The organism is Massilia putida (assembly GCF_001941825.1).
In the GTDB taxonomy this organism is placed as follows: domain Bacteria; phylum Pseudomonadota; class Gammaproteobacteria; order Burkholderiales; family Burkholderiaceae_D; genus Telluria; species Telluria putida.
Window position 1 is genome coordinate 5,256,396 of the sequence record NZ_CP019038.1, and the last position, 230,686, is coordinate 5,487,081.

At 64.9% G+C, this 230,686-nt stretch carries 198 protein-coding genes, 4 tRNA genes and 6 pseudogenes (2 of these 208 only partly in view); 105 read left to right on the forward strand and 103 right to left on the reverse strand.

Annotated features, from left to right (window positions below):
* Positions 1-937: the 3' portion of a nitrate reductase gene (locus BVG12_RS25535; RefSeq protein ID WP_075794844.1), read on the forward strand. Its footprint begins 1,772 nt before the window's first position; 937 of the gene's 2,709 nt are visible here — the last part of the coding sequence; its start codon lies off the left edge, out of view; it ends in the stop codon at positions 935-937.
* Positions 938-1,037: 100 nt separating this feature from the next.
* On the opposite strand, the gene BVG12_RS25540 is transcribed toward BVG12_RS25535, so the two are convergent.
* Complete coding sequence (locus tag BVG12_RS25540; RefSeq protein ID WP_075794845.1) at positions 1,038-2,033, reverse strand: LysR family transcriptional regulator; 996 nt, start codon at positions 2,031-2,033, stop codon at positions 1,038-1,040.
* Between the two features lie 97 nt (positions 2,034-2,130).
* Between BVG12_RS25540 and BVG12_RS25545 the strand changes: the two genes are divergently transcribed.
* Positions 2,131-3,345: an MFS transporter gene (locus BVG12_RS25545; RefSeq protein ID WP_075794846.1), complete on the forward strand. Its 1,215-nt coding sequence runs from the start codon at positions 2,131-2,133 to the stop codon at positions 3,343-3,345.
* 57 nt (positions 3,346-3,402) lie between these two features.
* Here the strand turns inward: BVG12_RS25545 and BVG12_RS25550 are convergent, their stop codons facing one another.
* A complete protein-coding gene (locus BVG12_RS25550; protein WP_075794847.1) occupies positions 3,403-3,699 on the reverse strand; it encodes a PAAR domain-containing protein in 297 nt (98 codons plus the stop codon).
* Positions 3,700-3,809: 110 nt separating this feature from the next.
* On the opposite strand from BVG12_RS25550, the gene BVG12_RS35560 reads away from it, so the two are divergent.
* Both BVG12_RS35560 and BVG12_RS25555 read left to right on the forward strand, forming a co-directional pair.
* Positions 3,810-3,938 carry a hypothetical protein gene (locus BVG12_RS35560; RefSeq protein WP_267877471.1) on the forward strand — a complete coding sequence of 43 codons (129 nt, stop codon included), beginning with the start codon at positions 3,810-3,812 and terminating at the stop codon, positions 3,936-3,938.
* Between the two features lie 18 nt (positions 3,939-3,956).
* The gene (locus BVG12_RS25555; RefSeq protein WP_075794848.1) at positions 3,957-4,484 is read left to right on the forward strand and encodes a beta-galactosidase trimerization domain-containing protein; all 528 of its coding nucleotides are present in this window, start codon (positions 3,957-3,959) and stop codon (positions 4,482-4,484) included.
* Here the strand turns inward: BVG12_RS25555 and BVG12_RS25560 are convergent.
* The 3 genes from BVG12_RS25560 to ispB form a co-directional block, all read right to left on the reverse strand.
* Positions 4,473-4,549 (reverse strand) — tRNA-Pro (locus BVG12_RS25560). The two genes, BVG12_RS25555 and BVG12_RS25560, sit on opposite strands and share 12 nt — an antisense overlap.
* 79 nt (positions 4,550-4,628) lie before the next feature.
* Positions 4,629-4,705: transfer RNA gene (locus BVG12_RS25565), tRNA-Pro, on the reverse strand.
* 52 nt (positions 4,706-4,757) lie between these two features.
* Complete coding sequence (gene ispB, locus BVG12_RS25570; RefSeq protein WP_075794849.1) at positions 4,758-5,747, reverse strand: octaprenyl diphosphate synthase; 990 nt, start codon at positions 5,745-5,747, stop codon at positions 4,758-4,760.
* A 365-nt stretch (positions 5,748-6,112) separates the two neighbouring features.
* On the opposite strand from ispB, the gene rplU reads away from it, so the two are divergent.
* The 5 genes from rplU to proB all read left to right on the forward strand — a co-directional run bounded on the left by rplU (position 6,113) and on the right by proB (position 9,624).
* Entirely contained in the window at positions 6,113-6,424 is a 312-nt protein-coding gene (rplU, locus tag BVG12_RS25575) for a 50S ribosomal protein L21 (RefSeq protein WP_036230184.1), read from the forward strand.
* Between the two features lie 42 nt (positions 6,425-6,466).
* Complete coding sequence (rpmA, locus tag BVG12_RS25580; protein ID WP_075794850.1) at positions 6,467-6,739, forward strand: 50S ribosomal protein L27; 273 nt, start codon at positions 6,467-6,469, stop codon at positions 6,737-6,739.
* Positions 6,740-6,940: 201 nt separating this feature from the next.
* Entirely contained in the window at positions 6,941-8,053 is a 1,113-nt protein-coding gene (gene cgtA / locus BVG12_RS25585) for an Obg family GTPase CgtA (protein ID WP_075794851.1), read from the forward strand.
* A 3-nt stretch (positions 8,054-8,056) separates the two neighbouring features.
* On the forward strand, positions 8,057-8,497 hold the full coding sequence (locus tag BVG12_RS25590; RefSeq protein ID WP_075794852.1) for a hypothetical protein: 441 nt from the start codon (positions 8,057-8,059) through the stop codon (positions 8,495-8,497).
* On the forward strand, positions 8,494-9,624 hold the full coding sequence (proB, locus tag BVG12_RS25595) for a glutamate 5-kinase (RefSeq protein WP_075794853.1): 1,131 nt from the start codon (positions 8,494-8,496) through the stop codon (positions 9,622-9,624). The genes BVG12_RS25590 and proB overlap by 4 nt, the downstream gene beginning before the upstream one ends.
* Before the next feature lie 18 nt (positions 9,625-9,642).
* On the opposite strand, the gene BVG12_RS25600 is transcribed toward proB, so the two are convergent.
* From BVG12_RS25600 to BVG12_RS25610, 3 genes are all read right to left on the reverse strand, one after another.
* Positions 9,643-10,182, reverse strand: a complete 540-nt coding sequence (locus BVG12_RS25600) for a hypothetical protein (protein ID WP_075794854.1) — start codon at positions 10,180-10,182, stop codon at positions 9,643-9,645.
* 84 nt (positions 10,183-10,266) lie between these two features.
* Positions 10,267-10,884, reverse strand: a complete 618-nt coding sequence (locus tag BVG12_RS25605) for a LysE family translocator (RefSeq protein WP_075794855.1) — start codon at positions 10,882-10,884, stop codon at positions 10,267-10,269.
* Between the two features lie 11 nt (positions 10,885-10,895).
* A complete protein-coding gene (locus BVG12_RS25610; RefSeq protein ID WP_075796559.1) occupies positions 10,896-11,288 on the reverse strand; it encodes a VOC family protein in 393 nt (130 codons plus the stop codon).
* Between the two features lie 176 nt (positions 11,289-11,464).
* Between BVG12_RS25610 and BVG12_RS25615 the strand changes: the two genes are divergently transcribed.
* From BVG12_RS25615 to BVG12_RS25675, 13 genes are all read left to right on the forward strand, one after another.
* The gene (locus BVG12_RS25615) at positions 11,465-12,898 is read left to right on the forward strand and encodes a UbiA family prenyltransferase (protein WP_075794856.1); all 1,434 of its coding nucleotides are present in this window, start codon (positions 11,465-11,467) and stop codon (positions 12,896-12,898) included.
* Positions 12,892-14,187, forward strand: a complete 1,296-nt coding sequence (locus BVG12_RS25620) for an FAD-binding oxidoreductase (protein ID WP_075794857.1) — start codon at positions 12,892-12,894, stop codon at positions 14,185-14,187. The genes BVG12_RS25615 and BVG12_RS25620 overlap by 7 nt, the downstream gene beginning before the upstream one ends.
* A gap of 1 nt (position 14,188) precedes the next feature.
* A complete protein-coding gene (locus BVG12_RS25625; protein ID WP_075794858.1) occupies positions 14,189-14,941 on the forward strand; it encodes an SDR family NAD(P)-dependent oxidoreductase in 753 nt (250 codons plus the stop codon).
* Between the two features lie 5 nt (positions 14,942-14,946).
* Positions 14,947-16,521 carry a hypothetical protein gene (locus BVG12_RS25630; RefSeq protein ID WP_156895737.1) on the forward strand — a complete coding sequence of 525 codons (1,575 nt, stop codon included), beginning with the start codon at positions 14,947-14,949 and terminating at the stop codon, positions 16,519-16,521.
* The gene (locus BVG12_RS25635) at positions 16,518-18,521 is read left to right on the forward strand and encodes a hypothetical protein (protein ID WP_156895738.1); all 2,004 of its coding nucleotides are present in this window, start codon (positions 16,518-16,520) and stop codon (positions 18,519-18,521) included. Before BVG12_RS25630 ends, BVG12_RS25635 begins: the two co-directional genes overlap by 4 nt.
* A gap of 9 nt (positions 18,522-18,530) precedes the next feature.
* Positions 18,531-19,475: an NAD-dependent epimerase/dehydratase family protein gene (locus BVG12_RS25640; protein WP_075794861.1), complete on the forward strand. Its 945-nt coding sequence runs from the start codon at positions 18,531-18,533 to the stop codon at positions 19,473-19,475.
* Positions 19,476-20,765: an NAD(P)/FAD-dependent oxidoreductase gene (locus BVG12_RS25645; protein WP_075794862.1), complete on the forward strand. Its 1,290-nt coding sequence runs from the start codon at positions 19,476-19,478 to the stop codon at positions 20,763-20,765.
* A complete protein-coding gene (locus BVG12_RS25650) occupies positions 20,762-21,163 on the forward strand; it encodes a GtrA family protein (RefSeq protein WP_075794863.1) in 402 nt (133 codons plus the stop codon). The genes BVG12_RS25645 and BVG12_RS25650 overlap by 4 nt, the downstream gene beginning before the upstream one ends.
* Positions 21,164-21,339: 176 nt before the next feature.
* Positions 21,340-22,041, forward strand: coding sequence for a MotA/TolQ/ExbB proton channel family protein (locus BVG12_RS25655; RefSeq protein WP_083685402.1), 702 nt, complete (start codon positions 21,340-21,342; stop codon positions 22,039-22,041).
* Positions 22,031-22,450, forward strand: coding sequence for an ExbD/TolR family protein (locus BVG12_RS25660; protein WP_075794865.1), 420 nt, complete (start codon positions 22,031-22,033; stop codon positions 22,448-22,450). Before BVG12_RS25655 ends, BVG12_RS25660 begins: the two co-directional genes overlap by 11 nt.
* Positions 22,451-22,537: 87 nt before the next feature.
* A complete protein-coding gene (locus BVG12_RS25665; RefSeq protein ID WP_156895739.1) occupies positions 22,538-23,002 on the forward strand; it encodes a hypothetical protein in 465 nt (154 codons plus the stop codon).
* A gap of 7 nt (positions 23,003-23,009) precedes the next feature.
* Entirely contained in the window at positions 23,010-24,344 is a 1,335-nt protein-coding gene (locus tag BVG12_RS25670) for a hypothetical protein (RefSeq protein WP_075794867.1), read from the forward strand.
* A gap of 44 nt (positions 24,345-24,388) precedes the next feature.
* Positions 24,389-25,030 carry an SEN1982 family lipoprotein gene (locus tag BVG12_RS25675; protein WP_075794868.1) on the forward strand — a complete coding sequence of 214 codons (642 nt, stop codon included), beginning with the start codon at positions 24,389-24,391 and terminating at the stop codon, positions 25,028-25,030.
* 3 nt (positions 25,031-25,033) lie between these two features.
* Here the strand turns inward: BVG12_RS25675 and nth are convergent, their stop codons facing one another.
* Both nth and rsxB read right to left on the reverse strand, forming a co-directional pair.
* Positions 25,034-25,681, reverse strand: coding sequence for an endonuclease III (gene nth / locus BVG12_RS25680; protein WP_075794869.1), 648 nt, complete (start codon positions 25,679-25,681; stop codon positions 25,034-25,036).
* A 6-nt stretch (positions 25,682-25,687) separates the two neighbouring features.
* A complete protein-coding gene (gene rsxB, locus BVG12_RS25685; RefSeq protein WP_267877492.1) occupies positions 25,688-26,392 on the reverse strand; it encodes an electron transport complex subunit RsxB in 705 nt (234 codons plus the stop codon).
* A gap of 264 nt (positions 26,393-26,656) precedes the next feature.
* Between rsxB and BVG12_RS25690 the strand changes: the two genes are divergently transcribed.
* Complete coding sequence (locus BVG12_RS25690; protein WP_075794871.1) at positions 26,657-27,076, forward strand: VOC family protein; 420 nt, start codon at positions 26,657-26,659, stop codon at positions 27,074-27,076.
* A gap of 52 nt (positions 27,077-27,128) precedes the next feature.
* Here BVG12_RS25690 and BVG12_RS25695 read toward each other — a convergent pair whose 3' ends face one another.
* From BVG12_RS25695 to BVG12_RS25710, 4 genes are all read right to left on the reverse strand, one after another.
* Positions 27,129-28,364, reverse strand: a complete 1,236-nt coding sequence (locus BVG12_RS25695) for a polyhydroxyalkanoate depolymerase (protein WP_075794872.1) — start codon at positions 28,362-28,364, stop codon at positions 27,129-27,131.
* 236 nt (positions 28,365-28,600) lie between these two features.
* Positions 28,601-29,698: an NAD(P)/FAD-dependent oxidoreductase gene (locus BVG12_RS25700; RefSeq protein WP_075794873.1), complete on the reverse strand. Its 1,098-nt coding sequence runs from the start codon at positions 29,696-29,698 to the stop codon at positions 28,601-28,603.
* Positions 29,699-29,821: 123 nt separating this feature from the next.
* Positions 29,822-30,145 carry a ferredoxin FdxA gene (fdxA, locus tag BVG12_RS25705; RefSeq protein ID WP_075794874.1) on the reverse strand — a complete coding sequence of 108 codons (324 nt, stop codon included), beginning with the start codon at positions 30,143-30,145 and terminating at the stop codon, positions 29,822-29,824.
* Between the two features lie 312 nt (positions 30,146-30,457).
* Positions 30,458-31,999: a gluzincin family metallopeptidase gene (locus BVG12_RS25710; RefSeq protein WP_229503712.1), complete on the reverse strand. Its 1,542-nt coding sequence runs from the start codon at positions 31,997-31,999 to the stop codon at positions 30,458-30,460.
* Between the two features lie 159 nt (positions 32,000-32,158).
* Between BVG12_RS25710 and BVG12_RS25715 the strand changes: the two genes are divergently transcribed.
* On the forward strand, positions 32,159-32,440 hold the full coding sequence (locus BVG12_RS25715; RefSeq protein ID WP_075794875.1) for a polyhydroxyalkanoic acid system family protein: 282 nt from the start codon (positions 32,159-32,161) through the stop codon (positions 32,438-32,440).
* Here BVG12_RS25715 and BVG12_RS25720 read toward each other — a convergent pair.
* Both BVG12_RS25720 and BVG12_RS25725 read right to left on the reverse strand, forming a co-directional pair.
* Positions 32,427-32,684 (reverse strand): acyl-CoA-binding protein, encoded by a 258-nt coding sequence (locus BVG12_RS25720; RefSeq protein WP_075794876.1) that lies wholly within the window; start codon positions 32,682-32,684, stop codon positions 32,427-32,429. The genes BVG12_RS25715 and BVG12_RS25720 overlap by 14 nt on opposite strands.
* Before the next feature lie 158 nt (positions 32,685-32,842).
* Positions 32,843-33,199 carry an FKBP-type peptidyl-prolyl cis-trans isomerase gene (locus BVG12_RS25725; protein ID WP_036235195.1) on the reverse strand — a complete coding sequence of 119 codons (357 nt, stop codon included), beginning with the start codon at positions 33,197-33,199 and terminating at the stop codon, positions 32,843-32,845.
* 185 nt (positions 33,200-33,384) lie between these two features.
* Between BVG12_RS25725 and BVG12_RS25730 the strand changes: the two genes are divergently transcribed.
* From BVG12_RS25730 to BVG12_RS25760, 7 genes are all read left to right on the forward strand, one after another.
* The gene (locus BVG12_RS25730; protein WP_075794877.1) at positions 33,385-34,356 is read left to right on the forward strand and encodes a YVTN family beta-propeller repeat protein; all 972 of its coding nucleotides are present in this window, start codon (positions 33,385-33,387) and stop codon (positions 34,354-34,356) included.
* Complete coding sequence (locus BVG12_RS25735) at positions 34,356-35,126, forward strand: polysaccharide deacetylase family protein (protein WP_075794878.1); 771 nt, start codon at positions 34,356-34,358, stop codon at positions 35,124-35,126. Before BVG12_RS25730 ends, BVG12_RS25735 begins: the two co-directional genes overlap by 1 nt.
* Positions 35,123-36,118: a sterol desaturase family protein gene (locus BVG12_RS25740; protein ID WP_075794879.1), complete on the forward strand. Its 996-nt coding sequence runs from the start codon at positions 35,123-35,125 to the stop codon at positions 36,116-36,118. The genes BVG12_RS25735 and BVG12_RS25740 overlap by 4 nt, the downstream gene beginning before the upstream one ends.
* On the forward strand, positions 36,115-36,939 hold the full coding sequence (locus tag BVG12_RS25745) for an EI24 domain-containing protein (RefSeq protein ID WP_075794880.1): 825 nt from the start codon (positions 36,115-36,117) through the stop codon (positions 36,937-36,939). Before BVG12_RS25740 ends, BVG12_RS25745 begins: the two co-directional genes overlap by 4 nt.
* 73 nt (positions 36,940-37,012) lie before the next feature.
* On the forward strand, positions 37,013-37,813 hold the full coding sequence (locus tag BVG12_RS25750; protein ID WP_075794881.1) for a competence/damage-inducible protein A: 801 nt from the start codon (positions 37,013-37,015) through the stop codon (positions 37,811-37,813).
* Positions 37,814-38,167: 354 nt separating this feature from the next.
* Positions 38,168-41,761, forward strand: a complete 3,594-nt coding sequence (locus BVG12_RS25755) for a transglycosylase domain-containing protein (protein ID WP_370662815.1) — start codon at positions 38,168-38,170, stop codon at positions 41,759-41,761.
* A 40-nt stretch (positions 41,762-41,801) separates the two neighbouring features.
* Positions 41,802-43,148 carry a TAXI family TRAP transporter solute-binding subunit gene (locus tag BVG12_RS25760; RefSeq protein WP_075794882.1) on the forward strand — a complete coding sequence of 449 codons (1,347 nt, stop codon included), beginning with the start codon at positions 41,802-41,804 and terminating at the stop codon, positions 43,146-43,148.
* Positions 43,149-43,219: 71 nt separating this feature from the next.
* On the opposite strand, the gene BVG12_RS25765 is transcribed toward BVG12_RS25760, so the two are convergent.
* Together BVG12_RS25765 and BVG12_RS25770 are read right to left on the reverse strand one after the other, a co-directional pair.
* Entirely contained in the window at positions 43,220-44,305 is a 1,086-nt protein-coding gene (locus BVG12_RS25765) for an NHL repeat-containing protein (protein WP_075794883.1), read from the reverse strand.
* A 100-nt stretch (positions 44,306-44,405) separates the two neighbouring features.
* The gene (locus BVG12_RS25770; RefSeq protein WP_075794884.1) at positions 44,406-44,864 is read right to left on the reverse strand and encodes a rhodanese-like domain-containing protein; all 459 of its coding nucleotides are present in this window, start codon (positions 44,862-44,864) and stop codon (positions 44,406-44,408) included.
* Positions 44,865-45,179: 315 nt separating this feature from the next.
* On the opposite strand from BVG12_RS25770, the gene glnA reads away from it, so the two are divergent.
* The 5 genes from glnA (at position 45,180) to corA (ending at position 51,029) form a co-directional block, all read left to right on the forward strand.
* Positions 45,180-46,595, forward strand: a complete 1,416-nt coding sequence (glnA, locus tag BVG12_RS25775; RefSeq protein ID WP_075794885.1) for a type I glutamate--ammonia ligase — start codon at positions 45,180-45,182, stop codon at positions 46,593-46,595.
* 162 nt (positions 46,596-46,757) lie between these two features.
* On the forward strand, positions 46,758-47,273 hold the full coding sequence (locus tag BVG12_RS25780; RefSeq protein WP_075794886.1) for a DUF4124 domain-containing protein: 516 nt from the start codon (positions 46,758-46,760) through the stop codon (positions 47,271-47,273).
* A gap of 16 nt (positions 47,274-47,289) precedes the next feature.
* Positions 47,290-48,375, forward strand: a complete 1,086-nt coding sequence (glnL, locus tag BVG12_RS25785) for a nitrogen regulation protein NR(II) (protein ID WP_075794887.1) — start codon at positions 47,290-47,292, stop codon at positions 48,373-48,375.
* 64 nt (positions 48,376-48,439) lie between these two features.
* Positions 48,440-49,948 (forward strand): nitrogen regulation protein NR(I), encoded by a 1,509-nt coding sequence (gene ntrC, locus BVG12_RS25790; RefSeq protein ID WP_075794888.1) that lies wholly within the window; start codon positions 48,440-48,442, stop codon positions 49,946-49,948.
* 112 nt (positions 49,949-50,060) lie between these two features.
* On the forward strand, positions 50,061-51,029 hold the full coding sequence (gene corA / locus BVG12_RS25795) for a magnesium/cobalt transporter CorA (protein ID WP_075794889.1): 969 nt from the start codon (positions 50,061-50,063) through the stop codon (positions 51,027-51,029).
* A gap of 57 nt (positions 51,030-51,086) precedes the next feature.
* On the opposite strand, the gene BVG12_RS35565 is transcribed toward corA, so the two are convergent.
* Positions 51,087-53,813, reverse strand: coding sequence for a TonB-dependent receptor (locus BVG12_RS35565; protein WP_075794890.1), 2,727 nt, complete (start codon positions 53,811-53,813; stop codon positions 51,087-51,089).
* A gap of 300 nt (positions 53,814-54,113) precedes the next feature.
* Positions 54,114-55,736: an NAD(P)/FAD-dependent oxidoreductase gene (locus tag BVG12_RS25805; RefSeq protein WP_075794891.1), complete on the reverse strand. Its 1,623-nt coding sequence runs from the start codon at positions 55,734-55,736 to the stop codon at positions 54,114-54,116.
* A 622-nt stretch (positions 55,737-56,358) separates the two neighbouring features.
* Between BVG12_RS25805 and BVG12_RS35700 the strand changes: the two genes are divergently transcribed.
* The gene (locus BVG12_RS35700) at positions 56,359-59,115 is read left to right on the forward strand and encodes a TonB-dependent receptor (RefSeq protein ID WP_075794892.1); all 2,757 of its coding nucleotides are present in this window, start codon (positions 56,359-56,361) and stop codon (positions 59,113-59,115) included.
* 107 nt (positions 59,116-59,222) lie between these two features.
* On the opposite strand, the gene BVG12_RS25815 is transcribed toward BVG12_RS35700, so the two are convergent.
* Positions 59,223-59,951 carry a 16S rRNA (uracil(1498)-N(3))-methyltransferase gene (locus BVG12_RS25815; RefSeq protein WP_075794893.1) on the reverse strand — a complete coding sequence of 243 codons (729 nt, stop codon included), beginning with the start codon at positions 59,949-59,951 and terminating at the stop codon, positions 59,223-59,225.
* A gap of 122 nt (positions 59,952-60,073) precedes the next feature.
* On the opposite strand from BVG12_RS25815, the gene tkt reads away from it, so the two are divergent.
* Both tkt and gap read left to right on the forward strand, forming a co-directional pair.
* Positions 60,074-62,071, forward strand: coding sequence for a transketolase (tkt, locus tag BVG12_RS25820; RefSeq protein WP_075794894.1), 1,998 nt, complete (start codon positions 60,074-60,076; stop codon positions 62,069-62,071).
* 219 nt (positions 62,072-62,290) lie between these two features.
* On the forward strand, positions 62,291-63,301 hold the full coding sequence (gap, locus tag BVG12_RS25825; protein WP_075794895.1) for a type I glyceraldehyde-3-phosphate dehydrogenase: 1,011 nt from the start codon (positions 62,291-62,293) through the stop codon (positions 63,299-63,301).
* Positions 63,302-63,402: 101 nt separating this feature from the next.
* On the opposite strand, the gene map is transcribed toward gap, so the two are convergent.
* The 4 genes from map to glnE all read right to left on the reverse strand — a co-directional run bounded on the left by map (position 63,403) and on the right by glnE (position 73,354).
* A complete protein-coding gene (gene map / locus BVG12_RS25830; RefSeq protein WP_075794896.1) occupies positions 63,403-64,170 on the reverse strand; it encodes a type I methionyl aminopeptidase in 768 nt (255 codons plus the stop codon).
* 98 nt (positions 64,171-64,268) lie between these two features.
* A complete protein-coding gene (locus tag BVG12_RS25835; RefSeq protein ID WP_156895741.1) occupies positions 64,269-67,151 on the reverse strand; it encodes a TonB-dependent receptor plug domain-containing protein in 2,883 nt (960 codons plus the stop codon).
* Positions 67,152-67,609: 458 nt separating this feature from the next.
* Positions 67,610-70,477 carry a TonB-dependent receptor plug domain-containing protein gene (locus tag BVG12_RS25840; protein ID WP_075794897.1) on the reverse strand — a complete coding sequence of 956 codons (2,868 nt, stop codon included), beginning with the start codon at positions 70,475-70,477 and terminating at the stop codon, positions 67,610-67,612.
* A gap of 135 nt (positions 70,478-70,612) precedes the next feature.
* Positions 70,613-73,354 carry a bifunctional [glutamate--ammonia ligase]-adenylyl-L-tyrosine phosphorylase/[glutamate--ammonia-ligase] adenylyltransferase gene (gene glnE / locus BVG12_RS25845; RefSeq protein ID WP_075794898.1) on the reverse strand — a complete coding sequence of 914 codons (2,742 nt, stop codon included), beginning with the start codon at positions 73,352-73,354 and terminating at the stop codon, positions 70,613-70,615.
* Positions 73,355-73,641: 287 nt separating this feature from the next.
* On the opposite strand from glnE, the gene BVG12_RS25850 reads away from it, so the two are divergent.
* From BVG12_RS25850 to BVG12_RS25870, 5 genes are read left to right on the forward strand one after another with little or no spacing between them, the layout of a single operon-like run.
* A complete protein-coding gene (locus BVG12_RS25850; protein ID WP_083685410.1) occupies positions 73,642-77,904 on the forward strand; it encodes a YhdP family protein in 4,263 nt (1,420 codons plus the stop codon).
* On the forward strand, positions 77,901-78,701 hold the full coding sequence (locus BVG12_RS25855; RefSeq protein ID WP_075794899.1) for a carbon-nitrogen hydrolase family protein: 801 nt from the start codon (positions 77,901-77,903) through the stop codon (positions 78,699-78,701). The genes BVG12_RS25850 and BVG12_RS25855 overlap by 4 nt, the downstream gene beginning before the upstream one ends.
* A gap of 43 nt (positions 78,702-78,744) precedes the next feature.
* Complete coding sequence (tldD, locus tag BVG12_RS25860; protein WP_075794900.1) at positions 78,745-80,205, forward strand: metalloprotease TldD; 1,461 nt, start codon at positions 78,745-78,747, stop codon at positions 80,203-80,205.
* Between the two features lie 17 nt (positions 80,206-80,222).
* Positions 80,223-81,008, forward strand: a complete 786-nt coding sequence (locus tag BVG12_RS25865; protein ID WP_075794901.1) for a hypothetical protein — start codon at positions 80,223-80,225, stop codon at positions 81,006-81,008.
* 51 nt (positions 81,009-81,059) lie between these two features.
* The gene (locus BVG12_RS25870) at positions 81,060-81,263 is read left to right on the forward strand and encodes a hypothetical protein (protein WP_075794902.1); all 204 of its coding nucleotides are present in this window, start codon (positions 81,060-81,062) and stop codon (positions 81,261-81,263) included.
* 122 nt (positions 81,264-81,385) lie between these two features.
* On the opposite strand, the gene BVG12_RS25875 is transcribed toward BVG12_RS25870, so the two are convergent.
* Complete coding sequence (locus BVG12_RS25875) at positions 81,386-84,247, reverse strand: TonB-dependent receptor (protein WP_075794903.1); 2,862 nt, start codon at positions 84,245-84,247, stop codon at positions 81,386-81,388.
* A 440-nt stretch (positions 84,248-84,687) separates the two neighbouring features.
* Here BVG12_RS25875 and aroG point away from each other — a divergent pair, with 440 nt between their 5' ends.
* Complete coding sequence (gene aroG / locus BVG12_RS25880) at positions 84,688-85,749, forward strand: 3-deoxy-7-phosphoheptulonate synthase AroG (RefSeq protein ID WP_075794904.1); 1,062 nt, start codon at positions 84,688-84,690, stop codon at positions 85,747-85,749.
* Positions 85,750-85,817: 68 nt separating this feature from the next.
* A complete protein-coding gene (locus BVG12_RS25885; RefSeq protein WP_075794905.1) occupies positions 85,818-87,104 on the forward strand; it encodes an aspartyl/asparaginyl beta-hydroxylase domain-containing protein in 1,287 nt (428 codons plus the stop codon).
* Positions 87,105-87,311: 207 nt separating this feature from the next.
* On the opposite strand, the gene BVG12_RS25890 is transcribed toward BVG12_RS25885, so the two are convergent.
* Positions 87,312-90,167: a TonB-dependent receptor domain-containing protein gene (locus BVG12_RS25890; protein WP_083685412.1), complete on the reverse strand. Its 2,856-nt coding sequence runs from the start codon at positions 90,165-90,167 to the stop codon at positions 87,312-87,314.
* A 430-nt stretch (positions 90,168-90,597) separates the two neighbouring features.
* On the reverse strand, positions 90,598-93,369 hold the full coding sequence (locus BVG12_RS25895) for a TonB-dependent receptor (RefSeq protein ID WP_075794907.1): 2,772 nt from the start codon (positions 93,367-93,369) through the stop codon (positions 90,598-90,600).
* 321 nt (positions 93,370-93,690) lie between these two features.
* Between BVG12_RS25895 and BVG12_RS25900 the strand changes: the two genes are divergently transcribed.
* The 18 genes and pseudogenes from BVG12_RS25900 to BVG12_RS25985 all read left to right on the forward strand — a co-directional run bounded on the left by BVG12_RS25900 (position 93,691) and on the right by BVG12_RS25985 (position 115,496).
* Positions 93,691-94,629 carry an ABC transporter permease gene (locus BVG12_RS25900; RefSeq protein WP_075794908.1) on the forward strand — a complete coding sequence of 313 codons (939 nt, stop codon included), beginning with the start codon at positions 93,691-93,693 and terminating at the stop codon, positions 94,627-94,629.
* 11 nt (positions 94,630-94,640) lie between these two features.
* Positions 94,641-95,651: an ABC transporter permease gene (locus tag BVG12_RS25905; RefSeq protein WP_229503713.1), complete on the forward strand. Its 1,011-nt coding sequence runs from the start codon at positions 94,641-94,643 to the stop codon at positions 95,649-95,651.
* Positions 95,648-97,333, forward strand: coding sequence for an ABC transporter ATP-binding protein (locus BVG12_RS25910; RefSeq protein WP_075794910.1), 1,686 nt, complete (start codon positions 95,648-95,650; stop codon positions 97,331-97,333). Before BVG12_RS25905 ends, BVG12_RS25910 begins: the two co-directional genes overlap by 4 nt.
* Positions 97,334-97,564: 231 nt before the next feature.
* Positions 97,565-98,518 (forward strand): DedA family protein/thiosulfate sulfurtransferase GlpE, encoded by a 954-nt coding sequence (locus BVG12_RS25915; RefSeq protein WP_075794911.1) that lies wholly within the window; start codon positions 97,565-97,567, stop codon positions 98,516-98,518.
* 180 nt (positions 98,519-98,698) lie between these two features.
* On the forward strand, positions 98,699-99,742 hold the full coding sequence (locus tag BVG12_RS25920; protein WP_083685414.1) for a glucokinase: 1,044 nt from the start codon (positions 98,699-98,701) through the stop codon (positions 99,740-99,742).
* Positions 99,743-100,128: 386 nt separating this feature from the next.
* A pseudogene (scpB, locus tag BVG12_RS25925) lies at positions 100,129-100,835 on the forward strand (SMC-Scp complex subunit ScpB).
* On the forward strand, positions 100,822-102,834 hold the full coding sequence (rluB, locus tag BVG12_RS25930) for a 23S rRNA pseudouridine(2605) synthase RluB (RefSeq protein ID WP_075794912.1): 2,013 nt from the start codon (positions 100,822-100,824) through the stop codon (positions 102,832-102,834). The pseudogene scpB and the gene rluB overlap by 14 nt, the downstream one beginning before the upstream one ends.
* 292 nt (positions 102,835-103,126) lie before the next feature.
* Positions 103,127-103,615 (forward strand): ribosome maturation factor RimP, encoded by a 489-nt coding sequence (rimP, locus tag BVG12_RS25935; protein WP_075794913.1) that lies wholly within the window; start codon positions 103,127-103,129, stop codon positions 103,613-103,615.
* Positions 103,612-105,177, forward strand: a complete 1,566-nt coding sequence (gene nusA, locus BVG12_RS25940) for a transcription termination factor NusA (protein ID WP_075794914.1) — start codon at positions 103,612-103,614, stop codon at positions 105,175-105,177. The genes rimP and nusA overlap by 4 nt, the downstream gene beginning before the upstream one ends.
* Positions 105,178-105,277: 100 nt before the next feature.
* Positions 105,278-108,163 carry a translation initiation factor IF-2 gene (infB, locus tag BVG12_RS25945; RefSeq protein ID WP_075794915.1) on the forward strand — a complete coding sequence of 962 codons (2,886 nt, stop codon included), beginning with the start codon at positions 105,278-105,280 and terminating at the stop codon, positions 108,161-108,163.
* Positions 108,164-108,424: 261 nt separating this feature from the next.
* Positions 108,425-108,874, forward strand: a complete 450-nt coding sequence (gene rbfA / locus BVG12_RS25950; protein WP_075794916.1) for a 30S ribosome-binding factor RbfA — start codon at positions 108,425-108,427, stop codon at positions 108,872-108,874.
* Positions 108,871-109,794: a tRNA pseudouridine(55) synthase TruB gene (gene truB, locus BVG12_RS25955; protein WP_075794917.1), complete on the forward strand. Its 924-nt coding sequence runs from the start codon at positions 108,871-108,873 to the stop codon at positions 109,792-109,794. The genes rbfA and truB overlap by 4 nt, the downstream gene beginning before the upstream one ends.
* A 200-nt stretch (positions 109,795-109,994) precedes the next feature.
* Positions 109,995-111,833 carry a translational GTPase TypA gene (gene typA, locus BVG12_RS25960; protein ID WP_075794918.1) on the forward strand — a complete coding sequence of 613 codons (1,839 nt, stop codon included), beginning with the start codon at positions 109,995-109,997 and terminating at the stop codon, positions 111,831-111,833.
* 212 nt (positions 111,834-112,045) lie between these two features.
* Positions 112,046-112,591 carry a DUF6160 family protein gene (locus BVG12_RS25965; RefSeq protein WP_075794919.1) on the forward strand — a complete coding sequence of 182 codons (546 nt, stop codon included), beginning with the start codon at positions 112,046-112,048 and terminating at the stop codon, positions 112,589-112,591.
* Positions 112,592-112,827: 236 nt separating this feature from the next.
* Positions 112,828-113,337 (forward strand): DUF6160 family protein, encoded by a 510-nt coding sequence (locus tag BVG12_RS25970; protein ID WP_075794920.1) that lies wholly within the window; start codon positions 112,828-112,830, stop codon positions 113,335-113,337.
* 88 nt (positions 113,338-113,425) lie between these two features.
* The gene (locus BVG12_RS25975; protein WP_075796563.1) at positions 113,426-114,193 is read left to right on the forward strand and encodes a hypothetical protein; all 768 of its coding nucleotides are present in this window, start codon (positions 113,426-113,428) and stop codon (positions 114,191-114,193) included.
* Complete coding sequence (locus BVG12_RS25980; protein ID WP_075794921.1) at positions 114,193-115,032, forward strand: hypothetical protein; 840 nt, start codon at positions 114,193-114,195, stop codon at positions 115,030-115,032. The genes BVG12_RS25975 and BVG12_RS25980 overlap by 1 nt, the downstream gene beginning before the upstream one ends.
* Before the next feature lie 2 nt (positions 115,033-115,034).
* Complete coding sequence (locus BVG12_RS25985; protein WP_075794922.1) at positions 115,035-115,496, forward strand: hypothetical protein; 462 nt, start codon at positions 115,035-115,037, stop codon at positions 115,494-115,496.
* Here BVG12_RS25985 and BVG12_RS25990 read toward each other — a convergent pair.
* The gene (locus tag BVG12_RS25990) at positions 115,441-116,598 is read right to left on the reverse strand and encodes an AraC family transcriptional regulator (protein ID WP_075794923.1); all 1,158 of its coding nucleotides are present in this window, start codon (positions 116,596-116,598) and stop codon (positions 115,441-115,443) included. The genes BVG12_RS25985 and BVG12_RS25990 overlap by 56 nt on opposite strands.
* Positions 116,599-116,775: 177 nt before the next feature.
* Positions 116,776-117,627 (reverse strand): helix-turn-helix domain-containing protein, encoded by an 852-nt coding sequence (locus BVG12_RS25995; RefSeq protein WP_083685418.1) that lies wholly within the window; start codon positions 117,625-117,627, stop codon positions 116,776-116,778.
* A gap of 211 nt (positions 117,628-117,838) precedes the next feature.
* Here BVG12_RS25995 and BVG12_RS26000 point away from each other — a divergent pair, with 211 nt between their 5' ends.
* From BVG12_RS26000 to BVG12_RS26020, 5 genes are read left to right on the forward strand one after another with little or no spacing between them, the layout of a single operon-like run.
* Entirely contained in the window at positions 117,839-118,600 is a 762-nt protein-coding gene (locus BVG12_RS26000; RefSeq protein ID WP_075796564.1) for a C39 family peptidase, read from the forward strand.
* Positions 118,601-118,620: 20 nt separating this feature from the next.
* Entirely contained in the window at positions 118,621-119,670 is a 1,050-nt protein-coding gene (locus BVG12_RS26005) for a porin family protein (RefSeq protein WP_075794925.1), read from the forward strand.
* 10 nt (positions 119,671-119,680) lie between these two features.
* Positions 119,681-121,306, forward strand: a complete 1,626-nt coding sequence (locus tag BVG12_RS26010) for an OmpP1/FadL family transporter (protein WP_075794926.1) — start codon at positions 119,681-119,683, stop codon at positions 121,304-121,306.
* Between the two features lie 21 nt (positions 121,307-121,327).
* On the forward strand, positions 121,328-121,882 hold the full coding sequence (locus BVG12_RS26015; protein WP_156895743.1) for a DUF2059 domain-containing protein: 555 nt from the start codon (positions 121,328-121,330) through the stop codon (positions 121,880-121,882).
* Positions 121,883-121,906: 24 nt separating this feature from the next.
* Positions 121,907-122,695 carry a cyclic di-GMP-binding domain-containing protein, MshE-related gene (locus BVG12_RS26020; RefSeq protein WP_075794928.1) on the forward strand — a complete coding sequence of 263 codons (789 nt, stop codon included), beginning with the start codon at positions 121,907-121,909 and terminating at the stop codon, positions 122,693-122,695.
* Positions 122,696-122,839: 144 nt separating this feature from the next.
* Here BVG12_RS26020 and BVG12_RS26025 read toward each other — a convergent pair whose 3' ends face one another.
* Genes BVG12_RS26025 through flgB form a run of 12 tightly spaced genes read right to left on the reverse strand, consistent with a single transcriptional unit; the run spans position 122,840 to position 132,626 of the window.
* The gene (locus tag BVG12_RS26025; RefSeq protein WP_083685825.1) at positions 122,840-123,877 is read right to left on the reverse strand and encodes a hypothetical protein; all 1,038 of its coding nucleotides are present in this window, start codon (positions 123,875-123,877) and stop codon (positions 122,840-122,842) included.
* Positions 123,878-123,882: 5 nt separating this feature from the next.
* Positions 123,883-124,794, reverse strand: coding sequence for a flagellar hook-associated protein FlgL (flgL, locus tag BVG12_RS26030; RefSeq protein ID WP_075794930.1), 912 nt, complete (start codon positions 124,792-124,794; stop codon positions 123,883-123,885).
* 11 nt (positions 124,795-124,805) lie between these two features.
* A complete protein-coding gene (flgK, locus tag BVG12_RS26035) occupies positions 124,806-126,176 on the reverse strand; it encodes a flagellar hook-associated protein FlgK (protein ID WP_075794931.1) in 1,371 nt (456 codons plus the stop codon).
* Positions 126,177-126,221: 45 nt separating this feature from the next.
* Positions 126,222-126,557 (reverse strand): rod-binding protein, encoded by a 336-nt coding sequence (locus BVG12_RS26040; RefSeq protein ID WP_075794932.1) that lies wholly within the window; start codon positions 126,555-126,557, stop codon positions 126,222-126,224.
* The gene (locus BVG12_RS26045; protein WP_075794933.1) at positions 126,557-127,714 is read right to left on the reverse strand and encodes a flagellar basal body P-ring protein FlgI; all 1,158 of its coding nucleotides are present in this window, start codon (positions 127,712-127,714) and stop codon (positions 126,557-126,559) included. Before BVG12_RS26045 ends, BVG12_RS26040 begins: the two co-directional genes overlap by 1 nt.
* 7 nt (positions 127,715-127,721) lie before the next feature.
* Positions 127,722-128,393: a flagellar basal body L-ring protein FlgH gene (gene flgH, locus BVG12_RS26050; protein WP_075794934.1), complete on the reverse strand. Its 672-nt coding sequence runs from the start codon at positions 128,391-128,393 to the stop codon at positions 127,722-127,724.
* 2 nt (positions 128,394-128,395) lie between these two features.
* Positions 128,396-129,181: a flagellar basal-body rod protein FlgG gene (gene flgG, locus BVG12_RS26055; protein WP_179966241.1), complete on the reverse strand. Its 786-nt coding sequence runs from the start codon at positions 129,179-129,181 to the stop codon at positions 128,396-128,398.
* A 35-nt stretch (positions 129,182-129,216) separates the two neighbouring features.
* Positions 129,217-129,942 (reverse strand): flagellar basal body rod protein FlgF, encoded by a 726-nt coding sequence (locus tag BVG12_RS26060; protein WP_075794936.1) that lies wholly within the window; start codon positions 129,940-129,942, stop codon positions 129,217-129,219.
* A 12-nt stretch (positions 129,943-129,954) separates the two neighbouring features.
* Positions 129,955-131,142, reverse strand: coding sequence for a flagellar hook protein FlgE (locus BVG12_RS26065; RefSeq protein WP_075794937.1), 1,188 nt, complete (start codon positions 131,140-131,142; stop codon positions 129,955-129,957).
* 41 nt (positions 131,143-131,183) lie between these two features.
* Positions 131,184-131,849, reverse strand: coding sequence for a flagellar hook capping FlgD N-terminal domain-containing protein (locus BVG12_RS26070; protein WP_229503714.1), 666 nt, complete (start codon positions 131,847-131,849; stop codon positions 131,184-131,186).
* Between the two features lie 2 nt (positions 131,850-131,851).
* Positions 131,852-132,256 carry a flagellar basal body rod protein FlgC gene (gene flgC / locus BVG12_RS26075; protein WP_075794938.1) on the reverse strand — a complete coding sequence of 135 codons (405 nt, stop codon included), beginning with the start codon at positions 132,254-132,256 and terminating at the stop codon, positions 131,852-131,854.
* Positions 132,257-132,266: 10 nt separating this feature from the next.
* Positions 132,267-132,626, reverse strand: coding sequence for a flagellar basal body rod protein FlgB (flgB, locus tag BVG12_RS26080; RefSeq protein ID WP_075794939.1), 360 nt, complete (start codon positions 132,624-132,626; stop codon positions 132,267-132,269).
* Between the two features lie 72 nt (positions 132,627-132,698).
* Between flgB and flgA the strand changes: the two genes are divergently transcribed.
* The gene (gene flgA / locus BVG12_RS26085; protein WP_083685420.1) at positions 132,699-133,412 is read left to right on the forward strand and encodes a flagellar basal body P-ring formation chaperone FlgA; all 714 of its coding nucleotides are present in this window, start codon (positions 132,699-132,701) and stop codon (positions 133,410-133,412) included.
* Here flgA and BVG12_RS26090 read toward each other — a convergent pair.
* Genes BVG12_RS26090 through fliE form a run of 17 tightly spaced genes read right to left on the reverse strand, consistent with a single transcriptional unit; the run spans position 133,402 to position 146,943 of the window.
* Positions 133,402-134,136 (reverse strand): glycoside hydrolase family 73 protein, encoded by a 735-nt coding sequence (locus BVG12_RS26090; protein WP_075794941.1) that lies wholly within the window; start codon positions 134,134-134,136, stop codon positions 133,402-133,404. The genes flgA and BVG12_RS26090 overlap by 11 nt on opposite strands.
* Positions 134,123-134,551, reverse strand: coding sequence for a flagellar export chaperone FlgN (flgN, locus tag BVG12_RS26095; protein ID WP_083685422.1), 429 nt, complete (start codon positions 134,549-134,551; stop codon positions 134,123-134,125). Before flgN ends, BVG12_RS26090 begins: the two co-directional genes overlap by 14 nt.
* Positions 134,552-134,556: 5 nt before the next feature.
* Positions 134,557-134,838 (reverse strand): flagellar biosynthesis anti-sigma factor FlgM, encoded by a 282-nt coding sequence (gene flgM, locus BVG12_RS26100; RefSeq protein ID WP_075794942.1) that lies wholly within the window; start codon positions 134,836-134,838, stop codon positions 134,557-134,559.
* Between the two features lie 29 nt (positions 134,839-134,867).
* Positions 134,868-135,836, reverse strand: coding sequence for a flagellar motor protein MotB (locus BVG12_RS26105; protein ID WP_075794943.1), 969 nt, complete (start codon positions 135,834-135,836; stop codon positions 134,868-134,870).
* Between the two features lie 13 nt (positions 135,837-135,849).
* Positions 135,850-136,740 carry a flagellar motor stator protein MotA gene (gene motA / locus BVG12_RS26110; protein ID WP_075794944.1) on the reverse strand — a complete coding sequence of 297 codons (891 nt, stop codon included), beginning with the start codon at positions 136,738-136,740 and terminating at the stop codon, positions 135,850-135,852.
* A 26-nt stretch (positions 136,741-136,766) separates the two neighbouring features.
* The gene (locus BVG12_RS26115; protein ID WP_075794945.1) at positions 136,767-137,498 is read right to left on the reverse strand and encodes a FliA/WhiG family RNA polymerase sigma factor; all 732 of its coding nucleotides are present in this window, start codon (positions 137,496-137,498) and stop codon (positions 136,767-136,769) included.
* A 23-nt stretch (positions 137,499-137,521) separates the two neighbouring features.
* Positions 137,522-137,992, reverse strand: coding sequence for a flagellar basal body-associated FliL family protein (locus BVG12_RS26120; RefSeq protein ID WP_075794946.1), 471 nt, complete (start codon positions 137,990-137,992; stop codon positions 137,522-137,524).
* Between the two features lie 43 nt (positions 137,993-138,035).
* Positions 138,036-139,208: a flagellar hook-length control protein FliK gene (locus BVG12_RS26125; protein ID WP_075794947.1), complete on the reverse strand. Its 1,173-nt coding sequence runs from the start codon at positions 139,206-139,208 to the stop codon at positions 138,036-138,038.
* Between the two features lie 2 nt (positions 139,209-139,210).
* Positions 139,211-139,540 carry a hypothetical protein gene (locus tag BVG12_RS26130; RefSeq protein WP_075794948.1) on the reverse strand — a complete coding sequence of 110 codons (330 nt, stop codon included), beginning with the start codon at positions 139,538-139,540 and terminating at the stop codon, positions 139,211-139,213.
* A complete protein-coding gene (gene fliS, locus BVG12_RS26135) occupies positions 139,533-139,922 on the reverse strand; it encodes a flagellar export chaperone FliS (protein WP_075794949.1) in 390 nt (129 codons plus the stop codon). The genes BVG12_RS26130 and fliS overlap by 8 nt, the downstream gene beginning before the upstream one ends.
* Positions 139,923-139,932: 10 nt before the next feature.
* On the reverse strand, positions 139,933-141,336 hold the full coding sequence (gene fliD, locus BVG12_RS26140; RefSeq protein WP_075794950.1) for a flagellar filament capping protein FliD: 1,404 nt from the start codon (positions 141,334-141,336) through the stop codon (positions 139,933-139,935).
* 30 nt (positions 141,337-141,366) lie between these two features.
* On the reverse strand, positions 141,367-141,819 hold the full coding sequence (gene fliJ, locus BVG12_RS26145) for a flagellar export protein FliJ (RefSeq protein ID WP_075794951.1): 453 nt from the start codon (positions 141,817-141,819) through the stop codon (positions 141,367-141,369).
* Complete coding sequence (gene fliI / locus BVG12_RS26150) at positions 141,816-143,132, reverse strand: flagellar protein export ATPase FliI (RefSeq protein WP_075794952.1); 1,317 nt, start codon at positions 143,130-143,132, stop codon at positions 141,816-141,818. The genes fliJ and fliI overlap by 4 nt, the downstream gene beginning before the upstream one ends.
* The gene (fliH, locus tag BVG12_RS26155; protein ID WP_075794953.1) at positions 143,129-143,821 is read right to left on the reverse strand and encodes a flagellar assembly protein FliH; all 693 of its coding nucleotides are present in this window, start codon (positions 143,819-143,821) and stop codon (positions 143,129-143,131) included. Before fliH ends, fliI begins: the two co-directional genes overlap by 4 nt.
* Positions 143,818-144,840 (reverse strand): flagellar motor switch protein FliG, encoded by a 1,023-nt coding sequence (locus BVG12_RS26160; RefSeq protein WP_075794954.1) that lies wholly within the window; start codon positions 144,838-144,840, stop codon positions 143,818-143,820. The genes fliH and BVG12_RS26160 overlap by 4 nt, the downstream gene beginning before the upstream one ends.
* On the reverse strand, positions 144,821-146,578 hold the full coding sequence (fliF, locus tag BVG12_RS26165; RefSeq protein ID WP_075794955.1) for a flagellar basal-body MS-ring/collar protein FliF: 1,758 nt from the start codon (positions 146,576-146,578) through the stop codon (positions 144,821-144,823). Before fliF ends, BVG12_RS26160 begins: the two co-directional genes overlap by 20 nt.
* A 17-nt stretch (positions 146,579-146,595) precedes the next feature.
* The gene (gene fliE, locus BVG12_RS26170; RefSeq protein WP_075796567.1) at positions 146,596-146,943 is read right to left on the reverse strand and encodes a flagellar hook-basal body complex protein FliE; all 348 of its coding nucleotides are present in this window, start codon (positions 146,941-146,943) and stop codon (positions 146,596-146,598) included.
* Between the two features lie 351 nt (positions 146,944-147,294).
* On the opposite strand from fliE, the gene BVG12_RS26175 reads away from it, so the two are divergent.
* From BVG12_RS26175 to BVG12_RS26210, 8 genes are read left to right on the forward strand one after another with little or no spacing between them, the layout of a single operon-like run.
* Positions 147,295-148,149 (forward strand): FliM/FliN family flagellar motor switch protein, encoded by an 855-nt coding sequence (locus tag BVG12_RS26175; RefSeq protein ID WP_075794956.1) that lies wholly within the window; start codon positions 147,295-147,297, stop codon positions 148,147-148,149.
* A gap of 5 nt (positions 148,150-148,154) precedes the next feature.
* Positions 148,155-148,511 carry a FliM/FliN family flagellar motor switch protein gene (locus BVG12_RS26180; protein ID WP_075794957.1) on the forward strand — a complete coding sequence of 119 codons (357 nt, stop codon included), beginning with the start codon at positions 148,155-148,157 and terminating at the stop codon, positions 148,509-148,511.
* Positions 148,508-149,296: a flagellar type III secretion system pore protein FliP gene (gene fliP / locus BVG12_RS26185; RefSeq protein ID WP_075794958.1), complete on the forward strand. Its 789-nt coding sequence runs from the start codon at positions 148,508-148,510 to the stop codon at positions 149,294-149,296. The genes BVG12_RS26180 and fliP overlap by 4 nt, the downstream gene beginning before the upstream one ends.
* A gap of 11 nt (positions 149,297-149,307) precedes the next feature.
* Entirely contained in the window at positions 149,308-149,577 is a 270-nt protein-coding gene (gene fliQ, locus BVG12_RS26190) for a flagellar biosynthesis protein FliQ (protein ID WP_075794959.1), read from the forward strand.
* Positions 149,577-150,356, forward strand: coding sequence for a flagellar biosynthetic protein FliR (gene fliR / locus BVG12_RS26195; protein WP_075794960.1), 780 nt, complete (start codon positions 149,577-149,579; stop codon positions 150,354-150,356). Before fliQ ends, fliR begins: the two co-directional genes overlap by 1 nt.
* Complete coding sequence (flhB, locus tag BVG12_RS26200; RefSeq protein ID WP_075794961.1) at positions 150,349-151,488, forward strand: flagellar type III secretion system protein FlhB; 1,140 nt, start codon at positions 150,349-150,351, stop codon at positions 151,486-151,488. Before fliR ends, flhB begins: the two co-directional genes overlap by 8 nt.
* Positions 151,485-153,581 carry a flagellar biosynthesis protein FlhA gene (locus BVG12_RS26205; protein ID WP_075794962.1) on the forward strand — a complete coding sequence of 699 codons (2,097 nt, stop codon included), beginning with the start codon at positions 151,485-151,487 and terminating at the stop codon, positions 153,579-153,581. The genes flhB and BVG12_RS26205 overlap by 4 nt, the downstream gene beginning before the upstream one ends.
* Before the next feature lie 17 nt (positions 153,582-153,598).
* Complete coding sequence (locus BVG12_RS26210; protein ID WP_075794963.1) at positions 153,599-154,267, forward strand: acetyltransferase; 669 nt, start codon at positions 153,599-153,601, stop codon at positions 154,265-154,267.
* Here BVG12_RS26210 and BVG12_RS26215 read toward each other — a convergent pair.
* From BVG12_RS26215 to BVG12_RS26230, 4 genes are all read right to left on the reverse strand, one after another.
* Positions 154,264-155,100 carry a hypothetical protein gene (locus BVG12_RS26215; protein WP_075794964.1) on the reverse strand — a complete coding sequence of 279 codons (837 nt, stop codon included), beginning with the start codon at positions 155,098-155,100 and terminating at the stop codon, positions 154,264-154,266. The genes BVG12_RS26210 and BVG12_RS26215 overlap by 4 nt on opposite strands.
* A gap of 85 nt (positions 155,101-155,185) precedes the next feature.
* Entirely contained in the window at positions 155,186-156,037 is an 852-nt protein-coding gene (locus BVG12_RS26220; RefSeq protein WP_075794965.1) for a flagellin N-terminal helical domain-containing protein, read from the reverse strand.
* 206 nt (positions 156,038-156,243) lie between these two features.
* Entirely contained in the window at positions 156,244-157,416 is a 1,173-nt protein-coding gene (locus BVG12_RS26225) for a DegT/DnrJ/EryC1/StrS family aminotransferase (RefSeq protein ID WP_075794966.1), read from the reverse strand.
* A 9-nt stretch (positions 157,417-157,425) separates the two neighbouring features.
* Positions 157,426-159,600 carry a tetratricopeptide repeat protein gene (locus BVG12_RS26230; protein ID WP_075794967.1) on the reverse strand — a complete coding sequence of 725 codons (2,175 nt, stop codon included), beginning with the start codon at positions 159,598-159,600 and terminating at the stop codon, positions 157,426-157,428.
* 819 nt (positions 159,601-160,419) lie between these two features.
* Between BVG12_RS26230 and BVG12_RS26235 the strand changes: the two genes are divergently transcribed.
* Entirely contained in the window at positions 160,420-163,089 is a 2,670-nt protein-coding gene (locus BVG12_RS26235; protein WP_075794968.1) for a bifunctional diguanylate cyclase/phosphodiesterase, read from the forward strand.
* Between the two features lie 288 nt (positions 163,090-163,377).
* Complete coding sequence (locus BVG12_RS26240; protein ID WP_075794969.1) at positions 163,378-164,649, forward strand: dicarboxylate/amino acid:cation symporter; 1,272 nt, start codon at positions 163,378-163,380, stop codon at positions 164,647-164,649.
* Positions 164,650-164,694: 45 nt separating this feature from the next.
* Here the strand turns inward: BVG12_RS26240 and BVG12_RS26245 are convergent, their stop codons facing one another.
* Positions 164,695-165,705, reverse strand: a complete 1,011-nt coding sequence (locus BVG12_RS26245) for a GlxA family transcriptional regulator (protein ID WP_229503715.1) — start codon at positions 165,703-165,705, stop codon at positions 164,695-164,697.
* Positions 165,706-165,969: 264 nt separating this feature from the next.
* Here BVG12_RS26245 and BVG12_RS26250 point away from each other — a divergent pair, with 264 nt between their 5' ends.
* The 3 genes from BVG12_RS26250 to BVG12_RS26260 are packed head-to-tail and all read left to right on the forward strand — an operon-like array spanning position 165,970 to position 169,709.
* Positions 165,970-167,298 (forward strand): M20/M25/M40 family metallo-hydrolase, encoded by a 1,329-nt coding sequence (locus tag BVG12_RS26250; RefSeq protein ID WP_075794971.1) that lies wholly within the window; start codon positions 165,970-165,972, stop codon positions 167,296-167,298.
* The gene (locus BVG12_RS26255) at positions 167,295-168,368 is read left to right on the forward strand and encodes a porin (RefSeq protein ID WP_075794972.1); all 1,074 of its coding nucleotides are present in this window, start codon (positions 167,295-167,297) and stop codon (positions 168,366-168,368) included. Before BVG12_RS26250 ends, BVG12_RS26255 begins: the two co-directional genes overlap by 4 nt.
* A gap of 27 nt (positions 168,369-168,395) precedes the next feature.
* Positions 168,396-169,709, forward strand: coding sequence for an MFS transporter (locus BVG12_RS26260; RefSeq protein WP_075794973.1), 1,314 nt, complete (start codon positions 168,396-168,398; stop codon positions 169,707-169,709).
* A gap of 38 nt (positions 169,710-169,747) precedes the next feature.
* Here BVG12_RS26260 and BVG12_RS26265 read toward each other — a convergent pair whose 3' ends face one another.
* Genes BVG12_RS26265 through BVG12_RS26295 form a run of 7 tightly spaced genes read right to left on the reverse strand, consistent with a single transcriptional unit; the run spans position 169,748 to position 175,559 of the window.
* Complete coding sequence (locus BVG12_RS26265) at positions 169,748-170,383, reverse strand: flavin reductase family protein (protein ID WP_075794974.1); 636 nt, start codon at positions 170,381-170,383, stop codon at positions 169,748-169,750.
* Positions 170,384-170,436: 53 nt separating this feature from the next.
* Positions 170,437-171,078, reverse strand: a complete 642-nt coding sequence (locus BVG12_RS26270) for a response regulator transcription factor (RefSeq protein ID WP_075794975.1) — start codon at positions 171,076-171,078, stop codon at positions 170,437-170,439.
* An 18-nt stretch (positions 171,079-171,096) separates the two neighbouring features.
* Positions 171,097-171,600 carry an aromatic-ring-hydroxylating dioxygenase subunit beta gene (locus tag BVG12_RS26275; protein ID WP_075794976.1) on the reverse strand — a complete coding sequence of 168 codons (504 nt, stop codon included), beginning with the start codon at positions 171,598-171,600 and terminating at the stop codon, positions 171,097-171,099.
* On the reverse strand, positions 171,597-172,883 hold the full coding sequence (locus tag BVG12_RS26280) for an aromatic ring-hydroxylating oxygenase subunit alpha (RefSeq protein ID WP_075794977.1): 1,287 nt from the start codon (positions 172,881-172,883) through the stop codon (positions 171,597-171,599). Before BVG12_RS26280 ends, BVG12_RS26275 begins: the two co-directional genes overlap by 4 nt.
* A 26-nt stretch (positions 172,884-172,909) precedes the next feature.
* On the reverse strand, positions 172,910-174,046 hold the full coding sequence (locus BVG12_RS26285; RefSeq protein WP_075794978.1) for an amidase: 1,137 nt from the start codon (positions 174,044-174,046) through the stop codon (positions 172,910-172,912).
* Positions 174,043-174,573: a nuclear transport factor 2 family protein gene (locus BVG12_RS26290; RefSeq protein WP_075794979.1), complete on the reverse strand. Its 531-nt coding sequence runs from the start codon at positions 174,571-174,573 to the stop codon at positions 174,043-174,045. Before BVG12_RS26290 ends, BVG12_RS26285 begins: the two co-directional genes overlap by 4 nt.
* A 32-nt stretch (positions 174,574-174,605) precedes the next feature.
* Positions 174,606-175,559, reverse strand: coding sequence for a PDR/VanB family oxidoreductase (locus BVG12_RS26295; protein WP_075796568.1), 954 nt, complete (start codon positions 175,557-175,559; stop codon positions 174,606-174,608).
* A gap of 107 nt (positions 175,560-175,666) precedes the next feature.
* On the opposite strand from BVG12_RS26295, the gene BVG12_RS26300 reads away from it, so the two are divergent.
* Entirely contained in the window at positions 175,667-176,590 is a 924-nt protein-coding gene (locus BVG12_RS26300; RefSeq protein ID WP_075794980.1) for a LysR family transcriptional regulator, read from the forward strand.
* A 3-nt stretch (positions 176,591-176,593) separates the two neighbouring features.
* Here the strand turns inward: BVG12_RS26300 and BVG12_RS26305 are convergent, their stop codons facing one another.
* The gene (locus tag BVG12_RS26305; RefSeq protein WP_075794981.1) at positions 176,594-177,661 is read right to left on the reverse strand and encodes a porin; all 1,068 of its coding nucleotides are present in this window, start codon (positions 177,659-177,661) and stop codon (positions 176,594-176,596) included.
* A 365-nt stretch (positions 177,662-178,026) separates the two neighbouring features.
* On the opposite strand from BVG12_RS26305, the gene BVG12_RS26310 reads away from it, so the two are divergent.
* From BVG12_RS26310 to BVG12_RS26320, 3 genes are read left to right on the forward strand one after another with little or no spacing between them, the layout of a single operon-like run.
* Positions 178,027-179,082, forward strand: a complete 1,056-nt coding sequence (locus tag BVG12_RS26310) for a branched-chain amino acid ABC transporter permease (RefSeq protein WP_075794982.1) — start codon at positions 178,027-178,029, stop codon at positions 179,080-179,082.
* Positions 179,079-180,947, forward strand: a complete 1,869-nt coding sequence (locus BVG12_RS26315) for a branched-chain amino acid ABC transporter ATP-binding protein/permease (protein ID WP_083685432.1) — start codon at positions 179,079-179,081, stop codon at positions 180,945-180,947. The genes BVG12_RS26310 and BVG12_RS26315 overlap by 4 nt, the downstream gene beginning before the upstream one ends.
* A complete protein-coding gene (locus BVG12_RS26320) occupies positions 180,944-181,669 on the forward strand; it encodes an ABC transporter ATP-binding protein (RefSeq protein WP_075794984.1) in 726 nt (241 codons plus the stop codon). The genes BVG12_RS26315 and BVG12_RS26320 overlap by 4 nt, the downstream gene beginning before the upstream one ends.
* Positions 181,670-181,781: 112 nt before the next feature.
* On the opposite strand, the gene BVG12_RS26325 is transcribed toward BVG12_RS26320, so the two are convergent.
* From BVG12_RS26325 to BVG12_RS26340, 4 genes are all read right to left on the reverse strand, one after another.
* Positions 181,782-182,936: an ABC transporter substrate-binding protein gene (locus BVG12_RS26325; RefSeq protein ID WP_075794985.1), complete on the reverse strand. Its 1,155-nt coding sequence runs from the start codon at positions 182,934-182,936 to the stop codon at positions 181,782-181,784.
* Positions 182,937-183,071: 135 nt separating this feature from the next.
* On the reverse strand, positions 183,072-183,599 hold the full coding sequence (locus tag BVG12_RS26330; protein ID WP_075794986.1) for a flavin reductase: 528 nt from the start codon (positions 183,597-183,599) through the stop codon (positions 183,072-183,074).
* A 7-nt stretch (positions 183,600-183,606) separates the two neighbouring features.
* Complete coding sequence (locus tag BVG12_RS26335) at positions 183,607-184,791, reverse strand: acyl-CoA dehydrogenase family protein (RefSeq protein WP_075794987.1); 1,185 nt, start codon at positions 184,789-184,791, stop codon at positions 183,607-183,609.
* Positions 184,792-184,815: 24 nt separating this feature from the next.
* Complete coding sequence (locus BVG12_RS26340) at positions 184,816-185,361, reverse strand: V4R domain-containing protein (protein WP_075794988.1); 546 nt, start codon at positions 185,359-185,361, stop codon at positions 184,816-184,818.
* Positions 185,362-185,455: 94 nt separating this feature from the next.
* On the opposite strand from BVG12_RS26340, the gene BVG12_RS26345 reads away from it, so the two are divergent.
* From BVG12_RS26345 to BVG12_RS26370, 6 genes are all read left to right on the forward strand, one after another.
* The gene (locus BVG12_RS26345; protein WP_075794989.1) at positions 185,456-186,370 is read left to right on the forward strand and encodes a LysR family transcriptional regulator; all 915 of its coding nucleotides are present in this window, start codon (positions 185,456-185,458) and stop codon (positions 186,368-186,370) included.
* A gap of 105 nt (positions 186,371-186,475) precedes the next feature.
* Positions 186,476-186,892 carry a 2-hydroxymuconate tautomerase family protein gene (locus BVG12_RS26350; protein WP_075794990.1) on the forward strand — a complete coding sequence of 139 codons (417 nt, stop codon included), beginning with the start codon at positions 186,476-186,478 and terminating at the stop codon, positions 186,890-186,892.
* Positions 186,893-186,901: 9 nt separating this feature from the next.
* A complete protein-coding gene (locus BVG12_RS26355) occupies positions 186,902-187,834 on the forward strand; it encodes a LysR family transcriptional regulator (protein ID WP_370662816.1) in 933 nt (310 codons plus the stop codon).
* A 332-nt stretch (positions 187,835-188,166) separates the two neighbouring features.
* Positions 188,167-189,156 (forward strand): tRNA dihydrouridine(20/20a) synthase DusA, encoded by a 990-nt coding sequence (dusA, locus tag BVG12_RS26360; protein ID WP_075794991.1) that lies wholly within the window; start codon positions 188,167-188,169, stop codon positions 189,154-189,156.
* Between the two features lie 343 nt (positions 189,157-189,499).
* Positions 189,500-191,278 (forward strand): methyl-accepting chemotaxis protein, encoded by a 1,779-nt coding sequence (locus BVG12_RS26365; protein ID WP_229503718.1) that lies wholly within the window; start codon positions 189,500-189,502, stop codon positions 191,276-191,278.
* Positions 191,279-191,381: 103 nt separating this feature from the next.
* Positions 191,382-191,699: an energy transducer TonB gene (locus BVG12_RS26370; protein ID WP_179966295.1), complete on the forward strand. Its 318-nt coding sequence runs from the start codon at positions 191,382-191,384 to the stop codon at positions 191,697-191,699.
* A gap of 176 nt (positions 191,700-191,875) precedes the next feature.
* On the opposite strand, the gene BVG12_RS26375 is transcribed toward BVG12_RS26370, so the two are convergent.
* The 3 genes from BVG12_RS26375 to BVG12_RS26385 are packed head-to-tail and all read right to left on the reverse strand — an operon-like array spanning position 191,876 to position 195,355.
* The gene (locus tag BVG12_RS26375; RefSeq protein WP_229503719.1) at positions 191,876-193,087 is read right to left on the reverse strand and encodes a YbdK family carboxylate-amine ligase; all 1,212 of its coding nucleotides are present in this window, start codon (positions 193,085-193,087) and stop codon (positions 191,876-191,878) included.
* Complete coding sequence (locus BVG12_RS26380; protein WP_075794994.1) at positions 193,084-194,292, reverse strand: cation:proton antiporter domain-containing protein; 1,209 nt, start codon at positions 194,290-194,292, stop codon at positions 193,084-193,086. Before BVG12_RS26380 ends, BVG12_RS26375 begins: the two co-directional genes overlap by 4 nt.
* Positions 194,285-195,355: a hypothetical protein gene (locus tag BVG12_RS26385; RefSeq protein ID WP_156895745.1), complete on the reverse strand. Its 1,071-nt coding sequence runs from the start codon at positions 195,353-195,355 to the stop codon at positions 194,285-194,287. The genes BVG12_RS26380 and BVG12_RS26385 overlap by 8 nt, the downstream gene beginning before the upstream one ends.
* A 536-nt stretch (positions 195,356-195,891) precedes the next feature.
* Here BVG12_RS26385 and BVG12_RS35990 point away from each other — a divergent pair.
* On the forward strand, positions 195,892-196,047 hold the full coding sequence (locus BVG12_RS35990; protein ID WP_441293443.1) for a Txe/YoeB family addiction module toxin: 156 nt from the start codon (positions 195,892-195,894) through the stop codon (positions 196,045-196,047).
* 84 nt (positions 196,048-196,131) lie between these two features.
* Here BVG12_RS35990 and BVG12_RS26395 read toward each other — a convergent pair.
* From BVG12_RS26395 to BVG12_RS26410, 4 genes are all read right to left on the reverse strand, one after another.
* Positions 196,132-196,207, reverse strand: a tRNA-His gene (locus tag BVG12_RS26395).
* A 102-nt stretch (positions 196,208-196,309) separates the two neighbouring features.
* Positions 196,310-197,149, reverse strand: a complete 840-nt coding sequence (gene murI / locus BVG12_RS26400) for a glutamate racemase (protein WP_075794996.1) — start codon at positions 197,147-197,149, stop codon at positions 196,310-196,312.
* Between the two features lie 153 nt (positions 197,150-197,302).
* A complete protein-coding gene (locus BVG12_RS26405) occupies positions 197,303-198,838 on the reverse strand; it encodes a fumarate hydratase (protein ID WP_075794997.1) in 1,536 nt (511 codons plus the stop codon).
* A gap of 35 nt (positions 198,839-198,873) precedes the next feature.
* On the reverse strand, positions 198,874-199,485 hold the full coding sequence (locus BVG12_RS26410; RefSeq protein WP_075794998.1) for a TIGR00645 family protein: 612 nt from the start codon (positions 199,483-199,485) through the stop codon (positions 198,874-198,876).
* A gap of 182 nt (positions 199,486-199,667) precedes the next feature.
* On the opposite strand from BVG12_RS26410, the gene acs reads away from it, so the two are divergent.
* Positions 199,668-201,662 carry an acetate--CoA ligase gene (gene acs / locus BVG12_RS26415; protein WP_075794999.1) on the forward strand — a complete coding sequence of 665 codons (1,995 nt, stop codon included), beginning with the start codon at positions 199,668-199,670 and terminating at the stop codon, positions 201,660-201,662.
* Positions 201,663-201,748: 86 nt separating this feature from the next.
* Here acs and BVG12_RS26420 read toward each other — a convergent pair whose 3' ends face one another.
* Positions 201,749-202,021, reverse strand: a complete 273-nt coding sequence (locus tag BVG12_RS26420) for a KTSC domain-containing protein (RefSeq protein ID WP_075795000.1) — start codon at positions 202,019-202,021, stop codon at positions 201,749-201,751.
* A gap of 153 nt (positions 202,022-202,174) precedes the next feature.
* Here BVG12_RS26420 and BVG12_RS26425 point away from each other — a divergent pair, with 153 nt between their 5' ends.
* Together BVG12_RS26425 and BVG12_RS26430 are read left to right on the forward strand one after the other, a co-directional pair.
* Positions 202,175-203,101, forward strand: a complete 927-nt coding sequence (locus BVG12_RS26425; RefSeq protein WP_075795001.1) for a lipase family alpha/beta hydrolase — start codon at positions 202,175-202,177, stop codon at positions 203,099-203,101.
* Positions 203,098-204,027, forward strand: a complete 930-nt coding sequence (locus tag BVG12_RS26430; RefSeq protein ID WP_075795002.1) for a lipase secretion chaperone — start codon at positions 203,098-203,100, stop codon at positions 204,025-204,027. Before BVG12_RS26425 ends, BVG12_RS26430 begins: the two co-directional genes overlap by 4 nt.
* Before the next feature lie 110 nt (positions 204,028-204,137).
* On the opposite strand, the gene BVG12_RS26435 is transcribed toward BVG12_RS26430, so the two are convergent.
* Positions 204,138-206,837, reverse strand: a complete 2,700-nt coding sequence (locus BVG12_RS26435; protein ID WP_075795003.1) for a polysaccharide deacetylase family protein — start codon at positions 206,835-206,837, stop codon at positions 204,138-204,140.
* A 91-nt stretch (positions 206,838-206,928) separates the two neighbouring features.
* Entirely contained in the window at positions 206,929-207,294 is a 366-nt protein-coding gene (locus tag BVG12_RS26440; RefSeq protein ID WP_075795004.1) for a VOC family protein, read from the reverse strand.
* An 80-nt stretch (positions 207,295-207,374) separates the two neighbouring features.
* On the opposite strand from BVG12_RS26440, the gene BVG12_RS26445 reads away from it, so the two are divergent.
* Entirely contained in the window at positions 207,375-207,701 is a 327-nt protein-coding gene (locus tag BVG12_RS26445; RefSeq protein ID WP_075795005.1) for a helix-turn-helix domain-containing protein, read from the forward strand.
* A 70-nt stretch (positions 207,702-207,771) separates the two neighbouring features.
* A tRNA-Ser gene (locus BVG12_RS26450) sits at positions 207,772-207,862 on the forward strand.
* A 43-nt stretch (positions 207,863-207,905) separates the two neighbouring features.
* Here BVG12_RS26450 and BVG12_RS26455 read toward each other — a convergent pair.
* The 12 genes and pseudogenes from BVG12_RS26455 to BVG12_RS26510 form a co-directional block, all read right to left on the reverse strand.
* Positions 207,906-208,103, reverse strand: coding sequence for a hypothetical protein (locus tag BVG12_RS26455; protein ID WP_075795006.1), 198 nt, complete (start codon positions 208,101-208,103; stop codon positions 207,906-207,908).
* Positions 208,104-208,196: 93 nt separating this feature from the next.
* Positions 208,197-208,912: pseudogene (locus BVG12_RS26460) on the reverse strand (IS6 family transposase).
* Between the two features lie 192 nt (positions 208,913-209,104).
* Complete coding sequence (locus BVG12_RS26465) at positions 209,105-210,790, reverse strand: M28 family metallopeptidase (protein WP_075795007.1); 1,686 nt, start codon at positions 210,788-210,790, stop codon at positions 209,105-209,107.
* Positions 210,791-210,846: 56 nt separating this feature from the next.
* On the reverse strand, positions 210,847-212,181 hold the full coding sequence (locus BVG12_RS26470) for an enoyl-CoA hydratase/isomerase family protein (protein ID WP_083685436.1): 1,335 nt from the start codon (positions 212,179-212,181) through the stop codon (positions 210,847-210,849).
* A gap of 52 nt (positions 212,182-212,233) precedes the next feature.
* A complete protein-coding gene (locus BVG12_RS26475) occupies positions 212,234-212,752 on the reverse strand; it encodes a MaoC family dehydratase (protein WP_075795008.1) in 519 nt (172 codons plus the stop codon).
* Positions 212,753-212,813: 61 nt separating this feature from the next.
* The gene (locus BVG12_RS26480; RefSeq protein WP_075795009.1) at positions 212,814-213,716 is read right to left on the reverse strand and encodes an HpcH/HpaI aldolase/citrate lyase family protein; all 903 of its coding nucleotides are present in this window, start codon (positions 213,714-213,716) and stop codon (positions 212,814-212,816) included.
* On the reverse strand, positions 213,691-214,419 hold the full coding sequence (locus tag BVG12_RS26485; RefSeq protein ID WP_075795010.1) for an enoyl-CoA hydratase/isomerase family protein: 729 nt from the start codon (positions 214,417-214,419) through the stop codon (positions 213,691-213,693). Before BVG12_RS26485 ends, BVG12_RS26480 begins: the two co-directional genes overlap by 26 nt.
* A 52-nt stretch (positions 214,420-214,471) precedes the next feature.
* A complete protein-coding gene (gene dpgA, locus BVG12_RS26490; protein ID WP_075795011.1) occupies positions 214,472-215,530 on the reverse strand; it encodes a 3,5-dihydroxyphenylacetyl-CoA synthase DpgA in 1,059 nt (352 codons plus the stop codon).
* A complete protein-coding gene (locus BVG12_RS26495; protein WP_075795012.1) occupies positions 215,527-216,258 on the reverse strand; it encodes an enoyl-CoA hydratase/isomerase family protein in 732 nt (243 codons plus the stop codon). Before BVG12_RS26495 ends, dpgA begins: the two co-directional genes overlap by 4 nt.
* A 61-nt stretch (positions 216,259-216,319) precedes the next feature.
* On the reverse strand, positions 216,320-217,552 hold the full coding sequence (locus BVG12_RS26500) for an MFS transporter (RefSeq protein ID WP_083685440.1): 1,233 nt from the start codon (positions 217,550-217,552) through the stop codon (positions 216,320-216,322).
* 11 nt (positions 217,553-217,563) lie between these two features.
* On the reverse strand, positions 217,564-218,784 hold the full coding sequence (locus BVG12_RS26505; protein WP_075795014.1) for an aminotransferase class I/II-fold pyridoxal phosphate-dependent enzyme: 1,221 nt from the start codon (positions 218,782-218,784) through the stop codon (positions 217,564-217,566).
* A gap of 34 nt (positions 218,785-218,818) precedes the next feature.
* Positions 218,819-219,760: an ornithine cyclodeaminase family protein gene (locus BVG12_RS26510; protein WP_169926839.1), complete on the reverse strand. Its 942-nt coding sequence runs from the start codon at positions 219,758-219,760 to the stop codon at positions 218,819-218,821.
* Positions 219,761-220,783: 1,023 nt separating this feature from the next.
* Between BVG12_RS26510 and BVG12_RS26515 the strand changes: the two genes are divergently transcribed.
* Both BVG12_RS26515 and BVG12_RS26525 read left to right on the forward strand, forming a co-directional pair.
* Positions 220,784-221,035 carry a hypothetical protein gene (locus tag BVG12_RS26515; protein WP_156895746.1) on the forward strand — a complete coding sequence of 84 codons (252 nt, stop codon included), beginning with the start codon at positions 220,784-220,786 and terminating at the stop codon, positions 221,033-221,035.
* A gap of 1,047 nt (positions 221,036-222,082) precedes the next feature.
* Positions 222,083-222,394, forward strand: a complete 312-nt coding sequence (locus tag BVG12_RS26525) for a hypothetical protein (protein ID WP_075795017.1) — start codon at positions 222,083-222,085, stop codon at positions 222,392-222,394.
* Between the two features lie 640 nt (positions 222,395-223,034).
* On the opposite strand, the pseudogene BVG12_RS26535 reads toward BVG12_RS26525, so the two are convergent.
* Positions 223,035-224,462: pseudogene (locus BVG12_RS26535) on the reverse strand (IS1182 family transposase); the annotation flags it as partial.
* 138 nt (positions 224,463-224,600) lie between these two features.
* Here BVG12_RS26535 and BVG12_RS26540 point away from each other — a divergent pair.
* On the forward strand, positions 224,601-225,068 hold the full coding sequence (locus BVG12_RS26540; RefSeq protein ID WP_075795019.1) for a hypothetical protein: 468 nt from the start codon (positions 224,601-224,603) through the stop codon (positions 225,066-225,068).
* Between the two features lie 204 nt (positions 225,069-225,272).
* Complete coding sequence (locus tag BVG12_RS26545; RefSeq protein ID WP_075795020.1) at positions 225,273-225,473, forward strand: hypothetical protein; 201 nt, start codon at positions 225,273-225,275, stop codon at positions 225,471-225,473.
* A gap of 137 nt (positions 225,474-225,610) precedes the next feature.
* On the opposite strand, the pseudogene BVG12_RS26550 reads toward BVG12_RS26545, so the two are convergent.
* Positions 225,611-226,174: pseudogene (locus tag BVG12_RS26550) on the reverse strand (IS30 family transposase); the annotation flags it as partial.
* 51 nt (positions 226,175-226,225) lie between these two features.
* Here BVG12_RS26550 and BVG12_RS26555 point away from each other — a divergent pair.
* Together BVG12_RS26555 and BVG12_RS26560 are read left to right on the forward strand one after the other, a co-directional pair.
* Positions 226,226-226,474: pseudogene (locus tag BVG12_RS26555) on the forward strand (transposase); the annotation flags it as partial.
* A 226-nt stretch (positions 226,475-226,700) separates the two neighbouring features.
* Positions 226,701-227,741, forward strand: a pseudogene (locus BVG12_RS26560) (IS110 family RNA-guided transposase); the annotation flags it as partial.
* Positions 227,742-227,871: 130 nt separating this feature from the next.
* Here BVG12_RS26560 and istB read toward each other — a convergent pair.
* From istB to BVG12_RS34745, 3 genes are all read right to left on the reverse strand, one after another.
* Positions 227,872-228,624, reverse strand: a complete 753-nt coding sequence (istB, locus tag BVG12_RS26565) for an IS21-like element helper ATPase IstB (RefSeq protein ID WP_075795022.1) — start codon at positions 228,622-228,624, stop codon at positions 227,872-227,874.
* Positions 228,625-228,714: 90 nt separating this feature from the next.
* A complete protein-coding gene (gene istA / locus BVG12_RS26570; protein ID WP_075791334.1) occupies positions 228,715-230,244 on the reverse strand; it encodes an IS21 family transposase in 1,530 nt (509 codons plus the stop codon).
* Positions 230,245-230,457: 213 nt separating this feature from the next.
* Positions 230,458-230,686, reverse strand: the 3' portion of a protein-coding gene (locus BVG12_RS34745) for a hypothetical protein (RefSeq protein ID WP_179966243.1). The gene runs 77 nt beyond the window's last position; the window shows 229 of its 306 coding nt (coding positions 78-306); its start codon lies beyond the right edge, outside the window; the stop codon is at positions 230,458-230,460.

The following is a 230,686-nucleotide window of genomic DNA, read 5'->3' on the forward strand; positions in this document are numbered from 1 at the left end:
CGGCGGCGACTACCCGCTCGTGCTGAACACGGGCCGCGTGCGCGACCAGTGGCACACGATGACGCGCACGGGCCGCTCGCAGAAACTCGCGGAACACGTCCCGGAACCGTTCATCGACATGCACCCGCAGGATGCCCTGCTGTGCGGCGTGAAGGCGGGCGAACTGGCGCGCGTGACGAGCGACTGGGGCGCCGTCGTGGCGCGCGTGCAGCACGGCGGCGGCATCGCGCGCGGCAGCGTGTTCATGCCGATCCACTGGAGCGGCCAGACGGCGTCCGACGCGCGCGTGGGCACCGTCGTCAACCCGGCCGTCGACCCCGTGTCCGGCGAGCCGGAATTCAAGCACACGCCGGTGCGCATCGAGCCGTTCGGCGTCACGTGGTACGGCTTCATCCTGTCGCGCACGGAACTGCCGCTGCGCGAGGCCGCGAACTGGACGCGCATCCAGGGCAAGGATTTCATCCGCTACGAACTGGCCGGGCGCAAGCCCTTCGCCGACGCCGCGGCCTGGACGCGGCGCCTGCTGGACGTGCACGACGAGGACGCCGACTGGATCGAGGTGGAAGACAAGAACGGCGGCATGGTACGCGCCGCGCATCTCGTCGACGGCCGCATCGAATCCTGCCTGTTCGTCGCGCAGCGCGCCGACCTGCCGGCCCGCGCCTGGCTCGCGAGCATGTTCGACAAGGACAAGCTGGAACCCGCCGACCGCATCAGCCTCCTGGCGGGCCGCGCGAAAGAGAAGGGCTTCGACGCGGGACCGACCGTGTGCTCGTGCTTCGGCGTGGGCCGCAAGACGATCGAAATCGCGATCCGCCAGAACAATCTGTGCGACGCGGCCGCCGTCACGGCGTGCACGAAGGCGGGCGGCAATTGCGGGTCGTGCATTCCGGAGATCCGGTCGCTGCTGGCCGAGGCGCAGGTGGCTGAAGCCTGACCACGTCGTTGCCGCGCAGGCGGAACAGCCCGCTGGCTGTTCCTCCATGCCGGGCAACGGAATTCGGTATCTCGGAAACCGTACGGTAGGTTTGCGAAACCTACTTCGTGCGCTCAGAATGGGTTCCCGCCTGCGCGGGAACGACGGCTGATGGTCGCGGCGCCACGATGCCGAACGCCCGCGGCACCGCCACCCGCATGATGTCGATGAAGCGCCGCAGCCGCGCCGGATAAAAACGCGCCGGCGGGTAGATCAGCCAGATCGGCAGCGGCGACGCCTGCCATTCCGGCACGAGCTGCACCAGGCGGCCCGCGTCCAGTTCCTCGCGCAGCGCCCAGCGCGAACCGATCGCCGCGCCCACACCCAGCACGACGGCGTTGCGCATCGCGTACAGGTTGTCCGTGTACAGGCGCGGCCGGATGTTCACGCGTACGGCCTCGGCGCGCTGCGCATGCGTCAGCGCCACCTCGTCCCGATAGAAATGGCTGACCGAAATCCAGGGCAGGCGCGCCAGCTCGTCCGGATGCGCGGGCACGGCGCCGCCCTCGAGCAGGGCGGGCGACCCGACGACGATGCGGGGCACGTCGCCCAGCCGGATCGCCACGACGGACGGATCGTCGATCTCCCCCACGCGGATCGCGCAATCGATGCCTTCGCCGATGAAGTCGGGCGTGCGGTCGTGCAGCGTCCAGTCCACCGTCATGCGCGGATAGCGGGCCAGGTATTCGGCCAGCGGCGCCACCAGCTGCTGCTGGCCGAACGCGTGCGGCGCGACGACGCGCAGCATCCCGACCGGTTCGTCCACGGCGCCCCGGATCTCGCTTTCGAACTCCTGCCACCCCGCGATCAATTCCTTCGCCCGCGCATAGCAGCGCATGCCGTCGTCCGTCAGCTTCATCGCGTGCGTGGACCGCTGCAGCAGGCGCACCCCCAGCGATTTCTCCAACGCTTTCAGGCGCCGGCTGATCGTCGGCTGCGTCGTCGCGAGCGCCCGCGCGGCGGCGGACAGGCTGCCGGCATCGACGATCCGGACGAAGGTTTCGACCAGCATCATACGGTCGGCAGTAGGATTGATGCCCGAAAAATCTGTGCTCATACGCGCATCGTATAACAGTTTGACGTCGGCCGCTGCTACACGCCCGGCACGCCCACCTTCATAATGCGCTGCAACATCACTCAACGGAGTCAACACCATGAGCATCGCACACACCGCCGCGACTGCCGTACCGGTCCAAACGAGGCTGACCTCGCCTCTGATCTTCCTGCTGGCCGCAAGCACCGGCCTGTCCGTCGCCGCCCTCTACTACAGCCAGCCCACGCTCGGCATCCTGGCCTCCGACCTGCACGCCAGCAACCGGGCCGTTGGCTGGATCCCGACCCTGACGCAATTCGGCTACGCCCTCGGCTTGCTGTTCCTGGCGCCGCTGGGCGACCGCTTCGACCGCCGCACCATCATCGTCGCGAAATCGCTGCTGCTGGCCGCCGCGCTGCTGGCCATCGGCGCCGCACCGAACCTGACCGTGCTGTTGGGCGCGAGCCTCGCCGTCGGCCTGCTGGCCACCGTCGCCCAGGACATCGTCCCGGCGGCCGCCACCCTGGCCCCGGCCGAGCACCGCGGCCGCATCGTCGGCACCGTCATGACGGGGCTGCTGCTGGGCATCCTGCTGTCGCGCGTCGTCGGCGGCTTCGTCGCCGAAGCGTTCGGCTGGCGCGCCGTGTTCGTCGGCGCCGCCGCCGTCGCCGGCCTGACGACTGCGGTCCTGGCCCGCTGGCTGCCGAACTTCAAGCCGACGAGCGCCAATGCCTATCCGGCCCTGCTGGCGTCGCTGGCCGGGCTGTGGAAACAGCACCGCGCCCTGCGCCTCGCCGCGACGGCCCAGGGCCTGCTGGCGATCGGCTTCTCGGCCTTCTGGTCCACGCTGGCCGTGATGCTGCATGGCGCCCCGTTCCACCTCGGTTCCGCCGCTGCCGGTTCGTTCGGCCTGGCCGGTGCCGTCGGTGCCCTGGCGGCCCCGTTCGCCGGCCGCCTGGCCGACCGCCGCGGCCCGCAGTGGGTGACCCGCCTCGGCGCCACCCTGAGCGTCGCCTCGTTCGCCGTCATGTTCGCCATGCCGCACCTGTCGAGCGCAGCGCAGCTGGTGCTGCTGGCCCTGGCCACCGTCGGCTTCGACCTGGGCGTGCAAGCCACGCTGATCGCCCACCAGACGATCGTTTACGGCATCGCACCGGAAGCCCGCAGCCGCCTGAACGCGATCCTGATGACGACCATGTTCGTCGGCATGGCCGCCGGCGGTGCCCTCGGCGCCCAGGCGCTGGCCGCGTGGGGCTGGAACGGCATCGTGGCCCTGGCCGTCGGCTCGAGCGTGGCCGCGCTGGCGGTGCGCATGCGGGCAGCGTCGGGCAAGTAAGCCACATCGAGGTCGACCAGCGCCAGGCCACGGCAACGCGGCCTGGCGCTGTGCTTGTTAGAAGGCGCCGACGATCTGCCTGGACAGCGTCTGGCTGGCGACCAGGCGCGGCGGCGGGTCACACTTGCAGCGGCACACATCGTCGCTGAGTGCCTTCTCCCTGCCGTCGAAGCGGTCGCTGAGGCGCGGCCCGTCCGGCTCGATCACGCCCGTGGCGTGGCATTGCGGGCACGAGACCGGATCGCCCGCACAGGCGACGCGTGCGCCGTCGATCGAATCGGTCGAACTGCCCGACAGGACTTTGCCGCCGGCCGTCGTGCCGGCGCCGGCCGTGATGTGGTATCGGATGACCATGGCATCCAATCTAGTCACCGATGGGGATGCCGCTTTGACGAGCCACAACGGCCGTCCCCGCGCATTGTCGAGTTGCGTCGTGGTGCGCAAGAAGAACCAGGTCGCGGCCTATGTCAGCAACACCGCGCAGGCGCGCTTCGACGCGTTCCACGTTCCGCAGCGGGTTCTCGGACGAGAACACGAAGGTGCGGTATGCCGTGCAGCCGGGCGCGATCAGCGCGGCGGCGGGCGTGCGCTAGCGCCAGTTTACGAACCCCGTGGACGTGACGCTGGCGGGCGATCCGTTCAAGGTCGGCGGTGCGGACAACAAGGCGCGCTGGTGGCTGGAGTTCCTCGAGCCGACCACCGCCCAGGTCATCGCCCGCTTCCGGCATCCATCCAGGCCGGGCTATGCGGCCGTCACGCGCAACGCGTATGGCGGCGGGGAGGTGGGTTGCGTCGGCTTCATGCCGCTCGGTGCGGTCATCGACGAGATCATGGCCGACCAGGTCAAGCGCGCGGGCATCGCGCTGCCGAGCGTACGCTTCCCGCTCATCGTCCGCGGCGGCACGCTGCAGGACGGTCATCGGGGGCGGTATGTGCTGAACTATTCCGCCACGCCGCAGCGCCTCGGCTATGGTTTTGCGAGCGGTACGGAACTGTTGTCCGGCCGTCAGGTGGCCGCGCGGCCAGCAGCTGGCGCTGAAGCCCTGGGGCGTGGCGATCGTCGAAGAGGAATAGGGAGGTATAAACGAAAACAGCGGCCATCGAGCCGCTGTTTTGCAGGAATTCTGTGGTCGGGGTGAGAGGATTCGAACCTCCGGCCTCTACGTCCCGAACGTAGCGCTCTACCGGGCTAAGCTACACCCCGACGGTAGGTAGTCTTTGACGCAGCTGCTCGACCCGGAAGGGCGTTGCGTAGGGCGCTGCAAACAAGGGGAAAAAACAGATGGTCGGGGTGAGAGGATTCGAACCTCCGGCCTCTACGTCCCGAACGTAGCGCTCTACCGGGCTAAGCTACACCCCGACTGTTTGAGACTTCGTCGCCGAAATCTCGGGAAGGCATTACTATAGTTGCCTCAATGGTTCCTGTCAACAGCGAAGGTGCATAACTGCAGCAGGCTCGCCTTGTATTCGCTCTCCGGCAGGTCGGCGATGGCGGCGGCGGCGCGACGGGCGGCGGCCTCCGCTTCGCGGCGCGTAAAGTCCAGCGCGCCGCTGCTCGTGACGGCTGCCAGCACGGCGTTGAAATGGGTTTCGTCGCCCTGTTCGATGCAGGTGCGGATCAGTTCGCGCTGCTCGGTCGTACCGTTTTCCATCACGTAGATCAGCGGCAAGGTCGGCTTGCCTTCGCGCAGGTCGTCGCCCACGTTCTTGCCGATCTCGGCGGCGTCGCCCGCGTAGTCGAGCACGTCGTCGATCAGCTGGAACGCGGTGCCCAGCGAGCGGCCGTATTCGCCGGCCGCTTCGATCTGGCCGTCGTTCGCGCCGGCCACGAGGGCGCCCAGCTGGGCGGCGGCTTCGAACAGCTTGGCGGTCTTGGAGCGGATCACGCGCAGATAGCTTTCCTGCGTGACGTCCGGATCGTGCATGTTCAGCAGCTGCAGCACTTCACCTTCCGCGATGACGGTCGTCGCGCGCGACAGGATCTGCATGACGCGCATATTGTCCAGGCTCGTCATCATCTCGAACGCACGCGAGTACAGGTAGTCGCCGACCAGCACCGACGCCGCGTTGCCGAACATGGCATTGGCCGTCTGGCGGCCGCGGCGCATCGAGGATTCGTCGACGACGTCGTCGTGCAGCAGGGTGGCGGTGTGGATGAATTCGACGACGGCCGCCAGCTCGTGATGGCCGGTGCCTTGATAGCCGTAGGCGTTCGCCAGCAGCAGCACCAGCACGGGACGGATCCGCTTGCCGCCGGCACTGATGATGTACTCGGCGATCTGGTTCACCAGCGCGACTTCGGACTGCAGCCGCTGCCGGATCACCGTGTTGACGGCCTCCATGTCGGCTGCGATCGTGCGGGTGAGGGAGTTCTGTTGTGCGATTTGGGTGGCGGCGGACAAGGCGGACCTGCTGACGTTGGATGCGGATAGATTTTGTTGAGTCGCGATTATACGACATGCAAGCAAAAGTCGCCCTTTTTCCCAGCGGTAGTGCGGGACGCCGGCAAGAGCATGCCATTCCCGCGCAGGCGGGAACAGTGCCCCGGCACTATTCCTTCTATGCTGAAGTACCGAAGTCGCCAACCTTGGAACAGCCGCGATTTCTCATGCGGGCGTGTTCCTGATTCTCAACATGCGGGAACAGCGCTCATAGGTTTTGACGCCCCGCAGCATCCCATGTATAATCCTCTGTTCCCTGAATCCCTGGCTGTTCCTTTCGCTGGCTCACGGGAATATTTCTTAACAATCAACGAGGTTTCTCAATCATGTACGCGGTCATAAAAACCGGTGGCAAGCAATACAAAGTTGTCGCTGGCGAAAAACTCAAAGTAGAACAGATACCGGCAGACATTGGTTCCGAACTCACTATCGATCAGGTTCTCGCCGTCGGCGAGGGCGAGAGCATCAAATTTGGTGCTCCGCTGGTGGAAGGTGCTTCGGTTCGCGTGACTGTGGTTTCGCATGGTCGTCACGACAAAGTGCGTATCTTCAAGATGCGTCGTCGTAAGCACTACCAGAAGCGTCAAGGCCATCGCCAGAACTACACCGAAATCCAAGTGGTTGCGATCAACGGCTAATCGCCGCGCGTCCCTTCTTCAGCTAATCAAGGAGCATTTGAAATGGCACACAAAAAAGGCGGCGGCACTACGCGAAACGGCCGTGACTCAGAAAGCAAACGCCTCGGCGTGAAAGTCTACGGCGGCCAGGCGATCAACGCCGGCGGCATCATCGTGCGTCAGCGCGGTACCCAGGTTCGTCCGGGCACCAACGTTGGCCTGGGCAAGGATCACACCCTGTTCGCCCTGGTCGATGGCACGGTCAAGTTCGTCAAGCAAGGCGTCGGTTCGAAGCAGTACGTGACCGTCGTAGCAAGCGAAGCAGTCGCTGCTTAATTCAAGCGGCAGCGGGGCCCAACGGCCCCGCGCGGTAAGGCGTCAAGCCTTGCAATCGATAGGCTCTGCCCTCCGGTAGGGCCTTTTTAATTTTTGGCGTTGTCACCGTTAAGTGCGGAACGTTCCGCGGCCGTTCGTCTATCATGGATGCCCGGTCCGCTTTTAACAGTGACACAGCCTATCGTTTTTGGTGGTCTCATCATGAAGTTTATCGACGAAGCACGCATCGAAGTCATCGCCGGCGACGGCGGCAACGGCTGCGCCTCGTTCCGCCGCGAGAAATTCCGCCCGTTCGGCGGTCCGGACGGCGGCGACGGCGGCCGCGGCGGCTCGATCTACGCAGTCGCCGACCGCAACGTCAACACGCTGGTCGACTTCCGCTTTTCCAAGGTCCACACGGCGCGCAACGGCGAGCCGGGCCGCGGCTCCGACTGCTACGGCAAGGGTGCCGAGGACGTCTACCTGCGCATGCCGGTCGGCACGCTGATCGTCGACGACGTGACCGGCGAGATCGTCGCCGACCTCACGGAGCACGAGCAGGTCGAACTGCTGGCCAAGGGCGGCGAGGGCGGCTGGGGCAACATCCACTTCAAGACGTCGACCAACCGCGCGCCGCGCCAGAAGACGGACGGCAAGCCAGGCGACCGCCGCGAACTGCGCCTCGAGCTGAAGGTCCTGGCCGACGTGGGCCTGCTGGGCATGCCGAACGCCGGCAAGTCGACGTTCATCACGGCCGTGTCGAATGCGCGTCCGAAGATCGCGGACTATCCGTTCACCACGCTGCACCCGAACCTGGGCGTCGTGCGCGTCTCGCATGCGAAGAGCTTCGTCATCGCGGACATCCCGGGCCTGATCGAAGGCGCGGCGGAAGGCGCCGGCCTCGGTCACCAGTTCCTGCGCCACCTGAGCCGCACGGGCCTGCTGCTGCACATCGTCGACGTCGCGCCGATGGACGGCAAGACCGACCCGGTCAAGGAAGCGAAGGCGCTCGTGAAGGAACTCGAGAAGTACGACGAGGAACTCGTCAACAAGCCGCGCTGGCTCGTGCTGAACAAGCTGGACGTCGTGCCCGTCGATGAGCGCAAGAAGGTCGTCAAGGACTTCGTCAAGCGCATGGCCTGGAAGGGGCCCGTGTTCGAGATCTCGGCGCTGAACCGCGAAGGCTGCGAAGACCTCGTGCATGCGATCTACAAGTATCTCGAAGAGACGCGCCACTCGGCGCAGCGCTCGGAAGAGACGCAGATGACCGAGGAAGCGCGCGGCATCTCGTCGATCGATCCGGACGATCCGCGCTTCAAGATCCTCGAAGACTGAGCGTTGGCAGTCTCCATCGCCCACATCGCAAGCAGCATGCTGCGCGCGCGGCTGCGCAGCCGGCTGCTGTCGGCCTGCGCCACGGCGCAGTCGCTGGCCGCGCTCGCGGCCCTGCTGAATCCGGACTGGATGGCGGATGCGATGGGACTGTTCCTCGTCGGCGTGAACGGCTACAGCCAGTTCTACGCCCTCTACGTCGGAGTGCGCCTCGCCACCGCGGGGCTGGCTCTGCTGGCGGCCAGGCAGGGCGACCAGCCCCTCCTCGGCGACCTCGCAGCATTGTTCATCCTGGCGCAGCCGCTCGGCCGCTTCGTCGCGGCCTTCGCGATCGGCCTGCCCCAGGGCTTATTGTTCGTCGTCAGCGGGATCGAGCTGGCGGTCGGCCTGGCGCTGATCGGCCTGCGCCCGCAAGGACGCTTCCTGTCAATCCGACCGTCGCCATGAACTCCGTCCTTAAATCCGCCATCTTCCAAGCCAGCCGCATCATCGTCAAAGTAGGGTCTTCGCTCGTCACCGACGAAGGCCGGGGCCTCGACCACGGCGCCATCGCGCGCTGGGCCGCGCAAATCTCCTCGCTGCGTTCGCTCGGCAAGGAAGTCGTGCTCGTGTCGTCCGGCGCCATCGCCGAAGGCATGCTGCGCCTCGGTTTTACTTCGCGCCCGACCGACATCCACGAACTGCAGGCCTGCGCCGCCTGCGGCCAGATGGGCCTCGCGCAGATCTACGAAACGAGCTTCCGCAGCCACGGCGTCAAGACGGCGCAGGTGCTGCTCACGCACGCCGACCTCGCCGACCGCGAACGCTACCTGAACGCGCGCTCCACGCTCACGACGCTGCTGCGCCTGGGCGTCGTCCCGATCATCAACGAGAACGACACCGTCGTCACGGACGAGATCAAGTTCGGCGACAACGACACCTTGGGCGCCCTGGTCGCCAACCTGATCGAGGCGGATGCCCTCGTCATCCTGACCGACCAGAAGGGCCTGTACTCGGCCGACCCGCGCAAGGACCCCTCCGCGCGCCTGATCGAAGAAGCGCAGGCCGGCGATGTCACTCTTGAGGCGATGGCCGGCGGCGCCGGCAGCAGCATCGGACGGGGCGGCATGCTGACGAAGGTGCTGGCCGCCAAGCGCGCGGCCCGTTCTGGCGCGCATACCGTGATCGCCTGGGGCCGCGAGGACAACGTCCTGACGCGTCTCGCGCATGGCGAAGCGATCGGCACGCAGCTGACCGCGCCGACCGCGCGCCTGACCGCGCGCCGCCAGTGGATGATCGACCATCTGCACACGGCCGGCCAGCTCGTGCTGGACGCCGGCGCCGTGAACAAGCTGCTGAAAGAAGGGAAGTCGCTGCTGCCGATCGGCGTCACGGGCGTGCGCGGCGAATTCGGCCGCGGCGCCCTCGTGAGCTGCGTGGACGAGGCGGGGAGCGAGATCGCGCGCGGCCTCACCAACTACACGAGCGGCGAAGTCAAACGCATCATGCGCCACGCGTCCAGCGAGATCGAAAGCATCCTCGGTTACGTCGAGGCGCCCGAGCTCGTGCATCGGGATAATCTGGTTCTGCTTTGATCCTGCCGGGGCCGGCGCTCAGTCGGCCTTGAGCACGGCCGCATCGGCAACCACGATTTTTTCCTTGTCGGGACGGACGGTAACGCGCAACGCGGTGATGTCATGTCCGCCGGACGGGAACGTTTGCGCCAATTTCACGAATTCGCAACCGGCCGGCGCACCGTTCTGCGCACCGGTCCAGGCCACGCTCCATGTGCCGTGGGCGTCACGGCTTTCCACTTGCTCCAGTTTTTGCAGGGCTTTCGGATTCAGTGCGATACGGAAGGCTCCGCTCTGGACGGGCTCCTTGAACGTGAAGACAAACGCGTACGGCTGACCGGGGACGGGCGCGGCATTCGACGTGGCAAGCCAATGTCCGGCCGCGCCCGCGGCATTGCCGAGCGTGCATCGGGACGGCAGCGCCGCAAGCCTGACTTCCAGCTGTTGCGCTTCGCGGCGCGCGTCGTCGATGGTCTTGCGGAGATCCGCCGGCGGCTCCTGGCTCTGCGCGGCGCCGGTACCGCACAGGGCAAGAAGAATGGATGGGATGGCGCGGACGCGCAGGGAAAACAGGGTCATAGAGTCTCGGCGGTTTGTTGTAAGTGCGGCGCGACTTTAGCACGCCGCCCTCTGCCATAAATACGCAGATTGTCACCTCCGGCTTCAGCGCCCCTGGCTCGCGAGCAGCATGCGCACGCCCGCGTACGCGAACACGCCGGCCAGCATGGCGTTCACCCAGCGCTCGCCGGCACGGTAGGCGCGCCGCGCCGCGTGGGTGGAAAACGCCAGCGCGTAGCAGCAGAAGATCGATGCGCTGAGCGCCGCGCAGGACACGACGAACGCCAGCGCATCGGCCTGGCGCGCGCCGGCGGGCAGGGCCAGCGACACCACCGACAGCCAGACGACGATCGACTTCGGATTCGTCAGGTGCATGGCCAGCCCGCGCGCGCACGTGCGCGCGTAGCCCTCGGCCACCGGCCTGACCGCTGCCGTATCGGCAGCACCGCGCACCTTGCGTGCCGCCTGCCAGGCCATCCACAGCAGGTACAGCCCACCGATCGCCTTGACGACGGCCAGCGTGCCGGACCAGCGTTCCATCAACGCGGCCAGGCCGAACGCGGCGCACAGGCCCCACCACAGCGAACCGCAGACGATGCCGGCCGTCAGCGCCAACGCCCGCGCGCGGCCATGGGCCATCGCCGTGCCCATGACGGCGAGGACGCTCGGTCCGGGACTCGCGACGCCGACCGCGAACGCCGTGTAGGCGAGGATTGCATGCATATCGTGTTCCTTCACACAGGATCGTGGCAGACCACGCACAGCTTGTTGCCGTCCGGGTCGCGCAGGTAAGCGCCGTAATAATGCGCGTGGTACTCGGGCCGCAGTCCCGGCGCGCCGTCGTCGCTGCCGCCGTGGGCCAGCGCGATGCCGTACGCCGCGTCGACGGCCGCGCGGCTTGGTGCGAGCAGGGCCGTCATCTGGCCATTGCCCGGCGCATGCGGCCGACCGTCGTACGGGGCACCGATCAGAAAGAGAGGGCGCGCCTGGCCAGGGACCTGCCAGCCGGCCCAGGGGCGCGACCGGTCGCAAAAACGTGCTTCCAGGCCCAGGGCCGTCATCAAGGGACCGTAGAACGCGAGCGCCCGTTCAAAGTCGCCGACGCCAATATAGACATGGGAAAACATCGTGGCCTCATCGTCGAAAAAAAATGACAAATCCTTACAATAAACCCTCGGCACGCAAGGCTGAAATCAATAAGTTGTTCATATTGCTCGGTTATAATACTGAACTTTTGCTATTAAGTATTTCACAGTGTCTGGCAATAACACATGAGTTCGCCAGCATCCTGCAGGACATTCAATTGAACACGGCTCCCCTCATCGTCGACCTGGACGGTACGCTGATCCATACCGACATGCTGCACGAATCCGCGCTGCGGGTATCGCGCGACCGTCCCTTGGACGTGTTGCGCATCCCGCTATGGCTTCTGCAGGGCAAGGCCGTCCTCAAGAGCCAGCTGGCCAGCCGCAGCAGTTTCGACGCGGCGCTGCTGCCGTATAACGAATCGCTGCTGGACTGGCTCAAGGAAGAGCGCGCGGCCGGCCGTCGCATCGTGCTGTGCACCGCGTCCGACCGTTCCATCGCGCAAGCCGTGGCCGACCACCTGGGCGTGTTCGACGACGTCCTGGCCAGCGACGGCGACGTCAACCTGGCCGGCGACCACAAGGCCGACGCGCTGGAGAAGCACTACGGCCACGGCAATTTCGACTATGTCGGCAATTCCAGCGCCGACCTGAAAGTGTGGCGGCGCGCGCGCCGCGCCATCGTCGTCAACGGCGGCCGCGGGCTCGCGCGCAAGGCGGCGGCACTGTGCAACGTCGAGCGCGAATTCCCGCCGCAGAAACGCGGCCTCGCGGCGTGGCGCAAGGTCTTGCGCGTGCATCAGTGGATGAAGAACCTGCTGCTGTTCGTGCCGCTGCTGGCCGCGCACCGCGTGATGGACATCGACGGCTGGCTGACCCTCGCGCTGGCCTTCGTCTCGTTCAGCCTGTGCGCATCGACCGTCTACATCGCCAACGACCTGCTCGACCTGGAAAGCGACCGCGCCCACCCGCGCAAGCGCCTGCGCCCGTTCGCGTCGGGCGCCGTGCCCGCGTGGCAGGGCGTCGTGCTGGCGCCCGTGCTGCTTACCGTCAGCCTCGCGCTGGGCGCCTTCGTCGGCGGCACGTTCCTGCCGTGGCTCCTGTTTTATTTCGTGCTGACGTGCGTGTACTCGTGGGGCTTGAAGCGCGTGATCCTCCTCGACTGCATCACGCTCGCCATGCTGTACACGCTGCGCATCACGGCCGGCGCGGCGGCGCTGTCGATGCCGCTGTCGTTCTGGCTGCTGGCGTTCTCCGTGTTCCTGTTCCTGTCGCTGGCGTTCGTGAAGCGCTATGCCGAGCTGCAGACGCAGGCGCTGTCCGGCAAGCAGAAAGTGCATGGCCGCGGCTATTACACGAGCGACGAACCGCTCGTGCTGAACCTCGGCGTCACCGCGGGCTACGCTTCGGCCGTCGTGCTGGCGTTGTACCTGAACAGCGAAGTGGTGCTGGAGCTGTATGCGCGGCCGGAAGCCGTGTGGGGCGCCGTGCCCGTGCTGATCTTCTGGATCAGCTGGATCTGGATGCAGGCGCACCGCGGCCTCATGCACGACGACCCCCTGGTGTTCGCCGTGAAGGACCGCGCCAGCCGGCTGGCCGGCCTCGCGTTCGGCGCCGCGCTCGTCATCGGTGCGCTCGGGTGGCCATGGTAAAAGTCTCGTCGTGGGGCCGGCTCGACAGCCACGAACACGACCTGGTGCCGCTCGCCGACCGCGACCAGGCCGTGCGGGCCGTCGCGGGCGGCCGCGGTCTCCCCCAGGGCAATGCGCGCAGCTACGGCGACGTCTGTCTGAATCCGGACGGCCGCCTGTGGCGCATGACGGGGCTGGATCGCTTCATCGCCTTCGATCCCGGCACCGGCCGCCTGCGCTGCGAAGCGGGCGTGCTGCTGCGCGACATCCAGCGCATGAGCATCGTCCACGGCTGGCTGCTGCCGGTGACGCCGGGTACGCAGATGATCACGGTCGGCGGCGCCATCGCCAACGACGTCCACGGCAAGAACCACCACGTGCTGGGTTCCTTCGGCGACCACGTGTTGCAGCTGCGCCTCGCGCGCACGGACGGCCGCGTCATCGACTGCGGCCCGGACCTCGAAGCGGGCTGGTTCGCCGCCACCGTCGGCGGCATGGGCCTGACGGGCGTGATCGTCGAGGCCGAGCTGCAGCTGCGGCGCGTGGCGGGCCCCTGGCTCGTGACGGACACGGTCCCGTACCGCAACCTCGACGAATTCTTTCAGCTGGCCGACACCTCCGAAGCCGGCTGGGAACAGACCGTGTCGTGGGTGGACTGCCTGTCCGGCATCGGCCGCGGCCTGTTCTTCCGCGCGAACCTGGCCGCCATCCCGGACCGCGGCGCGGAATCGGGCCGCAAGCCGAAGCGCGTGCCGTTCGTGCCGCCCGTGTCGCTGGTGAACGGCCTGTCGCTGCGCGCATTCAACGAGACCTACTTCCGCGCCAACACGCTCAAGGCCGGCTACGCCGTCGCGCACTTCGAGAAATACACCTACCCGCTGGACAACCTGCACGACTGGAACCGCATGTACGGCCCGCGCGGCTTTTATCAGTACCAGAGCGTCGTGCCGCGCGCGGCGGGGCAGGCCGCGATCCAGGCGATGCTGGCCGCGATCAAGGCGTCGGGGCAGGGCTCGTTCCTGGCCGTGCTGAAAACCTTCGGCGACCGCACGAGCCGCGGCATGATGAGTTTTCCGCGGCCCGGCGTCACCCTGGCGCTGGACTTTCCCAACCGCGGCGCGCAAACCGCTGCCTTGTTCGAGCGGCTGGACGCCATCGTGCGCGACGCGGGCGGGCGCATCTATGCCGCCAAGGATGCGCGCATGCCGCGCGACCTGTTCGAATCGGGCTACCCGCGCCTCGCCGAATTCTTGCAATACCGCGACCCGGGCATCAGCTCGGCGATGTCGCGCCGTCTGATAGGAAGCTGATATGCCGGACTCCCTCCAACGCATCGTGATCGTCGGTGCGACCTCTTCGATCGCCGAGCATTGCGCACGCCTGTGGGCGGCCAAAGGCGGCGTCGCGTTCACGCTCGTCGGCCGCGATGCCGCCCGCCTGGAACGCGTGGCCGCCGACCTGCACGTGCGCGGCGCCGGCTCGACCGTCACGGTACGCACCGCCGACTTTTCCGACCCGCGCGCCATCCGCGCGCTGGCCGACGCCGTCGTCGCGGAGGGCATGCCGCACCAGGTGCTGATCGCGCACGGCTCGCTGCCCGACCAGCAGCAATGCCAGCGCGACCTCGACGCCGCCTGCGAGGCGCTGGACGTGAACGGCGTGTCGCCCGTGCTGTTCGCGGAAGCGTTCGCGGGCCACATGGAACCCGTCGGCGGCGTCATCACGATCATCGGTTCCGTCGCGGGCGACCGCGGGCGCCGCTCGAATTATGTGTACGGCGCGGCCAAGGGCCTCGTCACGCGCTATGCGCAAGGCTTGCAGCACCGGCTGGCGGGCAGCGGCAGCGCGTTGAAAGTCGTGCTGGTCAAGCCGGGGCCGACGGCGACCCCGATGACGGCGCACCTGCCGCAGCGCGGCCTCGCGCCCGTCGAACAGGTGGCGCGCCTGATCGTGGATGGGGCCAACGCCGGCAAACCGGTGGTGTACGCGCCGGGCAAGTGGGCGCTGATCATGATGGTGATCCGCCATCTGCCGGCCGTCGTCTTCAACAAGATGAACATTTGACGGCGATGCTCGATACCCCACGTTCGCGTCTCTGGGCCTGCGCGCTGCTGTTCGTGCTGGTCGCCGTCGCGCTGGTCGCCAGCCAGCTCGGGCCGATCCGTACGCTCAACCACGAAGTCGGCGACTTCGCGGCCAACAGCCTGTTGATCCAGGACGCCAAGCGCCTGCACCTCATCTACGGAAACTACTCGCGCGTCGGCTTCAACCATCCCGGCCCCGCGATCCTGTACGTGCTGGCGTTCGGCGAATTGATCTTCCACGACTGGCTGCACGTCGTGCCGTCGCCGCTGTCGGGCCAGCTGGTCGCCGGTTGCCTGTACAACGCCGCCTGGATCGTGCTGATCGTCGCGCTCGTGCGCCGCGCCGGCGCCGCGCTGCTGCCCGCGCTCCTGTTCGGCACCGTCGCCGTGCTGATGATCGCGCGCAGCGACCATGCGATCGTCAACGGCATCTGGTTCCCGCATTTGTACGTGCTGCCGTATGCGGCCATGCTGGTGGCGATCTCGCGTCTCGTGCACGGCCATGCGGACAGCCTCAAGGCCCTCGCCGTCGCGAGCGGTTTCCTGATCAACGGCCACGTGTCGTTCGTGCCGATGCTGGGCGTGATCCTGATCGTGGTGCTGCTTGCCAACTGGCTCGCGTCGCATGACGACCGCGCGATCCGCGTCCTCTCCATCGGCTGGCTGCGCGCGCACCGGCGCGAGCTGCTGACGGCGCTCGGCCTCCTGTTCCTGTTCTTCGTGCCCCTGCTGGTCGCCACCGTCCGCCACTGGCCCGGACCGGTCCACGACTACCTGCAATTCGGCCATGACAACAAGGGCAACACGCTGGAGCAGACGGTGCGCTACGTGTTCGCGTACTGGGCGGCCGGACCGGCCGTCGTCTGCGGCCTGCTGCTGCTGATGCTGTCGTTCGTGGACGCGCGCGGCGCCGGCATCGCGCGGGCGGCGCGCGCGCTCGGCGTGGCATTCGTCGCCGCGACCGTGGCCGTGCTGTTCTACGTGAAGGTCGGCGTCGACAACCTGGACTACAACTATATCGCGCTGTTCTACTACGCGGTGCCGGCGCTCGCGTGCGCGCTGCTGGCGCTGGTCGTGTTTCAGGCCGGCGGCGCGGGCGCCATCAAGAGCGGCGTCGCTGCCGTGCTGACCCTGTGGGCGCTGGGCGGCATCTGGCATCAGGTGAAGCAGGATCCGATGTACACGGTGTTCTACAACCGCCCGGACATCCCGGCCCTGTACGACGGCCTGCGTGCCTTGCCGGGCAGCGGCCGCATCGTGCTCGACCTCGAACAGAAAGACGAGACCTGGGGCGAGATCTGGGGCCACGTGCTCGGCCTGCAAGCCTATGCCAAGCGCCGCCACGTCGATCTCGTGTGCGTGAACGAGCACTGGCACATCTCGTTCACGCGCGCGGGCCAGTGCACGCCGGAGGAAGTGGCGCACAACCGCCGCTACGACGTGCGCCAGGCCGGCGCGCGCGATCCCGTCCCGGGCAAACCCGACGTCGAGGCGGCCCACCTCGCCCTACATCGCGCGGGTGCCGCAACGGCGCCCATCGCCACCGCAGGAGCTCAATGATGATGAACCGTCCTTCTTCCGTCGTCGCCGACGACCGTAAGCCGTTCACGAACACCCGGACCCTGTCGCCGAACGTGGTGTTGTTCCTGGCGATCGCCATCGCGCTCATGATCTTCCAGTGGCAGATCGATGCGAACAAGGTGCTGCACGAGATGGGCGACTTCGGCGCCAACAGTCTCCTGATCCTCGACGCCAAGCGACTGCACCTCCTGTACGGGAATTACTCGCGCATCGGCGTCAACCACCCCGGCCCCGCGATCCTGTACGTGCTGGCGTTCGGCGAATTGATCTTCCACGACTGGCTGCACGTCGCGCCGTCGCCGTTCTCGGGCCAGTTGCTGGCCGTGTGCCTGTACAGCGCAGCGTGGATCGTGCTGATCTTCGCACTGATCCGCCGCATGGCGGGCGCCGTGCTGCCCGCGCTGATGTTCACGCTGGTGTTCACGGCGGCCCTCGGCCTGTTCGAACCGTCCGTCTTCCTCGGCATCTGGTTCCCGGACCTGTACATCCTGCCGTTCGCCGTGGTCGTGCTGTCGATCTCGCGCCTGGCCTGGGGCCATACGGACGCGCTGCGCGCGCTGGCCGTCTCCAGCGGTTTCGTCATCAACGGCCACGTGTCGTTCGTCCCGATGCTGGGCGTGACGCTGATCGTGATGCTGGCGGCGAACCTCCTGATCACGTTCCGCAACCGGAGCATGTGCATCCTGACGCCCACCTTCCTCGTGCGCCATCGCCGCGACATCCTGGTCTCGATCGGCCTCCTGCTCCTGTTCTTCGTCCCGTTGATCATCGCGACCATCGTCGATTTCCCCGGCCCGGTCTACGGCTATATCGCGTTCGGCAGCAACGACAAGCACAACTCGTTGAACGATGCGCTGCAGTTCGTCGGCCTGTTCTGGCAGCCCGGCTTTGCGTGGGCTTGGGGCGTGCTGGTGGCGCTGATGCTGCTGACGGGCGTGCGCGCGTCGTCGAAGGCCCTGCTGCGCGACGCGCGCGGGCTCGGCATCGCGTTCATCGCGGCGTCGGTCGCGCTGCTGTTCTACGCCAAATTCGGCATCGACCACCTCGACCTGGTCTACGTCGGCCTGTTCTACTACTCGGTGCCGGCGCTGGCCGCGGGCCTGGGCATGTTGTACCTGTACGAGGCCGTCCGGTCGAACGCGCGCGTGGCGGCGGCTGCCATCGTCACCATCGCGGCCGTCGTCGCCACCGGCAACGCGGTCAGGAAGCCGGTGTTCTACGATGACCTGTACGACATCCCGGGGTCGAAGCAGCTGTACGACACGCTGCGCCAGCAGCCGGGCCTTGGGCGAATCGTGCTGGACGTGGAGCAGAACGGCGTCGCCTGGGAATACGTGTGGGGCAACGTCGTCGCGCTGCAGCTGTATGCGAAGCGCCAGGGCGACGACCTGTTCTGCATTAACGAGCACTGGCACATTCTGTTCACCAAGCCGGGCCGATGCCGTCCGGAGGAATTGAATACGCAGCGGCGCTTCTTCGTGCGCCCCGCGCGCACCGCGGACATGGTCGCGGAAGAGCCGGATTTCCAGGGGCAGGGCCTGCTGCTGTACCGCCATGGCCGCGTCCTCACGCCGGTCTCGTACACCCAGGTCGTCGACCACAAGGATTATTTCCGCAAGATCCTCGGCAAGGGCTGGGCCGACATCGAGACCGATTTCGTTTGGTCGAACGGCCCGGTGGCGGAGCTCAACCTGCCCGCCGACGCGCAACGCAAAGGCGCCGTTCACCTGGACCTGGGCAGCTTCATGCCGGAGAAATCGTTCCGCCAGCACGTCGACGTCTACGTGAACGGCCAACCGGCCGGCGGCTGGGACTTCGACAACTTCGAGATGCGCCACCAGATCAAGATCCCGCTGGGTCTGGAGCCGGGCGCGCCGCAGCACATCGAGCTCAGGATCGCGCATCCCGTCTCGCCGAAGCAGTACGGCATGTCGCCCGACGCGCGCCTGCTCGGCGTGTCGCTGTACGGTATCAGATGAGGAAACAGAATGAATGATTTGAACCGCAAGATCATCCTGCCCGGCGGCGCCGGGCTGGTCGGACAGAACCTGGTGGCGCGGCTGATGTCGCGCGGCTACCGCAACATCGTGGTGCTGGACAAGCACCGCGCCAACCTCGACGTGCTGCGCCGCGTGCAGCCCGACATCACCGTCGAATACGCCGACCTGGCCGAGCCGGGCGAGTGGTCGCGCCACTTCACGGACGGTTCCACCGTCGTCATGCTGCAGGCGCAGATCGGCGGCAACGACTGGAACGACTTCGTGCGCAACAACGTCGACGCGACGCGCCACCAGCTCGACATCATCAAGGGCCAGCCGAACACGCGCCTCGTCGCCATCAGCTCCTCGGTCGTGGTGTCCGTCGCCGACGATTTCTACACGCGCAGCAAGCGCGAGCAGGAGGCGATGGTGCTGGCGAGCGGCATCCCGTGCCCCGTGCTGCGTCCGACCTTGATGTTCGGCTGGTTCGACCGCAAGCACCTGGGCTGGCTGTCGCGCTTCATGAACAAGGTGCCCGTGTTCCCGATCCCGGGCCACGGCCGCTACATGCGGCAGCCCTTGTACGTGGGCGACTTCTGCAGCGTGATCATCGGTTGCATCGAGGACCCGTCCATCACGGGCGTCTACAACATCTCGGGCCACGAGGAAGTCGACTACATCGACATCATCCGCGAGATCAAGCGCGTGACCCGCTCGAAGACACCGATCGTGAAGATCCCGTACAGCCTGTTCTACGCGCTGCTCTGGGTGTGGGGCAAGTTTGACAAGAACCCGCCGTTCACGACGCAGCAGCTGGCGGCGCTCGTCGCGCGCGACAGCTTCGAGGTGATCGACTGGCCCGGCATGTTCAAGGTGCAAAGCACCCCGTTCGCGAAGGCCATCGACGAAACCTTCAACGATCCGAAATACAGCAACGTCGTCCTGGAGTTCTGAATGAAGCAGCGTATTGCCGTCCTGGGGGCGGGGCCGATGGGCCTTGCCGTGGCTTACCAACTGGCGCGCGACGGCCACCAGCCCGTCGTCTACGAAGCGGACGACCGCGTGGGCGGCATGGCCGCGCACTTCGATTTTTCCGGCACGTCGATCGAGCGCTACTACCACTTCCACGCGATCTCCGACCACGCCTTCCTGAAAGTGCTCGACGAGCTGGGACTGTCGGCAAACATGCACTGGGTCGCGACGAAGATGGGCTACTGGTTCAGGGGCGAGGTGCAGGAATGGGGCAATCCGGTCGCGCTGCTGAAGTTCCGCGGTCTGAGTTTCGCCGCCAAGTTCCGCTACGGCCTGCACGCCTTCCTGTCGACGAAGCGCGACGACTGGAAACCCCTCGATCACGTCGAAGCGAGCGGCTGGATCAAGGGTGCCGTCGGCGCGGAAGCGTGGGAAGTGCTGTGGCGCCGCCTGTTCGACTACAAATTCTACGACTACAGCAACAACCTGTCGGCCGCATGGATCTGGAGCCGCATCCGCCGCATCGGCCGCTCGCGCTACAACCTGTTCAAGGAAAAGCTGGGCTATATGGACGGCGGTTCCGCGACGCTGCTCGAAGCGATGCGCGCCGACATCGAGCAGCACGGCGGCATCGTGCGCCTGAGGACGCCCGTGACGAAGGTCGTTATCGAAGACGGCAAGGTGAAAGGCGTGGAAGCGGGCGGCCAGTTCGAGCCGTTCGATAAAGTGATCAGCACGATCCCGCTGCCTTACGTGCCGCGCGTGATGCCCGACCTGCCGCCCGCCACGCTCGACGCGTTCCGCTCGAAGAAGAACATCGCCGTCGTGTGCGTGATCGCGAAGCTGCGTAAGCCCGTCACGGAGAACTTCTGGCTCAACACGAACGACGAGGAGATGGACATCCCCGGCCTCGTCGAATACACGAACCTGCGCCCGATGGGCGACCAGCACATCGTCTACGTGCCGTTCTACATGCCGGGCGAGCATCCGAAGTTCGCGGAGCCCGACCAGGCCTTCCTCGACAAGGTCAAGCGCTACCTTCAAAAGATCAATCCGTCGCTGCTTGATGCGGACTTCGTCGACATGCGCGCGAGCCGCTACCGCTACGCGCAGCCGATCTGCGAGCCGGGCTACCTCGACCGCCTGCCGCCCGCGAAGCTGCCCGTGGGCGGACTGTGGGTCGCGGACACGTCGTACTACTATCCGGAAGACCGCGGCATCTCGGAAAGCATCGACTTCGGCCGCAAGATGGCGCGCGAGGCGGGCGCGTGATCAAGAGCTTCGCTTCGCGCCAGTTCCTCGTCTTCCTGCTGACGGGGGGCTTCGCCGCGGCCATCAACTTCGGCTCGCGCATCCTGTACAACCGCACGATGCCGTTTTCCTCGGCCGTGATTCTCGCCTACCTCACGGGCATGATCACCGCGTTCGTGCTGGCCAAGCTGTTCGTGTTCCGCGAAAGCCGGCAGGCCACGCACCATGCGGCCGGCTGGTTCATCCTCGTGAACGTCGTGGCCGTCGCGCAGACGTGGGCGATCAGCATGCTGCTCGTGAACTGGGTGTTGCCCGCGCTGGGGGTGACGGCGTTCGCGCGCGAGATCGCGCACGGGGTCGGCGTCGTCGTACCCGTGTTCACCAGCTATCTGGGGCACAAGCACTTCAGTTTTCGCTGAACGCGAGCTGCAACGGACGACAAAGGCGCTTCGGGCGCCTTTTTTCATGGTCATGGAATTTGTGATTTCCATTGAGTGGCAATAAAACTGCGTAATAGTAGTAAATATATTGCCGGACAATGAATATCTTGTGTTACATTGGCGCGTAATCCGTTGTTTCCATGGAAAGGTAAACGATGTCCAGATTGCCCCGCCTCGGCCTGTACGGCTTGTTGCTGCTTGCATTCCCGGCCCGAGCGCAGGGCCTGAACCTCGCCGCCGAACTGCTCCACGGCGGCCTGGGCATCGTCGCGATCGGCGCGCTGTCCGTGCTGGCGCTGGCCGTGACGCTCGAGCGGCTCGTCAACTTCCGCCTGGAGAAAGTGGCACCGCCGGATCTGGCCCTCGATGCGGAAACGCTGTGGCGCGCGGGCCGGTTCGACCAGCTGCGCGAGCGGGTGGCCGGCGGCGACAGCTGCCTCGCGCGCATCCTCGGATGGATGGTCGAGCAGCGCCACCTGCCGGCCGAAAAGCTGGCGGCGCGCGTGGCGGAGATGGCGGGCGTCGAACTGCGCCTGCAGCAGCAAAAGGCGTATGCGCTGAACGTGGTGGCGACGGTCGCACCGATCGTCGGCCTGCTGGGCACCGTGGTCGGCATGATCGAATCGTTCCACGTCATCGCCTTCAATGGCATGGGCGATCCGACCCTGCTGGCGGGCGGCATCTCCAAGGCCCTCGTCAACACGGCGGCGGGGCTCTCGGTGGCGCTGCCGTCCTTGGCCATGCACCACGTCTTCCGCAACCGCATGGTCGGCATCGGCATCGCGCTGGAGCGCCAGCTGAACCGCGTGCTGGACGGCATGCCCGCGCGCACGCTGGAGGTGGTCCATGCGCATTGACCTCGGCGACGACGAGCAGCCCGAGATCGGCCTGATCGCGCTGATCGACTGCATCTTCTTCCTGCTGATGTTCTTCATGGCGGCGACGTCGTTCAAGCACCCCGACGGCAAGAAACCGGAAAAGAACATGCGCATCTTGCTGCCGACGTCGCAGGTCAGCCTCGACCCCGCCACAGCCGGTCCGGCGCCGTTGATCATCGGTGTCGACGCGGAGGGCTCTCTCTACATCGACGGCAAGCGGGTGTCGACGCAAGCCCTGCACGACCTGCTCAAGCGCGAGGCGGCGCGCGATCCGGCGCAGCCGGTCCGCATCGACGGCGACCAGGCCGCGCGCTACCAGGACATCGTGCACGTGCTCGACCTCTGCCAGTTCGAGGGACTCACCCGGGTGTCGATGCACACGCGCTGACGATGGCCCTCGACGACGCGCCGACGTTCGCCCCGACGGTTGCCCCTATCCGGCGGCATCCGTTCCTGGTGGCGCCGCTCCTGCTGCATGCGGTGCCGCTCATCGCGCTTTACTACCTGGGCAGCCAGCGCATCGAGCTCGCCCAGCGCGACCGGCAGCAGCGCCTATCGCGGCAAGGACGGACGCCTGGTCACATGGGACTACGTCGACATGGCGCGCTATCCCCTGATCCCGCCGGTGTCCGCGGAAGACGCCGTGTACTACGGCTATACGGAGCTGATGATCGACGCGGACCAGGACCTGTCGATCTGGGTCGGCGCGGACGACGACGCGCAGCTGCGGCTCAACGACAGGCTCGTGTGGGAAGGCGGGAACGTCAACAAGGGCTCGTTCTTCGGTCAGTTCTACGAGACGAGGAACACCTATGTGCGCGACTACGACCTGAGCGAAGGCAAGCGCGTGGTCCATTTCCGGAAAGGCCGCAACAAGCTGTTCTTCAAGCTGTCGAATGGCCCGACCCGGGTGTTTTTTTCGCTGGTCCTGACGAAGTGAACGGGTGATGGCCGGCTTCCCGACACGTCATCCCTGGCTGGCGGCGTCGCTTGGGGCGCACGCATTGCTGGCGGCCGTGCTGTACACGGCAGGGCCGGTGCGCGTGGAGCGCAAGCGCGACGACGGCGTGCGCGCGGCGGTCGGCGCGTCGCTGCAGCAGACGGCGCAGCGGGAAATGCGGCGCCAGTTGCGGACGATGGAAGAGATCAAGGAGGCGCTGGAACAAAGCGCGGGCGTCGCCGCGGACAAGCCGATGTCGAGCGAGCCGGCCGTCCGCGCGCGCGAGCTGGCCGCCGCGATCGAGCAGGTGCGGCAGAAGATCCGCGCGGACGAGATGGCGCGCGTGCTGCGCATCCCCGAGGCCGAGGCGCTCGAACGCGTGAAGGCCGAGGCGGCGCAGCGCCGGGCGCCTCCCGTGCCAAAGAACCGGCCGCCCGAGGCCGTCGTCGCGCAACTGGCCGCGCAGGCCCGGGCCGCCCTGGCCGAGCGGCGCGCGCAGGTGCTGGCGCAGCGGCAGGGCATCGCCGTCAATGGGCCGGGCCGCGCACCGGGCGCGGGACCGCAGGGCGGGGCGGACGCGCACGGTGACGGCAAGGGCGGCGCTGCCCGCGGCGGCATCGGCCGTTCCGGCTCGCCGTCGGCGGCGACGGGCGGCCGGCTCGATGCGCTGGCGAGCGGACTCGGATTGACCACGCCGGGCGCGCTGACGGGCAGCAGCCTGGATATGTCGAGCGATGCCTTCGGCGACACGCGCGGCTACGGCGAATTCCGCGCGCCGCCGCCGTTGGATGCGGCACGCGTACGGCCCGGCGCCGGGCGCGTGCTGGGTGCGGGCGGCCCGTACGCGAGCCGCGTCTTCGTCGACACCTGGTACGTGATCGGCCCGTTCGAAGGGCAGGGCCGCGACAGCCTGAAGGCCGTGTATCCGCCCGAACGCGGCGTCGACCTGGACGCCGTCTACTACGGCAAGAACGACCTGCCCGTGCGCTGGACGTACCAGCAGGACAGCTACCCGACCGTACCGCGCCCGCGCGCGGAACACGCGGTGTATTACGCGTACACGGAGATCACACTCGACCGCGACATGGACCTGTGGGTGTGGATCGGCGCGGACGACGATTCGAAGATGTGGTTCAACGACAGCCTGGTGTGGATCGGCAGCCAGGTCGACGACAAGCCCTGGTACCGTGTGCCGTTCTACACGATGGAGCCCGAGCTCGCGACGCGCAATCTCACCGAAGGGCAGCGGCGGCTGCATTTTCACAAGGGGCGCAATACGATGCTGTTCAAGCTGTATAACGGCATGGATCTGATGTTCTTTTCCGTCGTGTTGTCGCGCTGATCGTATGACGGACCGGGCCCAAGCCTTGGTACAATCGCATCACCATGAACAAGACCGCCATTTCCCTCGTCCTTGGCGTGACGTTGTCCGCCGCGCTGTCCGCCTGCGACAGCAAGACCTCCGCCAACGAAAAGAATTTCGGCATCGCCGTCAGCCAGTACTTCGACAAGAAGGGCGACATGTGCCTGGACCCCATCACCTGGCCTGTCGACGTGTACGACATCGACCTGCGCCAGCAGAAGCTGTACCCGGACGGCGTCGCCGGCCAGATGGCGGCGCTGGAAGCGGCGGGCCTGGCCAAGGGCGAGGACATGGAATTGCCGGGCACGTTTGTCGACGGCAAGCCGAACGGGTTGAAGGTCAAGGTCAGGCGCTACGTCATGACCGACGCCGCGAAGCCGTATCTGCACGCGGCGGCGGGACGGCAGCCGCGCATGTGCTGGGGCCGCAAGTCGCTGAACAAGGTGATCCGCTGGGCGGACCCGGCCAAGGTCGGCGACCACGAGGAATCGGCCGTGATCTACACGTACACGCTGTCGAACGTCGCCGCCTGGGCCAGGAAGCCGCAGATCAAGGAAGCGTTCCCCGTGCTCGGGCGGACCGTCGACGGCGAGCGCACGCAGAAGGAAAAACTGTACGTCAAGCTCACGCCGCAGGGTTGGGAAGCGCTCGGCCTGAACGACTGAGGCTCATGCATCCTTTGGCGCCGGCGTCTTGTCCTTGTACTCGCACAGGTCGTTGATGATGCAGTTCCAGCACTTGGGCTTGCGCGCCACGCAGGTGTAGCGCCCGTGCAGGATCAGCCAGTGGTGCGCATCGTGCAGGAATTCCTTCGGCACGAATTTCAGCAGCTTCTGTTCGACCTCGTCGACGTTCTTGCCGGGCGCGATCTTCGTGCGGTTCGCCACGCGGAAGATGTGCGTGTCGACCGCCATCGTCGGCTCGCCGAACGCCGTGTTCAGCACGACGTTCGCCGTCTTGCGGCCCACGCCGGGCAGGGCTTCCAGCGCTTCGCGCGACCGCGGCACTTCGCCGCCGTACTGGTTCACGAGGATCTCGCACGTGGCGATGACGTTCTTCGCCTTGTTGTTGTACAGGCCGATCGTCGAGATATAGGTTTTCAATTCGTCCAGGCCCAGGTCGAGGATCGCCTGCGGCGTGTTCGCCACCGGGTACAGGCGGCGCGTGGCCTTGTTGACGCCGACGTCCGTCGATTGCGCGGACAGCAGCACGGCGATCAAGAGTTCGAACGGCGTCGTGTATTCGAGTTCGGTGGTGGGATGCGGATTGGCGTCACGAAAGCGCGTGAAGATCTCGAGGCGTTTGGCGGGATTCATCGATGCTTATTTCTTGTTGTCCGGGGCGGCCTTCTGTTTCGCGCGCTCGATGGCGGCCGCGATGATGGCGCGCTTGCGTTCCTTTTCCGCCAGTTCTTCCGCCGTATTCGCGGCTTCCGCCGTCACGGCGCGCATCTTTTCGACGGCCTTGGCGGCCAGGCGCGCGTCGTTTTCTTCCTTTTCGCGGCGCAGGCGCTCGGTGCGGAAGTCGTGGCGGGCGCGCGCGGCGTCGGCCTGTTCCTGCGACCACGCGGCCCAGCCGGTCGGCTCGCTTGCCGGATCGTCGGTGCGCGGGATCATGGCGATGCAATCGACGGGGCAGGGTGCCACGCACAGGTCGCAGCCCGTGCACAGGCTCGGCAAGATCGTGTGCATCTGCTTGGCCGCGCCGAGGATCGCGTCGACGGGGCACGCCTGGATGCACAGCGTGCAGCCGATGCACAGGTTTTCGTCGATGAATGCGACGGGGCGCGGACGTTCGACGCCGTTGGCCGGGTTGATCGGGATGACGGGCCGGCCGGTGATCCGCGCCAGCCGCGCGACGCCTTCGAGGCCGCCGGGCGGGCACTGGTTGATCTCGGCCTCGCCGCGCGCGATCGCTTCCGCGTACGGGCGGCAGGCGGGATAGCCGCACTTGGTGCACTGGGTCTGCGGCAGCAGGTCTTCGATCTGGTCGGCGAGCGTTTTGGTCACGGCGGTCTGGCGGCTGATAAAGCGGCGTTCAGCGTTTGCTAAACCGTCATTATCCGCGAAAAGCCGGTTGTCGTCGAAGATGCCCTTGCCGGAGCGGTCCTTTTTGTCTTGAGCCCGGCGGCAATCTGCCCTAGACTTGTCGCGCCATCAACAGAAGAAAGGAGGCCATCGTGAAACACGTATCCCTGCCGGGCGTATCCGAGGCCAGCCTTCCTTCCCGTCGATCGCAAGAAGGTCGTCCGGTGGGCCATCCACTCTCTATTCATGGATTCAGCGACTTTCATGCAAGCGATTCCAACGATCTATTTTCCCGGCCTGTGTGCCGACGCCCTGTCCTTTTATCGTGACATTCTCCACGCCGAGGTGCTGTTCCAGCTGACGGCGATCCCTGACGCGCAACCGCAATACTTGGCGCCCGGCAGTCCGGGCAAGATCATCCGGGCCGGCCTGCGCATCGGCGCGACCGTCGTGTATTTGTCCGAGGGACATCACGCCGGCGCGCCGGCCTTCCAGGGCTTTTCGCTGAACCTGCACGTGGACAGCAACATCGACGCGGCCCGCATCCTGCAGGCGCTGGGCGAGGGCGGCGATGTCCGCATTCCCTTGCGCGCGACGGCGTGGGCCGATGGCTTCGGCGCCGTCGTCGACCGCTACGGCGTGCACTGGATGATCGAGTTCGCCGGCACGCGCGCGCCGCAATAAACAAAAATGCCGCGGTTCGGGCCGCGGCATTTTATTGAGGCAAGCGCAACGCTCAGGCGTTCTTGCGGATGAACTCGCCGATCATCGGGCAGATGATCTCGCGCCAGCGGCGGCCCGAGAAGATGCCGTAGTGGCCGCACTTCGGTGCCGTGAACTGCTGCTGTTTCTCGGCCGGGATGCTGGTGCACAGGTCGTGCGCCGCATGGGTCTGGCCGGCGCCGGAGATGTCATCCAGCTCGCCTTCGATCGTGAACAGCGCGACGTTCTCGATGTCTTGCGGACGCACGAGCTGGCCGCCGACTTCCCACGTGCCCTTGGGCAAACGGGTTTCCTGGAATACCGTTTTAATCGTTTCCAGGTAATACTCGGCCGGCATGTCGAGGACGGCGTTGTACTCGTCGTAGAATTTGCGGTGCGCTTCCGCCGAATCGTCGTCGCCGCGCACCAGGTGCTGGTAGAACTCGCGGTGGCTCTGGGCGTGGCGGCCCGGGTTCATGGCGATGAAGCCGGCATGCTGCAGGAAGCCCGGATACACCTTGCGGCCGAAGCCCGGGTAATTGCCCGGCACGGCGTAGATCACCGTGTTCTCGAACCAGGAGTACGGCTTTTCCACCGCCAGGTCGTTGACGGCCGTCGGCGATTTGCGCGGGTCGATCGGGCCGCCCATCATGACCATGGTCTTGGGCAACTTGGGATCCTTGTTCGTCGCCATCAGCGAGATCGCGGCGAGCACCGGCACGGTCGGCTGGCACACGGAGATGACGTGCACGTCCGGGCCGAGGTGGCGGATGAAGTCCTGGACGTAATACACATAGTCGTCCAGGTGGAACGGACCGTCCGACAGCGGCACCATGCGCGCGTCGACCCAGTCGGTGATGTAGACGTCCTGGTCCGGCAGCAGGGCGCGGACGGTGTCGCGCAGCAGCGTGGCGTGGTGGCCCGACAGCGGGGCCACGACGAGCACCGTCGGCTGTTTGAGCGCGGCGAACTCGCTGTCGCTCATGTCCTTCTTGAAGTGCATCAGCTTGCAGAACGGCTTGCTGACGACCTCGCGTTCCATGATGCCGACCGTCTTCCCGTTGATGATGGTCGAGTTCAAGCCGAAAGCAGGTTTCTCATAGTCCTTGCCGAGGCGGTACATCAACTCGTAGCCGGCAGCGATACGCTGCGAGAACGGGGTGTGCGCGAACGGCGAGACCGGATTCGAAAACAGTTTGGCAGAGGCGTCGGCCCACTGCATCAGCGGGTTCAGGAAGGAGCGTTGCATCTCGTGCAGTTGGTAAAGCATAATTTTTTCCTTCATGACTCTGTGCGCAATTTGAAATCGTTTGCGCAACGTGTTCGATCAATTATAGGCTCATTCGGCTTGGCGTGGGGCAACATCGAGCCTGAGTCACAATCTGTTTATTACTGCATTGCACAATTTGTATCACAGATGGCCGGAGCCGGTTCGTTAAGTGCACTACATAAGAAAAATGCCCCGCGTCGGCGGGGCATTTTCGTAGTACTACCGTTACGGAACGGTCAGTCGAACACAGGCGTCTCGACGCCGAGGATCTTGTGCAGCTTCGGCGAGGTCGTCGTGTACTGCATGTGGATCTTCTTGTCCGGGAAGATGTACGGCGCGGCGCCGAAGGCGGCCAGCGCGGCTTCGTGGAAGCCCGACAGGATCAGCTTCTTCTTGCCCGGGTAGGTGTTGATGTCGCCCACGGCGAAGATGCCCGGCACGTTGGTCTCGAACTTTTCGGTGTCCATGACCTTCAGCTGGCGGCGTTCGATGTCCAGGCCCCATTCGGCGATCGGGCCCAGCTTCGGCGACAGGCCGAAGAACACCATCAGCATGTCCAGCGGCACGCGGCGGGTGACGCCGTCGGCACCGGTGACCTTGACTTCGGACAGCTGGCCGTCCTTCTCGTCGAAGCCGGTGACCTGGCCGATGATCAGCTGCATCTCGTATTCTTCGCACAGCTGCTTCATCTTGGCGACGGACGCCGGGGCGGCGCGGAAGTCTTCGCGACGGTGCACCAGCACGACGGATTCGGCCTTGCCGACGAAGTTCAGCGCCCAGTCCAGGGCGGAGTCGCCGCCGCCGCAGATGACGAGGTTCTTGCCTTCGAACAGGCTCGGATCCTTGACGCGGTAGAACAGCTGGCTGTTCTCGAACTTGTCGATGCCGTCGACCTTGATCGTGCGCGCCTGGAACGAACCGACGCCGGCCGCGATGAAGATGGTCTTGGTGATGAAGCGGGTGCCGGTCGACGTTTCGACGTTGAAGCGGTGGTCTTCACGGCGCTGGACGGTCGTGACTTCCTGGCCCAGGTGGAAGGTCGGCTCGAACGGCTCGATCTGCTTGAGCAGGTTGTCGGTCAGTTCCTGGCCGGTGCAGACGGGCACGGCCGGGATGTCGTAAATCGGCTTGTCCGGATACAGCTCCACGCACTGGCCGCCGACGGCCGGCAGCGAATCGATCACGTGGGCTTTGATCTCCAGCAGGCCCAGCTCGAACACCTGGAACAGGCCGACCGGGCCCGCGCCGATGATCACGGCATCGGCTTCGATGGCGCCGGCAAAGGAGCTGTTGGGAGCGATGGTGCCCACTTCGGGGGTGGCACTGATAGTCATGCTAATTTCCTGAAAATGATGTGCTGTAGGTAGGACGAGGGCGGATAGTGTGCCACGAATGGCGCACGTCTGCTGGGACCGGCAAAGGACGCCGGCCGCGGCGGGCCGGCGCTCGTGAACGGTTTAGCGGGCCAGCTGGTCCAGCTTGCTCTTGACGTCTTTCCACTCGTCCGCGTCGGGCAGAGCCGGCTTCGTCTTGGTGATCGACGGCCAGTTGCGCGCCAGGTCGGCGTTGAGCTTGATGAATTGCTGCTGGTCCGACGGCACGTCCTCTTCCGCGTAGATCGCGTTGACCGGGCACTCCGCCACGCACACGGCGCAGTCGATGCACTCGTCCGGGTCAATGGCGAGGAAATTCGGGCCTTCCCGGAAACAATCTACCGGGCATACATCCACGCAATCGGTATAGCGACAACGGATGCACGATTCGGTGACAACGTGGGTCATAACAGTCCTATCAATGAGTGGGAGCGGCGGCGCGTAATTTTTACAGGGAACGTTCGGGCGCCTCGAACAACCGTCGCGAGCGGCAGCAATGTTGTTCCGGAAGCGCAGCTGTACGAACGGTACAGCGAGCATCGCAGAACGGCAGTGCAACGCGCAGCAGGTTGTTCGACGCGCCCGTTCGCCGGACGCGGCAAAGCACTGTATTTTAGGGCAATTCTGCTTCTACGACAAATCAGGCTTATACACAATACACATAAGCAAATGTACTCGGAGCGCCTGTGCCGGCCCGGGAAACGGGCCTGTCCGGGCCCCTCATGGCGCCTTCGGCAGGTCCACCACGGTGGCCGTCGCGACGGCGGCGCCGGCTTCATCCGTCACCGTCACAGTCTTCAGCGCCACCGACGTCTGCGTCGTGGACGGCGCTGCGCCGGCCGGTCCGGACCGCCCATGTTCGGCGCACCAGCGCGCCAGCGCGCCCGCTTCCGCCTGCAGGACGCGTTCGACATCGTAGTATTCGGCCAAGTTCATCGTGCCGCAGCAGGCGCGCCGGTCCTGGCGCGCGCCCGGCGCGTCCGTCACGAGCGGCGGCAGGCGCAGGCCGGCCGGGTGGTCGCCGGCGACGCCGGCCGGCACGGCGAACACCTCGCGCCGCGCGAAGCGGTCGCGGATGGCGTTGATGGTGTCCTGCGGTTTGCCGTCCGCGCGCGCGAGGCGCAGCATTTCGTTGGCGACGTCGGCGAACGTGGCGGCCACGTCGGGGGCGGCGATCAGCGCGCGCAGCACCAGGCCGCGCAGCCAGCCGGCGACGCGGTGCAGGACGCTCGCGCAATCCTCCAGCGCGGGATTGCGCTCGAAGGCGAACACGTCGGCGAGGACGTCGTAGACCGCGCCCGTGAACACTTGCGAGATCGCGTGCACCTCGGTGCCAGCCTGCGACAGCGTCAGGTCGTTGTCGGCATTGCGCAAGCCCGTCGTGCTGCCGAGGGCGAGGCCGAATTGCTCGGCGATGTCGGCCAGGAAGGTTTTATCGTGCAGGTGCGCCTTGGTCTGGGCGATGACGGCGTCGCACTGGTCGAGCTGGGACAGGGCGAGGAAGATCGCCGTCAGATCGCCGAACGACTCGTGCAAGCCGCCCGTCTGCGGGGGATTGTCGGCCAGCAGCCAATGCGGCTTGAGGCCGTCCAGCACGGCGTGCCCGGTTTCGTGCGAGACGATGTCGAACGAGCGGCAGGTGTACACGCGCGCCGTTGCTCCGCCCGGCACGAAGTCGCCGAATTTCAGGCAGGCCTGAGACCGGCTGTAATACGCGTTCATCACGTTCGGCAGGCCGTGCGGATACACCTGCAGCGGCGCCGTGTCCGCGCTGCTGTTCCACTGCCAGGGCAGGGGCATCGCGTTGCCCGCCGTCGACAGCGCGCGCTGGTACATCGTCAAGGTCTGGCGCACGACGGCGAACGTGTGGACGGCGTCGAACTGCGGCGTGTCCGGCATCGTCACGAAGTCGCCGAACGCATTCGGTTCGACCGGCGGGATATCGGCGCCGCCCAGCACGATGCGCGCATCTCTCGGCCCGGCCAGCACGACGCCGGGCAGGAACACCTTGCGCGTGCCGATCTCGTCCACCGACGGATCCTGCTTCCACATCAGCACGCGCGCGCCGGACGCGTAGGGCAGGGGCACGCCGGCCGGCCGCGCCGCGTCAAGCGGCGAGGCGCTGCCGGGGCCGGCCAGCGGGCGCGGCTTGCCCGGCTGGTCGAGCAGCTGCGCGGCCTTGCGGTGCTGGCGATAGGGGGCGCTGGGTGTCGGCACGAACCCGACGGACAGCGGACGGCGGGTGGGGGTGGATGAGTCCATGGTCGCTTCCTCCTCGATTCATACGAAGAATGGTCGTCCCTTAGCCGATGGGAGCATTGACGCTCATCAATTGATTATTCTCTAGGCGAGCGCTGGCCTTTGCGCTCATCAGCTGGCATGATGGCGGGCTTGTTTGATTTGAATCAGTAAGGACATCGAATGCCGGACATCAGCATCACCCAACCGCACAACCTGAGCCAGACCGACGCGCGCGCCGCCGCGCAAAAGGTGGCGGACAAGCTGGCCCGCGACTATGGACTGAATTGCAAATGGGAAGGGGATGTGCTGCGTTTCGCACGCACCGGCGTGGAAGGGGCGCTCACGTTGGGCGAGCGCCAAGCCGCGTTGCGCATCAAGCTGGGCTTTTTGATGAGTGCTTTCGCGTCCACCATCGAGCAGAAGGTGGTCGACAGCATGCGCAAGGTATTTACAGGTCCTTGAGTTCTTCGATCAGGTCGACGTACTGCTGCATCGCCTCGTCCTGCGAGGTGCCTTTCAGGCTGGCCCAGGCGTCGTACTTGGCGCGGCCGACCATGTCGGTGAAGCCGGGACGCTCGCCGCTGACGTCGCCGGTCGACGCCTGCTTGAACAGTGCGTAGATTTTCAGCAGGGTCATATTGTCCGGACGCTCCGGCAGATTCTTCGAATCGAGCTGGGCCTGGGCGAACTGTTCTTGCAAACTCATGGTAATTCCTTTCGACGGATGCGGTTTCTTGCCATGTATGGAAGGCAAAACTTCGCGCATCTTAGCGCATCGTGTACGGAATCACTGCTGATTTGAGCGGATTTTAGAGGGATTGTTCGGTAGGGCGGACGGCACAGCCGCCCACCCTGCGACGCAGGTCAGACGTCCAGCAGCTCGACGTCGAAGATCAGGGTGGCGTTCGGCGGAATCACGCCGCCGGCGCCGCGTGCGCCGTAGCCCAGGCTCGCCGGGATGATCAGACGGCGCGCGCCGCCGACCTTCATGCCCTGCACCCCTTCGTCCCAGCCGCGGATCACGTGACCGGCGCCCAGCGGGAACTGGAACGGATCGTTGCGGTCTTTGCTGGAATCGAACTTGACGCCGGTGCTGCCGTCGTCGTTCTGCAGCCAGCCGGTGTAGTGCACGGTCACGTAGTTGCCGGCCTTCGCTTCGGCGCCGCTGCCGACGACGGTATCTTCATATTGCAGGCCGGAATTCGTGGTGGTGATGGACATGGTTTTCCCTTGTTGTTCGGAGTGAAAGGCCGATTGTAGTGCATGACCTGTCAAAGTGCCATTGACGGCCTGTCCACTGTGTTGCGGCGGCGCGCCGGTCGCGTCCGATTCAAGCGTCCGCCCCTACGGGCTGTTCAAGTTTCCCCGTAGAATAAAGCTTTCCTTCCTCGGACTCTCGTCGTTCCATGCTGCGTCGCTTCCGCAAGTCTCTCATCTCTGGTTTCGTCCTGTTTTCGGCCATCCAGGCCGCCCATGCGAACGTCGTGGTCGTGCTCAATTCGCGCGATGCCACCGTCCAGCTGCTCGACCAGGCGACGGGCGCGGACAACGGCACGTTCGCGGTCGGCAAGGAGCCGCACCACCTGATGGCCACGCCGGACAACAAGTCGGTGATCGTCGCCAGCTCGGCGGGCAACGAGCTGATCTTCCTCGATCCCGTCACGGGCAAGGTGCAGCGCCGCCTGGCCGACGTGCTCGACCCGTACCAGATCGGCTTCTCGCCCGACCAGAAATGGTTCGTGTCGGCGTCGCTGCGCCTGGACCGCGTCGACATCTACAAATACGACGGCGGCAACCTCGTGCTCAGCAAGCGCCTGCCGCTGGCGCGCATGCCGAGCCACATCGCGTTCGACGCGGCCAGCACGACGGCGTTCGTCACGCAGCAGGGCAGCGACCAGGTCAGCGCCATCGATTTGAAAACGCAGACCGTCAGGTGGACCCTCCCGGTCGGCAAGCTCCCGGCCGGCATCGCGATGACGCCGGACGACAAATACCTGCTCGTCGGGATCATGGGCAGCGACTACGTCGAGGTGATCGACTGGCGCGCCCAAAAGACCGTCAAGCGCATCAAGACGGGCGAGGGCGCCCACAACTTCCGCGCCGTCGGCGACCGCCGCCACGTGTTCGTGTCGAACCGCGTGCAGAATTCGATCAACATCATCGACCAGGTCACGCTGGAAAACGTCGGCATGATTCCCGTGCCGGGCGGTCCGGATTGCATGGAACTGACGAATGACGGCAAGACGCTGTGGGTGACGCTCCGCTGGATCAAGAAGGTCGCCGTGATCGACGTCGCGAGCCGCAAGGTGCTCAAGCTCATCCCGGTGGGCCGCTCGCCGCATGGCGTGTTCTTCGCCAACTCGGCGCCGCGGATGTGATGCCGCGGCCCCCGCATGCCGCCGTCATCGCGCTGCTGGCGGCCACATCGATCGCTCAGGCTGGCGCACATGCCGCCGATGCGCCGGCGTGCCGCGGCACGATCTACCTGACGTTCGACACGGGCAGCCAGTCGCAGGCCGAGCTGATCGCCGACACGCTGCGCCGCCACCGCATCAAGGCGACCTTCTTCCTCGCCAACGAGAAGACGGTGCGCGGCGACTGGTCGCTCGATCCGTCCTGGGCCGATTACTGGAAGGCGCGCGTGGCGGAAGGCCACGCGTTTGGCAGCCACACGTTCGACCACGTCTACTTCCAGCGCGACGAGGCGGGTGGGGGCATCGTCGTCAAGCCGCAATTCGGCGCGCACGCGGGGCGGAAGGAGACGTGGACGGCGCAGCAATACTGCGACGAACTGCGCCGCGTCGACACGCGTTTTACGCAACTGACCGGCCGCCACCTCGACCCGATCTTCCGCACGCCGGGCGGCCACAGCTCGCCCAACATCCTGGCCGCCGCGACGAGCTGCGGCTACCGGCACGTGGGCTGGGCGCCGGCCGGCTTCTCGGGCGACGAGACGTCCAGCGAAAAATTCCCGAACGCGGTGCTCTTGAAGCGCGCGCTGGACAACCTGAAGGACGGCGACATCTTCATGGCCCACATGGGGATCTGGTCGCGCAAGGACCCATGGATGCCGGCGAACCTCGAGCCGCTCATCACCGGGCTCGAACGCAAAGGCTTTTGTTTCGCGACAATGAGGGAGCATCCGTGATCCAGCATTTCCTCGATGGGTTCGCCTTCCTGCAGGGATGGCTGTTCGAGAACGCGGTCGAACCCGCGATGTTCGCCCTGGGCCTCGGCGAATACCTCGAAGACGCCTTCGAGGGCGTCGAATGGTTCCTCGCCGGCGCCTGCGAAGTGGCGGCCCTGTACCTCGTGCTGCGCCCGCTGGAAGCCATCATCCCCGTGCACAAGATGACGGACCGCTACGCGCGCTGGAACGATTTCGTCTACACGCTGATCCACCGCCTCGGCCTGTTCAGCATGGCCGTGTTCTTCACGCTCGACCCGGTCATGGACGCCGTCGCCGCGGCGCTGCGCATGGAAGGCGTCCACCCGTTCAACCTGGAAGGCCTGATGACGGGCTTCCACCCGCTCGCCAGCTTCCTGTCGTACCTCGTCGTGCTGGACTTCTTCGATTACTGGTTCCACCGCGGCCAGCACAGATTCCGCTGGTGGTGGGCGCTGCACAGCCTGCACCACAGCCAGGTGAACATGAATCTGTGGAGCGACGACCGCAACCACCTGCTCGACGACCTGCTGCGCGACGTCTACATGGCGATCCTGGCGCTGGCGATCGGCGTGGCGCCGAGCCAGTACGTGCTGCTCGTCTCGGTGTCGCGCGCGCTGCAAAGCCTGCAGCACGCGAACGTGCGCATCCACTTCGGCCGCCTCGGCGAGCGCCTGCTCGTGTCGCCGCGCTTCCACCGCACCCACCACGCCGTCGGCATCGGCCACGAATCGCGGGGGCGCGAGCTGGGCGGCTGCAATTTCGGCGTGCTGCTGCCGGCCTGGGACCAGATCTTCGGCACCGCCAACTTCACGCCCGGCTGGCACGGCACGGGCGTGCGCGACCAGTTCGCGCGCACGAATCCCGATGGAACCATCCGGCCGGCGCGCGATTACGGACGCGGATTCTGGCGCCAGCAGTGGCTGGGCCTCGTGCGCCTGTTCGACGCCGGCAGCCGGCGCAACGCGGCATGATCCGCCCCGTCGCCATCGCCTACGGCCGCGCGCTGCGTTCGCAGTTCTCGGGGCGCATGCTGCTGTTGTCCGTCGTGCCGCTGCTGCTGTCGCTGGCGCTGTGGGGCGGCCTGCTGTACACCGGCATGCAGCCGCTGCTGGACTGGCTGCACGCGCTGTTCGCCGACTACGGCCTGTTCGAGACGAGCGGCAGCATCCTCGCCACCCTGGGCCTGGGCTTTTTGAAGACGCTCGTGATCCCGCTCGTGGCAATGCTCGTGCTGCTGCCGCTGATGATCATCACGTCGCTGCTGTTCATCGGCGTGGGCGCCATGCCGGCCATCGCGCGCCACGTCAGCCGCGTGCAGTTCCCGACGCTCGAACGCAAGGAGGGCGGCAGCTTTCTGGGCAGCCTGGGTGTGAACCTGTCCGGCATCGTCGTGTTCGCGCTGCTGTGGCTCGTCACCCTGCCGCTGTACGCGCTGGCGCCCCTCGCCCTCGTCGTGCAGGCCGTCCTGTGGGGCTGGCTGACGGCGCGGGTGATGGCCTACGACGCGCTCGCGATCCACGCAAGCGTGGAGGAACGCCGCACGATCGTGCACGCGCAGCGGCGGTCGCTGCTGCTGATCGGTACCGTGTCCGGCCTGCTCGGCGCGCTGCCGGGTATCGCCTGGATCGGCGGGGCGCTGTTCTCGGTGGTGCTGTTCCCCGTGCTGGCCGTGCTGTCGATCTGGCTCTACCTCGTCATCTTCATCTTCACGGGCCTGTGGTTCCAGTACTTCTGCCTGCAGGCGCTGGCCGACCTGCGCGCCGGCCGGGGCCTGAAAGACGTCACGCCCTGACGGCCGCACGCGCGACCATACGGCGCGGCAGACTGCCGCGCACTGTGGCACACTGGAGCCGAAGGAGGTACGCATGACATTCGGCCTCATCATCATCGGTGACGAAATCCTGTCCGGGAAGCGGCGCGACCAGCATCTGCCCAAGGTGATCGAGCTCCTGGGCGAGCGCGGTTTGGGCCTGTCCTGGGCCGAGATCGTCGGCGACGAACCCGGGCGCATCACGGCGCTGCTGCGGCGCACGTTCGCCGGGCCCGACGTCGTATTTTGCTGCGGCGGCATCGGCGCCACGCCGGACGACCACACGCGCCAGTGCGCGGCCGCGGCGCTCGGCGTGCCGCTCGAACTGCATCCGGAAGGGCGGACCTTGATCGAGGAGCGCATCCGCGAGACCGCCGGCCCGGACGCCGACATGAACGCGCCGGAAAACCTGCAGCGCCTGAAAATGGCCGAATTCCCGGCGGGCGCGCGCCTGATCCCGAATCCGTACAACCGCATTCCCGGCTTCACGGTGGCGCAGCACCACTTCGTGCCCGGTTTTCCCGTGATGGCGTGGCCGATGATCGCGTGGGTGCTCGATACGCTGTATGCCGACCGCTTCCACGGCGAGCCGCGCGCCGAACGGGCGCTCCTCGTGTACGAGCAGGCCGAGGCCACGCTCACGCCGCTGATGGAAGCGCTGGAAGCGCGCTATCCCGGCGTGCGCGTGTTCAGCCTGCCCAGCGTGGGCGATGCGAGAACGCGGCGCCATATCGAATTGGGGGTGAAAGGCGAGCCCGGCCAGGTCGATGCGGCCTGGGCCGAGATGTGTGTTGCGCTGGAACGGATCGGTGCGGAAACGCAGCCGTTGCGGTCCGCAGACAGCCGGGCAAACTGAGCCGTTGTTTTTTTGCGAAAATACCGGGACAGCGTCAAAAAACTGCATGAGCGGTCCCTGTATTTCACATTGATGTGGTGGAATGATGTCTGTGGGCAGGGCGATCCGGAGTGAGGTCGCCGCCCGCTTTGTGAACTTTTACGACCTCGCTCACTCGAACCGACCAGCACCAGGATGGCGAGCAGGTTGACGGGATTTGCAGGCGTGTTTCAAACCGGTTGAGCCATCATGGATAGTATTCGCCGTCAACGACGGCCCCGTTTCTTCTTCCGCGCAGTCCGCCGCATGTTTGGCGGCGCTGCGCCGGTCCAACCTCTTATCGCCGGCGTGCCCGCCATGGCGGCCGAGCAGGACGTGCCCATTCGCACTGCCCCGCCGCGCCTGGAGCCCAGCTTCGAGACCAGTCTCGAACCCGAGCTCGAACCAGGCACGGGCGACGGCGCTGCCGCGCCGGAGCCGCAGCCGGCCAAGCCCAAGCGACGCTGGCGCAAGACCAAGCGAACGCTGCTCGTCCTGCTGCTGCTCCTCGTGGCCGGCGTGTCCGCCGTGGGCTTCTACGAAAGCCGCACGTCGGCGCTGGAAGCGCGCTTCTTCGCCGGCCTGACGCAGAAGCTCACCTACCGCATGGGCAAAGGCCCCAGCGACGCGATCCGCTTCCCGCAGGCGAGCCCGTACGACGAGCGCCTCGGCTACTCGAACCTGCCGAACTACCTGGCCAAGCTCAAGACGCGCGACTACGTCGTCGTCGAACAGGCGCGCATGTCGCCCAAGATGCTGGAACTGGCCGACCTGGGCCTGTTCGCCACGTACCACGAAAAGACGCGCGCCGGCCTCGACATCCTCGATTACAGCGGCGAACCGCTGTTCTCGGCCCGCTTCCCCGAGCGCCTGTACGACAAGTTCGACGCCGCGCCGCAGCTGCTCGTGAAGAGCCTGCTGTTCATCGAGAACCGCGAACTGCTCGACACGACTTACCCCAAGCGCAACCCGGCCGTCGAATGGGACCGCTTCTCGAAAGCCGTGTTCGACAAGACCGTGCATTCCATCGGCCTGGGCGGCGGCGGCCGCGTCGCCGGCGGCAGCACGCTCGCCACGCAGATCGAAAAATACCGCCATTCGCCGGAAGGCCGCACGGCGTCGCTGTCGGACAAGCTGCGCCAGATGGCGTCGGCCACCTTGCGTTCCTACCAGGACGGCGAAGACACGAGCAAGACGCGCCGCCGCATCGTGCTCGAATACCTGAACACGGTGCCGCTGTCGGCCAAGCTCGGCTACGGCGAGGTGAACGGCATCGGCGACGGCATGTGGGTCTGGTATGGCCGCGACTTCAATGACGTCAACCGCATCCTCGCCAATAATGGAGCAAATGCGACCGTGACGCCGGAATTCGCCCTCGTCTACAAGGAAGCGCTGTCGCTGATGATCGCGCAGCGCCGCCCGGCGTATTACCTGGGCGCCGGCGAGAAGGATCTGGAAACGCTCACGAACGCGCACCTGCGCGTGCTGGCGCAGGCCGGCGTGATCTCGACGCAGCTGCGCGATGCCGCGATTGCCACCGTGCTGCATCCCGCGCTGGGTTCGGGCGTGGCGCCGCCGCCGGCGAACACGTTCGTCACGCGCAAGGCCGCCAACGCCGTGCGCAACCACCTGGCCAACCTGCTGGGCGACTCGCGCCTGTACAACCTCGACCGTCTCGACCTGTCCGTCGTGACGACGCTGAACGCCGACGCGCAGAAGGCCGTCACGGCAACGTTGCGCAAGCTGACCGACAACGAAGCGGCGGCCGAAGCCGGCCTCACGGGCAAGGGCATGCTGGGCAACGGGGACCCGTCCAAGGTCGTGTACAGCTTCACGCTGATGGAGCGGGGCGACAAGGTCAACTACCTGCGCGTCCAGACCGACAACTACGACCAGCCGCTCGACATCAACGAGGGCGCCAAGCTCGACCTCGGTTCGACGGCGAAGCTGCGCACCCTGACGACCTACCTCGACATCATCGACCAGTTGCACCAGCGCTACGAGCCGATGTCGAAAGCGGAACTCGCGAAGGTCCGCATCGATCCGAAGGACCGCCTGAGCCAGTGGGCCGTCGAATACTTCCAGACGCTGCCGGAAGGCGCCGACCGCGGCCTCGTGCCGATGCTGGGCGCGGCGATGGAGCGCAAGTATTCGGGCAACCCGGGCGAAGCGTTCTTCACGGGCGGCGGCGTGCACATCTTCGGCAACTTCAGCAAGCTGGACGACAGCCGCATCCTCACCGTGCAGCAGGCGCTGCAGAACTCGACGAACCTCGTGTTCGTGCGCCTGATGCGCGACGTGGTGCGCTACTACATGTTCCAGCTGCCGGGCTCGTCCGCGCAACTGCTGGCCGACGCCGACGATCCGCGCCGCGCCGAATACCTGTCGCGCTTCGCCGACCGCGAAGGCAAGGACTTCCTGGCCCGCTTCTGGAACAAGTACCGCGGCAAGAATTGGGACGAGATCGAGCCGGCGCTGATGCAGGGCGTGCGCGTCAAGGCCTCGAAGATCGCGGCCGTGCACCGCACGATCTATCCGGACGCATCGCCGGCCGAATTCGCCAAGTTCCTCCACACCTACCTGCCGGCCGAGGCCGAGGTCGACGACGAGCGCATCGCCAAGATGTACGACCAGTACTCGGTCGCCAACATGTCGCTGGCCGACCGCGGCTACGTCGCCTCCGTGCACCCGCTCGAACTGTGGCTCGTCGGCTATCTGCGCACCCATCCGAAGGCCGGCTGGGACGAGGTCGTCGGCGCGTCGACGAAGGAACGCCAGGAGGTGTATTCCTGGCTGTTCAAGACGCACCGCAAGCACGCGCAGGACAAGCGCATCGCCGGCCTGATCGAAGTGGAGGCCTTCCTCAAGATCCACGCGCAGTGGAAGAAGATGGGCTATCCGTTCGACTCGCTCGTGCCGTCCTACGCGACGACACTGGGCGCCTCGGCCGACCGTCCGATCGCGCTGGCCGAGCTGATGGGCATCCTCATCAACGGCGGCGTGCGCAAGCCGACGCAGCGCATCGACTCGCTGCACTTCGCCAAGGACACGCCATACGAGACCCTCGTCAAGCGCGGCGGGGCGGAGAAGGGCGAGCAGGTCTTGAATCCGGACGTGGCGCGCGCCGTCGTCAACGCCATCCGCGGCGTCGTGCAGGAAGGCACGGCCAAGCGCGCCAAGACGGCCTTCGTCAAGGACGACGGCAGCGTGATCGCGCTGGGCGGCAAGACCGGCACGGGCGACCAGCGGTTCGACGTCTTCGGCGCCGGCCACCGCCTGATCGAGTCGCGCTACGTGAACCGTTCGGCCACGTTCGTGTTCAACATCGGCGAGCGCTTCTTCGGCAGCATGACGGCCTATGTGCACGGTCCGGACTCGGCCCACTACGACTTCACGAGCGCATTGCCCGTGCAGCTGCTGGTGAAGCTGGCGCCGAGCCTGATGCCGATGATCCAGCATCAGGACACCGTCACCATCCCGGGCCTGCACGTCGAACGCGCCGCGCCGGCGCCGGCGGGACCGGCGGACGCCGTCGCGCGCGACTCCGAGCAGGCCGCGCCGGCCGACGCCGCGATACCCGCGGAAGCCACGGCGGGCGATGCCGCCGCGTCCAAGGCGCCGCCAGCCAAGGCCGCGCCGGCCGTCGCGGAACCGGTCGCGAAGCCGGCCGAGAAGCCGCTCGCCAAGCCGGCCGACAAGGCGGTTGCCAAGGCGGCCGACAAGCCGGCCGACAAGCCGGTCGCCAAGCCGGCCGGCGATCATCCGAAGGCGGTAGGCGAGGGCGCGCCGCACAAGAGCACGGCCGACGACCATGCGCCGGCCAAGCCATCCGGCCCGCGCAAGCCGGCCGCGAAACCCGACCCCGAGGCGGACGCGCCGCCGAAGGCCCAGCACGCCAAGCCGGCAGCCGTGGACGAAGTGTTGCAGTGAGCGCGGGGTTCCCTAGCCCGCCGCACGGGAGCCGGGCCGCATGAAGCGGCTCCCGCTGCGTAAATTCAGCCTCGTGTCGTTGCGCGACCTGCTCGTGGCGGTGGCGCCGACCGCCGTCCTCGTGCTGGCCGCCTGCATCGTCGCGTACATCGTCGTCGACCCGGCGCCGCCGCGCCACGTCGTCCTTGCGACGGGCCAGGACAATAGCGCGTACGAGGAATTCGGCCGCAAGTACGCGGACAACCTCGCCCGCGACGGCATCCGGGTCGAGCTGCGACGCTCGCCCGGGTCGGAAGACAATCTGCAGCGCCTCATCGACGGCAAGGCCGACATCGCGTTCGTGCAGAGCGGCTCGACGAGCGAGGCGCAGGCCGAGCGCCGCGGCCTCGTCTCGCTCGGCAGCCTGTTCACGGAACCCGTCTGGCTGTTCCTGCGCGAGCGCGATGCGGGCGGGCGCAAGCTCGACGTGCGCAGCGTCACGCAATTGAAGGGCTTGCGCATCAACCTCGGTCCGGAAGGGACGGGCGTGCCGAAGCTGTTCCGCCAGGTGCTGGCCGTGAACGGCCTGGAGCCGCGCCAGCTGACGATCTCCGCGCTCGAGAACACGCCCGCCACGGTGGAATTGCTGGCGGGGCGCATCGACGGTCTCGTGTTCAGTTCGGCCCCGGAAGCGCCGCTGATCCAGATGCTGCTGCAGACGCCCGGCATCCGCCTGTTCAACTTTCACCAGGCCGAAGCGTACACGCGCCGGCTGCCGTTCCTGACGCACGTCGTGCTGCCGCGCGGGATCGTCGACCTCGGACGCGACATCCCCGCGCACGACATGCACCTGATCGCGCCGACGGCGACCCTGGTGGCGCGCGAGGACCTGCACCCGGCGCTGATCGACCTGTTCGTCAAGGCGGCCACGGACATCCACGGCGGCACGGGCTGGTTCCAGCAACAAGGGCAATTCCCGTCGCCGCGCTATACGGAGATCCCGGTGGCGCGCGAAGCGGCCAAGTATTACCGCGACGGCCCGCCGTTCCTGCAGCGCTACCTGTCGTTCTGGCTGGCGAACCTGTTCGACCGGCTGTGGGTCGTCGTCGTGGCGCTGGCGGCGTTGATCATCCCGCTGTCGAAGATCGTGCCGCCGCTGTACGTGTGGCGCATCCGCTCGCGCGTGTACCGCTGGTACGGCCAGCTGCGCGCCGTCGAGCAGGCGCTGGAAAACGCGGGAGAGGAACACCGCGACGAGGCGCGCGCGGAGCTGCTGCGCCGCCTCGACGACATCGAGCAGCGCGTCAACCACATCTCGATCCCGCTGGCGTACGCGGACGCCTTGTACGGCCTGCGCAGCCACATCAACTTCGTGCGCCAGCGCGTGCGGGCCACGCTGGCGTCGTAGGGTGGCTCACCGAGCCCACGCGATGACGCCATCTCAGTGTTGACGTCACGCGTGGGCACAGGGCGCCCACCCTACTGCAGGACGATTTTTACGACGGCGTTGCCGGACGTCGCGTACAAGGTGCCGCCGCCGTCGACGGCGATGCCGCGCAGTTGCGCGAAGCTGCCGGGCAGCTTGCCCGTCCTGAGCGTCGTCGACGTGGCCGTGCCGGCCGGTGTCGTGACGGACCCGTCCGGCGTCGTGATCTTGCGCACCGTGTTGTTGATGGCGTCGGCGCCGTACAGATTCCCTTTTTTGTCGATGGCGAGGGCTACCAGCTGCTGGAAGCGTGCCATCGACGCGTTGCCGTCGGCATTGCCGGCCTGGTTGCGCGCACCGACGAACGGCGTCAGGGTGGTGGCGCCGGACGTCGCGCGGCTGAGCGTCTTGGTCAGGTCGGCGACGTACACCGTGCCGTCGGGATCGATGGCCACGCCGCGCGGCACCAGCTGGCCCGCGCCGTAGATGGCCTGGACGGCGCCGTTTTCCAGCGTCGTAGAGCGGTTCGGATTCGAGATCGGGATGCGCCGCGTGTCGACGCCCGAGGTGACGATCAGGTTGCCGTTGCCGTCGGCGGCGATCCCGGCCGGAAAATTCTGGGCCTCGATGCCGAAGGTGCCGAACGACAGCCTTGCCACCGTGGTGACGGTGGCGTCCGGGGCGATCTTGCGGATGGCGAGGTTGTCGATGACGTACAGGTCGCCGTTGCCGTCGATCGTGATGGCGGTCGGCCGGGTGAAGCGGGCGCGGTTGCCATTGCCGTCGGTTGTGCCGGCGGCACCAGGCAGGCCGGCGAACGTGGTCACCGTGCCGTCCGGCGCGATCTTGCGGATCGCGACGTTGCCCTCGTCCGCCACGTACACGTTGCCGTTCGTGTCGACAGTGAGGCCGCGCGGCGTGTTGAAGCGGGCGGCCGTTCCTTTATTGTTCACGCTGCCGCCGGTGACCGCATCGCCGGCAAGCACGCTGATGCCGGTGCCCGGGCCGCTTTCGCCACCGCCGCCGTTGTTTGTTTCCCGCTTGGGCCCGCCAGGGCCGCAGGCGCACAACAGCGCCGCGACGCCCGCGCACAGCAGGCGCACGCGCAGGCGGGCGGGGACAGCGGATTCGGTCGTCATCGTCTCATCTCCAGTCGGCATCGAGCCGGCATGCTAGCACGCGCGCACCGCGTGGAATCTCTGCGATTCTCACACTACGACCGGGAGACGAGGCGCAGGTTCAGGCGCCGATCCAGGGCAGGCCGGCCTTGCACCAGCCGCCCACGGTCTTGCGATGACCTTCGGGGTCGCGGTCGCCTTCAAAGCCTTCCAGGATATCGAAAGCGTTCGGGTAGCCCAGTTCCGTGGCCGCGCGCGCCGCGTGGCGCGAGCGCACGCCGGAGCGGCACAGGAACAGCACGACGTCGTCCGGCGTGGCGACGTTCTTCAGCTGCGTGACGAAATCCGGGTTCGGCGCGCCGCCGGGATACAGCGTCCACTGCACGGCGCCGTGCTGGGTTTCCGGAATGGCCGGGCGCCCGATCCAGTCGCGTTCCGCATTCGTGCGCACGTCGACCAGCTTGACCCTGGGATCCGATTGCAGAAGTTCGAACGCTTCCCGGGGCGTGACGGCCCCCGCGTACGGCTGGCCGGGCGCACGGGCCCGGGCGTTGGCGAGAATCTCGTCGGTCGTCGTCATGTCATCAATTCCCTATAGGCTGGTTGCGCACCGTTGCGGGTCGTTGCTAAGCTTCGTCTCGCACTTTTGGTGCAGAGCGCATCAAGTTGGTGCATACTCGATAAATTGCACTTGTTTGGTGCGTATGTATCGGTTTGCATCAAATCCGTGCGCCCATACGGTGTCATTGATTTTAAGGGGCAAATTGACGGGCCTCAAAGTAATCATTATTTATTTGCTCATGGAAAAATGCTGGCATAATTTCTGCTTAGAAGGTTATGCGCCTGTCGCACGCCCGGTTGGCGTCGACACCCCTTTTTGACTTAGGAGATACGAATGGCAAGGACCGCCGCAGATGTAATGCAGATGCTGAAGGACAACGAAGTCAAGTTCGTTGATTTGCGCTTCGCCGATACCCGCGGCAAGGAACAGCACGTGACCGTTCCCATCTCGCATTTTGACGAAGACAAGTTCGAATCCGGCCACGCATTCGACGGCTCGTCGATCGCCGGCTGGAAAGGCATCGAAGCATCGGACATGCTGCTGATCCCTGACCCGAACACCGCGAACATCGACCCGTTCATGGAAGAGACGACCGTGTTCATGCAGTGCGACGTGATCGAACCGTCGGACGGCAAGGGCTACGACCGTGACCCGCGTTCGATCGCCAAGCGCGCCGAAGCGTACCTGAAATCGTCGGGCATCGGCGACACCGCCTACTTCGGCCCGGAACCGGAATTCTTCATTTTCGACTCCGTCCGCTGGAAACTGGACATGTCGGGTTGCTTCGTCAAGATCGATTCGGAAGAAGCGTCCTGGTCGACCGAGAAAGAATTTGAAGGCGGCAACAGCGGCCACCGTCCGACCGTCAAGGGCGGCTACTTCCCGGTCCCGCCGGTCGACAGCTTCCAGGACATGCGTTCGGAAATGTCGCTGATCCTCGAATCGATGGGCATCCCGGTCGAAGTGCACCACCACGAAGTGGCCGGCGCCGGCCAGAACGAACTGGGCACCAAGTTCTCGACGCTGGTCGAGCGCGCCGACTGGACCCAGAACCTGAAGTACGTGATCTGGAACGTCGCCCACAGCTACGGCAAGACCGCGACCTTCATGCCGAAGCCGATGAATGGCGACAACGGCTCGGGCATGCACGTGCACCAGTCGATCTGGAAAGACGGCAAGAACCTGTTCGCAGGCGACGGCTATGCCGGCCTGTCGGAAACGGCACTGTTCTACATCGGCGGCATCATCAAGCACGCCCGCGCCCTGAACGCCATCACCAACCCGGGCACGAACTCGTACAAGCGCCTGGTGCCGGGCTACGAAGCCCCGGTCAAGCTGGCCTACTCGGCACGTAACCGTTCGGCATCGATCCGTATCCCGCACGTGGCGAACCCGAAAGGCCGCCGCATCGAGACCCGCTTCCCGGATCCGCTGGCCAACGTCTACCTGTGCTTCGCAGCCCTGCTGATGGCCGGTCTGGACGGTATCCAGAACAAGATCCACCCGGGCGAAGCCGCGACGAAGGACCTGTACCACCTGCCGCCGGAAGAAGACAAGCTGATCCCGACGGTCTGCGCATCGCTGGAAGAAGCGCTGGAAGCCCTGAACAACGACCGCGAGTTCCTGACCCGCGGCGGCGTGTTCAGCGACAGCATGATCGACGCCTACATCGACCTGAAGATGCAGGAAGTCCAGCGTCTGCGCATGACCCCGCACCCGGCCGAATTCGACATGTACTACTCGTCGTAATTCGTTGGCATCACCTGGTGCCGGATTGGAAACGACCGGCACTGGAGTGTATCCACACGGTAACGAAAACGCGGGGAAAGCCAGCCGGCTGCCTCGCGTTTTTTCTTGGATGGGGTATAGTCGGAAGCTTCCCAACCATGCATCCAGACTGACCTGATGCGAATGACAAGCTGCTTCCTCCTGCGCCTGGCATTGCTCGCAGGACTTGCCGCGCACGACGGCGCGCGCGCCCAATCCGTCGTCTACAAATGCGTCGACAAGAATGGCCGGGTGGAATTCACCGACATCAATAAACCCGGTTGCAAGGTGCTCGACCTGCCCGGCTATATCTCGGCCCCGGCACCGGTGCCGCGCGCCGCGCCCGCGGTGACGATGCGGCAAGGGGCAGGGCGTCCGGCAGCGGCGGCACCGAATCCCACTGGATTCCCGCGCGTGGACACGGCCACGCAGCGCGCGCGCGACGACGACCGCCGCGCGATCCTCGAAGACGAGCTGCATGCCGAGGAACGGAAGCTGGCGGACCTGAAACGCGTCTTCAACAACGGCGAACCGGAACGCCAGGGCAACGAAAAGAATTACGCGAAGTACCAGGAGCGCGTGGCCCAGATGCGCGACGACATCGGCCGCAGCGAAAAGAACATCGAAGCGCTCAAGCGCGAGATCGCCAACATACGATAAGGACGGCACCCCTGCGATGAACGGAACCCAGGCCCATTCTCTCCAGCACGACCGTTTCGCAGGCCTCGACATGCTCGCCTCCGCCGTGCTCGTGGCGGATGCCGATGGGCTCGTACGCTACGCCAATCCGGCCGCCGAGCACCTGCTCGAGATTTCCGTCAAGTCGCTGTCGCGCCAGAAGCTCGTGGGCCTGTTCACCAACGGCGAGGAACTGGGCGCCCTGTGCGAGCAGGCGATCGCCCACAAATACGCCGACCTGCGCCAGGACCTCACGCTGTTCCGGCCGGCGCGCGACCCGCTGCACGTGCACAGCATCGTCAGCGCGGCCGGCGAGGCCGAGGTCGTCGTCGAGCTGCGCGAGAACGTCCAGCAACTCAAGCTCGACCGCGAGGAGCGCCTGCTCGACCAGAGCCTGGCCAACAAGGAACTCATCCGCAATCTCGCCCACGAGATCAAGAACCCGCTGGGCGGCATCCGTGGCGCGGCCCAGCTGCTGGAGCTGGAACTGCCGGACGTGCACCTCAGTTCCCTGCGCGAGTACACGCAGGTGATCATCAAGGAGGCCGACCGGCTGCAGACGCTCGTCGACCGCCTGCTGGCGCCGCACCGCCGGCCGCACATCGTGGGCGACGTCAACATCCACGAAGTGTGCGAGCGCGTGCGCAGTCTCGTGCTGGCCGAATTCCCGTCGGGGCTGGCCATCCGGCGCGACTACGACGCGTCGATTCCCGAGTTCCGCGGCGACAAGGAGCAGCTGATCCAGACCGTCCTGAACATCGTCCACAACGCCGCCCAGGCCCTGCGCGAACGTATCGCGGCGGGCGACGCCGAGATCGTCCTGCGCACCCGGGTGGCCCGCCAGATGACGCTCGCGAAGGTACGTTACGGCCTGGCATTAGACTTGCATATCATCGACAACGGACCGGGCATCGCCCCCGACATCCGCGACCGCATCTTCTATCCGCTTGTCTCCGGGCGCGAAGGCGGCAGCGGTCTCGGGCTGACCTTGGCGCAGACCTTCGTGCAACAGCACCTGGGGTTGATCGAGTGCGAAAGCCGGCCTGGATTGACGGATTTCCGCATCCTGATTCCCCTGCCATAAGCGGGTGAAAACGAGGGGCGCATCCGGCAATCCCCCCTTGAACCTTCGCGGGAAGTAGAACTACATGAAACCAATCTGGATTGTCGACGACGATGCATCGATCCGCTGGGTGCTGGAAAAGGCCCTGGCGCGCGAGAACCTCGCCACCCGGAGTTTTGCCAGCGGCCGCGAAGCGCTGGCGGCGTTCGAGACGGACACGCCGCAGGTGCTGGTGTCCGACATCCGCATGCCGGGCGAATCGGGCCTGGACCTGCTGGCGATCGTGAAGGAACGCCATCCCGGCCTGCCGGTCATCGTCATCACCGCCTTTTCCGACCTCGACTCCGCCGTCGCCTCGTTCCAGGGTGGCGCCTTCGAATACCTGGCCAAGCCGTTCGACATCGACAAGGCCGTCGCCCTGATCCGCCGCGCCCTCGAGGAAAGCCTGCGCGAAGCCAGCGTCGACATCGCGCCCAGCGAAACCCCGGAGATCCTGGGCCAGGCCCCCGCGATGCAGGAAGTGTTCCGCGCCATCGGCCGCTTGTCGCAGTCGAACGTGACGGTGCTCATCACCGGCGAATCGGGCACCGGCAAGGAACTCGTCGCACGCGCCCTGCACAAGCACAGCCCGCGCGCGCAACAGCCGTTCATCGCGCTGAACACGGCGGCGATCCCGAAAGACCTGCTCGAATCCGAATTGTTCGGCCACGAGCGCGGTGCGTTCACCGGCGCGCAGGCGATGCGGCGCGGCCGCTTCGAGCAGGCCGAGAACGGCACGCTGTTCCTGGACGAGATCGGCGACATGCCGTTCGACCTGCAGACGCGCCTGCTGCGCGTGCTGTCCGACGGCCATTTTTACCGCGTGGGCGGGCACCAGCCCGTGAAGGCGAACGTGCGCGTGATCGCGGCCACGCACCAGAACCTGGAGCAGCGCGTGCGCGACGGCCTGTTCCGCGAAGACTTGTATCACCGCCTGAACGTGATCCGCCTGCGCCTGCCGTCCTTGCGCGAGCGGCGCGAAGACATCCCCATTCTGGTGCGCCACTTCCTGGTGCAGAGTGCACGCCAATTGGGCGTCGAGACCAAACGCATGAGCGACGAGGCGCTGCGCTTCCTCACCGGCCTGGAACTCCCCGGCAACGTGCGCCAGCTGGAAAACCTGTGCAACTGGATCACGGTGATGGCCCCGGGACAAACGGTCGAAGTCAAGGACCTGCCGCGCGACCTGACCCAGGCCCAGTCCGTGCCGGCCGGCGGCAACGGGCTCGCGGTCGGCATCAGTTCGGGCGTGGGCACGGTCGGGCTGGCGCCGGCGGCGTCAAGCATGGCGCACCACGCCGAGCCGGGCGCGCTGCCGAACGGTGCAGACGGCTGGATCGGCCTGCTGGAATTGCAGGCGGCGCGCATGCTGTCGGAAGGGCAGGTCGAAGTGATGGACGTGCTGGGCCGCCAGTTCGAATCGGCGCTGATCCGCACGGCGCTCAAGCACACCCACGGCCGTAAGAACGACGCGGCGATCCGGCTCGGGATCGGGCGCAATACCATCACGCGCAAGATTGCCGAACTCGGCATCGACGGGGCCAAAGACGAATAAAGCAGACGCTGGTTGAACGCGTGGGCTCTCCGAGCCCACAGACTTTCGCGTCACGCCAACGCATGTGGCATTGGTGTAAGCTCTGTCATCTTTGCAACAACGCTCCGATGACATGCTGATCAATTGTGTCGCCTACCAGGAAGGCAAGAAGCTGTCCGACATCTCGGTCGAGGCCATCAGCGACTACCTGGACAAGCCCGGCTGCTTCGTCTGGGTTGCGCTGCGCGATGCCACCGACGCCGAAATGGCGCAGATGAAGGAAGAGTTCGACCTGCACGAACTCGCCGTCGAGGACGCCGCGCGCGGCCACCAGCGTCCCAAGATCGAGGAATACGGCGACTGCCTGTTCACCGTCGTGCACACGGTGGACCTCGTCGAAGGCGACCGCCTCGCCACCGGCGAACTGGCGATCTTCGCCGGTTCCAACTATGTGCTGTCCGTGCGGCGCGATTCGGCCAAGGGCTTCCTGGGCGTCCGCGCGCGCGCGGAGCGCGAACCGCACCTGCTCAAGATGGGATCGGCGTTCGTCATGTACGCGCTGATGGACGCCGTGGTCGACCGCTACTTCCCCATCGTCGACATGCTCGAATCGGAACTCGAAACCGTCGAGGACCGCATCTTCACGCACGGCGCCCAGCGCGAGAACGTCGAGCGCCTGTATCAATTGAAGCGCAAGGGCCTGGTGCTGCGCCACGCCGTGTTCCCGCTGCTGGAAGCGATCGGCCGCCTGCACGGCGGCCGCGTGCCGGCGCTCGTCACCGGCACGCAGGACTATTTCCGCGACGTGCACGACCACCTGATCCGCATCGCCGGCCGCCTGGACGCGATCCGCGACACGATCAGCACGGCGATCCAGGTGAACCTGTCGATGGTTTCGATCGACGAGAGCGAAGTGAACAAGCGCCTGGCCGCCTGGGCCGCGATCTTCGCCGTGTTCACGGCGTTTGCCGGCGTGTGGGGCATGAATTTCAAGTACATGCCCGAGCTGGAGTGGAAGTGGAGTTATCCGACCGCGCTCGCCATCATGATCGCCGTGGGCGTCTACATGTACCGCAAATTCAAGAAAGCCGGCTGGCTCTGAATGAAAAACGCCCGGTGCGCGGGCACCGGGCGTTGCATGTGCTACAGGCGGATCAGCTTAGAACGAGTAGCTGGCGCGCGCGTAGAAGGTACGGCCGACCGCGTCGTAGTAACGCGGATCGTAGCCGGCCTGGAACGTCGAGCTCTGGAACGACAGCGGCGGGTTGCGGTCGAACAGGTTGCGGACGCCAACGGTCAGGCCCAGGCCCTTCTTCTCGTTCCATGCGACGTAGCCATCGAACGTGGTATACGACGGCACGCGGTAGCCGGCCGGCTGGTTGTTGACGTTCTCGTTGACCTGGTCGATGTAGCCGGTCTTGTAGCGGGCGGTCAGGCCAGCCGACATCTGATCCTTGCTCCAGATCAGGTTGGTCGTGTTCTGCCAGCGGAACACCGGACCGGTGCCTTCAGGTGCGTAGATGCCGATGTTCTGGTTCCACGTACCGCCGTTTTCGTTCTGGAACTGGTACTTGTGGACCCAGGTCGCGTTCGAAGCCAGGGTGAACGTGCCGAAACCACGCGTGCGCAGGCGGTAGTTCAGCGACAGGTCGACACCGTTGGTGATCGTGCCGCCCAGGTTCTGGGTACGGTCGTCGATGTAGCCGCAGGTGATCGGGTTCGGGCACTGCGAGCCGTCGATCGACAGGTCGCCGGCCTGGTTGCGGTGGTACAGCGCCGCATACTTGGTCGGGTTGCCGAAGATGAAGTCCTGGCTCAGGTTGCCGATCGAGTTGCGCAGGCTGATCGCCCAGATGTCGACGCCGACGCTCAGGTCCTTGATCGGCTCGATCATCACGCCGATGGTCGCGTTCTTCGCCTTCTCCGGCTGCAGATTGTTGTTACCGCCCAGCAGAGCCTGGAACTGCTGGCTGCAGTTCGCCGATGCCGACTTGCCGGGGATCGGGTTGCCGCCCGGGCAGTTGACCGGGTCGTTGTAGGTATTGCCGGTGTTGGTGATGGTCTGCGCCGAGTGGATGTCATACAGCGACGGGGCACGGAAACCGGTCGAGTACGAACCGCGGAACAGCACGGCGTCCACCGGCTGGAAGCGGAACGAGACCTTCGGGTTGGTGCTGGTGCCGAAGTCGCTGTACTTGTCGTAGCGGGCCGACACCGTCACGTCCAGCGTCTTGAGGATCGGAACGTTCAGCTCGCCGTAGGCCGCGTAGGTGTGGCGGGTACCCGAGTTGTACGTGGCCGGGTCGATACCGGTCGAAGCGATCACCTTGGCAGCGAACTCAGGGTTGGCAGCCTGGGTGAACTTGTCGTAGCCCGCTTGCGCGCCCACCGCCAGGCCGACGCCGCGGCCGGCTTTCAGCCAGTCGCCCAGTTCGCGGCTGGCGTGGAAGTCGAGGGTGGTCGATTGGCCGCGTGCGTGCATGATCTCGCCTTCCAGGCCGGCCGAGTTCAGCAGCGCGGTGCCGGCGGCGGTCTGGTCGCCGAACGGGTTGATCACGCCATTCAGCACGCCCTGGCTGATGATGTCGCCGTTGCTGTAGCCGATCAGGCGTTCCTTGACGCGATTTTCGTTCCAGGAAGCGGCGGTATCGTAGTCCCAACCGGCGATATTGCCTTGCAGGGAGACGACCAGGCGCTGCTGGTTGTTGGTGTTCTTGTCCTGGCGGACGCCGTTTGGCATGTCGCGCCAGCGCACGTGGATGAAGCCCGGCTGCACGCCGTCCGGCATGTAGTCCTCGGTGTAGGTCGGGCTCAGGGACGCGTTGGTCGGGTAGAACGGGTTCGGCGCGCCGCTCGGGAGCAGGCGGTTCATGTACAGGCCGCCGTACGGCACCGGCGCGATCTGGGTCGCCACCACGCTCTGGCTGGTCAGGTACTCGACGCCCAGCTCATGGCCGCCCGGCAGCTTCAGGGTACCGCGGAACAGGCCGGAATCGCGGATGCTGCGGGGCACGTAGTCCACGAACGACGAGGTCGTCATGAAGCAGGCGCCCTTGCCGTTCGGGATCGTGGCGACGCCGCCGGCGCAGCTCGGAGCGACCGGGTTGGTGCTGGCGCCGCCCTGGTAGTAGTTGGCCGGGAACGTCGAGGACGACAGGCCGCCGGTGAAGCGTTTGTTGTACGAACGCTCAGTACCGGCGACGTGGTTCTGTTCCTGGTGGTCGAACACGGCCGAGACGTTCCAGCCGTTGGTATCCAGGTCGCCGAAGCCGTAGGCCACGTTGGCATTGTAGCCGCGGCCGCCCGGATGTTGCGGCGAGTCAATGCCGGCGGAGATGACGCCGCCTTGGAAGTTTTTCTTGGTGATGAAGTTGATCACACCGCCCACGGCGTCGGAGCCGTACAGCGACGATGCGCCGTCGCGCAGCACTTCCACGCGCTCGAGCGCGGCGAACGGGATTATGTTCAGGTCGGGCGCCGAGCTGTCGTAGGCATTGTTTGCAAGACGGCGGCCGTTCAGCAGCACCAGGGTCTTGTTCGCGCCGATGCCGCGGAGGTCGGCGAACGAGGCGCCGCCGGTGCTCGAGCCAACTGCCTGGCTGGAGGTCTGCTGGGCCTGCGAGACGCTTAGGTTGGCCATCACCTGTTCGATGGTCGTGATGCCTTCGCGCTTGAGGTCTTCGGCGCGCATCACGGTGACCGGCACGGCCGTTTCAGCATCGATACGCTTGATCGCCGAGCCGGTGATTTCCACGCGGGCGATCGGCGCCTGCTGGACGTCCTGGGTTTGTGCCAGGGCGTTGCCGGCGAAACCAAAGCCGGCCGCGAGGGTGGTGCCGGAGAATATGAGGCGCAGGGTCCGCGCCATGGTTTTTTCAGTGAGCATCTTGGTCCTGTTTTTTAGGTTGCAGGTTTGAAATAGCGGTTCACCAATATTTCAAGAACAGTAAAGATACACCACAGAAACTAAAATTCGCGCAAATTTGTGGTGTAATTACGTCAAAAACAGACAGATTTGCATTAGCAGTTGTAAGAATTTGAAACAATATTTCTTTGTGAAATCTAATGTATATTCACGTCATGTTTACGCCGGCGCGGCGCAAGACAGGGAAAGGATTGTTTCGGCCATGAGGGCGCGGGACCGCCGCGCGCCGGCAGGCCGGCGCCGGGGTGTGAGGAAGGGACATCAGCCGACCATCGCCAGCGCGACGGCTTCCGCGACGCGGATGCCATCGATCGCGGCCGACATGATGCCGCCCGCGTAGCCGGCGCCTTCGCCGGCCGGGTACAGGCCCCGGGTATTCAGGCTCTGCAGGTTGTCGTCGTGACGCTTGATGCGGATCGGCGACGAGGTGCGTGTCTCGACGCCCGTCAGCACGGCATCTTCCTTGTAATACCCCTTGATCTGCTTGTCGAAGGCGACGAAGGCTTCGCGCATCGCGACGATGGCGTAGTCGGGCAGGGACGGGGCGAGGTCGGTCAGGTGCACGGCCGGCTTGAACGACGGGACGACGCTGCCGAATTCCTTCGACGCGACGCCACGCACGAAGTCGCCCATCAGCTGGCCCGGCGCATCGTAGTTGCTGCCCCCCAGCACGAACGCGCGCGATTCCAGTTCGCGCTGGAAAGCGACGCCGGCCAGCGGGTGGCCCGGGTAGTCGGCCGGCGTGATGCCGACGACGATGGCGCTGTTGGCATTGCGTTCCGCGCGCGAATACTGGCTCATGCCGTTGGTGACGACGCGGCCTTCCTCGGACGAGGCGGCCACGACGGTGCCGCCCGGGCACATGCAGAAGCTGTACACGCTGCGGCCGTTGGAGGCGTGGTGCACGATCTTGTAGTCGGCCGCGCCGAGGATCTTGTTGCCGGCGTTGGGGCCGAAGCGGCAGACGTCGATCAGCGATTGCGGGTGCTCGACGCGGAAGCCGATCGAGAACGGCTTTGCTTCGACGTAGACACCGCGCTCGTACAGCATCTGGAACGTGTCGCGCGCGCTGTGGCCCACGGCCATCACGAGGTGGCGCGTCGGAATAATTTCACCCGTGTGCAGCTTGACGCCCACGACCTGGCGCCCCGACGGTGAGCCCTCATCCTCGATCAGCAGGTCTTCCACGCGCGTCTGGAAGCGGATTTCTCCGCCCAGCGCGAGGATTTCGGCGCGCATCTGCTCCACCATCTTGACGAGGCGGAAGGTACCGATGTGCGGCTTGCTGACGTACAGGACTTCTTCCGGCGCGCCCGACTTCACGAATTCGTTCAGCACCTTGCGGCCGTAGTGCTTGGGATCCTTGACCTGGCTGTACAGCTTGCCGTCCGAAAAGGTGCCGGCGCCGCCTTCGCCGAACTGCACATTCGATTCCGGGTTCAGCTTGCGCTTGCGCCAGAAGCCGAAGGTGTCGACGGTGCGCTCGCGCACGATCTTGCCGCGCTCCAGGACGAGCGGCTTGAAGCCCATCTGCGCGAGGATCAGCGCGACGAACAGCCCGCACGGCCCCAGGCCCACGACGACCGGACGCGGCGTGCCCGGCGCCGGCTGTGCCGTCGTCACGAACTTGTAGCCGGTATCGGGCGCCGGACCCACGTGCGGATCGTGCGCCAGCCGGGCCAGCACGGCCGCTTCGTCGCGCACAAGCACGTCGAGCGCGTAGATCAGGACGATGGCGCTTTTCTTGCGCGCGTCGTAGCTGCGCTTGAATACGTTGAAGTCGATGAGTTCGTCAGCGGCAATGCCGAGGCGCGCCAGCACGGCGGCACGCAGTTCGGTTTCGGCATGGTTGAGGGGGAGTTTTAGTTCGACAATTCTGAGCATGGTGTAGGTCTGGCACGTCCGACCTGGTCGGAGCAAATTGGTCCGCATTGTAACGTGAGAGCCTGCTCCCGAGTGAGAATTCATGAATAGGACGCTCGTGCATAAAAAATGCAGTGCAGTCAATATATCGTTGGCATTGTTGCGTCGGCGGCACACGCGCGGTTTGTTAATTTGACAATCGCGAATGCCGCATGCTTCTATCGCTCCATCAAGATGGGCGCTTTCACAAGAACGTACATTCTGATAAGTCGTCGGGTTGACGATCATGGTTCATTGGCTCAGCAGCCAATTGAATGTTTTGTTTTATTACCCCAGTTAAAGGAAAGAGTTTATGAGACTCGGAACGCCTTTTATCCCGCCTCGCATTACGCAAGTGATCTCCAGTCATACGTTATCCGCCGATCAGGCGGCCGACAGGGCTCCCACGATGTCGCCGGCGCAGGATGCAATGTCCAGGATGCATTTGTCCCGGTTCATGATGTCGCTTTACATGTAATCTCGGCCCCTTAAAAAAACTCAAAATATGAATAAGATCACTAAAGAGAAAGTCATCGCAAAATCCCTCCGTCTCGTATTCTCCGGTACTGCCATCGCAACGACGGCCGGTCTGGCGGGACAAGCCATGGCGCAGACCCAGGATACGCAGCAGGCGCCGATCGCGCGCGTCGAAATCACTGGATCGGCAATCAAGCGTACCGAATCCGAGACCGCATTGCCCATCACCGTCCTGACCCATGCCGACCTCGAGCGTACTGGCGCCACGACCGCCCAGGACCTCGTGAACCTGATCCCCTCGAACTTCGGTGGCGGTGTGCTGGCGCAAAACGTCGGCTCGACGGGCAACCCGTCAACTGCTAACCTGCGTGGCCTGGGGGCGCAATATACGCTCGTTCTGCTCAATGGCCGCCGCGTTGCAAACTATGCGTTCGGCAGCAATCCGGTCGACCTGAATTCGATTCCGATGTCGGCGATCGAGCGTGTCGAGGTATTGCGTGATGGCGCTTCGGCCATTTATGGCGCGGATGCGGTCGCCGGCGTGATCAACTTCATCCTGCGCAAGGATTACCAGGGTGCGGAATTGTCCGCCTACGACAGCAAGGTCCAGCAAAAAGGCGGTAATACCCGGAGTTTCAATTTCACGGGCGGCTACGGCGATCTTGCGACCCAAAACTTCAATGTGCTGCTCAGCGCGAATCACGAAGTCGACGACGCGCTCAAGTCGACCCAGCGCAGCTTTGCCAAGACGGGCGTCCGACCCGACCTCGGCCTGATCAAGAATTCCCCGCGCAACGGTATCCCTAACTTCAACTTTACGGATTCGAACGGAAACCAATATACGAACGTTAATCCGTATCGATACAAGAACTGCGACAACGCAGCTTTTGCGCTCATCCCGATCGGTAGTCCGACCAAGTGCGGTACCGATTATGTGCGCTTCATTGACCTGATCCCGAAGGCCAAGCACGACAACATCGTGGCGCGCGGCGTGCTTCAACTGAACGACGACAATGAAGTCTATGTCGAAGCCACCCATACCAGGGACGAAACGACTGCCCACTATTCTCCGGCACCGTACACCAAGCCAATGATCTACCCGGCAAGCGGTCGCTTTTATCCGAAAAGCTTTACGCTGCCCAAGGGCATGACCTTGTCGAATGGTACTGTCCTCACGGCTGATACCGTGGTAACGCCTGTCGGGCCAATGAGCGGTACCTGGCGTACAGTGGCCGGCGGCGGACGTGCAGACTTGACCAACGTTACCAATAACCGTTTCCTGGTCGGAACCAAAGGCACGATTGCCGGTTGGGACTATGATGCTGCTCTGTCCTACTCGAAGAACAAAGGCGAGATTTTGTTTGGCGACGGCCAGTACAGCTATGCGAAGCTGACTCCTCTGATCGCTTCGGGTGCCATCAACGTTTTCGGCGATCAGGACGCGGACAGCTTGGCGGCATTGCAAAGCGCACGCCTGACTGGTATGGAAAACAGCGCGACGTCGACGGCAAAGGAATTCGACGCCCGGCTGTCCAAGGAACTGATGCAGATGCAATATGGCTCCCTGGGATTCGCAGTCGGCATCGACATGCGCCGCGAGCAGCTGGAGCAGATATCGTCCGATGTCATGGCATCGGGTGACCAGGTCGGCGGCAACGGTCCGGTTCCGGGCGTAAGCGGCGGCCGCAAAGTCTATTCCGCTTATTCGGAATTGTCGGTGCCGCTGTACCAGCATCTCGACCTCGACCTGGCCGCGCGCTATGACAAGTACAAGAACGATTTCGGCACGTCGTTCTCGCAAGTGAGTCCCAAGGCCTCCTTGCGCTACCAGCCGATCAAGGAACTCATGATGCGCAGTTCCGTCGCCAAAGGCTTCCGGGCGCCGACCTTGTACCAAAATCTGTTGCCGTATGCATACGGACAGAACACCAATGGTAGTTTCAGCGATCCGGTGCGCTGCCCAGGTGGCACGCCGATCGCGAGTGTCAATCCGGTGGGCGCGCTCGAGGACGAATGCAATGTCCAGTTGAGCGCAGCACGCGGCGGTAATCCGAATCTGGATCCGGAAAAGTCGAAGCAATTCTCGCTGGGCATGGTGTTCCAGCCGACGCAGTCCATCAGCGGCTCGCTCGACTATTGGAATATCAAGATCGACCATTCCATCGTGCAGACGTCGGAAATCGGTGTTTTCGACAATCCGACCCTGTATCAAAACAATTACTGGCGTGTCGATCCGAAAACCTTGCCGCTTGATTCGACCGGCAAGCCGTTCCTGGATCCCACGACGCTCAACAAGAGTAATTCGATCCAGGGCAGCACCAATAAGGACTTCCCGCTGGCGTTTATCGACTTGCCCTATGCAAACTCGTCGAGATTCTTCGCGTCGGGTCTGGATCTGAACCTGAACTACAAGCGGAAAATCGACGGGGTTGGCAGCTTTGGCGTCAATCTGGACGGTACGTACTATTTGACTCACGGGTATCAGTATACGGGCGTGGGCAGCGTCAGCGATCTCGGTAAATACAAGGACTTTGGCGCGACGCCGCGCTGGCGTCACATCCTGACGTTCACCCTGAAGACCGGTCCGGTGGTGCTGTCGCTGACGCACAACTACACGGAGGGTTACCAGGACTACACGAATGCCGACCTGATCGGTCCGGATTACCCGGCAGAGCGCCGCGTATCGTCGAACAGCACGTTCGATACGCAAGCCGTCTGGACTCCGATCAAGAATGTGGACTTGGCGCTCGGCATCAAGAACCTGACGAACCAGGAACCGCCGTCGTCGCGTAACGACCAGGGTTTCCAGACCGGCTATGACCCGCAGTATGGAAACCCGTTGGGACGCGTGTTCTATGCGCGCGCGAAGTATAAGTTCTGGTAAGCGTAACGACGGGATGTTTCCCGTAGATGTCGGCTAACGTCGTTTTGGCTGAATCGACCAAGCCCCATGTGCAGGCGTTGCGCTGTGCATGGGGCTGAAGTGCTCCTTCATAACGCATCCCATGTCGCCGCCAGGATGGCCAGTGCCGCCAGCCCGGCGGTTTCCGTGCGCAGCACACGCGGGCCCATCGACAGCGGCAGCGCACCCGCGGCAAGCGCGGCTTGTTCTTCCTGATTGCTGAAACCACCTTCCGGGCCGACGAGCAGCGTGACATCACGCGGCGCTTGAGCACGCGCCCAATGCGCAAGAGAACTCGGCGCGTGCGGCGACAGCAGGATCGCCGTGTGGTCGCCCGTGGGACGGGCGAGCCAGTGCTGCAGGTCTTGCACGGGCGCGACATCGGCCAGGCGGTTGCGGCCGCACTGCTCGGACGCGCTGACGACGACGGCCTGCCAGTGCGCGAGGCGCTTGTCGGCCCGGTCGCCGGACAGGCGCACGACGGAGCGCTGCGCTGCCAGCGGGGCGATGGCGGCGGCGCCCAGTTCGACGGCCTTCTCGACGATCCAGTCCATCTTGCTACTCTCGGGCAGACCCTGGGCCAGGGTCACGCGGAAGGGGAGTTCCACGTCGACGGCCTCGATCGCCAGGATCTCGGCGGTGGCGCGGCGCTTGCCGATCTCGACGAGCCGCGCGCGCACCTGGCCGCCCTCGCCATTGAACAGCACGAGTTCGTCGCCGCTCTGCTGGCGCACGACGTGCAGGTGGTGGGCGACGGGTTCCGGCAGGTCGACGACGCTGCCGGGGCGAAGCGGCTGGGGACAGTGGAAACGTGGCATGGATGGCAATCGGAACTGTGGAGAAGCCGGCATTTTAAATCCCGATGACCATGCTCTGGTAAAATAACGGGTTAAGGCCAGCCCGTGCCACCGCTTTCCAATCCTCAGACTTCACCACACCCATGAAATCTCTGCAAACCACCACCCTGATGGCCAACGCAATCCGCGCGCTGGCGATGGACGCCGTCCAGAAGGCGAATTCCGGTCACCCCGGCATGCCGATGGGCATGGCCGAGATCGCCGTAGCGCTGTGGGACGGTCACTATCGCCACAATCCCGCCAATCCGGGCTGGATGAACCGCGACCGTTTCCTGCTGTCGAACGGCCACGGTTCGATGCTGCACTACGCACTGCTGCACCTGTCGGGTTACGACCTGTCGATGGACGACATCCGCAATTTCCGCCAGATGCACTCCAAGACCCCGGGCCACCCGGAAGTCGGCATCACCCCGGGCGTGGAAACGACGACCGGCCCGCTGGGCCAGGGCATCGCCAACGCCGTCGGCATGGCGCTCGCGGAGTGGCTGCTGGCCAAGGAATTCAACCGTCCGGGCTTCGACATCGTCGACCACTACACGTACGCGTTCGTGGGTGACGGTTGCCTGATGGAAGGCATCTCGCACGAAGTGGCGTCGCTGGCCGGCACGCTGCGCCTCTCCAAGATGATCTGGCTGTACGACGACAACGGCATTTCGATCGACGGCAAGGTGGAAGGCTGGTTCACCGACGACACGCCGAAGCGCTTCGAAGCCTACGGCTGGAACGTGATCCCGGGCGTGGACGGCCACGACGTCGCCGCGGTCGATGCCGCCATCGCCAAGGCCAAGCAGTCGGACCGTCCGACGCTGATCTGCTGCAAGACCATCATCGGCAAGGGTTCGCCGAACCTGCAGGGCGGCGACAAGGTGCACGGCGCCGCGCTGGGCGAGAAGGAAGTCGCCGCGGTGCGCGAGCACCTGATCTGGGACGCCGTCCCGTTCGACATCCCGGCCCCGATCTACGAAGCGTGGGACCAGAAGCAGAAGGGCGCCTCGCTTGAGGCCGCATGGAACGAACTGTTCGCCGGCTACCGCGCACAGTATCCGGAACTGGCCGCCGAATTCGAGCGCCGCATGAAGGGCGACCTGCCGGGCAAATTCGAAGAGACGCTGGCCGCCGCCATCGCGCAGACCATCGACAAGAAAGAAACGATCGCCACGCGCAAGGCGAGCCAGAACGCGATCCAGGCGCTGGCACCGGTGCTGCCGGAATTCCTGGGCGGCTCGGCCGACCTGACCGGCTCGAACCTGACCAACTGGAAGGAATCGATCCCGCTGCGTTCGGGCACGCCGGGCAACCACATCAATTACGGCGTGCGCGAGTTCGGCATGGCCGCCATGATGAACGGCGTCGCCCTGCACGGCGGCTTCATCCCGTTCGGCGCCACGTTCCTGACGTTCTCGGACTACAGCCGCAACGCGTTGCGCATGGCCGCGCTGATGAAGATCCGTTCGCTGTTCGTGTTCACGCACGACTCGATCGGCCTGGGCGAAGACGGCCCGACGCACCAGTCGGTCGAACACGTCTCGTCGCTGCGCCTGATCCCGAACCTGGACAACTGGCGTCCGTGCGACACGACCGAATCGACCGTCGCCTGGGGCGAGGCGGTCAAGCGCAAGGACGGTCCGTCCACGCTGATCTTCTCGCGCCAGAACCTGCCGTTCATGGAGCGCGACGCGGCGACCGTCGCCAATATCGCGAAGGGCGGCTATGTCCTGCGCGACGCGCAGAACCCGGCCGCCGTGCTGATCGCGACGGGTTCGGAAGTGGAACTGGCGGTGAAAGCCGCCGAAACCCTGGCAGGCCAGGGTATCCAGGTGCGTGTGGTGTCGATGCCGTCGACCGACGTGTTCGAGCGCCAGGACGCGGCCTACAAGGCTGCCGTGCTGGGCCGCGGCATCCCGCGCGTGGCCGTCGAGGCTGGTGTGACGGACTTCTGGTACAAGTACGTCGGCCTGGAAGGTGCCGTGGTGGGCATCGATACCTTCGGCGAATCGGCGCCGGCCCCGGTGCTGTTCAAGCACTTCGGCTTCACGGTCGAGAATGTCGTCGCCAAGGTCAAATCGGTCCTCCCGGCTTAACGAGGGGAGCCTCGCAAACCTACTGCGCGTTGCAGGTTCGGCCTGCGATGCTCGCTGTACCGTAAGTACAGCTGCGCTTCTCGGCCAAACCTGCGGCCGCTCGCTACGGTTTTCGAGGCCCCCGATACGCTAACGGGATGCACGGACGCGGAGGCTGTCCGTGCGGCTGTATTCGCGCTATGCTTCGGTGTTAGGATTTTTTTAATCAGGAGTGAATAAATGACGATCAAAGTAGCAATCAACGGTTATGGCCGTATCGGCCGCAACGTGCTGCGCGCTTTCTATGAAGGCGGCAAGAAACAGGACATCCAGATCGTGGCGCTGAACGATCTCGGCAATGTCGAGCACAACGCCCATCTGACCCGTTACGACACCACGCACGGCAAGTTCCCAGGCACCGTCGAAGTCGACGGCGACTACATGATCGTCAACGGCGACCGCATCCGCGTCTTCGCGCAGCGCAACCCGGCCGAACTGCCGTGGGGCGAGCTGGGCGTGGACGTCGTGCTGGAATGCACCGGCTTCTTCACCACCAAGGAAAAAGCCTCGGCCCACCTGAAAGGCGGCGCCAAGAAGGTCATCATCTCGGCACCGGGCGGCAAGGACGTCGACGCCACCATCGTGTTCGGCGTGAACCAGAACGTGCTCAAGAGCACGGACACCGTGATCTCGAACGCGTCGTGCACCACCAACTGCCTGGCCCCGCTGGTCAAGCCGCTGAATGACGCCATCGGCCTGGAAAACGGCCTGATGACCACCGTGCACGCCTACACCAACGACCAGGTGCTGACCGACGTGATGCACGAAGACCTGCGCCGCGCCCGTTCGGCCACGCAGTCGATGATCCCGACCAAGACCGGCGCCGCCGCCGCTGTCGGTCTCGTGCTGCCGGAACTGAACGGCAAGCTGGACGGCTACGCGATCCGCGTGCCGACCATCAACGTGTCGATCGTCGACCTGTCGTTCATCGCCAAGCGCGACACGACGGTCGAAGAGATCAACAAGCTGATGAAGGACGCATCGGAAGGCGCGCTGAAAGGCATCCTGACGTACAACACCGAGCCGCTGGTGTCGGTCGACTTCAACCACAACCCGGCCTCGTCGAACTTCGACGCGACGCTGACCAAGGTGTCGGGCCGCCTGGTGAAGGTCTCGTCCTGGTACGACAACGAGTGGGGCTTCAGCAACCGCATGCTGGACACCACCGTGGCGCTGATGAACGCCAAGTAATCCGCACTACCCAACGGAAAACGCTCCCTCGGGAGCGTTTTTCATTTGTGCGGATTACGTAGGGTGGGCGGAGGGCCGCCCACCCTACGAATGGTGTTACCTCATTTTGTTTTTGGCCAGGGCGTGAGGATCTCGAACCCGTTCTTGGTCACCGCGATCATGTGCTCCCACTGCGCCGACAGCGAGCGGTCGCGCGTCACGACGGTCCAGCCGTCGTCGAGCTGTTCCACGTCCGCGTCTCCCATATTGATCATGGGCTCGACCGTGAAGGTCATGCCTTCCTTGATGAGCATGCCCGTGTTCGGCCGGCCGTAGTGCAGCACCTGCGGGTCTTCGTGGTAGACCTTGCCGATGCCGTGCCCGCAGTATTCGCGCACGACGGAATAGCCCTGGCCTTCCGCCAGTTTCTGGATCGCATGGCCGACGTCGCCCAGGCGCGCGCCCGGACGCACGGCGCGGATGCCGGCCATCATGGCGTCGTACGTCGTGTCGACGAGCTTCTTCGCCTCCGGACTCGGCGTGCCGACGAAGTACATGCGGCTCGTGTCGCCGTGCCAGCCGTCCTTGATCACGGTGACGTCGATATTGATGATGTCGCCGTCGTTCAGGATCTCGGCAGGCGTCGGAATGCCGTGGCAGACGACGCTGTTGACGGACGTGCACAGGGTCTTGGGAAAGCCGTGGTAGCCGACGTTGGCCGGCGTGGCCTTTTGCACCTTGCGGATGTATTCGTTGCAGCGGCGGTCGAGTTCCTCGGTGGAGACGCCGGGGACGACGTATTCGGAAATCATTTCCAGCACCTCGGCCGCCAGGCAGCCCGAGACGCGCATCTTCGCAATATCTTTTTCTGTTTTGAGTTTGATAGCCATGGTTCGTTTGTTGTGCACCGGTCGCCCATGATAGCCGCTCGCATGAAAAAATGCCCGCCAGGCGAACCTGGCGGGCATTGTTCAGCCGGTCGATCCGATCAGAACGACTGGTTGTAGCGCACGTAGAAGAAGCGGTCGATCGGCATGTCGGCATCGACCGACGACGACGAAGCGGCACCCTGGTACGTGATGCGCGGCTTCTTGTCGAGCAGGTTGTTGATACCGAACATGATCTGGCCCTTCCACGACGTCTTGTAGCCGACGTTCAGGTCATGATAGACCTCGGCGCCCAGACGGTTGTAGTCGGTGCCCCAGCTTGCGGCACCGCCCGGGTTCGTGCACTCGGTTTCCGAATCCCAGCACTGGTCCTTGACCGCGCTGTAGTAACGGGCGGTCCAGGTGGCGTTCCAGTTGCCCAGGCTCCAGTCCAGCGACGTGACCGACTTGATGCGGTTGTAGTAGTACTCGCCCGCGTAGTCGACCCATTGGGCGTCCGCTGCGCTCTGCACCTTGAACGAGTGGGCGTACGAGGTGTCCGAACGCAGGTTGAAGCGGCCGTACTTGGTCATCGGGAAGCGATAGCCCAGCGACAGGTCGAGGCCGTCGGTTTCCAGCTTGCCCAGGTTGGCGTTGCCGCGTGCCAGGTCGGTGATCTCGCCGGCGGCGTTACGCTTGATCGACGTGCAGAACGACGGCACGTTGTTCACGTAGCACTGGTTCGCGACGTAGGTCGCCGTGACCGCGGTGATGCGGTTGTCGATCTTGATGTCGAACCAGTCCAGCGAGGCCGAGAAGCCCGGCAGGAACGACGGGCTGTACACGAAGCCCGCGGTGTTGGTGCGCGCGGTTTCCGGCTGCAGCGCGGCATTGCCCGCGCCGGCCTGGAACGGGTACGCGCCCTGTGCGCCGCCCGAACCGGCGATCGGCGAGCCGACCTGGTTCAGCTGGCGGAAGCCGGCGGGAGCGCCTGCGCTTGCGCAACGCGCGGCCACGGCCGGGTTGCGCGACGCTTCGCCGAACTTGGTGTCGCACGGGTCCAGGTACGTGTCGTAGGTCTGCTGGCCGCCGCCGAACGTGTCACCCACGGTCGGTGCGCGGAAACCCTGCGCCCAGGTGCCGCGGACCAGCAGGTCGGCGATCGGACGCCACTCGATGCTCATCTTGCTGTTGTTGGTGGTGCCGAAGTTGCTGTAGTCCGAATGGCGGGTTGCCAGGTCCAGGGACAGCGACTTGGCGAACGGTGCGTTCTTCAGCAGCGGGACGCGGGCTTCCAGGTAGGCTTCCTTGACGGTGTAGCGGCCGTTGGTGGAATTGCCCGCCAGGTCGGTCGAGTAGCCCGACTGTTCGAACTGGCCCGGACGGTCATAGCCGATCACTTCGCGGTGCTCGAGGCCGCCCGCGAAGCCGATCATGCCGGCCGGCAGCGCGTACAGGTCGCCGGCGATGTTGGCGGTGGCGCTGTTGATGGTCGAGCCGTAGGTGGCCTGGCCGGTCGACATGATGTATTTCAGCGCGCCGGCGGTGGACGCCGAAGGGCCGCCCAGGATGTCGAACGGGACGCAATCGGCCATCGCGATCGGCTTGGCGGCGGTGCCGCACTGGACGACGCCGGACGCGTTCAGGAACGACGGACCGAGGGCTTTCTTGAGGTTCAGCAGGTTCAGGTTGCCGGTCGACAGCACGGAGCCGCTGACGGCGCTGTGGTTGTAGCCCACGTCCCAGTTGAAGTTGCGGCCGGCCGCGGTGAATTCACCCGACACGGAAGCGTCGATGTGCAGCGTACGGTTTTCGTTGTTCGTGACGCGCGGCACTTCGATCGTGCGGCGATAGAAGAACAGGTCCTGGCCCTTGCCGGCACCGGCCACCTGGTTGCCATACGGGTTGTAGTAGCTGTCCTTGTCGACGTAGACCGGGTACTTCGACTGGGTCATCGAGTTCAGCGGGTAGCCCGCGACCTGCGCCGACGAGTTGCGCTGCGCGAACATCGCGGTGCTGTTGAAGTGCATGCCGAACGGCAGTTCCAGCGAGCCCTTGGTGAAGATGCTGTCGAGCTTGGTCGGCAACGCGAACATCATCTGGCTCGTCGAGTTGAACAGGTCGTTCACCGAGCTGGCATAGCTGTGGTAGTTGTTCGGGTCGCGCGAGTTGGTGCCGGTGCCCACGCCATCGTACGTGCCGGTGTGGTTCAGGACCTTGGTAAAACCGGTCGCACCGCCGCTGGCGCTGACCTGGCGGATACGGCCCCACGGGCCGGTGCCCAGGGTGCCGGCCGCCACGTGGGCCGGGCCGTAGGTGAAGGAGGTGATGTCGCGGTCTTTCGCCCAGACCGGGCCCTGCTCGGTGTGGGTCAGGCCGAACAGCAGCGAACCCTTGTCGCCGGCGACGCCGTAGGAAACCGAGTAGTCCTTCGATTTGCCGTCGCCGTTGCGCTGGTTGGCGCCGTGGTAGACGCTGACCTGGCCGCCTTCCATCGACTTCTTGAGGATGATGTTGACCACGCCGGCGATCGCGTCCGAGCCATAGATCGCGGAAGCGCCGTCCTTCAGGACTTCGATCCGATCGATCATGGAAGCCGGGATGGTCGACATGTCGGTGTAGCCGGCCACGGTGGCGGTCCAGCGCTTGCCGTCGACCAGCGTCAGCAGGCGGTTCGAGCCGAGGTTGCGCAGGTTGGCGTACTGGCCGCCGCTTTCGCGGTTCGACGTCAGGGCGCCGCCCTTGCTGAAGTCCGGCGAGCCGGCCGCCGACAGGTTGTTGATGATGTCGCCGACAGTGACGAGACCCGTTTTCTGGATCTGTTCCTGGGTCATCACCTGGATCGGTTGTGCGGATTCCAGGTCGACCTGGCGGATGCGCGAGCCGGTCACTTCCACGCGCTGCAGTGGCGCGGAGGTTTCTTGGGCATAAGCCGCGTGCATCCCGAACGCAACGCCGCCGAGGCACATCAGGCGGATCGAGCGGGACAAGACTTTTTCCATCATGGTTGCAAACTCCTAGGGTTAAGGCACGGCACACTGGGTACAGCAGCCGTGAATGTCCGTCGCTGAGCGACTGTTTTTGAAATCAATGTGGTTAACATTTTTTTCAAGCTGGCAATGGAATCATCCGCCATGGCAGCGTGTCAATCATCGGGCGTGCATATTTTGCGATTGTTGCACTCTTGCGTAATTACAAGAAAATCACGGGAGTTGAGCGTATTTACTGCAAGTGGGAATGCGTAAAGACACAAAAATATGCGGAAAGAATGGGTTGCCGGTAAAACGGCCTGTGGAATGTTGAATTAAGCACAACATTCTTTCATGCGTTCGGCGCACCAAAACGGGGCGCCGAACGACATCCGTCGTTTAATCTGTTACATTTGTACAACAGGCAAAATTTCTTCCGCGAAATAAAAATGCCCGCCGGCGCAGCCGGGCGGGCATGCATGCGGCGCGAACGGTCAGAACGACTGGTTGTAGCGCAGGTAGAACAGGCGGTCGATCGGCATCTGCGGATCGACGGACGACGACGACGACGTGCCGTTCGCGAACGACGAGTTGGCGTCGTAGACGATGCGCGGCTTGCGGTCGAACACATTGTTGGCGCCGGCCAGCAGCTTCGCTTTCCACGGCAGGGCATAGCCGATCGACAGGTCGCTGTAGACCATGGCGCCCAGCTTCGTATAGCCGGTGCCCCAGCTGGCCGGGTCGTTCGGGTTGCTGCATTCCTCGTTGTTGGCGGCGCTCCAGCAGTGGACCTTCACGCCGCTGTAGTAGCGCGACGCCAGGGTGGCGCTCCAGTTGCCGAGGTTCCAGTCCAGGGTCAGGTTCGATTTCACGCGGTTGTACGTGAATTCGCCGGCGTCGTTTTCCCAGTTCGCCGTCGCATTGCTCTTGATGCGGAACGTATCGGTATAAGTCGATTCCGACCGCACGTTGAACTGGCCGGCCGCCGTGCGCGGGAAGCGGTAGGCGACGGTCAGGTCGACGCCCCGGGTCCGCAGCTCGCCGAGGTTGGCGTTGCCGCGCGACAGGCTGGCGATCATGCCGGTGGCCGGGTCGCGCTTGATCCTATCGCAGAACGCCTGCACACCGCCGACGTAGCACTGGTTGATCTCGTAAGTCGCCGTCACCGCGGTGATGCGGTTCTTGACGTGGATGTCGAACCAGTCGAGCGCGACGGAAGCGCCGTTCAGCCAGCCCGGGCTGTACACGAGGCCGGCCGTCTTCGTCGTCGCCGTTTCCGGCTGCAGCGAGTCGTTGCCCGCGCCCGCGTTGAACGGGACCGGGGTCTGGGCGCCGCCGGCCGGGACCGGCGAGCCGGCCTGGTTGAGCTGGCGGAAGCCGGCCGGCACGCCGGCGGCCGCGCAGCGGGCGGCAGCGGCCGGATTCCTGGCCGCCTCGCCGTACTTGCTGTCGCAGGCGTCCAGGTAAGAGTCGTAGGCCTGCTGGCCGCCGCCGAACGTGTCGCTCAGCGTGGGGGCGCGGAAGCCCTGGGCGTACGTGCCGCGCGCCAGCAGGTCGCGCACCGGCTTCCACATCACGCTGGCCTTGCTGTTGGTGGTGTTGCCGAAGTTGCTGTAGTCGGAATAGCGCGACGCGATGTCGACGCTCAGCAGTTGCGCGAACGGCTTGTTCTTGAGCAGCGGGACATTGAATTCCAGATAGGCTTCGCGCACGGCGTACTTGCCGACGGTGGCATTGCCGGCCAGGTCCGTCGAGTAGCCCGATTGCTCGAACTGGCCCGGACGGTCGTAGCCGCGGACGGACCGGTGCTCGAGGCCCGCCGCCACGCCGATCGGGCCGGCCGGCAGGTCGAACAGTTCGCCGGTGATGTCGGCGGTGGCGCTGTTGACGGTCGAGCCGTACGTCGCCTGGCCGGTCGACATCACATAGGCCAGCGCCGCCGGCGTCGACGCCGACGGGCCGCCCAGGATATTGAACGGCACGCACTGGCTCAGCGCCACCGGATTCGCGGCCGTGCCGCACTGCACGATGCCCGCCGCATTGATGAACGACGGGCCGAGGGCCTTCTTGAGGTTCAGCAGGTTCAGGTTACCGGTCGACAGCACCGAGCCCGTGGTGGCGCTGTGGTTATAGCCGACGTTCCAGTTCCACGCCTTGCCCAGCACGCCGACATCGCCTTCCACGCCCGCCTCGATGTGCACGGTGCGGTTCTCGTTCTCGGCCGTGCGCGGGACTTCGCTCGTGCGGCGGTAAAAGAACAGATCCTGGCCCGGGTATGGGTTGTAGTAGCTGTCCTTGTCGATATAGACCGGGTACTTGCTCTGGGTGGCAGAGTTCAGCGGATAGCCGGCGGCCTGGCGGAACGACGTGCGGTCCGCGAACATCGCGGTGGTCGTGAACCGCATGTCGTGCGGCAGGGTGAGGCGGCCTTTCGTGAAGACGGACGTCAGCCGGGCCGGCGGCAAGTACACCATCTGGTCCGACGAGTTGAACGTGTCGGCGTCGGCGCCGGCATAGTTGTGATAGTTGTTCGGATCGCGCGCGTTGGCACCGGTGCCGTCGCCCAGGTAGGAACCCGTGTGGTTCAGGATCTTGTTGAATCCGGTGGCGCCGCCGCCGGCGTTCACCTGGCGGATGCGGCCCCACGGGCTCGCGCCGAAACCGGCGTTCAGGTGGTTCGGGCCGTAGCTGGCGGCCGTCACTGCGCGGTCCTTCGCCCACACGACGCCGTCCTCGGTGTATGTCAGGCCGACCATCATGTTGGCCCGGTCGTCGCCCGCGCCGTAGGAAAGCGAATAATCCTTCTTCCTGCCGTCGCCTTTCTCGTTCCGGCCGCCGTACAGGCTGAGCAGGCCGCCCTGCATGGTCTTCTTGAGGATCACGTTGACGACGCCGGCGATCGCATCCGAGCCGTAGATCGACGACGCGCCGTCCTTGAGGACTTCGATGCGCTCGATCATGGCCGACGGGATGGTCGACATGTCGGTATAGCCGGCGACGGTCTGCGTCCAGCGCTTGCCGTCGACCAGCACCAGCAGCCGGTTCGACCCCAGGTTGCGCATATTGATGAACTGGCCGCCCTGTTCGCGGTTCGACGTCAGGGTGGCCCCTTTCGAGAAGGCCGGGGTACCGGCGGCCGACAGGTTGTTGATGATGTCGCCGACGGTGACGAGACCCGTTTTCTGGATCTGGTCCTGGGTGATCACCTGGACCGGTTGCGCCGTTTCCAGGTCGACCTGGCGGATCCGCGAGCCCGTCACTTCGACGCGCTGCAATACGTCCGCCGTCTGTGCATGCGCGATGCCCGCCATCGCGTTCACGGCGACGGCGACGGCCATGGCGGTCTTGGTATGTTGTTGCATGGAATCTCCGATAAGGCGCGGCTATTGGCGCACAGCAAGCCATACGCTGGCTGTATCGGAGTATTTTGTATTGAGAAATATCAATACGAAAATATGTTAGTAGAGAAATGTTGACTAAAAACAACGTCCTCGCGTCTAAACGTGGAAGCAGTCGTGCCACAGCCGCACGACGACGTCCGCATGCTTCGCGACGAGGCTGCGTTCCACGCGGGCGTTTTCCTGGCCTTGCAGGCGCACCTGGTGCTGCAGCTTGCGCATCGCGCGGTAGGCGCTGGAGGCGCCGTCGGCGAGGCCGGTATCGATCAGGCCCAGCTGGCCGCACAGCTTCAGCAGCGCGATGTTGCCGACGTTCGCCGTCAGCTGCGGATACGCGCAAGCATGGCGCAGCACGAGGTATTGGACGATGAATTCGATGTCGATCATGCCGCCTTCATCGTGCTTGAGGTCGAAACGCTCGTCACGCGGTGGGTGGGCGTCGCGCATGCGCTGGCGCATCTTGACGACTTCGTCGCGCAATTCGGCCTCGCGGCCAGATCGGTCCTGGCGCAGCACCTGTTCGCGGATCGCCTCGAAACGCTTGCCGATGGCGGCATCGCCGGCGCAGAAGCGGGCGCGCGTGAGGGCCTGGTGTTCCCACAGCCACGCGGACGATTGCTGGTAGCGTTCGAACGCGGACACGGACGACACCAGCATGCCGGACGCGCCGTCCGGCCGCAGCGCCGTGTCGATGTCGAACAGGATGCCGGCCGGGGTATGCGTCGTCATCCACGTGATGAAGCGCTGGGCCAGCTTGGCATAGTTGGACGGCGCCATGTCGTCGTCGTCGTCGAACAGGAAGATCACATCCAGGTCGGACACATAGCCCAGTTCCTTGCCGCCCAGCTTGCCGTAGGCGATGACGGCGAATTGCGGCACCTCGCGGTGGCGCGACGCGATGGTGCGCCAGGCGCGGCGCACGACTTCGCACACGATCAGGTCGGCCAGCGCCGACAGGTGGTCGGCCAGGCGCTCGACGGACAGTTCGCCCGCGAGATCCAGCGCCAGCAGGCGGAACATCTGGGCGTGGTGGGCTTCGCGCAGGATGTCGAGCTGGCGCTCGGTGTCGCCGGCGGCCGCGTCGAGCTGGGCCGCGAGGCTGCTGGCCAGCGCCGGCAGATCCTCGGCGGCATTGCCGCGGTCGTCCAGCAGCTCGTCCAGCAGGATCGGGTGCTGGGTGAGGAAGGTCGCGGCCCAGCCGGACGCGTTGATCATGCGCAGCACCCGCTCCAGCGTGTGTGGATATTCCGTCAGCAGCGACAGGTAGGCGGAGCGGCGCGCGATGGCTTCGAAGAAATCGAGCAGGCGGCCCAGGGTGGCCGCCTGGCTGCCGAGCCCGGCGTCGGCGACGACGAGGGGAATCTGTGTCAGCGCCGTGTTCACGAGCGCGACGAGGCGGTGGCGGCTCGTTTCCGGCAAGGTCTGCAGCCGGGGCGCCTGCCACGTGGCGACGAGGCGGTTCGCGGCCGCCTGCGGATCGTCGAAGCCGAGGCTCGCCAGGCGGTCGGCGATGGCGTCGCGGTTGTCGGGATCGGAGAGCAGGGCATCCGGATCGACGGGCTCGGCGCCCGCCGCCTTGTCGGCGAAGATCGCGTCGAACTGGGCGGCGACGAACACGCGCCAGCTGTCCAGCCGGGCCAGCAGTTCGGCCTCGTCGGCCATGCCCATCATGCGCGCCACGGTGTGCTTGTCCTCGGGCGACACCGGCATGGTATGCGTCTGGGCATCTTCCAGGTATTGCAGGCGGTGCTCCAGGTTGCGCAGGAATGAATATGCCTCGAGCAATTGCTCGACGGTGTCGCCGGCCAGCAGTTCGCGTTCGGCCAACAGGCGCAGCGTCTTGCGCGTGGAGCGCTCGCGCAGGGCCGGGTCGCGGCCGCCGCGGATCAGCTGGAACACCTGCGCCAGGAACTCGATCTCGCGGATGCCGCCGCGGCCCAGCTTGACGTTCTGGTTGCGTTCCGGATGCAGGCGCTCCTGGCGGTTGACCTCGGCGCGGATCTGGGCGTGCATGGTGCGGATCGCGTCGATCACGCCGAAGTCGAGGTAGCGCCGGAACACGAACGGCCGCACGACGGCGTCGAGGGCCGCGATGTCGGCCGGATCGCCGGTGACCGCGCGCGCCTTGACCCAGGCATAACGTTCCCATTCGCGCCCCTGTACGATCAGGTAGTCCTCGACCATGTTCAGGCTCGCCACGAGCGGACCCGACTTGCCATTTGGACGCAGCGCCATGTCGACGCGGAACGTAAAACCGTCTTCCGTCACTTCGGACAGTGCGGCGATCAGCTTGCGGCCCAGGCGCACGAAGAATTCGTGATTCGACAGCGATTTCCGGCCGGGGCCGGCGCGGGTGTCGCCGTCCTCGGGGTAGACGAAGATGAGGTCGATGTCGGACGAGACGTTCAGTTCGCCGCCGCCGTGCTTGCCCATCGCCAGCACCATCATCTGCTGGGCGCGGCCCGACTCGGCGCCGATCGGCTCGCCGTGCAGCGCGGTCATCTCGGCCATGAGCTCGGCCAGGTGGGTCTGGACGGCGAAGTCGGCGAAGCGGCTCATCGCCGTGACGACTTCGTCGAGGTCGGCCTGGCCGTCGAGGTCGCGCCGGATGATGGCGCAGATGAGCAGGTTGCGCAGGCGGCGCATCGCCCGTACCGTCGGGAGCACCGAACCGTTCGGACCGAGCGCGGCTTCGGCCTTCAGCGCTGCGCCGAAATCGAGGGAGGCCAGCGATAATGCAGACAGGGTATCGACGCGTCCGGCACGGGCCGGGTCGGCGGCGAGCCAGCGTTGGTAAAAGCGCGACGTTTGCGCCAGGGACTGCGGGGAAGCTTCGAGCATAGGGCGAATTCCAGACGAGTTGTGCGTTTCGGGACGCTTGCTATGGGGTAAAATTGCCCGCCATGCTGCCCTGGGTCAGCGTGATGGTAAGGTAGACGCCGCGGATGTTGCAAGCGCTCTCTTATTTACAGATTAACAATAAGGCATCTCGAAAACCGTCGTGAGCGGCAGCAGATTTGGCGGAGAAGCGCAGCTGTACGAATGTACAGCGAGCATCGCAGGCCGCATCTGCAACGCGCAACAGGTTTGCGACTGCCTGATTTTCGGCGAGCCTTTTGAGCCTTTTGATGCACAACCCGGAACCGCAGGCGCAGCGCGAGCACGACGCGCACGAGCAGGCGCATCCCCACGGACACGCGCATGAGCACGCGCACGTCCCCCTGGCGGAGCGCTGGTCCCGTGCACGCGCCTGCTACCGCTATGCCAACCTGGCATCGCATCACGTGCTCGGCTTTACCATCAAGGCCGTCCTGCTCGTCTACTTCGCGTTCATGCTGCTGTTCCTGGTCCTGCGCTACGCGGTCCTGCCGAACATCGACATTTATAAACCGGACATCGAACGGGCCGCCAGCCGCGCGCTCGGCAACCAGGTGACCATCGCCCGCGTCTACGCGTCGTGGCGCGGCCTGCATCCGAATCTGTACCTCGGCGACCTGCGCCTGCACGACCGCGCCGGGCGCCAGCTGCTGGCGCTGCCGTCCGTATCGGCCACGTTGTCGTGGTGGTCGGTGGTGGCGGCCGAGCCGCGCTTCGAGGCGCTGGAAATCAACCGGCCGGAACTGGACGTGCGCCGCGGTGTCGACGGCGTCATCGCCGTGGCCGGCGTGCGTATCGACTTGAACAAGAAGGAAGAGGGCGGCGGGGCCGACTGGCTGCTGCGCCAGCACGAGGTCGTGATCCGCGAAGGCCGCCTGTCCTGGACGGACGAGCTGCGCGGCGCGCCGACGCTGGCGTTGTCGGACGTGACCCTCGTGCTGCAGAACCGCTGGACGACGCACCGCTTCGCCCTGAAAGCCGCGCCGCCTCCCGGCGCCGGCGACCCGCTCGACCTGCGCGCGCGTTTCTCGCATCCGCCGTTCGGCACCAAGCCGTCCGACGCGCGGCGCTGGAAAGGGCAGGTGTACGCCGACCTGCGCAACACCGATCTGGCCGCCTGGAAGCAGTACGTCGATTACCCGTTCACCCTGCAGCAGGGCCGCGGCTCGGTGCGCGCCTGGCTCGACTTCGACCATGCGCGCCTGGCCGGTTTCACCGCCGACCTCGCGCTGGCCGGCGTCAGCGCGCGCCTCGGGCCGGACACGCCGCCGCTGGCGCTGGCGCGCGTGTCGGGCCGGCTGTCGGCCAGCGAGACCATCGCCCCGAACGTGGACGACGGCAAGCCGACCTTCGGCGCGCTGGGCCACACCATCGGCCTGGAAAACTTTGCCGCCGTCACGGACGACGGCGTCGTGCTGCCGCCGGCCACGTTGACGGAATCCTGGCACCCGGCCACGCGCACCCAGCCCGAGCGCTTCGAAGTGCGCGCCGAGCAGCTGGACGTGGGCGCGCTGGCCGCGCTGGCCGTGCAGCTCCCGATCGCACCGTCCCAACGGCAGTTGCTGACGGAACTGGCGCCGCACGGCCGCGTCAACGACGCCAACGTCGAATGGCAGGGCCGCTTCCCGCACGTCACGGGCTACCGCGTGCGCGGCGAGGTCGCGAACCTGGGCATGAACCCGCTGGCGGCGCGCGCCGAACTGGCCGCGACGGACGGCCAGCCCGCCCAGGCCGCACGGCCGGCGCTGCCGGGTTTCAAGAACCTGTCGGGCCGCATCGATGCGAGCGACCACGGCGGCAGCGTCGACATCGATTCCGACAAGCTCGTGCTGGCCCTGCCGGCCTGGTTCGCCGATCCCGAGATGCCGTTCGACCAGATGGCCTTGCACGCGCGCTGGACTTTCCTCCGGGACGACCAGCTGGCCGTCGACGTCGACAGCATGAACCTGTCCCGGGGCGCGCTGACGGCGAGCCTGACCGGCCGCCACGTGCTGCCTTTGACGGCAGGGAAGGGGCCGGGCAGCGCCGACTTCACGGGCACGGTCGACAATGTCGAGATCGCGAACATCAAACGCTGGCTGCCGCTGGCGACCCCGGAAGGCCTGCGCGAATGGCTGACGGGCGCGCTGCAGGGCGGCACCCTGCACGACGCGCGCCTGCGCCTGCGCGGCGACCTGGCTCACTTCCCGTTCCGCGCCGACAATGCCGCCCAGCGTGCCAAGGGCGAGTTCCGCATCAGCGGCCGCATCGAGGACGGCAAGCTCGAGTACGCACCGGGCCACAAGGCCGCCGACGGCAAGGCACCGCTGTGGCCGCTGGCCGAGAACATCGACGGTTCCATCGTGTTCGACCGCGCGCGCATGGAAATCCACGGCGACACGGCGCGCACGCTGGGCATCGCGCTGTCGAACGTGCACGCCGTGATCCCCGAGCTCGGCGTGCACGAGATGGTGCTCGACATCGACGGCGCGGCCGCGGCGCCCTTGCCGGACTTCCTGCGCTACGTGGCGGCCAGCCCCGTGCTCGAATGGATCGGCCATTTTACGGAAGATACCCGCGCGACCGGTCCCGCCAAGCTGGGCCTGAAGCTGCACCTGCCGCTCGCGAGCCTGCACGACGCGAAGGTCCAGGGCGCACTGCAGCTGCAGAACAACGACGTCGTGCTGTTCCCCGAGCTGCCCCCCATCGAGGCCGCGCTGGGCCGCATCGAATTTTCCGAACACGGCGTGAACCTGAACGGCGTGGGGGCCAGCTTCCTGGGCGGGCCGCTGCAACTGTCGGGCGGCACCCAGCGCGACGGCAGCATCCAGATCCGCATGGCCGGCAGCGCCACGGCCGAGGGCATGCGCCAGACGCGTTCCCTGCCGGCGCTGCAGCGCCTGGGCGCCAAGTTGTCCGGCGGGGCGCGCTTCGGCGGCACCATCACGGTGAAGGACCGCCAGACCCAGATCGTCCTCGACTCCACCCTGGCCGGCCTCGGCGTCGAGTTGCCGGCACCGCTGAACAAGCCCGCCGCCGACGCGCTGCCGCTGCATTTCGTCCTGTCCGGCCAGCCGACGGGGGCGGATGGCGTCGGCCGCGACGAGCTCCGCATCACCCTGGGCAATATCGCCGCAGCGAAATACGTCCGCGAACGCCAGCCGCACGGCTCGTGGATCGTCAAGCGCGGCGGCATCGGCGTCAACGTGCCGGCGCCCGAGCCCGACAGCGGCATGATGATCAACGTGAACATGAAGGCGCTGAACGTCGACCGCTGGCTCGCGGCGGCGGGTGAGATCGCCGGACCGGGCGAGACTGCGCCGACCGGCAACCCGGCCGTCGACAATGCCACCGGCGCGGGCATGGCCCAGTACGTCGTGCCGGACACGATCGCCGCGCGTGCCAGCGACCTGGTCATCGGCGAACGGGCGCTGCGCGACGTCGTCGTCGGCGCCACCCACCAGAACAATACGTGGCAGGCCAGCATCGATTCGCGCCAGGTGGTGGGCTACGTGACGTGGAACGAGTCGCCCACGGGCCAGGGACTGGGCAAGGTGACGGCCCGTCTCGCGTCGCTCGTGATCCCGGAATCGTCGGCGAACGAAGTCAAGGACCTGCTCGAATCGAACAAGGGCGCCAGCGCCAGCATCCCGGGCCTGGACATCGTCGCCGACCGCTTCGAGCTGTTCAACAAGCAGTTCGGCCGCCTGGAACTGGTGGCCAGCAATGCGCAGGCGCTGGCCGGGCGCGAGTGGCGCATCGAGAAACTGGCGCTGACGAATCCGGACGGCCAGCTGAAGGCGAACGGCCGCTGGCTCACGCGCGACGGCAAGAGCAACACGGCATTGAATTTCACGCTCGACATCAGCGACGCCGGCCGCCTGCTGGACCGCCTCGGCTTCCCGGAAACGCTGCGTCACGGCAAGGGTTCGCTGTCCGGCGACATCTCCTGGGCCGGGCTGCCGTACTCGCTCGACATCCCGAGCCTGTCGGGCCAGATCCAGATGAATGTCGAGGATGGGCAATTCCTCAAGCAGGATCCGGGCGCCGCGAAACTGCTGGGCGTGCTGAGCCTGCAGATGCTGCCGCGCATGCTGAAACTCGATTTCCACGACGTGTTCTCGGAAGGCCTCGCGTTCGACGGCATCACGGCCAACGCGATGATCACCCATGGCGTCGTGCACACCGATAACCTCAAGATGCATGGCGTCGCGGCGACGGTGCTGATGGACGGCACGGCCGACATCGCGCACGAATCGACGAACCTGCACGTCGTCGTGATCCCCGAATTCAACCTCGGCACCAGCTCGCTCGTGTACGGCCTGGCCGTGAACCCCGTCATCGGCCTGGGCAGTTTCCTGGCCCAGCTGTTCCTGCGCGCGCCCGTGATGAAGGCGCTCACGTATCACATGCAGGTGACGGGGCCGTGGAAGTCGCCGCACATCGTAAAGCTGGACAATTCGCCCGCCGTTGCGGCCGCTGCCGAGGCGGCGGCCCAGCAGGATCGCAGCAAGCAGAAGAAGGGAAACCAATGAAGGCTACCGTCGCCGCCGTACAGATGGTGTCCACGCCCGTCGTGGACGAGAATATCGCCACCGCACGCCGCCTGATCGCGGATGCCGCGGCCCGTGGCGCGACCCTGGTCACGCTGCCCGAATACTGGCCCATCATGGGCATGACGGACACGGACAAGGTCGCCCACGCGGAACAGCCGGGCCGCGGCCCCATCCAGGATTTCCTGGCCGGGCAGGCGCGCGAGCACGGCATCTGGCTGATCGGCGGCACCTTGCCCCTCGTGTCGGGCATTGCCGCCCGCGTGCTGAACACGACGCTCGTCTACGATCCGCAAGGGCGCCACGTCGGCCGCTACGACAAGATCCATTTATTCGGCTTCAACAAGGGCAGCGAATCGTACGACGAGGCGCGCACCATCGTGCCGGGCGAGACGGTCGGCAGCTTCGAGGCGCCGTTCGGCCGCGTCGGCCTGTCGATCTGTTACGACCTGCGTTTCCCGGAACTGTTCCGCGCGATGGGCGAGTGCGCGCTGATCGTCGTGCCGGCCGCGTTCACGCACACGACCGGCCTCGCGCACTGGGAAGTGCTGCTGCGCGCCCGCGCCATCGAGAACCAGTGCTACGTGCTGGCATCGGCCCAGGGCGGCACGCACAAGAACGGCCGCCGCACGTTCGGCCACAGCATGCTCATCGATCCGTGGGGCGACGTGAAGGATGTGTTGCCGGAAGGCGAGGGCGTCGTCAGCGGCGAGATCGATCCCGACTACATCGCGAAGGTGCGCGAGAGTTTGCCGGCGCTGAAACACCGCAAACTCTGACGTATGGCACAATGCCCTATCCTTATCTGAAAGACCCGACGCAATGACTCCATTCGAACCGAATCTCTCCTCCCTCGCCGTCGCGCGCGACGTCCTGTTGACGCCATTCGGGCTCGACGAAGGCAAGCTGATCACGACGCTGGGGACCATGTTCACGCACAAGGTCGATTACGCTGACCTGTATTTTCAATTCACCAAGAGCGAAGGCTGGAGCCTGGAAGAGGGCATCGTCAAGAGCGGCAGTTTCTCGATCGACCAGGGCGTCGGCGTGCGCGCCGTGTCGGGCGACAAGACCGCCTTCGCTTATTCCGACGAGATCTCGCAGGCAGCCCTGCTGGACGCCGCCGCGGCCACGCGCACGATCGCGCGCGCGGGCACCGGGCGCGTGAAGGTCGCGTCCAGCATCCAGCCGAGCGGCGGCCGCGCGCTGTACCTGCCGAACGATCCGCTGGCCTCGCTCGACGCCACCGCGAAAGTCGCCCTGCTGGAGCGCGTCGAAAAGATCGCGCGCGCCAAGGACCCGCGCGTCGTGCAGGTGATGGCCGGCCTGGCGGGTGAGTACGACGTCGTGCTCGTCGTGCGCAGCGACGGTGTGCTGGCGGCCGACATCCGTCCGCTCGTGCGCGTGTCCGTCACCGTCATCGCCGAGCAGAACGGCCGGCGCGAGATGGGCTCGTCGGGCGGCGGCGGCCGCTACGACTATGGCTATTTCAGCGACGAGCTGCTGGAAAAATACGCGAGCGAAGCTGTGCAGGCCGCCCTCGTGAACCTGGAAGCGCGTCCGGCCCCGGCCGGTCCGATGACCATCGTGCTCGGCCCGGGCTGGCCCGGCGTCCTACTGCACGAAGCGGTCGGCCACGGCCTCGAGGGCGACTTCAACCGCAAGGGCTCGTCCGCGTACGCCGGCATGATCGGCCAGCGCGTCGCGGCGAAGGGCGTGACCGTCGTCGACGACGGCACCCTGAAGGACCGCCGCGGTTCGCTGAACATGGACGACGAGGGCAACCCGACCCAGTGCACGACCCTCATCGAGGACGGCATCCTGAAGGGCTATATCCAGGACACGATGAACGCGCGCCTGATGAAGATGCCGGTGACGGGCAACGCCCGCCGCGAATCGTTCGCCCACCTGCCGATGCCGCGCATGACGAACACCTACATGCTGGCCGGGGACAAGGACCCGGCCGAGATCCTGGCTTCGGTCAAGAACGGCCTGTATGCGGTGAACTTCGGCGGCGGCCAGGTCGACATCACCAACGGCAAGTTCGTGTTCTCGGCCAGCGAGGCCTATATGATCGAAGACGGTAAAGTCACGTACCCGGTGAAGGGCGCCACGCTGATCGGCAACGGTCCGGACACGATGAACCGCATCTCGATGATCGGCAACGACATGCGCCTGGACTCGGGCGTGGGCGTGTGCGGCAAGGAAGGCCAGAGCGTGCCGGTGGGCGTCGGCCAGCCGACCCTGCGCATCGACGGCGTGACCGTCGGCGGCACGGCTTGACGCCAGGCCGCACCGCGATGGCATCCGCCTTCGCCGCCACGACGCCCGCCCCGCGCGGGCGTTTGTTCGTCAAGGCCACGGTCGCCGCGTTCGTCGTGTCGATGCTGCCATGGTGCGCCGCGGCCGACGAGCACACGAATGTCGCGACCCGCTTCGGCCCGGTCGACACGCAGGCGGTTCCCGGCACCGGCCGTTCCGACATCCGCTTGCGCGGCGCATCGCTCGGGCAGGTCGACGGTACCGCTGGCCTCGTCAAGCTGTCCGTGCAGGATGATGCCGACTACGTGCTCGTCGATGCCCGGTTGCCCGATCCGCAATGCCGGCATCGCTTCACCCTGCTGCAGGTCGGACCAGGTGACGAAGCGACGATGTCGCAACCGTTCGGCGATTGCCTGACGGGGTTCGGCGCGCGCCGCGCGGGCGACAAACTCGTCATCCAGCTGGCCCAGGAAGGCGCTGCGCAGGTGCACGAGTTCGTGTGGATGCAGGATCGCATGAAGGAACTCACCAACGTGCTCACCCGTTGCGAAGCGGCCCAGCTCACGGCGGCATCGCGGTGGATACCGGTCGAGTCCGCGCAAGCAGCACGCGTCGTCACCGGCACCGGCCGCGCCTGGTTCCACACGGCGCCGCTGGACGAGTGCAAGCTCCCGGCACTGTTCGTGATTCCGGGCGATGTGCTGACCGTCCTCCACACGTACGGCGACTATGCGGACGTTACTTACCGCAATCCGCGCACGGGGCGCGAAGCCAGCGGCTGGCTCAAGCTCGACCGTCTCGCGGACGGTGCGCCCAAGCCTTGAACCCTGTGCCACACTTGCCCTGACTGGATCCACCCATCGCAAGGAGCAGACATGGCGAACGATCAAACCCAACAGCCCGGCGGCCAGCCGGCCAATCCGGCCCCATCCCCGCCACCCGACAACGCGCAGGCGCAACAGGGCGCAAAGCCGCCAGACGATTTCGACGGGCTCGAAGGCAAGAAGCCCGACGAGCTGACGCCGGAAGAGTTGCGCCTGATGGCCGACACGATGCCGGGTGAGGGGCCAGGCGACTGACTGGGAATTTATCACCGGCAGGGTGGGCTCCCTCCCTGAGCCCACCACACGTATGCGGTCCGCGAACGTACGGTGGGCACGGGGTGCCCACCGTACGTTCGTTGATGCCTTGTCCGATCGACTCAGAACGAATACCGCGCCCCCAGCGTGAAATAGCGTCCACGCGCGCCCTCGTAGTCGAGCGGGTTGTAGGACTGGGCACCATAGGTCAGCGGATCGAGCGGCGCGATCTTGTCGAACAGGTTCTGGATCGAGCCGAACACTTCCCAGCGCTGCTGCGGTTTCCAGCGCACCACCAGGTCGACCGTCGTGAACGACGCCAGTTCGCAACCGCTCGGGGCATCGGCGCCGTTGGCGAACGTGACGGCGCAACCGCTCGGGTCGCCGCGGAAGAAGCGGTTTTCGAGCACGCCGCGGTAGTTGACGTTGGCCGACACGCGCAGGTTGTCGCGGTCCCAGCCGAACCGCATATTGATCCGGTCGGCAGGCGTGCCCGTGCAGTTGGTGACGTCGCAGTTGCCGTGCGTGCCGGCGAATTCGCGCGACGTGCCGTCCTGCTCCGTGCGCAGCCATTCGAAGATGTGCGTGTACTTGACGTCGAACGTGGCATTGCCCCAGGCGTCCGGCAGGCGGTGGTTGTAGCGGGCGTCGACGTCGAGCCCGCGTACCTTGCTCTGGGCGGAGTTGACGTAGCGCGTCAGCACGGCCGTGATCTGGCCCGGGTCGCCCGGAATGGCGCTCACGCTGCCGGGATCGCGCGCCACGTGGCCGGCGGCGATCGCGGCGTCGACCTGTTCCTGGTTGATCTCGTCCATGCGCTTGATCTTCCAGTAGTCGACGGAGATACTCGTGCGCGGCAGCGGGTCCCAGATGACGCCCAGCGTATAGCTCTTCGAGTGCTCCGGCGACAGGTTCGGGTTGGGCGACGTGATCAGCGCCACCGATGCCGGGTTGCAGGCGCTCGCCACGCCCAGCGCGCAGCGTACCGGGTCGGCCGCGGTCGAGTAGGCGGCCAGGCCGCCGACGCCGTTCTCGGCCGGGCTCGGCGCACGGAAGCCGCGCGCGAACGTGCCGCGCAGCGCGAAGGCGCGCACCGGCGTCCACTTGAGTCCGAACTTCGGCGTGTACGCGCTGCCGACGTCGGTGAAGTGGTCGTAGCGCAGGGCGGCCGACGCTTCGACGTTGAACGGGAGCGGCGCCAGTCCCTCGCCGTACAGCGCGAACACGTTGCGGGCGCCGGAATAGGCGGAATAGCCCAGGCCGATGATGTTGCCGCGCTCCGTGCCCGAGGTCGGCATCAGCTCCGTCATCTCGTGGCGGAACTCGGTGCCGACGGCCAGGCCCAGATTGCCGGCCAGGTAGGGAATCCCGCTGAACTCGCGCGTGGCCTTGAAGTCGACCTGGCCGACCTTGGTGTTGGCCGCGTTGCCGATGGTCGGCGACAGCGCGGCGTACAGCGCCGGCGAATTCAGGCCCGCGTTCTCGGCGATGCGCCAGACGGTGCCCGGTGGCAGCGCCGCATAGGCCGGGCTGCGCAGCGCCGCCGCCACGTTGGCCGGGGTCGGGTTCAGCAGGGCGAACGCGACGTCGCGCTGCAGATAGCCGTTCTGCGTGTTGTTGACGTGGTTGTGCGAGAACAGCAGCGCCGAGTCCCAGTCCCAGCCGAAATGCGAGCCCTTGGCGCCGCCGACCCAGCGGAGGAAGTTGGAACCGATGTCCGACCTGCGCGGGCCGACGTCGGCCGCCAGGTAGCGCACGCGCGCGGCGGTGCCGAAGTACGGGTTGTCGGGATGGGTCGCGCCCAGCTGGACCACCGCATTGTTGACGGGCCCGCCCGGGAAGCCGACCGAGGCGCTGACCGAGGACGGCGTCGTGGACGTACTCGTATCGCTCGTGTACCAGTTGAACTCGCTGTACAACTGGACGGCCGGGTCCAGTTGATACGTGCCGCGCAGGAAGAAGCTGAGGTTTTCCTGCTTGGGCTCGATCTGGTTGTAGAGCTGCGACGCGTCGATCAGGCAACCGCCGCCGGGGTCGCCCTGCGGGTGATTGGTGAAGTTGGAGCAGGCGGCGCCGGGGAAGGTGCGCGTGAAGCCGGGGCCGGCCAGATTGCCCCGGTTGTAGTAATTGGTCGGATCGGCCGGGTTGCGCACGTTGCCGTTGATGGCGTTGCCCGCGGTGCCGGTGCCGGGCAGGATGGCACCGGTACCGCCGAGCGTCTGTTCGGCCGAATAGCCCCACGGCCGCAGGTCGTTGCGGCCGATCCATTCGCGGTCGGAGCGGTCGCGGTACCAGATCTCGTCGAACTTCTTGTACTCGATGCTGAACAGGACGTTGTAGCGGTCGGTATCGAGGTTGCCGATGCCCTTGGTGAAAGCGACGTTGGTGCGCTTGCCGTCCCAATCGCCGCTGAAGCCGCGCGAGAACCGCACCGTGTTGCCCTGGAAGTCGCGGCGCAGGATGATGTTGACGACGCCGGCGATGGCGTCCGAACCGTAGATGGCCGAGGCGCCGTCCTTCAGCACCTCGATGCGCTCGACGGCGTCGGTCGGGATCACGTTCAAGTCCGAGAACTGCTTCTGGCCGTCGTCGGCCAGGCCGTACGGGGCCATGCGGCGCCCGTTCAGCAGCACCAGCGTGGACGCCGCGCCCAGGCCGCGCAGCGAGACGCCGGACGCGCCGGCGGCGAAGCCGTTGCCGAAGGTGGTCGGCACGGAGCCCTGGTTGTCGACGGCCAGGGTCTGCAGCAGCTCGGCCACGGTGGCCTTGCCGGAACGCTCGATGTCGGCGCGGTTGACGGTGATGACGGAGGACGCCGTTTCGGCCTCGGAGCGGCGGATGTTCGAGCCGGTGATCTCGACGCGCGGGACGGGTTTGGGCGCGGCTTCCTGGGCCGGCGCCGGCAGAGCCAGGATGGCCAGGCCGATGGCGCCCCCGCGCGCGAACAGGCGTCGGATCGTTCGGGATATCGTTGTTTCAGTCATGTCCAGACTCCATGTACGATGAGGGATGGTCGACCCGGTGTGCATGCGGCCGGGACTCCGTTGCGACTTTTGCATCTCGCGCAAAGAGGCAACTGACATCTCTCAAGCGTGTTCCGCACAGCGGAAAAGGGTGTCTGGTTGACGCAACCGATCGCCTGTATAGGCAACCGTAGCCGACAGATCACAGATCAATAAAGTCTTGCCAACGTCGATGCAATGTTGTTATAGTCAATCGACCATTCAGGAACCCACATGCGCCACGCCGTTTTCTTTACCTTTTATTTTTGGTTTAGCCATTCCAGCCCAACGGCGGTGGAGTAGCGGCAGGTTCGCGCAGTAACAGAACAGAGTCCGACACAAAAATTCCAAAAGACCGCCACCGAGGCGGTCTTTTTTTTTCAGCCAAGAATTTATTCATCAGATCAGAACGGAGAACAGCAATGCCTCGCACCGACGACTTACGCATCCGCGAAATGAAGGAACTGACGCCGCCCTCGCACCTGATCCGCGAATTCCCGGTGACCCCGGAGGCGGAACAGACCGCGTCGCAGGCGCGCGTGGCGCTGCATCGCATCCTGCACGGCCAGGACGACCGCGTGATGGTCGTGATCGGCCCGTGCTCGATCCACGATCCGAACGCCGCCATGGAATACGCCCGCCGCCTCGTCGAGCAGCGCCACCGCTTTGCCGGCGAGCTGGAAATCATCATGCGCGTGTACTTCGAGAAGCCGCGCACGACGGTCGGCTGGAAGGGCATGATCAACGACCCGTACATGGACAACAGTTTCCGCATCAACGACGGCCTGCGCATGGCACGCGAACTGCTGCGCGACATCAATGAGCTGGGCCTGCCGGCCGGCACCGAATTCCTCGACGTGATCAGCCCGCAGTACATCGCCGACCTGATCAGCTGGGGCGCGATCGGCGCGCGCACGACGGAATCGCAGGTGCACCGCGAACTGGCGTCGGGCCTGTCGTGCCCGGTCGGCTTCAAGAACGGCACGGACGGCAACATCAAGATCGCGGCCGATGCGATCAAGGCGGCGTCGCAGCCGCACCACTTCCTGTCCGTGACGAAGGGTGGCCACTCGGCGATCGTGTCGACGGCGGGCAACGAGGACTGCCACATCATCCTGCGCGGCGGCAAGACGCCGAACTACGACGCCGCCAGCGTCGAGGACGCCTGCAAGCAGCTCGCCGCCAACGGCCTCGCGAGCCGCCTGATGATCGACGCGTCGCACGCCAACAGCAGCAAGAATCCGCAGAACCAAGTGCCCGTATGCGCCGACATCGGCGCGCAGATCGCCGCCGGCGACACGCGCATCGTCGGCGTGATGGTGGAATCGCACCTCGTCGGCGGCCGCCAGGACCTGGTGCCGGGCAAGGAACTGACGTACGGCCAGTCCGTCACGGACGGCTGCATCGACTGGGAGACGAGCATCGCGGTGCTGGAAAACCTTGCCGCCAGCGTGCGTGCGCGCCGCCTGCGCGACGACGCCTGATATTGTCCTTGCCAACAGGAAGCGGCCACTCCAGAATCGTATGGTCGATACATACATGAAGGAACGGCATGGCTTCCAACGATGGTGAAATCGCAGCCTGGGAACGCGCGGCCCAGGCCGCATTGAAGGGCGCCAATCCACGCCTGGCGGCGCAGCTGTGGCAGCGCATCCTGGAACACGTGCCGACGCACGGCGCGGCGCTGCTCGGCATGGCGCAGCTGCACTACCGCGCAGGCAGCCTGCCGGAGGCGCGCGCGCTGCTCGAACGGCTTGTCGCGTTTGATGGTCGCGACAAGCAGCAGTGGATCAACCTGGCCGTCGTCTGCATGGCCCAGCGCGACGAAGCCCGCGAGGAAGAGGCGATCCGGCGCGCGCTCGTGCTGGAGCCGACCGATCTCGTCGCCCTGATCCTGCGTGCCGCCTTGTTGACGCGCCAGGGCAAGCGCCACGCGGCCGCGCGCGCGCACGGCGCCGTCGCCGCGGTCGCGCCGCCGCTGCAGCAACTGCCGCCGGAACTGCGCCCCGCCGTGCAGGAAGCGCTCGCTTACCGCGAGCAGTACGACACCGATTTCGGCCGTTTCCTCGACGACTACATGGCGCCGCTGCTGAGCGACCTGCGCGGCGAACGCGTACAACGCTTCACGGAATCGCTGGACATCATGCTGGGGCGCAAGCGCCGCTACAAACCGCAACCGGCACTGTTCCACTTCCACGGGCTCGCGCCCATCACCTTCTTCGACCGCGCCGATTTTCCATGGCTTGACGCCTTCGAGCGCGAGACGGACACGATCCGCGCCGAATTCCTCGCCGCGCAGGCCGGCGACGAAGGTTTTACGCCCTACATGCAGTACGGCGAGGACCAGCCGCTGCGCCAGTGGGCCGAGCTGAACAATTCGCTGCGCTGGAGCGCGTTCCACCTCGTCGAGGCCGGCAAGGTCAACGATGCCAATGCGCAGCACTGCCCGCGCACGATGGCGCTGCTGGCGGGAGCGCCGCAGCCGGACCAGCCGGGCCGCACGCCCGTCGCGATGTTTTCCGTGCTCAAGCCGAAGACGCGCATCCCGCCGCACTGCGGCGTCAGCAATGTCCGCCTCGTGACGCACCTGCCGCTCGTCGTGCCGCCAGGGTGCGGCTTCCGCGTCGGCAACGACGTGCGCGCGTGGGAAGAGGGCAAGGCCTGGGTGTTCGACGACACCATCGAGCACGAGGCGTGGAACGACAGCGATGCGCCACGCGCGATCCTGATGTTCGACATTTGGCATCCGCATCTCACCGGACCGGAACGTGCGCTGGTGGCGGCGATGAGCGCCGGCATGAACGCGTTTTCAGAGGACGAAGGCAGCTTCGGGCTGTAGGGTGGACGGGTTTCCCGTCCACGTGCACGTTGGGCGCTGCAGGGGGGCCCTCCGCCCACGCGTGCCCGCCGTGTTGGCGTCACGCGCGGGCACTTGATCGATGCCCCGGTAGCAATCAAGTGCCCTACGTCTTAAATGCCGCGCAAAACAAAACCGCCGCCGGCTTCGCAGCCGGCGGCGGTTTTTTTACGGCCTCGGATCAGGCGATCAGAAGCGGTAGGTCAGGTTGGCGTAGATGAAGCGGCCGTACGAATCGTACACCTGCGGGAACGTGTTGCCGTTGCCGAAGGAACCCGTCACCGAGCTCGACGATGCGATCGGCGGATCCTTGTCCAGCAGGTTGTTGACGCCCACGCTCAGGGCCAGCTTGCGGTTGAAGCGGTATACGCTGTTCAGGTCGAAGTAGCTGCGCGAAGCCAGGTACGCGTCACGCTGGGTGTCCAGGTCGCCGGCCAGCTGCGGGTTCGAATCGAGCAAGTCGTTCTTCAGGCGGTCGATGTAGCGCCAGGTGAGCGACAGGTCGAAGTTGAACGGGCTCGACCAGGTGGTGCGCAGCTTGTGACGCCATTTCGGGGTCGGGGTGCCGCAGGTGCCGCCGTACAGGCCCGTGCAATCGTAGCTGCCGTTGCCCGGCAGGTTCTCCACGGTGTAGCTGTGCACGTAGGTGCCGTTCAGCGTGAAGTCCAGGTTGCCGTAGCTTTGCGGCAGGCGGGTGCGGTAGCTGGCGCCCACGTCCAGGCCCGAGGTGCCCTGCGAACCGATGTTCGTGGTGCCGGCCTCGACGTAGCCGTTCGGGGTCAGCCACAGCGAACCGAGCTGGTCGCGGTGGATCAGGTTGCAGTACAGCGGATTGCCGGTCTGCAGGCACTGCGTGAACACGCTCTGTGCGTTGACGGCCTGGATCGCATCCTTGATCTTGAGCTTGAACGCATCCAGGGTGATGGTCAGGTTCTTGATCGGGTCGATCACGATGCCCACGGTGTACGTGTTGGCGGTCTCCGGCTTGACGTTCGGGTTGCCGCCGGTGCGGCCGTTGTACTGGCTGGTCGAGTTTCCCGGCACCTGGCCGTACAGCGAAGCGGGCAGGCCCGTGTTGGCGCACTGGGCTTGCGTCGCTTTCGGCTTGTCGCCGCCGCACGGGTCGTCGCTCGGACCGGCCAGCACCACGGCTTGCGGCGTGTACAGTTCAAAGATGTTTGGCGCACGGACGGCGCGCTGGGCGGAACCACGCACGCGCACCTGGTCGACCGGTTGCCAGTCGAGGCCGAAACCGAAGGTGTTGGTCTTGGCATCGGTGCTGTAGTTCGAGCGGCGGTACGAGCCCGACAGGTCCATGTGCTTGGCGAGCGGCATGTTGTCCAGCAGCGGCAGCTTGAATTCGCCGAAGGCTTCCTTCACGTTGTACGCACCCGCGACGGCCGGGGAGGCGCCGCCGGCACCGGACAGGTCGCCCGTCTGGTTTTCGTAGTCGGGCTGGAACGACAGCTTCTCGACGCGCTGCTCGTAGCCGAACGACACGCCGGCGCCGCTTTCGGCGGTCGGCAGCTTGATGCCGTAGCGGGTCAGGTCGGTGCCGACGTTCAGGCCGAACACGGATTGCTGCGTGAAGCCGCCGTTCGAGCCGGTGGCGTTCAGGTAGTCGAGCGCGGCCTTAGTGACGCCGCCTTGCTTGTACAGGTTGTACGGCACGCAAGCGGGGTCGGAGCCATTGACGACGGAGCGGCATACGGCCTTGCCCGTAGAATCGGCGACGACGTCGAGCGCGTTGGCGATCAGGTGCTTCGAGAAGTAGCCGGTCGAGCGGTCGCCGTGGTTGACGCGCGCGAACTGGCCGAACACGTCGTACGACCAGTCGCCGATCATGCCCTTCACGCCCAGCACTTCGCGGAACGACGTGTCGTTGATGTTGTTGGAGCGCGGGCCGCCTTCGACGTTGCGCTTGCCGACGGAGACGGTGGTGGTGTCGCCCGCCTTCTTGAGGCCCAGCGCGGCGCGCCACGCATCGTTCAGCAGCGGGTTCTCGTAGGCGATCGTCGCCTGCTGGCCGTAGAAGATGCCGCCCGGCGCGATCTGGGCGTCGGTCGTGTAGTTGTGGAAGCTGAATTCGCTGTACAGGCGCGCGTTCTCGTTCAGGTCGTAGTGCACCATCGAGTTGACGTTGTACTCGTCCGACGGGCGCTGGAAGAAATTCAGCGGACCGAAGTTGTAGGCGTCGGTGGCCGAGACGTACTTGCGCGGATTGCCGTTCGCATCCGGCGTGTACTTGCCGACGCGGGGGATCGACGTGCCCGAGCCGGAGCAGGCGAAGCCCGGATCGGACGCGCCCAGCGAGCAGGCCGAGAAGTCGCGCTGCGATTGCAGCAGGGCGTCGGCGTGGCGGTGCGACGCGAAGAACGTGGCGTTGCCCTTGTTGTCGGCGAAGTTCGAACCCATCAGGATGCTGAAGTCGTACTTCTTCGCGTCGAAGGCGTGGTTGCCCGGCAGCGGGAAACCCTTCTTGTTGACGACGGCCTGGATCTCGTCGTTGTGCTGCTGGTGGTTGGCGCCGGAGATGTTGGCCTCCAGTTCCACGCCTTCGTAGTTGTCCTTCAGAATGAAGTTGACGACGCCCGACACGGCGCCCGAGCCGTACACGGCGCCGGCGCCGCCGGTCAGCACGTCGACGCGGCGGATCAGTTCACTCGGGATCTGATTCAAGTCGGCTGCGACGCTGAGCACGCTGCCGGACGGTAGACGCTTGCCGTTGACGAGGACCAGCGTACGCTGGGCACCCATGCCGCGCAGGTCGACGGTTGCGGTACCGCTGGCGCCGTTCGAGATGGCGGCACCCTGGGACGCGAACACCTGGGGCAGGTTGTTCAGCAGGTCTTCGGTATTGCGCACGCCATCGATCTTGATGTCCTTCGCGCTCAGGGTGGTGATGGGGCTGGAGCCCTCCGTGTTCAGCGATGGAATGCGCGAACCCGTCACTTCCACGCGCTGCATAGGCGCGGCGGCCGGGGCCGCGTTACTGTCCTGTGCGTGAGCGACGGATGCGCCGAGCGCCATGCCGCCGGCGAACATCAGACGCACCGATCGAGATAAAACTTTTTCCGACATCATTGTTTTGAGTCCCTTCTGAGCCTGGGCCGGTGCGGACTACGCGCCGACTCGCAGATCGTGTTTATTGATCTCGTCCATCCTTTTGGGACGGAATTGTTATTTGCTACAGGACAATGACATCATTGCTAATAAACAAAGTCAACGAGTAAACATGCATATACGCAGCATCGCTGTAAATATCAAATCAAATTTTCCTGATTACAAAATATACCGAATATGATTCCTGGATAAATGTTGTATTCGGTTTTTTATTTGATTTTTCGCTGATGCGTAATTACAACGTTCTGCACCGTATTTGTGCGGCAGTGCACCAAAAGAAAACGGGACAGTGAGTGCTCACTGTCCCGTTTTTTACCCTTCAAGCATCGAACCGGAAAATCCGGTCAAACGATCAGAACTGGTAACGCACGCCAGCCTTGAAGAAGCGGCCGATGGCGCCGCTGGCGTCCATCGGGTTGTAGCTCATGCCGCCGTAGGTCAGCGGATCCAGCGGCGCGATCTTGTCGAACAGGTTCGAGATCGAACCGTAGACCTGCAACTGCGGGGACACCTGGTAGCGGGCCGACAGGTCGAGCGTCGTGAACGACGCCAGGCGGCAGTTACCCGGGGCCGGCGAGCCGTTCGCGAACTGCGAGGCGCACTTGTCGCCGGCGAAGTACACGTTCTGCATGTCGGCACGGTAGTTGACCGTCGCCGTCACGTTCAGGCTCTCGCGGTCCCACGACAGGCTCGTGCTGACCTTGTCCTTCGGCGTGCCGGCGCAATCCGACGTGTCGCAGTTGCCGTGCGTGCCGGCGTACTGGTAGCGCGTGCCGTTCTTCTCGGCGCGCACCCACGACGCGACGTGGGTCCAGGTCAGGCCCAGCGTGGCGCGGCCGTAGTCGCCCATGCGGAAGCGCTGCTTGATGTCCAGGTCGACGCCCTTGACTTCGGTGAAGCTCGAGTTCTGGTACGGCGCCTTCGACAGCAGCAGCGTGCCCGTGTTCGGGATCGCGACGCCGTTCACGACGAGGTTGTTGTCGTTGCGGATCGCGGTCGGCAGGGCAGCCGCTTCCACGTACGACAGCGGGTTGATCTCGTTGGAACGCTTGATCTTGAAGGCGTCCAGCGACAGGGCGGTACCCTCCAGCGGATCCCACACCATGCCCAGCGTGTAGCCTTTGGATTTCTCCGGCTGCAGGTTCGGGTTGCCGACCTTGACGGCGCCGATCGAGATCGCGCAGTCGGCCTGGGTCGCGCCGCCGGCGGCCGGGACGCCGTTCGGGCAGCGGATCGGGTCACGCACGGACGAGCTGCCGGTGCTCTGGCTGGCTGCGCTGAATTCGGCCGGACCCGGGGCGCGGAAGCCTTCCGTGTAGGTCGTGCGCAGTGCGAAGGTCTTCAGCGGCGTCCACTTGGCACCGAATTTCGGCGTGGTCGACGAGAAGTCCTTGTACTTGTCGTAGCGGACGGCGGCGTTCAGCTCGACCGTCTTGATGATCGGCGCGGCCACTTCGAAGAACACGGCCGACACGTTCTGGGAGCCTGCGGCGGCCACGTACGACGCGTTGATCGAACCATCCTGCGTGCCCGACAGCGACGGGTTGTCCAGCGACTGGTGGCGGTATTCGCCGCCGACCGCCAGGCCCAGCGCACCGCCCGGCAGCTGCATCAGCTCGCGCGATGCCTTGAAGTCGACGACGTCGAGCTTCGTGGTCGAGTGCGACGTCGCGTTCGTCACCATTGCCGCGTACAGCGACGCCGGGTTCTTGCCGGCCTGGGTGCCGATGTAGTACGGGAAGAACGCGCTCTTCGGATCGCCCAGCGCGGCCTGCAGCACCTTCATGTTGATCATGTTGCTGTAGTTCAGGTCGAGCGCGGACTGCGAGTGCGTGAGGCCGGTGTCGAAGTCCCAGCCCGCCATCGAGCCTTTCAGGCCGACCACGAAGCGGGAGAATTCGTTGTCGGCGGAGCGGGTGCTGGGGCCGACGTCGAACATCGAGTAGCGCAGACGCACGGCCGCGCCGTACGGGTTCTGCGGGTGCTGGGCCGACATCAGGATCGCATTGCCGTAGTTGATGACGCCGGTCGGGCTGGAGGCGTTCGGCGGGAATGCGACGGTGGAGCTCGTCGACGGCGGGGTCAGCGTGAATTCGGTGTCGCGCTTCGAGTAACCGGCTTCGGCGTAGAGCTGCAGGTCGTTGTACAGGTTCTTCGTGAAGCGGCTGTAGAAGTTCATGCCGCCGATCTTCGGCTGCATCGAACGGAACTGGTCCTGGTACCACAGGCAGCCGCCGGCCGGGTCTTGCGCGGTCGTGACGGAGAACTGCGAGCAGCCCGGCAGCGAGGCGTAATTGCCCGTCTTCGGATCGCGCAGCGCACCGGTCGGGGTCGGGCTGGAGGCGCCCGGGGTGATGTAGCCGGCGGCGAACTGGGTGTTGGCGGCATAGCCCCACGGACGGATGTCGCCGTGGCCGATCCAGGCGCGGCTGGCGCGGTCCTTGTTCAGCAGCGACTGGTTGCCGTAGAACTCGGCGTTGACCATGACGTTGTAGCCGTCTTCGTCCAGGCGGCCACGGCCCCAGGTGAGGGCGGCCTTGCCGGTACCGGCGTCGTGGTAGCGCGATTCGCCCGCCTCGGCCTTGAAGACCGTGCCGACGAAGTCCTTGCGCAGGATGATGTTGACCACGCCGGCGATCGCGTCGGCGCCATAGGTCGACGAGGCGCCGTCCTTCAGGATCTCGATGCGCTCGACGGCTTCCATCGGGACGGTCGACAGGTCGGTGAAGCTCTTCTGGCCGTCGTCGGCACGCGCGAACGGCGCCATGCGGCGGCCATTCAGCAGCACGAGGGTCGAGGTGGCGCCCAGGCCGCGCAGCGAGATGGCGGTCGAGCCGGCGGCGAAGCCGTTGCCGAAACCGGTCGGCAGCGAACCGGCGCCGTCCGAGGTCAGGGTCTGCAGGTATTCCGCGACGGTGCCCTTGCCGGACTTGGCGAGGTCTTCACGGCTGACGACTTGCACGGGCGAGGCCGTTTCGGCGGTTGCGCGCTTGATGCTGGAACCGGTGATTTCGACACGCTGGATCGGACCCTGGGCGTCTTGCGCCATGGCCGGTGCAATGCCCGCCGCCGCGTAGGCGAGGGCCAGCGTCACTGCTTGTGCGATAGCTTTCTTTTGATACATTACAACTCCAAATGGTGCTTCGATGACAAGGATAAAACATCGATGCGTTCCCGATTTCGCACAAATTTGGTATGCATTTGTCGAAATGGGTTGTCTCTTGATGTGGTCTCTCTCGGTTTAGCCAAAAAGTCAAAATTAAATTTTGGCAACGCATCAGACCATCGGTGCATGCGATGTGTCAATATGATGACAATACATATTGCGTAAATACCACATTCGCCCATCCATTTGGTTATAGCCCCATGACATCTTTTCCCGGCCGGGGCGGCACAATCTGGTCTATAGTTCCGAACGCGTTCGATGAATCACCCGGGAATCCCGATGTTTGCTTATATCCTGCGGCGCCTGTGGCAGATGCTGCCCACGATGGCCGGCGTCGTCGTGCTGGTGTTCGTGCTGTTCAACTGGGTCGGCGGCGACCCGGCATACCTGTTAGCGGGCAAGATGGCCGACGCCCGCGCCATCGCAAACATCCGCGCCCAGCTGGGACTCGACGCGCCGTGGTACGTCCAGCTCGGCATCTTCGTGAAGCAGATCGCGACGTTCGATTTCGGCAATGCCTGGGCGACGGGCGAGCCCGTGTCGCACATCATCGCGAGCCGCCTGGGGCCGTCGCTGACGGTGCTCGTGCCGCTGACGGTGCTGGAGACGTCCATCGGCATCGCGCTGGCACTCGCCGTCGCGTTCGTGCGCGGCTCGCTGACGGACCGCCTCGTGATGGTGGCGTGCACGGTGGGCATGTCGATCTCGATCCTCGTCTACATCATCGTGTTCCAGTACGGCCTTGCCTATAAGCTCGGCCTGTTCCCCGTGCAGGGCTGGGGCGACCACTTCACGGAAAACCTGCTGCGCTACGCCACCTTGCCGATCCTGATCGGCCTCGCCGTGTCGCTGGCGCCGACCTTGCGTCTGTTCCGCAGCTTCGTGCTGGACGAGGTGGGCCAGGATTACGTGCGCACGGCGCGCGCGAAAGGCCTGCCGGAGCGCCGCATCGTCTGGGTGCACGTGCTGCGCAACGCCGCCATCCCCATCATCACGTACGTCATGGCCAACCTGCCGGCCTTGCTGATCGGCGCGTTCCTGCTGGAGCGCTTCTTCGGCATCCCGGGCATCGGGCGCGAAGTGATCCTTGCCGTCGAGCGCAGCGACTTCCCCGTGATCAAGGCGATCACGGTCTACGTCGCCGCGGCCACGATGGTGTTCAACCTGCTGGCCGACCTGATGTACCAGGCCGTCGATCCGCGCGTGCAACTGAAATGACGGGGCAGGTGATGAACCATCCGGCAGTTTCTCCCGGTCTGTGGACGCTGGCGTGGCGCCGCCTGCGCGCCGACCGCGTCGCGATGGCGTCGCTGGCCGTCGTGTGCCTGTTCCTGCTGTCCGTCGTCCTGTCGGCCACGGGGCTCGTCGCCGCCGACTGGGAAGACGAGGTGGCCGTCAACTATGCGCCGCCGGCCTTCGTCGGTCCCGACCCGGCCTTGGCCGCGCTCGCGCAGCCGCAACGTCCCGTACCGTCGAACGCGTTCGATCCGCTGGCCGGCGACATCGCGCAGCTGCAGTCCGAGCTGGCCCGCCACGGCCATGCCGCGCACGCGGTCAAGCGGACGACATTGCCGTTCGGGGCCGACAAATGGGGCCACGACGTGATCAGGAAGACGATCAAGGGCGGGCAGACGTCGATCGTCGTGGGCCTCGTCGCCGCGTTCGTCGCCGTGCTGCTCGGCACCGTGTTCGGCGCCTTGTCCGGCTTCTACGGCGGGCGCGTGGACGACCTGTTCAACTGGTTCTACAGCGTGTTCACGTCGATTCCCTCGATCCTCATGATCCTCACCGTGGCCGCCGTGCTGCAGACGAAGGGCGTGCTGACGATCGTGCTGATCCTCGGGCTCACCGGCTGGACGGGACCGTACCGCCTGATCCGCGCCGAGTACATCAAGCACAAGGCGCGGGAGTACGTGATGGCGGCCGATGCGATCGGCGCGTCCGGCTGGCGCAAGATGTTCGTGCACATCTTCCCGAACGTGTCGCACGTGGCGCTCGTGCAGATGTCGATCCTCGTCGTCGGCTTCATCAAGGCCGAAGTGATCCTGTCGTTCCTCGGCTTCGGCGTGCCGGTGGGCGTCGTCTCGTGGGGCAGCATGTTGAACGAGGCGCAGAATGAACTCATCCTCGGCAAATGGTGGCAGCTGACGGCCGCCGCCACCGCCATGGCCGTCCTGGTGACGGCGTTCTCGCTGTTCGCCGACGCGCTGCGCGATGCGCTGGATCCGAAACTGAAATGAGCGACATGAACCTTCTCGAAGTCCGCGACCTGGGCGTGTCCTTCAAGACCGACAAAAAGAACACGTTCGAGGCCGTGAAAGGCATCTCGTTCAGCCTGCCGCCGGACGCCACCGTCGCGCTGGTCGGCGAATCGGGCAGCGGCAAGTCCGTCAGTTCGCTCGCGGTGATGGGCCTCCTGCCGCCCGAGACCACGATCATCCACCCCGGCTCGTCGATCCGCTTCGAGGGCCGCGAGTTGCTCGATCTCCCCATCGCCGCGCGGCGCCGCCTGTGCGGCAAGGACATCGCGATGATCTTCCAGGAGCCGATGTCGTCGCTGAATCCCGTGTTCACGGTCGGCTTCCAGATCGGCGAAGTGCTGCGCCTGCACCTCGGCATGAACAAGCGCCAGGCGCGCGCGCGCACGCTCGAACTGCTGGAGGAAGTGGGCATTCCCGATCCGGCGCGGAGAATCGATGCGTATCCGAGTCAGATGTCGGGCGGGCAGCAGCAGCGCGTGATGATCGCGATGGCCATCGCGTGCGAACCCAAGCTCTTGATCGCGGACGAGCCGACGACGGCGCTGGACGTGACGATCCAGAAGCAGATCATGGACCTGATCGCGTCTCTGCAGAAACGGCGCCGCATGGCCGTGCTGTTCATCACCCACGACCTGGGTCTCGTCGGCGAGATCGCGGACCGCGTGATCGTCATGCGCCACGGCGAGGTGCGGGAGGAGGGCGAAGCGCCGCAGGTGCTGGGCGATCCGCGCGACGCGTACACGCGCGCGCTGCTGCACTGCCGCCCGCCGCTGGATGCGCGGCCCGTGCGGTTGCCCGTCATCGACGATTACATGAGCGGACGCGCGCGGCCCGGCGCCACGCTGCCGCAGCGCGCGCGCGGTTATGCGCCGGACGACGAGAACATCCTCGTCGTGAACGGACTCGCCAAGAGTTTTCACGTGCGCGAAGGCCTGTTCGGCACGCGCGAATTCAAGGCCGTGAAAGACGTGTCGTTCACGCTCCCGCGCGGCAAGACGCTGGGCGTCGTCGGCGAATCGGGATCGGGCAAGACGACGGTCGGCCTCACCCTCCTGCGCCTGCACCGCGCGACGGGCGGCACCGCCATCTTCGACGGCCGCGACCTCGTCGCGATGAGCGACGCCGAGTTCCAGGCCTATAAGCGGCGCATCCAGATCGTGTTCCAGAATCCGTACGCGTCGCTGAACCCGCGCTTCACGGTCGGCCAGATCCTGCTGGAGCCGATGCGCATCCACCGCATCGGCGCGCACGATGCGGAGCGCACGGAACATGCGCGTTATCTGTTGCAGCGGGTGGGCCTGCCGGCGCATGCGTTCGACCGCTATCCGCACGAATTCTCCGGCGGCCAGCGCCAGCGCATCGCCATCGCGCGCTGCCTGACGATGAAGCCGGAGATCCTCGTGTGCGACGAATCCGTGTCGGCGCTGGACGTGTCGGTGCAGGCCCAGGTGCTGAACCTGCTGCAGGACCTGCAGGACGAGTACAAGATGAGCTACATCTTCATCTCGCACGATCTGTCGGTCGTGAAATACATCTCGGACCGCGTGATGGTGATGCACCACGGCAGCGTGGTCGAAATGGCCGACGCGGACGAGCTCTACCGCAATCCGCAGCACCCGTACACGCAGCAATTGCTCGCCGCGATTCCGCGTGGCACCTGAAAATTCGGGGGCAGAGCGCTTTATTTGGCAATAGCCCCGGAATAATTTGGTCGGGATGTGGGGGAATGTCCCGTCACTATAGCCTGCCGAGGCGATTTTTTAGCTGCCAGCCATTGTTCGAAAAAGTGCTCTGCCCCCCGAATTTCGCGCAGGTGTTGCATGCGGGCTGGGCAGGCTGTGCACGTTGCCGCCTTCGCCACGCCGGCACCCGTTTTCCGCTACCATACGGGGATGACCCAGCTCTCGCACCTGATCCACGTTTACGGCGTTCTGATCGTGTTCGGCACCGTCCTGCTCGAACAGATCGGCCTGCCGATTCCCGCGTTTCCGGTGCTGATCATCGCGGGTGCGCTGGCCGTCGACAGCGGTGCGAACTGGCCGATGTACCTGGCCGTGTCGGTGCTCGCTTGCCTGATCAGCGATTACTTCTGGTTCCGCGCCGGCCGCTATTACGGCAAGCGCATCCTGCGCCTGTTGTGCAAGATTTCGCTGTCGCCCGATTCCTGCGTCAGCCAGACCGAGGACAATTTCAGCCGCTGGGGCGCGAAATCCCTCGTCGTCGCCAAGTTCATTCCCGGCTTTAACACGATCGCGCCGCCGCTGGCCGGCGCCATGGGCACGACGACGTCCCGCTTCGTCTGGCTCTCCATCGCCGGCGGCCTGCTGTGGAGCGGCGTGGGCATGGGCCTGGGCGCCTGGTTCCACGGCAGCGTGGACGATGTCATCGCCTGGTTCGAAACCCTCGGCAGCACCGCGCTGATGGTCGTCGGTGTCCTGCTCGCGCTGTTCGTGTTGTTCAAGTACATCGAGCGCAAGCGCAATCTGGGCGCGGCCGACCTGCCGCGCATCACGATGGACGAGCTCAAGGATCTGGTCGAAAGCGGCCACGATCCGCTGATCGTCGACGCGCGCGGCGTCACCGCCCGCCAACTGGAAGAGGGTATTCCCGGCGCGCTGGTCTACGGCGACGCGGTGCCGGAACGCCTGATGGCCTCGCTCGACAAGGATCGCCACATCGTCATCTATTGCTCCTGTCCGAACGACGTCACGTCGGCCCAGGTGGCCAAGGAATTCCTGAAGAACGGTTTCCACCGCGCCCGCCCGCTGCGCGGCGGCCTGGACGCGTGGAACGATCACTGCGCCGCCGGCCGCGCCGACGCCGAACTCAAGCCCAAGGCCGGCTGAACGATTCTATCCGGCGGATTTCGCAAACTTTCACAATTGGTAGCTCGACTACTCGACTACCGTGCATAGTTTTACGCGCAACCCCACGGTTTTGGGGTGTGATGTACCTAAACTACAATAAAAGCTTGCGCTGGAGCCAAGAAATCCTTAAAGTTGAGGAATCCGTTTCTTAGGCCTGCCATGATTGTTTCGCCCGTTGCCATCGTCGATCCGTCCACCGAACCGCGCCTGGACAGCGCGCGCCATCCGAGCCCGCGTCTGCTGGCCGATATCGGCGGCACCAATGCGCGCTTCGCGCTCGAGACCGGGCCCGGCAGGATCGATGCGATCGAAGTCCTGCCCTGCGCCGCCCACGCCACCCTCGCCGATGCGCTGCGCACGTACCTGGCGCTGCCTGCCGTCGCGGCCGCCGGTGCCGTGCGCCATGCCGCGATCGCGATCGCAAATCCCATCGTCGGTGATTGCGTGCGCATGACCAATCACCACTGGGAATTCTCGATCGAGGCCCTGCGCCGCGAATGCGGCTTCGACGAGCTGGCCGTCGTCAACGATTTCTACGCCCTGGCCATGGCGCTGCCGCACCTGGCCTCCGGCGACAAGCGCCAGGTCGGCGGCGGCGTCCCGGTCGCCGGGAAGCCGATCGGTCTGCTCGGCGCGGGCACGGGTCTCGGTGTGTCCGGCCTCGTGCCGGCCGAGAACACCGCGAAACCGGGCTGGACCGCGCTGCGCAGCGAAGGCGGTCATGTGACGTTTTCTCCGGCCAACGAGACGGAAGTCGCGATCCTGCAATTCGCCTGGCGCGAGTTCGAACATGTGTCGGCCGAGCGCTTCCTGTCCGGCTCCGGCCTGGAACTGATTTATCGCGCGCTGGCGCATCATCGTGGCGTGGCGCTTGACGCGCTGGATGCGCCCGAGATCACGCGCCGGGGCCTGGCAGGCAGCTGCCCGCTGTGCGCCGAAGTCATCGAGGTTTTCTGCGGCATGCTGGGCACGATCGCCGGCAATCTGGCCGTCACGCTGGGCGCCCAGGGGGGCGTCTACATCGGCGGCGGCATCGTGCCGCGCCTGGGCGAGCGTTTCGCCGCTTCCTGCTTCCGCGCCCGCTTCGAACAGAAGGGCCGCTTCAGCGGCTATCTGGCGCAGGTGCCGACCTATGTGATCACGGCCGAATACCCCGCGTTCGTTGGTGTTTCGGCCATCCTGGCGGACCGTCCGGGCGTGTAATTCCGCCCACCGCGACGGCGTGCCGCAGCGCGGCATGCCTTTTCCCGGTTTTATCGGGTACAATGAACGGCAGTTGGAAGAAACGATGTCGTTCGCTTTGCCCGGCGCCAGGAGCCTCGCCTCCAGAGCATCAGTCTCCCGATGGTGCCGGCAGCCCCCGTTTCTTTGAAAATCAACCGTTTGCGGACCACTTTGCCGGTGGGCCGCCCCCGTGGCAGGGCGCAGCCCCCACGGTATCCGCCCGGTATTCCAAGCCGGGTGATGGAACCCCGTTTCAAAGCGTGAAGTCTCAGTCTGGCGGCCGTCGCACGGTCCGGCCGCGTTGAACGGGTTATGTTTGATGGTTCTTAGCATCCTGAGTTGCACACTCCGCTGACGACATCGTTATGAACACTGATGAGGCCAAGAAGGTCCTCGAGACCGCCTTGCTGTGCGCGCGCGAGCCGATGACGATCCACGCCATGAAGAAGCTGTTCGTCGACGTGGACAAGGATGGCCAGCCGCTCGGCGCCGGCGTCGGGTCGGATACGATCAAGATCCTGCTCGAGGAATTGCGCCAGGATTGGCAGGATCGCGGCATCGAGATCGTCAGCCTGGCGTCGGGCTGGCGCTTTCAGAGCCGCCCGGAAATGAAGCCTTACCTGGACCGGATCGCGCCGGAAAAGCCGCCGAAATATTCGCGTGCGACGCTGGAAACGCTGGCGATCATCGCCTACCGCCAGCCGGTGACGCGCGGCGACATCGAGGAAATCCGCGGCGTCGCCGTGAATTCGCAGACGATCAAGATGCTGGAAGACCGCGGCTGGATCGATGTGGTCGGCCACCGCGAAGTGCCCGGACGCCCCGCGTTGCTGGGCACGACGAAACAATTTCTCGACGACCTGGGGCTCGCCGCGCTGTCCCAGCTGCCGCCGCTGCAGCAGGTGGCCGATATCGGCGCCGGACGCAGCCTGGAAGCGCTCGAAGCGGCCCTGCAACAATTTGACGACACTTCACCCGTTGAAGTCCCGATACACGACCCGGCGCCCGCGTCCAACGACTGATTGTCGCGCAAGGTCAGCAAAACCAAGAAACGAATGATGAATCCAACTGACATGAACGAGACGACCCCTGCCGAGGCAGGTCTGGAGACGGCCGCCAAGCCCAAGCGTCGCACCGCCAAGCCAAAGGTGGACACTGCCGCGCCCGAGGCCGCCGTGCAGCCCGAGGCTGCGGAGAAACCGAAACGCACCCGCAAGACCGCGGCCCAGAAAGCGGCCGAAGCCGCTGAAAGCCCGGCCGCGGCCGCCGCCGAGCCGGCCGTCGCGGCGGCGCCGCGCAAGCCGCGCGCCCGCAAGGCCGCCGTTGCCGAGGCGGCACCGGTAGCCGTCGAGCCCGCACCGGCTCCGGCAGCCGCCCCCGCGCCCGCGCCTGTCGCAGCCGCTCAGGCGGACGATGGCGCCGCCAACCAGCGCAAGCCGCGCGGCCCGCGCCAGATGCGCGAGCAGCGCCAGCAGCGCGACGCCCGCCAGCCGGCGCGCACCGAGGCGGAAGCGCCGGCCATGGACGCGGCCGCCGCCGATGCCGCGCCCGCGGAAGGTGCCCGCACCGAGCAGCGCCGCGAACAGCGCGGCGGCAAGCAGCAGAAAAAGAAGGGCCAGCAGCGCGGCCAGCAGGCGCAAGGCGGGCAAAACGGCCAGCAGCAGGGCGGCCCACAGCAGGGCGGCCAGCAGCAGGCAGGCCAGCAGCAGGCAGGCCAGAAACCGCAGCAGGGCAAGAACAAGAACGCCAGGAGCAACGCCAAGCCGGCCAAGGGCGGCAAGGGCAACGATGCGGATGCCGTGTTCTCGTTCGTCACGTCGGACGCGTTCGACGCCAACGACGGCGGCCGCGGCCAGAATCAACCGGCCAAGGCTCGCCGCGACCTGACGGCCGAGGATGACGCGCCGAAGCTGCACAAGGTGCTGGCCGAAGCCGGCCTGGGTTCGCGCCGCGACATGGAAGAACTGATCATCGCCGGCCGCGTGTCGGTGAACGGCGAGCCGGCCCACATCGGCCAGCGCATCCTGCCGACGGACGCCGTGCGCATCAACGGCAAATTGCTGCAGCGCCGCGTGAACAACAACAAGCCGCCGCGCGTGCTGGTGTACCACAAGCCGGCCGGCGAAATCGTCAGCGCGGACGATCCGGAAGGCCGTCCGTCCGTGTTCGACCGCCTGCCGACCATGAAGACCGGCAAATGGCTGGCCGTGGGCCGCCTCGACTTCAACACCGAGGGCCTGCTGCTGTTCACGAATTCCGGCGACCTGGCGAACCGCCTGATGCACCCGCGCTACAACATCGACCGCGAATACGCCGTGCGCACCTTGGGCGAACTGGAAGAGGGCATGCGCCAGAAGCTGCTGGCCGGCGTCGAGCTGGATGACGGCACGGCATCGTTCACGAAGATCGTGGACGGCGGCGGCGAAGGCGTCAACCGCTGGTACCGCGTGGTGATCGGCGAGGGCCGCAACCGCGAGGTGCGCCGCATGTTCGAGGCGGTGGGTCTTACCGTCTCGCGCCTGATCCGTACCCGCTACGGCGCCATGACCTTGCCGTCCGGCCTCAAGCGCGGCCGCTGGGAAGAGCTGGAAGAGAACGACGTGCGCCACTTCCTCGACGCCTTCGGCATCGAGAAGAAGGGCGGCAACGGCGCCGGCAAGGGGCAGGCCAAGGGCCAGGGCCCGGGCGGCAAGGAGCGCGGCGGCAACCGGGGCGACGATCACCGTTCGAACGGCAACCGCATCGATCGCGCCGATGCCAACCGTAACGTCGATCCGTTCGGTCCTCCGGTGGCCCGCGTCGGTGCCGGACGCGAACCCGGCATCCTCGGCAACGGCCGCGCGCCGCAGGGCGGCGGTAATCGTGGCGGCCAGGGTGGCCAGGGCGGACGCGGCAAGGCGATGGGCGGGCAGGGCGGGCAGGGCGGTCAAGGCCGCGGCGCCGGCAAGGGCCCGCGCCAGCCGGACCCGCTGCAGACCACGTTCGGCTTCGCCGGCAACGGCCAGAGCCGCCGCGGCCAGGGCCCGCGCGTAAGCGATCACGGTCTGCCGCGGCGCGGTCGCCGGGGCTGATTTGCCCGTCATTCCCGCCAATGCCGGGAATGACGGCATCGATGCCGCGCGAAAATGAACCGTCCGCAGCGTCGTGTTGACCAAAAGAGTAGACTGTTGCATAGCTGTTCATTTTGCAGTGCGGCGATTGCGGCCGACCCTGTATCGGGTTATAATGCGTGTCCTAACCCGAGTGCTTCCCAATATTGTTTTGGCGAACAAGCTCCAGTTGGGAATACAAAAGATGGGCAGTTGCCCATTTTTTTTTTGTTGAAACGTTTTAAGGGTCCGGCACCGGACCGTGGAGAAACTTGTGCAGTTGTTTGATTTGATCGCCACGACAGTCAGCGGACTGGGCTACGAACTCGTCGATATCGAACGGGCCGAGCGAGGCATCCTGCGCGTGTTTATCGACTTCCCGGCGGCAGTGGCGGACGAAAAGGGACCGATCTCGGTCGAGGATTGCGCCACGGTGAGCCACCAGCTGTCGCATGTGTTGACGGTCGAAAACGTCGACTACGAGCGCCTGGAAGTGTCGTCGCCCGGACTGGATCGTCCGGTGCGCACCCTGGCCGACTTCGAACGCTTTGCCGGCAGCGAATGCACGGTCAAGCTGCGCGTCGCGATGCCCGGCACCGCGAACCGCAAGACCTACACGGGCATTCTGCATGCGCCGCAGGGCGAGACGATCGGGTTGGAATTTGAAAGCAAGGACGGTCCGGCGTTACTCGAGTTTACGCTGGCCGAACTGGACAAGGCACGCCTCGTGCCAAAGGTGGATTTTAGGAGTCGCAAAGCATGAGTCGCGAAATTTTGTTACTGGTTGATGCGCTCGCGCGCGAAAAGAACGTCGATAAGGAAGTGGTCTTCGGGGCGCTCGAGTTCGCCCTGGCGCAAGCTACGAAAAAGCGCTACGAAGGCGAGGTCGACATTCGCGTGTCCATCGACCGCGACACTGGCGAATTCGAAACGTTCCGCCGCTGGCACGTCGTGCCGGACGAAGCGGGCCTGCAACTGCCCGACCAGGAAATCCTGCACTTCGAAGCGAAGGAGCAGATCCCCGACATCGAAGTCGACGAATACATCGAAGAGCCGATCGAGTCGGTCGAATTCGGCCGCCGCTTCGCCCAGGACACCAAACAGGTCGTGCTGCAGCGCGTCCGCGACGCCGAGCGCGAACAGATCCTGCAAGACTTCCTGGAACGCGGCGACGCGCTCGTCACCGGCACCATCAAGCGCATGGAGCGCGGCGATGCGATCGTCGAGTCGGGCAAGATCGAAGCACGCCTGCCGCGCGACCAGATGATCCCGAAGGAAAACCTGCGCATCGGCGACCGCGTCCGCGCCTACATCCTGCGCGTGGACCGCAATATGCGCGGCCCGCAGGTGATCCTGTCGCGCACGGCACCGGAATTCATCATGAAACTGTTCGAACTCGAAGTGCCCGAGATCGAGCAGGGTCTCCTGCAGATCAAGTCGGCCGCCCGCGATCCGGGCGTGCGCGCGAAGATCGCTGTCTTTACCTCGGACAAGCGCATCGACCCGATCGGCACCTGCGTCGGCATGCGCGGTTCGCGCGTGCAGGCCGTGACCGGCGAACTGGGCGGCGAGCGCGTGGACATCGTGCTGTGGTCGGAAGATCCGGCCCAGTTCGTGATCGGCGCGCTGGCCCCGGCCAACGTGTCGTCGATCATGGTGGATGAAGAGAAGCACGCGATGGACGTCGTCGTCGACGAGGAAAACCTCGCGATCGCGATCGGCCGTTCGGGCCAGAACGTACGCCTGGCGTCCGAGCTGACCGGCTGGAAGATCAACATCATGACGGCCGAGGAATCGGCCAACAAGGCTGCCCAGGAAACCGCTGCCGTGCGCACGCTGTTCATGGAAAAGCTGGACGTGGACGAGGAAGTGGCGAACATCCTGGTCGAAGAAGGTTTTTCGAGCCTTGAAGAAGTCGCATACGTGCCCATCTCTGAGATGCTGGAGATCGAATCGTTCGACGAAGACACCGTCAACGAACTGCGTACCCGCGCACGTGATGCGCTGGTGACCGAAGCGATCGCATCCGAAGAAGGCCTCGAAGGTATGGACGAGGCGCTGGCCAACCTGGACGGGATGGACCGCACTACCGCCGGCAAGCTGGGTCTGGCCGGTATCAAGACCCTGGAGCAATTCGCGGGTCTGGCCTACGACGAGTTCGCCGCCATCCTGGCGCTGCCGACCGATCGTGCCCGTGAACTGATCAAGAATGAATTTAATGATGTGACCGACGATGAGATGAAACTGGTCGACGCCAAGTACGACGACCGGGCCAAGGCCCTGCAGGCGAAAGCCTGGAGCCAGGTTGAAACGGCCAAGGCATAAATGAAGTGCGCAGACCGGAGCGTAATGCTTTCCGGTCTTCGCGCTTTATTAAGCTAGCAAATTTCTTTATCATCTCGCGACACATAGAAAAGAGGACTGAATGGCGAGTAACAACGTAGCCCAATTTGCCACCGAACTGAAGATGCCTGCAGATTTGCTGCTGACGCAGCTGCGTTCTGCCGGCGTCGACAAAAGTTCGACGTCAGATCCCTTGTCCAAGGATGATAAGGATAAGCTGCTGAACCATCTGCGCCGTACTCACGGTGCCGCCGACCAGGGCGAAAAAAAGAAGATCACGGTGACCCGCAAGGAAACCTCCGAGATCAAGCAGGCTGACGCCAGCGGCAAATCGCGCACGATCCAGGTCGAAGTGCGCAAGAAGCGCACCTTCGTGCAGCGTGACGATCTCGTCACGCCGAAAGCGGCTGCCCAGCAGTCGCCGGTCGTCGACGCCGCCGAGCAGGCGCGTCGCGAAGAAGACGCACGCCGTCAGGCGGAGCTGATCGCGCGTCAGGAAGCGGAACTGCGCGAAAAGCAGGAACGCCTGGCCAAGCTCGAATCCGAGAAGGCCGCACAGGCCAAGGCGGCCGAGGAGCAAGCCAAGCGCGACGCTGAAGAGCGTGCCAAGCGTGAAGCGGCCGAAGCTGCGGAAGCGGCAGCGGACAAGGCGGCTGCGGCCGCCCAGGCAAAGGCCGGCGCGGCAAGCGCCGTCGAGGAAGCCAAGCGCGCAGCGGCCGACGAAGCCAAGAAGCTTGCTGCCGAGGAAGCCAAGCGTCGTGCCGAGGAGTCGGCCCGCGAAGCCGCCGAACGCGCCGCCGCCACCGAGCGTGCGCGCAAGGCCGTCGCCGACGAAGTGGCGCAGATCAAGGCCATGATGGCCCAGCCGCGCCGCGTGATCAAGGCGCCGGAACCGGCCCCGGCCAAGCCGAAGGCAGCCGAGCCGAGCACGCTGCACAAGCCGGCGACGACGGCGAAACCGGCCGAGGCCAAGCCGGCCGACGGCGCGGGCGCCCGTGCCAAGCCGGGCGACAAGAAGTCGATCAAGTCGGCCAACGTGGCCTCGACCTGGTCGGACGAGAAGAAGCGCGGCGGTCCGGGCGCGGGTACGAAGGGTCGCGGCAACGCGGCGCCGACGGGCCGCGACGGCTGGCGTGCGGGCGGCGGCCGTGGCGGCCGTCGTGGCGGTCACGACGATCGCGAATCGAACTTCCAGGCCCCGACCGAAGCCATCGTGCGCGACGTGCACGTGCCGGAAACCATCACCGTGGCCGAACTGGCGCACAAGATGGCCGTCAAGGCATCGGAAGTCATCAAGCAGCTGATGAAGCTGGGCCAGATGTGCACCATCAACCAGGTGCTGGACCAGGAAACCGCGATGATCGTGGTCGAAGAAATGGGCCACAAGGCGCATGCCGCGGCCGTCGACGATCCGGAAGCGGTCCTGGCCGACCAGGGCGAGCACCACGAGTTCGAGTCCAAGCCGCGTGCGCCGGTCGTGACCGTCATGGGTCACGTCGACCACGGCAAGACGTCGCTGCTGGACTATATCCGCCGTGCGAAAGTGGCGGCGGGCGAGGCCGGCGGCATCACCCAGCACATCGGTGCGTACCACGTGGACACCCCGCGCGGCATGGTGACGTTCCTGGATACCCCGGGTCACGAGGCCTTCACGGCAATGCGTGCCCGCGGTGCCAAGGCGACCGACATCGTCATCCTGGTGGTGGCGGCGGACGACGGCGTGATGCCGCAGACGAAGGAAGCGATCGCCCACGCGAAAGCGGCCGGCGTGCCCCTCGTCGTGGCGATCAACAAGATCGACAAGCAGGGCGCGAACACCGACCGCGTGACGCAGGAACTGGTCGCGGAAGGCGTCGTGCCGGAAGAATACGGCGGCGACGCGCCGTTCGTCCCGGTGTCGGCCAAGACCGGCCAGGGCATCGACGACCTGTTGGAAAACGTGCTGCTGCAGGCCGAAGTGCTGGAACTGAAGGCACCGGTGGAATCGCCGGCGCGCGGTCTCGTCGTCGAGGCCCGTCTGGACAAGGGCCGCGGCCCGGTCGCGACGATCCTCGTGCAGTCGGGTACCCTGAAGCGCGGCGACGTCGTGCTGGCGGGTTCGTCGTTCGGCCGCGTCCGTGCGATGCTGGACGAGAACGGCAAGTCGGTGTCCGAAGCGGGCCCGTCGATCCCGGTCGAGATCCAGGGTCTGACGGAAGTGCCGAGCGCAGGCGAGGAAGCGATGGTCATGGCGGACGAGCGCAAGGCGCGTGAAATCGCCCTGTTCCGTCAAGGTAAGTTCCGTGACGTCAAGCTGGCGAAGCAGCAGGCAGCGAAGCTGGAAAACATGTTCGACCAGATGGCCGAAGGCGAAGTCAAGAACCTGCCGCTCATCATCAAGACGGACGTGCAGGGTTCGCAGGAAGCGCTGGTGGGCTCGCTGCAGAAGCTGTCGACGTCGGAAGTGCGTGTGCAGATCGTGCACGCGGCCGTCGGCGGCATCACCGAGTCGGACGTCAACCTGGCGACCGCATCGAAGGCAGTCATCATCGGCTTCAACGCCCGTGCCGACGCCCAGGCGCGCAAGCTGGCCGAGACCAACGGCGTCGACATCCGTTACTACAGCATCATTTACGATGCGATCGACGAGATCAAGACGGCACTGTCGGGCATGCTGGCACCGGAGAAGCGCGAGCACGTCACCGGCCAGGTGGAAATCCGCCAGGTCATCCTCGTGTCGAAGGTCGGCGCGATCGCGGGCTGCCTCGTCACGGACGGCGTCGTCAAGCGTACCTCGTCGGTCCGCCTGCTGCGCAACAACATCGTCGTGTGGACGGGCGAGATCGACTCGCTCAAGCGCTTCAAGGACGACGTCAAGGAAGTGCGTGCCGGTCTCGAGTGCGGTCTGTCGCTGAAGAACTACAACGACATCCAGGTGGGCGATACCCTGGAAGTGTTCGAAGTTCAGGAAGTGGCGCGTACGCTGTAATCACGGCCGATCGAGCGATTGGAGTACCATTTGGGGCCAGGAGCTCGCGCCGTTGCGGCGCGGGGCGACTGGCCCCAAGTTTCTTTTCGCCGTCATTCGCGCGGAGGCGGGAATCGATGCCGAGCGTATCGAATCGAGCTATTCGCTCTGTCAACGCGTGGCCCGAAGTCGGGCGCGTCTCGATTTCCGATCCTCGGTATGGGTTCCTGCTTTCGCGGGAACGACGGGATGGATAACAAGAATACATAGCAGTAAACCAACATGGCAAAACATAGCAAAAGCATCCCCCAACGCGGCCTGCGCGTCGCCGACCAGATCCAGAAGGACCTGTCGGAACTGATCGCCTTCGAACTGAAGGATCCGCGCGTCGGCATGGTCACCATCAGCGAGGTCAAGCTGACCCCTGACTACGCGCACGCGAAGATCTATTTCACGCTGCTCAAGGACAGCCCGGAAGAGATCAAGCAGACGCTGGAAGGCCTGACCAAGGCGTCGGGTTACCTGCGCAACCTGCTCGGCAAGCGCCTGCACATCCACACGCTGCCGCAGCTTCATTTCGTGCACGACACGTCAACCAGCCGCGGCCTCGCGCTGTCGGCGCTGATCGACCAGGCGAACGCCACGCGGGCGAAAGACGATGAGGCCGACACCGGCCACATCGAAACCGATCGAGGAGTTACCGGCAACGACGTTGCCGAGGATGCCGAGTGAACGCACGACCGCCGAAAAAGCCCCGCGACCTCGTCGACGGGGTACTGCTCATCGATAAACCCGTCGGCCTGTCGTCCAACGATGCGCTGACGAAAGTAAAACGCATCGTCAACGCCAAGAAGGCGGGCCACACGGGCACGCTGGACCCGTTCGCCACCGGTCTGTTGCCGCTGTGCTTCGGCGAGGCGACCAAGTTCTCGCAAGACCTGCTGGAAGCGGACAAGACCTATGACGCCGTCGTCCACCTGGGCATCACGACGACGACGGGCGATACCGAGGGCGAGGTTGTCGAGACCCGCCCCGTCGATGTGACGCCCAAACGGATCGACGCGGCGCTGGCCCGTTTCCGCGGCCCGATCATGCAGATCCCGCCCATGTATTCGGCCCTGAAGCGCGACGGCAAGGCGCTGTACGAGTACGCGCGCGAAGGCATCGTGCTGGAGCGCGAAGCGCGGCCCGTGACGATTCATCGGCTTGAGATGCTGGCGTACGATGCGCCGATGCTCACGATCCGCGTCACCTGCAGCAAGGGGACCTATGTGCGCGTGCTGGGCGAGGACATCGGTCTCGACCTCGGCTGCGGTGCCCACCTGAACGCGTTGCGCCGCATCCAGGTCGGCGCGCTGACGGTCGACGGCATGGTGACGTTGGAACAGTTGCAGGCGCACGACAATCCGCTGTCGCTGCTGGCCCCGGTCGACGCGCTGCTGTCGAGCTTCCCGCGCGTCGACCTGACGCCCGAGTTGGCCGCGCGCTTCCTGAACGGCCAGCGGCTCGCACTGAACCGCGAACCGGTCACGTTGCCGGAAACGCAGGGCAGGGTGCGCGTCTATCACGACGGCAAGCTGCTCGGCACGGCCATCCTGCACGACTACGGCGTGCTGGCGCCGGAACGGCTGATCGCACGGACGCAGGGCTGATCCGGTCTTGAAAATGGCGGGCGCATGCGCACATGGGGCTCGTCTCCACGTCATCGCCATTCAATATTTCGCCGGTATGCTGGGCTTTCTCCCCGTCGCGACGCGGCAGGGCCCGTAAGCATGCTATACTAGTGGGTTCTCGGAATCGGGAGCTTCGAGCTCATCGGCCCATCACGCAACATTTTCTGTTGAAAACGCATATGTCTAACACCAAACGCGCGATTCGTAATATCGCAATCATCGCCCACGTTGACCACGGCAAAACCACTCTGGTGGACCAGCTGCTGCGCCAATCGGGCACCTTCCGCGAAAACCAGCAGGTGGACACCCGCGTGATGGACTCGAACGACCTCGAGAAGGAACGCGGCATCACCATCCTCTCGAAGAACTGCGCCGTCGAGTACGAAGGCACCCACATCAACATCGTCGACACCCCGGGCCACGCCGACTTCGGCGGTGAGGTCGAGCGCGTGCTGTCGATGGTCGACTCCGTGCTGCTGCTCGTCGACGCGCAGGAAGGCCCGATGCCGCAGACCCGCTTCGTGACCCGCAAGGCCTTAGCGCTGGGCCTGAAGCCGATCGTCGTCGTCAACAAGATCGACCGTCCGGGCGCACGCGCCGACTGGGCGATCAACCAGACGTTCGAACTGTTCGACAAGCTGGGCGCGACGGACGAGCAGCTGGACTTCCCGATCGTCTACGCGTCGGGCCTGAACGGCTACGCCGGCCTGGACGAAAGCGTGCGCGGCGGCGACATGAAGCCGCTGTTCGACGCCATCCTGAAATACGTGCCGGTGCGTGACGACAATCCGGACGGTCCGCTGCAAATGCAGATCACCTCGCTGGACTACTCGTCGTACGTCGGCAAGATCGGTATCGGCCGCATCAACCGTGGCCGCGTCAAGCCGGGCATGGACGTGCTGGTCGTCAACGGCCAGGACGACAAGTCGCCGATCAAGGGACGCATCAACCAGGTGCTGAACTTCAAAGGCCTGGAGCGCGTGCAGGTGGAGGAAGCCGTCGCCGGCGACATCGTGCTGATCAACGGTATCGAAGACATCGGCATCGGTTCGACGCTGTGCGCCGTCGACACGCCGGAAGCGCTGCCGATGCTGACCGTCGACGAGCCGACGCTGACGATGAACTTCATGGTCAACACGTCGCCGCTGGCCGGCCGCGAAGGCAAATTCGTCACCAGCCGCCAGCTGCGCGACCGCCTGGACCGCGAACTGAAATCGAATGTCGCGCTGCGCGTGCTGCCGACCGACGACGACACGATCTTCGAAGTGTCGGGCCGCGGCGAACTGCACCTGACCATCCTGCTGGAAAACATGCGCCGTGAAGGCTTCGAGCTGGCCGTGTCGCGTCCGCGCGTCGTCTTCAAGGAAATCGACGGCGTCAAATGCGAGCCGTACGAAAACCTGACCGTCGACGTGGAAGAAGTCAACCAGGGCGGCGTGATGGAAGAACTGGGCCGCCGCCGTGGCGACCTGCAGAACATGGAATCGGACGGCAAAGGCCGCGTCCGTCTGGAATACCGCATCCCGGCCCGTGGCCTGATCGGCTTCCAGGGCGACTTCATGACCCTGACCCGCGGCACCGGCCTGATGAGCCACGTGTTCGACGCCTACTCGCCGGTCGACACCGGCAAGGGCGAACTGGCCGGCCGCCGCAATGGCGTGCTGATCTCGCAGGATGACGGCAATGCCGTCGCCTACGCACTGTGGAAGCTGCAGGACCGCGGCCGCATGTTCGTCGAGCACAACACCCCGGTGTACGAAGGCATGATCATCGGCATCCACTCGCGCGACAACGACCTGGTCGTGAACCCGATCAAGGGCAAGCAGCTGACCAACGTGCGCGCGTCGGGTACCGACGAAGCCGTCCGCCTGGTGCCGCCGATCCAGATGTCGCTGGAATACGCCGTCGAGTTCATCGAGGACGACGAACTGGTCGAGATCACGCCGAAGAGCATCCGCCTGCGCAAGCGCTTCCTGAAGGAACATGAGCGCAAGAAGGCCAGCCGCGAAGCCGCGTAAGCTTAGCCGCACCAACGAAAACCCGCTGCTCGCAGCGGGTTTTTTTATGCCTGTTGGGCGGCATCGCGGCCTGGCTCGCGAAGCCATCGATTTGGCTCCGTGGACAAGCCCGCCGGCGTGCTGTTATCTATTGGAAAGCATTAGCATAGTTTCCACTTAATTGCTTTCCGATTAAGTTCGCGTTCCGCCACTCAAACAACACTGGAGACTCCATGAAACTGCTGAAACAACTGACCGTCGTCGCTGCCCTGTCCTCGATCGCTTCGTACGCATCGGCCCTGACCCCGATCGCCGACAGGGACCTGTCCTCGGTCTCCGGCCGCGACGGTGTGTCGATCGCCGCCGACCTGCATGTGAACATCGGCTCCTTCGTCTACACGGACACGGACGCCGCAGGTGGTTCGGTGAGCTTCAACAACATCAAGATCACCGGTGCACTGGCTGCCACCATCGACATCATCAACAACGCCACGTTCAAGGGCGAAGTCAGCGCCTACAACGCGGACGGCTCCGTCAACACCAACACGACCCTGGGCGTGATCTCGCCGCTGGCCGTGGCCGGCGCCAGCCCGGGCCTGGCCGCGTTCCAGCCGGCCGGCGACGTCGTCAAGATCGCCATCCCGAAAGTCGACACCACGAAGAACCTGAGCTTCTCCGTCGACTCGATCAAGATGGGCAATTCGACCGCGTCGTTCGGTTCCATGGCCGCCAACGACATCAAGCTGCAGGGTACGACCGTCTACATCTGGGCACACTAAAAGGTGTCGGATGACTGGCTCACGAATCCATCGATTTGGCTTCCTGAGCCAGGACAAAAGGATGTGGCGATTGCATCGGAAGTAATAACATAGTTTCCACTTAATTGACTATCAATTAAGCCATAGCGGTCCCGACGCTGCCGTCCCGACTGGCCACAAGCCGCAGAGGAACCGAAGCGGACGCGCGGGGAAGCCCGAAGAGATTCCCGTCGATCATAATAAACACTGGAGATACCATGAAACTGCTGAAACAACTGACCGTCGTTGCTGCCCTGTCCTCGATCGCTTCGTACGCATCGGCCCTGACCCCGATCGCTGATACGGAACTGTCCAAAGTCTCGGGCCGTGACGGTGTGTCGATCGCCGCCGACCTGCATGTCAATATCGGTTCCTTCGTGTACACCGATACCGACACCGCAGGTGGTTCGGTGAGCTTCAACAACATCAAGATCACGGGTGCACTGGCTGCCACCATCGACATCATCAACAACGCCACGTTCCAGGCCGAGGCCAGCGCAGCGTCGGGTTCGGCGAGCGTGCTGGGTGTGACCGGTGGTGCAGGCCTGGCTGCCTTCATGCCGGCTGGCGACGTCGTCAAGATCGCCATCCCGCAAGTCGACACCACGAAGAACCTGAGCATGTCGGTCGACTCGATCAAGATGGGCAACTCGAGCGCTTCGTACGGTTCGTTCGCTGCCAACGACATCAAGCTGCAAGGCACGACCGTGTACATCTGGGCGCACTAAGCTTCACGGGTTGGGTGATGGACGGCCCGCGGGCTTGCCCCGGGCCGTTTTTTTGACCTCCGCGTTGTCGTTATTATCGGGTTTGATCATGCGCTCCATGCTCGCCGCGTCCCTCGTCGTGCTCTCGCTGTTGCCCTGCGCGGCATCGGCCCAGATGCGTCCGATGTCCGACAATGAACTGTCCAAGGTCAGCGGCCAGGGCCTGTTCACGGTCAGCAATTCCAGCTACAACGGTTTCGATTTCACCCGCATCGCCCTCGATGCCGACGTCACCCTGAACGCCAACCTGGCGAATATGCGCCTGGGCGAATACACGTACGCGCCGCGCAACGGGACGGGCGCCGACCTCGACATCAGCGCACTGCAATTCGGCCGCACCGACGGCACCGCCGCCCAGCGGCTCGTGCAGATCACGAATCCCTATTTCGAATTCGTATACAAAAACACCGGTGTCGCCAACCAGCGCGAGGTCGTCGGCATGCGCCTTGGCTTCGACGGCATCGCCGGCGACATCGGCACCAAGATCGCCACCTTGTCAGGCTCGATACGCATCGACGCGGGCGCGGGCGGCATCATCGACAGCATGAACGACGCCGGCGGCGGCAAGCGCTGGGACGGCACGTGTACCGGCTGCACGCCGTTGTCCAGCGTGGGCGGCGTCACGGCCGGCGACGCGAACGGTCCGAGCCGCGATTTCTGGATCTCGATCCTGAAGACGCCCGTGCAATTCCAGGCCGCGGCCGGCATGCCCGCATTGACGGAAGCACAGGCCGGCATCTGGCTGAACTGGCGCGACAAGCTGACCGCGCTGAACCTCACCGGCACCGTGCCGGTCAATAACGCGACGGGGCATTGATGCGCGCCGCGCTGCTTGTCCTGCTGTGTGTGCCCGCGCTGGCCAGCGCGCTCGAGCCGCTGCCGGACAGCGCCCTCGCCAAGGTGGCGGGCCGCGACGGCATGAGTTTCAACCTGTCGAATTTCGCCATGTCGGGCAACGCCGAGCTGCGCTATTACACGCCCGGCGGCGACAGCATCGGCATCGGCAACCTGGCCGCGTCGCGCTCCGACAACACGGACGCGCCGTTCGCCGATCCGTACCGCCTCGACGTCGTCCCCGGCGGCACGGGCCGCGCGGACATGATCAACATCGCCTTCCCGCAGAACGCGGCCGGCCGCGAAGTGTGGCGGATCGCCTACGACTTCGGCGTCCGTGCCGGCGGCTTCGACGTCAAGAACGGCAGCGTGATCCTGAAGGACCTGGTGTACTACGGCGGCGGCCTGCAGTGGTCGACGCCGGTCGCCGGCGACGGCCTCGCATTCGGCTTCGCCACGCGCATCGAGCTGGGCAGCCTGACCCTGGCGCCGAACGGACGCGACGCGACGAACGAGGCGATGGTGCTGTCGAACGTGAAGATCGGCGCGGCCACGTCCGACGGTTCCGCGCCGACGGCGCCGTGGCAGATCGCCGACGTGACGAGCCAGGCCGGCATCTTCAATGCGCGCACGGATGCGGCGGGCAATTCGAGCTTGCACATCGGCGTCGGCTGGCCCGATGCCGGCAAGGCGGCACCGAGCGGCACGCTGCAGATCGGGAACATCAGCTTCCGCAGCGACGCGGGCGCGAACATGGACCTGGGCAGCTCGCGCATCGGGTCGATCCAGTTGCAGTACCTCGACATCAAGTTCCGCCAGTGAGCATGCGACTGCGCCTCCTCGCCCTGATCCTCCCTGCCTTGTTGTGCCGGGCAGCGTGGGCGGGTCCGCAGCCGCTCGCGGACGAAGAACTGGCGCAGGTGCGCGGCGCCGACGGCATCAGCTTCGCCGTGCGCCTGCAGTTGAACCGGCCGAACGACGGCAGCATCGGCGACAGCCGCCTGACCATCGGCCAGACGGTCGACGGCCGCACGACGTACACGGTGCTCAAGAATGTCGGCGGGCTGATCCAGATGGTGGGCCTGAACATCAGCCCGCAAACGGCGGCGGACGGCACGAATTACCTGGCGCTGACCTTGCCGGCGTACACGCGCTTCACGGATGCCGGGTTCGAGTCGATCAGCGTGCAGGCCGATCCGCGCGCGCCCGTGACGCAGAGCCTGGGCCAGGTCACCCTGAACGGCGACTTGCAGATGCAGGGCCAGTTGCGCCTGTGGTCCCATTGACGGCGGCCTGGCCATGGGCGTTCAACCGGTCTTGCTGGAACTCGCCGGGCGCCTTGCCGAACCAGCGCAGGCAGGCGCGGTGAAAGGCGCTGGGATCCGCGAAGCCCAGCTTGTAGCTGAGGTTCTTGACGCTGATGCGGTCGCTGCCCAGGTATTGCTGGGCGATCGTACGCCGCACCTCGTCGACGAGGGTCGAGAAGTCGGTGCCTTCGTCGGCCAGGCGGCGCTGCAAGGTGCGCTCGCTGATCGCGAGGCGCCGTGCGACGGCATCGCGCAGCGCGCCGCCCTGGTCGATCATCGCCGGCAGCAGCTCGCGCACGCGCGCGGCCACGCTCGTGCGCTCGGCTTGCGCGAGGCGCTCGTCGAGCAGGCGGAACAGGCCTTCCGCGGCGAGCGGGTTCGCGGTCGGAATCGGTGCCGTGATGTCGGCATTGGCGAATTCGAGCGCGTTGGCGGGCGCGCCGAAGCGCACCGGGCAGCCGAACCAGCGCGCGTACGGCGCCGTGTCGACCGGCGCCGGGTAGGCGTATTCGACGAGGGCCGGCTTGAGGTCGGGCCGGCTGCCCACGAAGCGCATCGTGGCCAGCAGCAGATTCCAGGTGAAGTCGTAGCGCGCCTGCGGCACGGTGCGCGCGCCGCCGACGAGGTTCAGGCCCACGCGCACGCGGTCCGCCTTCGGTTCGATGGTGGCGCGCACGACGGGCGACACGAGCGGCATATAGCGCGTCAGGCTGTCCGCCGCCTGACGCAGGGTAGGGGAGGCGAGCATCAGGTGGCCCAGCACGCCGAGCCAGCTGAGCGGGTCGGGCGCGAACACGCGAAAGCCGATCAGCGCGTCGCCGCTGGCGGCCGCGAGGCTTTCCCAGAGCATGCTGAACTGGTCGGACAACGCGAGCAGGTCGGCCGCGCGCTGCCCTTGCGTGCCGTGCTCGAACCACTCGAGGCCGGCCTTGGCGAACAGGGCGTCGACGTCCATGCCCTCGGCGCCGAGGCAGGCCTTGATGCGTTGCACCACGTCCGTGGCGGACAGGTACTTCACGCTGGCGACCGCGTACGTGCGGACGCGTCCTGCGCTGGTCTCATGCTTGGTCTCCTTACGCATTCATCGAGTGGCCCAGGGTTCTTTTGCCGAGGTGCCGTTTTTTATTATGTGTGCATGCGAAATCCCAACGCTTCGGAAAATGATCCCATATTTATCAAAATACGCTCATTTTCGATAGGCAAGTTTTTTTATTTGATGCAACGCAACCCGACCGTTTTCGAGCGAGCGGCGCAGCGTTCAGGCGCGCGCCTGCTGGCGCGCACGAGCGGGAGTGATGCCGTACGCCGCCGCGAAGCAGGCCGTCATGTGACTCTGGCTGTTGAAGCCGCATTGCGCCGCAACACGGGCGATCGAGAAGCTGGTGCGGGTCAGTAATTCATGCACCCGTTCGAGGCGTAAACGCAACACATAGCGATGCGGCGTCATCCCCATCGCTTCCTGGAAGATGCGGCGGAAGTGCGATTCCGACACGCCGGCGCGCTCGGCCAGCTCGGCGTTGGACAGTTCGCTGGACAGGTTCTGGCCGATCCATTCCAGCACGCCCTGCAGGCGGCCGAGCTGGAGGGCGTCCGGCGGCAGGTGCCGGCCGGTCTTGCCTTCCAGGACGCGGCAGGCCTGCTCGATCATCAGCGAGGAGGCCCGCTCGATGAAGCCCGTGTTCGGCGTGCTGGTGCGGGCGACCTCCGCCAGCACCTGCTGGGCGGCGGCATGCACGAGCGGGTCGGAAAAGGTCGGTGACTTGGCGCGCGCAGCCAGCAGGCGCTGCAGCTGGCGCACCATTTCGTGGTTGGGGTCGAGGAAGTGGAACATCGCCATGTCGATCGCGCCGAAGAAGCTCCAGCGGCTGGCAAAGCCGGGCTGGAACACCGTCGCGGCACCGGCGAGAAAGTCGAAGGAACGGCCCGGGTTGCGCCCGGCTGTTGCGCGCGCGCCACCCATGTGGCACGCCAGCACCATCGAATCGAGCGGCGGGACTTCGCAACCGCCCAGCTGGAAGATGTAGCGTTCGGCCCGCAGCGGCACGCCGCCGATCTCCACGCTGATCACCGGCTCTCCCAATGCATTGCTGATCCTGTCCCAAGTATGCATGGTGCTCCAACCTCGATGAGCGATTTTTTATAAAAACGATAGCGTTTTATAACATCGCCCGGCCTTGCCTGCATCCAGAATATAGAAAAAGTGCAATAAACGTGGCCAAGACACCACGTCGGGCACTGCATGAAATCCAGGCATCCGGACGCCACGCATGCGCACGGAGCAGGGCCACAAGGGGCTGCATGAAGCGTCCCAGGGAGACACCATGTTCACATTCCTGCTGGGGATCCTCGCGGTCCTCGTGGGCGGGGCCGGCGTGCTTGCCAAGCACGAGGCGCAGGACCGTCCGCTCGACCATTTCGACCTGCCGACGACGATGTCCGTGGCCGCCACGGGCATACCGAACGTCGCGATGGAGCCGTTCTCCGAGCTCAAGTACAAGAACATCGTCCACCAGGCCTACGACTACAGCTGCGGCTCGGCGGCCCTCGTCACGATCCTCAAGTACCACCTGGGCATCGACGTCACCGAGCAGCAGTCGATGGAAGGCATGATGGCGTTCGGCGAGAAGGACAAGATCATCGAACGGCGCGGCTTTTCGCTGCTCGACATGAAGCGCTACCTCGCCTCGATCCAGGTCGAGAGCGCCGGTTTCCACGCCGAGATGTCGGACCTGCTCACGCTCGATTCGCCGGGCATCGTGCCGATCGACTACGCGGGCTTCAAGCACTTCGTGGTGCTGCGCGGCGTGCGCGGCGGCCTCGTGTTCCTGGCCGATCCGTCGGCCGGCAACATCACGTTCTCGGTCGAGGAATTCGCCACCCTGTGGGACCGCAACACGCTGTTCATCGCGTATCCGCCGAAGGGCCATCCGCCCGCCCTCAAGCTGGCGCTGGCCGACAACGAACTGGGCGTGGTCGACATGGACCGCATCCGCGACCGCGGCCTGCAGCGCCCCATCGACACGCAGCTGGCGAACGAGCGCCTGTTGAACGGTTTCGGCGGGATCTCGATCCGCAAACAATAGACCCACCACGAAGGACCACCATGAAGATTTCCACGATGCTGGCGCCGGCGCTGGCTGCCGCCGGCCTGTTCGCCCAGCTGCCGGCACTGGCGCAGGACACGGCGAGTTCCTCCACGCTGAATGCCGCCACGGCCGGCACGCCGCCCGCTTCCGCCGACGCGGTGCGGGACGCGCTGGCGAAGAAGGAGGGCGACGCCGACAACGCGACGCTGCTCAAGGAAACCCTGACCGCCGTCGACAAGCAGTACTCGCTGCTCCGCAAGGGCAAGGTGCAGGTGAACTACGAACTGGGCTACACCTACATCGGCCAGGAAAAGATCAACACCGACCTGTCGTCCGGCACGGCGACACTGTTCTCGATCGAGAACACGAACTCGCACACGATCACCAACACGATCATGGCGGACTACGGCGTGCTGAACAACCTTACCGCGAACGTGACCCTGCCCATGATCAGCCGCTATTCCGATTCGGCCGGTTTCTCGGGCGTGTCGCACACGATCGGCGACGTGGGCCTGGGCGTGCGCTGGCAGCCGCAGGAAGTCAAGCGCGACGAGGTCGCGTACACGATCACGGCCGGCACGCGCCTCGCGACGGGCACCAGCCCGTACAAGGTCGACGTGCAGAAGGGCGTGGCCACCGGCTCCGGCGTCAACAGCTTCAACCTCGGCGCCAACATGACGCGCATCGTCGATCCGGTGGCGCTGTTCGGCTCCTTCAACGCCGGATACGGCCTGACGGCCAAGCACCTGAACCAGCAGCTGTACGGCGCCACGCTGCGCCAGGTGAAGCCCGGCGCCAGCTTCGGCTTCGGCCTCGGTTTCGCGTATGCGCTGTCGTACAAGATCACGACGTCGTTCTCGTTCCAGGAATCGATCCAGGCCCGCTCCACGCTCACGTTCGACAATAACGCCAGGGCGCAGACGCAGACGCAGAGCGCCGGCATCCTGTCGATCGGCGCGGGCTACCGCATCTCGCCCAAGACCACCGTCAACGTGACGGTCGGCGCCGGCCTCACCGCGGCCGCGCCGAACCTGTCGCTGACCATGAGCCTGCCCCTGTCGCTGTGAGGCCGACGCCATGACCCCCGCGCCGTCGTCGACTGCTTTTCCCGCGCGCCGTCTCGCGTGCGCGCTGGCGCTGGCCGGCCTGGCGCCGGGTGCGCATGCCGGCGTCACCGACAACCTGGTCACCAGCCCCACCGCGATGGCGATGGGGAATGCGGTGACGGCCGACCCGCCCGGGATCGAATCGATCCACTTCAACCCGGCCGGCCTCGCGCGCCTGACGGGCACGCAGAAGATCGATTCCGTGTTCATGGCGGCGATCCGCAACCCGAACCATTTCGTGTCGGCGCCGGACATCGACATCGGCGGCTTCAAGGACGATCCGGTCAACGGCAAGTCGAGCGGGCCGGTGCGCCAGGCGATGGAGATCCCGTTCTACGGCATCCCCAAGGCGCGCCTGCCGGCCGTGCTGGTGCCGGGCCTCGGCGTGTCGTACAACGCGCCCGGGTCGCGCTGGACGTTCGGCACGATGGTCTACCTGTCGGCGGCGATGAGTATCGACCGCACCAAGGACCCGGACGATCCGGCCCGCTTCGACGGCCGCCTGGTCCAGCTGCAGCGCCTCGTGTACCTGTCGCCGGCGGCCGCGTACAAGGTCTCGGACACGCTCAAGATCGGCATCTCCGTGCCGATCGCATATTCCGCGTTCGCCATCAACACCGACTTCCGCGCGCCGAACAAACTGCTGGGCACCGTCGGCCAGCTGCAGAAGGCCGTCTGCCCGAACGGCAACGGCACCGTGATCGATACATTGACGTTCGGCCTGTGCGGCGGCGGTCCGGAAGGCATGGTCAACCCGTTCAAGCGCGCGGCCAACATCGACTTCGACCTGCGCGCCTCGTTCGACCCGACGGTCAACATCGGCGTGCTGTGGGAGCCGAAGTCGTGGTTCGCGCTGGGCCTCGTGTACCAGGGCGGCGCGCGCACGACCTATACCGGCTCGTACATGTTCCACAGCGACCCGATGCTGCGCAGCTTCGTGCGCGGCCTGCATTCCAGCCTGCTCGGGCCGGTCGTCGGCGCCGTCACCGGCATGCCGCAGGAGATTCCGGAATACCAGTCGGGGAACATGACGGCCAGGATCCCGTTCCCGTGGCGCGTGCAGGCCGGCATGAAGCTGATGCTGACCGACTACGTGCAGCTGAACGCGGACGTCAGCTATGCCGACTGGTCCCAGTGGAACGAGCTGACGTTCCAGTTCGACCGCAGCGTCAAGCTGCTCGAGATGGCGCGCCTGTTCGGCTACGCGAATTCGAGCCAGGCCACGTTCAAGATGGGTTTCCGCAGCGTCGTCAACTACAGCCTCGGCACCCAGTTGAACCTGACGAAGAAGCTCGCGCTGCGCTTCGGCTACGAGCCGCGCAAGAGCTCCATCCCGGGCGACAAGATGAGCCTCCTCGCGCCGCTGCCGGACACGAAACTCAAGAGCGTGGGCCTGCGCTACCGCTTCGACGACGGCGGGGAAGTCAACCTGACAGGCAGCTACATGAAGGGGACGTACAACATCCCGGCGCGCAGCGACTGCAATCTCAACTGCGACAATTTCTTCAACCTGATCTACAACCCTTATGCGGCCACCGACGTGTCCGGCAGCCTGATCGTGAAGTACGCGGGCGCCTCGTACACGCGGCCTTTCTGAATTTTTTTCGTGGAGATGACGATGTCCCGATTGATGTGTGTGACGATGGCCCTCGGTATCGGGCTTGGCCTGGCGGGTGGCGCGAACGCCGAGGGCATGACCGGCGTGCCGGCGTCCAAGCAGGCGCTCGTGCAGCGCGTGCTGGACAAGATGGGGCTGGACGCCGTCGGCCTGCAGATGCTGCAGTCGCCCGTGGCCGACATGCTGCGCCAGTCGCGCGTGGTGGTGCAGAGCCGCGTGCCGGCCGACAAGCAGGACGCGACGATGAAGGACATCACGGCGGAAGCGGCGAAGTTCGTCGAGCAGGAAGCGCCGGCGCTGCGCACGAGCACGCACGCGATCGTGCAGTCCAGCGTGGCGCCGCTGCTGGCGCAGAAGTTCAGCGAGGACGAGTTGAAGCAGCTGGCGGGCATCCTCGAGTCGCCCGTGCTGGCCAAGTTCGAGGGCATTGTGCCGGAGCTGAAGAAGGCGGTCGGCGAGAACGTCGCCAAGGCGAATGCGGCCCAGATCCAGCCCAAGATGACGGAACTGCAGAACCGCGTCGGCCTCAAGCTGCGCGCGGCCGTCGGGCAGTGATGACCACACCATGAGGAGACGGGGATGAGCGACTGGATGACACGCAGCACCAACAGGTCCCGGCTGGGCCAGATCCTGATCGAGAAGAAGCTGATCTCGCAGGAACAGCTGGACGCGGCAATCCGTGCCCAGGAACAGAGCGGGCGCAGGCTGGGCGAGATCCTGGCCGACATGAAGCTGATCACGCAGGCGCAGGTGCGCGGCGCCGTGCGGCGCCAGCGCAGCCTGCGTATGGCGGCGGCACTCGCCACGGCATTGCTCGGGCCGTTGCACGCCTACGCGGCGGTGGCGGCCGCGCCGGCGGCGGGCGTCGCCACGCGCATTGCCGGGGAGCGCGAAGGCGAGCGCGAATTCGGACGCGGGCTGCGCGCGCTGTCGGACGTTGAATTGAGCGACGTGACGGCGCAAGGCCGCAACGACGATGCGCTACGCGACCAGGCGCGCCAGGCCGAACTGCGCCTGATCGCCCTGGCCGCGCAGGGCGGCCAGCAGGGCCTGCAGACGGCCGTGCAACACGCGCTGCCGAATGACGGCGTGCGCGTGCTGGGCGAGCTGGCGGCGGTGTTCAATCCGCTCGCGCTGATGCTGTCGGCCGACACGACGGTGCGCGACGTCAGCTACGATCCCGCCAATTCGCAGGCGACGGTGAACAAGGACGGCTCGATCACGCTGCGCCTGCCCAGCACGATCGGCGAGATCAGCTTCCGCAACATCCGCGTGGGCAGCCATCCGGGGCCGACGTTCGGCAGCATCGAGATCCACGATATCGATCTGCGCGGGACGACCATCAGCGTCAAGCCGATCACGCGCTGAGGCCTCAGCTTTGCCGACGTCATCCCCGCGCAAGCGGGGATCCATACAGACGCTCCGACAGTCGCTAAGTTCGCGCTGACGGAAACTCGGCACGGATTCCCGCTGTCGCGGGAAAGACGTGCAATGCAAGCGGGTTTGTCGGGCTCAGCGCAGCCCGAGCAGCGCCAGCACGCGATCGCGGCTGACACCGACCAGCGCCGACGTCAGCGCCAGCAGCGACTCGTAGTCGGTGCTGGCCGCGGCCTTGGTGAAGTCGTCGGCGGCGAGGGGCACGTCCGGCGGCGGTGTTTCGGCTTCCGCCACCTGGGCACTGGCGGCCGACAGGGCATTGCTGGCGGCGACCTGCGAACGGCGCACGCGTTCCAGGGCCTGCACCACTTCGCGCAGGCTCTGGCGCAGTGCGTCGGCGTTGCCAGTGTCGGTGCTCACGTTCCACCTGTCGGGTGCCAGGTTGGCCGGCACTTCGTCCGTGGTCACGCGGCCGCGGCCGCTCATGGCGATGCTGCCCTTGATGGACGACCAGTCCGACTCCGAGGCCGAGAAGACGACTTCGCCTTTATCGTCCAGGCGCGCACGTACGCCCATCGGGGCGAGGGCGCGGTCGAGGGCGCGGGCGACTTCCTGGTTCGACTGGTCCGGTTCGATGTTGACGGACATCTGCGGGCCGCCGGCGCCGCCGACCGAGAACGAGATGCTCTGCGGTGCGTTCTTCTTGAGCGTATCGATGTCGAGGCCGCGGATGCGGAAGCGCTGCGTGGCCGGCGCCGCCGAAAAATCCAGATTGCTGTCGACGCTGGCGCCGCCGTTTTGCCGGCGCGCGGACAGCGTCTCGGCCAGCTGGCGTACCTGGGCCTCGAGGTGTTGGCGCGAGCCGTTGCGAGTGCCGGCCAGTTTGGCGGTCAGCTCGCTCTTCAGGGTTTCGAGCTGAGTGGCCACGCGGTCGAGGTAGTCCAGCGCCTGCTGGGCGCGCGCCACCTGGTCCTGCAGGCCACTGTCGAGCCGCGCGGCGCTGCCGTTGGCGCGTAGCGGCACCCCCGTCGTCGGGGACGCGGCCGCGGCGGCCGCGCTGTCGTCGGGGCGCTCGGTGGTGCGCGCCGGAAGCAGTCGGGACGATGCGTTCGTCCGGGTGCCGAGGGTGCCGCCGGTAGCGCCGGCGGTCGTGGGACGTAATGTGGTATCCATGACCATCAGAGCGCCGAGAACAGGGACAGGTTACCGATCTTGCTGTAGGCCTTGTAGCTGGCCTGGAGTGCCGTCTGGTAGCCGTTCAGCTCAATGGCGGCGGAGCCGACGTCGAGCTGGCCGATGTCCAGGATTGCCGTCTGGTTCGACAGGCTGACGTTCTCGTGGTTGGCATCGATCGTCTTCAGGATGTTCTGCTGGCCGCCGATGACGGCGACCTTGCCCGAAACGAGGCCCATGGTCTGGTCGAACCCGTCCAGGTTGGCCTTCAAGGTATTGCGCACGGCCGGATCGTTGGCGTTGACGCCGCTGGCCGACAGCGTGTTGATCGTCTGGTCGAGCTCGTTCAATAGTTTTTCCAGCCCCTTGACATTCTGGTTGCCCACCTGCGTGATGCCGTTGCCCACCACGACCAGCTGGTCGTTCGTGTTACCGGCATAGCTGTAGCGCGAGCCGAGAGGGGCAGTGGCGTCGTAGGCGATCGGGGCGGTGCCTGTCGCGGTGCCGGAAAACACGTGGCGGCCTTCCTGGTCGATTGCATTTGCCGAATACATCAGGCTGTCGCGCAGCGAGGTCAGCGAGATGACCATCGCGTTCAGGTCGTTCGGCGTGTTGGAACCGTCCGACGCCCACACGAGCAGGTCGCGGCCCGAATGCATGTCGTTGACCATGTTCTGCAGGGAGCCTTCGTTCTTCGACAGGCGAATCTGGACAGCGGCGATGTTGCTGCGATACTGCGCGATGGTCGCCTCCTCGCGCTTCAGGCGCGACAGGCGCACGCTGTCTACCGGATCGTCCGACGGCACCTGGATGCGGTTGCCGTTGGCCATCTGCTGTGTGACATAGGTGATGCGCTCTTGGTTCGTCTCGAGCGACTGAGTCATCATCGCCTGGTATTGACTGGTGGCGATACGCATGCTGTTCTCCCTTAACCCATCATCCGCAAGGTGGCGTCGAACAGCGCGTTCGCGACGGACATCACCTTCATGTTGGCCTGGTACATGTTCTGGTATTCCACAAGGTGCACGGCTTCCTCGTCCTGGTTGACGCCGCTCGTCGACTGCCAGTCCGCTTCGGACTGGGTGCGCATCGTCTGTGCAGTGGCCAGCGCACTCTTGTTTTGCTGGCTGTCCACGGCGAGGCGTCCTACAAGCTGGGTGTCGGCGTCGCTGACCATCACGGTGCCGATCTTGGTCAGCGTGATCGACTGGCTCTTAATGTCGACCAGTTTTTGCAGGTTACCGGTGTCACCGGGCGTACCGTCGCCGGAAAACGCGAGGTCCGAGGTCTGGAAGCCATCCGCCACCTGCAGCATGTTCGACGTGCTCCCCGTGTTGTAGACAAACAGCGGCTTGCCCGGGGTGCCGTCCATGGCATAGCCGGCCTTGAGCTGGGTGTTGACCTTGTCGGCGATCTGCTGGGCCATGTCGGCCACGCCTTGCTGCAGCGGCAGCAGCGTGTCCTGTTCATAGGCCGACAGCCCGCCCAGCTGGCCGCCGGCCTTGGTCGTGTCGAGGTCGAACGCGGAGCCGGCGAACGTCAGGCTGAAGGTCTGCGCAGCGCCGCCGCCGACGGACAGCTTGCCGGCCACGCCACCCAGCACGAGCGACTGGCCCGTCTTGAGCGAGACGTTGCGGGTGCCGTCCGGTTGGTCGCTGACTTCCAGGCCCATCTGGGTCGCCAGGCTGTCGATGGCTTGGTCGCGCGCGTCCACCAGGGTCGAGGCATTGCTGCCGGTGGCATTAGCGTTCGCGATCTGGGCATTCAGCGACGCGATCGATGCGATCGTGCTGTTGGCCGAATCGACCAGCGCGCTGCGCTGTTGGCGCACGGATTGCAGCTGGGCGTTGAAGACGTTGTTCAGGCTATTGAAGCGTTGCGACAGCAGACCAGCCGCCGTCACCACCTGCTGGCGCAGCGGGGTTGACGTCGGATCGACGCCGGCTACCGCATTCAGCGCAGAGAAAAAGGCGTCGACGCCGCTCGACAGGCTGGCCGTGTCGTCGCCCATCACCTTTTCCAGCTGCGTCATATAGGGCTGGGTCTGCGAGCGCGCACCCAGGTCGGACGCGCTGCGCCACAGCTGCTGGGTCTTGTAGCTGTCCGAGAACCGCAGCAACTGGGTCACGTGAACCCCGTTGCCGGCCTGGGCCGAGCCGGCCGCCGGTGCGACAGCGGTCAGCAGGGCAGATTGGCGCGTGTAACCCTTGGTCTGCAGGTTGGCGATGTTCTGGCTGCTGGCCGACAGGGCCAGTTGTGAAGCGACCGCTCCGGACAGGGCGTTGTTCAGGATGCTCATCGTGCGAGTCTCAATTGTGCGTGATCAGTATTAACAGGCGACCGTTCACGACGACTTATTAAGGGGGGCCGGCAATATCTGACGCAAAATCGCATCGGCGACGCCAAAGGCACGCTGGTGGGCCATATTTCCTGCCAACATGTTGTCCACCATGTCCGTCATGTCTTGGTTGACTTTGTCCTTGGTCGGGCTGTCGTCCGGGGCGATGGCGCGCGTGCTCTCGCGCATCTGGTGCAGCATGTGCGAGATGAAAAAGCTCTCGAATTCGATGGCGGCCTTGGTTGCTTTGGCAACATAAGCCTTGTCGGCCGCGGGGGCCACTTTGTCCTGGTCCGCGGCCTGGTCCGGCGTGCCCGGATCGATGGCATTGACGTTGTTCATCAGATCACCACCAGTTCGCCTTCGATTGCGCCGGCCTGGTCGAGCGCCTGCAGGATGGCCATGATGTCGTCCGGCGAGGCGCCGAGACTGTTGACCGTGTCGATGATGGTCTGCAGGCGGGCGCCGGCCGGCCAGTGGAACATCTGGCCCGAGCCCTGGTCGACGGACACCTTCGATTGCGGCGTGACCTGCGTCTGGCCCCTGGAGAACGGTCCCGGCTGGCTGACGGCCGAGCTTTCCGAGATCACGACCTTCAGCGAGCCGTGGGTGACGGCGGCCGATTTCACGCGCAGACCGTCGGAAATCACGACGGTGCCGGTGCGCGAGTTGAATACGACGCGGGGCACTTCCGCGCCCGCTTCCACCGCCATGTTCTCCAGCTTGGCGACGAAGGCGACGCGCTCGGTCGGGTTCGTGGGCGCCACGACCTCGACGCTGGTGCCGTCGGCCGTGGTGGCGACCTGGCCGAAACGGCGGTTGATGGCATTGACGACATTGGTCGCGGTGTCGAAATTCGGATGGCGCAGGCGCAGCAGCACGGCCGGACGGGTGGCGAAGTCAGTCGGGATTTCGCGCTCGATCTGGGCGCCGTTCGGGATGCGGCCGCCGGTCGGCGTGTTCACCGTCACCGACGAGCCGCTCTTGCCGGCCGCGGACAGGCCGCCGACGACGAGGTTGCCCTGGGCCAGCGCATACACTTCATTGTCGGCCGCGCGCAGTTGGGTCAGCAGCAGGGTACCGCCGCGCAGGCTTTTCGCATCGCCCAGCGACGAGACGGTCACGTCGATCGCCTGGCCGCGGCGGTAGCCGGGCGGGAACACGGCCGAGACCATGACGGCGGCCACGTTCTTGTTCTTCGCTTCCTCGCCCTCCGGCAACTTGACGCCGAACTGCTTCAGCATATTGACGACCGATTGGCTCGAATACTTCACCTGCGTGGAGTCGCCGCTGCCGTTCAGGCCGACGACGAGGCCGTAGCCGACGAGCGGATTCTCGCGCACGCCTTCGACGCTGACGAGGTTGCGCAGCGGTTGGGTGCGGGCGAGGATGGCCGTGTCGGGGCTGACGGCGGCGGTCTTCGCCACGGGGGCGGCGAATGCCGGCAGCGCCAGCAGCGCGGCCAGCGTCAGGGAAGCGAAACGTAAAGTTCGGGTCATGTCGTCCTCAGAAAGGCATGAACGGACCGGTGAAGAACCGGGTCAGCCAGCCGGGGGTGTTCGCGTCGGCCAGCGTGCCCTGGCCGGAATAGGCGATGCGGGCATTGGCCACGCGCAGCGAGGACACCTGGTTCTCGTTGTCGATGTCGGCCGCGCGCAGATAACCCTTGATGCGCACGTATTCCTCGCCCTGGTTCAGCTGCAAGCGCTTTTCGCCGGCCACGCGCAGGAGGCCGTTCGGCAGCACTTCCTGCACGAGCACGGTGATGGCGCCGGACAGCGCGTTCTGCTGCGTGCTGGTGGCGTCGCCGTTGAAGGTGCGGTCACCGGCGATGTTCAGGCCGGTACGGCCGAAGGTCTTGCCGAGCGCGCCGATCGGCGTGACCGATGCGGAGGAGCCCTTGTTGAAGCTGGTCCCGGCCTTCTTGCTGGCCTGGGTCGTTTCCTGCAGCAGGACGGTGACCACATCGCCCACGCGGAACGCGCGCGCGTCCGAGGTCAGCGAGACGGTGTCGGCGCTGAACACGCCGCCCCCGATGCCGGCGCGTGGCGCCTGCGCTTTCGGCAGGGCGAGGACGTCGTCTTCGGGAACGGGGGTGTTCAGGGGGACGTGCGACGTGGCGCATCCGGTCAGCACGAGGCTGGCCGCCATCCCGGCGGCGAGGGCGAAGCGTTTCATGGTCAGCGGGAAGCCTGGGACAGGTATTGCAGCATGTTGTCGGCGGCCGACAACACCTTCGTGTTCATTTCATAAGTACGCTGGGCGGCGATCATGTCGACCATCTCTTCGACGACCTGCACATTCGAGCCTTCCAGTGCGCCCTGCTTGATCTTGCCGAAAGCGCCGTCGCCGGCCTTGCCTTCGTTCGGGTTGCCGCTGGCCGCCGTTTCCTGGAACAGGTTCTCGCCCAGCGCTTGCAGGCCGGCCGGGTTGACGAAGGTCGTCAGGGTCAACTGGCCCAGTTCGGTCGGGGCGATGTTGCCCGGGATGGACGCGCTGACCATGCCGTTCTCGCCGATCGTGATCGAGGTCGCGTTGTTCGGGACGGTGATCTGCGGCACGAGGGGCAGGCCCTGGGCATTGACCAGCACGCCGTTCGAATCGACCTGCAGCTGGCCGGCGCGGGTGTAGGCCGGCTGGCCGTCCGGGCGGCGCACCTGCAGGAAACCGTTGCCGTTGATCGCGACGTCGAGCGACTGGCCGGTGGTCTGGATGTTGCCGTTGGTGAAGACCTTCTGCGTGCCGACGATGTTCACGCCGTTACCGAGCTGGACGCCGTTGGAGACGGTGTTGTCGGCCGTCTGGGCGCCCGGTTGCTTGCCGACCTGGTAGAACAGGTCTTCGAAGACGACGCGGTCGCGCTTGAAGCCGACCGTGTTCACGTTGGCCAGGTTGTTGGCGATGGCTTGCAGTTTCGTATCTTGCGCCTGCACGCCGGTCTTGCTGATCCACATTGCTGGATTCATGGTTTCTCTCTCCTGATTCTGTTAGGGACGTGCGGTTAACCGGCGATCAGCTTGTTGCCCGCTTCGTTCATGCCGTCGCTGGCCTTGAACAGGCGCATCTGCACCTCGAAGCTGCGGTTCAGGCTCATGGTGGCGACCATTTCCTCGACGGCCGAGACATTGCTGCCTTCCAGCGCGCGCGGGCGGACCTTGACGCTCGGGTCGGTCGGCAGGTTGGCCCCGTCGCGCGACACGATGAGGCCGGCCTCGTTCTTCGTCAGTTCGGCGCCCGTGGCGTTCACGAGACGCAGCTTGTCGACGACCTGCATCTGCTTGGCACCTTCGGTCAGCACGGAAATCGTGCCGTCCGTACCGATCTCGACCGCGGTGTGCTGCGGCAGGACGATCGGGCCGCCTTCGCCCATCAGCGGATGGCCGTGCACCGACAGCGCGCCGTCCGAACCGATTTCGATTTCGCCCGAGCGGGTATAGGCTTCGCCGTCGCCGTACTGCACGGCGAGATAGCCCTGGCCGCCGATCGCGACGTCGAGCGGGCGGCCCGTTTCGCGCACGGTCCCGGCGCGGGTCGAGATCATGTCGGCCTGCATGGCCGACATGTGGCGGTCGTCGTAGCCGAAGCCGCCCAGCTGCTGCTGGGTCGCCACTTCCATGCTGGCGCGAAAGCCGGCGGTGTCCAGGTTGGCCAGGTTGTTGGCGTGGACCTGCTGCGAGCGCATCAGGCGCTCGGCGCCCGAGACGGCGGTGAAGATCAGTTTATCCATGGGTCGTCAGGCTTACAGGGCCTGCATCAGGGCCTGCATCATCTGGCTTTCGGTGGTCAGGACCTTCGAGTTGGCCTGGTAGTTGCGCTGCGAGGTCATCAGGCCGACCAGTTCCGACGTGATGTCGACGTTCGAGCCTTCCAGTGCGCCGGTCGCCAGCTTGCCCGACAAGCCCACGCCCGGCGGATCGGTCAGGGCGGCGCCGGATTCGGCGTTGGCGACCCAGCTCGTATCGCTGATGGCCGACAGCGCGCCTTCGTTGGCGAAGGTGGCGATGGCGACCGTGCCGACCACCTGCGACTGGTCGTTGCTGTACTTGGCGACGAGCGAGCCGTCGGGGGACATCGAGAGGCCCACGAACGCGCCCGACGCATAACCGTCGCTGCGGTTGGTGGTGGTGCTGGCTTCGCCGGCGAAATAGGTCGTGCCCTTGTAGTCGAACTTGACGGAGGAGGCGGTCGCGCCCGTACCCGTGAAGGTCACCGTGCCCGTCGTGGTTCCGGTCAACTGACCGCTCGTGTCGAAGGTGAGGCTGACTTTGGGGTTTGCCGCGGTGTCCGGCGCGGCGCCATCGACGCCGTAATACACGTCGACCTTGCCGGTACCAGTCTTGACGAAGTATTGCGACACGGTGTGCTGGGTGCCCAGCGAGTCGTACGCGAGCGACTGCTTAACCATGTTGTAGCTGGACGAATCGGTGGATTTGAAGGCCGTCGCCGGCACGTTCCAGTCGGCCGACAGGTTGCCGACGTAGGACACACCGGTCGTCGCGACGGCCGGGATCTGGCCGGTCGGGACCTGCACGTCGCCCATCGCGCCCAAAGCGCCGTTCTTGGTCGGACCGTAGCCCTGCACCTTGTTGCCGTTGCTGTCGATCAGGACACCCTTCGCGTCGGTCGAGAAGATGCCGACGCGCGAATATTGCGTGGTGCCCTGGTTGTTGACGCTGACGAAGAAGCCGCGGCCGTCGATGGCGGCGTCGAGCGCGCGGCCGGTCGTCTGGGTGCTGCCGTTCTGGCTGATGTTCTGCGTCACCGAGCCGATTTGCACGCCGTTCGGCTGGGTGCCGGCCATGACGGAGGCGAAGTTGGCGCGGCCGGCCTTGAAGCCGTACGTGGCCGCGTTGGCGATGTTGTTCGAGACGGTGTTCAGTTGCTCGTTGATGGCCTGGATGCCGGACAGTGCGATGTCGAAGCTCATGTCGATTCCTTAAATGCGTTGCGGTAGAGGGAGGGCACCGGTCAGGAGCCCGTCTTGCCGTTGAAACCCGTGACGGACGAGGGATCGACCTCGCCGATATTGGCCACCTGGAGCACGACGTGGGTGCCGTTGACGCGCACGCTGTTCAGGCGCGCCGCCACTTCGACCGTGGGCGAGCTGCCGTCCGATGGCTTGGCCTGGATCGTGTATGAACCGGGCGCCAGGCCAAGGGCATCCGGATCGATGGTGAACGACTGGGCGCCCGAACCGGGACCCAGGTTGATCGTATGCTGCTGGCCGTCGGTGCCGGTCAGGATCAGGCTCGTGCCGGCGGAGAGGCCGTTCAGTTGCACGTTGCCGCTCACCTTGTTGCCGTCGAGCTTGAGAGTGCTCGTCGCCACGGCCACGTCGGAACCGACCTGGCCGCCCATTGCCAGCGTTTGCAGGCTTTGCAGGACGGTCGCGCTGGCGGTCGTCGTCTGCGACAGGTTCTGCAGCGCTTCCGTCTGCGACAGTTGCGACAGCTGGTTGACGTAGGCGGTCGGGTCCTGGGGCGACAGCGGATCCTGGTTGCGGATCTGCGCCACCAGCAGCTTGGTGAACATGTCCTTGTTCGCGCTGGTCGGCGCCTGGGCCGACACCTTGTCGGTGCCCGCGTTCGCCGTGTTGCCGAATTGGCTGTTGGTGGTGGAGGTGGTCGTCATCATGATCAGGAATCTCCCAGCTTGAGCAGCGACTGCTGCATGGATTTGATGCGGCCCAGGACTTCGACGTTGGTTTCGAAGGCGCGGCTGGCGGACATCATGTCGGCCATTTCGGACACTTCGTTGACGTTCGTGTAATAGACCATGCCGTCGGCGTCGGCCTTGGGATTGTCCGGCTCGTGCACGCGGCGCAGCGGCTCGGCGCTTTCGACCACGTCGAGCACCTGCACGCCCGCGCTGGCGTTATTGCCCATGACGGCCGCGAACACCGGCTTGCGGGCGCGGTACGCTTCCGCTTCGGAACCGGCCGCGACGTCGGCGTTGGCCAGGTTGCTGGCGATCGTGTTCAGGCGCACCGACTGCGCCGCCATCGCCGAACCGGCGATCTGGGAAATGTCCTTGAAGCCCATTATTGACCTGTTATTGACCGTTGATGGCTTTCGCCAGACCACGCAACTGCATGTTGATGAAGGTGAGGCTGGTATTGAAATCGGACGAGTTTTGGCCGAACGCGGCTTGCTCGACGCCGATCTCGACGGTGTTGCCGTCGGCACTCGGGTGGAACGGCACGCGGTACAGCGGCTTGTCGTCGCTCAGGCTGAGCTCGCCGTTCTCCGTGTCGATGCGATCCTGCAACATGGCGCCAAAATCGATGTCGCGTGCGGTGTAGCCGGGCGTGCTTTCATTCGCAATATTCGCCGCCAACACCTTGGTGCGCTCGGCGCGCAGTTCCAGCGCGTCCGCGTGCACACCCAGTGCGTCTTTGAAATTAATCGTCATGTCAGGAACTCCTGTCGGTTGAATGTCGGATGATTGGTTAGAATCAGATTTTTCCGCAGCCACTATTCTCTAATGATTGCTTTCTGTAAGGCAACCCTTGCCGCTTCGTCACTGATGTTGTTTTCTGCGTTCGCGCACGCGGCAACGCCGTCGATTCCGGTGCAAATTGAACAAACCGCCCATGCCGAACTGGAGAAGCAGATGGCGGCGTCAGGATTGACCGAACCGCAATTCGAGATCGCCGTCGTCGCCGCGCGTCCGGCGCCGCCGTGCAGCCAGCAAGTGGCCGTCGAACCGCTCGATACCCGCTCTCCCCAGAGGATGCGCTTCGTGGCGCGCTGTCCGGACACGCCCGGATGGCGGTACGAGTACACCGTCCGCGCGCGCGTGACGGCCATGGTCGCGATCGCCGCCGCGCCGGTCGCGGCCAATGAAGCGTTGACGGATGCACAAGTCACGATCGAGCGCCGTGATATTTCGAACATTGCCGATCCGGTCAGCAATCCGGCCGACGCGGTCGGACAAATGTCTCGTCGCATGTTGCGTCCAGGAGACATTCTGCGCAGCGGCCAGCTCAGCAGTCCGGTGCTGGTGAAGCGCGGCGATGCCGTCACGATGGTCGCGAAGCGCGAAGGCATCGAAGTCAGCATGGCCGGAGAGGCATTGGATGCGGGCGGGAAGGGCGCCGTCGTGCGCGTGCGCAACGCCGGCAGCGGACAGGTCGTGCGCATGCGTGTCGCCGGACCTGGCACGGTTGAGCCCATCGACATGGAGCTCAACCGCTGATGTTCTGCAGTTTGCCGGCCAGGCGGGCGAGCTTGGCCGCATAGGCCGGGTCGGTCGCATACCCGCCTTTCGCCAGGCCGGCGGCGAACGCCTGGGCATTGTTCCCGGTGCCGAGCGCGCCGTGGAAGCGCGGATTGTCGATCAGCATTTGTGCATAGTCGCGGAAGGCGCTGGCCTGGTCCGGATAGGCACGGAACCGGGCGCTCGTCTTGAGCGCGGCACCGCCCACGTATTCCGTCGTGGCGGATTCGGCCACACTGCCGCGCCAATTGGCGTTGGCCTTGATGCCGAACAGGTTATACGTCGAGCTGCCGTCCGCATTGCGCAGCGGACGCTGGCCCCAGCCGGATTCCAGCGCGGCGTGCGCGGAGACGAGTTCCGGCGCCACGCCCAGCTTGTCGGCCGCTTCCTTGGCCCACGGGGCGATGCTCTCCAGGAAAGCCTGCTGGTCGGGGGACGCGTCGGTGCCGTCGCCCATGACGGCGGCCGTCGTGTTCTGGCTGCGCGCGGCCCACATGCGGCCCTCGGCGCTGAGCTGAGCGCTCGTGGCGAAATCGCCGCCGCCGTTCTGGATGAAGTCGGACACCTCGCCCTGCACCTCGTTGAAGATGCCGCCGAATTTGCCGCCGCCCGCATTGCTCCCATTTTTCAGGGGCGCGGTCGGCGCGGTGGCCTGTGTCGGGGTGAGGGCGGGGATCGACGTCGTGAATTCAGCGTGGCGCATAGGTATCGTCTTCGCCGTGCAGCAGGCGTTGCATGATCGTAAATTGTTCAGCCATCAGACTGCCGTTGCGCGTCGTCGCCTGCTTGCAGTCGCGCACGAGCGCTTCGAGCTTGTCCCAGTCGGTCTGGCCGCGCGTGCGCTGCGGTGCCGGCAGGCTGCCGAACAGGTCATTCATCGTCGCTTGCGGGCCCAGCAGGGCGCGTACGAGCTGCACGCGTTGCTGGCGGCGCTGTTCCATCGCGTCCAGCTCGGGCGTGAGTTCGTCGGCCAGCTGGGCCAGTTCCGTGCCGCGATGGCGCAGGGCGGCCTGGAACTGGCGTTCCAGCAGGTCGCGGATCGTGCCGCAGGTGCCAAGGTCGGCCTGGATGCCGTCCAGCAGGCGCGCGACGGCCTGGTCGCGGGTCATGCGGCTCATCGGATTCACGCCTTGTTGCCGCTGCCGTGGAAGCGCTGGATCAGGCCGGCCAGCCGGCCCGCGTCGAACGGCAGCTCGCCCTTAGCCAGCGCGTCGCGCAGCTCGGCCACGCGGGCGGCGTCGAAGTCGGGCAGGGCTTTGATCGCTTTCTGCGCCGGTTGCAGCACGGCGGATTCGAGCGCGTCGGCGCCCGCGGGGGCGGCAGCGGGTGCCGCGGCCGGCGCGGCGGCGCCGCCCACCTGCGGGGCGATCGAGACGGAAGGTGTGGAGGCGCTGGAGATCTTCATGCGTGGTCCTCGGGTTTTCGATTGAATCGTCATGGTTTCTTTACCATCTGGCTGCGCAGTGCCTTGAGCTCCGTATCGTTGGTCTTCGCCGTGGACGCATCCTCTGTCAGGGACTCGGTGGCCGGTGGCGCGCCGAACATGGTCTTGACGGCGGCGGACTGCTTGCTCGTCAGGATCAGCAGTTCGATGCGGCGGTTGGGCGAAGCATCCGGATGCGCCGGATCGATCGGGGCCCGGTCGGCCATGCCGACCAGCTGCAGGATCGTATCGCCCCGCATGCCGCCGATGAGCAGCTCGGACCGCGCCGCCAGAGCGCGGTTGACCGACAAGCTCCAGTTGGAGTAGCTCGCCGGACCCGCATTAGTGTACTGCAAGGAATCCGTGTGGCCCACAATCAACATCTGGTTTTCCATCTTTTCGAACAGCGGCGCCATCGCACGCAACAGTTTTGCGAACTTCGGGGTCGGCAGCGGGCTGCCGCGCACGAACATGCCCTGGTGGTCGGTGTCGTGCAGCATCACGCGCAAGCCGTCCGGCGTGATCACGGTGGCAAGGTTCGACGCGAGGCCGGCGTCCGCGCTCATCTGTTCCAGCTGGTGCGCGAGCGCCGCCAGTTCCGATGGCGATTCGTATTTCGTGCGCACCGTCGACGTGTTCGATTTGGCACCGCTGCCGGGACCTTCGCTGCCGCCATTGCTCTTGGGAAGCTGGAAGCGTTCGATCAGGCTGCCGGCCGGGCTCGACTTGATTTCGGGCTTGCCGCCGGTGCCTTCGATCAAGCCGCTTGCCGTGTTGTCGCGCACGATGTTCTTGACCCGCTCGGCGTCACGCGAGGCGATCAGCCACAACACGAGGAACAGCGCCATCAGCGCCATGCAGAAATCGGCGAACGCCACCTTCCACGCACCGCCGTGCTCGTCGTCGTGATGCTTGCCGCCGCCACGTTTGACGATGGTGGCTTCGTGATGCTTGTCGGGGCCTTTTTTGGTTGCTTGCACTTATTGCTCCGGATCAGGCCTTGCGCTTGGCGCCGGCGTCTTCGCCGTCGGCCATCGCGTTGATCCACGCTTCGAGCTGGGCGAAGCTGGGCTTGGTATTCAGCTGGATCAGGCGGCGGCCAGCGTCGATCGCCAGCAGGGGCGGCTTGCCCGCCACGTGCGTGCACAGCACGACTTTCACGGTTTCCATCGTCGACGCTTCGGAATTGACCAACTGCTTCATCATGCCGGAGATCGGGTCGAGCACGCCGTAGCAGAAGAAGATACCGATGAACGTACCGACCATCGCGGCGCCGATGTGTTCCGCGATCTCGGCCGTGTCGGCGCCTTCGCCGACGGAATTCATCGTGATCACGATGCCCAGCACGGCGGCCAGGATGCCGAAACCCGGCATCGCTTCGGCGACCTTGTGCAGCGACTTGGACGGCTGGGTCAGTTCTTCGTGGATGGCCTCGAGTTCCTGCTCGAGCACGCCTTCCAGCTCATGGGCGCTGATCTTGCCCATTGCCATCAGGCGGAAGTTGTCGACGATGAAAGCCAGCAGCTTGGGCTCTTCCAGGATCAGCGGATAGCGCTGGAACATCGGGCTGTCCTTCGGTGCCTCGACGTGCGCGTCGAGCGCCTTGAGGCCGCCGGCGGCCGTCTGCAGCAGTTCGTACATCAAGAGGAGCAGCTGGCGCTGGAACTCCGAGTCGTGCTTGTGCTTGCCGGCGATCTTCTTCATCTGGCCGATCAGCTCGATCAACACGTGTTTCGGATTGGCGAGCACGAGGGCGCCGAGGGCGGCGCCGCAGATGACGATCAGTTCGTTGGGCTGCCAGATGGCGCCGGCACTGCCGCCCATCATCATGTAGCCGCCGAACACCGCGCCGAGGACGATGAGAATGCCAAGGATTTGCATGATTGTTATTACCTTTCTTGTCGGGTCGTTCAGGCCTGGGCCAGCGCCGCTTTCATCTTGGCCAGCGCACTTTTGTTGAGCTGGCAGACGCGCGCGTCGGACAGGTCGAGCACGGCCGCGATTTCCTTGTAGCTGAGCTCGAATTCATAAATCATCTGGATGACGCGCTGCTCGCGCTCGTTCAAGGCGCCCAGCGCCTGCTCGAGGCTGCGGCGCACCATGAACTGGTCTTCCGGACCGGGGGCGCTGTGGGCGCGCTCGGTGGCTTCCTGCAGCAAGTCGTCGAAGCTGAGCAGTTCTTCCGCGCAGTCGTCTAGCAGGAACTGGCGCCACTCTTCCTGGCTGATGCCGAGCGCCTCCGCCGCTTCCCTGTCGTTCGGCTCGCGGCCGAGCTTGCGGGTGAGGGCGCGCACGGCGTCGCGCATCTTGTGGCTGTCCTGGCGCACGGCGCGCGGACGCCAGTCCTGGCGGCGCAGCTCGTCGAGGATCGCGCCGCGCACGCGCAGCGACGCGTAGCTGGCGAAGCCGGTGTCCGGGGTACCGTAGCGGCGCAGCGCTTCGAGCAGACCCATCAGTCCGATCTGCTCCATGTCCTCGCGGCCCATCGCACCCGACACCTGCGACGTGAGCTGGCGCGCGATGCGCTTGACCAGCGGCGCGTAGGCGACGAGGTGTTTCTGCTCTTCGGCCGCGTTCATGCCCGCGTGGATGGCGGCGTCGGCATATTCGCTGCTGGCGTAGCTGTCGGCGTAGTCGGTCATGTAACCCACGTTGTCCCCGATGGTTATTCGATGATCAGCTTGCCGATCATGACTTGCACGAACGGTTTTTCCGTGTGCTCGTGCTCATAATTGGCGTCGAAGGATTTGTTCAGCTGGTCCGCGTACTGTTCGACAGTCATGCCGGCCGCTTCCTTCATCGTGTAGGCCGACAGGGTGCGCACCGCCAGGCTGCGCAGCAGGGGCAGATTTTCCTTCGTTTCCTTTTCCTTCGACGCTTCCGTCGACAGCACCAGGTCCGTCGACAGGTAGTGGGTGTCGTTCTCGTCCGGGCCGCGGCGCAGCATCACGATGACCTTGTCCAAAGTCACGTATTTGACCGGTTTGCCGTCCTTGGCCTTTTCCGGTTCCGCCTTCTTGGCGGCGCCGGCGGCGGCCGCGGGCTTCGGCATGAACCACCATACCGCGCCACCCGCGCCGGCCGCACTCACGATCACGGCGCCGGCGATGGCGATAATCATTTTCATTTTGCTCATGTTGGTACTCGCGCCTCGAGGGCGCTATCGATGCATCGATTGCTTACGAGTCGCGGCCGAGGTTGAACACGGACGCGGGATTGCCGGCCTCGGCCAGACCGCGGCCGGGCTCGTTGTCCTGGTCGCGGCCCCGCTGGCGGCCGCGCCCCTGCTGTTGCGGGTCGCCGAACGGCGCCGCACTATTCTTCGGAGCCGGGGTCACCGTCACCGCGACTTCGGTGTACTGGCGCTGCGACAAATCGTTGCGCAGGTTGTCGCTGACGGTCTGCAACTGGCGCAGCACGTCGCCATTGCTGGCTGATATGTTTACTTCAAGCGTGCCGGCGCTGTGGCGGATCGCGATGTCGATGCGTCCCAGCTGGGGCGGCTCGATGCTGATCGTGGCCTGCTGCACGTTGCCCGCGACGTGCACGTTCAGGCGGTCGCCCAGCGTTTCCTGCAGGGTCTGGCGCCAAGCGGTCGGCGGGCCGGCCAGCTTGACGGTATCGGCGGCCGGCTGGGCCGCAGGCAGGGGCACGGCGCCCGGCACGGCCGCGGCCGGGGCGGTGTTGGTGCCGGCTTGCACGTTCTGGGAGGCCGATCCGTCCGCGTTCGCGTCCTGGCTGCTGGTGCCGGCGTTGCCGTTGGCAGCATTGCCCTGGACGGCCAGGCGCACGTTCGTGGCGGTCGCTTCCGGCTGGGCGGCCTGGGCCGCTTGCAGGGCCTGGGGCAGGGCGATGGCGGCGCGGCGGCCGTCCTGGCCGGAGACGGCCAGCGGCTGGGCCGGCGTCTCGGCCTTGCCGGCGTCGTCGGTGCCACGCGTCGTGCCTTGCGGATTGCCCTGGGCAGCCTGTACGGCCTGGGTGACCTGTTGCGGCGACAGCGGCATCAGGGGCATCGCCATCGCGGCCAGGAGTGCGCTGTCGGGTACCGCTGCGGCGGCTTTGCCGTCATCGGTGCTTTTGTCGCCGGCCGGGGCCGCCGTGGCGCTCGACGGCGGTGCGCTGTCGTCATCCGCTTCCTGCGTGACCGGCACGGCCGCCTGGAGCACCGGCCCGGCGCCGTCGAGTTGCTGGCCGAGCCAGCGGGCGAACGTTTGGGCCGGCGCCGGGGCGGCGCCGTCGGTCTGTGCGGACGGTGTGGCCGGTGCGGGCGCGGCGTCCTTGACGGCGGCCGGCGCGTTGGCCTGCTGATCCGATTGGGCCGGGGCGGAAGGGGATACGGTGTTGAGCATCATCGTCATTCGTGGATTGGGCCGAGTTCGGTTTCGCCGAACATCGCGTAGGCGATCCAGCCCTCTTTGTTGGCGCGCATCTCGTCCAAGCGCGATTCGAGCGCGCGCGCGGCTACTGCGGCGGCGGCGGCGGCGGCGCTGTGCCGTGCGCGCACCTGTTCCAGTGCGGTGCGTTCCGTGGCGTTCCATGGACCGTGCTCGGCTAGCGCGCGTAGTGCCGGGATCAGGGCACGGGCCTGCTCGCCTAGCCGGTCCCAGTCGGCACGGGCGGCCGCCGCTTGCAAGGCGTCGCCCAGCTGCACCAGCTGGGCATGACGGTCGAGTGGATCAGCCATTACGCGACCGCACCCCATCCCAGCCCTGGCGGATGGTGGTCATGATCTTCACGACCTCGTCGACCATCGCCGGATCCTGCTTGATGCCGGCGCCATGCAGGTGCGTGACACAGAAATCGTACAGATTGGCGAGGTTGGCCACGACCTGGCCGCCGCTCTCGAAGTCGAGGGAACTCGACAGGCCGTTGATGATGTCGACGCACTTGTTGATGCTGTTGGCGCGTTGCTCGTAGCGCTTGGCGACGATATGGGCGCGTGCACGGGCCAGCTCGTCGAGCAGGCCGTCGGTCAGAACCAGCACCAGTTCGACTGGCGAGGCGCGAGAGGTCTGTGCATCCAGACTCGTCGCGTGATAGCTGCTGTAGGCTTCTTGATAAGACATGACTGTTCTCTCAGGACTTATTGCTGCCGAACATTGCGTCGAACATGGACAGGTTGCTGTTCATCGTCGACTGCAGGGTTTGCAGCGCAGTAAATTGCTTCAGGTAACGCTGGTAAGCGATGTCATATTGTGCGCTCAGGTCGGTCTGGCGCTTGCTCAGGTCCGACTGCAGCTTGGTGTTCGCATTGGTACGTTGCTGGATCTGGCCGGTGGTGCTATTGCTCCACTGGTTAAGGTAGGTGGTCAAATTGCCCGCGATACCGGTCGGGCTGCTGATGCTGCTCGAGCCGATCAGCTGATCCAGGCCGTTCGGATTGGAGGCCAGCTGCTTGGTCAGGCGAGTCGAGTCGAGCGCGAGGGTACCATCGCGGTTGGCCGTGATGCCGTAGGCGGCCAGCGACAGGCTGCCGGTCGGGCGCAGCAGGTCGACAAGACGGCTTTGCAGCGCCTTGATCCCCGAATCGCTTGCGAAGGCACCCGCAGCCTTGTTGCTGCTTGGATTGCCCGGATCGACCAGTGAGTCGATCGTCGTCTTGAGCTTGTTGTAGGCGTCGACAAACGACTGTACGTTCTTGGTCGTGCCGGCGGTGTCACTATTCACCGTCAGCGTGATGGGGTTTTCGCTCGCGCTTTGTCCCCGGGTGAAGGTGGCCGTCACGCCATTAATGTTGGTAAAGGTGTTCGACGACTGCTGCATTGGCGTGCCGGTCTTGCCGCCAAACAAGACGATTGCGTCCTGGGCCGCATTGACGATGGTGCGCGTGCCCAGGCCGGTCTTCAGGGTCGCATCCGTCACGAGGGACGGATCGAGCGAAACCGTGTTGGCTACGCCCGTGTTCTTTGAGGTCAGCACCAGCCGGGTGTCGGTGCCGATGGTGACCACGCCGGCCGAGACCAAGCCCGCATTGCCGGAAGAACGGTTGATCGCGGCCGCCACTTCGGCAATGCTCAGCTTGCCGTCCCCGTCGGTATCCGCGGACGCGGCCGACAGGTCGACGTTGAACGTGGCCGTGGTGGTCGCAGTGGATTCGTTCGACAAGGTCACTTTCAGCGTGCCGCCCGGCGTCCTGCCGTCGGACAAGCCGTTGTACGAGACTTGGCTCGCCGTGGCCAACTGTTGCACGAACAGGCTGTAGGTACCAGTGGCTGCCAGCGGTTTCGCGGTGGCAGTGCCGACCGTCGTGTCGGAGAGGACGGCGCTCTGGGCCAGCATTGAACTGTTGAGGCCGGTCAGCGAGGCCAAGCTCGTCTGGAACGCCGAGATTGCCGAGCCCAGGGTCGTCAATGCGCTCGCGGTTGCGTTTGCAACGGCGGTCTGGTTGGTGATCTGTTGCTGCGGCTCGGCGACGAACTTCTGGGCCATCGCGGTGGCAGTGGTGGTCGGATCGTACGCTGGTGCAGTAATGGTCGACATGCTAGCTCCTTAAGAGTTGTGTATTGCGTATCAAACCTGTCGGAGAAGCCAGGATTGGGTGGCAATTTCGTCATCGTGCTTGTGCTGTTTGCGGTGTTGTTCGCGCGCGTACGCGACCTCGTGGCGCTCCAGCACCTTGCCCAGCAGCTCGCGCCGCGTCCAGGCCTGGGCCAGGGTTTTCTGCGCGACGGCCATGTCGGCCTCGTGCAGCTGCAAGTCGGTGCGATGGGTATCCGCCAGGGCGAACACGGCCTGCTTGTAGTTACCGCAATTCATGGCCAGCGCCGGCGACAGCGGCCGTGCGCCAGCCGGCTGGCCCGACGGCCCGCTGCCTTCGGCCAGTGCCGTCAGGCGGTCGACGCTGGCCTGGTAGCGCGCACGCGTCGCTTCCTTCTTGGCCAGCGCCGTCTGCAGGCGCTCGACTTCCGTGCTGCGTACGCGCACGAGGGTGTCCAGGCTGGTGATCGTCTCGCGCTTGCTCATGCCATGATCGCTTTCAACTGGTCGACGCAGGCCGCGAACGGCGCGTCTTCGCGCGTGCCCTGGCACAGGTATGCTTCGATATGCGGGTGCAGCTTGACGGCGCGGTCGGTCTCCGGATCGGCACCGGGCTGGTAGGCGCCGAGCGGGATCAGGTCGCGCACGCGCGCATGTTTCGCCAGCGCCGCCTTCAGCTTGCGCGCGGCCTGCGCGTGTTCCGGCGTGACCACCTGCGCCATGCAGCGGCTGATGGATTGCGCCACGTCGATCGCCGGGTAGTGCCCCCGTTCGGCCAGTTCGCGCGACAGCACGATGTGGCCGTCGAGGATCGCGCGGGCGCTGTCGACGACCGGGTCCTGCTGGTCGTCGCCTTCCGCCAGCACCGTATAGATGGCGCTCATGCTGCCGTTTTCGTTTTCGCCGTTGCCGGCCGATTCGACCAGCTGCGGCAGGTTCGAGAACACCGACGGCGGGTAACCGCGCGTGGCCGGCGGCTCGCCCAGCGACAGCGCGACTTCGCGCAGCGCCATCGCGTAGCGGGTCAGCGAATCGCACAGCAGCAGCACGTTCTGGCCGCGGTCGCGGAAGTGCGCCGCGATCGAATGGCACAGTTCCGTCGCCATCACGCGCATCAAGGGCGACTCGTCGGCCGGCGCCACGACGACGACGGCGCGTTTCAAACCTTCCGGGCCCAGCGACTTCTCGACGAACTCGCGCACCTCGCGGTTACGTTCGCCGATCAGGCCCACGACGATCACGTCGGCCACGGTCTGGCGCGTGATCAGGCCGAGCAGCACCGATTTACCGACGCCCGAACCGGCCATCAGGCCGACGCGCTGGCCCTTGCCGATGGTGAGCATCGAATTGATCGCGCGCACGCCGACGTCCAGCGGTTCTTCCACGGGGCTCTTCCTCAGCGGATTCACTTTGGGCGGCGTCGTCGACAGGGTCTCGTCGCCCCCCAGCTTGCCGCGGCCGTCGATCGGTTCGCCCAGGCCGTTCACCATGCGGCCCATCCACGACGGGCCGATCTGGATGCTGGACGGACCCGTGGCCGGCAGCACGCGGGCGCCGGTCACGAGGCCGTCGGCCTGCTTGAACGGCATCAGGTACGTCACCTTGTCGCGAAAGCCGACGACCTGGGCGTCGAGCCAGGAGCCGTCGACCGTCTCGACGCGGCAGCGCTGGCCCGTGTGCAGGCGGCAGCCCACGCTTTCGAGCAGCAGGCCTTGCACGGCGACGAGGCGACCGGTGGGCGTCGCGACCGGCGGCGCCTTGATCTCCAGCGCGCGCAGGGTTTCGGCCAGGGCGCTCATTGAGCGTCCTCCTTCGCGGCCGCATCCAGGCTTTCGCGCACTTGCGTCATGCAGGCGGCCAGACGGTTCTGGCAACCGGCGTCCACTTCATGGTCGCCCGCGCGCACGCGGCATTCGCCCGGGTCCAGGGCCGGATCGGACATCAGGTTCCACTTCTTGGCGCGCTTCGGATCCAGTTCCTGGATGCGCTTGAGTTCTTCCGGATTCATGAACACTTCCACGTCCTCGCGCGTCGGCGGCATCGCGGCCAGCGCCTCGTCGACGAGGTTCAGCATCTGCACCGGCTGCAGCGCCAGTTCGGCACGGATCACCTGGCGGGCGATCTTGCCGACCAGGTCCACGACTTCCTTGCGTTGGGCATTGCGGAATTCGGTCTTCATCTTCTTCAGGCTGCGCAGCATCGCGTCGATCGGCTTGGCCATCTGTTCCAGCTCGGTCAGCGCCTGCTGGCGGCCTTCGGCGATACCGCGCTCCACGCCTTCGGCATGGCCGGCGTCGTAGCCGTCGGCACGGCCTTCGTCCAGGCCGACTTCATAGCCTTGGCGCTGGCCCTGGCGATAGCCGTCGGCCACCGCGCTCTGCCAGTCTTCGTTCGGCGTGGCGGAGGACGACGATTGCGCGCCTTTGGCCGCGCCGGCGGCGATGAACTGCGCCAGCGGCGGGAAGTGGTAAGGCCGGAACTGCTTCATTCGGCAGTCGCCTCGGCAAACAGCTGGACTTCGATCTCACCGTTGTCGACGAGCTCCTTGACCTGCGCCATGATCTCCTGGCGGGTCTGCACGATGCGCGACATCGGCACCGGGCCGGACCGCTTCATGAGGTCGTCGAAGCTCTGCGCCTGGCGCTTCGGCATCGCGCCGAGCAGCGCGTCGCGCAGCGCGGGTTCCGCGCCCTTGAGTGCGATCGCCCACTGCTCCAGCGGAATCTCGTCGAGCAGGCGGGTGATCGTCTGTTCGGTCTGCGTCGACAGGATGAAGAAGTCGTACATCGACATCTCGATCTTGGACACGACGTCCGGATCGTGCGCACGCAGCAGTTCGACCATCGTGGCGCGGTTGTTCGGCAGGCGGTTCAGGATGTCGGCCGCCTGGCGCACGCCTTCCACGGTGGCGCTCTGGGTGTCGAGCGCGGACAGGCAACGCTGCACCAGTTCTTCCAGCTCGGAGAGCAGGTCGCGGTCGATCTCCTCCAGGCGCGCCAGGTTCAAGAGCACCAGTTCGCGGCCGTCTTCCGGCAGCGCGTCGATGATCTGGCCGGCCAGCGCGGGCGGCAGGAACGCGAGGAACACGGCCTGCATCTGCACGTGCTCGGCGGCGATGTAGTCGGCCAGCCATTTCGGCGACGCGTACTGCAGGCGCGCCATCATCGGGCGGATCGCGTCGCCGTAGATCGTGTTCAGCACGCTGTTGGCGATCTCGCTGCCCAGCGCCAGGTCGAGCGAGCGCTTGAGGTAGCTGCGCGACGCGCCGTGCAGGCCGCTTTGCTGGCGGTAGTCGTCGAAGAACTTCTGGATCGAGTTCTTCACGGCGTCGACCTTGATGCCGCTCATCCGGCTCATCACCTGGGTCAGCTCGATCAATTCCTCGCGTTCGAGGCAGCGCAGCACGGCCGCTGCCGGTTCCTCGCCGATGGACAGCAGCACGATCGCGGCCTGTTCGACCGGGCTCAGCACTGCTTCCTGCACGTCGTTATTGTTCAGATCCGCCATTTTTCTTTTGCACCCATTGTTTGACCACTTCCGCCACCCGCTCCGGCTCTTTACCCGCCAGGACCTTCAGGTGGTCGACCATCACATCCACGGCCGAGCCGGCCGGGGGCAAATCGTATTCCTCGAGCAGCGCCTGGACCGGCAGCGTGCCGCCCGTCGGGGTTGCCGCGGCCGGCAGTGCGCCTGCTGCCGCGTTCGCTGCGGCATTGGCGGCCGGGGCCGGCAATGCGCCGGCGCCGCCGTTCGCGCCCGGCAGGGCATTCGCTGCGCCGGCCTGGACGGTCGCCAGGTTCGGCGCGGCCGCCGCCTTCGGTGCGACGCGCTGGTTCAACATGCGCATCAGCGGGCGCAGGATCAGGAGCCAGCCGAGCAGGGCGCCGATCGCGTACATGGCATAGCCGGCCATGTCGACGATGTTGTCGCGCTCCTGGTACCACGGCTCGACCGGCGCGGGGGCCGGGAAGGACAGCGAGGACACCGTCAGCACGTCGCCGCGGCTGGCGTCGATACCCAGGCCGCCGCGCAGGATCTTGTCGATGTTGGCGATCTCGGCCGGGGTCCAGCCCGTCTTCGGCGTCGCGGCCTTGGCGTTGTTCAGCACCACCGCCACCGACAGCTTCTTGAGGCGGCCGCGCGAGCGCTTGATCTGCGTGATCGCACGGTCGTAGGCGTACTGGCGCGTCGTCGCGTTCTTGCGCGCGCTGCCGTCGTCCGGCTTGGCGTTCGGGTCGGCGGCCGCGCCGTTCGCGCCGGCGGCGTTCGGATCGGCCGGCGGATTGCTCGCGACCGGCGGACGGTTCGACAGCGTGCCCGGGACGCCAAGGGCCATGCGGCTCTTTTCCATCTCTTCGCGCATCGCTTCGCTGGTGACTTTCGGGGCTTCGCCGTACTTCTCCTGCGTTTCCTCGATCTTGTCGTTGTCGACGTCGGCCGTGACGCTGACCTTGAAGTTGTCGGCGCCGAGCACCGGACCGAGCAGGCCGGCCACGTTGGTGCGCACTTGGTCCTGGTAGCGTTTGGCGGCGGCATCGCCCTGGGCGGCACCGTCGAAGCCTTCGGTCAGGTCCACGCGCGACGACAGGTAGTTGCCGCTCTGGTCGACGAGCGACACGCGAGAAGGTGCCAGGCCGGCGACGCTGCCGGCGACCATGTTCACGATCGCGGCGATCTGTTCGTTCGACAGGGCATGACCCGGCTTTACCGCTACCACGACGGACGCCGACGATTTATCGCCGTCGCTGGCGACGAACGACGACGACTTGGCGATGGCCAGGTGCACGCGTGCCGAGGCGATGGCGTCCAGCGTCAGGATCGACTGCGCCAGCTCGCCTTCCAGGCCGCGGCGGAAGCGCACGTCCTGCACGAACTGCGACACGCCCAGCGGGTCGTTCTTGTCCATCAGCTCCAGGCCGGCCGGCAGCTGCGCGGTGACGCCCTTGGCGGCCAGCAGCATGCGTACCTTGCCCAGCTGGCCGGTCGGGACCATCACCTGGCCCGAGTCCGGGTGGATGCGGTAGGGCACGTGCTCGGCATCGAGCACGCCCATCATGTCGCTGGCGGCGATCTTCTCGTGGGCGCCGAACACCGGCTTGTAGCCGGCCTGGTCGTTCCACATGTACAGCATGACCGCCGCGGTGATGCCGATGGCCAGCACCAGCATCGGGGTCAGGTTCTTGGTGAGCGCGGGCGGCAGGGCCAGGCGCTTGCCGCCGAAGGCGGACTTGAGGGTGGCAATCACGATCGGTTTTGTTCCTGTCAGACGGGCAGCTTGAGCAGCTCGTCGACGGCGCCCATCACTTTGTTACGGACTTGCATCAGCATCGAAAAGGACAGGTTGGCCTGCTGCGACGACAGCATCGCGCCGACCAGGTCGTCGCTCTTGCCGCTGTCCACGTCGGCCATCTTCTGGTTGGCCACTTGCTGGTCCTGGTCCACGCTGACCAGGGCATTCTTCATGCTCTGGGCGAAGGAGAAATCGCCGCTGCCATCGCCCAGAGCGGCGTGGCCGGCGTCCACCGGCGGCGCCACGACGGCGAGGCGGCTGGCGTCGTTGTTGAGGGCTGCCAGGTCGGCCCGGATCAGGCCGGCAAGTTCAGTTCCCATCGTGTTCATCGCTCCATGCTGTTAGTTTGCGGGTTGTAACTTTCCGTAAATATTGCCTTCGGCGGAAGAGGTTACATTTGTTGTAACTACTGTTGACAATTAGAAAATTGTTAAATTCTAAGTCTCATACTGTGGCTTGGTTTCTGTCGCGGAACCGAGGAGAATAGCAGCGGTTTCATCCATACCCAGAGTGATTTTTTGTTTCCCCCAGCGCAGTGAAAGCATCTTACCGTAGGGCAATGGCGAATTCAAAGGGGAAAATCAAATGGCGTGACACAATTTCCCGGGTATAATAGTTGCCCAGAGGAATGAAAAGAAAGCATCTCCGCTTATCATTTTTGTAACTAGACCATGCCGATTGCAAACTCCGACACCACCCTGCAGCACCAAGTGCTCGACCCCTGCCTGCTAGGGCGTCCGGTACACCAGCTGCCCCAGTTTGCAGCCCGTTTCCAGGAGGACCTGGACGCGGCGATGCAGGGTAGCGCCCGTCGTTACTGGGCCGGATGGCGTCTCGAGGACGTCGAATTCGGCCGCGCGCCGCAAGAACACAGCCTGCGCTGGATGGCCGTGCTGGGCGCTCTGGGCACCGTCGCGGTGACATTCGACCGTGGTTTATTACTGACACTGTTGGAGCGGCGCTACGGTGGACGTAGCGCTGCCGCAACGCAACGCGACCCGCAAACGGAGCGCGTGACGGCCACGGAAGAACGGCTGAGCGTCGTATTGACACAACAAATGGTGGACCTGTTGTATGCACGCGTCGCTGCCAGTGTGGCAATGGATGTTGCGCCGCGACCCGTTCAGGCCAACGCCGTGGTGGCTTCGTCCATGCCCGGCGAGAGCAACTGGGCCGTGCGCGTGCGGGTCCGTGACAAGAACGACAACATCGGCCAGTTCTGGATCGCGCCCGACCAGCAACTGATGGCCACGATTCTGGGCACGCTGCGCCCGGACATGGGCCGCACGACCGCGGTGCGCGGTCCGGCCGAGCCGCTTGCCACCAAGCTCCAGGTCAAACTGGACGGCCGCCTGGTCAGCAAGGAAATCACCCTGGGCGCACTGTTCGACCTCAAGGTGGGCGACGTGATCCCGGTGAATGTGGGCCGGGCCGACGTCCTGCTCGACGAGGCGCGGTTGTTCACCGCCGCCGTCGCCGAGCACAAAGGCAAACTGTGTTTAACCTCTTTTGAAGACGCCGAGTAATCAACATGAACCTGAACGATCAATTCGCCGCTGACGATATCCTCATCGACGACGCGGTGGCCGAAGAAGCCGCAGCCAGCCCGGCAGCCGCTCCGAAAGCGGCGCCGCGCCTGCCCCAGATGATGCGCCGCATCCCGGTGACGCTGACGCTGGAAGTGGGCTCGGCCCGCATCTCGCTGCAGGAACTGATGGCGATCGGCCCGGACAGCGTGCTGCCGCTCGACGCCATGGCGGGCGAGCCGCTCGTCATCAAGGTCAACGGCGCCGCCATCGGCCGCGCCGAAGTGGTCGTCGCGGGCGAGCAGTACGGCCTCAAGGTGATCGATCTGGACGGCCTCAACCTGGACCTGATCACGTCATGACGTTGCAACGCCGCGGCGCCGAGGTGCTAAGCAACTCGCGCCGCTACGCGCCCGCCATCGCGGGCGCCGTTCTTTTGCTGGCCAGCGCAGGTGCCTGGGCCGCCCCGGCGGGACAGGACGTCCTCCCCGGCGTGATCCCCGGTTCCTCCAGCGGCCTGACGGTGAAGTCGCAGATCCTGGTCCTGATGACCATCCTCGGGCTGCTGCCCGTGATGGTCATGATGATGACCAGCTTCACGCGCTTCGTGATCGTGCTGTCGCTGCTGCGCCAGGCCCTGGGCCTGCAGCAGGGCCTGCCCAACCGGATCGTTACCGGCGTGGCGCTGATCCTCACGCTGCTCGTCATGCGTCCCGTCGGCATGCAGGTCTGGAACGAGGCCTTCGTCCCTTACGACAAGGACAAGATCTCGCTGGAGCAGGCGCTCAAGATCGCCGAAGTGCCGCTGTCGCGCTTCATGCTGGCCCAGACGAGCAAGACGGCGCTGGCCCAGATCGCGCACCTGTCGGGCGAGCCGGCCGAGATGGCGCCGATGGCGCGCGGCTTCACCGTGAAGCTGGCCGCCTTCGTGCTGTCGGAACTCAAGAGCGCGTTCCAGATCGGCTGCATGCTGTTCATTCCATTCCTGATCATCGACCTGGTGGTGTCGTCGGTGCTGATGGCGATGGGCATGATGATGCTGTCGCCCCTCGTCATCTCGCTGCCGTTCAAGCTGCTGCTGTTCGTGCTGGTCGATGGCTGGACCCTGACCGTGAACACGCTGGTCGGCAGCATCCACGGCATCTAGCATTCGTTCGTATGACTCCTGATATCGCCGTCGACTTCATCGTCGAAGCCCTGCAGCTGGTGATGCTGCTCGTGATGGTGCTGGTGGTGCCCGGCCTCGTGGCCGGCGTCATCGTCGCCCTCGTGCAGGCCGCCACCCAGATCAACGAGCAGACGCTGAGCTTCCTGCCGCGTCTTCTCGTCACCCTGATCGCTGTGATCCTGGCCGGTCACTGGATGACCGGCAAACTGATGGACTATTGCGTGAGCGTGTTCCAGCGCGCCGCGACCCTGGTCGGCTGATGCTGGAAGTCACCCATCTGCTGCTGCCGTTCATCAGCGCGCTGTGGTGGCCGTTCTGCCGCGTCATGGCGCTGCTGTCGACGGCCCCCGTCGTCGGCGACGCGCTGGTGCCGGTGCCGGTACGCGCGCTGCTGTCCGTGGCGCTCGCGTTCCTGATGCTGCCGCTGACGAAAGGCGCCGCCATGCCGGACCCGTTCTCGCTGGCCGGCGTCGTCGTGATGATCGAGCAGGCCGTGATCGGCGGCGTGATCGGCCTCGCGCTGCAGCTGACGATGGCCGTCGTGAACATGCTCGGCTTCCTGGTCTCCAGCCAGGTGGGCTTTTCGATGGCGCAGATGAACGATCCGATCAACGGCCAGCAGTCGGACGTGATCTCGGCCCTGCTGGGGCTCGTCGCGATCCTCGTGTTCTTCGCCGTCGACGGTCACCTCGTGCTGGCTGGCGTGCTGGGCCAGAGCTTCAAGGCATGGCCGGTCGGCGGCGGCTATGGAGGCTTGCTGCTGCAGACGGTCGCGCTGAACGTGGGCTGGGTGTTCTCGGCCGCGATCCTGCTGGCGCTGCCGATCGTGTTCTCGACGATGGTGGTGCAGATCGGCTTCGGCTTCCTGAACCGCGTGGCGCCGTCGCTGAACCTGTTCTCGCTGGGCTTTTCGCTGGTGACGCTGTTCGGCCTGATGATGCTCGTGCAGGTCGTGCGCTTCATCCCGGAACACTATGTGCAGATGACTAACCAGGTGCTGGAGATGCTGCAGCAGCAGATGAGGGCGGCGCATGGCTGACTCTACCTCCGGCGATAAGACAGAAAAGGCCTCGGCGCAGAAGCTGAAGAAGGCGCGCGAGGAAGGCCACGTCGTCCGGTCGAAGGACCTGGCGACGGCGGTCGGCATCCTCGTCAGCCTGAAGCTGTTCGTGTTCCTGCTGCCCGACTATCTGGCATCGTTCCGCTCGCTGTTCCGCCTCGTGTACGCGCCGCTGGGCGCGGCCGGCGCGGTCGAGAACGCGATGTCGGTCGTGTGGAGCGGCGCCGCCGTGCTGCTCGTGAAGATGGTGCTGCCGCTTGCGGGCGTGCCGCTCGCGATCGTCGTGGCGAGCATCGTGCCGGGCGGCCTGGTGTTCTCGACGAATAACCTGATGCCCAAGTTCGACCGCTTCTCGCCCGTGAAGAACCTGGGGCAGCTCGCGTCGGGCAAGCACTGGACGACGTTCGCGACGTCGGTGGCCAAGGCGGCGCTGCTGGCCGTGGTGCTCGTGCACGTCGTGCGTTCCGCGCTGACGGCCTGGGTCAATCTGCAGCGCATGCCGCTGCCCGACGCGCTGCTGCACGGCGGGGGCATGATGTTCGACGGCCTGATGTCGCTGGTCGCCGTGTTCGTGCTGTTCGCGCTGATCGACGTGCCGCTGCAGACGTTCCTGTTCGCCCGCAGCCAGCGCATGAGCAAGCAGGAAGTGAAGGAAGAATACAAGAGCACCGAGGGCAAGCCCGAGATCCGTGCGCGCATCCGCCAGTTGCAGCAGCAGATGGCACGCCGCAACGTGAACAAGACGGTGCCGACCGCCGACGTGGTGATCGTGAATCCCGAGCACTACGCGGTCGCGCTGAAGTACGACACCAAGCGTGCGGAAGCGCCATTCGTGGTGGCGAAGGGCATCGACGAGATGGCCCTGTACATCCGCGCCGTCGCGGCGAAGCACGAGATCGAAACGATCGCGCTGCCGCCGCTGGCACGCGCCATCTACAACACCAGCCAGGTGCAGCAGCAGATTCCCGCCGCGCTGTACCAGGCGGTGTCGCAGGTGCTGAACTACGTGCTGCAATTGAATGCTTTCCGTGCAGGCCGGCGCCAGGCGCCCCCGCGGTTCCCGAATGACGTGGCCGTGCCGGCCGCTTTGAGTGAGGTATCTCCGACATGAATTTCCTGAACAGCTTGCTCCTTGAGCTGCGCCGCCAGAAGATCGCCACGCCGGCGTTCCTGCTGACCATCCTGGCGATGATCATGCTCCCGCTGCCGCCGGTGCTGCTGGACATCCTGTTCACGTTCAACATCGTGCTCGCGCTGATCGTGATCCTGGTGTCCGTGTCGTCCAGGCGGCCGCTGGACTTCTCGGTCTTCCCGACCGTCATCCTCGGCACCACGCTGCTGCGCCTCGCGCTGAACGTGGCGTCCACGCGCGTCGTGCTGCTGCACGGCCACGAGGGCACGAGCGCCGCCGGTCACGTGATCGAAGCGTTCGGCAACGTCGTCATCGGCGGTAACTTCGTCGTCGGTATCGTCGTCTTCGTGATCCTCATGATCATCAACTTCGTCGTCGTGACGAAGGGCTCCGAACGTATCTCCGAAGTGTCCGCGCGCTTCACGCTGGACGCACTGCCCGGCAAGCAGATGGCGATCGACGCCGACCTGAACGCGGGCCTGATCAACCAGGAAAAAGCGCAGGTGCGCCGCAAGGAAGTGGCGTCCGAAGCGGACTTCTACGGCGCGATGGATGGTGCCTCGAAGTTCGTGCGCGGTGATGCGATCGCGTCGATCCTCATCCTGCTCATCAACATGATCGGCGGCGTCGCGATCGGCGCGCTGATGCACGACCTGTCGTTCGGCGACGCGTTCCGCCAGTACGCATTGCTGACCATCGGTGACGGTCTCGTGGCCCAGGTGCCCGCGCTGCTGCTGTCCGCAGCGGCGGCGATCCTCGTCACCCGCATCAGCGATTCGGGCGACTTCGAACAGCAGGTCGGCGGCCAGCTGCTGGCCAATCCGACGGTGCTGTATTCGGCGTCGGGCGTGATGGTGATCCTGGCCATGGTGCCGGGCATGCCGTCGTTTTACTTCCTCGTCTTCGCCGCGGCCCTCGGCTACGTCGGCTTCCGGCTCGCGAAGGAGGAGGTGAAGGCGCCGGACGAAACGAGCGTGGCCGCCATCGAAGCGGCCCTGCGCGACGACCGTGCGCCGGAACTCGACTGGCAGCAGCTGCCGGTCGTGCAACCGATCTCGATCACCGTCGGCTACAAGCTCGTGCACCTGCTCGACAAGGCGCAGGGCGAAGTGCTGCCCAAGCGGATCAAGGGCGTGCGCCAGAGTCTCTCGGAGCAGATGGGTCTCCTGCTGCCGCCCATCGGCGTGCGCGACGACCTCACGCTGCGTCCGAACCAGTACGCGATCGCGATCAACGGCACCGTCGTGGCCGAGGGCGAGGTCGTGGCGGAATGCCTGATGGCGATCCCGTCGCCGAACGTGTACGGCGACATCGACGGCATCCCGGGCATCGAGCCGGCGTTCGGCATGGCCGTCACCTGGATCGATCCGGAGCAGAAGGCGCACGCGCTGGGACAGGGCTACCAGGTCGTCGAGGTGCCGAGCGCGATCGCCACGCACACCTCCAAGGTCGCGCGCGACTACATGGCGGAACTGTTCCGCCACGAAGACGTGCCCGCGATGATGGAACGCCTGACGGCGCTGTCGCCCAAGCTGGCGGGCGCGCTGGACAAGGCGCTCACGCACACGCAGCTGCTGCGCGTGTTCCGCGTGCTGCTGTCCGAGAACGTGTCGCTGAAGGACATCGTCGTCATTGCGACGACGCTGCTGGACAGCTCGGAGACGACGAAGGATCCGATCCTGCTCGCGGCCGAAGTGCGCTGTGCGCTGCGCCGCCAGATCGTCTCGGGCCTGTACGGCAAGAAGAAGGACATGCCGGCCTTTAACCTGTCGGGCGAACTGGAAAACATGCTGCTCGGTTCCCTGAACCAGGCGCGCCAGAACAATGGCGGCAAGGTCGTGCTGGACAACTACCCGATCGACCCGCAGCTGCTGTCGCAACTGCAGCTGAACATGCCGGTGGCGCGCGAGCAGATGAAGCAGCAGCACACGCCGCCGCTGTTGCTGGTGCTGCCGCAGATCCGCCCGCTGCTGGCCCGCTACGCGCGCCTGTTCGCGCCGGGCCTGCACGTGCTGTCGTATAACGAGATCCCGGAAAACCGCGAAGTCTCTATCATCGGCACCGTGGGTTGATCGACAAGGCTAACAGTATGGAAAAGCGTATAGCGATCTTCGGCGCCGGTGGGTTCGGGCGCGAAGTGCTTCAAGTCATCCGTGACATCAATGCGGTACAGCCGGCCTGGTCGTGCGTCGGATTTCTGGTCGACCCCGGATTCGATTGCCCCTCGCACGTGGCGGGCCTCCCGGTCCTTGGCGGCATCGACTGGCTGGCCGCCAACCCGGACGTGTGGCTCGTCGTGGCCATCGGTTCGTCGGCGGGCCGGCGGCAGGTGACGGAGCGCGTCAGGCAGCATTGTCCGAACCGCTTCGCGACCTTGGTCCATCCGCGCGCCTGGCTGGGCGACCGTGTCCACCTCGGCGAGGGGACCATCGTCTGCGCCGGCGCCCTGGCCACCACCGACATCCGCATCGGCGACCACGTCCAGGTGCACGTCGGCTGCACCATCGGCCATGATGCCGAATTGCGCGATTTCGTGACCCTGACGCCCCGCGGTTGCGTGTCGGGCAATGTGTTGATCCACGAGGGGACCGACGTTGGGGCGGGCGCCGTCATCCTGCCCAAATGCGTCCTCGGTCATTGGTCCGTCGTCGGCGCGGGGGCCGTGGTCACGCGGTCGCTGCCGGACAATGTCGTCGCCGTGGGCGTGCCGGCGCGCGTCGCCAAGGAACGCCAGCAAGGCTGGCAGTTGTCGGCCTAGGTCGGCAACAGCAGGGCCAGTTCGGCCATCGCCCGGAACACCGGCAGGCTGAGCGCCGCTGCCGCTTCGGTCGAGGGCAGGCGCGCATGGACGGGGCCTCCCGGCAGGTCGTCGCGCCAGGCCCAGGCCAGCACGCGCAGGCCGGCGCGCCGCACGGCCGCTTCCAGTTGCGGTTGCAGTTCGCGCAGGTGCTCGAGGACACCCTGGTTTGCGACGCACACTTCCATCCCCACGCCATCCGACACCGGTGTCGCCTGCACCGTGATCACGGTGCCGTCGGCCAGCACGAGTTCCAGGCGCAGGGCGGCGCGCGTGCGACGGCGCCGGTTCTGCTGTTGTTCCGGTTCGCCCTGTACCACCCGCAGGTGCTGGGGGCGGGGCGAGCCTGCATGGACCGTGAAACGCCAGGCATCCAGCGGTGGGCTCTGCAGTTCGGCCAAGCGCGCCGCGCGCGCGTCCTGGCTGGCCTGCAGCAGCGGCGTCGGCAACTGCCCTTCGCGCATCTGCTGTTCGCGGATGGCCTGCTGGGTGCCGTAGTTGTGCACCATGCCGCGCCAGGAGCCGGCCAGTGCACCGCCGTCGACGCTCGGCCAGGTCATCTGGCGCGCCATCGCCACCTGGTCCGGCCGCATCGCCGCCCCGTCCTGGCCTCCCTCGGCGGCGGACGGCTGCGCCGGCGCCGGCTGCGCGGCCGGCAGCGGCACGGACTCGATCTCCGCCTGCAGCAGGGCGGCTGAACCGGCGGCTGCCAACGCCGGATCGATCTGTGACGGCGCCGTGGCCGGAACAACGGGCGCGGGCGGAAGGAGCGGCGGGAAAAGGATGCTGGCCATGGTGTCGGGCCCTTAAAAGTAAAAAGGCCAACCGCGTGGTTGGCCTTCGAGGATTCCCGGCTGGGTTACACCGGGAGAAAGCCCATTACTGGAGCAGCGACATGACCATCGAGGACATGCTGTTGCTCTGCTTGAGCATCGCCGTGCCGGCCTGCAGCAGCATCTGGCTCGAGGTCATGTTCGACGATTCGGTCGCGAAGTCGACGTCCATGATACGGCCTTCAGCAGCCTTGCTGTTGGTGCTGATGTTCGACAGGTTGTTGTACACGTGGCTAAGGCGGTTCGCCGAAGCGCCCAGGCCCGAACGCAGTGTGCTGACGTCCGCCAGGGCGGTGGTCAGGGTGCCGATCGTGGCGTTGGCCGACGAGGTCAGTTCGGTGCCGGTGGTGGCGGTGCTGTAGTTGACGGTCGCGGACGACACGTCGCTCTGCACCTGGTTCAGGGCGGTGCTCAGGTCGACGCTCATGGTCTCGCTCGAGGAGGCGCCGATCTGGAAGGTCATCGCGGAGTTGACGGTACCACCGATCAGCAGCTTGTTCCCGGCGAACGAGGTGTTCTTCAGGACGTTTGCCAGTTCCTTGCCCAGTGCGTCGAATTCCGACTGCATCGCGCTCTTGTCGGAAGCGGTGGACGAGGCGTCTGCAGCTTGGGTTGCCAGATCCTTCATGCGCGTCAGCATGTTGTTGACTTCGTCCAGCGCGCCTTCGGCGGTCTGCAGCATCGAGGTCGAGTTCTGGGTGTTGCGCATTGCGACAGCCATGCCCGAGGTTTGCGCTTGCAGACGCGAAGCGATCTGCAGGCCGGCGGCGTCGTCCATTGCGGAGTTGATGCGGTAGCCGGTCGACAGGCGGGTCATCGAGGTCGACAGCGAAGCTTGGGTACGGTTGATCGAGTTCTGGGCCGACAGTGCGGCGTTGTTGGTGTGAAGGCTCAGCATGGTTGGCTCCTAAGGGATTTCAATAATTGATCGGTAGTGCTTTTGGGCTTTGATTTCGAGTGTTTCGCTCGCTCTCACATGTACAAGACGACCGATTCCGCACCGTCATTAAGTGCCATGCGGAAATTTCTTGAATTTTCTTTCGGTGTTGTTTTTTGCAAAAGAAAAGGCCGGCGCAAGGCCGGCCCGTACGTTGAGCGGTGACTTCAACCGCTCTGGACCATGGTACGGATCACCTGGGCCACCACGTTGATCTTCTGTGGGTTCATGGTTTGCCCCGTCGGCAGCACGATGACGCTGCCGGCCACGGCCTCGGTGACCGGAAGCAGCAGCCCGGCATGCGGAAACAGCGAGCGATAGGGTTCCATCTTGTGGCAACCGGGCCAGAAGTAGCGGCGCGCCAGGATGTTCTCGGCGCGCAGGGCGTCGACCAAGGCGTCGCGCGAGACCGGGCAGTCCGGCGTGACCTCCATGATGATGTACTGAAAATTGTTGCGTTCGCGCTCGTCGTACTCCAGCACGCGTATGCCCGGGACGCCGGTGAGCACTTCGCGATAGGCCCGGTAGTTGACGCGGTTGGCGGCGATCACGTCATCGATGACGTCGAGGTTGACCAGACCCATAGCGGCGGCGATCTCGATCATCTTGCCGTTGGTGCCCGGATAGCTCACCTGATCGACGCCGGAGAAGCCGAAATTGCGCATCAGCCGCATCGTGCGGGCAAGTTCATCGTCGTTGGTGACGATGGCGCCACCCTCGAAGCTGTTGAAGAACTTGGTCGCGTGGAAGCTCAGCACTTCGCAGCGGCCGAAGTTACCGATCTTGCGCCCGCCATGCGTGCAGGTGAAGGCGTGCGCGGCGTCGAACATCAGTTCCAGTCCATGTTCCGCGGCGACGGCCTCCAGCGCTTCCACCGGGGCGGCCCGTCCCCACAGGTGCACGCCGATGATGCCGGTGGTACGCGGGGTAATCATCTTGCGCACAGCCTCCGGCGACAGCGTGTGCGTGGCCGGGTCGATGTCGGCGAAGACCGGCGCGATGCCCTGCCACTGCAGCGCGTGCGCCGTAGCGACGAAGGTATAGGCCGGGACGATCACTTCGCCTTCGAGGCCGAGGGCGCGGATCGCGATCTCCAACGCGATGGTGCCGTTGCACATGGCGACGCAATGCTTGACGTCCAAGTGGGCGGCGACCCGGCGTTCGAACTCCTGTACCAGGGGGCCGTCGTTGCTGAGCCAGCGGCGGTCGAAGATCTCTTCGACATGGCGCATGAAGGTAGCGCGGTCCCCCATGTTTGGACGGCCGACATGCAGCGCTTCGTCGAAAGCGGGTGCGGCGCCGTTGATGGCCAGGTCGGCTTGATGGCGTATGGGTTTCATGTCGATACCTTATTCAGAGTCGGAAACGAGTTCGGCCAGGCGTACCTGGAGCGGCGCCGCTCCCTGCCCATTGCACCAGCGAAGCCACATCTTGCGGAGCGCCAGCGCGAGGCCGGCGGCGGCCACGTCTGGATACCCGAGGATCGAATCCGTCATGCGCTGGCGCATCGACATGCGCATCAGCGCCAGCGTTTGAGTGTTCTGTGCCAGGAAGACGCCGAGCTTGACATACGTATCGTCGTCCTCGGTAATGAACGAGCCGAGGCCGAGGTGCACCATGAATACGGCCGCCGCGTGGCTCGGGTTGGTAGGCCCGGTGGCGGCCAGCGTCGGCACGCCCATCCACAGTGCGTGGCCGATGGTGGTCGAGCCGGTATAGGGGAAAGGACTGAGGCACACGTCGACGTCGTAGTGCTGCTTGAGGTATTCGTGGACGGGCGCGCGCGGGCGTAGCAGCAGGCGCTCGCGCGGGATGCCTTCCAGTTCGAACCAGTCGATCAGCCTGTCGTCGATACCCGACTGCAAGCCACCCAGCAGCATGCGCGCGTCGGGCACGGCGTGCAACAGCTTGGCCCAGTGTGCGATCACGTCGCGGCTCAGCTTGCTCGCGCGATGGAAGCTGCCGAAGGTCAGGTAGCCGTTCTTCAGCGCCGGCAGTTCGTTGACGGGGGGCGCACTCGGCTCGGGCAGAAAGAGCGCGCCCGAGGGCAGGCGTACGATCTGTTCCGTGAACTGGTTGTCGTAGCGGCCTTCCGGCACCAGGAACTGGTCGCAGAGGATGTAGTCCATCGAGCGCAGGCCCGTGGTGCCGGCATAACCGATGTAGGTGGCCTGGATTGGCGCCGGCTTGCGTGCGAACAGTGGCAGGCGATTCCTGGCCGAATGGCCGGAGAGATCGATCAGGATGTCGATGCCATCCGCGCGGATCAATCGTTCGGCCGCGTCGTCGTCGAGGTCGGCGATCGGGCGCCAGACCGCGACGTTGGCACGCATCTCTCGCGATATCGCATCGTCGAACGTGTTGTTGTAGTAAACGTGGAGGGCGACTGCGGGATTGCCCTTGAGCGATTGGAACAGCGGCGCGATGAAATGCGATACCGCGTGGTTGTACAGGTCGGCCGATACGAAGCCGACGCGCAGCTGGCGCATCGGGTCACGGTCGTTCGGATGTGGCTGCCATTGCGTGCGCAAGGTGGCTTCCCACCGCTCGCCAAAGCCGAAGTGTTCACGCGTGAGCTCGTCCGGGTCCAGGCAGCAATGGCTCAGGATGAACAGCAGCATGCTGTGCGTCTCCGGTGTCGGGCAGACTTCCAGCAGGCGTCGGCTTAGTCCGAGAGCCTCCTGCCATTCGCCCAGCGTGAAACAAGTATGGGCGAGGGCACGGAGGGCGTGCTCGTTATCGGTGTCGATCGCGAGTGCCTTGCGCAGGATCGGGGCAGCCTTGTCCAGGTTACCGTTCATCTGCAGCGTGGCACCGAAATCGCACAGGATGCCCACATTGTCCGGCACTAGTTCGACGGCGCGCTCGAGGCAGGCCAGCGCGGCCTCGTGTTGGCGCAGATGGCGATGGCTGAGCCCCATGTGGCGGTGCGCGTTGACATGGCCGGGCCGCCGCGCGACCACGGCGCGGTAGCATTCGATCGCTTCGTCATGACGGTTGAGGCGGTACAGCATGTCGCCGAGGTCGTACTGTGCGTCGACCTGCTCGGGATCGAGGGCGAGCACCTGGCGGAATACTGCGGCGGTGTCCTCGAAATTCCCTTGGCCGTGAAGGGTCGATGCGAGGCAGAGCAATGCGGGAATGCTGTGTGGCGCGAGTTCGACCGCACGCCGTGCACTGGGCTCCGCTTCCTGCGCCCGCTGCAGGCGTACCAGGCTGTTGGCCAGGCCCCGGTGCAGCTCGGCGTCGTCCTCGAAGTGCAGCGCCTGGCGAAACGCGTCGGCAGCTTCCTCGTATCGTTCGCCCTCGAGCAGGGCGGCCGCCAGCAAGGCGCGGAGGTCACGAAGTTTCGGGTTGAGTTCCAGCGCGCGCCGCAGGCACGCGATACCTTCGTCGAGCTGGACGTCTTTCAGTAAAGCCAAACCCAATAGTGCATGGGCCCTGGCATCACGGGGGGTAAGCTGCACCGCCCGGCGGTATTGCTTGATGTCGCTCATCATCGCGGCGTTGAGGATGCCGTTCATGGCCGTACCTTCAGCGCGGATCGACAAGGAACGAGCACGTGGCCGGCACATGGCGCCTGGCCGGGGAGGGGGGATAAAGTCATGGAAATGGAGGGTCAGCGTCGTAGGACCTGAAGTGTTGCTATTTCTCAAGGGAAACAAAATATCCTTGAATTGTAAACCGTCCGCGCAATCCGCGACGATCGCTGTTGTATATCTGTGTCGTGTTCACTGCAGATTTTTTTCGTTGTTGGCAAATTTAATAAGTGCCGACCTCGGGAAACCCCGGCAATCAACGGTCGATGAGCACTTTTCGGGTAATGTCCACATGTCCGCATGACGCGCGGGCATCTGTCTCAGTATCGATCTTCCGAACCCACGCGACCGCGATAGCCTTCGTCGGAAAAGTTTCCGAAAGGGACTTATGACCTTTACGGCGGACCTGTGCCCGCCAAGCGTCCCCGACCTTAAGTATCGAAGACATCTGTAGCAAATTTGTAGCAATGAGGGAGGAAACAAGGCATTCTCTGGGAAGTCCGGGAAGTCGTATTGTTCTCTCAGAGGCTGTAGCAATTTTATAGCGCTGGATTCTTGCCAGGAGCTGCGATCGGCGAAGAGGTACTGCCGGATCAGGACCGGCTTCATGGGGTAGCGCCGGCAGCGCACGCGCCGGATGCATGCTGGTGACAGCCTGACATCGGCATCCGGATCGTGTTCGCGGACCGCTGGTTACCGGCTGTTCCTGCACATCGCCGGCGGGTGTATGATGGTCTCGCTCGAATATTCTTCTGCGAGGGGCAGATGGCCTTGCGCTCTGTCCGCAGGCTCCGCCGCGGTTTGATGGCGCTCGCGATCGCGTTGCCGGCACTGTTTGTCGTATCGGCCGGCATTGCGATCATGCAGGATTATCGCGCCACGATCGCACAGGCCGAGTCCGATATGCGAAGCGTCGCCGTCGCGCTCGAGGAGCATGCCATGCGCACGTTCGGCGAGGCCGATACCCTCGTCCGTATCGCCATTGCCGAGATCGGGAAGCGCGGCCTGGCGCCCACGGCGGCGGACGAACGCGGCCTCCACGATATCTTGGCCGCTGCGACGCGCGACTCGCCACTGACCAACGGTGCCGCTGTCCTGTCCCCGGACGGACGGATCCGCGCCAGTGCAGCCGTCTATCCGGTGACTCCCCTCGATATTCGTGACCGCGAATACTACACCGCGCTCCGCGCGCACCGCGAGCGCGGCATCCTGATTGCCCGGCCGGTCGCATCACGCCCGACCGGGAAATGGGGCATTCCGGTTGCGCGCAGGGTCGACAATCCGGACGGTTCCATGAACATGATCGTCATCGTCGGGGTCGACATGGCGTACTTCGACCGGTTCTACCGGAATCTGGAGCTGGGCTACAGTATCCGGCTGATGCTGCTGCGGCGCGACGGCTGGGTGATCATGCAAACGCCCAGGCGTGCCGACGTCGAGGACCGCAACCTGGCGGACACGCGTCCGTTCCGCATGCTCGCATCTGCCCCGATCGGCACTTACCAGACCGAGCACAGCGTGGTCGACGGCATCGCGCGCGTGGTCGGCTACGCGAGCGTGGCGCAGGCGCCGCTGGTGGCCGTGGCGAGCGTCGCGCGTGCCGAGGTGATGCAACCCTGGGTCAAGCGCAGCCGGCAGGTCGCGGGACTGGGTGTGTTGTCCTCGGTTCTCGTGCTGTGCCTGCTGCGCTTCCTTTGGCTGCAACTGGCCGTCCTGGAAACGGCCCAGGAAGGGCTGGCAAGGCGCAACGAGGACCTGGATGCCGCGCGCCGCCGCTTTCAGGAACTCGTCGACGGTATCGACGGCGTCGTCTGGGAAGCGGTACTGCCGGATTTTCGCTTTACTTACGTCAGCGGCAATGCGGAGGCGATTTCGGGCTACGACGCGGAACAATGGATCGGTGACCGGCAATTCTGGCGCGACAGGCTGTGCACCGGGCCGGATGGCAAACACGTCGAGCCGGTGCTGAGCACCGCCCGGCCCGGGCTGATCAAACCGATCGAGCACCATATCGTCACGCCCGACGGCAAGGACAGGTGGCTGCGCAGTAACGTGATGCTCGCCGATTCGGGCGCGGGCGAATTGCATGTACGCGGCGTCACGATCGACATCACGCCGCAGAAGGTGTCGGAATTGCAGCTGTTCGAAGCCAATCACGTCGATCCCCTGACACGGCTGCCGAACCGGCGCGCCCTCGTCGAACGCATGGGACACGCATTGCTGCTGGCCCGGCACAACCAGTCGGTGGTTGCCATGGTCCTGATCGATATCGACAACTTCAGCACCCTGAACGACAGCCTCGGGCACGAGACGGGCGATGAGGCGCTCGTCCAGGTCGCTGCGCGGCTGCATGGTTGCCTGGAGGCCACCGACATGCTGGGGCGAATGGGCGGCGACGAGTTCGCCGTCGTGATGGAGGACGTGGATCGCGTCGCGCTCAAGGTGGAGCACCTGGCGGAACGTATCAGCGCTTCGCTCGAGAACAAGATTCCGGTCGACGGCCGCGAGCTCTATCTGACAGCGAGCATGGGCATCGCCCTGTTCCCGCAGGACGGAGCGGATGCCCCCGCCCTGATCCGCAACGCCGACACCGCCCTGTACCGCGTCAAGGCGGCCGGAAGGAACGGCTGGCAGTTCTTCGACAGTTCCATGGCGCGCCAGGTCGAACATCGGCTCGACCTGGAAACCGCCCTGCGGCACGCCATCGAACGCGAGGAGTTTCGCGTGTACTACCAGCCGCAACGCTCGCTCGAGGATGGCAAGATCATCGGTGCCGAAGCGCTGGTGCGCTGGGAGCGTCCGAACGTGGGCATGGTGCCGACGCAGGAGTTCATCCGCCTGGCCGAGGAAAACGGCTTCATCGTCGGCTTGGGCAACTGGGTACTGCGGGCGGCCTGCCACCAGGCCGTGGCCTGGGGCAAGTCCGGCCTGCACGTGCGCATCGCCGTCAACGTGTCCGTGGTGCAGCTGCAGCAGAGCGATTTCGTGGCCCAGGTGCGCGCTGCGCTGACGCTCTCCGGCTTACCCTCGCATTGCCTCGAACTGGAGATCACCGAAGGCGCCTTCGTCGCCGACCTGCTGGACGCGCTCGACAAGCTGCACCAGATCAAGGGACTGGGCGTGGAGCTGGCCGTGGATGACTTCGGCACCGGGTACTCGTCGCTGTCCTACCTGAAGCAGATGCCGGTCGATCGCCTGAAAATCGACCAGAGCTTCGTGCGCGACATCCCTCGCAGCGCCGACGACTGCGCCATCGTGCGCGCGATCCTGGCGATGGCGTCCAACCTGAACCTGCAAGTCATTGCCGAAGGCGTCGAGTCGGAGGATCAGCTGGCGTTCCTGCGCGACGAAGGGTGCCAGGAGATCCAGGGTTTTCTGCTGTCCCCGCCGGTCAATCCCGACAACTTCATCGCGTGCTTCCGCAACGCGGGGCGGGTCCCTGAACCGAGCCGTGTCGGCCCGGATCTTCCATAGAAGCCGATAGCCCTGTCGATCCTTTGCACGTGGCGGCGTCCCGGCAGATTCGACGCCTGATCGGCATGCTGTCAGCCGATGGCTGGATTGCCCCTCCGGATGGCGGTATTTACCTCGATTGCTGGCGCTATCGATCTCTATAATCTACCGCGCCCGGCCAGCGCCGACATCGTTCAGCGGCATGCACGCGCCACCACGTCGTCCAGTCCCACTCGAGTCCGCGGTGGACGCCTGCTCGCCAGGACTCTCTCCGGTCAACGCCTTTACATTCTTCAGTTGCAAACACCTATGACACATCGAAATCGTCTCACGGTATACATCCTCGCAGGCCTGCTGTCGGGTATCGCAGTCGGCTACGTCGCCAACACCAACCTGACCGACCCGGCCGGCTTTGCCGACACGTTGTCGCTGGTGACGACGCTGTTCCTACGCCTGATCAAGATGATCATCGCGCCCCTGGTGTTTTCGACGCTGACGGTCGGCATTGCCAGGATGGGGGACGCCAAGGAAGTCGGTCGCATCGGCGTCAAGGCGTTGGGGTGGTTCGTGATCGCGTCGGTGCTGTCGCTGACTCTCGGGCTCATCCTGGTCAATGTGTTCCGCCCGGGCGACGCGATGGCGCTCGCCGGCAGCCTGCCGGCGGCCAATGCCTCTTCCGGCATCGCGTCGTCCGCGCTGACCCTGAAGGATTTCATCGCGCATCTGGTCCCCACCTCGATCGTGGATGGCATGGCCAAGAACGAGATCCTCCAGATCGTGATCTTCTCGATCTTCTTCGGCACCGGTGCGGCCGCCGTCGGTCCGCGCGCCAACCTGTTGATCGACGCCGTCGACGGCGCGGCTCACGTCATGCTGAAGGTGACCGGCTACGTCATGCACTTCGCGCCGTTCGCCGTGTTCGCGGCGGTGTCCAGCGTGATCGCCAGGAGCGGGGTCGGCGTACTCTCCACTTACGGTTTGTTCATGGGGGAGTTTTATCTGGGGATCATCCTGCTCTGGGCGATCCTGATCCTGATTGGCGTGCTCTTCGTCGGGAAACGCCTGTTCAAGCTGCTTGGGCTGCTGCGCGAACCGGTCATCCTCGCGTTCACGTGCGCGTCGTCGGAAGCCGCGTATCCGAAAACGCTGGAAGGCCTGGAACGCTTCGGTGTCAAGAGCCGGCTGGCCGCGTTCGTGCTGCCGATCGGTTATTCGTTCAACCTGGACGGCTCGATGATGTACTGCACGTTCGCCGCCGTCTTCATCGCCCAGGCCTACGGCATCGAACTGCCGCTGTCGACGCAGCTGACCATGATGCTCGTGCTGATGCTGACGTCGAAGGGCATGGCCGGCGTGCCGCGCGCGTCGCTCGTCGTGATCGCCGCCACGCTGAACCAGTTCAACATTCCGGAGGCCGGCCTCCTGCTGCTGCTCGGCATCGACCACTTCCTCGACATGGGGCGCTCGGCCACGAACGTGATCGGCAACGGCATCGCCACCGCAGTGGTGTCCAGATGGGAAGGCGAGCTGGCCGGGCAGGCGGTGCCGGCCGACGATGTCGCGCCCGCGCCGCTGCCCTGACGCGGCAAGCGACGGCAGCCGGACGACCGCGATGCCGGTCCGTTGCTACACGGTCGTCCCTGGCACCCGCCAGTGTTTGCGCTTCGGCGACCGCAGCGCAAACCTAGCCCGATGCTCCGAGGGACTCAGGCCCGTCGCCCGCTGGAACAGCCGGCGGAACGACGCCGCGTCCTGGTAGCCGCATGCCTGGGCGATCGATTTCGCATCCTGCAGCGTGACTTCCAGCAGGACCTTGGCGCGCTCCACGCGCAGCTCATGCAGATAATCCAGCGGCGTCCGTCCCAGCACCTGGCGAAAATGGCGCAGCAGCGTACGCTCGCTGACCGCCGCCGCCTCGGCAAGTTGGCTCATCTGGAACGGCGTATCGATGTGTGTCTGCAGCCATTGCATGGCGCGGTACACGGGACTGTCCGACGTCTTCGGCAGCCACTTGTTGCTGATCAGCTCAGGCGTGATCTGCTGGCGCTCGGGCTGGTGCAACAACAGACTCGCGCACGCCTGTGCCAGGTCGGCGGACAGCAGTTCGCCCAGCACGTACAACATGAATTCGGTCTGCAATGACACGGCGGTGCAGCTGAACACGCGGTTGTGTTGCGACATCGGCGCATCGGCGAAAAAATCGCAGCGCGGGAAGGTGCGCGAGAACCAGCCCTGCGATGCCCATGGCGCCGCGAGCCGGGCGCCATCCAGCAACCCGGCCAGCGCCGGGAACACGATGCCGTTGGCGCAGGCCGCAATCCAGCCCCCCGCCGCCGCATGCTGCCCCACCATCTGCAGGGCAGCCGGATAGGCCCGGGCAATCTCCGCGATCTGCGGCGCATTCAGCGTGTGCAGGCCGGGCACGATCAACAACGTGCGCGCGGCATCCGGTTTCCACCGCATTCCCGATGCGCCGCCCATCCCGGGCAGCGCAATCCTTTTTCCCTCCGGCGTGATGAAGCGCCAGTTCAGCTGCAGTGGCACGGCGGCGTTCTGCATGCGCGCCACGCAGACCGCGGCGCGGAGCACGTCGACGGCACCCAGCAGCGTGCCGTGCATGGCTTCCGGGAACCACATCAGTTGTACGTTCAGTCGATTCGAGGCGGTGTCGGGAGGGGCATGCATGGGTGTGTGACAGCGTGATGTCGGTGGCGGAATCGGCCTGCAAGATGGCGGTATTTACCCGATCAGCCGGCGTTTTTGGTTCATATAATTTATCACATTAAATCCTTGCTGACTGACGGTAAGAAAACGATATCGGGGCCGTTGAAGCGTGAAGTCATGAGGACTTATTTCCAACCCGAATTGCACTTTTTGAGAGAAATTGGAGACCACTGAAGCATGAAAAAATACCTGAGTTTGATCGCACTGGCCTGCCTGTCGCCTTGCGCCTTCGCGGCGAACGATGCGACGGCCGCGGCGTCGGGGCACCAGCGCCTGACCGCCGCGCCCGCGATCCGCAAAGTCCTGGACGACGTCAAGGCCGATCACGACCGAGCCATGGCCGAGTTGCGTACCCTGGTGGAGATTCCGGCGCCACCGTTCAAGGAACAGGCACGCGCCGCGTATTTCCTGGCGCGCCTCAAGGAACTCGGGTTGACGGACGCCTATATCGACCATGAGGGCAACGTCATCGGCGTGCGTAAAGGCACCGGCAAGGGGCCGCGGCTGGTGCTGGCGGCACACCTCGACACCGTGTTCCCGGAAGGTACGGACGTCAAAGTGAAGGAGCGCGACGGCAGGTGGTATGCGCCGGGTATCTCCGACGATACGCGGGGCCTGGCCGTGCTGCTGTCCTGGCTCAAGGTGCTCAACGATAACCAGCTGAAAACCGTCGGCGACCTCATGTTCGTCGCCAACGTCGGCGAGGAAGGGCTGGGCGACTTGCGCGGCATGAAGGCATTGTTCCGCGACCACAAGGACATCGACGGCATGGTGGGGCTGGAACCGGCCGGACAGGCGCCGGGCAAGCCCGATGAGATCACCACGACCGGGACCGCCAGCCACCGCTACGAGTTCGATTTCAAGGGACCGGGTGGTCATAGTTTCGAAGCGTTCGGCCTGCCCAGTGCCATCCATGCGATGGGGCGTGCCGTGGCCGGGATCAGTGACATCCGGCCGCCGGTGCAGCCCAAGACAGGTTTTACCGTCGGGACGGTCCAGGGCGGGACATCGATCAATTCCATTGCCGCCGACGCCCGCATCGGTGTCGACATCCGTTCCAACGGGATGGCGGCGCTGCGCACCACCGAGCAGCAGATCCTGGCGGCGGTCAAGGACGCCGTGACCCAGGAAAACAGGCGCTGGAACTCCAGCCTCATCCACGTCGATACCAAACTCGTGGGCGACCGCCCCGGCGGCGCGACGCCGACCGACTCGCCGATCGTGCAGGCATTCGTGCAGGCCATTACCGGTTATGGTCGCCCCAGCCCTACGTTCGCCACCCACAGTTCCGACGCGAACGTCCCGATGAGTCTCGGCATTCCTGCCGTCATCATCAGCAACGCCCCCCATTCCGGCGAACAGCACACACTGCACGAGTGGATCGACCCATCCGACGCATGGCAGGATGCGCAGATCGGGCTGACGGGTGTGCTCAACCTGGTCGGCGTCGACGGCGTCAGCCAGCCCGTGTTGGCACGGCGCGGCGCCGGCGGAGACAAGCAATGAAGCGCGCACTGGTGTTGGCGTGCCTCGGCGCGCTGTCGGGTACGGTGGCCGCCGCGGACATGGGGGCTTCCAATGTCGTCGTCTATGGCGTGGTCGATGCCGGTATCGCCTATACGCATGCCGGTACGAGCATGATCAGGGAAATCAGCGGCATGGGTTCCACGTCGCGCCTGGGCTTTACGGGAACCGAGGATCTGGGCGGCGGGTTGAAGGCGGGCTTCCACCTGGAGAGTTCTTTCCAGGCCGATACCGGAGTCGCAGGCGCCAGCAACCGCCAGGGCGGACAGAGCTTGTTCAACCGCGACGCCCACATCTGGATCGGCTCGGACACACTGGGTATCGTCAGGCTGGGCAAGCAACTGCCGTCAGTCATCCCACCCAGCGTCGAGCCCTTCGTCGCGGTGACCGGCTTCTCGCCGCTTGCTTCCCTGGTGAGCGGCAACTCGGACCTCGGCAAGGGCGCCACGATTGGCGATTCGCGCCCCAACAACGTCATCTCCTACGAGACACCGAACATGCGGGGCTTCGGGGCACAGGTGCACTATGCGCCGCGCGAAGAGAACGCCGCGGGCTACCCCCGCGTGGCCGATTACGGCATGGAGCTGCATTATGCCAAGGGACCGTTGCTCTACCTCGGCGCGCAGTTTGACGTGATCAATACGGATCCCGTCGCCGGGCTGCCATCCTTCAGGAATCACTGGAACGCACTCGGCGTGCAGTACCAGCTGGGAAATTCCGTGTTCAGCTATGAACTGAACATCGTCGCCCCCGAGATGGCCCATTACCTGCTGGCCCAGAACCATATGCTGGGTTGGGTGTACATGCCGCGTGCCAGGGATACGTTCCGCGCCCAACTGATGTACCGTAACCTTCCCGGCAGTCATGTGCACAATGCGCTGGCGCTCGGCCTCGGGTACGAGTACAACCTGTCGAAGGCGGCGGCGCTGTACACCCGGATCGGCTACGTCCTCAACAAGTCGGCCGGCATCTCGTCGCTGTCGGTGGTGACGCCGGCGCACCCCGGCGACGACGTCTCCCTGGTGGCACTTGGCGCCCGGCTGCGTTTCTGACAGCAGGCGCCGATATCCGGGGAGCCCATGCCTGTGGAAAGCGGATCGACGCACGACGCCGGCAGCAGCGGTGTCCGGCAAACGCTGGCCATCGTGATGGCCAACGCACTGGAGTTTTTCGATTTCACGGCCTACACGTACTTTGCCGTGTTCATCGGACGCGCGTACTTCCCTGCGTATGCGCCGGACCGCCAGCTGTTGCTGTCGCTGGGGGTGTTCGGCCTGGGCTTCCTCGCGCGCCCGGCCGGCGCGCTCGTCCTCGGACTGTATGCCGACCGGGCAGGCCGCTGCGCGGCCATGCAGCTCACCATGCGGCTCATGGGCATCGGTACCGCACTGCTGGCATTGACGCCGCCCCATGCCGCCATCGGCGCCATGGCGCCGGCCCTGATCCTGCTCGCGCGGCTCCTGCAGGGGTTCTCGATGGGCGGGGACGTCGGCCTGTCCATCAGCTATCTGTATGAATCGTCGGGGGCCCTGCGCCGCGGTCGAACGACCAGCCTGCTGCTCGTCACGCAGGGATGCGCGGGCGCGATGGCGTGCGGTTTCGGCTACTTGGCCAGCGCGTCGCTCGCGCCGGACGCCCTGCAGGCCTGGGGCTGGCGGTTGCCGTTCCTGTTCGGCCTGCTGATCTATCCCGCCGCGTGCTATCTGCGTCATACGCTGCCGGAAACCCTTCCCGTCCACGCCAGGCTGCCCGCCGGGCGCGCCGTCCTCGCGACGATTCGCGCGCATCACGGGCGGGATCTGCTGGCCGCCATCGGTGTCATGTGCGGCCCCATCGTGACGACCGCCATCGTCAGTCACTACATGACCACCTATGGCATGCACACATTGCGGTTGTCCGTATCGTCCGCCATGCTGGCGGGCGTGGCCGGCGGCCTCGTGGCGGCCGCGGGCGCACTCGGCGCGGGGCTGGTGTACGACCGGCACCGCCGTCTCCGGCTCGCGGTTGTACCCTTGTGCGTGCTGATGCTGGTCGTGTATCCGGTCTTCCGATGGGTCGGCGGTGGCGGCGTGGCGACATTGTGCGCGGCTGTGGCCCTGCTCACGTTGCTGCGCGTCGGCGCGTCGCCGCTGTACCTGGTCCTGGTTCCACGATCGTTTCCCCTGCCGGTGCGCGCGACGTCGCTGTCATTGTGCTACGGACTCGCGACCGCGCTGTTCGGCGGCACGACGCAATACATGGTGACGTGGATCATCGATCGTACCGGGGATACACTGGCGCCGGCGTGGTATCTGCTGGCGGCGAACGGGCTGACGCTGGTGGCGGTTTGCGCGCTGCTGCGGCGTCGCGTCCGTCATGCGGAGGCCCCCGCACGGCGTCCCTCCGCAGTCTGACACCGCGCCGGACGAGATGTCGGGCGCATGCGTCGACGCTAGCGGCCCGGCGGGTAGGTGGGGCGCTGCATCTGGAATCGCTGTTCCGGGGTGATTTCGAAGTAATCGGTGGGTCCGCCTCCGCGCAGGATGGGCCGGGCGGCCGCGGTGTCGTAGATGCCGTCCGGGAGCAGGTGGCGCGCGATGTGCACGCCCACCGCCTCGCCCAGCACCAGCCAGTTTCCGGTGACGATGCCCGCCGCGGATTGCAGCGCGACGATCTGCGTGACACGGCATTCGAACGCCACCGGCGACTCCGCCACGCGCGACACGCCCACCACCCGGGACGGCGCCGGCGTCAGGCCGGCCAGGACGAACTCGTCGGCGTCGGGCGGCGCGGCCAGGCTGCTCAGGTTCATCGCCTCGGCCAATGGCCACGTGACGAGATTCCACACGAATTCGCCGGTCGCTTCGATATTGCGCAGCGTGTCCTTGCGGCCTTCGCTCGAGAAGCCGATGATGGGCGGGGCGTTGTTGAAGGCGCCGAAGAAGCTGTAGGGGGCGAGATTGAGGATGCCGTCCGCGCTGCGGCTCGAGATCCAGCCGATGGGCCGGGGGCCGAGGATGGCCTTGAACGGGTCGTGCGGCAGGCCGTGGCCCTGCCTGGGTTCGTAGAAATGATAGTCGTCGCTCACTGAGCCTCCTTGATACGTCGTTGGGTTGATGCCGGATAGCCGGACGCGGTCCACTATCCCTTGAGCGGATCGGCCCCGTACAAAATGTCCGTCCCGAACGCGAGCACGACGTCCCGGATCAGGCCGGCGGAGCCCTGGCAACCGAGCTTGCCCTTGATGCTGGCCCGGTGCACGTCGACCGTGCGGGCGCTGATGTTCAGGTCGCGCGCGATGACCTTGCTGACGTGCCCGCGCAACATGCGGTCGAGCACCTCGCGCTCGCGCGGACTGAGCAGCTTGATCGTCTCGCGCAGCCGTGCCCGGCGGGCCCGCTCGGGGTGGCGGGCCTGCGCGGTCCGGAGCGTGAGCTGGACGCGTTCGAGCATCCGCTGCGGATCGTAGGGTTTGGCGAAGAAGTCGACGGCGCCGTTCTGCAGGGCGCGCACCGACATCGGGATATCGCCATGGCCCGAGACGAAGATGATGGGCAGTTCGCTGCCGGTGGCGTTCAGGTGTTCCTGCAGCTGGAAGCCGCCGATCCCGGGCATGCGCACGTCCAGCACGAGGCAGCCGGGCCGTAGCGGGTCGTACGCTTCCAGGAAAGCGGCCGCGCCGGCATGGCACTCGGTGTGGATGGACACCGAGTTCAGCAGCCATGCCAGCGACGTGCGCGCGCCCTCGTCGTCGTCGACGATGTACACCACGGGCCTGTCCATACCGGTGCCCGCCGCCGGTCAGAGCAGGAAGCCGAGCGCGTTCAGCGCGTCCTGCGAGTTGACGAGCCGGATCACTTTCTGCACCAGCTTCGGGCCCTCGGCCGTGAAGCGGACGCGGTGCGTCAGGTTACCCGCGAACAGCGTGGTGGTGCCCCGCTTGTACGCCGCCAGCAGCTGGGCCGAGTGCACCTCGACCTCGTCGCCATCCATGTTCGCCAGCGCAAAGCGCGACACCGTGCGCACGGTCGTCGCGGAATCCGCCGCCGACATCGAGAACCCCGACGCGAAGCGCTCGATGCGCAGGCGGCGCATGCGCGCGTCGTCGTAGGCGTAGTTCAGCGTGGCTTCGAAGTCGGTCGTGTCCGGGTCGATGGGCACGATGTAGTGGCCGTCGTCGGCCCACAACGCGCCCCAGGCTTCGTAGTCCTTGCGGTCCAGCAGCGCCGCTTCCTGCCAGATGAATTCGATCGCGCGGCCGAGTGCGGTGGACGGGTCGGCGGCTGGGATATTCAGGTTAGTCATTTGCTCATCATCCTTTTCCACATGGCATAGGCCTCACGCATGCCGGTTTCGTCGGTCGAATGCGACACCTTGTCGCCGTTCTGGTCCTGCCATTCGCGGTTCAGGCCGCGGTTCACGAGGATCGGCACGTCGCGGCCCGCGCGGGCGCCGGCCTGCACGCGTTCCCAGGCCTCGGCGTCGTCCGGGCTGCCGAAGCCGAACGGACCCTGGAAGTGCTCGTGGATGCGCATGCGCTCGCGGTTCGCGATTTCCGGGCCGCCGTCCATGCCGAGCGCCACATGGCGGATTTCCGTCTCGTCGACGGCGACCGGGCGCAGCACGCGGAAGAACGACATCGACATGGCGACGTTCGGGAACAGGTTCAGGTTGAAACCGGCGCCGTGCAGCGAGCGCACGATGCGGCGCACCTGCTCGGGCGGATAATCCTTCGACAGCGCCTCGATCACGTGGGCAAAGCGTTCCTGCAGCTGCTCGGTGCCATCGTCGACGTCGAGGTCGACGTGTTCCGGCACCATCACCATCACGCTGTGGCCGTTGCCCAGCGAGCGGGTGATCGATGCCTCGTCGGTCATGAACGACAGCATTTCCGACGTCTCGGCGTCGACCGACTGCAGGAAGGTTTTATGGACGACCGGGAAGTGGTAGCCGTCGGTGGTGTTCTCGAGCTGGATCTTCCAGTTGCCCTTGAAGCTGAACTTGTGCTCGCCCTGCGTCTTGATGGGAAAGCCGGCGCCCTGTTTCATGAACAGGTCGATCCAGTGCTTCGCGTTGCCGAGGAAGTCCTCGAGCGGTTCGATCTCTTCGTTGTAGCTGGCGAAGATCATGCCGGCATACACGCCGACTTTCAGGGCCTTCAGCGGCAGGTCGGACTTCTCGATCACGTCCTCGTAGCCATCGGCATAGGGCAGGCCGCGCAGTTTGCCGTCCAGGCCGTAGGACCAGCTGTGGTACGGGCAGGTGAAGCCGGTCGTGTTGCCCTTGGTCTTTTCGCAGACCGTCGCACCGCGGTGGCGGCAGCGGTTTTCCAGCACGTGGATGTTGTTCTGGCGGTCGCGCACGACGATCACCGGATTGCGGCCGACGAAGGTCGAGCGGAAGTCGCCGGGTTTGGGCAGTTCGCTCACGTGGGCGACCCAGACCCAGGTCTTCGTGAAGATCTTGTCCATCTCCACGTCGAAGATCTGCGGATCGGTGTACAGCGCCGGATCGACCACGGCGTCCTGGACCAGGTCGGCGTAGCTGGAGTCCGGCGTGCGCGGATGAAAGCGTAAGGGGGCGTTCATGCAATGCTCCTGTGGTTGTGTTCTGGTTAAATTTGGCTGTCTTGCAGTGCGCGTTCGAGGTGCAGCGCCAGCGCGCACAGGCGCTCGTCGTCGCCCTTGCGGCCGACCAGCTGCAATCCCGCCTTGATGGGCATGGCCGGGACGGGTATCGGATAGCTCAGCGCCGGATGGCCGCTGAGGTTGAACGGGCGGACCAGGCGGCTCAGCGCGATGACGGAATGGCCGGCCGCGACTTCCGCCAACGTCGGCGGCAGCGACGGCAGCGTGGGCAGGACGAGGGCGTCGACGCCTTCCAGCGCCCGGTCGACGTCGGCGACGAACGCGAGGCGTACGCGCTCGGCCTGCTGCCTTGCGTCTGCCGTTGTCGTGCCGGCGGCGCGCAGGCGACCCGCGACGTCCGCGCCGACCTTGCCGCCGTCGAGCAGATGGCCGAATGCGGACCAGGTTTCCTGGTTGATCACGGCAATCGCCGCGTCGAACGCCGCCTGCATGCCGGGCAGTTCGCGGGGTTCCTGCTGCCAGCCGGCGGTGCGCAAGGCAGCGGTAAATGCCGCGTCGACCGCCGCATCGCTGCCCGTGGCAAGCACGCCGACCCGCGCCTTGGCCAGCGGACGCGCGGCTTTACCCCCGTCGAAGTCGTGCGCGATCGCCTGCATCACATCCCTCAGCACGAGTGCACTGCGCGCGAACGGGCCAACGCAATCGAGGCTGCTCTCGCGCGGCCAGGCGCCGAGGCGGCTCACGCGACCGAACGTCGGCTTCAGGCCGAGGACGCCGCAGCACGCGGCCGGCAGGCGGATGGAGCCACCCGTGTCGCTGCCCAGCGCCGCGTCGACTTCGCCGCTTCCGACCGCCGCGGCCGAGTCGCTCGACGAGCCGCCCGGGATCAGGGCGGGATCCTGTGGATTGAGTGGCGTGCCGGCGACCGGATTCATGCCCGTCATGCCGTACGCGAGTTCGTGCATCGTCGTTTTGCCGACGATGTGCCAACCCGCACGGATCAACGCGTCCACGACGGCGGCGTCGCGCCGGGCCGGCAGGATCTCGGCCAGCGCCGCGCTGCCTGCGCGGGTCGGCATGCCTTCGATGTCGATGCAATCCTTGATGGCAATGGTCGGGCCATTGCGGTCGCCCAGGTCGAAGCGTTCCACGAAGGCGCTCATGCTGCGTCCTCCCGTGCCGTGACGTCGTTCCAGGGCACACACTCCAGGCGCTCGGTGCGGAAGTGCGCGATCAGCCAGCGCCCATCCGGGCCGGGGCGGAAGTCGACGTCGAGGCGCGCGGTGATGGCTTCCGAGCCGCCGGCGCCGTATGTCGACAGCTGCAGCATCAGCCACTGCCCGCGCGCGCCTGCGCCGTCATCCGCCACCGTGATCTGGTGGGACGTCAGGAAATGCAGGTTGCGCTTGAAGTGGGGCGAAGGCGCCAGGTAGCTGCCGACGAAGGCGGCGATGGCGGCCGGGCCCACGTGACGGCCGAACTTGCCGGCGTACAGGGGGCCGACGCCTTCCCAGACGGCGTCGTCGGTGAACAGGTCGGGCAGTTGCGGGAACGCGCGATCGACGCACGGCTGGTCGCACAGTTGCATGTAGCGCGCCAGCGTGTTCTGGACGCCCTGGGCGGCCTCCAGGCGTTGCAGGCGCGCCGCCAGCGACCGGAGCGCATCCGCGGCGGGCTGAGTGGATGTCATGGCGAGTCCTTCGTTGTTGAGGTTTGGGGTCTTCAAATGTCCAGCACGAGGCGGGCCGACCGTGCGCGCGACACGCACAGGCAGATCTGGTCGTTGGCGGCCTTTTCCTTTTTCGACAGGCAGTGGTCGCGGTGGTCCGCCGTGCCGTCGAGCAGCGGCACGACGCAGGTGCCGCAGATGCCTTCGCGGCACGAGGTATCGATCGCGATGCCGGCATCCGCCAGCACCTCGACGATCGTGCGGTCGGCCGGCACGACGAGCGTCGCGCCCGAGCCGGCGAGCATGACTTCGAACGGGGCGTCGCCGCCGGCACCGGCCGCGGCGGGGGCCGCCTGGAAGTGCTCGAGGTGGATGGCGTCCTCGCCGCGCGACTTGGCGGCGCAGGCGACGACGGCGTCCATGAACGGCGCCGGACCGCAGGTGTAGACATGGGCAGCCGGGCTGGCGGCGTTCATGCAGGCGTCGAGCGTGTGCGCCATCTCCTCCGGCTTGACGCCGTAATGGAAGCGCACGTGGCGCGCGAACGGCGGGGTGCCGAGCAGGTCGGCGAACGCCGTGTGTTCCGGGCCGCGCGTGAAGTAGTGCAGCGTGAACGCCTGGCCTTCGGCCGCGAGCCGCCACGCCATCGCCAGCAGCGGCGTGACGCCGATGCCGGCGCCGAACAGCACGTGTTCGTTGGCGGCGGGGTCGAGCGCGAACAGGTTGCGCGGTGCGCCGACCTCGAGTTCGCTGCGTTCCGAGACCTCCTCGTGCAGCGCGCGCGACCCGCCGCGCGATGCGGGTTCCTTCTTCACCGCGATGGTGTAGGCGCACTCGTCGTGGGGCGCCCCGCACAACGAGTACTGCCGGGTCGGGCCGCCTGGCACCGTGACGTCCACATGGGCACCGGGTTCGTACGGGGCGAGCTTGCCGCCATCCGGCCGGACCAGGCGGAACGAGCGGATGTCCGGCGTCTCGTTGACGATTTTTTCAACAATCATTTTCATCGCGATGCTTCCCATGGCGTAACACATAAAAATTCATTCTAAGTGCGCGTTTCGCATAGATCAAATTGATGTAAGATATCTTCATCATCAATCTCATGGATTTTGGTATGACGACGCTTGCGAACATGGACTTGAACCTGCTGCGCGTGTTCCAGGCCATCGCCGAGGAACAAAGCCTCACGCTGGCCGGCGAACGCCTGCACCTGTCGCAGCCGGCCGTGAGCTACGCGTTGCGGCGCTTGCGGGCGATCTTCAACGACCCGCTGTTCATCCGCACCAGGACGGGGATGCAGCCGACGCCTTCCGCGCTGGAGCTCGCCAAGCCGATCGCACGCGCGCTGCAGGCCGTGCAGGATGCGCTCAGCTACGCCGAGCAGTTCGAGCCGTCCAGCACGACCCGCGCGTTTTCGCTGTCGATGACGGATGCGGCGGAAATGGTGTTTCTCCCGCCCCTGTGCGAATACATGCGCGAACAGGCGCCGCTGGCGCGTATCCATGTGGAGCAGGTACCGAAGGAATCGATCGAGGAAGCGTTGCGCACCGGGCAGCTCGACTTCGCGATCGGCCATCTGCCGATGCTGAAATCGTCGACCTGCCATACGCTGCTGTTCAGCGAGACTTATGTGTGCCTGACGCGCAAGCGGCCAGGCCTGCCGGGACACCAGGCGCTGACCGTCGACGAGTTCATGGCGCTGTCGCATGTCCAGGTGCAGTCGGCCGAGAGCAGTCACGCCCAGCTCGACGACATCTTTCGCGCCCACGGCCTCGCCCGGCCGATCGCGCTCGATATTCCGCATTTTTCCGTCCTGCCGAGCATCCTGGCGCGGTCCGACCTGGCCGTGACCGTGCCGTCGCGGATCGCGCGGCTGTTCAATGCGAACGGGCAGTTCGCGGTGTACGAACTGCCCATCGCGATCCCCGCAGTCGAAGTGACACTGCACTGGCATCAGGACTTCGCCGGCGACATCGGTAGCCGCTGGATGCGCCAGGCCATCACCGACCTGCTGCAGGACTACGGCCGCCAGGCGTAAGGGTCAGAACGTGTGGCGAATGGCGGCCCGCAGCGCGTTCTGCGTGCCGCCGGCAGCCGGCACCCCGACCGCGGCCGTGGTCTGGGCCGGATAGCCGCGGTCGCGCAGGAACGCGGCGGTCGCGTACACGTCGGTACGCGCCGACAACCGATAGTCGGCGACCAGGGTCAACTGGTCCGCGCTGCCGATGCCGTTGTTGCGGCGCTGGTGCTGCACGCCCGCGGACAATTCGAGTTGCCGCGCGGCCGTCCAGGTGACGCCGAGATCCACGGTGTCGACCTTGCGATACCTGCCGTTATTGTTGCTCACCTCGGTCAGCAAGCCATAGGCGCGGACGGCCCCGAACTTGTAGCTGCCGCCGAGGCCGTAGATGCGGGTCGAAAACGCGCCCGTCGGATCCCGCAGGTCGGTGAGGGCGAATCCGGCGCTGACGGGGCCGTCGTCGTAGCCCACCCGGGCGCTGTAGGCCCGGCTCGCGACATTGTTTCCCGCGACCTCGCCCAGGCCATACAGCGCACCGAACGACCAGCCGCCGAACTTCTGGCTCTGGAACTTGACGGAGTTGTTGACGCGGTCGCCGGCATAGATGCGGTCGTTCAGCACGTAGCCCGTGCGCGGGCTGGCGTGCAGGCCGAACGCGAGCAGGCCGGCCGGCGTGACGCCACCGGTGGAATAGGCGTTTTCATTGACCATGAAATCGTAATGCCGCCCGACGCTGATGCTGCCATATCGCCCATTGATGCCGAGGAACGCCTGGCGGCCGAAAATGGCGCCGCCCTGGCCAAGGGCGCCGTCGTCGAGCGTGAAGCCGGTCTCCAGCGTGAAGAATGCGTTCAGCCCATCGCCGAGCTGTTCGGTGCCGCGGAAGCCGATCCGGTTCGCGTTGGCCACACCCGTGTCCATTTTCGTGAACACGCCGGTGTCCTTGCCGGTGCTGTCGGCCGAATCCGAATACCGGGTCAAGCCGGCGTCGACCAATCCGTAAATCTGGACCTGGTCGGCCCTGGCTTGGCCCGTGCCGATCAACATGCAGATCGTGCTGGGAAACAGTGCGAGCAACTTCTTGTTCATTAATTCCATCTCCATTGGCGTGTAAATATTATGAGGTTGCCCGGCAATCTTATTTACGGGGTTTTATCAAAGCCAATCGATGGGACGCATGCAACACATCCATGACGCTGATTTACGCTCCGACGTTTTTCTTGCTATAACGCGCGCGGCCTGCGCCGCTCCGGTGCGTCTGCCCGTCGTGCACCATGCTGGTTAATTCGTTGAATTCATTGTCCTTATTCGCCGTACGAATTTGATTTAATCGATATCGCCGAATAGTATCCACAGAAGTATTACCAACTTCTTTATACGGATATCGATTTGTTTGTGTGATCGATTGACGTATTAATTGAAAACATGTTTGGCAATAGTTTCTTGGAGAGACGATGGACAGCAGTGTGATATTGATACTTTTAACGGACGGGATTGCAAATGGTGCAATCTACCTATTGGCGGGAATCGGGATGGTGCTGGTTTTTTCCGTGACCCGCGTCGTCTTCGTGCCCTTTGGCGACGTGGCGGTGTTCGCGGCGCTCAGCCTGGCCGCTTTCGAAATGGACCGTCTGCCGCCCACCGTCTGGATGGTGGCCCTGCTGGCGGCGATCGCCGCCGTTCTTGAAATCGTCCGGCTCGTCCGGGCGCGCGAGTACAAGCGCCTGCCCGCGGCCGTGGCCGGCTGGGGACTGTTGCCGCTCGTGCCCTGCGGCGCGGCGTGGGCATTGCTGGCCATGCACGCGCCGGCGCCGCTCAAGGTACTCTGCGCCATCCTGCTGGTGGTGCCGATCGCCCCCCTGGCGGCACGCATCCTGCTGCAGCCGATCGCCGACGCGTCGTCGCTGGCGTTGCTGATGGCGGCGCTGGTCATGCACTTCCTGTTCGCGGGGCTCGGCCTGATGGTCTTCGGGCCGGAGGGATATCGCACGCAGGCCCTGCTGGACGGCACGTGGAATCTGGGCGAGACCTTTTCCGTCTCCATGCAGACCCTGCTGATGGTGGGCGCGGCCGGCGTGCTGGGCCTGATGTTCTACCTGTTCTTCGAGTACACGCTGATCGGCAAGGCGCTGCGCGCCACGGCGGTAAACCGCGTCGGCGCGCGCCTGGTCGGCGTGCGGCCGGCGCGCACCGCGCTGATGGCCTATCTGTGCGCATCGTTGCTGGCCGGTCTCGTCGGGGTTCTCATCGCGCCGATCACGCCCCTGTACTACGACGCCGGCTTCACCATCGGCCTGAAGGCGTTCGTCGCGGCGATCATCGGCGGCCTGAGCAGTTATCCGCTGACAGCCGTCGGCGCACTCGCGGTCGGGGTGCTGGAAAGCTTCGGTTCGTTCTGGAGCGGCGCGCTGAAGGACGTGATCGTGTTCAGCGCGCTCATTCCCGTGTTGCTGGTCCGCTCCTACTATGCGGTCCATTCGGAAGACGACGTCGAGGAGATCAACCAATGAACGGCCATCATATGTTTCGCTGGGCGCCGTACGCCGTCGTGGCGGCGCTGTGCCTGTTGCCGCTGGCCTTGGGCAATTTCGGACTCGGCCTGATGAACGACATCGGCATCGGCGCGATGGTGGCCCTCGGGCTCGTGATGCTGACGGGCGTGGGCGGCGTGACGTCTTTCGGCCAGGCGGCATTCGTCGGCATTGCCGCGTATTCGACGGCATGGCTGTCGACCATGGAGGGGTTATCGCCATGGCTGGGCCTGCCCTTCGCGTTGCTGACGACCGGCGTCGCGGCGACCGCCATCGGCATGCTGACGCTGCGGCTCGGCAGCCATTACCTGCCGATCAGTACGATCGCATGGGGCCTGTCCGTGCCGCTGGTGCTGAGCAATATCGAGGCGCTCGGCAGCCATACCGGCATTACCAATATCGCGCCGGTCCATGTGGCGGGCTTCTCGCTGGCCGCCCCCGGCGCGATGTACTACCTGATCTGGGGCATGGTGGGACTCGCTTACCTGTTCAGCAGCAACTTGCTGCAGTCGCGCCAGGGCAGGGCAATGCGCAGCCTGCGTGGCGGTAACGGCCTGCTGGCCAGCGTCGGCGCGGACGGCTACCAGTTGCGCCTGAAACTGTTCGTCTACTCGGCGCTCCTCGCGGCGCTGGCAGGTTGGCTGTATGCCCACAACAACCGTTACGTCAGCCCGACGACGTTCGACGTCCACGGCAGCATCAATTACCTGCTGATGGCGGTCGTGGGCGGCCTGCTGCAATTGTTCGGCGCGGTCGTCGGTTCAGCCATCGTGATCCTGCTGCGTAATGTTCTGCAGGACGTACTCCCGCTGCTGTCGGACCGCGGCTCCCAGATGGAAGTGATCGCCTTCAGTCTCCTGTTCCTGCTGTTATTGCACCATGCACGAGCAGGGCTGTGCGGTTACGTGCTGAAGATCGCCGCCCGTCACGGCCGTCCATTGTCTCGCCGGGACGTCCACGTCGGCCCGGACGTGCCGCCGCTCTCCAGACGGGCGCTGCCCCCCGCCGGCAAGATCATCCTCAGCGCAAGGAAAGTGATGCGCCGCTTCGGTGGCCTGGTCGCCGTCAACGAGGTCAGTTTCGACATTGCGGCCGGCGAGATCGTCGGCCTGATCGGACCGAACGGTGCCGGCAAATCGACGATGTTCAACCTGCTGACCGGCGCCATCCAGCTCACTTCCGGCACCGTGTCCTTCATGGATCGCGACGTGACGAAGATGTCGCAGCGCCAGATCGCCCAGCTCGGCATGGCGCGGACTTTCCAGCACGTCAAGCTGCGTCCCCAGATGACCCTGCTCGACAACGTCGCCCTCGGTGCGCATGGCAGGACGTCGTGCGGCCTGGTCGCCGCCGGCCTCGGCCTGGACAAGCGCGAGGAGGCGCAGATCTTCCAGGAGGCGCGCACCCAGCTCGCCCGCATCGGTCTCGGCGGACGCGAGCACGAACTGGCAGGCGCGCTGCCGCTGGGCACGCAGCGCCTGCTGGAGATCGCGCGGGCGCTGATGGTCGACCCTGTCATGCTGATCCTCGACGAACCCGCAGCCGGCCTGCGCCATGGGGAAAAACAGGAATTGGCGGTGCTGCTGAACCAACTGCGCCGTGACGGCGTCACCATCATGATCGTCGAACACGACATGGACTTCGTGATGAAGCTGGTCGACCGCCTCGTCGTGATGAATTTCGGCAGCAAGCTGATGGAAGGCGAACCCGCGGCCGTGCGGCGCGATGCGCGCGTGCAGGCCGCCTACCTGGGCGGCGATCCGGCCGCCCTCGACGATCACAACGGCGATCACGGCGCAGCCGAAGCGGCCGTGCCCCTTGCCCGTATTGGAGAAAAAGCGTGAGCCCCATCCTTGAAATCGAACATCTGCAAGTCAATTACGGACAAGTGGAGGCGGTACGCGGCATCTCGCTGAAGCTGATGCCCAACGAGATCGTTTCCGTCATCGGTCCGAACGGTGCCGGCAAGACGAGCATGCTGGCCGCGGCGGTCGGCCTGCTGCCGGCACGTGGCGTCGTCCGCATGGACGGCGAATCGCTGGACGGCATCGACGTCGAGTCGCGGGTCGAGCGCGGACTGTGCCTCGTGCCGGAGCAGCGCGAGCTGTTCGGCGACATGTCGGTGCTGGATAACCTGCTACTGGGCAGTTACAGCCGCCGCGATTCCGCGGCATCGCGCAAGCGCAAGCTCGACCGGGTCTACCATCGCTTCCCGCGCCTGGCCGAGCGCCGCACGCAGCGTTCCAACACGCTGTCCGGCGGCGAGCGGCAGATGCTGGCGCTCGGACGGGCTTTGATGTCCGAACCGCGCGTCCTGATGCTGGACGAACCCAGCCTGGGCCTCGCCCCGCTGATCGTGACCGAGATCCTCGCCATCGTGCGCAGCCTGCGCGACGACGGCATCTCGATCATCCTCGTCGAGCAGAACGCGCTGGCCGCATTGCGCAGCTCGGATCGCGGCATTGTCCTGGAACTCGGCGAAGTCTCGCTCGCCGGGACCTCGCAGGAACTGATCCGCGATCCGCGGATCCACGCCACCTACCTGGGCGGCGGCACCGACGACTGATGCGAAAGGGGCCGGCCGCCGCGGCCGGCACTCGCAAAACGACAAACGCCGCCGGAAATCCGGCGGCGTTCGCATATGTGCGACCGTCAGCGTGCCTGGGCACGCGACTTCGTCAGGGCACGTATTTCCACTGGCCTTTTTCGAGCTTGACCATCACGACCGAGCGCGGATCCGAATTGAAGCGATGATCCGCGCGATAGTTGTACACGCCCTGCGTGCCGACCACTTCGCCGCCGCCCTGGATAGCTTCGCGCAGGGTGGCGCGGAACTGCGGCGTGCCCGGCTGGGCCTTCTTCATCGCGCGCTGCGCCGCATCGGTGAAGATCAGCCATGCGTCGAAGGCGTACGGCGCGAATGCGTCGGTCGCATCGGTCTTGAAGGTCTGCTTGTAGACATTGCGGAAGTCGAGCGAGATCTTGCGCGACGCATTATTGGCCGGCAGCTGTTCCGCCACCACGACCGGGCCGGTGGGCGCGTACAGGCCCTCCAGTGCGTTGCCGCCGATGCGGATGAAATCCGGGTTGATGATGCCGTGCGTGCCGTAGATCTTGCCGTTGTAGCCGCGCTGCTTCAGCGCCAGGTAGGGCAGGGCGCCGGGCGTGCCGGACGTGCCGGTGAGGACGGCGTCGGGGCGGGCGGCGACGATCTTGAGGACCTGTCCGGTCACCGAGCTGTCGTTGCGCGCGTAGCGTTCGTTCGTCAGCACCTTAATGCCGTTGGCCTTGGCGGCGGAGACGAGCGCGTCGTAGACGATGTCGCCCCAGGCGTCCGAGAAGCCGATGTAGGCGACGCTTTTGACGCCGTTGCGCTTCATGTGGGCCACGACAGCATCGACCATCAGCGGCGTCGATTGCGGCACGGTCACCATCCAGGCGCCGTTCTCGCCTTCGACCTTGGCCTGTGCGATCGAAATGAACGGGACGTTGAGCTCGCGCGCCACGCCGTTGATCGCCAGCCCCGACGGCGTGCCCGCAGTGCCGATCAGCGCGTCGACCTTGTCTTCCACCACCAGCTTGCGGGCATCGCGGGCGGCGGTGGTCGGGTCCGACGCGTCGTCGAGCTGGATCACCTCCACCTTCTTGCCGTCGACGTCCGGCCGGTAGGCGACGCCCGCCTGCAGTCCTTTGCCGTAGGGGATGCCCAGGGACGAGGACGGCCCCGACAGCGACGTGATGAAGCCGAGCTTGAGGTCCGCGGCCGATACGGCAAGCGGCAGCGCCAAGGCCGCAGCGATGGCGGTCAAACGAATACACGATACAGGTTTCATACAAGGTCTCCCCGTTGGTTGGTTATCTGTCTAGTGGTTGTCTGGCACCGATACCGACCCGATTCTAGGGTCGGGGTACCGGCGGATCAAATCGGTAGAACGCATGGGGCGCATGAATCCGGCGGATAGTCCGGCTCAGGCCGCCTGGCCGTCGGCCTGCCGCATGACGCGGCGGAACGTGCGGTCGAAATACACCAGCGCGTCGGCGTCCGGGCGGATCACGATGTCGTCGACCTGTGCGTAGATCACGGCATGCGTTCCCACTTCCGTCATGTCGACCACGCGTCCGGCCAGGCTGACGAGCGCGCCGTGCAGCCGGGGTACCGTGATGCCGTCGGTAGTCCAGTCGGCCGCGGCGAAACGGTCCTCCATCGACAGCCCGCTCATGCCGGCAAAATGCTTCGCGAGTTCGTCGCATTCGGCCGGCAGCACGTTGACGCACAGGTGACGGTTCTGCGCGAACGCCGACAGCGTGGTGCTGTTGCGGTTCAGGCAGAACAGCAGCGTGGGCGGCGTGTCGCTGACGGAGCACACGGCGGTCGCGGTGACGCCGCACCGGCCGGCGGGGCCGGCCGTCGTGACGATGTTGACGGCGGCCGGCAGGTTCGCCATGGCGTTGCGGAAGCGCAGGCGCAGTTCCTCGTTCAGGGATGTCGTATCCATGGCGTCCTCACAGGTAGCCGGGGAAGGGGGGAACGCCCGTCAGCACGGCGCCGGCACCGTCGTAGTTGCCGCTGCTGAGGAAGGCATGCTGCGTGACCACCATCGAATCACGCACGATCCGCTGCAGGGGATGCGTGCTGTAGATGCTGGCCATGCCGCCGAGCCGGTACGCGGTCCGGATGGCGTCGGCCGAGACCTGCGCCGCGTGCGTTGCGCTCAGCTTCAGGGTGCTGATCTGTTGCGCCGTCACCTCGTCGCCGGCGACGATGGCGGCGTACACGGCCTCCGCGCTCTCGAAGAAGAATGCGCGGGCGCTGTGGTACGCCGCTTCGGCCTTCGCCAGTTCGATCCGGAAGTAGGCGCGGTCGGCCATGCGCGGCGCACCGGTCGTGGTGATCTTGCCAGCCGACATGTCGTTCACGATCGCGAGCGCGGCCTGCGCAAGTCCGAGGTTGACGGCGGCGTGCACCTGGGCCTGGTAGCAGGTCGCCGGATAGCGGTACAGCGGCTCGTCGATGACCACCGCGCCGCCGCGCGAGAATGTCCATTCGTCCGCGACATACTTGTCCGTCACGCGCAGGTCGTGGCTGCCCGTGCCTTCCAGTCCGACCACGTTCCAGTTTTCCACGATCTGCACCTGGTCGGCCGGCAGGATCGCCGCGAGCGGCTTGACGCCCGGCCCGCCGCCGATGCCCACGCCCAGCCAGCTGGCGCCCATGCAGCCGCTGGCGAACTTCCACTGGCCGGTGACGCGCCAGCCGTCGCCGTCGCGGGCGGCCGGCTGTGGCGGATACAACGCACCCGCGAAAACCTGGTCGGGACCCGTGGCATAGATCTTCGCCTGCGTTTCCTTCGGCAAGGAGGCCAGGTACGTGTTGGCGGAGCCGAAGCTGGCGACCCAGGCCGCCGAGCCGTCGACCGACGCGATGCGCGCGACGATGCGCAGGAAGTCGGCGGGCGGCAGCGCGTCGCCGCCGAAGCAGCGCGGCGTGCCGGCACGGTAGATGCCGGCCTGCTTGAACCGCTCGACCATGTCGCGGGGCACGTGGCCCAGCTCGGTGAATTGCTCCTTGCGCTGTCCGACTTCGGCAAGCACGTCGTCCAGCGTGGCGGGCGTACGGGGGGCGGACGGCACGATGCCGGAAGTCGCGCCCGTGCGGGCTGCGGGTTGCAACAGTGTGGACGTGTTCATGAGGTCTCCTCTGGATAAACTGGGTTATTGCGACAGGGCCTGGACCGTGAGGTCGCCAGGCGATTGCGGGTTCCGGTCGGGGCCGGCGCTGCGCGCGACGAAGCGGCAGGACGTGGCGCCGCGCGCGGCGCACTGCGTTTCCGTGACCTGCACGGCGCCGCCCATCAGTGCCTGGGCCAGGCTGTGGAAGATGCCGCCGACAGGCGCGCAGACGGGCTCCCCGGAAGGCCCGTACCCGGCCGCGAAGGGGCTGTTCTCCACCTCGAGCTCGGTGTTGCCGTCGCGCTGCGTGATGCGCCACTTGCCCCAGCCGAACGCGGCGGCGCCATCGATGACGCTTTGCTGCAGGCGTGCCGGCCCTTCCGCATGCAGGTAAGCGGCGACGCTCTTGCCGCCGTGTTTGCGCGCCGACCGCCCGAGCGCGGTCAATACCGTGGCGTGCATGTCGGCCGGCAGTTCGTGCAGCATCCCCATCAGCACGTCCGGCCGCATGAGCAGGTAACGGCGGTCGCCGTCGAAGATGGTCCCGGCCGATTCGTCGACGCGGATGCGATCCCAAAATGCACTCAACTGTGGCTCCTGTGACTTAGAATAAATAAGGCGTCATGAAGCACGATAGGTGCTGCCTCGAAGCATCGTCAAATGAAGATTGGGAATGCGCACTATGCTGGAAATGAATACGGGAACGGTCGACCTCAATCTGATGCGCGTCTTCCTGGCGATCTGGGATACGCACAGCCTGACGCTGGCCGCCGACCGTCTGGCGCTCTCGCAACCGGCCGTCAGCCACTGCCTGAAGCGCCTGCGCGACGTCTTCCAGGACCCCCTGTTCGTGCGCACCGCGGAGGGCATGCAGCCGACCGGAGCGGCGATACGGCTGCACGATCCCATCGACCGCGCGCTGGACCTGATCTACGGCGCGATGCAGCGCCACGCCGGGTTCGACGCGGCCACGTCCACGCGGCGCTTCCGTATCTCCATGTCCGACATGTCGGCGTTTTATTTTCTGCCGCCCCTGCTGGCCGAGTTCCAGAACAGCGCGCCCGGGATACGCCTGGACATCGTTCCGGTGCCGCTCGCGAACGTCGAGAGCGGCATGCGTTCGGGCGAGATCGATCTGGCGGTGGGCTACGTGCCGGGCCTGTCGGGCGACTGCGTGGCCGAGACGTTGTTCCAAGACGAGCACATCTGCATGGTCCGTGCCGGTCACCCGCTCGTCGGGCGCACGTTGACCCGCGAGCGCCTGGACGGCTTGCGCTTCATGTTCGCCGACAGCAGCGCGACGGGTCATGGCCTGACCGAAAAATGGTTCGACCGGATGGATATCAAACGCAACATCGTCCTGAACCTGCCGCATTTCACGGCGGCGCCCGAGATCGTGCGCAGTACCGACCTCGCCGTGATCTTCCCGCGCAGCATCGCCGAGCGCTTCAACCGCTCACGCGGCTTCCGTCTGTTGCCTCTGCCGTTCGAACTGCCTCCGATCGAGGTCAAGTTGCACCTGCACACGCGCTTCGCCGCCGATGCCGGTATCGCCTGGCTGCGCGGTGCCATGCGTACGATGTTCGGCGCTAGGTGATTTCTTTAGGGGCCATGCGGTTTGCGCGTAGCGCGTCCGCGATTCTGCGCATTGTGGTGTAGACGCGAGCGCCGTACACTGGCGACGACATCTGAAAGGAAAGCAATGCCAACCATCCAGGCACACATCATGGCGGGTCATTCCGCCGCTCAGAAGGAATGCTTGATCGCGCGGATCACCGGCGCCGTCGTGGAGGCTGTCGACGCGCCCATCGATTCGGTGTGCGTGCTCATCGACGAAGTCCCGCGCGCGCATTTCGGCATCGCCGGCAAGCCGGCGACCGCGACCACGCCGCCGCGCGCCGTGCTGCAGGCGTTCCTGATCGCCGGCCGCACGGATGCGCAGAAGGTCCGCCTGATCGAGGGCCTGACGGCCGCCGTCTCCAGTGCGATCGATGTCGCCCCCGGCGTCGTGCGCGTCTTCATCACCGACCTGCCCAACACCGATTTCGGCCTGGGGGGCAAAACGGCGCTCGCGCTCGGTCGCGGCATCGGGCGCGCCGCGCTCGTGCACCAGGCCTAGGTTGCCCGCATGCTGGAACTGCGCCACCTGCGCTACTTCCACGCCGTGGCGGAGACGCTCAGCTTCAGCCGTGCCGCCGAATTGCTGCACATTGCGCAACCACCGTTGAGCCGGCAGATCCGCCAGCTCGAGGACATGCTGGGCGTGGAGCTGATCGACCGCGAATCGCGGCCCATCGCCCTCACGGCCGCCGGCAAGTTTTACTACGAACAGACGTACCAGGTGCTGTCGCGCTTGTGCGAGATCGAGGACGGCGCGCGGCGCCTGGCGCGCAGGCAGAAGGTCTGGTTCGGCATCGGCTTCGTGCCGTCCGTGATGTGCGGCCTGCTGCCTGAACTGATCCGGCAGTTCCGCCTGGCCGAATGCAACGTCGAGACCGGCTTCACGGAACTCATGTCGGTGGAGCAGGCCGCGGCGCTGAAGCTCGGCCGGATCGACGTCGGGTTCGGACGGCTGCCGATCGACGATCCGGACATCGAATGCGTGACGCTGCTGCGCGAGCCCTTGTTCGCGGCGATGCCGGCCGGGCACCCGCTCGCCGGGCATGCCGCGGTGGACCTGGGCGCGCTGGCCCGCGAGGCATTGCTCGTGTATCCCGCACGGCCGCGCCCTGGCTATGCCGACCAGGTGCTCGACCTGTTCGCGCGGCGCGGCCTGCGTCCGTCCGCCGTCAGCGAGGCGAACGAGATCCAGACGGCGCTCGGCCTCGTGGCCGCCGGCATTGGTGTCGCGCTGGTCCCGGCGTCGGCCTGCCAGGGGCGGGCCGGCAGTGTCGCGTTCCGCAAGGTCGTGGACGATGATGTCGTGTCGCCCGTGATCATGAATTTCCGGCGCGGCGACGACGGCCCCGTGCTGGCCCGTTTCCGTGCGCTGGCGCAGGCGTCGATCCCGCTGGCCGCCGACGAACTGGCGCAGCGCCCGCCGCAACCCGGCAGCGCCTGAGGAAGGGGCGCGCAGGGGCGCCGCTTAATACCTTGCAGGTATGCGAGATGCTCCAATCGGTCTTGGACGCCGGTCGTGCCCGTTCCTAGGATGGTTCGAAGCCGATCGAGGAACCCATGAGCGACACATCCATCCAGATCGAGGGCGTCGACGTCCTGTGACTGTGCCGAGCACTACGGTGTCCGTGTGGACGCTGGAGCAACAGAGCGGATACGCTTTCCAAGCGCGTATAATTCGAATAGATCACCTATACCCTGCCTATTCAGGCTATTCAGTGCCCGTCGCAGCGCTTGAGGTTCCTCAACCTCTGGGCACAAAAACACATAGATAAAATGAAGTACCGCAAGCGAACTTTAAGTACGGCCCCGATGATGGACTGGACGGACCGTCATTGCCGCGTGTTCCACCGCCAGATCACGAAACACACGTGGTTGTATACAGAGATGGTGACGACGGGTGCCCTGGTGTATGGCGACGTCGAGCGCCACCTGCGTTACGACGACGTCGAGCACCCGATCGCGCTGCAGCTGGGCGGCAGCGACCCGGCCGACCTCGCGAAGAGCGCGAAGCTGGGTGAACAGTGGGGCTATGACGAGATCAACCTGAACTGCGGCTGTCCGTCCGAGCGCGTGCAGAAGGGCGCGTTCGGTGCCTGTCTGATGCGGGAACCGCAACTCGTCGCCGATTGCGTGAAGGCGATGCGCGACGCCGTCAGTATCGACGTTACCGTCAAGCACCGTATCGGTATCGACCACAACGAGGAATACGGGTTCGTCCGCGATTTCATCGGCACCATCGCCGATGCAGGCTGCCGGACGTTCATCGTGCATGCACGCAATGCCATACTCAAGGGGCTGTCGCCCAAGGAAAACCGCGAGATCCCGCCGCTGCGCTACGAAGTGGCCTATCAGCTGAAACGGGAATTCCCCGACCTCGAGATCATCATCAACGGCGGCATCAAGACCGACGACGACATCGCAACCCACTTGCAGTACGTGGACGGCGTCATGATCGGGCGCGAGGCGTATCACAATCCGTACGTGATGGCCGGCTGGGATGCCCGTTTCTATGGCGACGCGACGCCGGCCAAGTCGCGCGAACAGGTGCTGGAAGCGATGATCCCGTATATCCGTGCCGAGCTCGAACGTTACGGTCCGCTGGGCCTGCGCCTGAACAGCATCACGCGCCACATGCTGGGCCTGATGGCCGGCCTGCCGGGTGCGCGAAGCTTCCGTCAACTGCTGTCCGATTCCCGCCGCCTCGCCGAAGGCAATCCCGACCTCCTCCTCGAAGCCGCCGGCCGCCTGCGCCTGGCCGCTTGAATTGTTTTTTCCTACCCCGGCCGTATGAACGCGGCCGGAATGTTCAAAATCAGCGACACAAAATGTTGCAATTGTGAAATCAACTGCGTCATTATCCTTGCCCGAAGGCAAGGATAGACCGCATAATCTGGGCTCTTCTCCTTGCACGACATCTAATCCTGTTGTTGTGGTGAAACATAATTACAGCGGTGCATGTTTTCTGTCTGCAAATCGCTGTTTTGATTTATCCTGACGGAAATGCGTCAGTCCACAGGGAAGGTGGACTTTCCGTAACAAAAAAGAGACAGCGCGGGGCCGCAGACACTCCTGCGAGTCTGATCACTTGAAACAGGGAAGATAAGGAATGAATCTAGCAAACATGAAGGTCGGCGTGCGTCTGGGCCTGGGCTTTGCCCTCGTGCTCGTGCTGCTGGTCATGGTCACCGTTGTCGGCGTCCTGCGCATGGCGCAGATTCAGAACCGGCTCGACCACGTCGTGAATGTCAACAACGTCGTGACCCGTCTGGTCGTCGACATGCGCAACAACGTGAGCGAGCGTGTCACGTCGCTGCGCACCCTGACCCTGATGACCGATCCGGCCGACATGGAGCCGGAACTGAACCGTTTCAAAGAACAGACCGCCAAGTATGAGGCTTTCCAGCAAAAACTGGCTGCCAAGTTCTCGGAAGAAGCGTCGGCTGAAGAGAAATCCCTGCTGAACCAAGTGAAAGAAGCCGAAGGCGCGGCCATGCCGGCCATCGCCAAGGCTTCGCAACTCTATCTGGCCAATAACGCGATGGACGCTACGCGCGTGATGGTCAAGGAAATCCGTCCGGCCCAGAAAAAATGGCTGGAGGCGCTGGACCAGCTGGGCAGCCTGGAAGACAAGCTGAACGCACAGACCCAGGTCGACGCCGAAGCCGCCTTCGCCAACGCCCGTAACTTCATGCTCGTGCTGCTGGGTCTGGCCGTGGCGCTCGGTATCCTGGCCGCCACCGTCATCACCCGCGGCCTGCTCAAACAACTGGGTGGCGAGCCGGGCTATACCGCCAAGATCGCCGGCAGCATCGCCGAAGGCGACCTGTCGATTGCCATCGACACCAAGTCGACGGATCGCGGCAGTCTGCTGATCGAAATGAAGCAGATGCGCAACAGCCTGGTCGACATCGTCAGCCAAGTGCGTCGCGGCACTCACACCATCACCACGGCGTCGCGTGAAATCGCAGCCGGCAACACCGACCTGTCGTCGCGTACCGAACTGCAAGCCAGCTCGCTGGAAAAGACCGCGTCGGCGATGGAAGAACTGACGTCGACCGTGAAACAGAACGCGGACAATGCCCGCGAAGCGAATCACCTGGCTGCGACCGCGTCCGACGTGGCACGCAAGGGCGGCGAAGTGGTGTCGCAGGTCGTCGGCACGATGGGTGAGATCAATAGCTCGGCCAGCAAGATCGCCGACATCATCGGTGTCATCGACGGCATCGCCTTCCAGACCAACATCCTGGCGCTGAACGCGGCCGTCGAGGCCGCACGTGCCGGCGAACAGGGCCGCGGCTTCGCCGTCGTCGCGTCGGAAGTGCGCAACCTGGCCCAGCGTTCCGCTGCGGCAGCCAAGGAAATCAAGCAGCTGATCGGCGACTCCGTCGAGAAGATCGGCCGCGGCAGCAAGCTCGTCGGCCAAGCCGGCGAGACGATGGACGAGGTCGTCGCCAGCGTCAAGCGCGTGACCGACATCATGAGCGACATCGCCAGCGCCAGCGCCGAACAGAGCGCCGGTATCGAACAGGTCAACCTGTCGATCATCGAGATGGACGGCATGACCCAGCAGAACGCCGCGCTGGTCGAAGAAGCGGCCGCCGCCTTCCAGAGCCTGCAGGATCAGGCCGCGGAACTGCAGCGCGTCGTCAGCATCTTCAAGCTGGCCGAAGGCGAGGAGCCGGCGGTCGCGGACGCACCGGCCCCGGCCGCCGTTGCCAGCCGCGCCGTGGTCGTCTCCCAAGCCAAGCCGCAGCTGAAGAAACCGGCACCGCGTCCGGCAAAAGCCAAGGCGCCGGTCCAGGAAGAACGTGGGGCCGATGCCCCGGCATCGACGGCGAAGAAAGTCGCAGCGGCAGCCGCCAGCGACGATTGGGAAGAATTCTGAGCCAGGACGGCTCGTCCAGCGCTGGTGACCGCACCGGCATCAAAAAAAACTTTGTTTTTCGGGGGTAATAAAAATGTCCAATAAGAAATTTGCTGTGAGCCTGATGGCTCTGCTGGTCGCAGGTGGTGCTGGTTCGGCTTTCGCAGGTGAAACGCCGGCATCGTTCGATCCGTCCAAGTGCAAGGTCGAATATCCGAAAGCGTCGCTGATGAACGAAGAGCAGGGCGTCACCTCGATGTCCTTCCTCGTCAGCGCCGACGGTTCGGTGGCCGATTCGAAGCTGGAAAAATCGAGCGGCTTCAAAGGCCTGGACAAGGCCGCGCTGAAAGGCCTGTCGGCCTGCAAGTTCAAGCCGGGCACCAAGGATGGCGCGCCGGCCCAGACCTGGACCAAGGTCGATTACTCCTGGAAGCTGGACTGATCGGCTGAGGATGCCGGCCTGCCGGCTCGGCGCCCCAGGTGAGGCTTTGCGTCCCCGGCATCTTTGCCGGGTGCGCACGAGACCGGCGGCATTGCGGCATCCACAAGCTTGAAAAGGGCGTCCCCGCGGGGGCGCCCTTTTCGTTTCCGGTCGGCGGTGTGCGCACCGTTCGTGATCTAGCCCAGCGGCGCGCCGTCTTCGAACAGTTCGCTGGCCATCCGCGCCAGGTCGTTCATGCCGCCGCCGGCGTCGAGATGGGCGCGCAGCCAGCGCGCCTGTCCGCCATCCTTCATGAGGTGGTCGATCACCTCGCACGCCTTGCCGAAGCCCGGGTCCCGCGAGCGGCGCCGCAGGCGTTCCAGGTCGGCGCGGATCGCGTCCGCGGCCGGCAGCGAGACGCCCGTTTCCGGATCGATCCAGCTTGCCTCCACGCCGTCGCGTGCCGCATTGAAGCGGTTCCAGATGTACAGTTCGCGGCTGGCGCTTCCCGGCCAGCGTCCCGGCTGGTCGGCCCATTCCAGGCACAACTCGCGCGCGTAGCACGCCAGCGCGGCCGCGTAGACGGGCTTCAGCGGCGTATCCAGCACGCGCAGTTCGATCGTCCCGTATTCCGGCTTCGGCCGCACGTCCCAATAAAAATCCTTGATGCTGTTGACGATGCCGTGGCCGGCCAGTTCGGCGAAGTGGGTGCGGAAGTCGTTCCAGGTGCGGAGCTCGTACGGCAGGATGCCGCTCATCGGGAACGCGCCCACGACGTTGCTGCGCGAGCTGCAGAAGCCCGAGACTTCGCCTTGCCAGCACGGCGAATTGGCGGACAGCGCGATGAACAGCGGCGCGCGCTGCGTGAGCCAGGCGCACAGGCGCATCGCCTCGTCCGGCGTGCCGGCGCCGATGTGCACGTGCATGCCAAACACGGTAAACAGTTTAGCCAGATAGCCGAATTTTCGTTCGGAGGCGAAATAGCGCTCCTTGGGGTAGATGCGCTGCTCGTTCCACTTCTGGAACGGGTGGGCGCCGCCGCCGGCGATCGACGCGCCGACCTCGAACGCGGCGCGCTGCACCGTCGTGCGGATATGCTCCAGCTGCTCGGCCGCCTCGTCGAACGATGTCAGGATCGCGGTCGCCACTTCCAGCATCGACGTCGTGATTTCCGGCGTGTGCACCCAGGGCTTGTCGTGCTTGTCCAGCAGGCGCAGGATGTCCGGCGCGGCCGGGAACAGGTCGAACGTGAGGCGGTCGAGCACCATCAATTCCAGTTCGATGCCCATCGTGCCGATCGTCGACGCCTTGAAGTCGGGCAGGTGGGCCGGACCCTGGCCGCTCACGGCTTGCGCCTGCGCGTCCTGTTTCAGTTTGCCCAGTGCTGCGTCGTTCATCAATTCGCTCATTGCGAACCTCCTCGATAGGTTTCGCCTGCCAGGTGCAGGCCGATCCAGGTCAGGCCCGGCGCCAGCAAGACGTTCAGGGCGAGCAGCGCCCCCATGACCGCGGTGGACGCCGGGTCGAGCCCCGTGTAGGCATTCAGGCTGTTGTCGACGACGAGACCGCCGTAGCTCACCAGGGAGCACATCGACAAGGCCATCGCGTGCTGCTTGCGCATGTCCCAGGCCGTGCCCGGCCACAAGGCCAGGCGGGTCGCCGCGAGACGGACCGCGAATACCGTCACGGCCGCCAGGATGGCCCAGCCGTGCAGCAGCCGCTGCAGGTCGACGAGCGCGGCCGACATCAGGAACAGCAGCACGTAGCCGATGTCCTGCGCCGTCTTCAACTGCGCCTGGAACACGTTGTCGCGCTTCTCGACATTGCGCAGCAGGACGCCCATCAGCAGCAGCGAGAGCAGGGCGCTGGCCGACATCACCGAGCACAGGCCCAGGTCGATCAGCAGGGCGGCCAGCAGCATGCCGGGCCGCAGCGTCGCCGGCACCTTGCACAACCGGGTCGCGAGCGCGTACACGCCGTACGACAAAACGGCGATCAAGGCACCCACCACGAGCTTGCCGCCCTGGCGCATCAGCTCCGTCGCGAAATCGCCGCCGGCATCCGGGCCGTGGCTGCGCGTCCACGCGAGCGTGACTCCGAGCGCCAGCAGCGCGACGAGGTTGGAGAGGCCGACCATATTCGACGTGGCGAAGGTGCTCGTGCCGCTGGCGTTTTCGTCCGCCACCATCGAACTGTGGATGACGGGATTGACGGCGATGAGGATCGAGCCGATGAAGATCGCGGCGCCCCACGGCAGGCCGAGCAGGCCCAGGGTCACGGCGGCGGCCGCGCCGCGCAGCAGCGTGGCCAGCAGCAGGCTCGCGCCCTGGCGTCCGCTGCGCAGCAGCCACGCCAAGTCCATCTTGCGGCCGACCTCGAACAGCACGAGCGCGGCGGCGCCGTTGAGCAGTTCCTGGAACTGGGTCAGCAGGGCGCTGTCGATGAAGCCGCCCCCGGTCGCGCCGAGCAGCAGGCCCGCGATCACGGCGCCGTACAGTTTGGGGATGCGGCAGCGCTGCAAGGTCAGGCCGATCACGAGCGCGAGCATCAGGCCGGCGCCCAGCACGGCCAGCGGCGACAGCAACCAGAGGGGCGTGGACAGTTCGTCATTCATGGCGCACCTCCCACGCATGGGCCAGCGCGGTCAGCTCGCGCTCGATCACGTCCGCGCGTTGTTTCGCCAGGTCTTTTTGGCGGTCGCCAGATGCCGGCGCGAGATCGCTGACGATGCGGGCACGCACGATGCCCGCATCGTCGCGCAGCGGAATCCACAACTGTCCGTTGACACTGCGGCCTTCCTTCCAGACGGCGATGAATTTGGCACCCGTGCGCGCGCCGGGTCGGGCCGGATCGAGCAGGGTGAAGGGCTGCAGCCATTCGGCGTCCGGGAAGCGGCGCGCCAGCTGCACCTGCATGCCGCTGCGCTGCTCGAGCCGCGCATCGTCGCGCGAATAGGGCAGATGGATGCGCGTCTGGCCGGTGCCCGAGGTCTCCAGGCGCAGGCAGGTCTTCTCGGACACCCAGCGCCACGTATCGCCGTCGAGCACGCGCGGCTTGCCCTGCGACGCATCGTGCCACGCGACATACAGCTTCGAGGCCACCGGCAGCGGATTGCCCGCATCGATGGCGTGCGCCGCCTTGGTCACATCGTTCCAGTGGACGGTCTGCCAGTCGCGCGTTGCGGGCTTCTCCGACGGCTGCCAGCGCCACAGCGCCGCGGACCACTGGCCGTCGTCGCCGCGCCAGATGGCGGCTACCTGCCGGGCATCGGCCGCATTGGTGGACACGGTGCGTCCGGTCCACGCGCTGTTCCACGGCGGCGCGTCCGCATGGATTGCCTGCGTGAGGCGGTGCCACGCGATGGCGGCCGGCGGCAGACAGGTGGCCGCCGGCGCCGGGATGCCGTGCCAGTACAGCATTTCCACATGCTGGCTCCAGGCGCAGCGGCGCATGGTCGGTTCGCCCATGCCCGACAATGCTTCGTTGAACGGAGCCGCGCAGTCGCCGGGACGGGAGCCGGTCAGTTGCGTGAAGTCGGCGATAGAGGGTGTCTTGGGTTCTGCCGGCTTGCGCTTGGCGGCCCGCGACGGCGGTGCAAGCAAGGCGCACAGCACGCAGGCGCCCGCGAGCAGGATCCTGTCAAAGCGCCGGCGGTGCGATGGCGGTGTTGGGGTCATAAGTGATCGGCCCTCGGAAGAGACCTCGGCGCGGCGGGCGTGGATGGCAGATCCGTCCCGGGGCGCGGAGGCGGGCGGTCGCAGCGCGGCCGTGCCGGCCGACGTCTGGACCCGTTGAAAGAGAGTGGATGCTGCGGGGCGCATCCGCGATACGGCGGAGCCGCACGGCGGCCAGGTCAACGCAATGCCTGCCGCTCGTTTTTTTTGGTGTGTACCGGGGTCAAGTATACGGCAATTAATTCATTTGCTCAAATATGATTGACGTAATTACATTTTCGGGATGTATTTTAGGGCACACGAAAAAGTCGGCGTACGGTTGGGTTACCGGCGAACGCGGCTCATCTTGCAAAATCGATCGCCCAGGCACGTTCCGGGCAGGCACAGCTTCGGGAAATCGTCGAACCTCCTGAAGCAGCTGAAGCAGGGGAGCAGAAAGATGCGAAACCTGAACTTCACGGATGAGGCCTGGAACAGCTACATTTATCGGCGGACGCAGGATCGAAAAAACCTTAAGCGCATCCATGACTTGATCAAGGATGCGCAGAGAGATCTTTTGCGGGAATAGTCAAGCCGGAGCGTTGAAGCACAGCCTGTCCGGGGGCTGGTCGCGGCGTATCGATGAGACGAATCGCCTCGTCTACTTGATCCTCGATGAGGAACTGGTCGTTCTCTCGTGCCGCTATCACTACTGAGCGCTCAGGCGAGGCAGCGATTCCAAAAACAAAACGGGTTGCAGCGATGACGCTTGCAACCCGTTGTTTTTACTGCGAATTCTTTGGGGTGGCTGATGGGACTCGAACCCACGACAACAGGAATCACAATCCTGGACTCTACCAACTGAGCTACAGCCACCACTGTCCTACTTTGCGTCTCGTTGTTGCCGAGACAGAACGAGATTATATAGGGTCATTCGCAATCTGGCAAATCGAATTGACCCAGCGGTGCAGGCCGGCCCTACGCCGACCCGAACGTGGCCTCGTGCACCGGCGGGTCGATGCCGATCAGGCTGTTGAACGCGGCCGACAGGGCCGTCGCGCTGGCGCTCGTGTACGCCTCCAGCTGCGCGGGCGCATCGGCGCGCGCGGCACGCAGCAGCCGTCCCGCATCGAGCAGGCGCACGAGCTGGCGTGCCACCGCTTCGCCCGTGTCGACGAGCGCGATGTCGCGCTCGCCCGTGGACGCGATCACGTCCTCGATCGCGGCCTGCACCAGCGGGTAGTGCGTGCAGCCCAGGACGAGCGTGTCGGCACCTTCGTCGAGCAGCGGCGTCACGTAGCGGTGCAGCAGTTGCAGCGTGCCTTCCGTGTCGCCCAGTTCGATCTTGTCGACGAGGCCGCGGCACGGTTGCAGCAGGAATCGCGCGCCCGTCGCTTGCGTGATCTGGTCGCGCAGTTGCAGGAACTTGGCGCCGGCCAGCGTGCGTTCCGTGGCCAGCACGCCCACCTTACCGCTGCGCGTCGCGGCGGCGGCCGGCTTCAGGCCCGGTTCCACGCCGACGATGGGCATGTCCGGAAAACTCTCGCGCATCAGCTTCACGGCGGAGATGGTCGCCGTGTTGCAGGCCACGACGATGGCCTTCGCGCCCCGTTCGACGAGGAAGCGGGCGACGGCCAGCGAGCGTTCGGCGACGACGTGTTCGGGCTTGTCGCCGTACGGGGCGAAGCCGGTGTCGGCCACGTAGACGAGGTGCTCGTGCGGGAGTTGCGCGCGGACGTGGCGCAGGATCGAGAGGCCGCCGAGGCCGGAATCGAAGATGCCGACGGGGGCGTCTTCGCGGTGTTCGTGGGTGTTCATGGGAAGATGGTAACCCAGCAGGGGAGGTTGCGGTATGCGGGGCGAAATCGGGTTCCCGCCGAGGCGGACGGCCGGTCCGGGAACGACGTGCGATTGATGCGGCAACCTTCGAACGTCGCCCCTGCGCAGGCAGGGGCCCAATTTCAAACGGCGTTACACCGTCGCGACTGGAATGCCCTTCAGCGACTCGATCTTCGCAGCCCATTCCTTCGGGCCGGTCTGGTGCACCGAGGTACCCGTCGCATCGACGGCCACCGTCACCGGCATGTCCTTGACTTCGAACTCGTAGATCGCTTCCATGCCCAGGTCTTCGAAGCCGACGACCTTCGCCGACTTGATCGCCTTCGACACGAGGTAGGCCGAACCGCCGACGGCCATCAGGTACGCCGACTTGTGGTTCTTGATCGCCTCGATGGCGGCCGGGCCGCGTTCCGCTTTACCGATCATCGCGATCAGGCCCGTCTTCTCGAGCATCATGTCGGTGAACTTGTCCATGCGGGTCGCCGTCGTCGGGCCGGCCGGGCCCACGACTTCGTCGCGCACCGGATCGACCGGGCCGACGTAGTAGATCACGCGGTTCGTGAAGTCCACCGGCAGTTGCTCGCCTTTGGCCAGCATGTCCTGGATGCGCTTGTGCGCCGCGTCGCGGCCGGTCAGCATCTTGCCGTTCAGGAGCAGGGTCTGGCCCGGCTGCCACGATGCGACTTCTTCCTTCGTCAGCGTGTCGAGGTTGACGCTCTTGCTCTTCTGCGTGTCCGGGGTCCAGTTCACGTCCGGCCAGGTCGACAGCGCCGGCGGTTCGATGTACGCCGGGCCCGAGCCGTCCAGCACGAAGTGCGCGTGGCGGGTGGCCGCGCAGTTCGGGATCATCGCGACCGGCTTGCTTGCCGCGTGCGTCGGGTACATGTTGATCTTCACGTCCAGCACGGTCGTCAGGCCGCCCAGGCCCTGCGCGCCGATGCCCAGCGCGTTGATCTTGTCGCACAGTTCGATGCGCAGTTCTTCCAGCTTGTTTTGCGGGCCGCGTGCTTTGAGTTCGTACATGTCGATGTCTTCCATCAACGACTCCTTGGCCATCAGCATGGCCTTCTCGGCGGAGCCGCCGATGCCGATGCCCAGCATGCCCGGCGGGCACCAGCCGGCGCCCATCAGCGGGACGGTCTTGAGCACCCAGTCGACCAGCGAGTCGGACGGGTTCAGCATGACGAACTTGGTCTTGTTCTCCGAGCCGCCGCCTTTCGCGGCGACCTTCACGTCGACCGTGTCGCCCGGGACCAGTTCCATGTGGACGACGGCCGGGGTGTTGTCCTTGGTGTTCTTGCGCTCGAAGTGCGGGTCGGCGACGATCGAGGCGCGCAGCTTGTTGTCCGCGAAGTTGTACGCGCGGCGCACGCCTTCGTTGACGGCGTCGGTGATCGAGCCGCTGCCGAAGCCTTCGAAGCGCACGTTCATGCCGACCTTCAGGAACACGTTGACGATGCCGGTGTCCTGGCAGATCGGGCGCTTGCCTTCCGCGCACATGCGCGAGTTGGTCAGGATCTGCGCGATGGCGTCCTTGGCGGCCGGGCTTTGCTCGGCCTCGTAGGCGCGTGCCAGGTGCTGGATGTAGTCGGCGGGGTGGTAGTAGCTGATGTACTGGAGGGCGGCGGCGACCGATTCGATCAGGTCTTCCTGTTTAATGACAGTCATGTGGTTCTCGCGGTGGGGTCTTGGATTACGTGGTATCAGTGGTGCTTGTTGTCACTCTGGGTGCTCATCATGATCCGGTCGGTGTAGGCGATCGCCATCGCCGACAGCAGGAACACGAAGTGGATGCAGGTCTGCGCGATGATCGTCTGCGCATCGTAGGATTTGGCGTTGATGAACGTCTTGAGCAGATGGATCGACGAGATGCCGATGATGGCCATCGCCAGCTTGGTCTTCAGCACGGACGCGTTCACGTGCGACAGCCATTCGGGCTGGTCGGGATGGTCTTCCAGGTACATGCGCGACACGAACGTCTCGTAGCCGCCGACGATCACCATGATCAGCAGGTTCGAGATCATGACGACGTCGATCAGGCCCAGCACGACGAGCATGATCGTCGTTTCGTTCAGCTTGTCAGGCAGCGGCGCGCCCGGCACGGCCACGGCCTGGAATACGTGGTGCAGCGCGTCTTCGTTGCCGAGCGCGGCGAGCACGAGGTCCTTGAGTTCGACCCAGAAATGGAACACGTAAACGCACTGCGCAAGGATCAGTCCCAGATAAAGCGGCAGTTGCAGCCAGCGGCTGGCGAACATGAAACTGGCGAGGGCGCTGCGTTTTTTTGCGCCGGACGAGGGTTGCGAATCGAGCATCTAAGCGGGCTTTCCAAAGCGGCTGCGGTCAAGACAGCTCAACATTCTACACCCGCCGCGCATTGCTGGCGCGGCCTTCGTCGCGCGCCGAACGTTGGTAGAATGGTATGGGAGACTGTAAGGGCTCAGTAAGCGAGGGCGCCTAAGGTATGCGGCAGAACATTACTACTATGGAGACTAGCATGGCCGAGAACGAGACCAATCAGCAGCAGGGCTTGCAGGAACATCGTGTGTTCCAGCCGTCCCCGCAATTCGCAGCGAATGCCGCCATCTCCGGCATGGATGCGTACCGGAAGCTGTGCGACGAAGCCGCCAGCGACTACGAAGGCTTCTGGGCCCGCCTGGCGCGCGAGAACATTGCCTGGCACAAGCCTTTCACGCAAACCCTCGACGAATCGGATGCGCCGTTTTATAAGTGGTTCGCGGACGGCCAGCTGAACGCGTCGTACAACTGCCTCGACCGCAACATCGAGAACGGCAACGGTGACAAGACCGCGATCATCTTCGAAGCCGACGACGGCAAGGTCACGCGCGCCACCTACCGCGAACTGCACGAGCGCGTCTGCAAGTTCGCCAACGGCCTCAAGAGCCGCGGCATCAAGAAGGGCGACCGCGTCATCATCTACATGTCGATGTCGATCGAAGGCGTGGCCGCCATGCAGGCCTGCGCGCGCATTGGCGCGACGCACTCCGTCGTGTTCGGCGGCTTCTCGGCGAAGTCGCTGCAGGAGCGCATCATCGACGCGGGCGCGGTCGCCGTCATCACGGCCGACGAGCAACTGCGCGGCGGCAAGGCGCTGCCGCTGAAAGCCATCGTCGACGAGGCGCTGGCGCTGGGCGGCTGCGATACGATCCGCGACGTCATCGTCTACCGGCGCACCGGCGGCAGCATCAACTTCCAGGAAGGCCGCGATCTGTGGCTGCACGACCTCGTCGACGGCCAGAGCGCGCAGTGCGAGCCGGAGTGGGTCGACGCCGAGCACCCGCTGTTCGTCCTCTACACGTCCGGCTCGACGGGCACGCCGAAGGGCGTCCAGCACTCGACCGGCGGCTACCTGCTGTGGGCCGCGCTGACGATGAAGTGGACCTTCGACATCAAGCCGGACGACGTCTACTGGTGCACCGCCGACATCGGCTGGGTCACGGGCCACACCTACATCTGCTACGGCCCGACGGCCGTCGGCGCCACGCAGATCGTGTTCGAAGGCGTGCCGACGTTCCCGAACGCGGGCCGCTTCTGGGAGACCATCGCCAAGCACAAGGTCAGCATCTTCTACACGGCGCCGACCGCGATCCGTTCGCTGATCAAGGCGTCGAACACGGACGAGAAGGTGCATCCGAAGAACTACGACCTGTCCAGCCTGCGCCTGCTGGGCACCGTCGGTGAGCCGATCAACCCGGAAGCGTGGATGTGGTACTACACGCAGATCGGCGGCGAGCGCTGCCCCGTCGTGGACACCTTCTGGCAGACGGAGACGGGCGGCCACATGATCACGCCGCTGCCGGGCGCGACGCCGATGGTGCCGGGGTCCTGCACGTTGCCGCTGCCGGGCATCATGGCCGCCATCGTCGACGAGGCCGGGCACGACGTGCCGAACGGGCAGGGCGGCATCCTCGTGGTGAAGCGTCCGTGGCCGTCGATGATCCGCACCATCTGGAACAACCCGGACCGTTTCCGCAGCGCCTATTACCCGGATGAGCTGGGCGGCAAATACTACCTGGCCGGCGACGGCGCGATCCGCAACAAGGACACGGGTTACTTCACGATCACGGGCCGCATCGACGACGTGCTGAACGTGTCGGGCCACCGCATGGGCACGATGGAAATCGAGTCCGCGCTCGTGGGGCACCCGATCGTGGCGGAAGCCGCCGTGGTCGGCAAGCCGGACGAGACGACCGGCGAGGCGATCTGCGCGTTCGTCGTGCTGAAACAGGCGCGTCCGACCGGCGAGGAAGCGAAGAAACTGGCGGCCGAGCTGCGCAACTGGGTCGGCAAGGAGATCGGGCCGATCGCCAAGCCGAAGGAGATCCGCTTCGGCGACAACCTGCCGAAGACGCGCTCCGGCAAGATCATGCGCCGCCTGCTGCGCGTGCTGGCCAAGGGCGAGACCATCACCCAGGATATCTCGACCCTGGAAAATCCGGCCATCCTGGAACAATTGAAGGAATCTGCCTGACCGTTCGGGCCTCTGATCGGTTACACTGATCACAGCAGAGTTGACGCCGCGCCGGGAGACCGGGGCGGCGTTTTTTTATTCCGTTTTTATTCCTCGCCGGGTTGCTTGAACAACGCATCCAGCTCCGCCCGTTTGCTGGCCACCGCCGCCCGCCCGCGCGTGCCCGCAAACTCTTCCTCGATATTGTCGCGATAAAAGCTCCAGGCGGCGCCCGACGTCGAGAACCGCCGCCAGACTTCGCTGCCGACACCCGAGTAGTCGATCGCGCTGCCGTCGTCGAATTCCACGCGCAGGATGCGCTCGCGCGCGTCGTAACCGATGGCGCGCAGCTTGCCCGCGTTGATGCGTTTCATGTCCATGGTGTCGTTTTCTCCTCATGTGATGCATGGATTATTGGGACATTCGCCTGATTCGGCAAGCCACGACGTCCCGCGCGGCCGTGCATGCCTTGTTGCGGTTTCCTCTTGTACGTACTCTGGCTCATCCGTATCGACCACAAAGGAGACCAACCGATGAAACGCTATGCCAAATGGCTGGCCGCGCTCTTGTTCGCGCTGTCGTTCCTGCCGCTGTCCGCATCCGCCGCCGGCTATACCCAGACCCGATATCCGATCGTGCTCGTGCACGGCTTCCTCGGCTGGGACAGCATCGGCCCCTATGATTACTGGTTCGGCATCTCCGACGCGCTGCGCCGCGACGGCGCCCAGGTCTACGTCGCCCAGGTGAGCGCCGCCAACAGCACGGAAGTGCGCGGCGAACAGCTGCTCACCTACGTCAAGCAAGTGCTGGCCGCGACCGGCGCCGGCAAGGTCAACCTGATCGGCCATAGCCACGGAGGGCCGACGGTGCGCTACGTCGCGTCGGTGGCGCCCGACCTGGTCGCCTCCGTGACGAGCGTCGGCGGCGTGAACAAGGGCTCGCAGGTGGCGGACGTCATCCGCGGCACGGTCGCGCCGGGAACGGTGTCGGAGGCCGTGCTGGGGGCGATCGTGAACGGCGTCGCCGGCACCATCGCGTTCCTGTCCGGCGACAGCAGCGCCCAGATGTCGACGGCGGCACTCGATTCGATGACGACGGCCGGCGCCGCCAAATTCAACGCCGCGCATCCCGAGGGCGTGCCCGTCACCGCCTGCGGCGAAGGCGCGTACCAGGCCCGCGGCGTCTACTACTTTTCGTGGAGCGGCGCGCAGCCGTTCACCAACCTGATCGACCCGCTCGACGGCCCGCTCAGCCTCCTGTCGCTGGCGTTCGGCGGCGAGAAAAACGATGGCCTCGTCGGCAGCTGCTCCAGCCACCTCGGACGCGTCATCCGCGACGACTACGGCATGAACCACCTGGACGAAGTGAACCAGGTCGCGGGCCTCGTCAACCTGTTCGAGACCAACCCCGTCACGCTGTACCGCCAGCACGCCAACCGCCTGCGCGAGATGGGCCTGTGAGCCGGAACCCGACCATCGTCATCGCGCTGGGTGCGGCCGGCACGGTGTGGCTGGCCGCGCTGGCAGGGCGGTCCACGCCGCCGGCGCCTGCCGCGCAGATCGTGACCGTGGCGCCGGCCGCGCAGCCGTTCGCACCGTCGCTGCAGGGCACGCGGCCGGACGGCGCCGTGCACGTGGCGCAGGACGACCGCATCGTCGCCGACGCCCAGCTGATCGAGCTGTTCGATTACTACCTCAGCACCGTGGGCGAGAAATCTCCGGATGCCGTGCGGATCGAAATCGAGCGTGAACTCGACCGTACCCTGAGGCCCGCCGCCGCCGCCGCGGCCAAGCGCGTGCTGGCGCGCTACATCGCGTACCGGCAGGCGATGGCGGCGCTGGAAACCGATGCGAGATTGTCCGGTCCGGACGCCGCCGCGCTGAAACGGCGCCTGGCGGCATTGCGCGGATTGCGCGCGCAGTACTTCAGCCAGCGCGAGATCGCCGCCATCTTCGGCCGCGAGGACGCCGCCAATGCCGACGCCCTCGCGCGCATGGAGATCCGCGCAGACCGCACGCTGACGGCGCAACAGAAGCAGCAGCGCCTGGCCGCGCTGGATGCGGGTCTGCCGGCCGACGTGCGGGCCGCGCGCGAGGCGCCTTTGAAAATCGTGCGCCTGCAGGAGGAAGCGGAGCGTCTGCGCGCAAGCGGCGCCGGCGAGGACGACGTCTATCGCCTGCGCGCCGAGGCGTTCGGTGCCGATGCGGCCGGGCGGCTGGCCGAGGTGGATCGCGCGGAGGCCGATTGGAAGCGGCGGATCGATGCCTACCTCGCGCAGCGCCGCGGCCTGCGCGACGAGGCGGCGGTGGCGGCGCTGCGCAATCGCATGTTCAGCGCCGATGAGCAGCGGAGGCTGGGAGCGTACGAGGCTGGCCCGCAACCTTAAAACGTCATTCCCGCGCAGGCGGGAATCCATACTGAGCCACAGAATTTGTTCAGCATGGGGGGAACAGCCCTGCGGGGCTGTTCCCGCCTGCGCGGGAACGACGGCGTTTTTTATAATTTCTCGATCTGCCCGCGCGCATACCCCGCGCCCGACCCGTTCGGCGCCAGCTCGAGATAGGTCTTGTACGCCGTCTTCGCCTTGTCGCCGTCACCCGCGCGCGCGTACGCGTCGCCCAGGTTCATGTACGCGATCGCGCGCGACGGGTCCATCTTGATCGCGTTCTCGAACCAGCGCGCGGCTTCCGCGAACTTGTCCTGCTTGTAGAAGACGAAGCCGAGATTGTTGGCCGCCAGCGCGAAGTTCGGCCGCAGTTTCAGCGCTTCCGTGAACTGCGCCTCGGCCTGCGCGTACTGCTTTTCCTTGTACAGCTGCAGGCCATGATCGTTGGCGCGCTGCGCCTGCTGACGGCTCGACACCGGCACCGCGGCGGGCGCCTTGATCGTCTGTTCGCCGCCTTGCAGGTCCTTCACGACGACAGGCGCGGACGGCGCCGACGCCTTCGCGTCCAGCTTGGTGTTGAGGGCGATGGCATCGTTCGACAACTGCGCCGTGTTCGTGTTCAGGAACTCGCTTTCCTCGGGCAGTTCGAACACGAAGTCGCCGCCTTCGGAACCCGGCAGGCTGCCGAAGGCCGGCGTCTGCTGCGACACGCTGGCCACCGCCGGCGCCACGTACGCCGCCAGTTCCGTCGCGGTGATCAGGCCGTCGCCGTTCAGGTCGGCCTTGCCGCCGAGCCCCTGCAGCAGCGTCCATGTGAACACGGAGTGGCCGTTCGGACCGCCGTCCGACACCATCTGGTCCGTGCCGCCCGCCGTCAGCATCTGGCGGCCGAGGCGTTTGGCGTTATCGCGCAAAAAGGCCGCGTTGGCGCCGCCGCGCGTCAGACCGAGGCCGCTGTAGCAGGCGTCCATCACGAACAGCACGTGCTTCGCCGGCAGGCTCTCGGCGATGTTCTGGATTTCCGTCATCGGGATGGCGTCGCTGGCCAGGTTCTCCGGATCGGCATCGTACGGCACGATGTAGCCGAGATCGCGGCCGGAACTCAGCTTGCGCGTCGCGCCGTGGCCCGCGAAGAACACGAACACGCGGTCGTTGGATTGCAGCCCGCCGCTTTGTCCACTGTTTCCGCCGTGGCCGGCGAGGTCGTGAAACGCGGCGAGGATGCCGCGGCGCGTGGCCTGTTCGTTCTTCAGCGTGATCACGTGGTCGGGCGCGAAGCCGAACTTCTGCACGAGCGTCTGACCGACGCCTTCCGCATCGCGCACGGCGTACTGCAGGTGCGGCCATTTCGGATAGCCGTCGACGCCGACGACGATCGCCCACGAGCTGGCATACCCCGTCGCGGCCGCGCGCGCGACGGGCGCCGGCGCGGCACGCGCGCCGCCGGCCACGCGGAAGGCCGCGCCGTCCCAGCCGGCGAACTGGTAGCCTTCGGCGACGAGACGGTCGAGGATCGCGGGCAGCGCCTTCACGGTGCGCTCGTGGATGTCGTGGAACAGGATGATGCCGCGGCCTTCCTTGTCGACCGCGCGCAACACGCGGTCGGCGATGGAGGAGGGCACCGGGTCGGCCCAGTCGAGCGAATCGATGTTCCACATGACCGACTTCAGGTGCGCATCGGCCAGCAGGTGCATGCCCTCCTTGTTGCGCGCGCCGTAGGGAAAGCGGAATAGGCTCGATCGTTGCGGATCGACGGCTTTCAGCAGCGTGTCCGTATCGAAGATCTCGGCTTTCAGGGCGTCCCCGCTTTCCTTCGACAGCTGCGCATGCGTGAAGCTGTGATTGGCCAGCACATAGCCCGCGGCCTTCAGCTTGCGGCTGACTTCCGCGCCCGCGTTGAGGCGCGCGGCGCCGTGCGCATCGAGCGTGCCGAGGTTGCGCCCGACGCTGAAGAACACGGCCGGCGCATCGTACTGCTTCAGGATCGCGGCGATCTCCTCGCTGTAGCGGCGGTGCGGACCGTCGTCGAAGGTCAGCACGATCGTCTTCTTCGGCAGGCCCTTGCCGAAGATCTCGTCCTCTTCCTTTTGCGCCGCCTGGTCTTTATCTTGTTCCGGCGGCTCGGGCTTGGCCGGGTACGGCAGCACGACGCCATAGTCCTTGAGGATCCGGTCGCGCTGGTAAATCGTCTTGAGGTAGGCGACGTAGCTGTCCCACTTCTCGCGCTTGAGCACGATGGAGCGCGACTCGAAGCGCCCGAACACGGCGCGGATCTCCTTCTCGTAATTGCGCTCGATCTCGGCCAGCGCGTCGAGGTCTTCCGAGATGCGTTTATGCAGCTTGATCGCCGGCAGCGACGAATCCTTCGCCACGCGATCGAGCAGCGACTGCATCAGCTCGCGGAACGCAAGGCGGTCCGCATCGTACAGGCCCTCGTTCGACTCGACGTAATCGAGCAGGCTGCCGATCGCCTCGAAGCGGCGCGGATTCTGCGACCCGACGAGGCTTGCCAACGCGTCGTCGACCTTCGCGATGCGCTCCTGGTTCTCGTGGAACAGCTGCTGCCCGACGCGGTTGACCTCTTCCTGTCCGGCTTTCGAGAGGCCCGCTTCGTCCTGCGTCAGCACGACCATCTTGCGATAGGCGGCCAGCACCTGCTGGAAGTCGGCGGCGATGGCGGCGGCTTCCTTGGGTTGTCCTTGCGGCTGTTGCGCCTGGGTTGCCGGCTTGCGGTTGGCGAGCCAGGTGCCGCTTGCGGCACCCGTCGCGGCGACGGCGAAGATGACGAGGTAGAGGGCTTTGCGTTTCACGGGGGTGTTGAAAAAGTTTTATCATGGCAACAATATCACTATCGCCGTGACTTTTGCCAACGAAAACTTAACCTTTGTGATAACGCAACAATCAGGACGACGACAGCACGAACGTGTTGCCGTCCGGGTCGCGGAACTTGGCGAACGAACCCCAGGGCTGGCTGGTCGGCGGCTCGATGAACTCGACGCCGCGCGCGCTGAGCTGGCGATAGGTCGCCTCCACGTTGTCGCAGGCGAAGGCGCCATTGAAGAACGTGCCGATGCGGTCTTCCTGGCCATCCGGCGTGAACAGCACGACGCGCGTGGCCGAGCGGGCGATCCGCAGCTCGATCCAGCGCGTGCCGGGGCCCATCGGCTGGTCGGTGGCGATGTCGAAGCCGAGTTTGTCGGTATAGAAGGCGAGGGCGCGGTCCTGGTCGGCGACGGGGATGCCGACGAATTTCAGTTGCGTGATCATGGGATAGTTGATGTCGTTGTGGTGCCCGCCATTATCGTGGCAGTATGGCGCTCGACGTGCTTTTAAAAACCATAGTATCGATGACTACCCGATCCTCCGCGCTGGACGCCTACGTGTTCGACGTGCTGATGCCCGACCTGGTCGGCCACGACCGCCGCCCGGCCGCCTTCGTCGTCTACCTGTATCTGCTGCACAGCGCCCAGGCGCTGGGCCGCGACCGGGTCCCGGCGAGCCTGCAGACGATCGCCGTGAAGACGGGGCTGTCGAAGTCGGCGGTGCAGGTGGCGCTGCGCCACCTGAAGCGGCGTGGGCTGATCGGTGCGGAGGAGGTGGGCACCCCCGTGAACCCGGTCCGCCACGTGCTGCGCCCTTGGCGGCGGCGGGCGGAAACGATGCCGCCAGCATGACACTCTTGTACTGCCGAGAATCCTTGTTATAATAGGCGGCTTCGCGGACAAGCGGTCCGTGAACCCATCAGGAGAGATGGATGAGTGGTTTAAGTCGCACGCCTGGAAAGCGTGTATAGGTTCATAGCCTATCGGGGGTTCGAATCCCCCTCTCTCCGCCAGAATACTCAAGCCCTTGAATATCAAGGGCTTTTTTGTTTTTGTTCAGGAATCCGCCTGGTCGGCATCGCTTCTAGCGCTGAGCTTGGGTTTAAGTTGGGTTTTTTGCCGAATTGCATCGTCAAGTTTTGCCACTTCAGCCCGGTCATCGCTACTGCTGATCCATTTCGCGTAAACCTGAAAGAAGACCTGGAGACTGTGGCCGAGCTGTTTGGCGAGGAAGGCAGGCTTGAGCCCATTCATCAATCCCAGCGTCGCGTAGGGTGCCGCATGTTGTACGGTTCTGGTGCAAATCCCGGATGAGCGACAAGCTGATGGCGGCACGATCCTGGTAGCTCAGACAGCGAGGACAGCGGCCCAGATTTCAGACGGAGTTTGCCCTTGAGCAGTCAAATCACGCAAATCGAACTGGCCTTTGCGAATGCGATGCATGAGCTCGACGCTACGAATTGCGATGGCGGCCGAACTGAACTTCTTTAGTCCCAGCATCGGGCCCAGCCTCGACTTCACGTTGCGATGGTCCTGCTCGATCAAATTGTTCAGGTATTTTGATGAGCGAAGTCTTGTAGACCCGTCAAGTTGGCCTTGCTGCTGGAGTTCTCGGACGGCCCGGTGAGAAGCAGCGTGGCCGTCCAGCGTAATCACGTCGGGCGAATATCCCTGCGAGCGAACAGCCTTGCGAAAGAATGCCTTGGCCGCGGCGACATTGCGTCTCGTGCTGAGCCGGAAGTCGACAGTCTGGCCTACAGCGTCAACTGCCCGGTAGAGATAAGCCCACTGGCCGCGGATCCTCACATAGGTTTCGTCGACGCGCCACGAGGCTCCTGGCCGGACAGCGAAGCGCCCCAGCGCTTGTCGAATTCAGGCGTGTAGCGCTGGACCCAGCGAAGGATGGTCGTGTGCGAGATCGACAGGCCTCGCTCGGCCATCATCTCGACGAGGTCACGGTAGGAAAGCTTATAGCGCAGGTACCAGCGCACGCGAAGCACGATGATTTCCTGCTCGAAGTGGCGGCCCCTAAACAGGTTGCTGTTGCTCGGATGGTTACGCATGCTGGGCAAAGCTCGTCATTCTAGCCGAGCCGTAGGTTTGCACCAGAGCCGAAAAGATCCCATAACGCCTCACAGCAAACGTTGGCGATACAGGTCACCAAGGTCGCCCAACTCGAAGAACGCATCGCGTTGTATGGGGCATTTTTACATGTATCTCGGCTGCCCCTTTGACGATGGCGCTCCCCTTCCACGTCAGTTGCGCTGAGACGCAGTCTCATCGCGGATCGCACGGAACTCTGAGTCCATGTTCCAGTTGGGCCAACGCCGCGAGTTCGCCAGGTCACGGCCGAATTGATGAAGGATCTGCAGATCCCGAGCCATGCCGGTAAACGGCCATGATGCTTGCCATTCATCACTACGCTGGTGGTAGCGGTGGGCATTGTAATCGGCCGCCTCGGCGTCGCCTGCGGCGGTGCCGCCGTCGTACCAATCGTTACCGGACTGAAACCATAGCGCCGGAACCCCGCGCTTGGCGAATGAGAAATGGTCGGAGCGGAAGAAACGGCCCGCCTCCAGATGCGGATCGGGCGTGAAGCGCACATTCCAGCGCCGCGCGGTGGCTTTCAAATCGTCAAGCAGTTCCAGCTTGGCGTTGCCGGCGGAGGTGAAATTATGCGCCGGGCCGTGCGGGTCCAGGATGTCGACATTGATCACGCCGGCGGTCTTGGCCAGCGGATACAAAGGATTGGCGACGTAATACTCCGAACCGAGCAGTCCGCGTTCCTCTGCGGTCACGACCAGGAATACCACCGAGCGCTTCGGCAACGGTCCGTGGGAGAACTGGCGGGCCAGTTCGAGCAGGCTGGCGGCGCCGCTGGCATTGTCGAGCGCACCGTTGAAAATGTAATCGCCTTTGGCATCGGGCGCGCCGGTGCCCAGATGGTCCCAGTGCGCGACGTAAACCACCGATTCGTCCGGATAGAGGTGCCCTTCGATCCGGCCTACCACGTTTTGCGAAGTGATCGTGGAAAGGTTGACTGCATATTGCGTCGAGAACCGCGCATCGCCGAGTTCGATCGGCTGGAAGGCGCGGGTCTGTGCCGTACGCTTGAGCGCTTCGAAATCCAGGCCGGCACGCTGGAACAAGGCCACGGCAGTGTCGCGATGAATCCAACCCTCCAGCAAGGGATGCGCCGCCGCCGGATTGGTGCGAACGATGTCGAAGCGCGGCAGGGTATCGGTATTGCGCACCGAGTCCCAGCCGTAGGACGCCGGCGCGGTCTCGTGCACGATCAGCATGCCTTTGGCGCCGCGTCGCGCGGCTTCCTCGAACTTGTAGGTCCAGCGGCCGTAGTAAGTCATCTCGCGGCCACCGAAATCGCCGCTACCGGTCTCGAAGTCCGGGTCATTGATCAGCACCAGGGCGATCTTGCCGTGCAGATCCACTCCCTTGAAATCGTCCCATTGGCGCTCGGGCGCGTTGACGCCATAGCCGACGAAGACGATCGGCGCATTGTCGATGGCCACCGTGCCGGAACCGTTCAAAGTAGCGCGCATCACGATTTCCTGCCCCTGGGTCAGGGTTTGCTGCGTGCCGGCCAAACTAATGGTCGCCTGTGGCGTCCCCACGTTTTCACTGCGCAGCAGCGGCACCGCCTGAGTCCAGCCACGCTTGCCGTTGTGCACGTCGCCGCCCGGCTGCAAGCCGGCGTGGCCCATCTGCGTGATCAGGTAACCAACACTGCGGTTTTCTCCGCCGGTGGCCGGGGCACGGCCTTCGTAAGTGTTGGATGAGAGGATTCGTACATCCTCGGACAGCCGCTTCGGCGACAACGCCGCTATGAAAGGCGGCGCGAACGTTGCTGAAGGTGGTACCAGTGGCGCCGCGTTCGCCGCACCGACCATGCCGATCAGAGCACACAAAATCAGATGCTTCATCTATTTCTCTCCTGCGTAAAAGAAGTTGACCAAAGGGGCATGCGTTGAAGCGCCGATCAGGCGCGGCGCAGCCAGAACTGTTCCAGGTTGTCGAGGATTTCCTTGCCGTACATGCATTGCGCCTGCTCGCGGCAGAACGTCGCCATGTACAGGCGGAATTGCTCGATCGGTTCGACGGCCTGGCGGAAGGCCTTGCGGTTACTGACGATGCCATGCGTGCCCATGGCCATCATGTCGTCGGCGGCGCGGTCGATCGCGGCATCCATGTCTTCGCGCGCCACCACCTCGTCGATCAGCAACCGGCCTTCGGCGCTGTCCACGTCCAGACGCGCGTTGCGGTAGATCAGCCGGTTCGCCAGCCGCCGTCCCAGGTATTGCGGCAAACGCAAGTTGGCCAAGCCGGGGATGAAGCCTTCGGCGCGCGCCGGAATCGACACGAAAGCGCCACTTTCGGCGATCGCATGATCACAGACCAACAGCAGCTGACAACCGCCGCCGATGGCATGGCCTTCCACCGCGGCGATCCACGGCTTCTCCACACCGCGATCAGGCACGTCGGTGAGTGGATCGCCTCCACCCCACAGCCCACGCCAGAGTTTGCTGACCAAACCCAGCTCGCGCTCGACATAGAACCGGTACGGCAACTGCCCGCGATAGAGCTTGGTCAGATTGACCCCGGAGCAGAACACCCGCCGCCCGCGATACTTGGGATGCTGCATCACCCCGCCGCGCAATACACCGACCTGTACTTGAGGATCGAGCAACGCCACATCGACCGCGATTTCCATCGCATCGACCAGTACCTCGTCCTCGGCGTTGAGGCAATCGGGGTTGTTGAGCAGCAGATGTGCCTGATGGCCGTGTCGATGCAGGGCGACCAGGCCGAGATCGAGTTCGCCCGTGCTCTGGAACTGTGCCAGCGCCGCGGCCGATTCCGGCCGCGGTTGACGCATCGATGCCATCAGATGTCTGCCCACCGACGGGATCGCCAACCATTGCGCCAGCACCAGGCCCAGGCTCAGCTCGAATCCGTATTTGTCCTTCAGTTCCAGTTTCGCATCGGCTGCCAGTTGCTCGGGTCGTGGCAGCAGCCCGGGCACGATGTCCGGAACGGCGGCCAGCAATGCGTCGAGCCGATGCATGCGCCGGAAGTGATCGGTCAGTTCGCGATAAGCGCGCTCACCGTGGGTGGCGACGAAATCGGCGCGCGCCTGCGCATCGGTAGCACGCCAGGCGCGCCGCTGTTCCGGTGTCGACCGCGCCACATCCGATTCGAACCTGGCCAGGCCGTGCTCGAACCAGCGCGCTAACCGTTGCGTGTCTTGCGCGTAACTCTCTGCGCACGGCGACGGCGGGGCGGCCGCCCATTCCTGCAAAGTTGCTGTATCCATGATGGTTGGTTCACTCGCTGACAGTGACAGGGCTGGATCGGGCTACAGGCATTCAGTAGTCGATCCGATCCTCGACCGCATGGCCGCGCATCGGCACCAGCACGGTGCGCTTGTATTCGCACACCACGGTGCCGTGCTGGTTCTTGCCGGTAGTCTTGACCTCGACGATGCCGGCGTTCTTGCGTGAGTTCGACAGCCGCTTGGACAACACTTCGGATTCACCATACAAGGTGTCGCCGACGAACAGCGGCGCGGGTAGCTTGATGTCGGTCCAGCCGAGATTGGCGATCGCCTTCTGACTGACGTCAGCGACGCTCATGCCGCCGAGCACCGAGACGGTGAAACCGCTGGCGACCAGGGTGCGGCCGAACTCGGTGCCCTTGCCGTACTCATTGTCGAAATGCAGCGGATGGGTATTCATCGTCAGCAGGGTGAACCAGATGTTATCGGTCTCGGTGATCGAACGGCCGGGACGATGCTGGTAGAGATGACCGACTTCGAACTCTTCGTAGTAGCGGCCGTAGCTGGCACGGAATACGTTCGGGGCGACTTCCTTGATGCTTCGCGTCATTGGGGTTTCCTCAGGCAATCAAGCTAATGGTGCGCGCCGAAATGACGGCACGCGGCGGCAATCAGGTTTCGGCGTACAGGCGCAGCATGGCGCGGGCATGGGCGACGAACGGCGGCGCGATCACGCGCCCGTCCACCACCGAGAAGCCGGATTTGGCGCGCCCGTAATCGGCGATGGTTGCGCGCCAGACGTCCATTTGCGCTTCGTCGAGAGTGAAAATACGGTTGGTCACGGCGATCTGCGCCGGATGCACCATCGCCTTGGCGGTGAAGCCCTCGGCGCGCCCGGCCAGGCATTCCTGCTCGAACCGATCCAAGTCCATGATGTCGGCGCCAGTGCGAAAACCGGCGGTATCGATCGCAGGGATGCCGCGGCCGGCACAGGCCACGCAAAAGCGCGCCCGCGCGTAAGCGATGTAGGCCGGATTGGGCCGATACATCGCCGCTTCCATGTCAACCCGGCCGAACATCATTGCATCGCTGGCCTCGGCGATCTCTTCGACGTGATCCACACCGCGCGGCGTTTCGACGATCGGGATCAGGCGGGTGCTGCAGCCGGCATCGTTCAGCACCGCACGACACAGCTCCAACTCACTGCGTGCTTCAGTCTTGGGCAATTGAATGAACGACAGACCGCTGTCGCCGTCACACAGGCGTTTGGCAACCGTACACAGATCCAGCAGACCGTCGCGGGTCTTGAGGCTGTTGATGCGGATGCCGAATCCCGGTCTGCGCCCGGCGAAGCTGCTCAGATCGAGCCGGGCAAAGACTTCGCGCGCCTCATCCTTGTGGCGGACGTGGACCGAGTCTTCGAGATCCAGGATCACCATGTCGGCGCCGAAGCCCGGATCCGGCAGCAAGGGATCGAAGCGCAGCACCGAGGTATTCAAATACGAGACATCTATTTTCATCGCAAGCTCCGGCTCGAGGGCAAGGTGGTCAGGATCGTCCGCGCGCGACGTCATCGCAGCGCGTCTGCGCCGCCATGAAATGCCCCAAACCGGTTTCGTAACCGCTGCTATGCGCTTCGCAGATCAGGCGGCGGCACATCTGCAGGGCGACGCCATCGTCCTGCGGCAGGCGCGCTGCAAGCTCGTACACGTACTGGTCGAGCTGATCGGCGCCGAGCACACCGTCGATCAAACCTGCTTCGCGCGCGCGCGAAGCATCCCAGGTTTCGCCGAGCAGCAGCAGCCGGCGCGCGGCGCGAGCACCGATCAGCCGCGGCAGGCGATTCACGCTCAGGCCCGGCAGATGCCCGTCGCGCACCTGTGGGCAACCGAAACTCGCGTTGGCGGCGGCAAAACACAGATCGGCGGCCACCGCCAGTTCGAATGGCGCGCCGACACACAACCCATGGACCCAGGCGACGCTGATCACCGGTAACGATTCCATCCGCTGGATCTGCTGTTCCAGACGGCGATGTTCGCTGATCCGCAATTGGGTATGCGCTTGCGCGTCGCTGGTGACACTGGGATAGCGCAACACCAGCAGTGCGATACGGCCATCATCCTCGATCTTATCGAGCAAAGCGCCAAGCTGCTCGATCAATGCCGAAGGCTCGTGACCGATGTCCGCGCCGTCCAACCAAAAGATGCCGACTTCACCGCCGCGGATGGGAGCACGGTCGAGCACGAGGTCCAGCTCGATGCTGTTCAATTGATTCATTCGATGATCCTCCATGTATGGGTCTGCATCCGGGAATCGCGCCGGATCTAGCTCAAAAACGGGCCAGGCAGCACTCGATGCTCGCGCCCGGCCCCATCGTCATCATTACCGTGTAGTCGCCAGGCGCGGTCACTTGTTCTTCCAGCAGGCGCCGGTGCGAGAACAGGAACGACCCGGAGGACACATTACCCATCTCGGCCAGCACGCTTTCGGTATGCCGCAGCGCATGCGAGGACAAACCGAGATTGAACTTGATCGAATCGATGACCTTGCGACCGCCAGAATGGATGATCCAGTGCGCGATATCGCGTATCCGCAGGTTGTGACGCGACAGCAGTCCCTCGATCGGATACCTGACGTTGGCGCCGATCACGTAAGGAATGTCGCGATCCAGGTAGAAGGAATACTTGCCGTCGACATGATCGAAACGCATGGCGTCGATGTGATCGGTGATCACATGCGACCGGAAATCCAGGACTTCGGGGCCGACCGGTGCAGACTCGCCGCGTGGTCCGAAGATCGCCGCGACGGCGCCGTCGCCAAACAGAGAATTGACCACGGCGGTGCGGATCGTACCGTCGAAGACGTAGGAGGCCGAACATATCTCCACGCACACCAGCGCTGCGTGCCGGCTTGGATTGAGCCTGCAGTAGTTGACCAACGGCTGCATACCGTTGAGTCCGGCACTGCAGCCCATGCCAACGACGTCCAGGCGGTGCACATCCGGGCGCAAGCCAAGCTCCTTGGCCACGTACGCGGACAGGCCGGGGCACAGAAAGCCGGTCGAGGTCACGCAGGCGATGTAGTCGAGATCATCGGGCCGCAAGCCGGCGGTTTCCAGCGCGCGCCGCGTCGCCTCCACGCCGGCGGCTACCGCTCCGCGTTTGTGTTTGGCGGCAAGCTCAGCGCTGCTTTCGGCCTCGATGCGGCCGTTCGGCCTGGCCTGCGGTAGGTCCAGATAGCGCTTGCTGATCCGCGAATTGCGGAATAGCCTGACCAGTTTGCTGTCAGTGACGTCGAACAGATCGATCAGCTGATCGTTCGTATAGGCCTGACCCGGGTTGGTGGTGGCGATACTGAGCACGCGTGGGGCGGATAATACGTTGGTCATGAAAACGTCCTATGTTGATTTCGCTCGTAAAGGAGTCCCTGGGCCAGTGACTCCAGATCTGCCTGCGCCCGCTGCTGTTCTTGCGCAAGCAGGATTTTCCCGAGCCGAAAGGCCATCGGGTCGAGCCCGGCGGCGGTTTCGGCCAATGCCAGCGCACGCGCCTGGTAATCCCCGCCGCATTCCGCGACCAGTCCCCAGGACTGCGCGGTGACGGCATCGAGCATGCGTTGGAACAAAATGATTTCGGCCGCGCGAGCGTGACCGATCAAGCCCGGCAGCCTGCGTACGCCACCGGCTGCCGGGGTGAGACCCAGCGACAATTCGGGCAGGGCGAATCTCGCTTCGGCGCTGCACACGCGGATATCGCAGGCCAGCGCCAGTTCCAGCCCGCCGCCGATCGCGGCACCATTGATGCAGGCGACAGTCGGCAACGGCAACTCGGCGAGCCGGTCGAAGACTTCACGGCTGAACAACTCGATGCCGTCCAAGGCGCCGCGCGTACGTAACTCGTCGCGGTCGGCACCGGAGCAGAACGCGCGGTCGCCGCTCCCGGTCACGATGATCGCTTTGACCGAGGCATCGGCGCGAGCTTCGTTCAGAGCCGCATCCAGTTCGGTCAGCAAGACTTGATGATAGGCGTTGGCGCGCTCGGGCCGATCAAGCCGCAACCTGCGCACCGCGCCATCATGGCCGATCTGTTCAACCCGTACGAACGAACGCGACGACATTGCAGCTCTCCATCATGTGAAATTTCATTCCATTGCACGCGCATCTGCTGCGCTGTGATTTTCAATGCGCCGGTTGCCCGGCCGGACCGGCGATTCGCGCGAACGCCATTGGCGCGAAAAAAGCGCTGAAAACGATGACCGCCGCCGTCACCAATACCGGCACTGCGATGCTCTCGACTTGGCCCGGTGCATACGCGGCGGCGTAGCGGATGCTCAAGGCGCCACCGAGCGCTTCCATCCCGCCCCAGACCAGCGAGGTCAGGGTGTAGGCCGAGGTCAGATTGCGACCGGCGAAAATCTCTGCGGTCCATACGTCCAGCAGCGGCGCCCACAGCGCTTCAGACAAAGTGAATACAACCAACGCGATGAACAGCATCCACCAGTAAGCGGTGGGCGCCAGGCACAGCAACAGGACCGAGACCGACAATAACGCCGCCGACAACCGGTACAGTTGTGGCCCGGCCCCGCCACTGCGCACAGCTGCAACGCGCTTGAGGATCTGCCCCTGGAACAAGCCGATAATCGCCGCGTTCAACGCAAACAGATAACCGATGTAAGGTTCCGCACCTGTATCGCGCACATACACCGGCAGACACGAGAAGTACTGCGCCGCGCCTACAAACAAGAAACTGGTCAGGATCAGAAACGCGAACCGCTCCGATAACAGCTGCAGCCATGCACGCGGCAATGCCGCGCTCTCCGCTGCAGCCGGCATTTGAGACGCTGGCGAGGTGTCGGCCTTCAGTGCGATCAGCGCCGCGACAAGCAGCAATGCCAGTGCAAGGGCGGCCAGTGCCAGCGGCTGCCGGCTGACCAGCAGGGAGCCGGCGATCGCACCGAGGCCCGCGCCCGCGTTGATGAAGCGGTTCAGATGCCCAAATGCATCCAGCCGCTGTGCCGGTAAGGTCGCTTCGGCCAGCGCCGACTTGGTTGAGACATTGGCACATGCCAGCAACACACCGAACACGGCCACCAGTGCTGCCAGCGGCAGAACCTGCGTGAACAACAATGGACGTAGTCCGATCAGCACCGCCAAAGCCAACGCCGCGCCGAAGTAACACCCACGCAGCGCACGCTGGCCGATCACCCGCCGCAACACGATCGCGAACAAGCCGCCGGCACGGATCGCCAGGATACCGATGCCAGCCACCAGCGCGACCGAGGCTGCGCTCATCCCCGCCTCGGCCAGCAGCCACACGGGCAGATAGGGCATCAGCACGAAAGTAGCCGCGCTCGATGCGCCGCGACTCCATACGATGGCCTTGCTCGATGTGTTTGACCGACTCGCGCTCATGGAATGTCCTTTCAGGCAGTCAGTGCGGGCTCGTGCGCCATTGGTCGCGTGATGGCTTCCTCGATGGCGTCACAGAATTCCTTCATTTGCTCGCGACTCATGTCGGCGCGCATCATCATGCGCAAGCCGGCCTTGCCGCGCGGCACGATCGGAAAGAAGATCGCCGACACGTAGAATCCGCGCGCCAGAATGCGCTGTGAGGCCTCGATTGCGGCTTCGGCTTCCCCCACCTCGACGAAGCGGATCGGCAGGCCGTTGCCGGCGTCCTTGGAAGCCAGGCGCGAATCGAAATAGGCGATGTTCTCCTGCAATCGGCCCTGCAGATCGGCGACTTCGCTAGTCAGGTGCAGCTTGGCCGTGGCCAGTGCCGAGCCCATGCCGGGCACGCTGAACTGCTGGGACCAGCCGGTCGGGCCGTTGGCGAAATCGAACAGTTCGCGGATACGCGCCGAACCGGCTAGGATCACTCCGCCGATCGCGCCGAACGACTTGGCTAGCGAGCCGGAAATAATGGTGCGATCGCCAAGCGCACCGAACGCCGGACGCATGTAACCGTGACCACGCGGCGCGTACGCCGAGATCGAATGCGAATCGTCAATGTACAGATACAGGCCGTAGGTGTTCTGCAGGCGCACGATATCGTGGATCGGCGCGACGCCGCCGGTGCTGTAGGCGCCGTCGCAGACGTAGACCACTTTCTCGTGGTTTTTGCATAGCTCTTCGAGCGCGACCATGTCGTTGTGATCGATGGTCACGACCTCGGTTTCGTCACCGCACGAGGCTTTCATGATGGTCATCGAGAAATGGCAGCGCTTGTCGAACACCACGACCGGCTTCTTGCCCTCGGTGAGGTGGCCGGAGGCGTATAACGGCAGCACCGTGGCGGAGGCCACGAAGCACGACGGCGTCAGATAAGCCTCGCATTCGAACAGCTGCGACATCGCATCCTCGGCCTCGCTGAGCAGGGCCGGCGCGATGCGGGTGCGCGAAACCGAATGGTTGAGCACGCCTTCGCGCTCGATCGCGTCAATGGCGCCGCGCAGGATTGCCGGATGCCGGTTCAACCCAAGATAGGAGCACGACACCATGTTGGTGAACGCATGCCCGTCGAGGATCAACTGACCATTATCGCCTTTGGTCGTACGTACCTGCACAAGACCATGCTCGGCTCCGGCTCTCCAGCTTTTTTCGCCGAGCGCGATGACTTTTTCCATGTTGGCGAACTTGCCCATAACTGCATCTCCCTATAGTGTTGGGTAACAAGACTTATCGATTGGCGTTACTGAGTGCTTGCGTGTTGCTCATGACATGCCGCGACGCAACCAGGTCCAGCAACGCATGGCCGGTCGAAGCAAAGATGGTTCGTTGTTGCGATAGCGGCGATTTCGCTGCCAGCAATTCGCCGATGCTGATCGCATGCTCGTGATCAGGGCCGGCTTCGCTAAGCGCGGTCATCTTGTCTTCGACGATAACGCACGAGTCACGCAGGATCGACGATGCGATCTCACGTGATTGAGGCGTATGCGCGCCCATGCAGTTGATGTGCACATCGGGCCGCACCGCGTCCAGCGACTCGATCAGCGGCAGTGTCGAGGTCGTCGCGGTGACCAGCACGTCGGCATTTGCGATCGCCTGCGTTGGTGAGTCGCAAACCACGAACTCGGCCGATGGCGCGAGCTGGCGCGCCTGCTCGACAAACCGGGTGGCACGCGCGGCGGTGCGTGAATACACTTGAATCCGCTCGATGTCGCGCACCGACAGCGCCGCGCGCACTTGTTGCAACGCCTGCACGCCTGCGCCGACCAGCCCCAGTACACGGCTGTCGCGCGGTGCGCAGTGCTCGGTCACCAATGCGGCCACCGCCGCGCATTTGAGATTGGTGACGGCAGTGCCGTCCAGGATCGCGAGCAACGAACCGTCCAGCGCCGAGATCGCTACGATGATGCTGCCGGAAGTGATTCCGACCTCGGCCAGCTGCGGAACGATCGCACCGATTTTGCAGATGAAGAGTTGATCCCGCTCACTGTAGGCCGGCATCGACGCGAAGGCGGAAAACGGATTCTCACGCCAGATCACCGCACGTTGCGGAATATCCCAGTTGCTGGGAGGCGCCATGTAGGCCACGGTGAGTTCGCGGCGCAAGATATCTAAATCGGAGAATGAAGCGATCTCATCCTTGAGAATTACATTACAAAATGCGGTCAACATGCGCGAGTCCATTCGTGCCAATGGCACGTATCTGTTTATTAAATAGATTAAAGGAAATGCTGTGTTCGATGGGAATGTAACTCGAATTTGGAACGATTGTCAATTGAGAATTTTACATTTCATTCACCTGCCGCTTCCTTTTCCCAGGATTTCGTTTTATGAAATAATTCGTGAAGAATTGCATTCTCGCATTCTCGTATTTTCGCGCTCTCGGCATATGCGTGCGAAGAGTCTGCGTAAAACCCTCGGGGTGTTCCCACGATTCCCCTTTTATGAAATAATTCGTGAAGAATCGAATTCTCGTATTCTCGCATTCTCGCGCTCTCGGCGTATGTACACGAAGATCCTGCCTAAAATCCCCGGGGTAGGCCTGCCCCGTAAATCAAATTTATCGATGAGAATCGTATTCGTTTCGAAAATACGTGTCGGCGTGCGGTATGCGTATGATTGAACAGGAACTAACGGCGAAAGAACGGTGGCTCGAACAGAATGCCGACGCTATTAAATCGCTGCATGACCCTGCGGAAGCCCTGCAGCACCGTTGAGGCAGAGGTTTTCGGCGGAAGTGTCAGGCAAGCTCACATCCATATTCCAGCGACCGGTAGCGATGCGCTCGTTACCGTTTCAGACGGAGCCATCAATGGTGCACTCCAATGGCTTGGCGTGCAGCCTCTCGCCGACATGGACTGGTTTGATACAGTTGGGATTGGCAACCTGCTATGCTGCGTCGAAGACCGAGATCGGCCAAAAGCAATGGGATGGTGCGTGAGAATATTAATATTAGATAGCAGCCGAAGACAATCTCGCAGCCGAGGTACGCGTGCGTCCGCAATGGGTCGGTTCCGGTCTGTCGTGACAGTCCGTGACTTTTTCGCGCTGGCAACCTGTTATGCTGGTCTGGACCGCCGACAACGGCCAGAAGCGGACGGCCACGTGCACTTTTGTCTTCGGTCGACTGATATGTGCACTAATTCTTAGTGCAAACCGCATAATCGGCTCGCAAATACTAAAATCGAGATGTTTATGAACTGGACCAAAGAGAACTACCTGCTTTCTACTGATAACGCCTTGCTGCAGTTTGGAGTCATCCATGACAACCTCACCCGCAGCACTTGGGATGCAGGTGTTGATGAGACGACTGTGCGTCACGCAGTCGAGAATAGCCTCAATTTTGGACTTTACGATGGGGAGCAGCAGATTGGCTATGCCCAATTCATCACTGACTACGCTACTTTTGCGAAGGGCAAGACGCTCGATGAGTTTCGTATCCAGTGAATGAAGCTTGATCACCGAGCGCAGCGGGGTGTGAAGTCTGTACTCGGCCAGGAGCAGTCCTCCGGCAAGGGTCTGAGGGTAGTTTTTACACTACTTTTACGGTAGCCAAGCGTAGGATTTCATCAGTCGATGCGATTCGAGGTGGCAGCGAATGAAACAAGACGACATTAATGAAATGGAGTGGCGTAACCCAGCCAATTGGACTTGGCGCGGGCCGCTCGGCCTCTATTCGAGCAAACGCGACACTCGGCTAATCGTGCCTAAAGCGACGCCCATGATGGGATGGACACTCAATTTTGCACACCCTAGTTGGATGTATGTGTTGGTCTCCATCGCAGCGGTACCTCTCGTCTTCGCTTTGGCAGAACGTATGCTTTCGTAACTGTCGTGGCAGTCCGTGAACTTTCCGCCCGGGCAACATGCTATGCTGGCTCGACCGGCTGGAGTCGGCCACAAGCGGACATTTCTGAACGGTATTTGTCACGATGCGCAGTACAAACAGGGAGAACCGATGCGTCCAACGCCGAAGCCTGTCTCAATGCTTGTGTCTGCTGCCGTTATCGGTGTAACTGCGGCGACCTGTTCCACCTGTGGCATTGGACTTGTAAATGGCACGAAGATCTGGTGTGCGTTGCCGATATATTGGCTCTTTGGGTTTCCTGTAGCGATAGCTACGGCAATCATATTCGGTTTGCCCCTCACGCTTATTTTTTTGCAGCTTCGTCTAGTGCGCTGGTGGCAATTCGGAATGGCTGGATTCGTTTGTGCCATACCGTTTTGGATAGAGCTCTCTCAACCGTTCTCATCAGTTCACTGGGTGGAATCTGATCTTTATTATTCCTTGAATTATCTGGGATCTGGATTCCTAGGCGGACTTTCATATTGGTGGGTGAGCCGAAAAAGTGGCATTGGTGAAAGTCCAAGTAAGACGGCTCGAGAACCGGATGAGCCTGCGTGACTGTTCCCGCCAGGTCGACTGCTGCCGTACAATGAACAGCCGAGATCGGCCATAAGCGGACGAAAACCTAACCCAGCGAAGAGGAAGGCATGCACTACCAACTTGTTCTCCAGTTCAAAGGGAACGCGATTCTCGACTTTGACTCGCTGGTCACTCTCGAAGACAATTTACAGCGAATCGTAGAGCCGATAGCAGAGGTAGACGGACACGACATTGGCAGCGGAGAGATGAACGTATTCGTTCTTACCGCTGATCCGGTCGCGACGTTCGAGCGGGCTAAATCGCTACTTTCCGACGCATCTCTACTGCACAAAGTTGGCGTTGCTTACCGAGAGCTACGCTCCGAAAAGTACATCGTCCTCTGGCCCGGGAGTTCGACGGAAGCTTTCAAGATCGCTTAGTCCGCTTTGGGTCGAAAGCGGTCTCAGCGGAAGGATCGGAATCGGCCAAGAGCAATCGTTGTAAATTGATGAGATGAGCTTATATGCCGAACTTTTCATGGGAGCCGTTGGATTTCCTAGAGGCGCTTGAGGTGGTGCCTGTCGAGGAGGAATACGGTATTTCCTATCGATATCTCGTCACAAGAGGATCAGTTTCCTTGCAGCTGTCGATCTGGCCGCTTGATGGCGATGTGGAGCTACTGTTGACCTGTGAGGGAATGGTGGAGCCGTTAGTCCGTCTCAACTTGCTAGAGTGCCCGGGCGCCCGTGTTGTACGGGACTACCAAGGTACGTCTATCGAGTTCTCTGCTGCGAAGTCATTTGGAGGACGATACGACCATGCCGATGCTCCTCCGTATGGATTTCGTCTACGGGTTCAACCGTTTATCCAAGTAACGACGTTCTCATATCCGGTCTGATGCAACGTCTGCTCTGGGTCCAGGCTGTGTGAAAACAAAAGGCAGAATATCGGGGCCGCGAGAAGCCGGTTTTAGCACGGGGCGAGAGCCCCAGTCACGCCAAACCTGCTTCTCAGCCTTCCAGGTAAGGTGGTCAAAATAATTGCCCGGAGTGGGCCATATCGCCGCAGAAAAAGGGCATACGCCCTGATCGCATCCATCATCGCGGCGATGCCGAGCAGTGCCATCAATCGCTTGAGGTTATAGGCAAGCACGTGCAGGCTCATCTCGGTCTTCACGCGTTCAAGGCCCTTCGTCAAGAAGTGCGTCGATCCCATCCACGCTTTGATCGTTCCGTATGGATGCTCGACCGTGGAGCGCCGAATTCGCATGGCGTCGGGGCTTTGTTCGAGACGCGTCTGCATATCGTCAAGTACGGTCTGGTGCTCCCATCGCGTTACACGTCTATTCGGGCTCGGCGTGCATTTTTCCTTGAGCGGGCACCCCTGGCAATTCGAGCTCCAGTACCGGTGGTTTGTCATGCCTTTCTCGACAGTCGCAAAACGCCAGATCAGTGCCTCACCTGCCGGACAACGGTACTCGTTCTTGTGCGGATCATAAATGAAGTCAGCCTTGTCGAATCGCCCGTCGGCCTTGGCGCCCGAGGTCTTCGTCGGTGGCACCAGGGCGAAGATTCCGGCCTCGTGACACGCAAGGATTTCCTCACCCTTGAAGTAACCACGGTCGGCAATCGCGGTCAGTATCGGTGTGCCGATGACTGTGCGCGCCTTCTTGGCCATCCCGGACAGTTGATCGCGATCGCTACCGTTGTTTGTCACGTCGTGTTCGACGATCAAATGATGCCGGGTGTCGACTGCGGTTTGGACGTTGTAGCCGACGATGCCGCTGCCCCGTGTCATCATCGAGCGAGCGTCCGGATCGGTCAGCGAAATCTGCGTTTCCCCTGTCTCTTCCAGCTTCGCTTCGATTTCGCGGAGCTTGGTCATCTGCTCCTTCAGCGACGCGATCTTGTCGTTGAGACGGACAGTTTTCGCTTGTATGGCAGCAGGTTCCTGCCGGTCGGCCGTGTCGAGCTCTGCCAGATAGCGAGTGATGTTGGCCTCGATCTCCTCCATCCTGCGCTTGAGCTTTGCGCCAGTGAAGTTGCGGTCGCTGCTGTTGACGGCCTTGAACTTGCTGCCGTCGATCGCGACCACCGCGTCCGAAAACAAATCCAGCTGCTGGCACAACACAACGAACTGGCGGCAGACATTGCGAATGGCCTTGCCGTTGTCCTTGCGGAAGTTCGCTATCGTCTTGAAGTCGGGCCTCAGGCGCTGTGTCAGCCACATCAATTCGACGTTACGCTGGGCTTCACGTTCGAGTCGCCGGCTCGACTGGATACGATTGAGATAGCCGTAAATGTAAAGCTTCAGAAGCACGGCCGGGTGGTAAGCGGGCCGCCCCGTTTTCGCAGGCTGCACACCTTTGAATCCAAGCCCGCCAAGGTCCAGCTCTTCAACGAAGACATCGACCACGCGTACCGGGTTGTCCTCGGCAACGTAGTCGTCCAAGAGCTCGGGCAGCAGCGTGCCCTGTCCTCGATTCTCGCCTTCGATAAAGCGCTTCATGTCGCATCCGTATTGATGAGATACTGACTCAACGTTTACTGGGCCGGTTCCGTTTACCTGGGCCTGCGTTTTTACACGGCCTGGGCCACAAGCGGACGTTATCTGCTTGGCCCATCCCTATAATTCAGGACACATACCATGAAAATCGCACGACTCCTGGTAGCACTCGCTGTGTTTATTTCCTTGTCCGGCGTTGTGATCCATGTGGGTGCGTTGTTTGCGGGGCTGTCGTGGCTCACATTCTTCAATGCGCCCCCGAGCGTCGTCGCGTCATATAAGGCCGGGACGTTGCTTGCGCCTGTGAGCGGCCTTGTCATTGCCGGGCTTATGGGCGCATGTGGCCATTACGCCGCGTCAGCCCTTGGATTGGTTCGACGCCCACCGCTGCAAAGCGTTGGCCTGGCCACGATGGCAGCAATCTGCATCGTCCGTGCCCTCCTGCTACCGGTGCTCGCCATTGCTCACCCTGAACTGCGGAACACCTTCGAGATCGTGGCCGCCATCGTCTGGGGACTTGCAGGAGCGGGTTTTGCAGTCGGTTTTTTTCTCGTCAAGGCAGGGCGCAAGCAATCGGCAGAGGTGACACCGCTTGGTAACACCGCTTAGCTCATGCGGTAATATCTGCAATGGGTCGGTAGCGGCCGGTCGTGACACTCCGTGATTTTTCCGCGACGGCAACCTGCTATGCTGGCCCGAACGGCCGGGTTCGGCCAGGAGCGGTCATTGGTGGATGTTATAAGACATGCATTTTCAAGCAGCCCGCGATGTTAGACTTTGGCACTTCCACCATCCGTGAGCAGGACCATGAACATGAGATTCTTTCAGCAATACGCAAGGTTTATTGTTCCTATGCCGTCCCTGTTTTTGGCAGCTTTAAAAAGTTGGGAGGTCATGCATGGCGGTGACAAGGCACAACTCTTAGCTTGCGTGGGTTGGTTCGGCGCAGCCCTGCTTTTCTATGCGGGCCAAAAACACATTTACGACGAGCGTCGCAAAAAGGCTGCTGACTAGCAACCTATGCCTGTAGCTCCTGGACAGCTTCTCGACCGCCTGCTCTGGGTCGGAAGCGGAAGTTCGTGGCAGTCGGAGAGACTTTTCACGTGATCAACCTGCTACGCTGACCGGACCGTCTGCAATCGGCTGCGCATTCAATTGGTCGACGCAACACAGTCATGGAATCGTTGTGCTGGCGTTTGATAGTTGAGGGTTTTCCGTGGACGCTCGTTTAACCGCCTGGCTATCTCGTCTAGATTCTCCTGGGAATATGTGGACAGGTCTAGCCCTTTCGGAAAATACTGCCGCAGCAGCCCGTTTGTATTTTCGTTTGAGCCGCGTTGCCAAGGCTGATGGGGATCGCAGAAATACACCTGGATATGGGTGTCCAGCGTGAAGCGCTTGTGGTCGGCCAGTTCTTTGTCTCGATCCCACGTCAGTGATTTGTAGAGCTCCTGAGGTAGTTTTCGGGCATTTGCGATAAGCGCGTTGACGACTGATTCGGTATCCTTGCTCGCTACCTTCACCAACATCACGTAGCGTGTCTGGCGTTCGACGAGCGTAGCAATTTGACTGTTGTGGCTGCCAAAGAGCAGGTCGCCTTCCCAGTGTCCAGGGACCGCACGATCCTCGACGCTAGCAGGACGTTCGCTGATCGACACGGTATCGGTAATCCTGCCGTGATCGTCCGTTTTCTGGGTGTGGTGGCGTGTGGACCTCCCCACTCCGGTAGACATTTCTGGCCTATGATTTGAGCATAGGAGAAATGAATGAGTACACAGCGTTACACGCCGGAATTCAAGGAAGAAGCAGTTCGCCAAGTCGTTGAACGGGGCTACCCCGTTCCTGAGGTTGCGGCCCGGCTTGGGGTGTCGGCCCATAGTTTGTACAAGTGGGTCAAGGCAGTGATGCCGACGAAGGACGAGAAGCAAAGCGCCGAACTGATCGAAGCGAAAAGCGAGATTTTGCGGCTACGCTCCCAGATGCGACGTCTGGAAGAGGAGCGCGATTTGCTAAAAAACCGCCCCACACGGTTATCCGTGGCCCTTATGAATAGAAACTTGGGGCGAGTACACTGGCTATGCGCAGAGACCGTGGCCGTCAGCTTCTTGGAGGCGTAGACCCCGTCAAAAAACCTGGCCCAGGGGAAGCTGCGGACTCATCTGTGGCGGCGCTGTCAAGCGACCCCGTTTAGGAAATTGATCAAATCCGAGTCCCCGTCCTGCGTTTTCTTCAGGAGGGATCATGTCAAAAGCTCGTGCGCCAGCAAAGCCGGCAGGGTTACCGATCATTCATCCATTCGCAGCCGGCATCGATATCGGTTCGCGATTTCATGTCGTAGCCGTGAGCCCGGATCTTTGTGGTGAGCCGGTTCAAACATTCCAGGCTTTTACCAGTGATCTCGAGCGAATGGCCGATTGGCTGATCTCGACGGGTACCCGAACAGTGGCAATGGAATCGACCGGCGTCTATTGGGTTGCTGCATATGAGGTACTTGAGTCCCGAGGACTGGAGGTCATTCTGGCGAACGCGCGAGAGGCCCGTGCGGTGCCGGGCCGAAAGAGCGACGTCAACGATGCACAATGGCTCCAGCGTTTGCACGCCTGTGGACTGCTGAGAGCAAGCTTTCGTCCAGGGCGAGATATCGCCGAGCTCAGAGCATATCTGCGTGCCCGCGAACGCCACACAGATTACGCCGCTGCCCATATTCAACATATGCAGAAGGCGCTGACGTACATGAATATCCAGTTGCACCATGTGATCTCTGACATCACGGGCGCCACCGGGATGAAGATCGTTCGAGCCATCGTGGCAGGCGAGCGAGATCCAGACAAGCTTGCGGCGATGCGCGACGTCCGCTGCAAGGAAAACGTCGAGACAATCCGTAATTCCCTTGTCGGTAACTATCAACCTGAGCATCTGTTTGCACTGAAGCAGGCCCTCGGGCTCTACGATTTCTACCAGCAATGTATCGATGAATGCGATGTCGAGATTGAACGTGCCGTAGCCGGACTTAACATTGGCAAAGAGATGCCCGAGGCACCGTTACCGAAAGCTAGGCACCGCAGCAGACAGCCGAGTGATCCCAACTTCGACGTCCGCTCGGCAATGTACCAGTTGGCTGGCACGGACCTGACCCAGATTCATGGAATTGGTCCTTTTCTGGCCTTGCGCCTGATCGGCGAGTGCGGCACAGACATGACGCGCTGGCGAAGTGCCAAGCACTTCACTTCATGGTTGACGTTGTCTCCCGGCTGCAAGATCAGCGGCGGAAAGGTACTATCGGTGCGTATTCCGCCGAAACTGGACACCCGTTCCGCCGCAAACTGGACACGCATTCCAGCGCAAACTGGACACCTGTTCCAGGCCAAACTGGACACTCGGGGCGTGACGGCACGGGGTCGAGGTTCGGGTTTTACTCCTGATGAGCTGGTCTTGTCAAATTGGCCCGTTTTTTTCGCAGGGAATCTCCTTTCAAGTTGAGCTGGTGGGCGTTGTGGACGAGCCGGTCAAGGATGGCGTCGGCCAGGGTCGGGTCGCCGATGGCGGGATGCCAGTGCTCGATGGGCAGCTGGCTGGTCACGATGGTCGAGCGGGTTCCGTGGCGGTCGTCGAGCACTTCCAGCAGGTCGCGCCGGTGGGCATCGTCGAGCACAGCCAGGCCCCAGTCGTCGATCACGAGCGTGTCGATCCTGGCCAGTTGCTTGAGCAGCTTGCCATAGCGCCCGTCGGCACGGCCAATGCCCAGTTCGTCGAGCAGGCGCGGCAAGCGCACGTAGTACGCGCTGTAGCCCTGGCGGCAGGCCTGGTGTGCCAGCGCGCATGCGAGCCAGGTCTTGCCCACGCCGGTGGGGCCGGTCAGCAGCACGTTCTGCCTGTCAGTCAGCCATTGCCCGGCCAGCAAGCGCTGAAACAGCGCCTTGTCGAGGCCACGCGGGTGGCGGTAGTCGATGTCCTCGGCGGCTGTGTTGGGTTTGAGCCTGGCGCGCTGTAGGCGCAGGGCCAGTGCCTTCCCGTCGCGCTCGGTCACTTCATGGTCTACCAGCAGGCCGAGACGCTCTTCGAAAGTCAGATGGTCCAGGTCCAGTGCGCTCTGCTCGGCAAAGGCGTGCGCCATTCCAAACAGCTTCAGGCGCGTCAGTTTGTCGTGGGTGGGATGATGCAACATGGTACGTCCTTTCATGGTTGCAGAGCGCGCCCGGGGGGGCGCAGCTTCCGCGTTCAATGCATAAATTGTTTATATCGTTTATTCGCGATGTCAGTGCAGCTGATGCGATTGGTAGTAGGCGGCGCCGCGCAGGTTCTCGTGCTCGGGCAAGTCGAGCGTGCGCTGCACGCCCTGCGGTTGCTGGTCGAGTCCGTTCTTGAGGATGGCCTGCACGCTCTTCCAGCTCACCGCACCGTGCTTGAGGGCGTGGGCGCAGGCCGCCTCCAGGCGTTCGACGCCATATCGCTGGCCCAACGACAGCACGCCGAGGCAGCTGCGGTAAGCCTGCTGGGGATGACGCCGCTGATGCAGCAGCCGCTCAACCAGCACCGCGCAACGCGGCCCGATCGCAGCGGCCCGCGTCGTCAGCGTGGTGGCGTTCCAGCCGGCGACTTCACGGTGCGCCGCGGGCATGTGCGCGTCGATCGTCGTATGGCGGCCCTTGACGGTGCAGTAGGCGTGGCTGGCGATGCGCTGGCCGCGCTGGAAGATTTCGACGGTCATCTTGGTGACGCGCACGTCCACCTGGGCGCGCGCGTGCTGGCATGGTACCGAGTAGTAGTGCCCGTCGATCTCGACGTGATAGTCGATGCCCACCCGGGCCACCTTCCATTCGGCGTACTCGTAGCGCCGTTGCGGCAGCGGACGCAGGGCCGGCTGGTCCATCTCCGCAAAGGCGCTGGCGCGGCAGCCCGGCAGCTTCTTGAAGGGCCGCTGGTTCACATCGGCCAGCAGGGTCCGCAGTGCGCGATTGAGCTCGTTGAGGCTGAAGAAGCGCTGGTGGCGCAGCCGCGCCAGCACCCAACGGGTGATCACCAGCACGCCGTTCTCGACCTTCGCTTTATCTTTCGGACGTCGGGCACGTGCCGGCAGCACGGCCACGCCGTAGTGCTCCGCCAGGTCGTGGTAGGTCGGGTTGAGGTCCGGCTCGTAGCGCGACGCCTTGGTCACGCCGCTGCGCAGGTTGTCCGGTACCCACAGCTCCGTGCAGCCGCCGAAGAACTCGAGCGCGCGCACGTGGCTGCCAATCCAGTCAGGCAGCTGCTGGCTCCAGGTGGCTTCGAGATAGGTGTAGTTCGACGCGCCCAGTACGGCGACAAAGATCTGCGCGTCGCGGATTTCGCCGGTGGCGCCGTCGGTGACGCCGACGGTCTGGCCGGCATAGTCGACGAACAGCCGTTCGCCCGGCGTGTGGGTCTGGCGCATCGACAGCGTCAGCTGCTGGCGCCAGCGGCGGTAGTGGTCGCAGAAGGCGCTGTACTGCAGGCCGTCGGCCTGCTCGACCTTGTACTCCTGCCACAGCAGCTCGAGCGTGACGCCCTTGCGGCGCAGCTCGTTGTGCACCGTCAGCCAGTTCGGCGCCGGACGCTTCACTGACGATGGCTCGCTCGGCGGAAACAGCCGCCACTCAAGCGCGGCGTCGTCAAGATCCGCCGGCATCGGATACGGCAAGCCTGCCACCTTGGCGCGGGCCAGGTAGTCCGACACGGTGGTCGGCGAGGCGTTGATGATGCGGGCGATCTCCCGCTTGGAGCGGCCGTGCTCGAAATGCAGCCGCAGGACTTCATGGATTTTGCGCATGGATAACCTTTTGTTGGTCAAGCAACCCTCCCGGAAAAATCCGCGAGAGTGCCACAGTTATCCCTTGCCGCCAGCCCCTTCGGCCCGCTTCAAACTGTCCAGTTTGGAGCGGAATCAGTGTCCAGTTTGCGCTGGAACGGGTGTCCAGTTTGCCGCGGAATCAGTGTCCAGTTTGCCGTGGAATGGGTGTCCAGTTTGGTCTGGAATACGCAACTATCGGCGCATACCCGCAAAACCAGTAGTCGGGTTACCGTAGCTCTCAGGCTTGCAGCAGTGACCGTAGGCCGTAGCAACACCGCGCTCGGCGCATTTTATCGGCGCCTTGCTGGCCGTATCGGTAACGCCAAGGCCGTCACTGCCACCGCTCGCAAGATTGCCGTGCTGTTCTATAACGCCATGCGTTACGGCATGGATTACCGCGACCCAGGCGCGGATCACTACG

Bases quoted from the DNA above. Each gene is read 5' to 3' on its own strand.
- BVG12_RS25540 (WP_075794845.1), bottom strand. From the start codon at position 2,033: ATGAGCACAGATTTTTCGGGCATCAATCCTACTGCCGACCGTATGATG.
- BVG12_RS25545 (WP_075794846.1), top strand. From the start codon at position 2,131: ATGAGCATCGCACACACCGCCGCGACTGCCGTACCGGTCCAAACGAGG.
- BVG12_RS25550 (WP_075794847.1), bottom strand. From the start codon at position 3,699: ATGGTCATCCGATACCACATCACGGCCGGCGCCGGCACGACGGCCGGC.
- BVG12_RS35560 (WP_267877471.1), top strand. From the start codon at position 3,810: ATGTCAGCAACACCGCGCAGGCGCGCTTCGACGCGTTCCACGTTCCGC.
- rplU (WP_036230184.1), top strand. From the start codon at position 6,113: ATGTACGCGGTCATAAAAACCGGTGGCAAGCAATACAAAGTTGTCGCT.
- rpmA (WP_075794850.1), top strand. From the start codon at position 6,467: ATGGCACACAAAAAAGGCGGCGGCACTACGCGAAACGGCCGTGACTCA.
- cgtA (WP_075794851.1), top strand. From the start codon at position 6,941: ATGAAGTTTATCGACGAAGCACGCATCGAAGTCATCGCCGGCGACGGC.
- proB (WP_075794853.1), top strand. From the start codon at position 8,494: ATGAACTCCGTCCTTAAATCCGCCATCTTCCAAGCCAGCCGCATCATC.
- BVG12_RS25600 (WP_075794854.1), bottom strand. From the start codon at position 10,182: ATGACCCTGTTTTCCCTGCGCGTCCGCGCCATCCCATCCATTCTTCTT.
- BVG12_RS25605 (WP_075794855.1), bottom strand. From the start codon at position 10,884: ATGCATGCAATCCTCGCCTACACGGCGTTCGCGGTCGGCGTCGCGAGT.
- BVG12_RS25610 (WP_075796559.1), bottom strand. From the start codon at position 11,288: ATGTTTTCCCATGTCTATATTGGCGTCGGCGACTTTGAACGGGCGCTC.
- BVG12_RS25620 (WP_075794857.1), top strand. From the start codon at position 12,892: ATGGTAAAAGTCTCGTCGTGGGGCCGGCTCGACAGCCACGAACACGAC.
- BVG12_RS25625 (WP_075794858.1), top strand. From the start codon at position 14,189: ATGCCGGACTCCCTCCAACGCATCGTGATCGTCGGTGCGACCTCTTCG.
- BVG12_RS25630 (WP_156895737.1), top strand. From the start codon at position 14,947: ATGCTCGATACCCCACGTTCGCGTCTCTGGGCCTGCGCGCTGCTGTTC.
- BVG12_RS25635 (WP_156895738.1), top strand. From the start codon at position 16,518: ATGATGATGAACCGTCCTTCTTCCGTCGTCGCCGACGACCGTAAGCCG.
- BVG12_RS25640 (WP_075794861.1), top strand. From the start codon at position 18,531: ATGAATGATTTGAACCGCAAGATCATCCTGCCCGGCGGCGCCGGGCTG.
- BVG12_RS25645 (WP_075794862.1), top strand. From the start codon at position 19,476: ATGAAGCAGCGTATTGCCGTCCTGGGGGCGGGGCCGATGGGCCTTGCC.
- BVG12_RS25655 (WP_083685402.1), top strand. From the start codon at position 21,340: ATGTCCAGATTGCCCCGCCTCGGCCTGTACGGCTTGTTGCTGCTTGCA.
- BVG12_RS25660 (WP_075794865.1), top strand. From the start codon at position 22,031: ATGCGCATTGACCTCGGCGACGACGAGCAGCCCGAGATCGGCCTGATC.
- BVG12_RS25665 (WP_156895739.1), top strand. From the start codon at position 22,538: ATGCGGTGCCGCTCATCGCGCTTTACTACCTGGGCAGCCAGCGCATCG.
- BVG12_RS25670 (WP_075794867.1), top strand. From the start codon at position 23,010: ATGGCCGGCTTCCCGACACGTCATCCCTGGCTGGCGGCGTCGCTTGGG.
- BVG12_RS25675 (WP_075794868.1), top strand. From the start codon at position 24,389: ATGAACAAGACCGCCATTTCCCTCGTCCTTGGCGTGACGTTGTCCGCC.
- nth (WP_075794869.1), bottom strand. From the start codon at position 25,681: ATGAATCCCGCCAAACGCCTCGAGATCTTCACGCGCTTTCGTGACGCC.
- BVG12_RS25690 (WP_075794871.1), top strand. From the start codon at position 26,657: ATGCAAGCGATTCCAACGATCTATTTTCCCGGCCTGTGTGCCGACGCC.
- BVG12_RS25695 (WP_075794872.1), bottom strand. From the start codon at position 28,364: ATGCTTTACCAACTGCACGAGATGCAACGCTCCTTCCTGAACCCGCTG.
- BVG12_RS25700 (WP_075794873.1), bottom strand. From the start codon at position 29,698: ATGACTATCAGTGCCACCCCCGAAGTGGGCACCATCGCTCCCAACAGC.
- fdxA (WP_075794874.1), bottom strand. From the start codon at position 30,145: ATGACCCACGTTGTCACCGAATCGTGCATCCGTTGTCGCTATACCGAT.
- BVG12_RS25710 (WP_229503712.1), bottom strand. From the start codon at position 31,999: ATGGACTCATCCACCCCCACCCGCCGTCCGCTGTCCGTCGGGTTCGTG.
- BVG12_RS25715 (WP_075794875.1), top strand. From the start codon at position 32,159: ATGCCGGACATCAGCATCACCCAACCGCACAACCTGAGCCAGACCGAC.
- BVG12_RS25720 (WP_075794876.1), bottom strand. From the start codon at position 32,684: ATGAGTTTGCAAGAACAGTTCGCCCAGGCCCAGCTCGATTCGAAGAAT.
- BVG12_RS25725 (WP_036235195.1), bottom strand. From the start codon at position 33,199: ATGTCCATCACCACCACGAATTCCGGCCTGCAATATGAAGATACCGTC.
- BVG12_RS25730 (WP_075794877.1), top strand. From the start codon at position 33,385: ATGCTGCGTCGCTTCCGCAAGTCTCTCATCTCTGGTTTCGTCCTGTTT.
- BVG12_RS25735 (WP_075794878.1), top strand. From the start codon at position 34,356: ATGCCGCGGCCCCCGCATGCCGCCGTCATCGCGCTGCTGGCGGCCACA.
- BVG12_RS25745 (WP_075794880.1), top strand. From the start codon at position 36,115: ATGATCCGCCCCGTCGCCATCGCCTACGGCCGCGCGCTGCGTTCGCAG.
- BVG12_RS25750 (WP_075794881.1), top strand. From the start codon at position 37,013: ATGACATTCGGCCTCATCATCATCGGTGACGAAATCCTGTCCGGGAAG.
- BVG12_RS25760 (WP_075794882.1), top strand. From the start codon at position 41,802: ATGAAGCGGCTCCCGCTGCGTAAATTCAGCCTCGTGTCGTTGCGCGAC.
- BVG12_RS25765 (WP_075794883.1), bottom strand. From the start codon at position 44,305: ATGACGACCGAATCCGCTGTCCCCGCCCGCCTGCGCGTGCGCCTGCTG.
- BVG12_RS25770 (WP_075794884.1), bottom strand. From the start codon at position 44,864: ATGACGACGACCGACGAGATTCTCGCCAACGCCCGGGCCCGTGCGCCC.
- glnA (WP_075794885.1), top strand. From the start codon at position 45,180: ATGGCAAGGACCGCCGCAGATGTAATGCAGATGCTGAAGGACAACGAA.
- BVG12_RS25780 (WP_075794886.1), top strand. From the start codon at position 46,758: ATGACAAGCTGCTTCCTCCTGCGCCTGGCATTGCTCGCAGGACTTGCC.
- glnL (WP_075794887.1), top strand. From the start codon at position 47,290: ATGAACGGAACCCAGGCCCATTCTCTCCAGCACGACCGTTTCGCAGGC.
- ntrC (WP_075794888.1), top strand. From the start codon at position 48,440: ATGAAACCAATCTGGATTGTCGACGACGATGCATCGATCCGCTGGGTG.
- corA (WP_075794889.1), top strand. From the start codon at position 50,061: ATGCTGATCAATTGTGTCGCCTACCAGGAAGGCAAGAAGCTGTCCGAC.
- BVG12_RS35565 (WP_075794890.1), bottom strand. From the start codon at position 53,813: ATGCTCACTGAAAAAACCATGGCGCGGACCCTGCGCCTCATATTCTCC.
- BVG12_RS25805 (WP_075794891.1), bottom strand. From the start codon at position 55,736: ATGCTCAGAATTGTCGAACTAAAACTCCCCCTCAACCATGCCGAAACC.
- BVG12_RS35700 (WP_075794892.1), top strand. From the start codon at position 56,359: ATGGCGCAGACCCAGGATACGCAGCAGGCGCCGATCGCGCGCGTCGAA.
- BVG12_RS25815 (WP_075794893.1), bottom strand. From the start codon at position 59,951: ATGCCACGTTTCCACTGTCCCCAGCCGCTTCGCCCCGGCAGCGTCGTC.
- tkt (WP_075794894.1), top strand. From the start codon at position 60,074: ATGAAATCTCTGCAAACCACCACCCTGATGGCCAACGCAATCCGCGCG.
- gap (WP_075794895.1), top strand. From the start codon at position 62,291: ATGACGATCAAAGTAGCAATCAACGGTTATGGCCGTATCGGCCGCAAC.
- map (WP_075794896.1), bottom strand. From the start codon at position 64,170: ATGGCTATCAAACTCAAAACAGAAAAAGATATTGCGAAGATGCGCGTC.
- BVG12_RS25835 (WP_156895741.1), bottom strand. From the start codon at position 67,151: ATGATGGAAAAAGTCTTGTCCCGCTCGATCCGCCTGATGTGCCTCGGC.
- BVG12_RS25840 (WP_075794897.1), bottom strand. From the start codon at position 70,477: ATGCAACAACATACCAAGACCGCCATGGCCGTCGCCGTCGCCGTGAAC.
- glnE (WP_075794898.1), bottom strand. From the start codon at position 73,354: ATGCTCGAAGCTTCCCCGCAGTCCCTGGCGCAAACGTCGCGCTTTTAC.
- BVG12_RS25850 (WP_083685410.1), top strand. From the start codon at position 73,642: ATGCACAACCCGGAACCGCAGGCGCAGCGCGAGCACGACGCGCACGAG.
- BVG12_RS25855 (WP_075794899.1), top strand. From the start codon at position 77,901: ATGAAGGCTACCGTCGCCGCCGTACAGATGGTGTCCACGCCCGTCGTG.
- tldD (WP_075794900.1), top strand. From the start codon at position 78,745: ATGACTCCATTCGAACCGAATCTCTCCTCCCTCGCCGTCGCGCGCGAC.
- BVG12_RS25865 (WP_075794901.1), top strand. From the start codon at position 80,223: ATGGCATCCGCCTTCGCCGCCACGACGCCCGCCCCGCGCGGGCGTTTG.
- BVG12_RS25870 (WP_075794902.1), top strand. From the start codon at position 81,060: ATGGCGAACGATCAAACCCAACAGCCCGGCGGCCAGCCGGCCAATCCG.
- BVG12_RS25875 (WP_075794903.1), bottom strand. From the start codon at position 84,247: ATGACTGAAACAACGATATCCCGAACGATCCGACGCCTGTTCGCGCGC.
- aroG (WP_075794904.1), top strand. From the start codon at position 84,688: ATGCCTCGCACCGACGACTTACGCATCCGCGAAATGAAGGAACTGACG.
- BVG12_RS25885 (WP_075794905.1), top strand. From the start codon at position 85,818: ATGGCTTCCAACGATGGTGAAATCGCAGCCTGGGAACGCGCGGCCCAG.
- BVG12_RS25890 (WP_083685412.1), bottom strand. From the start codon at position 90,167: ATGTTCGCCGGCGGCATGGCGCTCGGCGCATCCGTCGCTCACGCACAG.
- BVG12_RS25895 (WP_075794907.1), bottom strand. From the start codon at position 93,369: ATGTATCAAAAGAAAGCTATCGCACAAGCAGTGACGCTGGCCCTCGCC.
- BVG12_RS25900 (WP_075794908.1), top strand. From the start codon at position 93,691: ATGTTTGCTTATATCCTGCGGCGCCTGTGGCAGATGCTGCCCACGATG.
- BVG12_RS25905 (WP_229503713.1), top strand. From the start codon at position 94,641: ATGAACCATCCGGCAGTTTCTCCCGGTCTGTGGACGCTGGCGTGGCGC.
- BVG12_RS25910 (WP_075794910.1), top strand. From the start codon at position 95,648: ATGAGCGACATGAACCTTCTCGAAGTCCGCGACCTGGGCGTGTCCTTC.
- BVG12_RS25915 (WP_075794911.1), top strand. From the start codon at position 97,565: ATGACCCAGCTCTCGCACCTGATCCACGTTTACGGCGTTCTGATCGTG.
- BVG12_RS25920 (WP_083685414.1), top strand. From the start codon at position 98,699: ATGATTGTTTCGCCCGTTGCCATCGTCGATCCGTCCACCGAACCGCGC.
- rluB (WP_075794912.1), top strand. From the start codon at position 100,822: ATGAATCCAACTGACATGAACGAGACGACCCCTGCCGAGGCAGGTCTG.
- nusA (WP_075794914.1), top strand. From the start codon at position 103,612: ATGAGTCGCGAAATTTTGTTACTGGTTGATGCGCTCGCGCGCGAAAAG.
- infB (WP_075794915.1), top strand. From the start codon at position 105,278: ATGGCGAGTAACAACGTAGCCCAATTTGCCACCGAACTGAAGATGCCT.
- rbfA (WP_075794916.1), top strand. From the start codon at position 108,425: ATGGCAAAACATAGCAAAAGCATCCCCCAACGCGGCCTGCGCGTCGCC.
- typA (WP_075794918.1), top strand. From the start codon at position 109,995: ATGTCTAACACCAAACGCGCGATTCGTAATATCGCAATCATCGCCCAC.
- BVG12_RS25965 (WP_075794919.1), top strand. From the start codon at position 112,046: ATGAAACTGCTGAAACAACTGACCGTCGTCGCTGCCCTGTCCTCGATC.
- BVG12_RS25970 (WP_075794920.1), top strand. From the start codon at position 112,828: ATGAAACTGCTGAAACAACTGACCGTCGTTGCTGCCCTGTCCTCGATC.
- BVG12_RS25975 (WP_075796563.1), top strand. From the start codon at position 113,426: ATGCGCTCCATGCTCGCCGCGTCCCTCGTCGTGCTCTCGCTGTTGCCC.
- BVG12_RS25980 (WP_075794921.1), top strand. From the start codon at position 114,193: ATGCGCGCCGCGCTGCTTGTCCTGCTGTGTGTGCCCGCGCTGGCCAGC.
- BVG12_RS25985 (WP_075794922.1), top strand. From the start codon at position 115,035: ATGCGACTGCGCCTCCTCGCCCTGATCCTCCCTGCCTTGTTGTGCCGG.
- BVG12_RS25990 (WP_075794923.1), bottom strand. From the start codon at position 116,598: ATGCGTAAGGAGACCAAGCATGAGACCAGCGCAGGACGCGTCCGCACG.
- BVG12_RS25995 (WP_083685418.1), bottom strand. From the start codon at position 117,627: ATGCATACTTGGGACAGGATCAGCAATGCATTGGGAGAGCCGGTGATC.
- BVG12_RS26000 (WP_075796564.1), top strand. From the start codon at position 117,839: ATGTTCACATTCCTGCTGGGGATCCTCGCGGTCCTCGTGGGCGGGGCC.
- BVG12_RS26005 (WP_075794925.1), top strand. From the start codon at position 118,621: ATGAAGATTTCCACGATGCTGGCGCCGGCGCTGGCTGCCGCCGGCCTG.
- BVG12_RS26010 (WP_075794926.1), top strand. From the start codon at position 119,681: ATGACCCCCGCGCCGTCGTCGACTGCTTTTCCCGCGCGCCGTCTCGCG.
- BVG12_RS26015 (WP_156895743.1), top strand. From the start codon at position 121,328: ATGTCCCGATTGATGTGTGTGACGATGGCCCTCGGTATCGGGCTTGGC.
- BVG12_RS26020 (WP_075794928.1), top strand. From the start codon at position 121,907: ATGAGCGACTGGATGACACGCAGCACCAACAGGTCCCGGCTGGGCCAG.
- BVG12_RS26025 (WP_083685825.1), bottom strand. From the start codon at position 123,877: ATGGATACCACATTACGTCCCACGACCGCCGGCGCTACCGGCGGCACC.
- flgL (WP_075794930.1), bottom strand. From the start codon at position 124,794: ATGCGTATCGCCACCAGTCAATACCAGGCGATGATGACTCAGTCGCTC.
- flgK (WP_075794931.1), bottom strand. From the start codon at position 126,176: ATGAGCATCCTGAACAACGCCCTGTCCGGAGCGGTCGCTTCACAACTG.
- BVG12_RS26040 (WP_075794932.1), bottom strand. From the start codon at position 126,557: ATGAACAACGTCAATGCCATCGATCCGGGCACGCCGGACCAGGCCGCG.
- BVG12_RS26045 (WP_075794933.1), bottom strand. From the start codon at position 127,714: ATGACCCGAACTTTACGTTTCGCTTCCCTGACGCTGGCCGCGCTGCTG.
- flgH (WP_075794934.1), bottom strand. From the start codon at position 128,393: ATGAAACGCTTCGCCCTCGCCGCCGGGATGGCGGCCAGCCTCGTGCTG.
- flgG (WP_179966241.1), bottom strand. From the start codon at position 129,181: ATGAATCCAGCAATGTGGATCAGCAAGACCGGCGTGCAGGCGCAAGAT.
- BVG12_RS26060 (WP_075794936.1), bottom strand. From the start codon at position 129,942: ATGGATAAACTGATCTTCACCGCCGTCTCGGGCGCCGAGCGCCTGATG.
- BVG12_RS26065 (WP_075794937.1), bottom strand. From the start codon at position 131,142: ATGAGCTTCGACATCGCACTGTCCGGCATCCAGGCCATCAACGAGCAA.
- BVG12_RS26070 (WP_229503714.1), bottom strand. From the start codon at position 131,849: ATGATGACGACCACCTCCACCACCAACAGCCAATTCGGCAACACGGCG.
- flgC (WP_075794938.1), bottom strand. From the start codon at position 132,256: ATGGGCTTCAAGGACATTTCCCAGATCGCCGGTTCGGCGATGGCGGCG.
- flgB (WP_075794939.1), bottom strand. From the start codon at position 132,626: ATGACGATTAATTTCAAAGACGCACTGGGTGTGCACGCGGACGCGCTG.
- flgA (WP_083685420.1), top strand. From the start codon at position 132,699: ATGATTGCTTTCTGTAAGGCAACCCTTGCCGCTTCGTCACTGATGTTG.
- BVG12_RS26090 (WP_075794941.1), bottom strand. From the start codon at position 134,136: ATGCGCCACGCTGAATTCACGACGTCGATCCCCGCCCTCACCCCGACA.
- flgN (WP_083685422.1), bottom strand. From the start codon at position 134,551: ATGAGCCGCATGACCCGCGACCAGGCCGTCGCGCGCCTGCTGGACGGC.
- flgM (WP_075794942.1), bottom strand. From the start codon at position 134,838: ATGAAGATCTCCAGCGCCTCCACACCTTCCGTCTCGATCGCCCCGCAG.
- BVG12_RS26115 (WP_075794945.1), bottom strand. From the start codon at position 137,498: ATGACCGACTACGCCGACAGCTACGCCAGCAGCGAATATGCCGACGCC.
- BVG12_RS26120 (WP_075794946.1), bottom strand. From the start codon at position 137,992: ATGAGCAAAATGAAAATGATTATCGCCATCGCCGGCGCCGTGATCGTG.
- BVG12_RS26125 (WP_075794947.1), bottom strand. From the start codon at position 139,208: ATGATGCTCAACACCGTATCCCCTTCCGCCCCGGCCCAATCGGATCAG.
- BVG12_RS26130 (WP_075794948.1), bottom strand. From the start codon at position 139,540: ATGGCTGATCCACTCGACCGTCATGCCCAGCTGGTGCAGCTGGGCGAC.
- fliS (WP_075794949.1), bottom strand. From the start codon at position 139,922: ATGTCTTATCAAGAAGCCTACAGCAGCTATCACGCGACGAGTCTGGAT.
- fliD (WP_075794950.1), bottom strand. From the start codon at position 141,336: ATGTCGACCATTACTGCACCAGCGTACGATCCGACCACCACTGCCACC.
- fliJ (WP_075794951.1), bottom strand. From the start codon at position 141,819: ATGAGCAAGCGCGAGACGATCACCAGCCTGGACACCCTCGTGCGCGTA.
- fliI (WP_075794952.1), bottom strand. From the start codon at position 143,132: ATGAGCGCCCTGGCCGAAACCCTGCGCGCGCTGGAGATCAAGGCGCCG.
- fliH (WP_075794953.1), bottom strand. From the start codon at position 143,821: ATGAAGCAGTTCCGGCCTTACCACTTCCCGCCGCTGGCGCAGTTCATC.
- BVG12_RS26160 (WP_075794954.1), bottom strand. From the start codon at position 144,840: ATGGCGGATCTGAACAATAACGACGTGCAGGAAGCAGTGCTGAGCCCG.
- fliE (WP_075796567.1), bottom strand. From the start codon at position 146,943: ATGGGAACTGAACTTGCCGGCCTGATCCGGGCCGACCTGGCAGCCCTC.
- BVG12_RS26175 (WP_075794956.1), top strand. From the start codon at position 147,295: ATGCCGATTGCAAACTCCGACACCACCCTGCAGCACCAAGTGCTCGAC.
- BVG12_RS26180 (WP_075794957.1), top strand. From the start codon at position 148,155: ATGAACCTGAACGATCAATTCGCCGCTGACGATATCCTCATCGACGAC.
- fliP (WP_075794958.1), top strand. From the start codon at position 148,508: ATGACGTTGCAACGCCGCGGCGCCGAGGTGCTAAGCAACTCGCGCCGC.
- fliQ (WP_075794959.1), top strand. From the start codon at position 149,308: ATGACTCCTGATATCGCCGTCGACTTCATCGTCGAAGCCCTGCAGCTG.
- fliR (WP_075794960.1), top strand. From the start codon at position 149,577: ATGCTGGAAGTCACCCATCTGCTGCTGCCGTTCATCAGCGCGCTGTGG.
- flhB (WP_075794961.1), top strand. From the start codon at position 150,349: ATGGCTGACTCTACCTCCGGCGATAAGACAGAAAAGGCCTCGGCGCAG.
- BVG12_RS26205 (WP_075794962.1), top strand. From the start codon at position 151,485: ATGAATTTCCTGAACAGCTTGCTCCTTGAGCTGCGCCGCCAGAAGATC.
- BVG12_RS26210 (WP_075794963.1), top strand. From the start codon at position 153,599: ATGGAAAAGCGTATAGCGATCTTCGGCGCCGGTGGGTTCGGGCGCGAA.
- BVG12_RS26215 (WP_075794964.1), bottom strand. From the start codon at position 155,100: ATGGCCAGCATCCTTTTCCCGCCGCTCCTTCCGCCCGCGCCCGTTGTT.
- BVG12_RS26220 (WP_075794965.1), bottom strand. From the start codon at position 156,037: ATGCTGAGCCTTCACACCAACAACGCCGCACTGTCGGCCCAGAACTCG.
- BVG12_RS26225 (WP_075794966.1), bottom strand. From the start codon at position 157,416: ATGAAACCCATACGCCATCAAGCCGACCTGGCCATCAACGGCGCCGCA.
- BVG12_RS26230 (WP_075794967.1), bottom strand. From the start codon at position 159,600: ATGAACGGCATCCTCAACGCCGCGATGATGAGCGACATCAAGCAATAC.
- BVG12_RS26235 (WP_075794968.1), top strand. From the start codon at position 160,420: ATGGCGCTCGCGATCGCGTTGCCGGCACTGTTTGTCGTATCGGCCGGC.
- BVG12_RS26240 (WP_075794969.1), top strand. From the start codon at position 163,378: ATGACACATCGAAATCGTCTCACGGTATACATCCTCGCAGGCCTGCTG.
- BVG12_RS26245 (WP_229503715.1), bottom strand. From the start codon at position 165,705: ATGTGGTTCCCGGAAGCCATGCACGGCACGCTGCTGGGTGCCGTCGAC.
- BVG12_RS26250 (WP_075794971.1), top strand. From the start codon at position 165,970: ATGAAAAAATACCTGAGTTTGATCGCACTGGCCTGCCTGTCGCCTTGC.
- BVG12_RS26255 (WP_075794972.1), top strand. From the start codon at position 167,295: ATGAAGCGCGCACTGGTGTTGGCGTGCCTCGGCGCGCTGTCGGGTACG.
- BVG12_RS26260 (WP_075794973.1), top strand. From the start codon at position 168,396: ATGCCTGTGGAAAGCGGATCGACGCACGACGCCGGCAGCAGCGGTGTC.
- BVG12_RS26270 (WP_075794975.1), bottom strand. From the start codon at position 171,078: ATGGACAGGCCCGTGGTGTACATCGTCGACGACGACGAGGGCGCGCGC.
- BVG12_RS26275 (WP_075794976.1), bottom strand. From the start codon at position 171,600: ATGACTAACCTGAATATCCCAGCCGCCGACCCGTCCACCGCACTCGGC.
- BVG12_RS26280 (WP_075794977.1), bottom strand. From the start codon at position 172,883: ATGAACGCCCCCTTACGCTTTCATCCGCGCACGCCGGACTCCAGCTAC.
- BVG12_RS26285 (WP_075794978.1), bottom strand. From the start codon at position 174,046: ATGAGCGCCTTCGTGGAACGCTTCGACCTGGGCGACCGCAATGGCCCG.
- BVG12_RS26290 (WP_075794979.1), bottom strand. From the start codon at position 174,573: ATGACATCCACTCAGCCCGCCGCGGATGCGCTCCGGTCGCTGGCGGCG.
- BVG12_RS26295 (WP_075796568.1), bottom strand. From the start codon at position 175,559: ATGAAAATGATTGTTGAAAAAATCGTCAACGAGACGCCGGACATCCGC.
- BVG12_RS26300 (WP_075794980.1), top strand. From the start codon at position 175,667: ATGACGACGCTTGCGAACATGGACTTGAACCTGCTGCGCGTGTTCCAG.
- BVG12_RS26305 (WP_075794981.1), bottom strand. From the start codon at position 177,661: ATGAACAAGAAGTTGCTCGCACTGTTTCCCAGCACGATCTGCATGTTG.
- BVG12_RS26310 (WP_075794982.1), top strand. From the start codon at position 178,027: ATGGACAGCAGTGTGATATTGATACTTTTAACGGACGGGATTGCAAAT.
- BVG12_RS26315 (WP_083685432.1), top strand. From the start codon at position 179,079: ATGAACGGCCATCATATGTTTCGCTGGGCGCCGTACGCCGTCGTGGCG.
- BVG12_RS26325 (WP_075794985.1), bottom strand. From the start codon at position 182,936: ATGAAACCTGTATCGTGTATTCGTTTGACCGCCATCGCTGCGGCCTTG.
- BVG12_RS26330 (WP_075794986.1), bottom strand. From the start codon at position 183,599: ATGGATACGACATCCCTGAACGAGGAACTGCGCCTGCGCTTCCGCAAC.
- BVG12_RS26335 (WP_075794987.1), bottom strand. From the start codon at position 184,791: ATGAACACGTCCACACTGTTGCAACCCGCAGCCCGCACGGGCGCGACT.
- BVG12_RS26345 (WP_075794989.1), top strand. From the start codon at position 185,456: ATGCTGGAAATGAATACGGGAACGGTCGACCTCAATCTGATGCGCGTC.
- BVG12_RS26350 (WP_075794990.1), top strand. From the start codon at position 186,476: ATGCCAACCATCCAGGCACACATCATGGCGGGTCATTCCGCCGCTCAG.
- BVG12_RS26355 (WP_370662816.1), top strand. From the start codon at position 186,902: ATGCTGGAACTGCGCCACCTGCGCTACTTCCACGCCGTGGCGGAGACG.
- dusA (WP_075794991.1), top strand. From the start codon at position 188,167: ATGAAGTACCGCAAGCGAACTTTAAGTACGGCCCCGATGATGGACTGG.
- BVG12_RS26365 (WP_229503718.1), top strand. From the start codon at position 189,500: ATGAATCTAGCAAACATGAAGGTCGGCGTGCGTCTGGGCCTGGGCTTT.
- BVG12_RS26370 (WP_179966295.1), top strand. From the start codon at position 191,382: ATGGCTCTGCTGGTCGCAGGTGGTGCTGGTTCGGCTTTCGCAGGTGAA.
- BVG12_RS26375 (WP_229503719.1), bottom strand. From the start codon at position 193,087: ATGAGCGAATTGATGAACGACGCAGCACTGGGCAAACTGAAACAGGAC.
- BVG12_RS26380 (WP_075794994.1), bottom strand. From the start codon at position 194,292: ATGAATGACGAACTGTCCACGCCCCTCTGGTTGCTGTCGCCGCTGGCC.
- BVG12_RS26385 (WP_156895745.1), bottom strand. From the start codon at position 195,355: ATGACCCCAACACCGCCATCGCACCGCCGGCGCTTTGACAGGATCCTG.
- BVG12_RS35990 (WP_441293443.1), top strand. From the start codon at position 195,892: ATGCGCAGAGAGATCTTTTGCGGGAATAGTCAAGCCGGAGCGTTGAAG.
- murI (WP_075794996.1), bottom strand. From the start codon at position 197,149: ATGAACACCCACGAACACCGCGAAGACGCCCCCGTCGGCATCTTCGAT.
- BVG12_RS26405 (WP_075794997.1), bottom strand. From the start codon at position 198,838: ATGACTGTCATTAAACAGGAAGACCTGATCGAATCGGTCGCCGCCGCC.
- BVG12_RS26410 (WP_075794998.1), bottom strand. From the start codon at position 199,485: ATGCTCGATTCGCAACCCTCGTCCGGCGCAAAAAAACGCAGCGCCCTC.
- acs (WP_075794999.1), top strand. From the start codon at position 199,668: ATGGCCGAGAACGAGACCAATCAGCAGCAGGGCTTGCAGGAACATCGT.
- BVG12_RS26420 (WP_075795000.1), bottom strand. From the start codon at position 202,021: ATGGACATGAAACGCATCAACGCGGGCAAGCTGCGCGCCATCGGTTAC.
- BVG12_RS26425 (WP_075795001.1), top strand. From the start codon at position 202,175: ATGAAACGCTATGCCAAATGGCTGGCCGCGCTCTTGTTCGCGCTGTCG.
- BVG12_RS26440 (WP_075795004.1), bottom strand. From the start codon at position 207,294: ATGATCACGCAACTGAAATTCGTCGGCATCCCCGTCGCCGACCAGGAC.
- BVG12_RS26445 (WP_075795005.1), top strand. From the start codon at position 207,375: ATGACTACCCGATCCTCCGCGCTGGACGCCTACGTGTTCGACGTGCTG.
- BVG12_RS26455 (WP_075795006.1), bottom strand. From the start codon at position 208,103: ATGAATGGGCTCAAGCCTGCCTTCCTCGCCAAACAGCTCGGCCACAGT.
- BVG12_RS26465 (WP_075795007.1), bottom strand. From the start codon at position 210,790: ATGAAGCATCTGATTTTGTGTGCTCTGATCGGCATGGTCGGTGCGGCG.
- BVG12_RS26470 (WP_083685436.1), bottom strand. From the start codon at position 212,181: ATGGATACAGCAACTTTGCAGGAATGGGCGGCCGCCCCGCCGTCGCCG.
- BVG12_RS26475 (WP_075795008.1), bottom strand. From the start codon at position 212,752: ATGACGCGAAGCATCAAGGAAGTCGCCCCGAACGTATTCCGTGCCAGC.
- BVG12_RS26480 (WP_075795009.1), bottom strand. From the start codon at position 213,716: ATGACGTCGCGCGCGGACGATCCTGACCACCTTGCCCTCGAGCCGGAG.
- BVG12_RS26485 (WP_075795010.1), bottom strand. From the start codon at position 214,419: ATGAATCAATTGAACAGCATCGAGCTGGACCTCGTGCTCGACCGTGCT.
- dpgA (WP_075795011.1), bottom strand. From the start codon at position 215,530: ATGACCAACGTATTATCCGCCCCACGCGTGCTCAGTATCGCCACCACC.
- BVG12_RS26495 (WP_075795012.1), bottom strand. From the start codon at position 216,258: ATGTCGTCGCGTTCGTTCGTACGGGTTGAACAGATCGGCCATGATGGC.
- BVG12_RS26500 (WP_083685440.1), bottom strand. From the start codon at position 217,552: ATGAGCGCGAGTCGGTCAAACACATCGAGCAAGGCCATCGTATGGAGT.
- BVG12_RS26505 (WP_075795014.1), bottom strand. From the start codon at position 218,784: ATGGGCAAGTTCGCCAACATGGAAAAAGTCATCGCGCTCGGCGAAAAA.
- BVG12_RS26510 (WP_169926839.1), bottom strand. From the start codon at position 219,760: ATGTTGACCGCATTTTGTAATGTAATTCTCAAGGATGAGATCGCTTCA.
- BVG12_RS26515 (WP_156895746.1), top strand. From the start codon at position 220,784: ATGAACTGGACCAAAGAGAACTACCTGCTTTCTACTGATAACGCCTTG.
- BVG12_RS26525 (WP_075795017.1), top strand. From the start codon at position 222,083: ATGCACTACCAACTTGTTCTCCAGTTCAAAGGGAACGCGATTCTCGAC.
- BVG12_RS26540 (WP_075795019.1), top strand. From the start codon at position 224,601: ATGAAAATCGCACGACTCCTGGTAGCACTCGCTGTGTTTATTTCCTTG.
- BVG12_RS26545 (WP_075795020.1), top strand. From the start codon at position 225,273: ATGAGATTCTTTCAGCAATACGCAAGGTTTATTGTTCCTATGCCGTCC.
- istB (WP_075795022.1), bottom strand. From the start codon at position 228,624: ATGTTGCATCATCCCACCCACGACAAACTGACGCGCCTGAAGCTGTTT.
- istA (WP_075791334.1), bottom strand. From the start codon at position 230,244: ATGCGCAAAATCCATGAAGTCCTGCGGCTGCATTTCGAGCACGGCCGC.